Source organism: Pseudarthrobacter phenanthrenivorans, assembly GCF_000813845.1.
Lineage (GTDB): Bacteria > Actinomycetota > Actinomycetes > Actinomycetales > Micrococcaceae > Arthrobacter > Arthrobacter phenanthrenivorans_B.
Genome location: NZ_JWTB01000024.1, coordinates 1 through 225,466, shown reverse-complemented (window position 1 = coordinate 225,466; position 225,466 = coordinate 1). Strand labels below are relative to the sequence as shown.

Annotated in this window: 202 protein-coding genes, 5 tRNA genes, 1 other RNA gene and 2 riboswitches; of the genes, 135 read left to right on the top strand and 73 right to left on the bottom strand. The window is 67.5% G+C overall.

Annotation, left to right across the window (positions count from 1 at the left end):
- Positions 1 to 304 precede the first annotated feature (304 nt).
- From ftsE to RM50_RS13565, 9 genes are all read left to right on the top strand, one after another.
- Entirely contained in the window at positions 305 to 1,093 is a 789-nt protein-coding gene (ftsE, locus tag RM50_RS13600) for a cell division ATP-binding protein FtsE (protein WP_043453537.1), read from the top strand.
- Complete coding sequence (gene ftsX / locus RM50_RS13595) at positions 1,090 to 2,004, top strand: permease-like cell division protein FtsX (protein ID WP_043453535.1); 915 nt, start codon at positions 1,090 to 1,092, stop codon at positions 2,002 to 2,004. The genes ftsE and ftsX overlap by 4 nt, the downstream gene beginning before the upstream one ends.
- A gap of 27 nt (positions 2,005 to 2,031) precedes the next feature.
- Entirely contained in the window at positions 2,032 to 3,462 is a 1,431-nt protein-coding gene (locus tag RM50_RS13590; RefSeq protein WP_043453533.1) for a M23 family metallopeptidase, read from the top strand.
- Between the two features lie 83 nt (positions 3,463 to 3,545).
- Positions 3,546 to 4,019, top strand: a complete 474-nt coding sequence (gene smpB / locus RM50_RS13585; RefSeq protein WP_043453530.1) for an SsrA-binding protein SmpB — start codon at positions 3,546 to 3,548, stop codon at positions 4,017 to 4,019.
- Between the two features lie 73 nt (positions 4,020 to 4,092).
- Positions 4,093 to 4,461: a transfer-messenger RNA gene (gene ssrA, locus RM50_RS20425) on the top strand.
- Positions 4,462 to 4,643: 182 nt separating this feature from the next.
- The gene (locus RM50_RS13580) at positions 4,644 to 4,922 is read left to right on the top strand and encodes a hypothetical protein (protein ID WP_043453529.1); all 279 of its coding nucleotides are present in this window, start codon (positions 4,644 to 4,646) and stop codon (positions 4,920 to 4,922) included.
- A 59-nt stretch (positions 4,923 to 4,981) separates the two neighbouring features.
- On the top strand, positions 4,982 to 5,449 hold the full coding sequence (locus tag RM50_RS13575) for a pyridoxamine 5'-phosphate oxidase family protein (protein WP_052260223.1): 468 nt from the start codon (positions 4,982 to 4,984) through the stop codon (positions 5,447 to 5,449).
- A 55-nt stretch (positions 5,450 to 5,504) separates the two neighbouring features.
- The gene (locus RM50_RS13570; protein WP_043453525.1) at positions 5,505 to 8,690 is read left to right on the top strand and encodes an HAD-IA family hydrolase; all 3,186 of its coding nucleotides are present in this window, start codon (positions 5,505 to 5,507) and stop codon (positions 8,688 to 8,690) included.
- Positions 8,687 to 9,712: an ATP-dependent 6-phosphofructokinase gene (locus RM50_RS13565; RefSeq protein WP_043453523.1), complete on the top strand. Its 1,026-nt coding sequence runs from the start codon at positions 8,687 to 8,689 to the stop codon at positions 9,710 to 9,712. Before RM50_RS13570 ends, RM50_RS13565 begins: the two co-directional genes overlap by 4 nt.
- Before the next feature lie 29 nt (positions 9,713 to 9,741).
- Here the strand turns inward: RM50_RS13565 and RM50_RS13560 are convergent, their stop codons facing one another.
- Together RM50_RS13560 and RM50_RS13555 are read right to left on the bottom strand one after the other, a co-directional pair.
- Positions 9,742 to 10,737 carry a zinc-dependent alcohol dehydrogenase family protein gene (locus RM50_RS13560; RefSeq protein WP_430929411.1) on the bottom strand — a complete coding sequence of 332 codons (996 nt, stop codon included), beginning with the start codon at positions 10,735 to 10,737 and terminating at the stop codon, positions 9,742 to 9,744.
- A gap of 39 nt (positions 10,738 to 10,776) precedes the next feature.
- Positions 10,777 to 11,247 (bottom strand): pyridoxamine 5'-phosphate oxidase family protein, encoded by a 471-nt coding sequence (locus RM50_RS13555; RefSeq protein ID WP_043453517.1) that lies wholly within the window; start codon positions 11,245 to 11,247, stop codon positions 10,777 to 10,779.
- Between the two features lie 150 nt (positions 11,248 to 11,397).
- Here RM50_RS13555 and RM50_RS13550 point away from each other — a divergent pair, with 150 nt between their 5' ends.
- Together RM50_RS13550 and RM50_RS13545 are read left to right on the top strand one after the other, a co-directional pair.
- Positions 11,398 to 12,261, top strand: a complete 864-nt coding sequence (locus tag RM50_RS13550; protein WP_082007082.1) for a hypothetical protein — start codon at positions 11,398 to 11,400, stop codon at positions 12,259 to 12,261.
- A gap of 9 nt (positions 12,262 to 12,270) precedes the next feature.
- Positions 12,271 to 13,326 (top strand): zinc-dependent alcohol dehydrogenase family protein, encoded by a 1,056-nt coding sequence (locus RM50_RS13545; protein WP_043453514.1) that lies wholly within the window; start codon positions 12,271 to 12,273, stop codon positions 13,324 to 13,326.
- 30 nt (positions 13,327 to 13,356) lie between these two features.
- Here the strand turns inward: RM50_RS13545 and RM50_RS13540 are convergent, their stop codons facing one another.
- Positions 13,357 to 13,821, bottom strand: coding sequence for a pyridoxamine 5'-phosphate oxidase family protein (locus tag RM50_RS13540; RefSeq protein ID WP_043453511.1), 465 nt, complete (start codon positions 13,819 to 13,821; stop codon positions 13,357 to 13,359).
- 162 nt (positions 13,822 to 13,983) lie between these two features.
- On the opposite strand from RM50_RS13540, the gene RM50_RS13535 reads away from it, so the two are divergent.
- Positions 13,984 to 14,967, top strand: coding sequence for a S1C family serine protease (locus RM50_RS13535; protein WP_043453508.1), 984 nt, complete (start codon positions 13,984 to 13,986; stop codon positions 14,965 to 14,967).
- A gap of 76 nt (positions 14,968 to 15,043) precedes the next feature.
- Here the strand turns inward: RM50_RS13535 and RM50_RS13530 are convergent, their stop codons facing one another.
- The 10 genes from RM50_RS13530 to RM50_RS13485 form a co-directional block, all read right to left on the bottom strand.
- Positions 15,044 to 15,412, bottom strand: coding sequence for a hypothetical protein (locus tag RM50_RS13530; RefSeq protein ID WP_043453505.1), 369 nt, complete (start codon positions 15,410 to 15,412; stop codon positions 15,044 to 15,046).
- A 68-nt stretch (positions 15,413 to 15,480) separates the two neighbouring features.
- Entirely contained in the window at positions 15,481 to 15,879 is a 399-nt protein-coding gene (locus tag RM50_RS13525) for a fluoride efflux transporter FluC (protein ID WP_043453502.1), read from the bottom strand.
- Positions 15,876 to 16,280, bottom strand: coding sequence for a fluoride efflux transporter FluC (locus tag RM50_RS13520; RefSeq protein WP_043453584.1), 405 nt, complete (start codon positions 16,278 to 16,280; stop codon positions 15,876 to 15,878). Before RM50_RS13520 ends, RM50_RS13525 begins: the two co-directional genes overlap by 4 nt.
- A gap of 7 nt (positions 16,281 to 16,287) precedes the next feature.
- Complete coding sequence (locus RM50_RS13515; protein ID WP_043453499.1) at positions 16,288 to 17,001, bottom strand: metal-dependent transcriptional regulator; 714 nt, start codon at positions 16,999 to 17,001, stop codon at positions 16,288 to 16,290.
- A 46-nt stretch (positions 17,002 to 17,047) separates the two neighbouring features.
- A complete protein-coding gene (locus tag RM50_RS13510; protein WP_043453496.1) occupies positions 17,048 to 17,806 on the bottom strand; it encodes a class I SAM-dependent methyltransferase in 759 nt (252 codons plus the stop codon).
- Positions 17,807 to 17,915: 109 nt separating this feature from the next.
- Positions 17,916 to 19,334: an aminotransferase class V-fold PLP-dependent enzyme gene (locus RM50_RS13505; protein WP_043453493.1), complete on the bottom strand. Its 1,419-nt coding sequence runs from the start codon at positions 19,332 to 19,334 to the stop codon at positions 17,916 to 17,918.
- A gap of 36 nt (positions 19,335 to 19,370) precedes the next feature.
- A riboswitch (SAM riboswitch) is annotated at positions 19,371 to 19,484 on the bottom strand.
- Positions 19,485 to 19,636: 152 nt separating this feature from the next.
- Complete coding sequence (gene hisN / locus RM50_RS13500) at positions 19,637 to 20,449, bottom strand: histidinol-phosphatase (RefSeq protein WP_043453490.1); 813 nt, start codon at positions 20,447 to 20,449, stop codon at positions 19,637 to 19,639.
- Between the two features lie 44 nt (positions 20,450 to 20,493).
- Positions 20,494 to 21,609, bottom strand: coding sequence for a ribosome small subunit-dependent GTPase A (gene rsgA / locus RM50_RS13495; RefSeq protein WP_043453489.1), 1,116 nt, complete (start codon positions 21,607 to 21,609; stop codon positions 20,494 to 20,496).
- Positions 21,593 to 22,972, bottom strand: coding sequence for a 3-phosphoshikimate 1-carboxyvinyltransferase (gene aroA, locus RM50_RS13490; protein ID WP_043453486.1), 1,380 nt, complete (start codon positions 22,970 to 22,972; stop codon positions 21,593 to 21,595). Before aroA ends, rsgA begins: the two co-directional genes overlap by 17 nt.
- A 6-nt stretch (positions 22,973 to 22,978) precedes the next feature.
- Entirely contained in the window at positions 22,979 to 23,527 is a 549-nt protein-coding gene (locus RM50_RS13485) for a DoxX family protein (RefSeq protein WP_043453483.1), read from the bottom strand.
- Between the two features lie 276 nt (positions 23,528 to 23,803).
- On the opposite strand from RM50_RS13485, the gene RM50_RS13480 reads away from it, so the two are divergent.
- Together RM50_RS13480 and rsrA are read left to right on the top strand one after the other, a co-directional pair.
- Positions 23,804 to 24,577: a sigma-70 family RNA polymerase sigma factor gene (locus tag RM50_RS13480; protein ID WP_240471957.1), complete on the top strand. Its 774-nt coding sequence runs from the start codon at positions 23,804 to 23,806 to the stop codon at positions 24,575 to 24,577.
- Positions 24,574 to 24,834, top strand: coding sequence for a mycothiol system anti-sigma-R factor (rsrA, locus tag RM50_RS13475; RefSeq protein ID WP_043453481.1), 261 nt, complete (start codon positions 24,574 to 24,576; stop codon positions 24,832 to 24,834). Before RM50_RS13480 ends, rsrA begins: the two co-directional genes overlap by 4 nt.
- 100 nt (positions 24,835 to 24,934) lie before the next feature.
- Here the strand turns inward: rsrA and RM50_RS21275 are convergent, their stop codons facing one another.
- The 5 genes from RM50_RS21275 to RM50_RS13455 form a co-directional block, all read right to left on the bottom strand.
- Positions 24,935 to 25,009, bottom strand: a complete 75-nt coding sequence (locus tag RM50_RS21275; RefSeq protein WP_369299106.1) for a 50S ribosomal protein bL37 — start codon at positions 25,007 to 25,009, stop codon at positions 24,935 to 24,937.
- Positions 25,010 to 25,127: 118 nt separating this feature from the next.
- The gene (locus RM50_RS13470) at positions 25,128 to 25,589 is read right to left on the bottom strand and encodes a PadR family transcriptional regulator (RefSeq protein WP_043453479.1); all 462 of its coding nucleotides are present in this window, start codon (positions 25,587 to 25,589) and stop codon (positions 25,128 to 25,130) included.
- The gene (locus RM50_RS13465) at positions 25,589 to 26,416 is read right to left on the bottom strand and encodes a DUF4097 family beta strand repeat-containing protein (RefSeq protein ID WP_043453476.1); all 828 of its coding nucleotides are present in this window, start codon (positions 26,414 to 26,416) and stop codon (positions 25,589 to 25,591) included. Before RM50_RS13465 ends, RM50_RS13470 begins: the two co-directional genes overlap by 1 nt.
- A gap of 79 nt (positions 26,417 to 26,495) precedes the next feature.
- On the bottom strand, positions 26,496 to 27,095 hold the full coding sequence (locus RM50_RS13460) for a GDSL-type esterase/lipase family protein (protein WP_043453475.1): 600 nt from the start codon (positions 27,093 to 27,095) through the stop codon (positions 26,496 to 26,498).
- A 150-nt stretch (positions 27,096 to 27,245) separates the two neighbouring features.
- The gene (locus RM50_RS13455) at positions 27,246 to 31,064 is read right to left on the bottom strand and encodes a multifunctional oxoglutarate decarboxylase/oxoglutarate dehydrogenase thiamine pyrophosphate-binding subunit/dihydrolipoyllysine-residue succinyltransferase subunit (protein WP_043453473.1); all 3,819 of its coding nucleotides are present in this window, start codon (positions 31,062 to 31,064) and stop codon (positions 27,246 to 27,248) included.
- A 558-nt stretch (positions 31,065 to 31,622) separates the two neighbouring features.
- On the opposite strand from RM50_RS13455, the gene RM50_RS13450 reads away from it, so the two are divergent.
- The 5 genes from RM50_RS13450 (at position 31,623) to RM50_RS13430 (ending at position 36,843) form a co-directional block, all read left to right on the top strand.
- On the top strand, positions 31,623 to 32,957 hold the full coding sequence (locus tag RM50_RS13450; RefSeq protein WP_043453470.1) for a hemolysin family protein: 1,335 nt from the start codon (positions 31,623 to 31,625) through the stop codon (positions 32,955 to 32,957).
- Positions 32,954 to 34,024: a hemolysin family protein gene (locus RM50_RS13445; RefSeq protein ID WP_043453467.1), complete on the top strand. Its 1,071-nt coding sequence runs from the start codon at positions 32,954 to 32,956 to the stop codon at positions 34,022 to 34,024. The genes RM50_RS13450 and RM50_RS13445 overlap by 4 nt, the downstream gene beginning before the upstream one ends.
- Positions 34,025 to 34,166: 142 nt before the next feature.
- A complete protein-coding gene (locus RM50_RS13440; protein WP_043453465.1) occupies positions 34,167 to 35,147 on the top strand; it encodes a metal ABC transporter solute-binding protein, Zn/Mn family in 981 nt (326 codons plus the stop codon).
- Positions 35,144 to 35,959 carry a metal ABC transporter ATP-binding protein gene (locus RM50_RS13435; protein WP_043453462.1) on the top strand — a complete coding sequence of 272 codons (816 nt, stop codon included), beginning with the start codon at positions 35,144 to 35,146 and terminating at the stop codon, positions 35,957 to 35,959. The genes RM50_RS13440 and RM50_RS13435 overlap by 4 nt, the downstream gene beginning before the upstream one ends.
- The gene (locus tag RM50_RS13430) at positions 35,959 to 36,843 is read left to right on the top strand and encodes a metal ABC transporter permease (RefSeq protein ID WP_043453460.1); all 885 of its coding nucleotides are present in this window, start codon (positions 35,959 to 35,961) and stop codon (positions 36,841 to 36,843) included. Before RM50_RS13435 ends, RM50_RS13430 begins: the two co-directional genes overlap by 1 nt.
- Here RM50_RS13430 and RM50_RS13425 read toward each other — a convergent pair.
- The gene (locus RM50_RS13425) at positions 36,821 to 37,282 is read right to left on the bottom strand and encodes a Fur family transcriptional regulator (RefSeq protein WP_043453458.1); all 462 of its coding nucleotides are present in this window, start codon (positions 37,280 to 37,282) and stop codon (positions 36,821 to 36,823) included. The two genes, RM50_RS13430 and RM50_RS13425, sit on opposite strands and share 23 nt — an antisense overlap.
- Positions 37,283 to 37,372: 90 nt before the next feature.
- Here RM50_RS13425 and RM50_RS13420 point away from each other — a divergent pair, with 90 nt between their 5' ends.
- The gene (locus RM50_RS13420; RefSeq protein WP_043453456.1) at positions 37,373 to 38,029 is read left to right on the top strand and encodes an MBL fold metallo-hydrolase; all 657 of its coding nucleotides are present in this window, start codon (positions 37,373 to 37,375) and stop codon (positions 38,027 to 38,029) included.
- A 15-nt stretch (positions 38,030 to 38,044) separates the two neighbouring features.
- Here RM50_RS13420 and RM50_RS13415 read toward each other — a convergent pair whose 3' ends face one another.
- A complete protein-coding gene (locus RM50_RS13415; protein WP_052260221.1) occupies positions 38,045 to 39,151 on the bottom strand; it encodes a PLP-dependent cysteine synthase family protein in 1,107 nt (368 codons plus the stop codon).
- 72 nt (positions 39,152 to 39,223) lie between these two features.
- Here RM50_RS13415 and RM50_RS13410 point away from each other — a divergent pair, with 72 nt between their 5' ends.
- The 3 genes from RM50_RS13410 to RM50_RS13400 are packed head-to-tail and all read left to right on the top strand — an operon-like array spanning position 39,224 to position 41,705.
- Positions 39,224 to 40,117, top strand: coding sequence for a sulfurtransferase (locus tag RM50_RS13410; protein WP_043453454.1), 894 nt, complete (start codon positions 39,224 to 39,226; stop codon positions 40,115 to 40,117).
- Positions 40,114 to 41,280, top strand: a complete 1,167-nt coding sequence (locus RM50_RS13405) for an NAD(P)-dependent alcohol dehydrogenase (protein ID WP_043453451.1) — start codon at positions 40,114 to 40,116, stop codon at positions 41,278 to 41,280. Before RM50_RS13410 ends, RM50_RS13405 begins: the two co-directional genes overlap by 4 nt.
- The gene (locus RM50_RS13400; protein ID WP_043453448.1) at positions 41,277 to 41,705 is read left to right on the top strand and encodes an HIT family protein; all 429 of its coding nucleotides are present in this window, start codon (positions 41,277 to 41,279) and stop codon (positions 41,703 to 41,705) included. Before RM50_RS13405 ends, RM50_RS13400 begins: the two co-directional genes overlap by 4 nt.
- 42 nt (positions 41,706 to 41,747) lie before the next feature.
- Here the strand turns inward: RM50_RS13400 and RM50_RS13395 are convergent, their stop codons facing one another.
- The 4 genes from RM50_RS13395 to RM50_RS13380 form a co-directional block, all read right to left on the bottom strand.
- A complete protein-coding gene (locus RM50_RS13395; RefSeq protein WP_043453446.1) occupies positions 41,748 to 42,731 on the bottom strand; it encodes a beta-ketoacyl-ACP synthase 3 in 984 nt (327 codons plus the stop codon).
- A 26-nt stretch (positions 42,732 to 42,757) separates the two neighbouring features.
- A complete protein-coding gene (hrpA, locus tag RM50_RS13390; RefSeq protein WP_043453444.1) occupies positions 42,758 to 46,747 on the bottom strand; it encodes an ATP-dependent RNA helicase HrpA in 3,990 nt (1,329 codons plus the stop codon).
- Positions 46,748 to 46,788: 41 nt separating this feature from the next.
- Entirely contained in the window at positions 46,789 to 47,100 is a 312-nt protein-coding gene (locus tag RM50_RS13385; RefSeq protein WP_043453441.1) for a protealysin inhibitor emfourin, read from the bottom strand.
- A gap of 61 nt (positions 47,101 to 47,161) precedes the next feature.
- Entirely contained in the window at positions 47,162 to 48,214 is a 1,053-nt protein-coding gene (locus RM50_RS13380; RefSeq protein WP_043453439.1) for a M4 family metallopeptidase, read from the bottom strand.
- Positions 48,215 to 48,339: 125 nt separating this feature from the next.
- Between RM50_RS13380 and RM50_RS13375 the strand changes: the two genes are divergently transcribed.
- Complete coding sequence (locus RM50_RS13375; protein ID WP_043453436.1) at positions 48,340 to 49,296, top strand: cation diffusion facilitator family transporter; 957 nt, start codon at positions 48,340 to 48,342, stop codon at positions 49,294 to 49,296.
- Between the two features lie 53 nt (positions 49,297 to 49,349).
- Here RM50_RS13375 and RM50_RS13370 read toward each other — a convergent pair.
- Positions 49,350 to 49,422 (bottom strand) — tRNA-Arg (locus tag RM50_RS13370).
- 217 nt (positions 49,423 to 49,639) lie between these two features.
- Between RM50_RS13370 and argS the strand changes: the two genes are divergently transcribed.
- The 10 genes from argS to RM50_RS13320 all read left to right on the top strand — a co-directional run bounded on the left by argS (position 49,640) and on the right by RM50_RS13320 (position 62,468).
- On the top strand, positions 49,640 to 51,304 hold the full coding sequence (argS, locus tag RM50_RS13365; RefSeq protein WP_043453433.1) for an arginine--tRNA ligase: 1,665 nt from the start codon (positions 49,640 to 49,642) through the stop codon (positions 51,302 to 51,304).
- A 5-nt stretch (positions 51,305 to 51,309) separates the two neighbouring features.
- Positions 51,310 to 52,782, top strand: coding sequence for a diaminopimelate decarboxylase (gene lysA / locus RM50_RS13360; RefSeq protein ID WP_043453431.1), 1,473 nt, complete (start codon positions 51,310 to 51,312; stop codon positions 52,780 to 52,782).
- Positions 52,783 to 54,099, top strand: a complete 1,317-nt coding sequence (locus tag RM50_RS13355; RefSeq protein ID WP_043453430.1) for a homoserine dehydrogenase — start codon at positions 52,783 to 52,785, stop codon at positions 54,097 to 54,099.
- Positions 54,100 to 55,206, top strand: coding sequence for a threonine synthase (gene thrC, locus RM50_RS13350; RefSeq protein ID WP_043453428.1), 1,107 nt, complete (start codon positions 54,100 to 54,102; stop codon positions 55,204 to 55,206).
- A gap of 2 nt (positions 55,207 to 55,208) precedes the next feature.
- A complete protein-coding gene (gene thrB, locus RM50_RS13345) occupies positions 55,209 to 56,183 on the top strand; it encodes a homoserine kinase (protein WP_043453426.1) in 975 nt (324 codons plus the stop codon).
- Between the two features lie 293 nt (positions 56,184 to 56,476).
- Positions 56,477 to 58,618 (top strand): transcription termination factor Rho, encoded by a 2,142-nt coding sequence (rho, locus tag RM50_RS13340; RefSeq protein ID WP_043453424.1) that lies wholly within the window; start codon positions 56,477 to 56,479, stop codon positions 58,616 to 58,618.
- Between the two features lie 284 nt (positions 58,619 to 58,902).
- On the top strand, positions 58,903 to 59,976 hold the full coding sequence (prfA, locus tag RM50_RS13335; RefSeq protein ID WP_043453422.1) for a peptide chain release factor 1: 1,074 nt from the start codon (positions 58,903 to 58,905) through the stop codon (positions 59,974 to 59,976).
- Positions 59,977 to 59,989: 13 nt separating this feature from the next.
- A complete protein-coding gene (gene prmC / locus RM50_RS13330; RefSeq protein WP_043453420.1) occupies positions 59,990 to 60,889 on the top strand; it encodes a peptide chain release factor N(5)-glutamine methyltransferase in 900 nt (299 codons plus the stop codon).
- Positions 60,886 to 61,710, top strand: a complete 825-nt coding sequence (locus RM50_RS13325; protein ID WP_043453416.1) for an L-threonylcarbamoyladenylate synthase — start codon at positions 60,886 to 60,888, stop codon at positions 61,708 to 61,710. The genes prmC and RM50_RS13325 overlap by 4 nt, the downstream gene beginning before the upstream one ends.
- Positions 61,710 to 62,468: a WecB/TagA/CpsF family glycosyltransferase gene (locus RM50_RS13320; RefSeq protein WP_043453413.1), complete on the top strand. Its 759-nt coding sequence runs from the start codon at positions 61,710 to 61,712 to the stop codon at positions 62,466 to 62,468. Before RM50_RS13325 ends, RM50_RS13320 begins: the two co-directional genes overlap by 1 nt.
- 55 nt (positions 62,469 to 62,523) lie before the next feature.
- On the opposite strand, the gene RM50_RS13315 is transcribed toward RM50_RS13320, so the two are convergent.
- Positions 62,524 to 63,420 carry a glycosyltransferase gene (locus RM50_RS13315; RefSeq protein ID WP_043453411.1) on the bottom strand — a complete coding sequence of 299 codons (897 nt, stop codon included), beginning with the start codon at positions 63,418 to 63,420 and terminating at the stop codon, positions 62,524 to 62,526.
- A 275-nt stretch (positions 63,421 to 63,695) separates the two neighbouring features.
- Between RM50_RS13315 and RM50_RS13310 the strand changes: the two genes are divergently transcribed.
- The 14 genes from RM50_RS13310 to RM50_RS13245 all read left to right on the top strand — a co-directional run bounded on the left by RM50_RS13310 (position 63,696) and on the right by RM50_RS13245 (position 77,228).
- Complete coding sequence (locus RM50_RS13310) at positions 63,696 to 64,808, top strand: MraY family glycosyltransferase (protein WP_043453409.1); 1,113 nt, start codon at positions 63,696 to 63,698, stop codon at positions 64,806 to 64,808.
- Between the two features lie 112 nt (positions 64,809 to 64,920).
- Complete coding sequence (locus RM50_RS13305; protein ID WP_043453407.1) at positions 64,921 to 65,403, top strand: hypothetical protein; 483 nt, start codon at positions 64,921 to 64,923, stop codon at positions 65,401 to 65,403.
- On the top strand, positions 65,396 to 65,734 hold the full coding sequence (locus tag RM50_RS13300; RefSeq protein WP_043453405.1) for an AtpZ/AtpI family protein: 339 nt from the start codon (positions 65,396 to 65,398) through the stop codon (positions 65,732 to 65,734). The genes RM50_RS13305 and RM50_RS13300 overlap by 8 nt, the downstream gene beginning before the upstream one ends.
- 81 nt (positions 65,735 to 65,815) lie before the next feature.
- A complete protein-coding gene (gene atpB / locus RM50_RS13295) occupies positions 65,816 to 66,616 on the top strand; it encodes a F0F1 ATP synthase subunit A (protein ID WP_043453403.1) in 801 nt (266 codons plus the stop codon).
- A 110-nt stretch (positions 66,617 to 66,726) separates the two neighbouring features.
- Positions 66,727 to 66,945, top strand: coding sequence for an ATP synthase F0 subunit C (gene atpE, locus RM50_RS13290; protein WP_003804776.1), 219 nt, complete (start codon positions 66,727 to 66,729; stop codon positions 66,943 to 66,945).
- Between the two features lie 54 nt (positions 66,946 to 66,999).
- Entirely contained in the window at positions 67,000 to 67,551 is a 552-nt protein-coding gene (locus tag RM50_RS13285; protein WP_043453401.1) for a F0F1 ATP synthase subunit B, read from the top strand.
- Positions 67,551 to 68,378 carry a F0F1 ATP synthase subunit delta gene (locus RM50_RS13280; RefSeq protein ID WP_043453399.1) on the top strand — a complete coding sequence of 276 codons (828 nt, stop codon included), beginning with the start codon at positions 67,551 to 67,553 and terminating at the stop codon, positions 68,376 to 68,378. Before RM50_RS13285 ends, RM50_RS13280 begins: the two co-directional genes overlap by 1 nt.
- 78 nt (positions 68,379 to 68,456) lie before the next feature.
- The gene (atpA, locus tag RM50_RS13275) at positions 68,457 to 70,094 is read left to right on the top strand and encodes a F0F1 ATP synthase subunit alpha (RefSeq protein ID WP_043453397.1); all 1,638 of its coding nucleotides are present in this window, start codon (positions 68,457 to 68,459) and stop codon (positions 70,092 to 70,094) included.
- 72 nt (positions 70,095 to 70,166) lie between these two features.
- Positions 70,167 to 71,057 (top strand): F0F1 ATP synthase subunit gamma, encoded by an 891-nt coding sequence (locus RM50_RS13270; protein ID WP_043453396.1) that lies wholly within the window; start codon positions 70,167 to 70,169, stop codon positions 71,055 to 71,057.
- A gap of 81 nt (positions 71,058 to 71,138) precedes the next feature.
- Positions 71,139 to 72,593, top strand: coding sequence for a F0F1 ATP synthase subunit beta (gene atpD, locus RM50_RS13265; RefSeq protein ID WP_043453394.1), 1,455 nt, complete (start codon positions 71,139 to 71,141; stop codon positions 72,591 to 72,593).
- 1 nt (position 72,594) lies between these two features.
- Positions 72,595 to 72,879, top strand: a complete 285-nt coding sequence (locus RM50_RS13260; protein ID WP_018760117.1) for a F0F1 ATP synthase subunit epsilon — start codon at positions 72,595 to 72,597, stop codon at positions 72,877 to 72,879.
- Between the two features lie 10 nt (positions 72,880 to 72,889).
- Positions 72,890 to 73,321: a DUF2550 domain-containing protein gene (locus tag RM50_RS13255; protein ID WP_043453392.1), complete on the top strand. Its 432-nt coding sequence runs from the start codon at positions 72,890 to 72,892 to the stop codon at positions 73,319 to 73,321.
- A gap of 5 nt (positions 73,322 to 73,326) precedes the next feature.
- Positions 73,327 to 74,655 (top strand): alpha/beta hydrolase, encoded by a 1,329-nt coding sequence (locus RM50_RS13250; RefSeq protein WP_043453390.1) that lies wholly within the window; start codon positions 73,327 to 73,329, stop codon positions 74,653 to 74,655.
- Positions 74,649 to 77,228 carry a phosphatidylglycerol lysyltransferase domain-containing protein gene (locus tag RM50_RS13245; RefSeq protein ID WP_082007080.1) on the top strand — a complete coding sequence of 860 codons (2,580 nt, stop codon included), beginning with the start codon at positions 74,649 to 74,651 and terminating at the stop codon, positions 77,226 to 77,228. The genes RM50_RS13250 and RM50_RS13245 overlap by 7 nt, the downstream gene beginning before the upstream one ends.
- 131 nt (positions 77,229 to 77,359) lie before the next feature.
- On the opposite strand, the gene RM50_RS13240 is transcribed toward RM50_RS13245, so the two are convergent.
- Both RM50_RS13240 and nucS read right to left on the bottom strand, forming a co-directional pair.
- Positions 77,360 to 77,563, bottom strand: coding sequence for a cold-shock protein (locus RM50_RS13240; protein ID WP_003804766.1), 204 nt, complete (start codon positions 77,561 to 77,563; stop codon positions 77,360 to 77,362).
- A 304-nt stretch (positions 77,564 to 77,867) separates the two neighbouring features.
- The gene (nucS, locus tag RM50_RS13235; RefSeq protein ID WP_043453389.1) at positions 77,868 to 78,563 is read right to left on the bottom strand and encodes an endonuclease NucS; all 696 of its coding nucleotides are present in this window, start codon (positions 78,561 to 78,563) and stop codon (positions 77,868 to 77,870) included.
- 110 nt (positions 78,564 to 78,673) lie between these two features.
- Here nucS and RM50_RS13230 point away from each other — a divergent pair, with 110 nt between their 5' ends.
- Together RM50_RS13230 and RM50_RS13225 are read left to right on the top strand one after the other, a co-directional pair.
- Complete coding sequence (locus tag RM50_RS13230; protein WP_043453387.1) at positions 78,674 to 79,027, top strand: hypothetical protein; 354 nt, start codon at positions 78,674 to 78,676, stop codon at positions 79,025 to 79,027.
- Positions 79,028 to 79,102: 75 nt separating this feature from the next.
- Positions 79,103 to 79,894: an alpha/beta hydrolase gene (locus RM50_RS13225; RefSeq protein ID WP_043453385.1), complete on the top strand. Its 792-nt coding sequence runs from the start codon at positions 79,103 to 79,105 to the stop codon at positions 79,892 to 79,894.
- Between the two features lie 48 nt (positions 79,895 to 79,942).
- Here the strand turns inward: RM50_RS13225 and RM50_RS13220 are convergent, their stop codons facing one another.
- Positions 79,943 to 81,256: an AI-2E family transporter gene (locus RM50_RS13220; protein ID WP_043453383.1), complete on the bottom strand. Its 1,314-nt coding sequence runs from the start codon at positions 81,254 to 81,256 to the stop codon at positions 79,943 to 79,945.
- A 234-nt stretch (positions 81,257 to 81,490) separates the two neighbouring features.
- On the opposite strand from RM50_RS13220, the gene RM50_RS13215 reads away from it, so the two are divergent.
- Genes RM50_RS13215 through RM50_RS13200 form a run of 4 tightly spaced genes read left to right on the top strand, consistent with a single transcriptional unit; the run spans position 81,491 to position 85,625 of the window.
- Positions 81,491 to 83,185, top strand: coding sequence for a hypothetical protein (locus tag RM50_RS13215; protein WP_052260219.1), 1,695 nt, complete (start codon positions 81,491 to 81,493; stop codon positions 83,183 to 83,185).
- 51 nt (positions 83,186 to 83,236) lie between these two features.
- Positions 83,237 to 84,235 (top strand): tetratricopeptide repeat protein, encoded by a 999-nt coding sequence (locus tag RM50_RS13210; protein ID WP_043453573.1) that lies wholly within the window; start codon positions 83,237 to 83,239, stop codon positions 84,233 to 84,235.
- Positions 84,235 to 85,332 carry an NADH:flavin oxidoreductase/NADH oxidase gene (locus tag RM50_RS13205; protein ID WP_043453381.1) on the top strand — a complete coding sequence of 366 codons (1,098 nt, stop codon included), beginning with the start codon at positions 84,235 to 84,237 and terminating at the stop codon, positions 85,330 to 85,332. Before RM50_RS13210 ends, RM50_RS13205 begins: the two co-directional genes overlap by 1 nt.
- Positions 85,333 to 85,346: 14 nt before the next feature.
- The gene (locus RM50_RS13200) at positions 85,347 to 85,625 is read left to right on the top strand and encodes a DUF3253 domain-containing protein (RefSeq protein ID WP_043453379.1); all 279 of its coding nucleotides are present in this window, start codon (positions 85,347 to 85,349) and stop codon (positions 85,623 to 85,625) included.
- 33 nt (positions 85,626 to 85,658) lie between these two features.
- On the opposite strand, the gene RM50_RS13195 is transcribed toward RM50_RS13200, so the two are convergent.
- Positions 85,659 to 87,536 carry a Na+/H+ antiporter gene (locus RM50_RS13195; protein WP_043453376.1) on the bottom strand — a complete coding sequence of 626 codons (1,878 nt, stop codon included), beginning with the start codon at positions 87,534 to 87,536 and terminating at the stop codon, positions 85,659 to 85,661.
- Between the two features lie 51 nt (positions 87,537 to 87,587).
- On the opposite strand from RM50_RS13195, the gene RM50_RS13190 reads away from it, so the two are divergent.
- The 5 genes from RM50_RS13190 to RM50_RS13170 all read left to right on the top strand — a co-directional run bounded on the left by RM50_RS13190 (position 87,588) and on the right by RM50_RS13170 (position 92,969).
- Positions 87,588 to 88,382 (top strand): ABC transporter ATP-binding protein, encoded by a 795-nt coding sequence (locus RM50_RS13190; RefSeq protein WP_043453373.1) that lies wholly within the window; start codon positions 87,588 to 87,590, stop codon positions 88,380 to 88,382.
- Positions 88,364 to 89,935, top strand: coding sequence for a hypothetical protein (locus RM50_RS13185; protein WP_043453371.1), 1,572 nt, complete (start codon positions 88,364 to 88,366; stop codon positions 89,933 to 89,935). Before RM50_RS13190 ends, RM50_RS13185 begins: the two co-directional genes overlap by 19 nt.
- 21 nt (positions 89,936 to 89,956) lie before the next feature.
- Positions 89,957 to 90,736: a glucosamine-6-phosphate deaminase gene (gene nagB, locus RM50_RS13180; protein ID WP_043453367.1), complete on the top strand. Its 780-nt coding sequence runs from the start codon at positions 89,957 to 89,959 to the stop codon at positions 90,734 to 90,736.
- A gap of 119 nt (positions 90,737 to 90,855) precedes the next feature.
- Positions 90,856 to 91,188: a DUF3039 domain-containing protein gene (locus RM50_RS13175; RefSeq protein ID WP_430929410.1), complete on the top strand. Its 333-nt coding sequence runs from the start codon at positions 90,856 to 90,858 to the stop codon at positions 91,186 to 91,188.
- A complete protein-coding gene (locus RM50_RS13170) occupies positions 91,188 to 92,969 on the top strand; it encodes a DEAD/DEAH box helicase (RefSeq protein WP_043453362.1) in 1,782 nt (593 codons plus the stop codon). The genes RM50_RS13175 and RM50_RS13170 overlap by 1 nt, the downstream gene beginning before the upstream one ends.
- A gap of 3 nt (positions 92,970 to 92,972) precedes the next feature.
- On the opposite strand, the gene RM50_RS13165 is transcribed toward RM50_RS13170, so the two are convergent.
- Together RM50_RS13165 and RM50_RS13160 are read right to left on the bottom strand one after the other, a co-directional pair.
- Positions 92,973 to 93,605: an isochorismatase family protein gene (locus RM50_RS13165; RefSeq protein ID WP_043453360.1), complete on the bottom strand. Its 633-nt coding sequence runs from the start codon at positions 93,603 to 93,605 to the stop codon at positions 92,973 to 92,975.
- Positions 93,605 to 94,933: a nicotinate phosphoribosyltransferase gene (locus RM50_RS13160; protein ID WP_043453570.1), complete on the bottom strand. Its 1,329-nt coding sequence runs from the start codon at positions 94,931 to 94,933 to the stop codon at positions 93,605 to 93,607. Before RM50_RS13160 ends, RM50_RS13165 begins: the two co-directional genes overlap by 1 nt.
- A gap of 154 nt (positions 94,934 to 95,087) precedes the next feature.
- On the opposite strand from RM50_RS13160, the gene clpS reads away from it, so the two are divergent.
- The 6 genes from clpS to rdgB all read left to right on the top strand — a co-directional run bounded on the left by clpS (position 95,088) and on the right by rdgB (position 99,410).
- Positions 95,088 to 95,471 (top strand): ATP-dependent Clp protease adapter ClpS, encoded by a 384-nt coding sequence (clpS, locus tag RM50_RS13155; protein ID WP_043453357.1) that lies wholly within the window; start codon positions 95,088 to 95,090, stop codon positions 95,469 to 95,471.
- Positions 95,464 to 96,030 carry a DUF2017 domain-containing protein gene (locus tag RM50_RS13150; RefSeq protein WP_043453355.1) on the top strand — a complete coding sequence of 189 codons (567 nt, stop codon included), beginning with the start codon at positions 95,464 to 95,466 and terminating at the stop codon, positions 96,028 to 96,030. Before clpS ends, RM50_RS13150 begins: the two co-directional genes overlap by 8 nt.
- A gap of 105 nt (positions 96,031 to 96,135) precedes the next feature.
- Positions 96,136 to 97,164: a glutamate racemase gene (gene murI, locus RM50_RS13145; RefSeq protein ID WP_052260217.1), complete on the top strand. Its 1,029-nt coding sequence runs from the start codon at positions 96,136 to 96,138 to the stop codon at positions 97,162 to 97,164.
- Positions 97,161 to 97,958 (top strand): MBL fold metallo-hydrolase, encoded by a 798-nt coding sequence (locus RM50_RS13140; RefSeq protein WP_043453349.1) that lies wholly within the window; start codon positions 97,161 to 97,163, stop codon positions 97,956 to 97,958. Before murI ends, RM50_RS13140 begins: the two co-directional genes overlap by 4 nt.
- A gap of 49 nt (positions 97,959 to 98,007) precedes the next feature.
- Positions 98,008 to 98,766, top strand: coding sequence for a ribonuclease PH (gene rph, locus RM50_RS13135; protein WP_043453347.1), 759 nt, complete (start codon positions 98,008 to 98,010; stop codon positions 98,764 to 98,766).
- The gene (gene rdgB / locus RM50_RS13130) at positions 98,763 to 99,410 is read left to right on the top strand and encodes an RdgB/HAM1 family non-canonical purine NTP pyrophosphatase (RefSeq protein ID WP_043453345.1); all 648 of its coding nucleotides are present in this window, start codon (positions 98,763 to 98,765) and stop codon (positions 99,408 to 99,410) included. The genes rph and rdgB overlap by 4 nt, the downstream gene beginning before the upstream one ends.
- A gap of 70 nt (positions 99,411 to 99,480) precedes the next feature.
- Here the strand turns inward: rdgB and RM50_RS13125 are convergent, their stop codons facing one another.
- Positions 99,481 to 100,275 (bottom strand): DedA family protein, encoded by a 795-nt coding sequence (locus tag RM50_RS13125; protein WP_043453342.1) that lies wholly within the window; start codon positions 100,273 to 100,275, stop codon positions 99,481 to 99,483.
- A 68-nt stretch (positions 100,276 to 100,343) separates the two neighbouring features.
- Between RM50_RS13125 and RM50_RS13120 the strand changes: the two genes are divergently transcribed.
- Positions 100,344 to 101,408 carry an exonuclease domain-containing protein gene (locus RM50_RS13120; protein ID WP_043453340.1) on the top strand — a complete coding sequence of 355 codons (1,065 nt, stop codon included), beginning with the start codon at positions 100,344 to 100,346 and terminating at the stop codon, positions 101,406 to 101,408.
- A 78-nt stretch (positions 101,409 to 101,486) separates the two neighbouring features.
- On the opposite strand, the gene RM50_RS13115 is transcribed toward RM50_RS13120, so the two are convergent.
- Positions 101,487 to 102,596: an ADP-ribosylglycohydrolase family protein gene (locus tag RM50_RS13115; RefSeq protein WP_043453337.1), complete on the bottom strand. Its 1,110-nt coding sequence runs from the start codon at positions 102,594 to 102,596 to the stop codon at positions 101,487 to 101,489.
- Between the two features lie 249 nt (positions 102,597 to 102,845).
- Between RM50_RS13115 and RM50_RS13110 the strand changes: the two genes are divergently transcribed.
- The 4 genes from RM50_RS13110 (at position 102,846) to RM50_RS13095 (ending at position 109,587) form a co-directional block, all read left to right on the top strand.
- Positions 102,846 to 103,835: an MIP/aquaporin family protein gene (locus tag RM50_RS13110; protein WP_043453335.1), complete on the top strand. Its 990-nt coding sequence runs from the start codon at positions 102,846 to 102,848 to the stop codon at positions 103,833 to 103,835.
- A 57-nt stretch (positions 103,836 to 103,892) separates the two neighbouring features.
- Positions 103,893 to 105,071, top strand: coding sequence for an exonuclease SbcCD subunit D (locus RM50_RS13105; protein WP_043453332.1), 1,179 nt, complete (start codon positions 103,893 to 103,895; stop codon positions 105,069 to 105,071).
- Positions 105,068 to 108,169, top strand: coding sequence for an AAA family ATPase (locus tag RM50_RS13100; RefSeq protein ID WP_043453329.1), 3,102 nt, complete (start codon positions 105,068 to 105,070; stop codon positions 108,167 to 108,169). Before RM50_RS13105 ends, RM50_RS13100 begins: the two co-directional genes overlap by 4 nt.
- 83 nt (positions 108,170 to 108,252) lie before the next feature.
- Positions 108,253 to 109,587 carry an MFS transporter gene (locus RM50_RS13095; protein ID WP_043453328.1) on the top strand — a complete coding sequence of 445 codons (1,335 nt, stop codon included), beginning with the start codon at positions 108,253 to 108,255 and terminating at the stop codon, positions 109,585 to 109,587.
- Between the two features lie 40 nt (positions 109,588 to 109,627).
- On the opposite strand, the gene RM50_RS13090 is transcribed toward RM50_RS13095, so the two are convergent.
- A complete protein-coding gene (locus tag RM50_RS13090) occupies positions 109,628 to 110,362 on the bottom strand; it encodes an IclR family transcriptional regulator (protein WP_043453325.1) in 735 nt (244 codons plus the stop codon).
- Positions 110,363 to 110,609: 247 nt separating this feature from the next.
- On the opposite strand from RM50_RS13090, the gene RM50_RS13085 reads away from it, so the two are divergent.
- Complete coding sequence (locus RM50_RS13085) at positions 110,610 to 111,944, top strand: MFS transporter (protein WP_043453323.1); 1,335 nt, start codon at positions 110,610 to 110,612, stop codon at positions 111,942 to 111,944.
- Between the two features lie 103 nt (positions 111,945 to 112,047).
- Here RM50_RS13085 and RM50_RS13080 read toward each other — a convergent pair whose 3' ends face one another.
- The 3 genes from RM50_RS13080 to RM50_RS13070 all read right to left on the bottom strand — a co-directional run bounded on the left by RM50_RS13080 (position 112,048) and on the right by RM50_RS13070 (position 115,093).
- Positions 112,048 to 112,695: a phosphoribosyltransferase gene (locus RM50_RS13080; protein WP_043453321.1), complete on the bottom strand. Its 648-nt coding sequence runs from the start codon at positions 112,693 to 112,695 to the stop codon at positions 112,048 to 112,050.
- A gap of 76 nt (positions 112,696 to 112,771) precedes the next feature.
- Positions 112,772 to 113,599 carry an alpha/beta fold hydrolase gene (locus RM50_RS13075; protein WP_043453320.1) on the bottom strand — a complete coding sequence of 276 codons (828 nt, stop codon included), beginning with the start codon at positions 113,597 to 113,599 and terminating at the stop codon, positions 112,772 to 112,774.
- 81 nt (positions 113,600 to 113,680) lie between these two features.
- Positions 113,681 to 115,093: an amino acid permease gene (locus RM50_RS13070; protein WP_043453318.1), complete on the bottom strand. Its 1,413-nt coding sequence runs from the start codon at positions 115,091 to 115,093 to the stop codon at positions 113,681 to 113,683.
- A 309-nt stretch (positions 115,094 to 115,402) separates the two neighbouring features.
- Here RM50_RS13070 and RM50_RS13065 point away from each other — a divergent pair, with 309 nt between their 5' ends.
- The 5 genes from RM50_RS13065 to RM50_RS13045 are packed head-to-tail and all read left to right on the top strand — an operon-like array spanning position 115,403 to position 121,288.
- A complete protein-coding gene (locus RM50_RS13065) occupies positions 115,403 to 116,113 on the top strand; it encodes an NrtR DNA-binding winged helix domain-containing protein (RefSeq protein WP_205622266.1) in 711 nt (236 codons plus the stop codon).
- Positions 116,110 to 117,414 carry a quinolinate synthase NadA gene (gene nadA, locus RM50_RS13060; protein ID WP_043453312.1) on the top strand — a complete coding sequence of 435 codons (1,305 nt, stop codon included), beginning with the start codon at positions 116,110 to 116,112 and terminating at the stop codon, positions 117,412 to 117,414. The genes RM50_RS13065 and nadA overlap by 4 nt, the downstream gene beginning before the upstream one ends.
- Entirely contained in the window at positions 117,414 to 119,204 is a 1,791-nt protein-coding gene (locus RM50_RS13055) for an L-aspartate oxidase (RefSeq protein WP_043453309.1), read from the top strand. The genes nadA and RM50_RS13055 overlap by 1 nt, the downstream gene beginning before the upstream one ends.
- Complete coding sequence (nadC, locus tag RM50_RS13050; RefSeq protein ID WP_052260216.1) at positions 119,197 to 120,114, top strand: carboxylating nicotinate-nucleotide diphosphorylase; 918 nt, start codon at positions 119,197 to 119,199, stop codon at positions 120,112 to 120,114. Before RM50_RS13055 ends, nadC begins: the two co-directional genes overlap by 8 nt.
- A 7-nt stretch (positions 120,115 to 120,121) precedes the next feature.
- Positions 120,122 to 121,288, top strand: coding sequence for a cysteine desulfurase family protein (locus RM50_RS13045; protein WP_043453308.1), 1,167 nt, complete (start codon positions 120,122 to 120,124; stop codon positions 121,286 to 121,288).
- Positions 121,289 to 121,305: 17 nt separating this feature from the next.
- Here the strand turns inward: RM50_RS13045 and RM50_RS13040 are convergent, their stop codons facing one another.
- Both RM50_RS13040 and RM50_RS13035 read right to left on the bottom strand, forming a co-directional pair.
- Complete coding sequence (locus tag RM50_RS13040; RefSeq protein ID WP_043453306.1) at positions 121,306 to 121,809, bottom strand: GtrA family protein; 504 nt, start codon at positions 121,807 to 121,809, stop codon at positions 121,306 to 121,308.
- Positions 121,810 to 121,895: 86 nt separating this feature from the next.
- Complete coding sequence (locus tag RM50_RS13035) at positions 121,896 to 122,558, bottom strand: DUF1684 domain-containing protein (RefSeq protein ID WP_043453304.1); 663 nt, start codon at positions 122,556 to 122,558, stop codon at positions 121,896 to 121,898.
- 166 nt (positions 122,559 to 122,724) lie between these two features.
- On the opposite strand from RM50_RS13035, the gene RM50_RS13030 reads away from it, so the two are divergent.
- Both RM50_RS13030 and RM50_RS13025 read left to right on the top strand, forming a co-directional pair.
- Complete coding sequence (locus RM50_RS13030) at positions 122,725 to 123,558, top strand: hypothetical protein (protein ID WP_240471956.1); 834 nt, start codon at positions 122,725 to 122,727, stop codon at positions 123,556 to 123,558.
- A 70-nt stretch (positions 123,559 to 123,628) separates the two neighbouring features.
- Positions 123,629 to 124,435, top strand: coding sequence for a transglutaminase-like domain-containing protein (locus RM50_RS13025; RefSeq protein ID WP_043453300.1), 807 nt, complete (start codon positions 123,629 to 123,631; stop codon positions 124,433 to 124,435).
- A gap of 121 nt (positions 124,436 to 124,556) precedes the next feature.
- On the opposite strand, the gene RM50_RS13020 is transcribed toward RM50_RS13025, so the two are convergent.
- From RM50_RS13020 to bcp, 8 genes are all read right to left on the bottom strand, one after another.
- Positions 124,557 to 125,024: a MarR family winged helix-turn-helix transcriptional regulator gene (locus tag RM50_RS13020; protein WP_043453297.1), complete on the bottom strand. Its 468-nt coding sequence runs from the start codon at positions 125,022 to 125,024 to the stop codon at positions 124,557 to 124,559.
- Positions 125,024 to 126,133 carry an LLM class flavin-dependent oxidoreductase gene (locus tag RM50_RS13015; protein WP_043453294.1) on the bottom strand — a complete coding sequence of 370 codons (1,110 nt, stop codon included), beginning with the start codon at positions 126,131 to 126,133 and terminating at the stop codon, positions 125,024 to 125,026. The genes RM50_RS13020 and RM50_RS13015 overlap by 1 nt, the downstream gene beginning before the upstream one ends.
- A gap of 187 nt (positions 126,134 to 126,320) precedes the next feature.
- Positions 126,321 to 129,554, bottom strand: coding sequence for an efflux RND transporter permease subunit (locus RM50_RS13010; RefSeq protein WP_043453292.1), 3,234 nt, complete (start codon positions 129,552 to 129,554; stop codon positions 126,321 to 126,323).
- A gap of 67 nt (positions 129,555 to 129,621) precedes the next feature.
- On the bottom strand, positions 129,622 to 131,124 hold the full coding sequence (locus RM50_RS13005) for a malate:quinone oxidoreductase (protein ID WP_043453290.1): 1,503 nt from the start codon (positions 131,122 to 131,124) through the stop codon (positions 129,622 to 129,624).
- 79 nt (positions 131,125 to 131,203) lie between these two features.
- On the bottom strand, positions 131,204 to 132,871 hold the full coding sequence (locus tag RM50_RS13000) for an ABC transporter substrate-binding protein (protein ID WP_240471955.1): 1,668 nt from the start codon (positions 132,869 to 132,871) through the stop codon (positions 131,204 to 131,206).
- 176 nt (positions 132,872 to 133,047) lie between these two features.
- Positions 133,048 to 133,752, bottom strand: a complete 705-nt coding sequence (locus RM50_RS12995; protein ID WP_043453287.1) for a fasciclin domain-containing protein — start codon at positions 133,750 to 133,752, stop codon at positions 133,048 to 133,050.
- Positions 133,753 to 133,982: 230 nt separating this feature from the next.
- A tRNA-Leu gene (locus RM50_RS12990) sits at positions 133,983 to 134,064 on the bottom strand.
- 90 nt (positions 134,065 to 134,154) lie between these two features.
- On the bottom strand, positions 134,155 to 134,628 hold the full coding sequence (bcp, locus tag RM50_RS12985; protein WP_043453285.1) for a thioredoxin-dependent thiol peroxidase: 474 nt from the start codon (positions 134,626 to 134,628) through the stop codon (positions 134,155 to 134,157).
- Positions 134,629 to 134,724: 96 nt separating this feature from the next.
- On the opposite strand from bcp, the gene RM50_RS12980 reads away from it, so the two are divergent.
- The gene (locus RM50_RS12980) at positions 134,725 to 135,183 is read left to right on the top strand and encodes a MarR family winged helix-turn-helix transcriptional regulator (RefSeq protein ID WP_043453283.1); all 459 of its coding nucleotides are present in this window, start codon (positions 134,725 to 134,727) and stop codon (positions 135,181 to 135,183) included.
- A 210-nt stretch (positions 135,184 to 135,393) separates the two neighbouring features.
- Here the strand turns inward: RM50_RS12980 and RM50_RS12975 are convergent.
- The 3 genes from RM50_RS12975 to RM50_RS20705 all read right to left on the bottom strand — a co-directional run bounded on the left by RM50_RS12975 (position 135,394) and on the right by RM50_RS20705 (position 137,935).
- Positions 135,394 to 135,469 (bottom strand) — tRNA-Lys (locus tag RM50_RS12975).
- A 113-nt stretch (positions 135,470 to 135,582) separates the two neighbouring features.
- Positions 135,583 to 136,653: a PQQ-dependent sugar dehydrogenase gene (locus RM50_RS12970; protein ID WP_052260213.1), complete on the bottom strand. Its 1,071-nt coding sequence runs from the start codon at positions 136,651 to 136,653 to the stop codon at positions 135,583 to 135,585.
- A gap of 130 nt (positions 136,654 to 136,783) precedes the next feature.
- Positions 136,784 to 137,935, bottom strand: a complete 1,152-nt coding sequence (locus RM50_RS20705) for a hypothetical protein (protein WP_043453281.1) — start codon at positions 137,933 to 137,935, stop codon at positions 136,784 to 136,786.
- 284 nt (positions 137,936 to 138,219) lie between these two features.
- On the opposite strand from RM50_RS20705, the gene ilvD reads away from it, so the two are divergent.
- The 8 genes from ilvD to metG all read left to right on the top strand — a co-directional run bounded on the left by ilvD (position 138,220) and on the right by metG (position 150,939).
- Positions 138,220 to 139,941 (top strand): dihydroxy-acid dehydratase, encoded by a 1,722-nt coding sequence (gene ilvD, locus RM50_RS12960; RefSeq protein ID WP_043453279.1) that lies wholly within the window; start codon positions 138,220 to 138,222, stop codon positions 139,939 to 139,941.
- A gap of 390 nt (positions 139,942 to 140,331) precedes the next feature.
- Positions 140,332 to 142,239, top strand: coding sequence for an acetolactate synthase large subunit (locus RM50_RS12955; RefSeq protein WP_043453277.1), 1,908 nt, complete (start codon positions 140,332 to 140,334; stop codon positions 142,237 to 142,239).
- A 2-nt stretch (positions 142,240 to 142,241) separates the two neighbouring features.
- Positions 142,242 to 142,754, top strand: coding sequence for an acetolactate synthase small subunit (gene ilvN, locus RM50_RS12950; protein WP_043453275.1), 513 nt, complete (start codon positions 142,242 to 142,244; stop codon positions 142,752 to 142,754).
- A gap of 82 nt (positions 142,755 to 142,836) precedes the next feature.
- Positions 142,837 to 143,862, top strand: coding sequence for a ketol-acid reductoisomerase (ilvC, locus tag RM50_RS12945; protein ID WP_043453274.1), 1,026 nt, complete (start codon positions 142,837 to 142,839; stop codon positions 143,860 to 143,862).
- Positions 143,863 to 143,987: 125 nt separating this feature from the next.
- Positions 143,988 to 145,577, top strand: a complete 1,590-nt coding sequence (gene serA / locus RM50_RS12940) for a phosphoglycerate dehydrogenase (protein ID WP_043453271.1) — start codon at positions 143,988 to 143,990, stop codon at positions 145,575 to 145,577.
- Between the two features lie 217 nt (positions 145,578 to 145,794).
- Positions 145,795 to 148,593, top strand: a complete 2,799-nt coding sequence (locus tag RM50_RS12935) for an ABC transporter permease (protein WP_043453269.1) — start codon at positions 145,795 to 145,797, stop codon at positions 148,591 to 148,593.
- Positions 148,590 to 149,345: an ABC transporter ATP-binding protein gene (locus RM50_RS12930; protein ID WP_043453267.1), complete on the top strand. Its 756-nt coding sequence runs from the start codon at positions 148,590 to 148,592 to the stop codon at positions 149,343 to 149,345. The genes RM50_RS12935 and RM50_RS12930 overlap by 4 nt, the downstream gene beginning before the upstream one ends.
- Positions 149,346 to 149,379: 34 nt before the next feature.
- On the top strand, positions 149,380 to 150,939 hold the full coding sequence (gene metG / locus RM50_RS12925; protein ID WP_043453265.1) for a methionine--tRNA ligase: 1,560 nt from the start codon (positions 149,380 to 149,382) through the stop codon (positions 150,937 to 150,939).
- A gap of 108 nt (positions 150,940 to 151,047) precedes the next feature.
- Here metG and RM50_RS12920 read toward each other — a convergent pair whose 3' ends face one another.
- From RM50_RS12920 to RM50_RS12905, 4 genes are all read right to left on the bottom strand, one after another.
- Positions 151,048 to 153,579: an ABC transporter permease gene (locus RM50_RS12920; protein WP_043453263.1), complete on the bottom strand. Its 2,532-nt coding sequence runs from the start codon at positions 153,577 to 153,579 to the stop codon at positions 151,048 to 151,050.
- A 2-nt stretch (positions 153,580 to 153,581) separates the two neighbouring features.
- The gene (locus RM50_RS12915; RefSeq protein ID WP_043453261.1) at positions 153,582 to 154,358 is read right to left on the bottom strand and encodes an ABC transporter ATP-binding protein; all 777 of its coding nucleotides are present in this window, start codon (positions 154,356 to 154,358) and stop codon (positions 153,582 to 153,584) included.
- A 100-nt stretch (positions 154,359 to 154,458) separates the two neighbouring features.
- On the bottom strand, positions 154,459 to 155,187 hold the full coding sequence (locus RM50_RS12910; protein ID WP_205622264.1) for a response regulator: 729 nt from the start codon (positions 155,185 to 155,187) through the stop codon (positions 154,459 to 154,461).
- A 2-nt stretch (positions 155,188 to 155,189) separates the two neighbouring features.
- Positions 155,190 to 156,383, bottom strand: coding sequence for a sensor histidine kinase (locus tag RM50_RS12905; protein WP_043453257.1), 1,194 nt, complete (start codon positions 156,381 to 156,383; stop codon positions 155,190 to 155,192).
- Between the two features lie 151 nt (positions 156,384 to 156,534).
- Between RM50_RS12905 and RM50_RS12900 the strand changes: the two genes are divergently transcribed.
- The 6 genes from RM50_RS12900 (at position 156,535) to RM50_RS12875 (ending at position 162,806) form a co-directional block, all read left to right on the top strand.
- Positions 156,535 to 157,587 (top strand): 3-isopropylmalate dehydrogenase, encoded by a 1,053-nt coding sequence (locus RM50_RS12900; RefSeq protein WP_043453254.1) that lies wholly within the window; start codon positions 156,535 to 156,537, stop codon positions 157,585 to 157,587.
- 103 nt (positions 157,588 to 157,690) lie between these two features.
- Positions 157,691 to 158,803 (top strand): branched-chain amino acid aminotransferase, encoded by a 1,113-nt coding sequence (locus RM50_RS12895; protein ID WP_043453251.1) that lies wholly within the window; start codon positions 157,691 to 157,693, stop codon positions 158,801 to 158,803.
- A gap of 79 nt (positions 158,804 to 158,882) precedes the next feature.
- On the top strand, positions 158,883 to 159,704 hold the full coding sequence (locus tag RM50_RS12890; RefSeq protein WP_043453248.1) for an MBL fold metallo-hydrolase: 822 nt from the start codon (positions 158,883 to 158,885) through the stop codon (positions 159,702 to 159,704).
- A 5-nt stretch (positions 159,705 to 159,709) separates the two neighbouring features.
- Positions 159,710 to 160,486: a fumarylacetoacetate hydrolase family protein gene (locus RM50_RS12885; RefSeq protein ID WP_043453245.1), complete on the top strand. Its 777-nt coding sequence runs from the start codon at positions 159,710 to 159,712 to the stop codon at positions 160,484 to 160,486.
- 56 nt (positions 160,487 to 160,542) lie between these two features.
- Complete coding sequence (gene gltX, locus RM50_RS12880) at positions 160,543 to 162,057, top strand: glutamate--tRNA ligase (protein ID WP_043453241.1); 1,515 nt, start codon at positions 160,543 to 160,545, stop codon at positions 162,055 to 162,057.
- Positions 162,057 to 162,806 carry an HAD family hydrolase gene (locus RM50_RS12875; protein ID WP_052260211.1) on the top strand — a complete coding sequence of 250 codons (750 nt, stop codon included), beginning with the start codon at positions 162,057 to 162,059 and terminating at the stop codon, positions 162,804 to 162,806. The genes gltX and RM50_RS12875 overlap by 1 nt, the downstream gene beginning before the upstream one ends.
- A gap of 10 nt (positions 162,807 to 162,816) precedes the next feature.
- Here RM50_RS12875 and RM50_RS12870 read toward each other — a convergent pair whose 3' ends face one another.
- The gene (locus tag RM50_RS12870) at positions 162,817 to 164,346 is read right to left on the bottom strand and encodes a hypothetical protein (RefSeq protein ID WP_156133884.1); all 1,530 of its coding nucleotides are present in this window, start codon (positions 164,344 to 164,346) and stop codon (positions 162,817 to 162,819) included.
- A 332-nt stretch (positions 164,347 to 164,678) separates the two neighbouring features.
- On the opposite strand from RM50_RS12870, the gene RM50_RS12865 reads away from it, so the two are divergent.
- The 4 genes from RM50_RS12865 to RM50_RS12850 all read left to right on the top strand — a co-directional run bounded on the left by RM50_RS12865 (position 164,679) and on the right by RM50_RS12850 (position 168,627).
- Positions 164,679 to 164,750 (top strand) — tRNA-Gln (locus tag RM50_RS12865).
- 129 nt (positions 164,751 to 164,879) lie between these two features.
- A tRNA-Glu gene (locus RM50_RS12860) sits at positions 164,880 to 164,955 on the top strand.
- A 292-nt stretch (positions 164,956 to 165,247) separates the two neighbouring features.
- Positions 165,248 to 167,014 carry a dynamin family protein gene (locus RM50_RS12855; protein WP_052260209.1) on the top strand — a complete coding sequence of 589 codons (1,767 nt, stop codon included), beginning with the start codon at positions 165,248 to 165,250 and terminating at the stop codon, positions 167,012 to 167,014.
- Positions 167,011 to 168,627: a GTPase gene (locus tag RM50_RS12850; protein ID WP_043453237.1), complete on the top strand. Its 1,617-nt coding sequence runs from the start codon at positions 167,011 to 167,013 to the stop codon at positions 168,625 to 168,627. Before RM50_RS12855 ends, RM50_RS12850 begins: the two co-directional genes overlap by 4 nt.
- Here RM50_RS12850 and RM50_RS12845 read toward each other — a convergent pair.
- Positions 168,624 to 169,169 carry a DUF1697 domain-containing protein gene (locus RM50_RS12845; protein WP_043453235.1) on the bottom strand — a complete coding sequence of 182 codons (546 nt, stop codon included), beginning with the start codon at positions 169,167 to 169,169 and terminating at the stop codon, positions 168,624 to 168,626. The genes RM50_RS12850 and RM50_RS12845 overlap by 4 nt on opposite strands.
- 60 nt (positions 169,170 to 169,229) lie before the next feature.
- Entirely contained in the window at positions 169,230 to 169,949 is a 720-nt protein-coding gene (locus RM50_RS12840) for an IclR family transcriptional regulator (protein WP_043453233.1), read from the bottom strand.
- 113 nt (positions 169,950 to 170,062) lie between these two features.
- On the opposite strand from RM50_RS12840, the gene leuC reads away from it, so the two are divergent.
- The 6 genes from leuC to RM50_RS12810 all read left to right on the top strand — a co-directional run bounded on the left by leuC (position 170,063) and on the right by RM50_RS12810 (position 176,576).
- Positions 170,063 to 171,517 (top strand): 3-isopropylmalate dehydratase large subunit, encoded by a 1,455-nt coding sequence (gene leuC, locus RM50_RS12835; protein WP_043453553.1) that lies wholly within the window; start codon positions 170,063 to 170,065, stop codon positions 171,515 to 171,517.
- Between the two features lie 9 nt (positions 171,518 to 171,526).
- Positions 171,527 to 172,129, top strand: a complete 603-nt coding sequence (gene leuD, locus RM50_RS12830; protein ID WP_043453230.1) for a 3-isopropylmalate dehydratase small subunit — start codon at positions 171,527 to 171,529, stop codon at positions 172,127 to 172,129.
- A gap of 144 nt (positions 172,130 to 172,273) precedes the next feature.
- Entirely contained in the window at positions 172,274 to 173,599 is a 1,326-nt protein-coding gene (gene murA / locus RM50_RS12825; protein WP_043453227.1) for a UDP-N-acetylglucosamine 1-carboxyvinyltransferase, read from the top strand.
- A 9-nt stretch (positions 173,600 to 173,608) separates the two neighbouring features.
- A complete protein-coding gene (locus RM50_RS12820) occupies positions 173,609 to 174,379 on the top strand; it encodes a lysophospholipid acyltransferase family protein (protein WP_043453226.1) in 771 nt (256 codons plus the stop codon).
- Positions 174,376 to 175,425 carry an NAD(P)H-dependent glycerol-3-phosphate dehydrogenase gene (locus RM50_RS12815; RefSeq protein WP_043453223.1) on the top strand — a complete coding sequence of 350 codons (1,050 nt, stop codon included), beginning with the start codon at positions 174,376 to 174,378 and terminating at the stop codon, positions 175,423 to 175,425. The genes RM50_RS12820 and RM50_RS12815 overlap by 4 nt, the downstream gene beginning before the upstream one ends.
- A gap of 2 nt (positions 175,426 to 175,427) precedes the next feature.
- The gene (locus RM50_RS12810; protein ID WP_043453221.1) at positions 175,428 to 176,576 is read left to right on the top strand and encodes a D-alanine--D-alanine ligase family protein; all 1,149 of its coding nucleotides are present in this window, start codon (positions 175,428 to 175,430) and stop codon (positions 176,574 to 176,576) included.
- A 159-nt stretch (positions 176,577 to 176,735) separates the two neighbouring features.
- Here the strand turns inward: RM50_RS12810 and RM50_RS12805 are convergent, their stop codons facing one another.
- A complete protein-coding gene (locus RM50_RS12805; protein ID WP_156133883.1) occupies positions 176,736 to 177,239 on the bottom strand; it encodes a DUF3515 domain-containing protein in 504 nt (167 codons plus the stop codon).
- Positions 177,240 to 177,308: 69 nt separating this feature from the next.
- Between RM50_RS12805 and thiL the strand changes: the two genes are divergently transcribed.
- Genes thiL through rsmD form a run of 4 tightly spaced genes read left to right on the top strand, consistent with a single transcriptional unit; the run spans position 177,309 to position 182,299 of the window.
- Positions 177,309 to 178,355, top strand: a complete 1,047-nt coding sequence (gene thiL / locus RM50_RS12800) for a thiamine-phosphate kinase (protein WP_043453218.1) — start codon at positions 177,309 to 177,311, stop codon at positions 178,353 to 178,355.
- A gap of 22 nt (positions 178,356 to 178,377) precedes the next feature.
- Complete coding sequence (locus tag RM50_RS12795) at positions 178,378 to 179,364, top strand: DAK2 domain-containing protein (protein WP_043453215.1); 987 nt, start codon at positions 178,378 to 178,380, stop codon at positions 179,362 to 179,364.
- Positions 179,354 to 181,624: an ATP-dependent DNA helicase RecG gene (locus RM50_RS12790; protein WP_043453214.1), complete on the top strand. Its 2,271-nt coding sequence runs from the start codon at positions 179,354 to 179,356 to the stop codon at positions 181,622 to 181,624. The genes RM50_RS12795 and RM50_RS12790 overlap by 11 nt, the downstream gene beginning before the upstream one ends.
- Positions 181,625 to 181,666: 42 nt before the next feature.
- On the top strand, positions 181,667 to 182,299 hold the full coding sequence (gene rsmD / locus RM50_RS12785; protein WP_043453550.1) for a 16S rRNA (guanine(966)-N(2))-methyltransferase RsmD: 633 nt from the start codon (positions 181,667 to 181,669) through the stop codon (positions 182,297 to 182,299).
- On the opposite strand, the gene RM50_RS12780 is transcribed toward rsmD, so the two are convergent.
- On the bottom strand, positions 182,291 to 183,079 hold the full coding sequence (locus tag RM50_RS12780; protein ID WP_167562167.1) for a spermidine synthase: 789 nt from the start codon (positions 183,077 to 183,079) through the stop codon (positions 182,291 to 182,293). The genes rsmD and RM50_RS12780 overlap by 9 nt on opposite strands.
- A complete protein-coding gene (locus RM50_RS12775; protein ID WP_205622263.1) occupies positions 183,079 to 184,308 on the bottom strand; it encodes an aminotransferase class I/II-fold pyridoxal phosphate-dependent enzyme in 1,230 nt (409 codons plus the stop codon). Before RM50_RS12775 ends, RM50_RS12780 begins: the two co-directional genes overlap by 1 nt.
- Before the next feature lie 43 nt (positions 184,309 to 184,351).
- On the opposite strand from RM50_RS12775, the gene coaD reads away from it, so the two are divergent.
- From coaD to mutM, 5 genes are all read left to right on the top strand, one after another.
- Positions 184,352 to 184,852 carry a pantetheine-phosphate adenylyltransferase gene (gene coaD, locus RM50_RS12770; RefSeq protein ID WP_043453210.1) on the top strand — a complete coding sequence of 167 codons (501 nt, stop codon included), beginning with the start codon at positions 184,352 to 184,354 and terminating at the stop codon, positions 184,850 to 184,852.
- A 122-nt stretch (positions 184,853 to 184,974) separates the two neighbouring features.
- Complete coding sequence (locus tag RM50_RS20405) at positions 184,975 to 185,499, top strand: YceD family protein (RefSeq protein ID WP_082007076.1); 525 nt, start codon at positions 184,975 to 184,977, stop codon at positions 185,497 to 185,499.
- A gap of 36 nt (positions 185,500 to 185,535) precedes the next feature.
- Positions 185,536 to 185,739 carry a 50S ribosomal protein L32 gene (gene rpmF / locus RM50_RS12755; RefSeq protein WP_009356569.1) on the top strand — a complete coding sequence of 68 codons (204 nt, stop codon included), beginning with the start codon at positions 185,536 to 185,538 and terminating at the stop codon, positions 185,737 to 185,739.
- Positions 185,740 to 185,759: 20 nt separating this feature from the next.
- A complete protein-coding gene (rnc, locus tag RM50_RS12750) occupies positions 185,760 to 186,488 on the top strand; it encodes a ribonuclease III (RefSeq protein ID WP_043453205.1) in 729 nt (242 codons plus the stop codon).
- A gap of 5 nt (positions 186,489 to 186,493) precedes the next feature.
- On the top strand, positions 186,494 to 187,450 hold the full coding sequence (gene mutM, locus RM50_RS12745) for a bifunctional DNA-formamidopyrimidine glycosylase/DNA-(apurinic or apyrimidinic site) lyase (protein WP_043453203.1): 957 nt from the start codon (positions 186,494 to 186,496) through the stop codon (positions 187,448 to 187,450).
- A 53-nt stretch (positions 187,451 to 187,503) separates the two neighbouring features.
- Here mutM and RM50_RS12740 read toward each other — a convergent pair whose 3' ends face one another.
- Genes RM50_RS12740 through RM50_RS12730 form a run of 3 tightly spaced genes read right to left on the bottom strand, consistent with a single transcriptional unit; the run spans position 187,504 to position 192,211 of the window.
- On the bottom strand, positions 187,504 to 188,475 hold the full coding sequence (locus tag RM50_RS12740) for an NAD-dependent epimerase/dehydratase family protein (protein ID WP_043453542.1): 972 nt from the start codon (positions 188,473 to 188,475) through the stop codon (positions 187,504 to 187,506).
- Complete coding sequence (locus RM50_RS12735; RefSeq protein ID WP_043453202.1) at positions 188,472 to 191,195, bottom strand: alpha/beta fold hydrolase; 2,724 nt, start codon at positions 191,193 to 191,195, stop codon at positions 188,472 to 188,474. The genes RM50_RS12740 and RM50_RS12735 overlap by 4 nt, the downstream gene beginning before the upstream one ends.
- Positions 191,189 to 192,211 carry a 3-oxoacyl-ACP synthase III gene (locus tag RM50_RS12730; RefSeq protein ID WP_205622262.1) on the bottom strand — a complete coding sequence of 341 codons (1,023 nt, stop codon included), beginning with the start codon at positions 192,209 to 192,211 and terminating at the stop codon, positions 191,189 to 191,191. The genes RM50_RS12735 and RM50_RS12730 overlap by 7 nt, the downstream gene beginning before the upstream one ends.
- A gap of 228 nt (positions 192,212 to 192,439) precedes the next feature.
- Here RM50_RS12730 and smc point away from each other — a divergent pair, with 228 nt between their 5' ends.
- Both smc and ftsY read left to right on the top strand, forming a co-directional pair.
- A complete protein-coding gene (gene smc, locus RM50_RS12725) occupies positions 192,440 to 196,081 on the top strand; it encodes a chromosome segregation protein SMC (RefSeq protein ID WP_043453197.1) in 3,642 nt (1,213 codons plus the stop codon).
- A gap of 83 nt (positions 196,082 to 196,164) precedes the next feature.
- Positions 196,165 to 197,370, top strand: coding sequence for a signal recognition particle-docking protein FtsY (ftsY, locus tag RM50_RS12720; protein WP_043453194.1), 1,206 nt, complete (start codon positions 196,165 to 196,167; stop codon positions 197,368 to 197,370).
- On the opposite strand, the gene RM50_RS12715 is transcribed toward ftsY, so the two are convergent.
- Complete coding sequence (locus tag RM50_RS12715) at positions 197,363 to 198,622, bottom strand: MFS transporter (RefSeq protein ID WP_043453193.1); 1,260 nt, start codon at positions 198,620 to 198,622, stop codon at positions 197,363 to 197,365. The genes ftsY and RM50_RS12715 overlap by 8 nt on opposite strands.
- A gap of 226 nt (positions 198,623 to 198,848) precedes the next feature.
- Here RM50_RS12715 and RM50_RS12710 point away from each other — a divergent pair, with 226 nt between their 5' ends.
- Both RM50_RS12710 and RM50_RS12705 read left to right on the top strand, forming a co-directional pair.
- On the top strand, positions 198,849 to 200,204 hold the full coding sequence (locus tag RM50_RS12710; protein ID WP_043453190.1) for an ammonium transporter: 1,356 nt from the start codon (positions 198,849 to 198,851) through the stop codon (positions 200,202 to 200,204).
- Positions 200,201 to 200,539 (top strand): P-II family nitrogen regulator, encoded by a 339-nt coding sequence (locus RM50_RS12705; protein WP_043453189.1) that lies wholly within the window; start codon positions 200,201 to 200,203, stop codon positions 200,537 to 200,539. The genes RM50_RS12710 and RM50_RS12705 overlap by 4 nt, the downstream gene beginning before the upstream one ends.
- 125 nt (positions 200,540 to 200,664) lie before the next feature.
- On the opposite strand, the gene RM50_RS12700 is transcribed toward RM50_RS12705, so the two are convergent.
- Positions 200,665 to 202,083: a glucose-6-phosphate dehydrogenase gene (locus tag RM50_RS12700; protein WP_043453187.1), complete on the bottom strand. Its 1,419-nt coding sequence runs from the start codon at positions 202,081 to 202,083 to the stop codon at positions 200,665 to 200,667.
- Positions 202,084 to 202,167: 84 nt separating this feature from the next.
- Between RM50_RS12700 and ffh the strand changes: the two genes are divergently transcribed.
- Positions 202,168 to 203,751 carry a signal recognition particle protein gene (gene ffh / locus RM50_RS12695; RefSeq protein WP_043453184.1) on the top strand — a complete coding sequence of 528 codons (1,584 nt, stop codon included), beginning with the start codon at positions 202,168 to 202,170 and terminating at the stop codon, positions 203,749 to 203,751.
- A 98-nt stretch (positions 203,752 to 203,849) separates the two neighbouring features.
- A complete protein-coding gene (locus tag RM50_RS12690) occupies positions 203,850 to 204,584 on the top strand; it encodes an alpha/beta hydrolase (protein ID WP_043453182.1) in 735 nt (244 codons plus the stop codon).
- On the opposite strand, the gene thiC is transcribed toward RM50_RS12690, so the two are convergent.
- A complete protein-coding gene (gene thiC, locus RM50_RS12685; RefSeq protein ID WP_043453180.1) occupies positions 204,581 to 206,407 on the bottom strand; it encodes a phosphomethylpyrimidine synthase ThiC in 1,827 nt (608 codons plus the stop codon). The genes RM50_RS12690 and thiC overlap by 4 nt on opposite strands.
- Positions 206,403 to 206,510, bottom strand: a riboswitch (TPP riboswitch). (Overlaps the previous gene by 5 nt.)
- Positions 206,511 to 206,588: 78 nt before the next feature.
- On the opposite strand from thiC, the gene RM50_RS12680 reads away from it, so the two are divergent.
- The 17 genes from RM50_RS12680 to RM50_RS12600 all read left to right on the top strand — a co-directional run bounded on the left by RM50_RS12680 (position 206,589) and on the right by RM50_RS12600 (position 219,906).
- A complete protein-coding gene (locus tag RM50_RS12680) occupies positions 206,589 to 207,671 on the top strand; it encodes an amidohydrolase family protein (protein WP_043453179.1) in 1,083 nt (360 codons plus the stop codon).
- Positions 207,672 to 207,769: 98 nt separating this feature from the next.
- A complete protein-coding gene (locus RM50_RS12675) occupies positions 207,770 to 208,645 on the top strand; it encodes a VOC family protein (RefSeq protein WP_043453177.1) in 876 nt (291 codons plus the stop codon).
- A gap of 137 nt (positions 208,646 to 208,782) precedes the next feature.
- The gene (locus RM50_RS12670) at positions 208,783 to 209,238 is read left to right on the top strand and encodes a hypothetical protein (RefSeq protein WP_043453176.1); all 456 of its coding nucleotides are present in this window, start codon (positions 208,783 to 208,785) and stop codon (positions 209,236 to 209,238) included.
- 236 nt (positions 209,239 to 209,474) lie between these two features.
- Positions 209,475 to 209,897: a 30S ribosomal protein S16 gene (gene rpsP, locus RM50_RS12665; RefSeq protein ID WP_043453174.1), complete on the top strand. Its 423-nt coding sequence runs from the start codon at positions 209,475 to 209,477 to the stop codon at positions 209,895 to 209,897.
- A 1-nt stretch (position 209,898) separates the two neighbouring features.
- A complete protein-coding gene (locus RM50_RS12660; protein WP_013601399.1) occupies positions 209,899 to 210,141 on the top strand; it encodes an RNA-binding protein in 243 nt (80 codons plus the stop codon).
- 114 nt (positions 210,142 to 210,255) lie between these two features.
- A complete protein-coding gene (gene rimM / locus RM50_RS12655) occupies positions 210,256 to 210,801 on the top strand; it encodes a ribosome maturation factor RimM (protein WP_156133882.1) in 546 nt (181 codons plus the stop codon).
- Entirely contained in the window at positions 210,802 to 211,614 is an 813-nt protein-coding gene (trmD, locus tag RM50_RS12650; protein ID WP_043453172.1) for a tRNA (guanosine(37)-N1)-methyltransferase TrmD, read from the top strand. It begins immediately after the preceding gene.
- A gap of 235 nt (positions 211,615 to 211,849) precedes the next feature.
- Positions 211,850 to 212,209: a 50S ribosomal protein L19 gene (rplS, locus tag RM50_RS12645; protein ID WP_018768283.1), complete on the top strand. Its 360-nt coding sequence runs from the start codon at positions 211,850 to 211,852 to the stop codon at positions 212,207 to 212,209.
- Between the two features lie 83 nt (positions 212,210 to 212,292).
- A complete protein-coding gene (gene lepB / locus RM50_RS12640; RefSeq protein ID WP_043453170.1) occupies positions 212,293 to 212,970 on the top strand; it encodes a signal peptidase I in 678 nt (225 codons plus the stop codon).
- Positions 212,971 to 213,795: a signal peptidase I gene (gene lepB / locus RM50_RS12635; RefSeq protein WP_043453169.1), complete on the top strand. Its 825-nt coding sequence runs from the start codon at positions 212,971 to 212,973 to the stop codon at positions 213,793 to 213,795. It abuts the gene before it with no gap.
- 2 nt (positions 213,796 to 213,797) lie between these two features.
- On the top strand, positions 213,798 to 214,583 hold the full coding sequence (locus RM50_RS12630; RefSeq protein WP_043453167.1) for a ribonuclease HII: 786 nt from the start codon (positions 213,798 to 213,800) through the stop codon (positions 214,581 to 214,583).
- Positions 214,584 to 214,631: 48 nt separating this feature from the next.
- Positions 214,632 to 214,958, top strand: coding sequence for a DUF2469 domain-containing protein (locus RM50_RS12625; protein WP_043453166.1), 327 nt, complete (start codon positions 214,632 to 214,634; stop codon positions 214,956 to 214,958).
- Positions 214,959 to 215,059: 101 nt separating this feature from the next.
- Positions 215,060 to 215,416, top strand: coding sequence for a YraN family protein (locus RM50_RS12620; RefSeq protein WP_043453164.1), 357 nt, complete (start codon positions 215,060 to 215,062; stop codon positions 215,414 to 215,416).
- Positions 215,416 to 216,960 carry a YifB family Mg chelatase-like AAA ATPase gene (locus RM50_RS12615; protein ID WP_043453163.1) on the top strand — a complete coding sequence of 515 codons (1,545 nt, stop codon included), beginning with the start codon at positions 215,416 to 215,418 and terminating at the stop codon, positions 216,958 to 216,960. The genes RM50_RS12620 and RM50_RS12615 overlap by 1 nt, the downstream gene beginning before the upstream one ends.
- Positions 216,961 to 217,013: 53 nt before the next feature.
- On the top strand, positions 217,014 to 218,189 hold the full coding sequence (dprA, locus tag RM50_RS12610; protein ID WP_082007083.1) for a DNA-processing protein DprA: 1,176 nt from the start codon (positions 217,014 to 217,016) through the stop codon (positions 218,187 to 218,189).
- A 46-nt stretch (positions 218,190 to 218,235) separates the two neighbouring features.
- Positions 218,236 to 219,162, top strand: a complete 927-nt coding sequence (locus RM50_RS12605; protein WP_043453161.1) for a tyrosine recombinase XerC — start codon at positions 218,236 to 218,238, stop codon at positions 219,160 to 219,162.
- Between the two features lie 240 nt (positions 219,163 to 219,402).
- A complete protein-coding gene (locus RM50_RS12600; RefSeq protein WP_043453159.1) occupies positions 219,403 to 219,906 on the top strand; it encodes a DUF3145 domain-containing protein in 504 nt (167 codons plus the stop codon).
- A gap of 139 nt (positions 219,907 to 220,045) precedes the next feature.
- Here RM50_RS12600 and RM50_RS12595 read toward each other — a convergent pair whose 3' ends face one another.
- From RM50_RS12595 to RM50_RS12570, 6 genes are all read right to left on the bottom strand, one after another.
- On the bottom strand, positions 220,046 to 221,281 hold the full coding sequence (locus RM50_RS12595) for a beta-ketoacyl-[acyl-carrier-protein] synthase family protein (protein ID WP_043453158.1): 1,236 nt from the start codon (positions 221,279 to 221,281) through the stop codon (positions 220,046 to 220,048).
- A 174-nt stretch (positions 221,282 to 221,455) separates the two neighbouring features.
- The gene (locus tag RM50_RS12590; protein WP_009359314.1) at positions 221,456 to 221,701 is read right to left on the bottom strand and encodes an acyl carrier protein; all 246 of its coding nucleotides are present in this window, start codon (positions 221,699 to 221,701) and stop codon (positions 221,456 to 221,458) included.
- A gap of 77 nt (positions 221,702 to 221,778) precedes the next feature.
- Positions 221,779 to 222,840 (bottom strand): beta-ketoacyl-ACP synthase III, encoded by a 1,062-nt coding sequence (locus RM50_RS12585; RefSeq protein ID WP_043453156.1) that lies wholly within the window; start codon positions 222,838 to 222,840, stop codon positions 221,779 to 221,781.
- The gene (locus RM50_RS12580) at positions 222,837 to 223,766 is read right to left on the bottom strand and encodes an ACP S-malonyltransferase (RefSeq protein WP_205622261.1); all 930 of its coding nucleotides are present in this window, start codon (positions 223,764 to 223,766) and stop codon (positions 222,837 to 222,839) included. The genes RM50_RS12585 and RM50_RS12580 overlap by 4 nt, the downstream gene beginning before the upstream one ends.
- 88 nt (positions 223,767 to 223,854) lie before the next feature.
- Positions 223,855 to 225,099, bottom strand: coding sequence for a PucR family transcriptional regulator (locus RM50_RS12575; RefSeq protein ID WP_043453153.1), 1,245 nt, complete (start codon positions 225,097 to 225,099; stop codon positions 223,855 to 223,857).
- A 171-nt stretch (positions 225,100 to 225,270) separates the two neighbouring features.
- The coding region (locus tag RM50_RS12570; protein ID WP_043453152.1) for a hypothetical protein at positions 225,271 to 225,466 on the bottom strand (196 nt) is incomplete at its 5' end.

Here is a 225,466-nt window from a genome sequence, read left to right as displayed (position 1 = left end):
AGGACGCGCACAAAGGGCCTTCCTGGAGGAAATGGTGGATGCACCCCGCCGCAACGTGGCTGCTCCAGGGCACAGCCACCCATTATAAGGAAACAGCCACCCATTATAAGGAAACAGGGGATGCCGGTCCGGCAGACGACAGCCTGATCCGGCGACACGCCCCCGAAAGCCTGCCCAAGCGCCGGGCATCCTGCGTATAGTCGAGGGGCCGGGGCCCTACCTTCCCCAAACGAAAACCCGTGCACCGGCTGCAGAACTGGGCTGCATCTGAAGGATCAGCCGTGCCTGCAGGGTACTTAGGGCCATGATCCGATTCGAAAATGTCACCAAGGTATACGACCAGAAAGCCCGTCCGGCACTGGACTCGGTCAACCTTGAGATTGACCGCGGCGAATTCGCCTTCCTTGTCGGCGCGTCAGGTTCCGGGAAGTCCACCTTCCTCCGGCTGGTACTGAAGGAGGACCGTGCCACGTCCGGCGCGGTCTATGTCGCCGGCCAGAACGTTGCCAAAATTTCCAGCTGGCGGGTCCCGCGCCTCCGCCGGGGCATCGGCGTCGTCTTCCAGGACTTCCGGCTCCTGCCCCAAAAGAACGTTTTCGCGAACGTCGCATTCGCCATGCAGGTGATCGGCAAGAGCCGCAGCGTCATCCGCGACACCGTCCCCGAGGTCCTCAAGACGGTAGGCCTCGAAGGCAAGGAACACCGCATGCCGCACGAGCTTTCCGGCGGCGAGCAGCAGCGCGTTGCCATCGCACGCGCCGTGGTCAACCGGCCCGGAATCCTCCTCGCGGACGAACCCACCGGAAACCTTGACCCCACCACCTCCATGGGCATCATGGGCGTGCTGGACAAGATCAACCAGAACGGCACCACCGTGGTCATGGCCACGCACGATGACGACATCGTCAACGAGATGCGCAAGCGGGTGGTGGAGCTGAAGAACGGCGTGGTGATCCGCGACGAAGCGAGGGCACTGTACACCTCGATGATTCCCGTCGTCGGACAGTCCAGGCGCCTTAAGGACGCCAGCGGCAGGGAAACGCCCGACGACGGCGTACCCGGCAACGGTGCCGAAGGCGAGGCCCAGCGGTGAGGCTCGCATTCATTCTTTCCGAGATCGGCAGCGGCCTGCGCCGCAACCTTTCCATGGTGGTGTCGGTCATCCTGGTGACCTTCGTGTCCCTGACGTTCGTGGGCGCGGCCGGCATGCTGCAGATGCAGATCAACCAGATGAAGGGCTACTGGTACGACAAGGTCCAGGTGGCCATCTTCCTCTGCAGTGAAGGTTCGACGGCGCCGGGGTGCGCGTCGGGGCCCGTCACCCCGGAGCAGCAGCAGGGCCTGAACGCCCTGCTTGAATCCCCGGCGGTGGCGCAATACATCAACGACTTCCAGTTCGAGTCAAAGGACGAGGCCTACAAGCACTTCAAGGACCAGTTCTCCAACTCGCCGATTGTCGATTCGGTGACTCCGGACCAGCTGCCGGCGTCCTTCCGGATCAACATGAAGGACCCTGAAAAGTACCAGATCATCAGCGAGACGTTCTCCTCCCAGCCGGGAGTGGAAACGGTCATCGACCAGCGCCAGCTGCTCGAACGCCTCTTCTCGGTGATGAACGGGGCCTCCCTGGTGGCCGTAGGCATCGCAGGCGTGATGATCGTCTGCGCCATCCTGCTGATCGCCACCACCATCCGGCTCTCGGCCTTCAGCAGGCGCAGGGAAACGGGCATCATGCGGCTCGTCGGTGCGTCCAAAACGGTGATCCAGCTGCCGTTCATCCTGGAAGGCGTCATCGCTGCAGTCATCGGGGCCGCCCTGGCTTCGGGCACGCTCTGGGCAGTGGCGCAGTTCTTCCTGGGCGACTACATGTCCCGGCAGTACCCGGATACTGCCTTCATCTCCTCCGGCCAGACCCTGATCCTGGCCCCGGCGCTGCTGATCCTCGGCGGATCCTTGGCAGGAATTTCGTCTCTCTTGACCTTACGTAGATATTTGCGCGTTTAGGCTGTGCACACCGACCAAGGAATGCCCATGAACCTAACTGATCAAGCCTTGTCCCGCCCCCGGCACCGCCGCGGGCGGACCGCTGCACGCCGTTTGGGGATCGTCAGCGGTGTGCTCACCGTCATCCTTTCCGCCGGCCTGTCCTTCGCCACACCCGTCGCCTTCGCGGACGACCTCGAAGACCGCAAAGCAGCGCTCGAGGCCGAAGCAGCCCGCGTCCAGGCGTCCCTGGAGTTTGTCGATTCCCGGATCGCAAAGGCCGCGAGCGACCTGGTAATTTACCAGGGCCAGCTGCCGGGTGCCCAGCAGGCACTGCTCGAGGCGCAGGGACGGGTGGCCGGCGCCGTCAAGGAAGTCGAAGCACTGTCCGCACGCGTGGACATGGCCCAGCAGAACAAGGCCAAAATCACCCAGCAACTGGAAACCGACAAGCAGAAGATCGCCGACACCAAGAAACTGATCGGGCAGATCGCCACCCAGGCCTACAAGTCCGGCGGCGTCCCCTCCAACCTGTCGCTCTTCTTCGGTTCCAACAGCGGCAGCAGCCTGACCGAAACCATGGACCTGGCCGACCAGGCGATGCGCAGCCAGAACGCGGCCATGGACAAGCTGAGCCAGCAGAACGCCACGAACGTCAACTCCGAAGCCCGCCTCCAGGCTGTGGAAGCAGAGATCAAGGATCTCAAAGCCAAAGCGGACGCGGCCCTGGAACGGGAAAAGGCTGCCCGTGACGAAGCCGCAGCCAAGAAGGCCCAGGTGGACCAGCTGATCGCGGACACCACCCGGCTCGATGCCGAACTCCAGGCGGCCAAACCAGGGATCCAGGCCCAGCTCGCCGGAGTCCAGGCCAACCAGAACCAGGTGGCGAACGAGATCGCCGAACGTGACCGCAGGGCCCGCGAGGCCTGGGAAGCGGAACAGCGCCGGAAGGCCGAAGCGGCCGCCGCTGCTGCCGCCGCCGCTGCCGCGGCAGCGAACCGCCCCGCCCCTCCTGTCCAGCCGTACGTGCCGCCCGCCGCAGGGTCGCCGTCGGCCTTTGGCCTCCGCCACCCCTTCGACGGCAGCATCCCCATCACCTCCGGCTTCGGCTACCGCACCACCCCGCCGGGTACCATCGACTTCTACGGCACGGGCGGCTACATGCACACCGGCATCGACTTCGGCGCCGCCTGCGGCACCCCCGTCTATGCGGCGGCAGCCGGCGAGGTCTTCAGTTCCGGCTGGAATTCCGCCGACGGCGGCGGCTGGCGCGTCAAGATTGATCACGGCGTGGTGCAGGGCAATACGCTGACCACCATCTACTACCACAACTCCAGCATCGTGGTCTCGAACGGCCAACATGTCTCGCAGGGACAGCTGATCGCCTACTCGGGCAGCACCGGCAACTCCACCGGCTGCCATGCCCACTTCGAAACCTGGCTCAACGGTGCCGCCGTCGATCCCATGGGGCTGCTGTAGGGGACAACCGCTGCTGCCGTAGACTGGTATAGCTCCGCGGCGCCGGCCCGGCAGCATCCGACCTGAACCTGAGGAGTTTTCCCGTGCCTAAAGAAAGTGGCCGTAAGGTGGTGGCCACCAACCGCAAGGCCCGGCACGACTATCACGTGCTGGACACTTACGAGGCCGGCATCGCGCTGATGGGAACCGAAGTGAAATCCCTGCGCGAGGGGCACGCCTCCATGGTGGACGGATTCTGCACGTTCTATAACGACGAGCTGTGGATGGAAGCCATCCACATCCCGGAGTACAACCAGGGCAGCTGGACCAACCACGCTGCACGCCGCCGGCGCAAGCTGTTGCTGCACCGTGAGGAGCTCATCAAGATCTCCCGCAAGGTACAGGAAGCCGGCTACACCATCGTGCCGCTCCAGCTGTACTTCGTGGACGGCCGTGCCAAGGTGGAAATCGCGGTTGCCCGCGGTAAGCGCGAGTACGACAAGCGCCAGACGCTTCGGGAGCAGCAGGACAACCGCGAAGCCCAGCGCGAGATGCGCGAACGCAACAGGCGCCGGTAGGAATTATTAAGCCGGGGCATGCGTTACTATGGATAGTCCGGCGGGCTTGCCAGCCGGTTTGGTAACAAAATACGGGGATGATCGGTTTCGACGGTGTTAGTCGCGACAGGTGAAGCGGGCCGAGGATGCAGAATTATCTCGTAAACGCTTTCTGCAAACCAATAAGTGCCGAATCTAAGCGCACTGACTTCGCTCTTGCTGCCTAAGCAGTAAGACAGTCCGTCAGCCCGGGGTTGCTATCGCCCCGGATCCTGGCGTCATTTAGATAGCCACTGCTGTTTGCTCCCGTCACCGGAGTAAACGGGACTTTTAGGTGACTGGGCCCGGATCAGCCAGCTGTTTGCAGCATGGCTGGGGCCGAGAAAATCCGACGCAAACTGCGCCCGGAGAAGCCCTGACAACACGACATCGGACGGGGGTTCAATTCCCCCCATCTCCACAGTGAGCACCCCGGTCTTCGGACCGGGGTGCTTTTGTTTGCCCGCAAGCCCGGGCTGCGTGAATGCCGGGACCACCGGCGGTGAGTCAAAAGGCCACCGGATCATCATCGCAAGGACACCCAGAATCAACCTTGGACCACCAAGCTTGGTGTTGGGGGAGCTGTCCGAACCGAAAAGGAACACGATGACCACCAAACACCACCCCGCGCTGGACCCCCTTCAGCCCCTTGCCCCCGGAGACGCCATCGAGGTCTTCTACCGGAGCCGCCTGGTGCACCGCGGACCCGTAACGGAAACAGCCCCGGAGCGTGGACTTGTCTGGATCCTGGACACCCTGAGCGGCTACCGATGCCTTGTCGATACCGCTGAAGCCGACATCGTCAGGCTGCCGGTCCGCTACCGCGACGTCCGCACCCCGGACTCCTGGCGCCGGCGGACCAGGCCCAAGCAAGCCCCGTTCTAGAGAGCCGCCGGGCCTAAATGCTCTAGTGACCCCCACGGCAAACCACTACTTTCATCGATATGCACAACGATCCGCCGCAAACGCCTACCGAAGTCCTGGATGCCGCAGCATGCTGGGACCTCCTGCGGGGGGTTTCCGTGGGGCACCTGGCGGTGCTCGTCGACGGGTACCCCGAGGTCTTCCCGGTGAACTTCAAGGTGGACCACGAATCGGTCATCTTCCGGACCGGGGAAGGGACCAAGCTGCGGGCCGCCGGGGGACCACTCGCCGTCGCGCTTGAAGCCGACGGCCATGGCGACGCCAAAGCGTGGAGTGTCCTGGTCAAAGGCAAGGCCGTGGTCCTGGAGCCATCGGAGGAACTCCTGCGCGGTGCAGGGCTTACCCTTTTCCCCTGGCAGGCCGGCGAAAAGGACCACTTTGTCCGCATCGTCCCGACCTCCGTGTCCGGGAGGCGCTTCACGATCACCTCCCCGCTGACCTGGTGGAGCCATGTGGCCCGCACGGCCCCTGCGGACACCGGGCAGTAGGCCGGCAGGCCCAACGGCCCTGTGCGGAACGGGCCGGGACTGGTAGCACTGACCTATGACCGGGTCGCCGACAGCCGCCGCAGCAAAGCCACCGTTCGACGCCGTGATTTTCGACCTGGACGGCGTGGTCACCAATACCGCCATGGTCCACCAGGCCGCGTGGAAAGACGCGTTCGACCGGATCCTGCACGACCCAAGAATTCCCGGCGGTACCAACCAGGAACCCTTGTCCAGGTCCGACTACCTCACCTACATCGACGGGCTGCCGCGGGAGGAAGGCGTCGTGCGGTTCCTTGCCTCGCGCGGAGTCCACATGGACAAGGGAAAAGAGGCCGACGAGGCCGGCGCCTGGACGGGATTCGGCCTCGGGGCATGGAAAAACGAACTCTTCCTGCAGCGCCTGCGCGAAGACGGCGTCCAAAGCTATCCGGGCACCCTGGAGCTGCTGCAGAGGCTTGCTGACGCCGGAGTCCCCACCGCCGTCGTTACCTCAAGCCGGAACGCGCCGGCCGTCCTGGACGCCGCGGGCATCCACGGCCTGTTCCGGGTTGTGATGGACGGAACGACGGCGGCCGGGCTTGGCCTGCGGGGAAAGCCGGCGCCGGACGTGTTCCTCGCGGCGGCATCCAAGCTTGGAGTGCCGCCGTCACACGCCGTGGTGATCGAGGATTCCGCGGCGGGTGTCGAGGCCGGGAACCGCGGAGGCTTCGGCCTCGTCGTCGGAATTGCCCGGACGGGCAACCGCCGCCAGTTGGAAGCCGCCGGCGCAGGCACCGTGCTCAATGACGTGGGCGAACTGGATTTGGGGCTGATCATCGGCAATGCCTGGCACCTGGCGTACGAGGGTTTCGACGCCGGACACGAGGGCCACCGGGAGGCCCTCACCACCCTGGGCAACGGCTACATGGGCGTCAGGGGAGCGGCGCCCGAAGGCGGCCCCTTCAGCTATGCGGGCATGTACCTTGCCGGCATCTACAACCGGGTCCGCGCCGAGTCAGCCGGAGAGATGCTGCTGGAAGAACACATGGTCAATGCCCCGGACTGCCTTCCACTCGATATCCGCCTGGCCGGCCGGACCTGGTGGTCGGACGGGGGAATGACGGTTATCCGCGAGCGCCGGGTGCTGGACCTCCGCCGGGCGGTACTGGAGCGCCGGCTGCTGCTGGAAGGCGCGGACCGGCGGCGCCTTGAAGTGGTGCAGACACGCTTTGCATCCATGGCGGAACCCCACCTGCTGGTCCTCGAAACGGTCATCACGGCCTTGGGCTGGAACGGGCAGGTTGAGGTCCGGAGCGGGATCAATGCCGGAGTCCGCAACGCGAACCTCCCTGAACGCGCGCAGGGAGCCGATATCCACCTGGTCGACCGGACCGCCCCTCACCGCGCCGGACCGGAGGCCCCCACCGACCCGACATCCGTCGTCGAGGTGGAAACCAGCCAAAGCCTCATCCGCATCGCCGCGGCGCACCGGACCTACGTGTCCGGAGAGCCAGCAGGAGGTGAGCCGGGCAGGAAAGGCTCCTTCCACTTCCATGACCTCCTGCTATCCCTGGATGCGGGAACCCCGGTACGGATCACCAAGACCGTGGCTGTGGTGACATCCAAGGACCGTGCCATCTCCTCGCCCGAAACGGGAGCCCGTGCGGTGCTGGAGCGTACCGGCGGGGACTTCGATTCAGTGCTGGCTGCACACGAGGAGGCCTGGCGGCGTGAGCTCCGCCCCTTCATGGTGGAGATCGAGGCGCCCGTGCAGGTGCGCCTGGTCCTCAACCTGCACATTTTCCACTTGCTGCAGACGCTGACGCACCACACGGCCGAGCTGGATGCCGGCGTCACTGCGCGCGGCCTGCACGGCGAAGGCTACCGCGGACACGTCTTCTGGGATGAGCTGTTCGTCCTGCCGGTCCTGACCTCACGGACCCCCGACGTTGCCCGGTCCCTGATTGACTACAGGTGGCGGCGGCTTCCTGCGGCCCGGCACGCTGCAGCCGTGGAGGGCCTGGCCGGCGCCAAGTTCCCGTGGCAAAGCGGCAGCGACGGGACCGAGGAAACGCCCAAATGGCTGTACAACGAACGGTCCGGCCGTTGGGTCAAGGACTTTTCGCACCTGCAGGTCCACTCCGGCCTTGCCGTCGCCTTCAACGCCTGGCAGTACTTCCAGGCCACCGGAAACAAGATCTGGCTGCTTCAACGCGGAGCCGAACTGGTCATTGAAGTTGCCCGGTTCTTCCGTTCCCTCGCCGACTATGACCAGCGGGGCGGCCGGTACCACCTGCGCGGCGTGGTGGGCCCGGATGAGTACCATACGGGCTACCCCAGCCGGGACATCCCCGGGCTCGACGATAACGCCTACACCAATGTCATGGCGGCCTGGGTTTGCTCGCAGGCCGCGGGCATCATGTCCTTCCTGCACGGAAGCGAACGTGCCGGCCTCATGGAACGCCTCGGGGTCACCGACGAGGAAACCGCCGGGTGGGCGCATATGGGGACGGCGATGTACGTCCCCTTCCACAGCGACGGCGTCATCAGCCAGTTTGAGGGCTACGGTGATCTGAAGGAGCTGGACTGGGAACATTACCGCGACAGGTACGGCGACATTGAACGGCTGGATCTCATCCTCGAAGCAGAAGGCGACGCCACCAACTGCTACAGGCTGGCAAAGCAGGCCGACGTCCTGATGCTCCCGTACCTGCTGGGGCATCAGGGCCTGGTCACCATCCTTCAACGGCTCCACTACGGTTTCACCCAGAAGCACCTCAACCGGACCATCGAGTACTACCTGGCCCGGACAGCCCACGGGTCAACCCTGAGCCGGGTGGCGCACGCATCCGTCCTCGCCGGACTGGACGCGGACCGGGCATGGGACAGTTTCCGGGAAGCGCTCGACGCCGATCTGGACGATACGCAGCATGGCACCACGCGTGCGGGGATACACTTGGGCGCCATGGGAGGAACCATCGACGTGGTGCAACGCAGCTTCGCCGGCCTGCGGTTCAGTGGCGACACCATTCTGTTCGCGCCGAACCTGCCAACGGGGCTCAGCGCCGTGGCCTTCGAGGTCCTGTACCGCGGACACCGCCTGCGGGTCCATCTCAAGGACGGCCACATGAGCATCGCATCCGCCCCGGGTGACGCCGGGCCCATCAAGGTGCACGTCAGCGGCAGCGACGTACTCCTTCCCCCCGGCCGGACCAGGACCTTTCCCCTGCCTGTGCGGGCTCCCGGGACGGTGGCGTCGTGAAACGCCTGGGGATCCTGACCAGCGGCGGTGACTGCCCCGGGGTCAACGCGGTCATCCGGGGAGCTGTGCTGGGCGGCGACGTTGCACACGGCTACGAATTTTTGGGTTTCCGGGACGGATGGCGGGGCGTCCTGGAACAGGACATGGTTCCCCTTCCCCGGACGGGTGTCCGGGGAATCTCACGCCTGGGCGGCACCATCCTGGGCACCTCCAGGACCAACCCACTGACAGGGAAGGGAATTGAGGGCGTCCGTGCCTGCTTCGAGCGCAACGGACTGGACGGCCTTATCGCCATCGGGGGAGAAGGGACACTGGCGGCCGCGCGGGAACTGTGCGGACAGGGCCTGAACGTGGTGGGAGTGCCCAAGACGATTGACAACGACCTCGGGGCCACTGATTACACGTTCGGCTTTGACTCAGCCGTACAGACCGCCACTGAAGCCATCGACCGGCTGCGCACGACGGGTGAATCGCACCACCGGTGCATGATTGCGGAGGTCATGGGCCGCAATGCCGGCTGGATAGCGCTGCATTCGGGAATGGCCGCCGGTGCGCATGCCATCCTGATCCCCGAGCATCCCGTGTCGATTGACCACATTTGCTCCTGGGTGCTGTCAGCGCGGGACCGCGGCAGGGCGCCCCTTGTCGTGGTGGCCGAGGCCTTCGCGCCGGAGGGTCAGGCCACACCCTACGCCCCCCGTGGCTTGGACACGTTCGGGCGCCCGCGCCTGGGTGGCATCGGCCTGCTGCTCGAAGGTGAGCTGCAGCTCCGGACCGGCATCGAAACCCGGGCCACCGTCCTGGGCCACATCCAGCGCGGGGGTGAGCCGACGGCGTTCGACCGCGTCCTGGCGACCAGGCTTGGCATGGCAGCCGTCCAGTCGGCGGCAACCGGCAAGTGGGGCACCATGGTGGCGCTGCGCGGCACGGATATCGTAAACGTCAGGCTTGAGGAAGCGCTGGGGGAGCTGAAAGTGGTACCGGAGGCACGGTACCAGGAGGCAGCGGTCCTGTTCGGGTGAAGCAGGGCAACCACGCCGGATACCGGCGATCACTGGCCGGGGCGGACCCGAAGGACTGCCGACCCTGTGATCCTGTCGGCCGCCAGGTCCTCCAGGGCCCTGTCCGCAGATTCGAAGGGATAGGCCGTTGTGGTGAGTGCCAGGGACAGCCGTGCCGCGAGCGCAAGGAACTCGTTTCCGTCAACCCGCGTGTTGGCGGTGACGCTCCGTACCTGGCGTTCGAAAAAGAGCTCCCTTCCGTAGTCCAGGGCCGGGATGCGGCTGAGGTGGATTCCGGCGATGGCCAGGGTTCCGCCGCGGTCAAGGGCCCGCAGCGCCACCGGGACCAGATCGCCCGCTGGTGCAAAAAGGATGGCGGAATCGAGCGGCACCGGCGGGTGGTCGTCAGCGTCCCCCGCGTACACCGCCCCCAGCTCCAGCGCGAGCTTCCGCGCCTCCGCTGAACGGGTCATGACGAACACGGAAGCACCCTGCTTGATTGCCAGCTGGGCGGTGATGTGGGCGGAACTGCCAAAGCCGTAGATTCCAAGCCGCCCACCTGCCGGCAGCTCCGCGCGCTTCAGCGCCCGGTACCCGATGATTCCCGAACACAGGAGCGGCGCAGCCTGTTCGTCAGAGAAAGCATCAGGCAACGGGTAGGCGAAGTCCTCCGCCACCGTCAGCTGTTCGGCGTAGCCGCCATCCCTGTCCCAGCCGGTAAATACCGGTGACACGCACAGGTTTTCGTCACCGCGGCGGCAGTACCGGCAGGTGCCGCAGACGCCGCCCAGCCATGCCACGCCAACCCGGTCGCCGATCCTGAACCTGGAGCAACGGGCACCTGTTGCAACCACCAGGCCCACCGCTTCGTGCCCGGGAACGGCTTGCGGACGGTGGGGTGCGAGGTCTCCTTCGGCCAGGTGCAGGTCGGTGCGGCAGATGCCGCAGACCGTGATATCCACCAGGAGTTCGTTGGCTGCGGGCACGGGTGTGGCACGGACGCCCTGAACCAGCGGATGCCTGGAGACCGGCCCCGGATCGTTCACCCACCAGGCGCGCACGGTGCGTCAGCGGCGCTTGTTGGCTTATTCGAATCCGGCCCGGGTCGCGTCGTCCAGCGGCGTCTGCCACAGCATCGGCGCGCCCATGGTGAAGCGCCTGCCCGTAACCGACTCGGGCGTGATGCGGATGAAGTGTTCCTGGGACACCCCCTGCCAGGGAAACAGCGCCCGCCGGATGTCATCCAGGGCCGGGCCGGTGGGGACGGTCTCGGCGGCCTTGCCCTTTACCACCACACTCCACGCAAGGCCGAACTGCTGGCTGACCGCGTCGGCTTCCAAGGCCACGGTGGCGTCGGCCTGGATGGCCTGCTGCTTGGTGCCCCCGCCGGTGCGGAAAACCAGGGTCTGCCCGTCCACCTTGTAGTTAACGGGAAAGACATCGGGATGGCCATCGGCGATGACGGCCAGCCGGCCCACTCCGGTCTGGGAGAGCAGCGCCCAGCATTCTTCTTCGTCGAGGATCTCCGGCACGGGGATGTTCGTGTTCTCAGTCATACGGCACAGCGTAGGCAACTCTTCCATTCCCGGAAAGGGCATAAAGGCCCGGCCTGAAAGGGAGGACCTATGGCCCTTGGGGCCTGCCAAACCCCGATGGGACGCTGTGGGAGACGCCCGGGAACCCAGACCATCCCGCGAAAGGCAGCCATGCTGACGCATCTCTTCCTCCACCGCCTGCTGTGGGCCACAGCCGGGCTGCTGGCAGTTGCCGCGGCAGGGACCGGCCTGTGGCGGCCAGCCATCTACAACGGCGTTGTTGCCGCTGACCTCATCCCCGGCGCCTACTCACAAGATCTTCTCTCAGCAGCAGCCGGTCTCGGCCTGCTGTACCTGTCCCTCGCTGCAGGCCGGAAGGGGACAAAGCACCAGATTGTGGCCCTGGGTCTGCTGGGCTACCTGTTCTACGGCTACGGAATCTATGTGATCGAGCGGACCTACAACGGCCTGTACCTGCTCTACATGGCGGTCTTTGCCGTTTCCTTCTGGGCCATGGCCGTGGCCGGAGCAACCATGGACCGTGCCACCCCGCCGGCAGCCCTGCCACGGGCCCTGAGGATCACGTCGGCCTCCGGCGCACTCCTCCAGCCTCTGATCTTCTACCCCCTCTGGATCGGCATGCTCCTGCCCCTGATGCAAACCGGTCAGCGCATCGATTCGCTCTACTCGATCTTCATCCTGGACCTTTGCTTCATCATGCCCGCGTTCCTGATCCTGTCCGTCCTGACCTACCGGAACCGCCGCACCGGGCTGCTGCTCCTGCCGGCACTGTATGTCCTTGGCTTCACGCTCATCTTCTCGCTGGCCGTGGGGGAGCTGGTCAAGCCGCTGTTCGGCTCAGCGCCCGGCCTGCCGGCGCTCCTGCCGGCCCTTGCGCTCTCGGGCCTGTTCCTTGTCCTCGCACTCCTGCACCTGGCCAAACTCCGGATCCCCGCAGCGGCGCCGTCCATTCCTCCCGGTCCACCCGTCCCGCAACCAGGCCGCCAGACCACACCCGGCCTGTCCTCACAGTAAGGAATACCAATGAAAGCCCTTGTCTACGGCGGGCCCGGAAACAAGTCGTGGACCGATGTTCCCGACCCCCGGATCCAGCAGCCCGGCGATGCCATCGTCAAAGTCGACACCACCACGATCTGCGGTACCGATCTGCATATCCTCAAAGGCGACGTGCCCGCCGTCGCAAAGGGCCGGATCCTGGGCCACGAAGGGGTGGGCACCATCGTGGAGACCGGCCCGTCGGTCACCGGCCTGAAAGTGAACGACCGCGTCATCATCTCCTGCATCAAATCCTGCGGCCACTGTGCCAACTGCAGGACGGGCCTTTACTCGCACTGCCTGGGGGACGAGGGCCAGGAGGGCACCGGCTGGATCTTCGGGCACCTGATCGACGGTACCCAGGCTGAGTATGTCCGGGTGCCCTACGCAGACAACTCGCTGCACCTGTTGCCGTCCGGGGTCAGCGATGAACAGGCCGTCATGCTCTCCGACATTCTTCCCACCGGGTTTGAGATCGGGGTGCAGTACGGACGGGTGAAGCCGGGCGACAGCGTGGCGGTGGTGGGGGCCGGGCCGGTGGGCCTTGCGGCGATCACCACCGCAGGCCTGTACGGTGCGGCCACCGTGGTGGCGATCGACCTGGACGCCAACCGCCTGCAGAAAGCCCGGGAGTTCGGGGCCACGGATACGGTGCTGTCCGGGAGCAGTGACTGGAAGGACCAGGTAATGGCGCTGACCGGCGGTCAGGGCGTCGACGTTGCCATCGAGGCCGTGGGCGTCCCCGAGACCTTCGCGATGTGCACCGGGATCGTGCGGCCGGGCGGGTCGGTGGCGAATGTTGGCGTCCACGGAAAACCCGTGGAACTCCACCTCGAAAACCTCTGGATCCAGAACATCAACATCAGCATGGGGCTGGTGAACACCAACACCACGCCCATGCTGCTCAGGCTTGTGGCCCAGGGAAAGATCAGGGCGGAAAAATTCGCCACCCACCATTTTGGCTTCGACCAGTTCCTCGAGGCCTACGACACCTTTTCCCGCGCTGCCGAGACCAAAGCGTTGAAGGTGATCATCACGTCCTGACGCCCACCGGCCGGGAACGCTGGAAGGCGGCTACAGCCAGTCCGCGGAGAAATCCACCGGCGGCCACCACCGGTGGCGGGGGCTCACCGCGAAGCGCCGGCCCGAAAGGTCGGTGGGAGTGATGGCTACCAGATGGTCCTTGAGCCCCGGCTCCCAGGGTTCCCTGTCCGCGTCGGCTTCCGGAAGGGTCATGCTGCCTTCATCGAAAGGACCAGGCCTTCCCTTGGCCACTACGCTCCATACCTGGGTGGCGTAGGGGTTGAGGCCGTCCACCTCGAGCGCCGCCACGGCGCCGGTGAGCAGGGCGCGGAGCTTGGTGCCCGGCGCCGTCCTGAACAGCAGGGTTTCCCCGGCGACCGAGAAATTGACGGGGAAGATCTCCGGGACGCCATCATTGATGACGGCCAGCCGCCCGATGTAGGACGACCGGAGATACTGCCAGCATTCATCAGGACGCAGGATCTCGGTGTGGGACCCCTCGGGTGAACCAGTCATGGTACCGATCCTAGGTCCTGGACAGCGGCCGCGCACCGCACCCCTGCGTTCACCCATGGCGTAGCTGCGCCGGGACTGGATGGGCCGCCGCCGGCGTTGATTCCCGTAAAGCCCCTGAAAGAGGGGACACAGCCGCACGCGGCACCGCATTGGAGGTGCGCCATGGACCAGGCGCGGGAACCCATACCGGACCGGGACGAGGACCTGCTGGACTCGTACTCGCAGACAGTGATGAGGGTGGCAGCAGCAGTCACCCCGCACGTGGCAGCCATCGAAATGACGGCCCCGCGCCGCAACGGCCGGGTCAGGGTGGGGGCAGGCTCGGCTGTCCTCTTCACGGAGGACGGCTACCTGTTGACCAACTCCCACGTGGTGGCAGGCACCCAACAGGGCTTTGCCGTCTTTGCCGACGGCAGCAGGATGGAGCTGGAACTGGTGGGCGCCGATCCGTTGTCCGACCTGGCAGTGGTGCACGGTTCCCGTCCCAAGGTCAGGCCGGCCGAATTTGGCGACGCCGAGTCCCTTCGCGTGGGCCAGCTGGTGGTCGCGGTGGGGAATCCGCTGGGGCTGGCAGGTTCGGTCACGGCAGGCGTGGTCAGCGGCCTGGGCCGGGCGATTCCCGTCTGGTCGGGCGGCAACAGGCGGGTCATCGAGGATGTCATCCAGACCGATGCCGCGCTCAACCCCGGAAACTCCGGCGGAGCGCTGGCAGACACCCATTCAAGGATTGTGGGCATCAACACGGCGGTGGCGGGCGCCGGCCTGGGCCTGGCCATCCCGATCAATGCCACCACCCGCAGGATCATCTCGGCCCTGCTGACGGACGGCAGGGTGCGGCGGGCCTATCTGGGCCTGGTGAGCACTCCCATCCAGCTTGGGCCCAGCGCGGTGATCCGCACGGGCCAAAAGCAAGGGCTGCGGGTCGTGGAGGTGCTGCCGGGATCACCTGCCGGCAAGGCGGGGCTGTCCGCGGGGGACATCATCGTCACTGCCGGCGGCCGCCCCGTCAGCAACGCCGAAAGCCTGCAGCGGCTCCTCTTCGCCGACGCCATCGGCCGGCCCCTCGATGTGGCCGTGCTGCGCGATGGCGCCGAACTGCACCTCGCCGCCGTTCCGGAGGAAATGACGCCCACCGGTCCGGCTTAACGCGCGACGACGGCCGCAAGGCCGGGCGGTCACGCCCGGCATGGAGGGCCTGGCGTGCCATCACCCGGGTACGCGCCTAGCGGGGCGCTTCCACGTCCGCGATGCCTGTGAAACGCGTCCCCACGCCGTCGTACTCGCTCCGGACCCAGCCGGGACGGACGGCGGGAACCTCGGACGGTGCGTGATCGTCACAGACCACATAGGTGAAGTCCGGCCACCACTTCTTGGGACGTGCCGCCTCCTCATAGCCGCAGACGGCGCACTCCAGGTGCACCCAGACCGGGCGTTTGCCCGTGCGGTTGGCACGTGACTGCACCAGCCAGGGCGGGGGATTGTCCAGGATGGCGCGCAGATCCTCCTCCGCCATCCATTTGGGCAGGCCGTGGCGCTGTGCCATCTCAAGCGGAACATCAAGGGCTATTGCTGCGTCACGTCGGCTGATCATCACAGTCCACCATACGGGAGTGGACAGCTTCTGCCGTCGCAGCGGGCGGGGATCAATCAGCTGGAGAGTCAGCCAACCAGGGCGATGCCGGCTGCGGCGGCGGCAAAACCGAGGGCGAGGTTGGCCCCCACGTTCAACGCCGCGGAACCGAAGCGCGCCTCGCTGAGCAGCCGGACCGTGGCGGTGGTCCAGGAGCTGAACGTGGTGAGTCCGCCTGCCAGGCCAGTGGCCAGTCCCAGCTGCCACTCAGTTCCCAGCCCCAGCCGGCCGGTCACCCCATGGGCCAGGCCGATGATGAAGCATCCCACGACATTGACCACCAGGGTGGCCCAGGGCCAGTGCAGCCGCCCGCGGCTGCCGGTGCGGACGCTGCGGATGCTGCTGTGATGGGCGAACCAGCTGTCGATCCCAAACCGCAGGAGCGCACCCGCCACGCCAAAGACTCCCACCAGGGCAGCAGCGGTCATGGCTGGCCGTCCCGGTTCCGGGAGATGAGCCTGCCGAGCCGCCACCCCGCGCCGGCGGCGGCAAGACCCAGGACGAGGGACAGACCCAGGTAGGCCGTCCACACCGGGTGGGCGCCGGCGCGCACCAGCTGGTCGGAGGCGAGGATGACGGCGGAAAAGGTGGTGAACGAGCCCAGCAGGCCCGGACCGATCCCGGCGCGCAGCCAGAATGCGGTGTGCGGGCGGGCCATCCACATGGTGGTCAACGCGGCCAGGGCAAAGCTGCCGCTGACGTTGATGCCGAGCGTTGCCCAGGGAACCGACCCGGGTAGGTCCGGAAAGGCCAGGCCCAGCCCGTACCTCAGTTCGGTGCCAATCAGCCCGCCGGCAGCCACAGCGAGCCAGGCGCGGCCTTCGGGCATCGCCACGTCAGCTGCCGTCCAGGAGGCAGCCGGGATGGGGGGTGTCGGTGGAGACCCACAGCGCGGCGGCTATCTCATCCGCCAGGTCGTACTCCCGCGGGCCGTCCGGACCGCTGATCCGCACCACCAGCGCGCCGCCGAACGGCTTCCTGCCCAGCACCTGTACCTCGGCATCCAGGTCGATTTCCTGGGCGGCGAGGTACCGCAGGAGTTCGGGGTTGTCGTCGCTGATCCGGGTGATCCTGCCCGTGTGCCCCTGGTCCAGCCCGGCGAGGAGGTGCGCGTGGGGCATCAGCACTTGGCCGTCTGCCGTGGGAATGGGGTCGCCGTGCGGGTCCCGGCGGGGGTTCCCGAGTTTGGCCGCGACGCGTTCGATGAACGTGTCCGACACGGCGTGCTCCAGCTGTTCGGCTTCATCGTGGACTTCATCCCAGCTGTAACCGAGACGCTGGACCAGGTAGGTCTCGATCAGCCGGTGGCGCCGGACCATGGCCAGGGCCAGCCGCAGGCCGGCCTCGGTCAGGGTGACGGCGCTGTAGGGCTTGTGGTCCACCAGGCCCTGGTCCTTGAGCTTGCGGACCATCTCGGACACCGAGGAATTGGCCACCCCCAGCCGCTGTGCAAGCTGGGAGGAAGTGATGGGCTTGTCCTGCCATTCGGTGAAGGAATAGATGACCTTGACGTAGTCCTCGATCGAGGAGGAGGGCGCGCTGGTCTTCACGCGTTCAAGCCTACCGGCTCGACGCACCGGGCATGGGAGGCCGCCGTCATGCCTTGACAGCCCGCCAGGCGAGGGTGAGGTACGGAAGATCGAGTTGCTGGCCGTCGCGGTAGGCGAGGTGGTCATGCAGATACCAATCGAGGTTGGCCAGGACCTTGGCACGCGTCGCCTCACCGGCCCGCAGGTAGTAGCTGCGCGATTTGGTGAGCTCCATCAGGTCGGCGGTGGTCACCCTGTCCTGCCAGTGGGTGACATGTCCCTCGAGCCCGCGGAATTCCGGGCCCACCACGGGCTTGTGGCCTGGCCGGTACACATCACCGGCATGCATGATCCGGGAGAGCCGGTGCACCCAGGGGACGGAGGTGTCCAGCTGGTTCCAGACCAGGCCCAGGGTCCCGTGCGGCCGAAGCACGCGGGCCAGTTCCGTGCTTGCTGCCAGGGGGTCGCACCAGTGCCACGCCTGAGCAACGGTGACGACGTCGAAGGAGGCGTCCGGCAGGCCGGTCGCCTCGGCAGTCCCCGGCGCGGCGGTGGCGGCCGGATAGTGTTCCTCGAGTTGGGCAAGCATGTCCGCCGAGGGGTCGACGGCGGCGACGTCCAGTCCCATGTCCAGCAGCAGGGCAGTGAACTTTCCGGTTCCGGCGCCGACGTCCAGGGCATCATGCGCCCCGGCGGGTACCAGCCACCGGGCCGACTCCTGCGGATAGCCGGGCCGGACGCGCTGGTAGTGCCTGCCGCCGTCCTGGAAACTTTGTCCAAGCTCCCGGCGCCGCCCGTGATCGAGCCTGGGGCCACCCCGAACCACGTGCGGCCTCCTTCAGTCAACGCCCTGCGGTACCTTAAGAATTTACCGTATCTGCAGTGCCGGAAGGGTTGGTGGCAGCGGCCGGCGGCGGTTCGGGGCCGCCGCAGGCTTAGTCGTCGATGCAGGGCGCCGCGCCTGCGGTGCCGGGGGTGTTGGGTGCCCAGTGGGGGTAGGTGCGGGTGTCGTTGGCGGGTACCCACCGGCCAGCGTCCACAACGTAGTCCCATCCCAGGCCGTTGGTCCGCAGTGCCTGGATGCCTGCGAGGAGGCGCGCGGCGTCCTCCAGCCGGGAACCGACACCAAAGCTTGCCCGCAGGGAACCGGACGGCAGCCCCAGGCGCTTGAGCAGGGGGTGGGCGCAGAAACGTCCGTCGCGCAGGCCCACGCCGTGCTCCGCGGAGAGGTAGGCGGCCACCAGTCCCGCGTCGTAGCCCTCGACGGAGAAGTTGACCACGCCGATAGTGTCCGTTTCCGGGTTGGTGTCCTTGAAGATCTGGTGGACGGTCACGCCGTCGATGCGCTGCAGGCCCTCAACAAGGAATGAGCGGATGGCGGATTCGTGGGCGTGCCAGCGGTCCTGGTCCAGACCCGCGATCACCTGCGTGGCGCGGGCCAGGGTGGCGGCACCGAGGACGTTCGGCGAGCCCCCCTCGTGGCGGGCCGGCCCTATGGCCCAGCTGACGCCGTCGAGCCGTGCTTCCTTGACGGCACCGCCACCGGCAAGGTGCGGGACGCCGGCGTCCAGCCAGTCGGGCCGTCCCACCAGGACGCCTGCACCGAAGGGCGCGTACAGCTTGTGCCCGGAAAACGCGAGGTAGTCGACGTCGTCGGCAGTGATGTCCACCCGGCGGTGCGGTGCGAGCTGTGCCGCGTCCACCACGATCCGGGCGCCATGCTGGTGGGCCAGCGCGGCCAGGGCCCGGATGGGCAGGATCTCGCCCGTGACGTTGGATGCGCCCGTGACGGCCAGCAGGCTCACCCCACCCTGCTCCAGTTCGGCGCGCACGGCGTCCAGGGTGCCGGCGATGGTGTCCGCGGCCACGATGCTGCGGTGCGGGACGCCCTGCCATGGCAGGAGATTGGCATGGTGCTCGATGTCCAGGTAGAGGACATCGCCGGCCGGGCGGCCATCGTGCAGGGGCAGGCAACCGGCCAGCAGGTTCAGCGAGTCGGTGGTGTTGCGGGTGAAGATGACCGAGTCATCCGGCCGGCCGCCCACAAAGTCGCGGACGATGCTGCGGGCGTTCTCGTACACCGAGGTGCTGATTTGGGAGGCGTACCCGGCCCCGCGGTGGACGCTCGCGTAGTAGGGCAGGATCTCGTTCAGGTAGGCGGACACCACCGACAGGGCCGGTGCTGACGCGCCGTAGTCGAGGTTCGCGTAGCGGACGTGGCCGCCGGCAATCAGGGGCGCCTGGATCTCGGCGCCGGTCACGGCAGCGAGGGGCCTGCCGGCGGCGGCGTGGCGTGCATCGGGGACGGCAGCGTCGGCAATGGCGTGCTGGGGGGAGACGGTGGCAGTTGTCACAGAGACCTCACTTGACTACAGGACTCCGGCGTTAGGAATCCGCGCTTGCCGTATCCGCTCCGGACCGGCCTGGTCGTCACCCGGGGCACCCCACCGCGAATGGAGGGTTGCCGGCCAGCAAACCGGGGTTTTGCGCTGGCACTCGTGACCTGCATAAAAGCGTAGGACATCGGGCGGCCAGGACTGAAGCCGCGGCAATTGTTAAGGGTTTTGTTACGCCCCATCGAATAAACGACGCCGGACGCCCCTTTGGGGAGGCGCCCGGCGTCGTAAAATTCGCGGAAGAAGGGGATCTGCGGCCGTTACAGCAGGTCGTCGAGGTACGGATTGAGCCGGTGCAGCACCTCTGAGTGCAGGATCGAATTGGTGGCCAGCGCGTTCCCGCCGAACGGCCCGTCCTCGCCTTCCAGGGAGGTGAAGCGGCCGCCGGCCTCCACCACAATGGGCACCAGGGCCGCCATGTCATAGAGGTTCAGCTCCGGTTCGCAGGCGATGTCCACCGAGCCCTCGGCCACCATGCAGTAGGACCAGAAGTCACCGTAGGCCCTGGTCCGCCAGACGTCCTCGGTGAGGCCGAGGAATTCATCCAGGTTTCCGCGTTCCTTCCATCCCGTGAGGCTGGAGTAGGAGAGGGACGCGTCTGAGAGGCTGGACACGTTGGAGACCCGAAGCCTGGTGGCGGCAGCCAGCGACCGGCCCATGTAGGCGCCCATGCCCTTCGCCGCCCACCAGCGCTTGCCCAGGGCAGGGGCGCTGACCACGCCCACCACGGGCTCGCCCTCGTCCACCAGGGCGATCAGCGTGGCCCACACCGGAACGCCGCGGACAAAGTTTTTGGTCCCGTCAATGGGATCGATGATCCAGCGCCGCGAGCCGTGGCCGGTGCTGCCGAATTCCTCACCCAGGACGGCATCGCGGGGCCGGGAGCGGGAGAGCTGGCCGCGGATGGCTTCCTCGGCGGCCTTGTCGGCGTCGGTGACCGGCGTCAGGTCCGGCTTGGTCTCAACGTGGAGGTCCAGGGCCTTGAAGCGGCTCATGGTCTGGTCGTCCACGGAGTCGGCCAGGACATGGGCCAGGCGCAGGTCATCGTTGTAGCTCGAAGCGGGTTGGATCATGGTTCCAAACTACCGTCTGCGGGCGCTTCCGCCGGGAGAACGCGTCAGTTGACGCTGCCAAGCTCCTTGGTTTCCTGCGCTTCCATCCGTGGGTCGGTACCGAGCAGCCGCCGCAGGGACGCCAGCCTGGCCGGTCCCGTGGGGCCGGCGTGTCCGCCGCCCACCCAGTCATCGAGGCCGCAGTTCACGGCGGTTGCCGTGTGCTTGCAGCCGCGCTCGCAGTTGTCGATGCCGGGGGAGAGGTCCGGGAAGGACCGCAGGATCCGGTCAGGGTCCACGTGGGCCAGGCCGAAGGAGCGGATGCCGGGGGTGTCGATGATCCAGCTGCCCGGCGGTGCGTCCGCCAGGCGCAGGGCCAGGGCGGACGACGACGTGTGGCGGCCCCGCCCGGTCACGGCGTTGACTCCGCCGGTGGCCCGCTCGGCGCCGGTCAGGGCGTTGACCATGGTGGACTTGCCCACGCCCGAGTGTCCGAGCATCACGGTGACCTTGCCGTCCAGGTGGGCCCGCAGGGCAGCCACCGCCGCCCTGTCCAGCCGGGCCGAAAGGCCGTCGTCCGAGCGGGCGTCGATTCCCGAGGCCCGGGCGTCCGCCGTCCGGCTGATGATCACCGGGAAGTCCAGGTGGGTGTAGTTGGACAGCAGGTCCGCGGGGTCCTTGACGTCGGCCTTGGTGACCAGCAGGATCGGCTCGATCCCGGCGTCGTAGGCGGCCACCAGGGCACGGTCGATGAAGCCAGTGCGGGGTTCCGGATTGGCGGCTGCCACAACAATCACCAGTTGGTCGGCGTTGGCCACGACCGCGCGCTCGACGGGGTCGGTATCGTCCGCGCTGCGGCGCAGGAGCGTGTGCCGGTCCTGGATCTTCACCAGGCGGGCCAGCGTGTCCGGGGCACCGGACACGTCACCCACCAGCGAAACAAAATCACCGGCAACCACCGGTGAGCGGCGAAGCTCGCGGGCGCGGGCCGCGACGACGACCCGCTCGTTCTCCGAGTCCTCGTCCACCACCGCCGTGTAGCGGCCGCGGTCCACCGTGATGATCCGTCCGGTGACGGCGTCGTCATGGCTGGGCCGGTCCTTGGTGCGGGGCCGGGAGCCTTTCTTGTTCGGGCGGACCCGAACGTCTGATTCGTCCCAGGAATCAGTTCTCCGCGCCACTGCCGCGCCCTTCCGGTCCGGCTTCGGACGCCTGCTGCGCCAGCATGCCTGCCCACAGTTCCGGGAAATCGGGCATGGTCTTGGCGGTGGTGGCGATGTCCTCCACCTGGACGCCTTCCACGGCCAGTCCCAGGATTGCCCCCGCGGTGGCCATGCGGTGGTCGGCATAGCTGTGGACGACGCCGGCGTGCAGCCGTGCGGGGCGGATCAGCAGACCGTCGTCGGTCTCCTCGGCGTCACCGCCGAGCCGGTTGATTTCCGCCACGAGGGCGGCAAGCCGGTCCGTTTCGTGGCCGCGGAGGTGTGCGATCCCGGTAAGCCGGGATGGGCCGGTGGCCAGGGCACAGAGCGCCGCCACCGTGGGGGCCAGTTCGCTGGTGTCCGCGAAGTCGCCGCCCTTGATCTCCGGGCCGCCGGTGACGGTGAGGAGGCCGTCTTCCAGGGTGACGGTGGCACCCATGCTTGCCAGGATATTGCGCCACAGGTCGCCCACCTGCTGGGTTTCCGTGGGCCAGTTCGGGATCCGGACCGTGCCCCGCGTGGCCAAGGCCGCTGCCAGGAACGGCCCGGCATTGGAGAGGTCCTGTTCAATCCGCTGGTCGAAGGCCCGGATCGGGCCCGGCGCCACCACCCAGTGGTTGGGGACGGAGTCGTCCACGGACACGCCTGCGCCCCGCAGTACGGCCACGGTCATGTTGATGTGGTCAAGGCTGGGGACGGGCTTCCCCACGTGTTCCAGGTGCAGGCCTTCGTCGAACCTGGCGCCCACCAGCAGGAGGGCGGAAACGAACTGGGAGGAGGCGCTGGCGTCGATCACCAGGTGGCCGCCGCGGACGGCGCCGGTGCCCTGCACCAAGAACGGGAGCGACGACGGCGCGCTGCCGTCCTCCGCCGAAACGTCCACACCCAGCGCCTTCAGGGCCTCGATGATGGTGCCCATGGGCCGCTTCCGTGCGTGCGGGTCGCCGTCGAACACGCTGGTTCCGCTGCGCAGCGCAGCCAGCGGCGGGACAAACCGCATGACGGTGCCCGCGAGCCCGCAGTCAATCCTGGTGGCCGATGGTGCCGCCGCCGCGGGCAGCGGCACCACTTCCAGGTCCGGGCCGAAGGCGCCGTCCCCGGGCACCTCCGTGATGGTGGCACCCAGCTGCCGGAGTGCATCGACCATCAGTGCCGAGTCCCTCGAATGCAGGGGCGCGCGCAGGCGTGACGGGCCGTCCGCAAGGGCTGCCAGGACCAGGTACCTGTTGGTCAGGGACTTCGATCCGGGCACCGTGACGGTGGCATCGACGGGCCGGGAGGCAAAAGGTGCGGCCCAGTGCTGGACAGGGGCCCCGTCACGGGTGGCGGCTGGTGCGGTCATTCGTGCTTATGCTCCCGTGGCGTGCTTGGCGGCGCGGCGCACGGCCTTGTCCGCCTTGTTCAGCTTCTTGGTGGTGGTCCTGCGGGCGTCGGCAGCCAGGTGCGAGGCGTTGCGGCGCGCATCCGCGGCCAGGTGTTCTGCGCGCCAGGCGAGGCCGGGCTTGCCGGCGGTGTCCACGGATGCGAGCAAGGCGCCGCCGCTCAGCGAGAGGTTCTTGAGCAGCTGGTTCCGCCGGTTGTCCCGGCCTTCCTTGCTGCTGATGTCCGCGCTGCGCCACTCCACAAAGGTGTTCAGGAAGGAGATCACCGTGAGCAGCCCTGCGGAGAGCCGGGAAAACTTGCCAAGGCCGAACAGGACGCCGGCACCCACCTGCGTTCCACCGATCACCCGGGCAAGCGTCTTTTCGTTCGCCTGGAAGGGCAGCGAGGCCGCGGCCTTGCGCAGCAGCGGGGAAAGCTGCTGGGCGGTGTCATCGGAGTTCTTGAGCTTGTCCAGTCCGGCAAGGACGAAACTGGAGGCAAGCATGGGCCGGGCGAGCGTGCGGACAAAGGACATGGATTTCCTCCTGGATGGACGAACCGCGGCAAGCGGCGGAGTCGGTCCTAGTCTTGCACTTTTGGGGAATATTTGCCCGTGGGAGGCGGTTATGCTCGCTGGGTCCACGTCAAGGGCCCGGACAATCATTCACCCGAAACAGAGCGGAGTTGGCCCTTGGGGAAGGTGTTGGACGGAACCAGGCAGGCGGGGCCGGTGACAGTGGACAAGCTGGCCGCCGAACCGCCGGAATACGGCATGCCCCGGCGCGGAAGCCTGACAGTAGACTTGAAGGCAATGAGCACCCTGGATCCGGCCGTTGCGGCCATGTATGAGGCTTCCCCCGGCGAATTGAACGGCGGTACGGGTATCGCGCCGCTGCCGGCCGGACAGGCAAGCCCTGATTCGCCAGCCGGTGAAGCGGAGACCGACGACGGTACTGTCGACATTTCCACCGAAACCGTTGAGCAGCGCCGGCTGCGTTTTGAGCGGGACGCCATGCAGTACGTGGACCAGCTGTATTCAGCTGCCATGCGCATGGCCCGGAACCCCTCGGACGCGGAGGACCTGGTGCAGGAGGCCTACACCAAGGCTTTTTCGGCCTTCCACCAGTACAAGCCGGGGACGAACCTCAAAGCCTGGCTATACCGGATCCTGACCAACACCTACATCAACCTCTACCGCAAGAGGCAGCGCGAACCGCTGCAGTCCAACTCGGACAGCATTGAGGACTGGCAGCTGGCCCGGGCGGAGTCGCACACGTCAAGCGGGCTGCGTTCGGCAGAGGCCGAGGCGCTCGACCATCTTCCGGATTCGGACGTTAAGCGTGCCCTGCAGGACATCCCGGAGGAGTTCCGCCTGGCGGTCTACTTCGCCGACGTGGAGGGGTTCGCCTACAAGGAAATCTCAGACATCATGAACACGCCGATCGGCACCGTGATGTCCCGGCTCCACCGCGGCCGGCGAATGTTGCGGGACATGCTCGCGGAGTACGCCGCGGAGCGGGGATTCAAAACGGCCGCGGATGCGTCGGATGCGGCAGGAAGCAAAGCACAGGAGAACAGGAAATGAGCGACTGCCAGGGATTGGGCGACTGCGATGACACCCGGATGCAACGCATCTACGAGTACCTTGACGGGGCACTGACCCGTGAGGACATCACCGAAATCAAGAACCACCTTGATCAGTGCCCGGAGTGCACGGAGCAGTACGACCTCGAGTGCGTGATCCGCAACATGGTCAAGCGGTCCTGCAAGGAATCTGCCCCGGACAATTTGAAGAACGCCATCCTGGACCGGATCCACGGCATCCGTCCCGTGGAGGCGTAGGGCCAGGCCCTGTCCAGGCCAGGACTGCAGACAGCAAAGGACCCCGGAAGCCGGTTGGCTTGCGGGGTCCTTTCCTTGAACCGCAGTTCCTGGCATGTGCCTAGGTGTTGGGGCGCTTCCCGTGGTTCGCGCCGCCACGCTTACGGTCACGACGCTTGCGTGCACGCTTGCTCATAGCTGGCCTCCTTACTGTTGGTACTCAAAAGAGCTGCCCTCAAGTCTCCCACATGATGTCGCGGCCCGCGAACCGGGAACAGGTGGATGACCTGCGGCAGGATTGCCGGGCGTGCAGGTCAGGGCGCCAGCGCACGGTCGATGGCCGTCCTGGCCTGGTCCAGGACGGTCCTGACGGTTTCCAGCGATACCGCGTTGAGCGGTCCCTGCTGTGCATGGCGCCGCAGGTCCGCGCGCAGCCGGTCGTGGAACTGCTGGAGCAGCAGCTCGGCGTCCAGTTGGTGCACGGAGGCGGCGATGCCGTCTTCCACTGCTGCCAGGTCCTTCCGGTGCCTCTTCAGTTCGGCAAGCCCGGCGGAGGTGAGGCGGTAGGTGATGCGGCGCCCGGCGGATTCGATGGCCACCAAGCCTTCGCCCTCAAGCTTTCCCAGCCGTGGGTAGACCGTTCCGGCGCTGGGCGAATAGGCGCCGTGGAATCTGTCCCTGAGCTCCTTGATGAGCTCGTAACCGTGTTTGGGGCCGCCTTCCAGCAGGGCAAGGAGGTAGAGGCGCAACGCGCCGTGGGCAAAGACCGCAGGCATCAGCCCGCCGCGTCTCCGGCGGTGCCGGCAGGGGCGTGGACAATGGACGTCCTGCCGGACACGGAGTTTGTCCTGACCAGCATGAGCTGCGTGTCAGGGCCGGAAATGGTTTCCACCTTGCCGTTGGCCAGGAGGAACTGTTGGCCGTCCAGGATCACCGCGCCGCCGGCGGACTTCGCGACGATGTCGGCTCCGACGTCGTGGGGCATCGTGACCGTGACGTCGCCCGAGACGGAGTTGGAGCCGAAGTCGTTGGTGAAACCGAGCAGCTCGAAGCTGAGGTGGCCGCTGACGGTGTTGGCGCGGACATTGGTGAAGTGGCCGGAGGCGGTCACCTCACCGGACACCGTCTTTGCGGTCAGGACGCCACGGTGGCCGCGTACCGATACCCTGCCGCTGACGGTGTTGACCTGCAGTTCCCCGGACGTGCCGGCCGCCTCGATCGACCCTGACACCGTATTAAGCCGGATGTGCGCGGCCAGGCCGGACACCAGGCCCTCGCCGCTCACCGTGCCCGCTTCGACCTCCACGCCGGCCGGGACGGAGATCCTGATGACCGCCGTATTGTCGCTGGTGTGGTTGACCGTTTCCATCAGGTTTTTGAACCAGCCCTGGGGTCCGTGCAGCTGGTGCCTGATCTCCAGCCTGCCCCCGGTGAGGGAAACGGCCACGGGGTCGCCCTTGACCTCGGAAACCTCAAGCTGCACCGAGGGCCCACCGTGCGGCACAATTTCGAATTTCCCCCGGACAGCGCCCAGCTTGACGGACGTGACGCCGTCGACCTCGATGGTTTGCGGGTCCGTAACAGTCCACTGTCCGGCGGGCATCGTTTCCTCCAAACCGATATATCGCGTTCCGGACCAACCTAGTGGCGCCCGGCGAAGGGGTCAAGATATATCGCGACGGTTATTGTGGCGCTTCCAGCCCCAGCCACTGGAACCAGCCGCGGTGCAGGACCAGCCATGCCATGAGCCCGTATCCCGCCTGGCCAGGAGTGCCGCCATTGGCCGCGAGGTCCTGGCGCCACTGTTCGTGGTTCAACAGCGGCGAGAACGTGTCCACGTAGAGGTGTTTGCGGCGTGTCGTCACATCAGCGAAAGCGGTATTCAGTTCGTCCAGCCGCCGGTTTTGCGCCGGGTCCAGGGTGGGCGGCGGTCCCACGACGAAGACTTCGATCCGGTTCTGGGACGCCGAATCCAGGATGTTGGCCAGGTTGAGCCGGCTCCGGGCGGTGGAAAGGCCGAACTCAATGTCCCGGCCCGACAAGCCAATGACCAGCCGGTTCTCGGCCTGGCCGCTGAAGCGCCGGCCGGCCTCGTCCAGCCAGCGTGCGGCGAGCCCCTCGGTGCCTTCCTGCGGGCAGGGGAGGGAGTAGCTTTCCAGCAGCATGCCGTCCTGGGGAGTGCGGGCAAGGACGCGGCCCAGCCAGCCAAGTGCCCGGGGATCGCCCAGTCCGGCCAGCAGTTCGTCTCCTACAGCTGCTATCCGCAGCTTCCTGTCTTCCACGCGTTCCTCTTTACTCCGCTAGGGGTTTACTTCTGCCGCTGCCCGTTGCCGCCGCAGCTGCGGAGGTTCGGGACGGCGCTGTCCATCCATTAAACAGAACTGCCCGGCCGGAGTCTGGGATTTCGACGTCCGGCCGGGCAGCCTTACTGGTTACTTGCGCGCAAATGCCTGCTTCAGCAGGACATCCTGTTCCGCTGCGTGCCGCTTCATGGAACCGGCGGCAGTGGAGGCGGAGGCCGGCCGCGATACCAGGCGGACGCGGCGGTCAAGGACCTCCGGCAGATGCAGGCCGATGAACGGCCACGGGCCCTGGTTGGCGGGCTCGTCCTGGGCCCAGACCACTTCGGCGTTCGGGTACTTGGCAAGCTCCGCCGCGATCTCCGCGTGCGGCAGCGGGTAAAGCTGCTCCACGCGGATGATGGCGGTGGTCTTGTCGCCGGTCTTCTGCCGGGTGGACAGGAGATCGTAGTACAGGCGGCCGGAGACCAGGAGAACGCGCTCGACGGCGGTGGCCGGGAGCTGCTCATGCTCACCAATGACAGGGCGGAAGGTGCCGTTGGTGAAGTCTTCGACGGATGACGCGGCAGCCTTCAGGCGCAGCAGCTGCTTGGGCGTGAAGATGATCAGCGGCTTGCGCGGACGGTTGTACGCCTGGCGGCGCAGCAGGTGGAAGTGCGAGGCGGCCGTGGTCGGGTTGGCCACGATCATGTTGTCTTCCGCGCACAGCTGCAGGAAGCGCTCGATCCGGGCGGACGAGTGGTCCGGTCCCTGGCCTTCGTAGCCGTGCGGGAGCATCAGCACCAGGGAGGAGCGCTGGCCCCACTTCTGCTCGGCGGAGGAGATGAATTCGTCGATGATGGTCTGGGCACCGTTGACGAAGTCACCGAACTGGGCCTCCCACAGAACCAGCGCGTCCGGGCGCTCGACCGAGTAGCCGTATTCGAAGCCCATGGCGGCGTACTCGGACAGCAGGGAGTCGTAGATCCACAGCTTGGCCTGGTCATCGGAAAGGTTGCCCAGCGGCAGCCATTCCTTGCCGTTGGCACGGTCGTGGAACACCGCGTGGCGCTGCACAAAGGTGCCGCGGCGCGAGTCCTGGCCGGCAAGGCGTACCGGCACGCCTTCCATGATCAGGGAGCCGAAGGCTGCGATCTCGCCGAAGCCCCAGTCGATGCCGCCCTCGCGTGACATCTGCTCGCGCTTCTCGAGCAGCTGCTTCAGCTTGGGGTGGACCGTGAACCCCTCGGGTACCTCGACGTGCGCCTTGCCAATGCGGGCCAGGGTTTCGGCGCTGATGGCGGTGGAGACCGGTGCACTGGCGTTGGAGTCTGACTGCTGGGCCATGGGCCGCTCGATGTCGGACACGGCAGCGGAATCGGCGGTCACGATCGGGATGGGGGAGGTCTGGGCAGCGTGTGTCTCGGCGAAGACCCGCTCCAGCCGTTCCTGGTAGTCGCGGAGCAGCTGCTCGGCTTCTTCCTCGGTGATGTCCCCGCGGCCGATGAGCGACTCGGTGTACAGCTTGCGGACGGAGCGCTTGGCCTCGATCAGGTTGTACATCAGCGGCTGGGTCATTGAGGGGTCGTCGCCCTCGTTGTGGCCCCGGCGGCGGTAGCACACCATGTCGATGACAACGTCCTTGTGGAAGCGCTGGCGGAACTCGTAGGCAAGCTGGCCGATGCGGACAACCGCCTCGGGGTCGTCGCCGTTCACGTGGAACACCGGTGCCTGGATCATCTTGGCGACGTCCGTGGAGTAGGTGGACGAGCGCGACGATGAGGGGGCCGTGGTGAAGCCCACCTGGTTGTTGACCACGATGTGGATGGTTCCGCCGGTCCGGTAGCCGCGGAGCTGGGACAGGTTGAGGGTTTCCGCAACCACGCCCTGGCCGGCGAAGGCGGCGTCGCCGTGCACCATGATGGGCAGGACGGGGAACGTTTCGCCCTGGTCCAGGCGGTCCTGCTTGGCGCGGACGATGCCCTCGAGGACGGAGTCCACGGCTTCCAGGTGCGACGGGTTGGCCGCGAGGTAGACCTTGGTTTCCTTGCCGTTGTCCGAGGTGAAGGTGCCCTCGGTTCCGAGGTGGTACTTGACGTCACCGGATCCCTGGACAGAGCGGGGATCCTGGGTGCCCTCAAATTCGCGGAACACCTGGGCGTAGGTCTTGCCGGCGATGTTGGTGAGCACGTTGAGCCGGCCGCGGTGGGCCATGCCGATGGCAACTTCGTCGAGGCCGTCGTCGGCGGCGTCGGACATGATGGCGTCCAGCAGCGGGATCAGCGACTCGCCGCCTTCCAGGGAGAAACGCTTCTGGCCCACGAACTTGGTCTGCAGGAACGTCTCGAAGGCCTCGGCGGCGTTCAGCTTGGAGACGATCCGCAGCTGCTCTTCGCGGCTGGGCTTGGAGTACGGGTGCTCCAGCTGGTCCTGGAACCACTTGCGCTCGGCGGGCTCCTGAATGTGCATGTACTCGATGCCGGTGGTGCGGCAGTAGGCGTCGCGCAGGACGCCGAGGATGTCGCGGAACTTCAACATCGGCTTGCCGCCGAACCCGCCGGTGGGCCATTCGCGGTCCAGGTCCCACAGGGTCAGGCCGTAGGTGAGCACGTCGAGGTCAGGGTGCTTGCGCTGGACGTACTCCAGCGGATCGGTGTCCGCCATGAGGTGCCCGCGCACGCGGAAGGAGTGGATCAGCTGCTGGATCCGGGCCACCTTGTTGATCTCGTCGGCCGGGTCAACCTGCAGGTCGGGGCTCCAGCGGACGGGCTCGTAGGGGATGCGGAGCGCTTCGAAGATCTCGTCGTAGAAGTTCTGTGCACCGAGCAGGAGCTGGTGGACGAGCTTGAGGAACTCGCCGCTGCCGGCACCCTGGATGACCCGGTGGTCGTACGTCGAGGTCAGGGTGAGGACCTTGCTGATGGCGTTCTGGGCGATGATCTTCTCGCTCGCGCCCTGGAACTCCGCCGGGTAGTCGAGGGCGCCGACGCCGATGATGGCCGCCTGGCCCTTGGACAGGCGCGGAACCGAGTGCACGGTGCCGATGCCGCCGGGGTTGGTCAGGGACACGGTGGTGCCCTGGTGGTCCTCGGCCGTCAGCTTGCCGTTGCGGGCGCGCTTGATGAGGTCCTCGTACGTGTGCCAGAACTCGGCGAAGTTGAGGGTTTCGGCCTTCTTGATGTTCGGAACCATCAGCAGGCGGGTGCCGTCGGGCTTGGGCATGTCGATGGCGATGCCGAAGTTGACGTGCGCCGGCTGGACCGCGACCGGCTTGCCGTCCACTTCGTCGTAGTACACGTTCATGGACGGGAACTGGGAGAGCGCGCGGATGACCGCGTAGCCGATGAGGTGGGTGAAGGAGACCTTGCCGCCGCGTGCGCGGGCCAGGTTGGAGTTGATCACCACGCGGTTGTCGATGAGCAGCTTGGCCGGAATGGCGCGGACGCTGGTGGCGGTGGGCACCTCGAGGCTGGTGACCATGTTGGTGGCGATGGCCTTGGCCGGGCCGCGGAGGACGGAGACGACGTCTTCTTCCGGCGCCGTGGGAGCCTTGACGTTCTTGGGCAGCTGGGCAGGGATGGGCTGCGAGCCGGTGCCGGCTTCGGTCTTCTTGCCGCCGTCGCGCGCTTCCGTGGCGGGGGCCTTCTTGACGGGTGCGGGCGCCGCGGCGGGGGCGGCAGGGGCAGCGGCGGCGGGCGCGGCAGGGGTAGTGGCAGGCGCAGCTGCCGGCGACGGTGCCGGAGCGGCCGGGGCCGTTTTCACAACAGGCAGTTCCCGGGTGGGAGGGTTTGGAGCGTGGGCGGAATTTCCGTTGGAAGAAGAACCGTTGCCTGAGTCGAAGGATTCGAACAGGGGCCACCACTTGGCGTCCACAGCGTTCCTGTCCTGCTGGTACTGCTCGTACAGTTCGTCAACGAGCCACTCGTTTCCGCCAAATTCCTCGGGTAGACGGTGGCTTGGCTGCTCTGGCACTTGAAATACGCCTCTTCCATGAGTTTGATTTCTCTTTGGCCCCCCGGTGCTTCAGCACTACGTTCGAACCACTCTCCGCGTCCTCTGAACCCGGACCTTTGCAAGTCTAGTGAGCATCTCCTGTTAACTGCCAATAAGGGTGACCCAAATCATGAAGTGACGAACACGGGCCCAAAAATGGCATCCTTCCGCGGTCCGCAGGGGTCCGGCGGGGCGGACCCTCCGGGCGCTCCGGCCTGCGGCAATGCGGCGTGCGGGACCGGCTGCCCCGCGGCCGGTCAGGGGCCGCTCCTGTAGACTGAAATTCTTATGGACAGTAAATCTAGGTGCCGGCCTGGGCGCTGTCAGCGGAACTCCAAGAGAAGTACCGCGCAGTCCGCCCCCAGAGCCGGCAAACCCCGACAACGCGCCCATCACCATCCAACGGCGGAGCACGCCGCGCACCGCACGGAACGGTCAGCGGTTTCAGCCGACCATCCTCCGCCGGGACGAAACAGCTGTTCGACTTCCCGGGGCACCGCTCCCCGCTCATATGCAGTACCCCGGGCGGGATGCTGAATGGAGTGGCTCCTCCTCGCAGCAGGCCTGCTGCTGATCGCCGGCACCGGATTTTTTGTTGCCGTCGAGTTCTCCCTGATCGCGCTGGACCAGCCCACGGTCCAGCGGGCAATTGACGACGGCGACACCGGCGCCGTTGCGCTGCTCACCTGCCTCAAATCCCTGTCAACCCAACTGTCCAGCTGCCAGCTGGGAATTACCCTGACCACCCTGCTCACCGGCTACGTCATGGAACCCTCGGTGGGCCGCCTGCTCGAAGGCCCCCTAACCGCCGTCGGACTTCCCGGCGTGGCGGTGCAGTCCGTGGCGCTCGTCCTGGCGATGGTGCTGGCAACCCTGCTTTCGATGCTCCTCGGTGAGCTGGTCCCCAAGAACATGGCGATCGCGCTGGCGTTCCCGGTTGGCCGTGCCCTGGCGAGGCCGCAGCTGGTCTTCACTGCTGTTTTCAGGCCGGCCATCCTGGTCCTCAACGGATTCTCCAACAAGGTCCTGCACGTCTTCGGCCTCGAAGCCAAGGAAGAGATCTCCGGGGCGCGTACGCCTGCCGAACTCGCCTCCCTGGTCCGCAGGTCCGCAGCGATGGGAACCCTCGACGCCGGCACAGCCAACTTCATCGCCCGCACGTTGAACTTCTCCACGCGGACCGCGGCCGACGTCATGACCCCGCGGATCCGGCTCGAGACGATTGACGCCGACCAGCCGGTCTCGGACGTCGTGGACGCCGCGCGCCGCACCGGTTACTCGCGGTTCCCGGTGATCGGCGACTCGGCAGATGACATCCGCGGCCTGGTGCACGTCAAGAAGGCGGTCGCGGTTCCATGGGAGCGACGGCAGAACCTCGAAGCAGGCGCGATCATGACCGAAGTCCTGCGCGTGCCCGAGACCATCCATCTGGATGCCCTGCTCGCCGAACTCCGGGAGGGTAACCTCCAGCTGGCAGTAGTGCTGGATGAATACGGCGGAACAGCCGGCATCGCCACCCTCGAGGACCTCGTGGAGGAAATCGTGGGCGAAGTGGCTGACGAACACGACAAGGTCCGCCCCGGCCTGCTGCAAAGCGCCTCCGGCGACTGGTACTTCCCGGGCCTCCTCCGGCCCGACGAGCTCTCGGAACAAATCCCGGGCCTCAGCGTTCCCGACGAAGCTGCCTACGAAACTGTGGGCGGTTACGTCATGAGCCAGCTCGGCAGGATCGCGGCCGTCGGCGACACCGTCCCCGTGAACGGCGGAACGCTGAGCGTGACCAGGATGGACGGACGCAGGATCGACCGCATCTGCTTCCGGCCGGCAAAGGAAACGCCGACGCAGGACGTCCCTGACAGGAGGACGCCATGAGTGACTGGGCCGGAATACTGTGGCTCGGCGTCCTCCTGCTGGGCAACGCCTTCTTCGTGGCCGCCGAGTTCGCCATCATGTCAGCGCGCCGGAGCCAGATCGAACCGCTCGCCGACTCCGGGTCGAAACGCGCGCAGACCACCCTGCGCGCCATGGAAAACGTCTCGTTGATGCTCGCCTGTGCGCAGCTGGGGATCACCGTCTGTTCCCTGCTGATCCTGCTGGTGGCCGAACCTGCGATCCACCATCTGCTCGCGGTTCCGATCGAGACGGTCGGCCTGCCTGCGGAGGCGGCCGACGTCGCCGCGTTCGCGGTGGCGCTGATGCTCGTAACCTTCCTGCATGTCACCTTCGGCGAAATGGTGCCCAAGAACATCTCGGTGTCCGTCGCGGACAAGGCCGCGCTGTTCCTGGCCCCGCCCCTGCTGTTCGTTTCGCGGCTGGTCCACCCCGTGATCTCCGTCCTGAACTGGTCGGCGAACCACATCCTCAAAGCGATGCGGATCGAGCCCAAGGACGAGGTGACATCCTCCTTCACCCTGGAGGAAGTGCAGTCAATCGTGCAGGAGTCCACCCGGCACGGCCTGGTGGACGACGACGCCGGGCTGATCACCGGTGCCCTGGAATTCTCGGAGCATACGGCGGAGGACATCATGGTGCCGCTGGACAAGCTCGTCATGCTGCCGGCGTCCACCACGCCGGTGGAGTTTGAAAAAGCCGTCAGCCGGACCGGGTTCTCCCGGTTCCCCATGCTTGATGACGATGACATGCTCTACGGCTACCTGCATGTCAAGGACGTGCTCTCTATTCCGGAGTCCGCCTACGGGCTGCCGATTGCCGAGAGCCGCATCCGCTCCCTGGCCAACCTGGCCCTGGGGGACGAGATCGAAAAGGCGATGTCCGTCATGCAGCGCACGGGATCCCACTTGGCGCGCGTGATCGGCCCGGACGGGAATACCCGCGGCGTCCTCTTCCTTGAAGACGTTATTGAACAGCTGGTCGGTGAAATCCGGGATGCCACCCAGGCAACCGGAATCCGCCGCCTGGGGCAGCCGAACGGCAGCTGACTCCGGCGGGCACCCGTTCCGCGGGAACGGGTGCCCGCTCGAGCAGCCTCCGGGCGCGCAGAAGCACCTAAATAGGAATCATTCGCATTTAGGTATAGGCTTGCCATGTTGTCTTCCCCATCTGCGTGAACCGAGGTTATCCGTGCGCCGAACCGCTGCCCGCCCCTTCCTTGCCGCCCTTGCCGGCCTTGGCCTGCTGCTCACCGGGTGCAGCACCCAGCAGTCGCAGGCCCCTGCGCAGGGGCAGGGGATCAACGTCGTGGCGTCGACGAACGTCTACGGTGACATTGCCCGGACCATCGGCGGGGACAAGGTCAACGTCACCTCCATCATCAACAACGCCGGCCAGGACCCGCACTCCTATGAGGCGACGGCCCAGGACAGGCTGGCCGTTTCCAAGGCGCGGCTGTTGATTGAGAACGGCGGCGGCTACGACGACTTCATCCACACGCTCGTGGAGGGCAGCAAGCCCGACGGCGCCTCGGTGCTGACCGCCGTCGAAATCTCCGGCCTTGCCCACCCGGAGGAAACACACGCCGCCGGCGAACCCACGGAGCAGGCTTCGGCGGACGCAGACACCCACGACCACGGCGCGCTCAACGAGCACGTCTGGTACAGCCTGCCTGCCATGGAGCGCGTGGCGGACGGCATTGCTGACAAGCTTGCCGCCCTGGACCCTGCCTCGGCCTCCACCTTCACCGCCAACGCCGCTGCCTTCAAGTCCTCCCTCTCGGATCTCCACGCCCGGCTGGATGCCTTGAAAGGCCCGGCGGCCGGCGGCAAGGTTGCGGTGACGGAGCCGGTTCCGCTGTACCTGCTTGAGGATGCCGGCCTGGTCAACGCCACCCCCCGGGAATACACCGCCGCCATCGAAGAAGGCAGCGACGTACCGCCCGCCGCGCTGAAGGAAGCCACGGACCTGGCCGGTTCCCGGGCCGTCCGCCTGCTGGCGTACAACGAGCAGACGGAAGGTCCGCAGACGGAAGCCCTGAAGAAGGCAGCGCAAACCGCCGGGGTCCCCGTGCTCGACTTCACCGAAACCCTGCCCGAAGGCAAGACCTACCTGCAGTGGATGACGGACAATGTGAACAACATCGGCAAGGTTCTGGAGACAAACAGGTGAAATCCGTCGTCAGCCTCAAAGGGGCGCGCCTTAAGTTCGGCCAGCGCACGCTGTGGGAGGACCTGGACCTGGACATCAAGCCCGGCGAGTTCTTCGCCGTGCTGGGTCCCAACGGCAGCGGCAAGACCAGCTTCCTGAAAGTCCTGCTCGGCCTGCAAAAGCTGCAGGCCGGCGAGGCAACGCTGGGGGGCCGCCCCGTGGAACGCGGCAGCAGCCTGATTGGCTACATCCCGCAACAAAAGTCCTTTCCGCCGGACACGCCCATGCGGGCGCGCGACCTGGTGGCCCTGGGCGTGGACGGCCACCGCTGGGGCGTCCGGCTGTCCACGGGCAAGACCAACAGGCGCGTGGACCAGCTGCTGGAGCTGGTAGGAGCCTCCGACTACGCCAAGGTGCCGGTGGGCCAGCTCTCCGGCGGGGAACAGCAACGGCTTCGCGTGGCGCAGGCCCTGGCAACCGACCCCCAGGTCCTGCTCTGCGATGAACCCCTGCTGTCACTCGACCTGCACCACCAGCAGGCGGTCAGCGCCCTGATCGACAAGCAGCGCCGCGAACACGACACCGCCGTCGTCTTCGTCACGCACGAAATCAACCCGGTCATCGACTACGTGGACCGGGTCCTGTACCTGGCCGGCGGCCGCTTCCGGGTGGGGACGCCGGAGGAGGTCATGACCACGGAAGTGCTCTCGGACCTCTACGGCAGCAACGTCGAGGTGATCCACGCCAACGGCAGGATCGTCGTCGTCGGCCTGCCCGACGCCACCACGCACCACCACTCCCACGCCGAGGCGCTGGCAGGGGAGGCCGCGTAGTGGACGCAGACAGCATCCTGGGTGCCATCTTCAACTTCGACAACTACGGCGAGCTGCTGGTCCTGGTCCAGAACTCCATTTGGGCCGGCGCCATCCTGGGGCTCCTCGGGGGACTGGTTGGCACCTTTGTCATGAAGCGCGACCTGGCCTTCGCCGTCCACGGCATTTCGGAGCTCTCCTTCGCGGGTGCCGCCTTTGCCCTGCTGGTCGGCGCGGATGTGGTGTTCGGCTCGCTCATCGGCTCCGTGGCGGCGGCCCTGCTGCTCGGCCTGATGGGCGTCCGCGCCAGGGACAAGAACTCCATCATCGGGGTGATCATGCCGTTCGGCCTGGGGCTCGGCATCCTGTTCCTGTCGCTGTACCAGGGCCGGGCGGCCAACAAGTTCGGATTACTGACCGGTCAAATCGTCTCCGTGGACACCGTCCAGCTGCAGGCGCTGGCCGGGACCGCCGTCGTGGTGGTGCTGGTCCTGCTGGCCATCTGGCGGCCGCTCAACTTCGCCAGCGTTGACCCCGAGCTTGCCGAGGCACGCGGCGTTCCCGTCCGCACCCTCGCGGTGGTCTTCATGATTGTCCTGGGCGTCAGCGTGGCGCTGTCCATCCAGGTGGTCGGCGCCCTGCTGGTGCTGGCACTGCTGATCACCCCCGCCGCGGCGGCGCTGCGGGTCACGTCCTCACCGGTGGCGGCAGTGGTATTGAGCATCGTCTTCGCGGTCGCCGCGACCGTGGGTGGAATCCTCCTGGCCCTGGGCGGACGGATCCCGATCAGCCCCTACGTCACCACGTTGTCGTTCCTGATCTACGTGGTGTGCCGCATCATCGGATCCGTGCGGGCCTCGAGGGGAATCAATGGCCGCGTGCTTACAGCTTCCCGGCAGCCTTAAGGGCAGTGCAGTCCGGGCACAGGCCAAAAATTTCCACCGTGTGGTCCACCTCGGTGAACCCGTGCTCCGCGGCCGTGCGCACGGCCCACGTTTCGACGGCCGGGGCCTCCACCTCCACCGCCTTCCCGCAGTTCCTGCACAGCAGGTGATGGTGGTGCGCCGTTACGGCGCAACGGCGGTACACCGCCTCGCCGTCACCGTTGCGCAGCACGTCCACCAGGCCTTCATCGGCGAGTGACTGCAGGATCCGGTACGCCGTAGCCAGCGAAACGGAGACACCCTGGTTCTGCAGGATCCGGTACAGCTCCTGCGTGCTGACAAAGTCGTCAAGATCGTCCAGGGCCGCACTGACGGCCTTGCGCTGCTTGGTAACGCGCTGTTCCTTGCCGCCACCTGCCGGGGACGGGACGGCGGAATCAGCCTTGACGCCGATCGGCATGGACGAACTCGCTTCCGTGGGGGGCAAACATCAAGATTACCAGCCGGAGCGTCGTGGACAGCGTTCCCGGGCGGACCCTAGGCTGGCGCTATGAAGCTGACCAAATACACCCATGCCTGTGTCCGGCTCGAGAAGGAAGGCGGGGTCCTGGTCCTTGATCCCGGCACGTTCTCCGAATCAGCGGAGGCACTGGCCGGGGCGCAGGCTGTCCTGGTGACCCACGAACACCCCGACCACCTCGATACCAAGGCCGTGGTGGACGCCCTCGACAACAACCACGACCTGGAACTCCATGCTCCGGCGGGCGTGGCCGCCCAGTTGCGGGCGGAAGCTCCGGATGCTGCCGGCCGGATCCACACCGTGGAACCCGGCCAGGCCTTCCAGGCCGCGGGCTTCGACATCCGCAGCTTCGGCGGGCAGCACGCGCTGATCCATCCCCAGATCCCGGTGGTGGCCAACATCGGATTCCTGGTGGACGGGAACGTGTACCACCCCGGGGATTCGTTCATCATTCCTGATGGCATCGAGGTCCAGACGCTCCTGGTGCCGCTGCACGCGCCGTGGAGCAAGTCCGCCGAGGTGGTCGACTTCGTGATCGGCGTCCGGGCGCCCCGCGCTTTCCAGATCCACGACGGCCTGCTCAATGACAACGGCCTGGGCATCGTAGAAGGGCACGTCAAACGGATCGGTGCCACCTACGGCACCGAGTACCGGCACCTGGCTCCCCGGGAATCGGTGGAGGTCTAGGCCGAACCTCCGGGCCTAGCCTGCCGCCCCGGTCCATTCGCCGGTGTCCAGGAAGCGGGAGATCACTGCCTGGTATGGCGCCGGATCCAGCCCCTGGGAAGCCAGCCACTCCTGGTTCCAGTAGTTCCCCGCGTACCGTTCGCCGCCGTCGCACATCAGCGAAACGACGCTGCCCCGGCTGCCGTCCGACACCATCGCGGCAATCGTCTGCCAGACACCCCACAGGTTGGTGCCGGTGGAAGGGCCGGCATGCAGGCCCGCGAAAGCGTCCAGATGCCGCATGGCAGCTACGGACGCCGCATCCGGCACCTGGACCATCCGGTCGATCACCGTGGGAATGAAGCTCGGCTCCATCCGTGCCCGCCCAATGCCCTCGATCCGGGACGGGCCGCCCGTGGGCCGGCCCCCGGATTCGCCCAGCCAGCCCGGGTAGAACGCTGAATTCTCCGGGTCCACCACCAGCAACCTGGTGGGATGGCTGTGGTAGCGCAGGTAGCGGCCGATGGTGGCGCTGGTCCCGCCGGTGCCGGCGCCCACCACGATCCAGTCCGGCACGGGGTGCTGTTCCAGGCTGAGCTGGCCGAAGATGGATTCGGCGATGTTGTTGTTGCCGCGCCAGTCGGTGGCCCGTTCGGCGTAGGTGAACTGGTCCATATAGTGCCCGTTGCAGGTGGCAGCGACGTCTTCGGCCACGGCGTAGACGTCCGAGGCGTTTTCCACCAGCAGGCAGGAGCCGCCGAACTTCTCGATCAAGGCGATCTTCTCCGGACTGGTGGTGCGTGCCATCACGGCGACAAAGGGCAGCCCCAGCAGCTGGGCGAAGTACGCCTCCGACACGGCCGTGCTGCCGCTGGAGGCTTCGACAATGGTGGTGTCCCGGCCGATCCACCCGTTAACCAGTCCGAACAGGAACAGGGACCTGGCCAGCCGGTGCTTCAGGCTGCCGGAGCGGTGCGTCGACTCGTCTTTCAGGTACAGCTGGATGCCCCAGTGCTCCGGCAGGGGCACCGAGTAGAGGTGGGTGTCAGCAGAACGGTTGTTTTCCGCCTTGATGGTGCGGATGGCCTGGTCGGCCCACTCGCGGTCCGCCCTGTTGTTGCCGGCGCTGCCCTTGATCGTCACCAATCCAGCCTACCCGCGGCCCGGGCCCGTCTAGAGTAGGAGCCGTTGGCTGAAGGACCTGGAAGGGGAGCGATGAGGCCGCTGATGGACGTTACTGACCTTGAGGCCAGGCTCGCGGCCGGGCACCGGACCGTGCTGCTGGATGTGCGCTGGGTGCTGGGGGACCCGCACGGCCACGAACACTACCTTGCGGGACACCTGCCCGGCGCGGTGTTCGTGGACCTGGCCACGGAGCTCTCGGATCCAATGGTCCCGGACCGGGGCCGCCACCCGCTGCCGTCCGCGGCACAGTTCCAGGAATCGGCCCGCCGGTGGGGCATCAGGAACGGCGACGTCGTGGTGGCCTACGATGACAACGCCAACATGGCGGCGGCGAGGCTGTGGTGGATGCTGCGCGACGCCGGCCTCAGCGGGGCATGCCTGCTCGACGGCGGCCTGGCCGCCTGGCGTGCCGCCGGCCTGCCGCTGGAACGGGGTGGCGTCAACCCAGCCCCCGGTGACGTGCAACTGGGCAGTGGGCGGATGGCCGTGGTCGACGCCGCTGCCGCTGCAGAATGGCCGCATGCCGGCCTCCTGCTCGACGCGAGGGCGGGGGAGAGGTACCGCGGCGACGTCGAGCCGGTGGACCCCCGCGCCGGCCACATCCCCGGAGCCGTCAGTGCCCCTACCACCGGAAACGTGGACAGCGGCGGACGCTTCCTGCCGCCCGCGGAGCTGCGCCGGAAGTTTAAATCCCTGGGTGCACGACCCGGGCAGCCCGTTGCCGTGTACTGCGGGTCGGGTGTCACCGCGGCTCACGAGGTGGCGGCACTGGAGCTCGCCGGCTTCCAGGCCGCGCTCTATCCCGGCTCCTTCTCGGAATGGTCCAACCGTCCCGGCCTTCCAGTGGCTACAGGTCCGGAACCGGGGGAGGCCGCAGCGCCGGCTGGAAACTCCGCGGGACGCGGGGGTAGCGTCGCACTATGACACCAGGACGCCCCGTACCGCCGCCGCTAGCCAAACCCATTGCTCCTGCCGCTGATCCCACACCCGCCCGGCCCGCGCCGGACGGAGGCGTGCTTGCCGCCGCCTGGGGTGCTGCGTCCGGCGACAGCGGGCTGGTACCGCTCACCCTGGCCCGCCGCGCCCCCAAACCCGACGATGTTGAAATCGCCATCGACTTCTGCGGGCTCTGCCACTCCGACGTCCACGCCACCCGCGGTGAGTGGGGCGGCCAGGCCTACCCGCTGGTTCCCGGCCACGAAATCGTGGGAACCGTCAGCAGGACAGGAGCCAACGTCACCGAGTTCGCCGTGGGCGACCGCGTGGGCGTCGGCTGCATGGTGGACTCCTGCCGCGAGTGTGAAAGCTGCCTGGACGGCCTTGAGCAGTACTGCGAACAAGGCATGACCGGCACCTACGGCGCGAGGGACCGGCGGAACGGGGACACCATTACCCAGGGCGGTTATTCGTCGTCCATCGTGGTGGACCGACGCTATGTCCTCCGCGTACCGGAGTCGCTGGATCCGGCCGCCGCTGCGCCCCTGCTGTGTGCCGGCGTCACCACCTATTCGCCGCTCCGGCACTTCGACGCCGGGGAGGGCGATGTGGTGGGCGTGGTGGGCCTGGGCGGGCTGGGCCACATGGCCGTCAAGCTGGCCAAGGCCATGGGCGCGAAGGTGGTGGTGTTCACCACATCCGAATCCAAGGTTGCGGCCGCCCTGGACCTGGGGGCCGACGAGGTGGTCCTGTCCCGCGATGAGGCGGCCATGGCTGCTGCGAACCGCACCATCGACCTCATCATCGACACCGTGGCGGCCCCGCACGACCTGAACCCCTTCTTCCGCACCCTGCGCGTGGACGGCGCACTGTTCCAGCTGGGGCTGCCGTCCGAAGCCATGCCGCCGGTCAACCCGGGTGCCCTCATCCGCCGCAGGATCGCCTATGCCGGATCGCTGATCGGCGGCATCGCCGAAACACAGGAGATGCTGGATTTCTGCGCCGAGCACGGCGTGGCGGCTGATATCGAGATCGTGGCCGCAGGGTCACTGAATGAAGCCTACGACCGAATGGTCGCTGGAGACGTAAAGTACCGGTTCGTGCTGGACGCCAGCACGCTGCAGGCAGCAGCCGAGGAGGCAGACGCATGAGCACCCTGTTCACGAAAATCCTGAAGGGCGAGATTCCCGGCCGCTTCGTGTGGCGAGAGGACGACGTTTCGGCGTTCCTGACCACCGGGCCCCTGGCTGACGGGCACACCCTCGTTGTTCCCACCGAGGAAGTGGACCGCTGGACGGATGCCCGGCCGGAAACCCTCGCCAAGGTCATGGAAGTGGCACGCCGGATCGGCGCCGTCCAGGTGGACATCTTCGGTGCCCGGCGGGCCGGCCTGATCGTGGCGGGCTACGAAGTCAACCACCTGCACGTCCACGTGTGGCCGTCCCGCAGCATGGCCGACTTCGACTTTGGCTCTGCCGACCAAAACCCGGACCCTGCAGTCCTGGACGGCAACGCGGAAAAACTGCGCGAGGGCCTGCGCGCTGCCGGGTACGCGGAGTTCGTTCCCGCGTCCTAGCCGACGCAGACGCCCGCCGCAGCAGCGGCGGGCGTTGACGCGTCAGTCCCGGCGGGGCGTCATCGCCACCATGCCGGCGTAGGTGAAACCGCCGCCGAAACCGAACAGCAGGGCGGGAACGTCGGACGGGATGGTGCCGGCATGCCACCACTTGCTAAGGCCGAGCGGAACGCTCGCGGCGGACGTGTTCCCCGATTCGGTGACATCGGTGATGACGATCCTGTCCGTCATGCCCAAGGCATCGGCGAGCGGCTCAATGATGCGGAGGTTGGCCTGGTGCGCGGCCAGGACCTGGATGTCGTCCAGCGTCAGGCCGGCGCGGGCCACCACCTCGCGGGCACGTTCAGGAGCCTTGGTCAGGGCCCACCGCAGGACTTCGCGCCCGTTTTGGGAGAACCTGCCCGAGGGCGGGGAAATTTTGACGGCGTCGGCCATGCCTGCCTCCGAGCCCCAGACCACCGGGCCAATGCGGGGCGTGGCGGAGGGGCGGACGACGGCGGCGCCGGCACCGTCGGCGGTCAGGACTGCGGTGGCGCGGTCCGTCCAGTCCGTCACTGCGGAAAGGGTTTCAGCCCCCACGACGATCGCGTGGGTGGCGCTTCCGGTGCGGATCGCCTGGTCCGCCACCCCCAGTGCGTACTCGAAGCCGGAGCAGGCGGTGTTGACGTCCATGATTGCCGGACCGCGGCTGTCGCGGCCCAGGCCAAGTGCCTCCGCGACGCGGCCGGCGGTGTTGGGGGAGCGCTCTGCTGCCGTGGTGGTGGCCACCACTACGAGGTCGATGTCGGCAGCGGCAACCCCGGCATCGGCCAATGCCATGCGCGCGGCCGGGACGGCAAGGTCCACCACCGTCCCGCCGTCGGCAATGATGCGCCGCGTGACGATGCCCGTGCGTTGGCGGATCCACTCGTCGCTGGTATCCATCATCCCTTCGAGTTCGTGGTTGTCCATCACGCGCTCGGGCTGGGCATGGCCCAGGCCCGCAATCTCTGTCCCTGCCGGGCCGTCGGCAAGCGTGAGCTTCATTCGATTCCTCTCGTTGGGGACCGCTGCTAGGCGGGGGCGAGTGCCTTGTTGAGTACGGTGCGGATGCGTTTCTCAGACACGGAGTAGGCGGTTCCGAGTTCGACGGCGAACAGGCTGACCCGGAGTTCCTCAAGCATCCAGCGCACCTGGGTTAACTCCCGGCCGGCACGGCGCCCCGGCTGCAACGCCGAGACGGCATCGTCGTAGTCGTCCTCAAGCCGCTGGACAATGGCCATGTTCAGGGCATCCCGCTGGACGTTCCCGGGCAAGCGTTCAAGCCGTTTCTCGATGGCCGCCAGATACCTGGGCAGCTGGCTGAGCTGGGCGTAGCCCGTGCGTGCCACAAACCCCGGATACACCAGTTGTCCGAGCTGGCTCTTGATGTCGTTCAGGGCACTGATCAGGGCCAGGCTGGTGGTCCCCTTGAGCTGCTTCTCGATCCGCCGGGTACTGGCGAGGATGCGCTCAACGGTGGCCGTGACGGAGAAGACGGTATCGATCAGCTCAGCACGGACCACCTCATAAAGGGCATCGAAGGCCCGGCGGTCCCACGGAAGGTCCGCGGGCGTGAGCTTGTCGATGGCGGCCAGGGCACAGTCGGCAATGAGTGCGGACACCGACCCGTGGGGGTTTTGGCTGAAGGTGAGTTTCTCCGTGTTGCTCAGGTGCTCCAGGACGTAGCGGTCCGGTGCCGGCACGCGCAGGGCCAGCAGCCGGATAACCCCGCCGCGCATGGCGTCCTGTTGCTCCTCCGGGCTTTGGAATACGCGCAGTGCCACGGAGGTGCCTTGGTCCACCAGCGCGGGATAGCCGGTGACCGTGTGGCCTTTGACCATGCTGCTGACCTGGCGCTCGATGGTGCCGAAGCTCCATTCCGTCAGGCCCTCCTGCTCCACGAACCCGGCCGCCGCCCGGCTGCCCGGGACCGTGGCGGCCTGTTGCCCCTGCTGCCGCCCGCCGTCGGGCGCTTTGCCGTTCCCGCCCGGCGCCCTGCCGGCCTTGCCCGGCGCGGCCGTGGCGGGGGTGGCGCCGAGGGACTCGGCGATGGCACGCCGGGTGGCAGGGGCAAGACGCTCCTGGAGCTCTGCAAGGTCCTTGCCTTCGCCCAGCACCTTGCCCTTGCTGTCCACTACCTTGAAGCTCATGCGCAGGTGCGGGGGGACAGCGTCCCAGTTCCAGGACCCGGGCGGGATGACCGCGCCCCGGATCCGCCGCAGCGCCAGTTCCAGCGACGGCTCCAGCTCATCCTTTTCCGGGTCGAAGTCCGCCTCGAGGACGGCTACCGCCTGGCGGGCAACATCGGGCGCCGGGACGAAATTCTTCCGGATCTGCTTGGGCAGCGACTTGATCAGGGCGGTCACCAGCTCAGCGCGCTGCCCCGGAATCAACCAGCGGAACGGGGCGTCGTCGAGCTGGTTGAGGAACAGCACCGGCACCTCGGCCGTGACGCCGTCAGAGGGGTCCGGCGTGGATCCGGGCGCCACCGGATGGAATTCATACCCCAGCGGTAGTTCAAAACCCTTGTGCAGCCACGTCTTCGGGTACGCGGAGTCGTCCAGTTCGTCGGCGTCGTCACTGAGGAGCAGCGATTTGTCGTAGTCCAGCAGGTCCGGGTTCTCCCGGCGCGCCTCCTTCCACCATTTGTCGAAGTGCCGCTCGGACACCACCTCGGGGCCGATCCTGGCGTCATAGAACTCGAACAGCGTCTCGTCGTCCACCAGCAGGTCGCGGCGGCGCATCCGGGCCTCGAGTTCCTCCACCTCATGCAGGAGGGCGCGGTTGCGGTGGAAGAACTTGTGGTGGGTGCGCCAGTCGCCTTCCACCAGGGCATGCCGGATGAACAGTTCCCGGGCAACCACGGGATCCACCCGGCCGTAATTGATCCGCCGCTGGGCGATGATCGGAACACCGTAGAGAGTGACCTTTTCATAGGCCATGACGGCGCCCTGCTTGGTGGACCAGTGGGGTTCGCTGTAGCTGCGCTTCACCAGGTCCGGGGCCACCTGTTCAGCCCATACCGGATCGAATTTGGCGGCCACCCGTGCCCACAGCCGGCTGGTCTCCACCAGCTCGGCTGCCATGACAAACGTGGGGGACTTCTTGAACAGTGCCGATCCGGGGAAGATCGCGAAGCGGCTGCCCCGGGCGCCGGCGTATTCGCGCTTGCGCTCGTCCAGGATGCCGATGTGGCTCAGCAGCCCGGCGAGGAGGCTGATGTGGATCCCGTCGTGGTTGCCCACGGGGTCCGCCGGGCGCTTGTTGTCCAGGGTGATGCCCAGCGGCCGGGCGAGCTGGCGCAGCTGGGTGAAGAGGTCCTGCCATTCCCGGACACGCAGGTAGTTGATGAATTCGGCGCGGCACAGCCGGCGGAAGGCCGACGACGACAGCTCCTGCTGCTTCTCCTGCAGGTAGTTCCAAAGGTTCAGGAAGCCGGTGAAGTCCGAGTTCTCGTCCCGGAAGCGGTTGTGCTTTTCCGCGGCCAGCTGCTGCTTGTCGGTGGGCCTTTCCCGGGGGTCCTGGATGGTGAGCGCGGCGGCCAGGATCATGACCTCCCGGACACAGCCGCGTTTTCCGGCCTCCACGATCATCCGGCCCAGGCGCGGATCAACAGGCAGCTGGGCGAGTTTTTGTCCGACGGCGGTGAGGCCGCCGCCCTGGGACTGGCCCCGGCCGTTGCCGGCGGCGGCGCCGGCCTTGCCCTGCTGGGGGCGTGCGGGAGCCAGTGCGCCGAGCTCGCGGAGGAGGGTGACGCCGTCGTTGATGGCCCGTGTTTCCGGGGGCTCCACGAAGGGGAACTCCTCGACATCCTTCGGACCCCTTGCCACGCCCATGGCCGTCATCTGCAGGATGACGGCCGCGAGGTTGGTCCGGAGGATTTCGGGATCGGTAAACCGGGGCCGGGACTCGAAGTCCTCTTCCGAGTACAGGCGGATCGCGATGCCGTCGGACACCCGGCCGCAGCGGCCCGAGCGCTGGTTGGCCGAAGCCTGCGAGACCCGCTCGATGGGCAGGCGCTGGACCTTGGTGCGGTGCGAATAGCGGGAAATGCGCGCCGTTCCGGTATCGATCACATACTTGATGCCCGGCACGGTCAGCGATGTTTCCGCCACGTTGGTGGCCAGCACGATGCGGCGTTTGCTGCCCGGATGGAACACCTTGTGCTGCTCCTGCAGGCTCAGCCGGGCAAACAGGGGGAGGATCTCTGTGTTGGCCAGCCTGCGGTTGGACTGGACACGGGCCTGCAGTGCCTCCGCGGCATCGCGGATTTCGCGTTCGCCCGAGAAGAAGACCAGGATGTCGCCGGGAGCCTCCGCGGCGAGTTCGTCCACGGCATCGCAGACGGCGTCGAGCGGATCCCGGTCCTCCTCGAGTTCATCGTCCGAGGCGTCGTCATCGTCGGCCTTCGGCTGCGACAGCGGGCGGTAGCGGATTTCCACGGGGTAGGTCCGGCCCGACACTTCGATAATCGGCGCCGGGTTGTCCGGGGTGCCGAAGTGGTTGGCGAACCGCTCGGGATCGATGGTGGCCGAGGTGATGATGACTTTCAGGTCCGGCCGCTGCGGCAGGACCCGTTTCAGGTAGCCCAGGATGAAGTCGATGTTGAGGCTGCGTTCGTGGGCCTCGTCAATGATGATGGTGCTGTATTTGCGCAGCAGCTTGTCCCGCTGGATTTCGGCGAGCAGGATCCCGTCCGTCATCAGCTTGACCTTGGTTGCCTTGCTGACCTCGCCCGTGAAGCGGACCTGGAAGCCAACCTCCTGGCCGATCTCCACGCCGAGTTCTTCCGCGATGCGCTCGGCCACGGTGCGGGCCGCAAGCCGCCGGGGCTGGGTGTGTCCAATCAGGCCTTTGTCGCCGAGGCCCAGCTCCAGGCACATCTTGGGGATCTGGGTGGTCTTCCCGGAGCCGGTTTCCCCGGCGATGATGGTCACCTGGTTGGCGGCGATCGCGGCCATCAGGTCCTCGCGGCGCTCGGAAACAGGCAGCTCGGCGGGATAGGAAATATGAAAAGTCATGGCTGCAGACAGTCTACTGCCGTCGGGTACGGCCACAGGGCTCAGGCGGAACCCGGGCCGGACTCCTCAGCGGCAGCGCGGGCAGTATCCACCAGGATCCGCCACGGCCCCGTGAGGGCGTGCTCGGGCAGTGCGGCCCGGCGCTGCCCGGCAGTGATCGAGTACATGAACCGGTCCGGCTGCGGCGCCTCGAAGGCGGCGGCTGCTGCCCGCGGGGTGCTGGGAACCGCATCCCACGGGCAGGCCTCGACGATGGGCTGCCACTGGTTGAGGTCACTGTCCGACCGGGCGTCCACCGTCCATACCCGGGTGACTGCCGCCATACCGCCGGTGCGCTCAACCTTGATTTTCATGGCTCTTACTCCGGGCTTCCTTTGGCCCGGGCGGCCGGTATTCAGGCGGCCGGGGCAGCGGTTAAACCTTGACCTTCACAGTTTCCCACGCACGGACCACGGCGTCATGCTCCGTGGAGCCTGCGCCGAAAAGGTCCGTGGCAGCCCGCGCAGTGGCCCGGGCGAAGACGGCGAACGTTGCACCGGGCGGCAGTGAGCCGTTGGTGAGCGTTTCGTACCAGATGCGGCCGGGCGTGTCCCAGGCATATCCGCCCACAGCCTCCGCGACAAGGTAGAAGGCACGGTTGGGGATGCCGGAGTTGATGTGGACCCCGCCGTTGTCCGCGCTGGTCCGGACGTACGTGTCCATGGAGTCCGGCTGCGGGTCCTTGCCCAGCACGTCGTCGTCGTACGCCGTTCCAGGTTCCTTCATGGACCGAAGGGCCACGCCCTGGACAGTGGGCGTGAAGAGTCCCTCACCGATCAGCCAGGTTGCCTCCGCCGAGGTTTGGTTCTTCACGTACTGCTCAACAAGCGCGCCGAAGACGTCGGACATCGATTCGTTCAGGGCCCCTGCCTGGTTCCGGTAGGCAAGCCCCGCCGAGTACTGGGTCACGCCGTGCGCCAGTTCGTGGCCGATGACGCTGACGCTCCTGGTGAACCGTTCGAAGACTTCACCGTCGCCGTCACCGAACACCATCTGGCTTCCATTCCAGAAGGCGTTGTCGTAAAGCTTTCCAAAGTGCACGGTGGCGTCCAGCCTCAACCCGCTGCCGTCAACGGAGTCGCGGCCGAAGGCGTCGGCGTAAAGACGGTGCGTGTGCCCCAGTGCGTCGTAGGCTTCGTCGGCAGCTGCGTCCCCGGTGGCGGGTCCGCCTTCGCCGCGGACCTGCCGGCCCGGAAGCGACTCCCCGCCGGCAGCATCGTAGATGGTCCGGTTGGCCGGGCCCGGCTTGACCTGCCGTACGCCGGGCGGGAGCGCCGGTGTTGCCTGTGCCCGTGCAGACTGGAATGACTCCACGTGGCCCAGCGCTTTCCTGGCGGCGCTGGCCGCGGACGAGTATCCGGGCGCATCCTGCTGCGCGAGCCGCCGCAGCAGGTAGGGCGGAACGATCGAACAGAACTGACTGTGCATGGTGTACTCCCTCAGCTAGGTGTTTTCAGGCTACGAGGAGCCACCGACAATCGGCGGGACGCCGACACCCGGATTTTGCCGCCACCGGCGCCGCTGCAGCGGGCTGACGTGGGTACGGTAGGCGCATGCCGGAAACCGAAAAACGCACCAAGCCCAGCTCCACCCTGCTGACGGTCATCGTTGCCTTCGCGGCCAACACCCTCGTGGCGGCGGCCAAAACGGTGGCCGCCGTCCTGTCGGGCTCGGCTTCCATGGCCGCCGAAGCCGCGCATTCGTGGGCCGACACCGGAAACCAGGTGTTCCTGTTCTTCGCCGAACGCCGGTCTGCCCGCCCGCGCGACAAGAGCCACCCGATGGGCTACGGCCGGGAAGCCTACGTATGGTCCATGTTCGCCGCGTTCGGACTCTTCACCGCCGGCGCCGTGGTGTCGATCATGCACGGCGTCCAGCAGATTATTGAACCGGAGCCCGCGGCCGACTTCGCGATTGCCTACATCGTCCTGGCCGTGGCGTTCGTCTTCGAGGGGATCTCCTTCGTCCAGGCATTCCGGCAGACCCGCAAGGCCGCCCATGAACTGGACCGGCACACCCTTGAGCAGGTCCTCATCAGCTCCGATCCCACCCTTCGCGCTGTCTTCGCCGAGGACGCCGCCGCCTTGATTGGGCTGGTCGTGGCCTTCCTGGGCGTGTTCCTGCACCAGGTCACCGGATCGCCGCTGCCCGACGCCATCGGATCCATCGCGGTGGGCGTGCTGCTGGCCGTCGTCGCCGTCGTCCTGATTGACCGCAACCGGCGCTTCCTGGTGGGCCAGGGCGTCACGCCGGACATCGAACGGTCCATGGCCCGGCGCGTGCTGGAGCACCCGGAGATCGCCCGGCTGACGTACCTGCACCTGGAATTTGTTGGGCCGCGGAAACTGTACCTCGTTGCCGCAGTGGACCTGCAGGGGGACCACCCGGAGCACGAAGTGGCGGTGGTCCTGCGCCGGATCGAGCGGGAACTGGAGGACCACGAAACCGTGGAGGAAGCAGTGCTGACGCTCGCCACCCTGGACGAGGCGGCGTTACGCTTCCAGGACTGACCGGCGGAAACGAAAAACCCCGCCGCTTCACTGAAGCGGCGGGGTTTTCTCTGTGCCCTCGGTAGGATTCGAACCTACGGCCTTCTGCTCCGGAGGCAGACGCTCTATCCCCTGAGCTACGAGGGCAATCCGGATATCCTGCCGTTCCCGGCGGGACGTCCTAGAGCTTAGCAGGAAGGTGGCCCGCAAGGGAAAACCGGCGCCACGGCCCTGCCGCGAAGCCCAGCCAGGCAGCTTCAGCAGCCCCGGAAGGAGCCCGCCCCGTCCCGGGCCCGTTCCACCGGGGCGGCGGGGACGACGCTTCGAATTCTTTGCTGTCACCGGCCCCCGGTAGGCTAGAGGGGTGACTCCCGAAGAACTTTCCCTCGCCATATCCGCCTGCCTCAAGGACGCCGTCGCTGCCGGCGATATTGCCCTTGCGGAATCAGCCATTCCGGCTGACGTGCGCGTGGAGAGGCCCAAGAACCGGGACCACGGCGACTGGGCCACGAACATCGCCCTGCAGCTGGCCAAGCAGGCCGGCACCAATCCGCGCGAATTTGCCGGCATCCTCAGCACCCGGCTGAAGTCCATCAACGGGGTGTCCGCCGTTGATATAGCGGGCCCGGGCTTCCTGAACATTACGGTGGACGCCGCAGCCGCCGGCGCCCTGGCCAAGGCCATTGTCGAGGCCGGCAGGGACTACGGCACCAACACGGCGCTCGCGGGCCACACCGTGAACATGGAATTCGTGTCCGCGAACCCCACCGGGCCGCTCCACATCGGACACACGCGCTGGGCCGCGCTGGGGGATTCGATCGCCCGCGTGCTGCGCGCCTCCGGGGCGGACGTCACGGCCGAGTACTACATCAACGACGCCGGCTCGCAGATGAACACCTTCGCCACCTCCGTCTACAACCGGCTCCACGGCCTTCCCGTGCCGGACGGCGGCTACCCGGGGCAGTACATCGCCGACCTTGGCCATGAGGTACTTACCGCGCACCCGGACATCCGCGAACTCACGGAGGTGGCGGCCCTGCCCGTCATCCGTGCCGCCGCCTACGAAGCGCAGATGAAGGACATCAAAGCCACCCTGGCGGACTTCGGCGTTGAGTTCGACGTCTTCTTCTCCGAGCAGGAACTGCACGACGCCGGGGCCATCGAAAGTGCCGTGGCGCGCCTCCGCGAGCAGGGACACGTGTTCGACGACGGCGGTGCGGTCTGGCTGCGGACTACGGACTTTGGCGATGACAAGGACCGGGTGATGATCCGCGCCAACGGCGAGCCCACCTACTTCGCCGCGGACGCTGCCTACTACCTTTCCAAGAAGGACCGCGGCTTCACGGAGAAGATCTACCTCCTGGGCGCCGACCACCACGGCTACATCAACCGGCTCAAGGCCATCGCTGCCGCCGCCGGCGACGATCCCGAGGTGAACATCGAGGTCCTGATTGGCCAGCTGGTGTCCGTCAACGGAGCCAAGCTGTCCAAGCGTGCAGGCAACATCATCGAGCTCAAGGACCTGATCGACTGGCTGGGCAAGGACGCCGTCCGTTACTCCCTGGCCCGGTTCCCCGCCGATTCGCCGCTGACCCTGGACCCGGAGCTGTTGAAGAAGAACAGCAACGAGAACCCGGTGTTCTACGTGCAGTACGCCCATGCCCGCTCCCGCGGCGCCGCCCGGAATGCGGTGGCAGCCGGCGTGCAACGCACCGTGGACGGCGCGGACAGCTTTGATGCTTCCCTGCTGGACCACGCCACGGAGAACGAATTGCTGTCCTACCTGGGCAGCTACCCGTCCATCGTGGCCAAGGCCGCCGAACTGCGCGAACCGCACCGCGTGGCACGCCACCTGGAGGCAATCGCCGGGGCCTACCACCGCTGGTACGACGCCTGCCGCATCGCCCCGATGGGTGACGAGGCCGTGACCGACCTCAACCGCACCCGCCTGTGGCTCAACGACGCCACCAGCCAAGTGCTGGCCAACGGGCTGGACCTGCTGGGCGTATCGGCGCCGGAACGGATGTAGGACCGATGACGAACACAGCAGCACAGGGTTCCCCGCTGGCCCCGGAGTGGCTCGCCGTCCCGGATGACCTGAACAAACTCCACGAACCGATGTGGGCCAAGGACGTCGCCCGCAACGCGGAGGGCGAACTCAGCATCGACGGCATCCCCGTCAGCGAGTTGCAGCGGCAGTACGGCACTCCGCTCTTCGTCATGAGCGAGAACGACTTCCGCGCCCGCGCCAGGGCCTTCAGCGACGCATTCAACGACGCCTTCGCCGATGTCTGCGGGGGAGTGGACGTCTACTACGCCGGCAAGTCATTCCTGTGCACCTCCGTGGTCCGCTGGGTGGAGGAAGAGGGACTGCGCCTGGACACGGCCTCCGGCGGCGAACTCGCCGTTGCCTACCGGGCCGGAATCCCCGGCGCGGACGTCGCGCTGCACGGCAACAACAAGTCCGACGGCGAGATCCACCGGGCGCTGGACATGGGCCTGGGGCGGATCGTGGTGGACAGCCTGGCCGAACTCCAGCGCGTGGGCAGCATCGCCGAGGCCCGCGGCGAACAGGCGAAGGTCATGCTGCGGCTCACCCCCGGCGTCCATGCCCACACGCACGAGTTCATCGCCACCGCCCACGAGGACCAGAAGTTCGGCCTCTCCATGGCGGCAGACACCACCGATGAGGCAGGCATCTCCGCCGCCGAGGAAGCGGTGGCAGCAGCGTCCGCCCATCCCGGCATCGAACTGCTGGGCCTGCACTGCCACATCGGCTCCCAGATCTTCGAGCCGGACGGCTTCGCGCTGGCCGCGGAGAAGCTGCTGCGCTTCCTGGCCGCCATGCAGGAAAAGTACTCCATCACCTTGCCGGAACTGGACCTCGGCGGCGGCTACGGCATTGCCTACACCCCCGTGGACACCCCGCGCCCCGCAGCGGAGATCGCGACGGCGATGGCCGCCGTCGTACGTTCCACCTGCGCCGAACTGGGCATCGACGCGCCGCGCATCTCCATCGAGCCCGGCCGCGCCATCGTGGGCAGCACCACCTTCACCCTCTATGAGGTGGGCACGCTGAAGACCGTCCGCGTGGACGCACCGGCCGCTTCCGGCGACGGTGACGCGGACAACAACGTTACGTATCCGCGCCGGTATGTTTCAGTCGACGGCGGCATGAGCGACAACGCCCGTCCGGTGCTGTACGACGCGGATTATTCGGCCGTGCTCGCGTCCCGGGCTTCCAATGCCGCCCCGCAGCTGTCCCGCGTAGTGGGCAAACATTGCGAGAGCGGCGACATAGTTGTTAGAGATGTATATCTGCCCGAGGACGTGGCAGCCGGTGATCTGCTTGCTGTACCGGGAACCGGCGCCTACTGCTGGGCCCTCTCGAGCAACTACAACTATCTGGCCCGGCCGGGCGTTGTCGCGGTGCGCGACGGATCTGCCCGGCTGATTGTCCGCGGGGAAACCGAAGAAGACCTGCTGAACCGCGACATGGGAGCCTGAATGACGGAAATGCGAACGCTGAAAGTGGCCCTGCTGGGCTGTGGCAACGTCGGAGCCCAGGTTGCGCGGATCCTCATTGAGGACGCCGATGCCCTTGCCGCCCGCACCGGCGCCCGGCTGCAGCTCAGCGGCATTGCCGTGCGCAACGTCAACGCCCCCCGCGACGTCGACCTGCCCCAGGAGCTCTTCACTACCGACGCCGAAACGCTGGTCAAGGACGCCGACCTGGTCATCGAGCTCATGGGCGGCATCGAACCGGCCCGCACGCTGATCCTCGCCGCGCTCCGCAATGGAGCCTGCGTGGTCACCGGCAACAAGGCGCTCCTGGCGCAGGACGGACCCACCCTCTACGAAGAGGCGGACAAAGCCGGCGTGCAGCTCTCCTATGAGGCCGCCGTCGCGGGAGCCATCCCCATCCTGCGCCCCATCCGGGACAGCCTCTCCGGCGACCGCATCACACGGGTGCTGGGCATCGTCAACGGCACCACCAACTTCATCCTGGACCAGATGGACACCACCGGTGCCCAGTTCCGCGACGCCCTCGCCGAAGCCCAGCGCCTTGGCTACGCCGAAGCGGACCCCACCGCCGACGTCGAAGGCCACGACGCCGCCGCCAAGGCGGCCATCCTTGCCTCGCTGTCCTTCCACACGCGCTTTTCCATGGACGACGTCCATTGCGAGGGCATCACGTCCGTCAGCGCCTCGGACATCGCCGCCGCCAAGGATGCAGGCTTCGTGATCAAACTGCTGGCCATCGCCGAGAAGCTCACCGATGCCGACGGCACTGAAGGCGTCTCCGTCCGCGTCCACCCCACGCTCCTGCCGCGCGAACATCCGCTGGCCGCCGTCCGCGGTGCGTTCAATGCCGTGTTCATCGAGGCCGAAAACGCCGGTGAGCTGATGTTCTACGGCCAGGGCGCCGGCGGTACCCCCACCGCCTCCGCGGTCCTGGGCGACCTCGTCTCGGCCGCCCGCCGGCTGGTCCTGGGCGGCCCCGGACGCACCGAAACCACCACCGGCCACGTTCCCGCGCTGCCCATCGACGCCGCCACCACCAGCTACTACATCGGCCTGGACGTCGCCGACCAGCCCGGCGTCCTGGCACGGATTGCCCAGCTCTTCGCCGAGCATGGCGTGTCCATCGAAATCATGCGGCAGACCATCCACCGGGATGCGGAATCCACCGTGGAATCCGCCGAACTGCGGATCGTCACCCACCGCGCGTCAGAGGCTGCCCTCGCAGCCACCGTCGAGGCCGTGAAGGGCCTTGACGTCATCAATTCAGTTACATCCGTTTTGCGGGTAGAAGGAGTCTAAGTGGCTCACCAATGGCGCGGTGTCATCCGCGAATACGCTGACCGTCTGCCCGTGACGGAGTCCACCAGGGTCATCACCCTGGGCGAGGGCGGCACCCCGCTGGTGCACGCGCAGAAGCTCTCCGAACTCACCGGCTCCGAGGTCTACCTCAAGGTCGAGGGCATGAACCCCACCGGATCCTTCAAGGACCGCGGGATGACCATGGCCATGACCGCAGCCGTCGCCTCTGGCGCCAAGGCCGTGGTGTGCGCCTCCACCGGCAACACCTCCGCGTCGGCCGCCGCCTACGCCACCGCCGCCGGCCTGAAGTGCGCCGTCCTGGTCCCCGAAGGCAAGATCTCCATGGGCAAGCTCAGCCAGGCCATCGCCCACGGGGCCACGCTGCTGCAGGTGGACGGCAACTTCGACAACTGCCTGGACATCGCCCGCAAGCTGGGGGAGTCCTACCCGGTGTTCCTGGTGAACTCCGTCAACCCGGCGCGCATCCAGGGCCAGAAGACCGGCGCGTTCGAAGTGGTCGATGCCCTGGGCGACGCCCCGGACATCCACGTCCTGCCGGTTGGCAACGCCGGCAACATCACCGCCTACTGGAAGGGCTACAAGGAGTACTCCGCTCCGTTTGAGTCCGACACCGCAGGAACGCTGCCCGCCGTGTCCACCAAAACACCCGCCATGTGGGGCTTCCAGGCCGCCGGTGCTGCACCGTTCGTCGCCGGCCACCCGATCACGGAGCCCGACACCATTGCCACGGCGATCCGGATCGGCAACCCTGCCTCCTGGGACGGTGCCGTTGGTGCCCGTGACGAGTCCGGCGGCCTCATCGATGCCGTCACCGACGAGGAAATCCTGAACGCCCACCGCTGGCTGTCGTCCAGGGAAGGCGTCTTCGTCGAGCCCGGTTCCGCCGCCGGCGTGGCGGGCCTGCTCAAGAAGCACGCCGCGGGTGAGGTGCCCACCGGAAAGACCATCGTCATCACCGTCACCGGGCATGGACTCAAGGACCCCCAGTGGGCGCTGCGCACCGAGGACGGCAGCGACGTCCAGCCGGTCAAGGTCCCCAACGATGTGGTCACCGTCGCCGCTGAACTGGGACTGGAAGAAAAATAGCCTTGGACACCACCTCGCAGGCCGCCGTCGGACTGCACCTGATTGAGCCGGGGCAGCGGGTCACCGTCCGCGTCCCCGCCACCAGCGCCAACCTGGGCCCCGGCTACGACAGCCTGGGCCTGGCGCTGGCGCTGCATGACACGCTGACCGTGGAAAGCCTGGACACCGATGAACTCGTGTTCGAGCTCAGCGGTGAAGGGGCAGACTCGCTTCCCCGGGATGCGAGCCACCTGGTGGTCCGCGCCATGGACGCCGCCTTCGAGCGGCTCGGCTTCCGCCACGGCGGCCTGAAGGTCACCGCCCGGAACGTGAATCCCCATGGCCGCGGGCTGGGCTCCTCAGCGTCGGCGGTGGTGGCTGCGGTATCGGCCGCCAACGCCATGGTCCCCGCGGAGGACCAGCGCGGCAAGGACTGGATCCTCCAGCTCACCAGCGAACTGGAAGGCCATCCCGACAACGTGGCACCGGCGATTTTCGGCGGACTGGCGCTGTCATGGCAGGACAGTGAGCAGTACAGCAGCACCAGGGCCGACGTGGCCGGTTCCGTCATCCCCATCGTGGCGGTACCCGACTTCGAACTCGCTACCGAAGCCGCACGCGCCCTGCTCCCCGCCTCGGTGGGGCACCACGCAGCGGCGATGAATTCAGGCCGTGCCGCCCTGCTGATCCACGCATTGACGCAAAAACCGGAGTTCCTGCTGCCCGGCACCGAGGACTACCTGCACCAGAGCTACCGTGCGGAGGCCATGCGGCCCAGTGCAGCGCTGATCGGCGCGCTGCGCAAGGCTGGCTACCCGGCTGTCGTTTCCGGCGCCGGGCCCACCGTCCTGGTGCTGGCGGACGGGGAGGCGCAGGCCGCGGATGCCGTGGCCTTCATCGAGGCCTTCACCGCGGAGAACACGCCGGACATCGGTTGGCGCGTACTGAAGCTCGCAGTGGACGTTGAAGGTGCTAAGGTGGACTTGCACCGGCGGTAATTCCGCCTATCTGATCTGCTCCTGCATTCAGTTGCTATTTGATCTACGACTGTGAATGTATTCCGGTGCCGCCTGCTTGGTCTGTCGCAGGAATCTGCAGCATCCAACTGCCCCTGAACCGTCAGTCCGGCGTTGCGCCACGGGCGCAGCGCAAGGTGAATCAGTATCCGGCCCTGCTGGCCGAAATCCAACCGGCAAGGCCGAAATCCCGGCTGCAGATCTGAACTGCAGCCCAGATCAAATCATCGCGTCCAGCTCCCAGTCTGGACGCCGTCGAGGGGGAAGGATCCTTCGTGACCGAAACCACTGAGCTGTCGCCAGCTGTGGAACACACAACTTCTGCTGCCGAATCAACGGCCGCACCCGCCAAGAGCAGCGGCCTCGCCGGCCTGAAGCTCGCCCAGCTGCAGGCCCTCGCCAGCCAGCTCGGTATTTCGGGCGGATCCCGCATGCGCAAGGGGGACCTGGTCTCGGCTATCTCCGCCCACCGTGCGGGCACCCTGACTGCCAAGGCTCCCGCGAAGTCCGCGGAAAAGACGCCGGAAAGCGCCCCGGCCGCAGCCGCACCCGCTGCTGCTCCCGAGGCTCCTGCCGCCGAAGCTCCCGCCGCCGAGGGCACCCGTGCCCGCGGCCGTGGCCGCAGCCGCCGCGCCGTCAGTGATGGTGTGGTTGCTCCCGCAGCCGAAGCTCCCGCAGCAGAAACCGCCGGCGCGCCCGCCGCCGCAGCCGCCGAGGCGCCGTCGGCCGCCCCTGCGGAAACCACCGAGGCAACGGAAGTCGCCCCCGAGCGCCGCCAGCCCCGCACCCGCAACCGCCGCCGCAGCGAAGCCGCTGCCGCTTCCATCCAGGAAGCCCCGGTGGAAACCCCGGCAGAGCAGCCGGCCGCGGACCAGCGTGGCGGCGACCAGCGCGGCGGCGACCAGCGCGCCGAGGCGCCCGCCGCGGAAGCGTCCGACGCCGGCCAGCGCACCGAACGCCGTGAAGGCGGGCGCACCCGGGGCCGCGACGGCGGCTCCCGCGACTCCGACGGTGGCCGCGACAACGCCGGCAGCCGCGAGGCGGGCCAGCGTGAAGCCAACCGCGACAACCGCGACAACGACGATACCGACGGCGGAAGCCGCCGGAACCGCCGTAACCGGCGCGACCGCAACGACCGTTCCGGCGGCCAGGACCGGGACAACTCCCGCAACGACCGCTTCCGGGACCGCAACGACCGCCGCCGCGGCCGCAACCAGGGCCCGGACGTGGACGACGTCGAAATCACCGAGGACGACGTCCTGCTGCCGGTCGCCGGCATCCTGGACGTCCTGGAGAACTACGCGTTCATCCGCACCTCCGGCTACCTGCCCGGCCCCAACGACGTCTACGTTTCGCTCGCACAGGTCAAGAAGTACAACCTGCGCAAGGGAGACGCCGTCGTCGGTGCGATCCGTGCACCCCGCGAGGGCGAGGACCGCAACCAGCAGTCCAACCGCCAGAAGTTCAACGCCCTGGTCCGCGTGACCTCGGTCAACGGCAAGACCCCTGAAGAGCTCAAGGACCGGGTCGAGTTCGCCAAGCTGGTCCCGCTCTACCCGTCCGAGCGCCTGCGCCTGGAGACCGACCCCAAGAAGATCGGTCCCCGCGTCATCGACCTCGTGGCGCCGATCGGCAAGGGCCAGCGCGGCCTGATCGTCTCCCCGCCCAAGGCAGGCAAGACGCTCATCCTGCAGTCCATCGCCAACGCGATCACCACCAACAACCCTGAGGTCCACCTCATGATGGTGCTGGTTGACGAACGGCCCGAAGAAGTCACGGACATGCAGCGCACCGTCAAGGGTGAGGTCATTGCCTCCACCTTCGACCGGCCCGCCGACGACCACACCACGGTGGCCGAACTCTCCATCGAGCGCGCCAAGCGCCTGGTGGAAATGGGCATGGACGTGGTGGTCCTGCTGGACTCCATGACCCGCCTGGGCCGTGCCTACAACCTGGCAGCACCGGCCTCCGGCCGCATCCTGTCCGGTGGCGTCGACTCCGCAGCCCTCTACCCGCCCAAGCGCTTCTTCGGTGCCGCCCGCAACATCGAAAACGGCGGCTCCCTCACCATCCTGGCCACCGCGCTCGTCGAGACCGGCTCCAAGATGGACGAGGTCATCTTCGAAGAGTTCAAGGGCACCGGCAACATGGAACTGCGCCTGTCCCGCCAGCTGGCGGACAAGCGCATCTTCCCCGCCGTGGACGTCAACGCGTCCGGCACCCGCCGCGAGGAGAACCTGCTCTCGCCCGAGGAAGTCAAGATCATGTGGAAGCTGCGCCGCGTCCTCTCCGGACTCGAGACCCAGCAGAGCCTTGAACTGCTCACCAACAAGATCCGGGAAACCCAGAGCAACGTCGAGTTCCTCATGCAGGTCCAGAAGACGACGCTTGGCGCGAAGTCGGATAACGACAAGTAGCTGAGTTAGGGGCGGGGTGCGGTTGCCTCGCGTGGTTCGCCGCGCGGGTTTTCCGCCCCCGCCTTCGTCGTTCGGTTTTGCCGCCCCCGCCCCTTCGCTGGGCGGCTTCACGATCTTCGATCGTTCGCCGCCCAGCTCCGGCAGGCCCGATGCCACTCCCGGGGCGGCAAAACCGAACGCCTCCTCAGCAGGGTCACCGGCCGTGCGGCTTCGTCGTTAAGTCACCAGCCGCTGTCCCGTTTTCGTTTGTTACTAGACTTGTACAAGTCGAAAGAGGTTTATAGATGTTTGAGTCCGTACAGGGCCTGCTTGATGAGCATGATGCCATCCAGGCGCAGCTGGGGGATCCTGCTGTTTATGCTGACCAGCGGCTTGCCCGGAAGCTGGGGCGGCGGTCGGCTCAGCTCAATGGGATTGTCGAGGCCTACCACAAGTGGGAAGGCCTCCGGGATGACCTTGCCGCTGCCAGGGAAATGGCTGCCGAGGATCCCGAGTTCGCCGCAGAGGTCCCTGAACTCGAGGCTTCGCTGGAGGTTGCTGCCGCCAAGCTGCGGCGCCTGCTGATTCCGCGCGATCCCGACGACGCCCGCAACGTGATCCTCGAGGTCAAGGGCGGCGAAGGCGGCGACGAAGCAGCCCTGTTCGCCGGCGACCTGCTGCGCATGTACACCCGGTACGCGGAGTCCCGCGGCTGGAAGACTGAAATCATTTCCGCCACCGAATCCGACCTCGGCGGTTACAAGGACGTCCAGGTGGCCGTCAAGGGCAACTCCAACGACCCCGCCGAGGGCGTTTACGCGCGGCTCAAGTTCGAAGGCGGCGTGCACCGCGTGCAGCGGGTTCCCGTGACCGAATCCCAGGGCCGCATCCACACCTCTGCCGCCGGCGTGCTGGTCCTCCCCGAGGTGGATGAGCCCGAAGAACTCGAAATCAGCCCCAACGACCTCAAGATCGATGTCTACCGGTCCTCGGGCCCCGGCGGCCAGTCCGTGAACACCACCGACTCCGCCGTGCGTATCACGCACCTTCCCACCGGCATCGTGGTGGCCATGCAGAACGAAAAGTCGCAGCTGCAGAACCGCGAGGCCGGCATGCGCGTCCTGCGGGCCCGCATCCTGGCGCACCAGCAGGAGCAGATCGACGCCGAGAACTCGGCCCAGCGCAAGTCCCAGATCCGCACCATGGACCGCTCGGAGCGCATCCGCACCTACAACTACCCGGAAAACCGCATCGCCGACCACCGCACCGGCTACAAGGCCTACAACCTTGACCAGGTCATGAACGGCGACCTGGAACCGGTAATCCAGTCGGCCATCGAAATGGACGAGCAGGCGCGGCTGGACGCCATCGGCGACTGACCGGACGCGTCCGATGACCGAGCCCACCCCTGAGGCGCACGCCCAGTCCCTGGCCGCAGCGGTCCGGGAGGCCGCTGCGCTCCTGGCTGAGGCGGGCGTCCCCAGCCCCCGGGCCGATGCCGAACTCCTCGCCGACCACCTCCTGAACGTCGGCCTGGGGCGGCTCCGCTCGCTGATGCTGGGCGACACTCCGGCGCCTGAGGGTTACGCCGGGCTTGTCGCCGAGCGTGCGCGCCGCATACCACTGCAGCACATCACCGGGGTGGCGCATTTCCGGTACCTCGAACTGGCCGTGGGGCCCGGGGTGTTCATCCCGCGCCCGGAGACCGAATCCGTGGTCCAGCTCGCCATCGACCACGTCCGGGGCATGTCCGCCCCGCGGATGGTGGACCTGGGCACCGGATCAGGGGCCATCGCAGGATCCCTGGCCTCCGAAGTTCCCGGCGCGGAGGTCCACGCCGTTGAATTCAGCCCGTTCGCGCACGCCTGGGCGGCGAAAAACCTTGCCCCCCTCGGCGTCGACCTCGTCCTGGGGGACCTGCGCCACGCCTTCCCGGAACTCAACGGGACAGTCGACGTCGTGGTGTCCAACCCGCCGTACATCCCGTCCGAGGCCATCCCCAACGAACCCGAAGTGGCGCTGCACGACCCGCCGGAGGCGTTGTACGGCGGGGGAGCGGACGGCATGGAACTTCCGACGGCGGCAGCCGCCACTGCCGCCCGGCTGCTGCGGCCCGGCGGCTACTTCGTCATGGAACACGCGGAAGTCCAGGCAGGCTGGATCGCCGCCATGCTGGCCAGGACGGGACGTTGGACCGCCATCACAACGCACCTGGACCTCAACGGCAAAGAGCGCGCCACCAGCGCCGTACTCGCTGACCAGGTCCCGAGGAATGAAAGAATGAGCCAGTGACCACAACTTATGACTGCACCATTGACGACGAACGGGCGCGGGGCCTGGAGCACGCGCAGCGCGCCATCAGCGAAAAGAAGTGCGTCGTGCTCCCCACGGATACGGTGTACGGCATCGGCGCGGACGCGTTTTCGCCCCAAGCCGTGACCATGCTCCTGGTATCGAAGGGGCGCAGCCGCACCATGCCCCCGCCGGTCCTGATTCCCCGGATCAATGCCCTGGACGGCCTGGCCACCGATGTTTCAGCAGATGCCCGCAAACTGGCGGAAGCTTTCTGGCCCGGCGGCCTCACCCTCATCCTGCACGCCCAGCCGTCCCTGGACTGGGACCTGGGCGAGACCAAGGGCACCGTGGCGCTGCGGATGCCCGCCGACGACGTCGCCCTGGAACTGCTCACCCTCACGGGCCCGCTTGCTGTTTCCTCCGCCAACCGCACCGGCCAGGCGCCGGCCCAGACCGCCGCCGCTGCACGGGACCAGCTGGCGGAATCCGTGGAGGTCTACCTGGAAGGCGGCCCGCGCCCCCTGGCGGGTGAAGCCGGGGTCCCCTCAACCATCGTGGATGCCACCGGCCCGCGGCTGCGCGTCGTGCGCAACGGTGCCGTAAGCCTGGACGAGCTGCGGGCACACGTCCCGGACGTCCTGGGCCTGGGCGAAATCCCGATGGCCGGCGAGGAACCGGTTACCGGGCCAGCCGCTGCCGGGAATGGTGCCGCGGAGGATGCAACGGACGACGCCGGACGGGCAGCTTCGTCAGGCTCGTCCGCCGTGACGGGTATCGAGGCAGAACCGGCCGGGCCTGCCGGGAACCAGCAGCCTTGATGGCGCTGGAGCGCCAGCAGATTCCCGTCCTGGACGTCCATGCCACCCCGCTGCGGGTTCCCGAACTGGTGGCGGAACTGAGCAGCTTCGTGGCGGATGGCGCTACCCGTACCGTCCTGGGCCACAACCTGCACAGCGTGACGCTGGCGTTGTCCGACGACGGATTCCGGCGCCTCTATGAGGACAGCGACGTCGTGCTCCTGGACGGGGCACCCGTGCTGTGGCTGTGGGGGAGGACCGGCAACGCCGAAGGCCCCGTCATGGATTACCGGCTGGGTTCAACGGACTGGCTGCCGGCGCTGGACCAGGTGCGCGGCCTTGACCGGATTGCCGTGATCGGTGCCGGTGCGGAAGCGAACGCCGGGGCAGTCAGCAGGCTGAAGGACATCGTTCCGGGCGCCCGCGTCTCAGGCTTTCCCGGTGAAGGATGGGGTCCTGAGCTGGAGGAGGCAGCCGTTGCCTGGCTGCACCGTGAACAGCCGCAGCTTGTCCTGCTTGGCCTGGGCATGCCGCTCCAGGAGGAAGTGCTGCAGCGGCGGCTGGCTGAGATGCCGCCTGCCGTGTACTGCGCCGTGGGCGGCGCCATCGAGCAGTTGGCGGGCGTCCAGAAGCTGGCCCCCCGGTGGCTGGGCAGGATGGGCCTGGAGTGGGCCTGGCGCCTGGTCCTGCATCCGCGCCGCGTCGCATACCGGGTCCTGGGCGAGCCCTGGGTCCTGCTTTGGCTCCTGGCCGCACGGCGGCTGAAGACAAAATCCTGAACGGCGGCCGCCGGGCGGTTCAGGTGCCCCGCCCGGCTGCTGCCCGGAGACGCCGCTAGAACTTCTGGTCCTCCAGTGGCCCGAAGCCCCTGCCCCGCAGTCCGGCACCAAAGGAACGGGCCCAGGCCAGGAAACCCGGGAGGTCGCGCCGTTGCGCGAAGTAGCCCAGGTAGCCGCCGGCGTCGGCCACGAACGACCGCACCCGGAAATACCGGCGGATCAGGTAGCCGCGGTTCCGGTAATAGTAGTGGCGCTTAAAGGCCGAATCCGGAACGATGACGTGCCAGCGCGCCCCGTAGACATGCTGGGTTTCGGAGAAGGCGTGCGGATGCGTGATGGCCGTGGTGGTCACCGTCCCAAACCGGATCCCGGCCTTCCGGAGCCTGATGGTGAAGTCAACCTCATCGCCCCGGATGAACAGGCGCATGTCCGGCAGCCCCACCTTGAAGAACACGTCCGAACGGATCAGCGCGCCGTTGAAGAAATGGCCGTCGTCGGGCAGGAAGCCCCGCTTCTCCACTTCCGCCCGGTCATGGGTGACTTTGCCGTCAAGGCGGAAGAAGAAGGACAGCCTGTCCGGATCGCCCGGCGCGGTCACCAGCGGAACGACCGCTTCCAGGTCGCGTGCCTCTGCCTCGCGCAGCAGCGTGGCGAGGCATTCGGGATCCACCGGCTCGGCGTCGTCGTCCATCATCCAGATCCACTTCGCGCCGCTGGCCACCGCCTTCAGGGCTGCCAGGGCGAAACCGCCGGCGCCGCCGAGGTTTGCCTCCGAACGGACGTAGTCAACGTTCGGATGCTTTTCGGCCACGGCCCGGGCCGGCGTCGTGCCGCTGTCCACGAGGCAGACAGTGTCAACCTGCAGGGTTTGGGCGTTGATCGCCTCAAGCAGGACGGAGAGTTCCTTGGGCCGGTCGAAGGTCACCGCGGCAACCGCAATGCGGGGGGTCATGGGGGTCCTTTCAGCATGGCCGCCAGGGGGTCCCCCGCGTGGAGTGCGCCCGTGTGGCGCGGAGCCATGGTGCCCGTGGCACTAGTATCTTTGACTAGAGTCCACTGTAATACAGCCCTGTAAGGCACCGAACACTGCCTGCTGCGCGCTCGGCGACGGAGAAGTTTCATTTATCGACGAACAGATTCCCGGCCAATGAGCCCACCGACCAAGGACCGGCTGCCGGGGCAGCTGAACCGCTTCCAGCGCACCACTCCCGAAATGGCCCCCGCCCCATGATCATGTACCTGCTCATGGGGCTGACGGCTGCCATCGTGTCGTACGCCGCCACCTGGGGTGCCCGCGTCGTGGGAACCCGGCTGGAGCTGCATCTGCCCATCCGCAGCCGGGACATGCACTCCACCCCGGTTTCAAGGCTCGGCGGCGTGGCCATTTTCCTCGGTGTCCTGGTGGCCCTGGTCGTTGCCAGCCAGTCGTTCTTCGTCAAGGACATCTACCGCAACAACTTCTCGCCGTGGGGCGTCCTCGCCGGCGCCGCCGTCATCGTCCTGGTGGGCGTGGCGGACGACCTCCTGGACATCCGCTGGTGGGTCAAGCTGATCGGCCAGAGCGCCGCCGGGCTGACCGTGGCCCTGTGGGGCGTCCAGATGACGATCGTCCCCTGGGTGCCGGAACCCATCTATCTCCAGGACGGAATGCTCCGGGTCGTGCTGACGGCAGGGCTGATCGTCACCACCATGAACGCCTTCAACTTCATCGACGGTCTGGACGGCCTCGCTGCAGGGGTGGCCATCATCGGCGGCACGGCCTTCTTCTTCACGGCCTACTGGGTGCACCGGAATGCCGTCCTGCTCGACTATTCCGACCTCGCAACCCTCATCACGGCCGTCCTGGTGGGCGGCTGCCTTGGCTTCCTGCCGCACAATTTCTTCCCGTCAAAAATCTTCATGGGGGATTCCGGCGCCATGCTCATCGGGCTCCTCATGGCCTCGGCCGGCGTGGTGTCCACAGGACAGATCAGCTCGGGCCTCTACGACCGCGTCAACGGCATCTCCACCGTAATCCCCATCCTGCTTCCATTTGCGGTGCTCTTCCTTCCGCTGCTGGACCTGGGACTGGCGGTGGTCCGCAGGACCGCCCGCGGCCGTTCGCCCTGGTCGGCGGACAGGGGCCACCTGCACCACAAACTCCTGGACATCGGCTACTCCCACCGGACAGCCGTCATCCTGATGTACCTCTGGACCGCGGTGCTCTCCTTCGGCGGGCTGGCATTCGCCATCTTCCCGTGGCAGATCGTCCTCGCCGTCGACCTCTTCGCCACGTTGGTCATGGGCCTGGTGACCGCATGGCCGTACCTGTCCCGCAACGGCGCTGAAAGCCGGGCGTAGGGGCAGGTTCTGAATTATTTCTATCTCGTGTAGAATTTAGGGGCAGCCCAAGCTGCCACTCCACCCACTGCCTCCTGGCGATCCGCCATGCGGTGCCGACGATTGGGATCGAATGACCTCCAACGCCGAGTCCGGACCTGCCTCCGGCAACCGACCCGTTGGCACGTCCGGTCCCACTCCGTCACTCTGGCTCCACCTGCTCAAGCGCAGCAGTATCGCCGCTGCTGCAGGTCTCCTGCTCTGCGCAATTCCCGCGGCGCTCCTCAACGGGGCAAGCGGGGCGGTGTCTGCCGTGCTTGGCGGATTCCTGGTCATGCTGTTCTTCGGAATCAGCCTCCTCGTGGGGCACTTCGTGGGGCGCCGCAATCCTTCCGGGGCCATTGGGGCGTTCGTCGCCACCTACTTCGTCAAAGTCGTCGGCTTCGCCGTGATCCTGTTCGCCATTGGCGCCCCGGAGTGGCTTCACGGCAGATGGTTCCTCATCGGCGCCGTTGTTGCCGTGGTCCTGTGGCAGGCAGCGGAGATCCACGGATTCAGCAAAGCCCGCCTCCAGATCTACAACGATCCAGAAGAGAAGGGGGCATCCGATGCGTGACCCGAAGAAGACCAGGGGAACCGCATCCGGCGCACCGGGATCCAAGGGCTCCGCCTCCGCTGATTCCGCCGCATCAACCGATGGCGGCTACAACGCTGGAATGGCTGTATTCAGCTACATCATTGGCGGAATCATCGTCTGGAGTTTGATAGGGTGGGGACTGGATTATCTGTGGGGAACGCGCTGGATTGTGCTCGCAGGCGCTCTGCTTGGAGCCGTCGGAGGTTTCTACCTTTCCCACATGCACGGCCTCACCAGTTCCCGCAAACATGCTGATGAGCGCCATGCTCCCAGCGCACCGTCGACTGACGGAGAAGATAATGCCAAATAATTTCACAGGGGGAACAGCAGGCTGTCAGGCTGCCGGACCCCGCCCAACGCCCAATGATGGACACTGCAGAGAGGAAACGCGTTGATCGCGCTTGCGCTCCCGGCCCAAGATTCAGGAGAGTTCACTCCTCCTGGTATTAACGAAATGCATTTGCCGGCAATCCTGCCGTGGGGTGCCGCAGAAGGATTCTCCAAGCAGATGCTGCTGGTCCTCCTCTCTGTCGTCTTTATCGCCGTCTTCTTCGTGCTCGCCGCACGCAAGCAGCAGCTGGTACCCGGCAAGCTCCAGTTCGCCGGCGAAGCCGCCTACGGCTTCGTCCGGAATGGAATTGCCAAGGACATCATCGGCGGCAGGGACTTCATCAAGTACGTCCCCCTGCTCTTCAGCCTGTTCTTCTTCATCCTGGTCAACAACATCTACGGCGCCATCCCGGTGTTCCAGCTCCCCACGTTCTCGCACGTGGGTGGAGCGTACGTGCTCGCCGGCCTCGTGTACATCACCTGGATTGCCATCGGCATCAAGAAGAACGGCCTGCGCTACTTCAAGCTGGCCACCGTCCCGTCGGGCGTCCCGTGGTACATCCTGCCGATCGTTATCCCCATCGAGATCATCTCCAACTTCGTGGTCCGGCCCGTGACGCACAGCCTCCGTCTGTTCGCCACCATGCTCGCCGGCCACCTGATCGTGATGATCGCCGGTTCCGGCATCGAGTACCTGATCATGCAGGAGAACTTCCTGCTCAAGGGAACCTCGGTCCTGGTCCTTGCCGGTGCCATCGCCATGTACATGCTTGAAGCCCTGATCATGGTCCTGCAGGCCTACGTCTTCACGCTGCTGACCGCGATCTACATCGAAGGCGCCCTGCACGCCGACAGCCACTAGGCACGCTGCCGGCAGCGCAATGCTCCGGCCGCCCACCACAGACTTCCCCTCGCGGGGATGAAGCAACCCAAACAACCTGCCACATAAGTGGCATCTTGAAAGGAAAAAAAATGGAAGGCTCCATCAACGGCTCCCTCAACCTCATCGGCTATGGCCTCTCGGCTATCGGCGGTGGTATCGGTGTGGGTCTCGTGTTCGCTGCCTACATCAACGGCGTTGCACGCCAGCCGGAAGCCCAGCGCGTGCTGCAGCCGATCGCATTCCTTGGCCTGGCGCTGACCGAAGCACTCGCCATCCTGGGCCTGGTCTTCGCTTTCGTTCTCAAGTAAATCTTCAGAACTTCAGCGAACATTCAGAACCGAGTAGATAAGGACGGGTGAAATATGCATCAGCTGATCATCTCAGCCGCCGCTGAAGGCGACGTCAACCCCCTTGTTCCCAATGGCTGGGAAATGCTGGTTGTCTTCGTGGGCTTTGCCATCCTCTTCTTCATCGTGGTCAAGTACGTTGTCCCGATGTTCGAGAAGACCTTTGCCGAGCGTGCCGAGGCCATTGAAGGCGGCATCGCCAAGGCTGAAAAGGCCCAGGCTGAGGCGTCTGCTGCACTCGAAGAGTACAAGCAGCAGCTGACCGACGCCCGCACCGAAGCCAACCGCATCCGTGAGGAAGCCCGCGCCGAAGGTGCCCAGATCCTCGCGGATCTCAAGGAGAAGGCGGCAGCAGAGTCTGCCCGCATCACCGCACAGGCACACGCGCAGATCGAATCCGAACGCCAGGCGGCCGTCGTGTCGCTGCGTTCCGAGGTAGGCACCCTGGCCACCACCCTTGCCGGCCGCATCGTGGGCGAAGCCCTCGACGACGACGCACGCGCAGCACGGGTTGTGGACCGCTTCCTGGCAGATCTGGAGTCCCAGAACGCAGGTGCAGCTAAGTAATGGCAGGCGTATCGAGCGAATCGCTGGCAACAGCCCTGGCCGCGCTGGAAGCGAAACTTCCCACGGCGTCGCTGCAGCTGGCAAAGGAACTCTTCGGAATTCTGGGAATGGTGGACAGCTCGGCTGGCTTGCGCCGTGCCCTGACTGACCCCTCCCGCAGCGGCGACGAAAAGTCGGCGCTGGTCAGGCAGCTGGTTGGCGGAAAAGTCTCCGCTGATGCTGCTGAGATCGCGGGCGGACTGGCCAGCTCACGCTGGGCATCGGCGCGTGACATCGGCGATGCACTCGAGACTCTTGCCGCAACGGTGGTCATTTCCGTTGCTGAAAACAAGTCGGCCGTTTCTGCCTCCGGAATCACTGGCCTGGAAGAGCTGGAGAACGACCTGTTCTCCTTCAACCAGGCCGTTGCCTCCAGCCACGAGGTACAACGTGCTCTGTCCGAACCGCAGGCAAGCGGCGCAGCCAAGGCTGTCCTTGCCGCAAAGCTGGTTCCGGGCGCCAGTGAGGAAGCCAAAGTCCTCATCACGCAGGCCGTCACCCAGCCCCGCGGGATCAAGCCCACGCGGCTTGTGGAACGGTTCGCCGAGTTGGCGGCCAAGCGGCAGCAGCGCTGGATTGCAACGGTCAGTGTGACCCGCCCCTTGTCGCAGACGCAGCTGGCACGCCTCCAGGCGGGCCTGAATGCCCTGTACGGACGGGAACTGAAGGTCAACGTCAACGTTGACCCGTCGCTCATTGGCGGAATCCGCGTCCAGGTGGGTGACGAGGTGCTGGACGCCTCGGTCATCACCCGGCTGGGCGAGCTGCAACGCCAGCTGGCCGGCTAGCCGGACAAGCACAACCAAACTGATAGAAACCCCGGTCACCGTTTGCGGTGATCACAAACAGGAGAGCAGGGACTGCAGATGGCCGAATTGACCATCAACGCCGACGACGTCCGTAATGCGCTGAACGAGTTCGCGGCGTCCTACGAACCCGGGAACGCAGAGCGCGTAGAGGTCGGCCGCGTAACCACCGCTAGTGACGGCATCGCCCGTGTTGAGGGCCTCCCCTCGGTCATGGCGAACGAGCTGCTGCGCTTCGAGGACGGCACCCTGGGCCTGGCCCAGAACCTGGACGTCCGCGAAATCGGCGTCATCGTCCTCGGCGACTTCACCGGCATCGAAGAAGGCCAGGAAGTCCACCGGACCGGACAGGTTCTGTCCGTTCCCGTTGGCGACGCCTTCCTTGGCCGCGTTGTCGACCCGCTGGGCGTGCCCATCGACGACCTCGGCGAGATCAAGGCCGAGACCACCCGCGCACTGGAGCTCCAGGCTCCCGGCGTGACCCAGCGCAAGTCGGTCCACGAGCCGATGCAGACCGGCCTGAAGGCCATCGACGCGATGATCCCGATCGGCCGCGGCCAGCGCCAGCTGATCATTGGCGACCGTCAGACCGGCAAGTCCGCCATCGCCATCGACACCATCATCAACCAGAAGGCCAACTGGGCTTCGGGCGATGTGACCAAGCAGGTGCGCTGCATCTATGTGGCCATCGGCCAGAAGGCGTCCACCATCGCCGCCATCCGCCAGACCCTCGAGGACAACGGCGCGCTGGAGTACACCACCATCGTGGCATCTCCGGCCTCCGACCCCGCAGGCTTCAAGTACCTGGCACCGTACGCCGGTTCGGCCATCGGCCAGCACTGGATGTACGGCGGCAAGCACGTCCTGATCGTGTTCGATGACCTGTCCAAGCAGGCCGAAGCCTACCGCGCCGTGTCGCTGCTGCTGCGCCGCCCGCCGGGACGCGAAGCCTACCCGGGCGACGTTTTCTACCTGCACTCCCGGCTCCTGGAGCGTTGTGCCAAGCTCTCCGACGAGCTCGGCGCCGGCTCCATGACGGGCCTGCCGCTGATCGAGACCAAGGCGAACGACGTGTCCGCCTACATCCCGACCAACGTCATCTCCATCACCGACGGCCAGATCTTCCTGCAGTCGGACCTCTTCAACGCCAACCAGCGTCCCGCTGTTGACGTGGGTGTTTCCGTGTCCCGCGTTGGCGGTGCCGCCCAGGTGAAGTCCATGAAGAAGGTCTCCGGCACGTTGAAGCTGGACCTTGCCCAGTACCGCGACATGCAGGCATTCGCCATGTTCGCATCCGACCTGGATGCGGCATCCCGCCAGCAGCTGACCCGCGGCGCCCGCCTGATGGAACTGCTGAAGCAGGGCCAGTACTCGCCGTTCCCGGTCGAGGACCAGGTCGTCTCCATCTGGGCCGGCACCAACGGCTACCTGGACGACGTTCCGGTGGAGGACATCAGCCGCTTCGAGTCCGAGTTCCTGGAGCACCTGCGCCACAAGTCCTCGATCCTGACCACGCTGGCGCAGACCAACGTGCTGGACGATGACACCGTTGCAGCCCTGAAGTCTTCGATCGTCGACTTCAAAAAGGGTTTCTTCGGCGAGGGTGACAACCACCTGGTAGGCGCCGGCCACGAGGAGCATGACGCTATCTCCGAGGGCGAAGTCGACCAGGAAAAGATCGTCAAGCAGAAGCGCTAGTTCCGCCCTGCCGGGTGTGCCGGACCGGATGGTCCGGCACACCCGGCGACGGAATGTTAGGAAAGGATAAGTATGGGAGCCCAGATCCGGGTCTACCGCCAGAAGATCAGCTCGACCACGTCGATGCGCAAGATCTTCAAGGCGATGGAACTGATCGCTACCTCGCGTATCGGGAAGGCCCGTGCGCGCGTAGCAGCTTCACTGCCTTACGCGAACGCGATCACGCGCGCCGTTTCTGCTGTCGCCAGCCAGAGCGAAATCGACCACCCGCTGACCACTGAGCCGGAGCAGATCCGCCGTGCCGCCGTCCTGGTAATCACCTCGGACCGCGGCCTGGCAGGTTCCTACTCGGCCAGCGTCCTCAAGCAGGCGGAAGGTCTCAACGAGCTGCTCCACGCCGAAGGCAAGGAAGTCAAGACCTACCTCGTCGGCCGCAAGGCCCAGGCCTACTTCGACTTCCGGAACCGGCAGTACGCGCGGGTCTGGACCGGAGGAACCGACGCACCAGAGTTCGCAACCGCCCGGGAAATCGGCGAAGCGCTCCTGGCAGAATTTGCGACCGACTTCGAAGAGGGCGGCGTGGACGAAATCCACGTTGTCTACACCCGCTTCAAGTCCATGGTCACGCAGGAGCCGACGGTCATCCGCCTGCTCCCGCTCGAAGTAGTGGAAGAGCAGGCCGCCTCCGAGTCGGATCTCCTGCCGCTGTACGAATTCGAACCGGAAACGGAGCGTGTCCTTGACGCGCTGCTGCCGCGCTACATCGAATCGCGTATCTTCGCAGCCATGCTGCAGGCAGCAGCCTCCGAGCTCGCCGCCCGCCAGCGGGCGATGAAGTCCGCAGGCGACAACGCGACAGACCTGATCAAGAAGTACACGCGACTGCGCAACACGGCCCGCCAGGCCGAGATCACGCAGGAACTTTCCGAGATTGTGGCCGGCGCCGACGCCCTTGCGTCCTAGCCTCCACAGCCCGGTTCCGCGTAACGAGCATCACCAAAGCTAAACTTAACCCCACGCCATCTACTGAATGAAGTGAGAGAGATGACTGCCACTGCTACCGAACACGTAGCCGCAACGTCCGGTGCAACCGGCCGTATTGCGCGCGTAATCGGCCCGGTTGTCGATGTCGAATTCCCGGCTGACGCAATCCCGTCGATCTACAACGCCCTCACCACCGAGATCACACTCAACGGTGAGACCAAGACCATTACGTTCGAGACCTCCCAGCACCTGGGCGACAACCTCGTGCGCGCCATCTCCCTGCAGGCAACCGACGGCCTTGTCCGCGGCACCTCTGTGGTGGACTCCGGCGCCCCGATCTCCGTTCCCGTTGGTGACGGCGTCAAGGGCCACATCTTCAACGTGCTGGGCCAGCCCCTGGACGTTGCCGAGTCGGAGCTGGACATCAGCGAACGCTGGCCGATCCACCGCAAGGCACCGAGCTTCGCTTCGCTCGAAGGCTCCACCGAGATGCTCGAAACCGGCATCAAGGTCATCGACCTCCTCACCCCCTACATCAAGGGTGGAAAGATCGGCCTCTTCGGCGGCGCCGGCGTGGGCAAGACCGTTCTGATCCAGGAAATGATCACCCGTGTTGCCCGCAACTTCGGTGGTACCTCCGTCTTCGCCGGTGTGGGCGAGCGTACCCGTGAAGGCAACGACCTCTGGGTTGAAATGGAAGAGGCAGGCGTCCTCAAGGACACCGCCCTTGTGTTCGGCCAGATGGACGAGCCGCCGGGAACGCGTCTTCGCGTGGCCCTGTCCGCACTGACCATGGCGGAGTACTTCCGCGATGTGCAGAACCAGGACGTGCTGCTCTTCATCGACAACATCTTCCGCTTCACGCAGGCCGGTTCCGAGGTTTCCACGCTGCTGGGCCGCATGCCGTCCGCAGTGGGCTACCAGCCGAACCTGGCGGATGAGATGGGCCTCCTGCAGGAGCGCATCACCTCCACCAAGGGCCACTCCATCACCTCGATGCAGGCCATCTACGTTCCCGCAGATGACTACACCGACCCGGCTCCGGCCACGACCTTCGCACACCTCGACGCGACCACGGAACTTTCCCGTGAAATCGCCTCCCGTGGTCTGTACCCGGCCGTTGACCCGCTGACGTCCACCTCCCGCATCCTGGACCCCCAGTACATCGGCAAGGACCACTACAACACGGCAGTGCGCGTGAAGCAGATCCTGCAGAAGAACAAGGAACTCCAGGACATCATCGCCATCCTCGGTGTCGATGAACTCTCCGAAGAGGACAAGATCGTCGTGTCACGTGCACGCCGCATCCAGCAGTTCCTCTCGCAGAACACCTACACCGCAAAGCAGTTCACCGGCGTCGAGGGCTCCACGGTTTCCATCAAGGACACCGTTGAAGGTTTCGCAGCCATCTGCGACGGCGAGCTCGACCACATCGCGGAGCAGGCGTTCTTCAACGTCGGTGGCCTCGATGACGTTGAGCGCCAGTGGGCCAAGATCCAGGAACAGACCAAGTAATATGGCTGAGCTTGAGGTTGAGATTGTCGCAGCGGACCACTTCGTGTGGTCCGGAGCGGCCAAGATGGTCAAGGCCCGCACCAGCGATGGTGAAATCGGAATCCTGCCCGGCCACTCGCCCCTGCTGGCGATCCTGGCCGAGGGTGAGCTGGCCATCCAGCCGGTGTCCGGGGACCGTATTGCGGTGGATGTCGACGGCGGGTTCTTCTCCGTCGACAACAACCGCGTGGTGATCGTTGCTGACAACGCCCAGCTGGGCGGCTCGGCTACCGCTGGGATCCGCTAGCACGACCTTGATGGACGCACCGGGTATTCCGTTCATCGCACTGGCAATCGCCTTCGGATTGCTGATTTTTGCACTGTGCCTTTCGGGGGTGCGCCGCTTCAACCTGCGGCGTGCCCTCGGCACGGTGGACGCCTCCATTTGCGTTGCTGGAAACAGCTGGCAGATGGGGGTTTGTCGTTATCAGGACAACGACCTTGAATGGTTCCGGCTGATCTCGCTCAGTGTCCGGCCCAAGTACACTTTCAAGCGCAGCTCGCTTGAGCTCCTGGGGCGCCGGAAACCCACCGAGGCGGAGGCAGTGAAGGTCCAGCCCGACGTCGTCATCGTCGAACTCCGGTACGAAGGACAGGATCTGCGTCTCGCCATGAAATTCGACGCCTACACGGGTCTTTCGTCCTGGCTCGAGGCAGGTCCTGTCATCGGCGTAGGGACCTGGCGCTAGCCAGCGTGGACTGGATTGCAGATATTCGGCTGACGGACGGGCCCCTGTACGGAACCGTCCTGGTATTGGGAGTGGCCGGTGCAGCGTACCTCCTGGTGCCGCCCTGGCGTGGCTCGCCGGTCCCGCCCTACCGGCTCCGCGCCTGGTCCGTCCGCATCCTGATCGCCGCTGCGGCAGCGTGTGCGCTGGTGGGAACCATCCACTGGCTGCTCATCAACGTCTTCACCGTGTTCCCCGAGGACCTGCCAAATCCCGTGCTGCTGTGGCTGCTGCCGGGTGTCACCGCCGTCCTCCTTGCCATTTTCCGGCTTCCCGCCGCCAGGTGGGGCGGACGCGGAAGCGGCATCCTGGCAGCTTTGTTGGTGGTGCTGGTTTCGGCACTCCAGATCAACGCGTACTTCGGCCTCAACCGATCCATCAGCGATCTGATGGGCACTGCCCTGGCCCGGATCCCGGTGCTCGAGCAGGAGCTGATGCGGCATCCCGGCGAGGGCGACGGCCTGGCACTCCAGGGCTGGAAGCCTGCGGGCGAACTGCCGGCCGGCGGCGCCCTGCGCAAGGCAGCCATTCCCGGGACAAAGTCCGGGATGAACGTCCGGGACGCCTACATCTACCTGCCGCCGGCCTACTTTGCGGCCAACCGGCCGGCGCTTCCGGTCCTGGTCCTGGTGGCCGGCCAGCCGGGTGGACCTGCAGACTGGCTCACCGGCGGCGCGATCCGCGGCCACATGGATTCCTTTGCGGCTGCGCACGGGGGAGTTTCCCCCGTGGTGGTCATCCCGGATCCGAACGGTTCCCAGTCGGCCAACACCATGTGCATGGACAGCAGGATCGCCAATGCGGACACCTACCTTTCCCAGGACGTTCCGCAATGGATCGGCTCCGCACTGGCCGTGGACACCAATCACAGCCACTGGGCGGTGGGCGGCTTCTCCTTCGGTGGAACCTGCGCCGTGCAGATGGGAACCCGGCACCCGGAGGTCTACGCTGATGTTCTGGCGTTCTCCAGCGAAGCCGAACCGGCCATTGCGAAGGAACGGCAGAAGACCATTGACGCAGCTTTTCCCGGGCACCCCGAAGAATTCACCCAGCAGACTCCACTGGAGATCATGAAACACCAACGGTTCGAGTCCAGCGGCATGTACCTGACTGCCGGCCAAAGCGATCCGGAGTTCGTAGCCAACCTCCACACCCTGGCGGCTGCGGCGCAGAAGGCAGGTTTCACGGTGCAGGCGCACGAGGTGGAGCACACGGGGCACTCGTGGGATACCTCCTCCAAGCGTTTCGCGGATGCCCTGCAGTTCCTTGGTTCGCAATGGGGCCTCCAATGGTGAGCACCAGGAACCCCGAGCGCACCGGGGCCATGATGTGGGCCGCCGTCGGACGTCCGGCGGTGCAGCAGGCACTGCAGACCCTCAAAGCCATGCCCTTTACCCTCAGTGTCCTCGCCGTCTTCCTCGTGGCCGCGGCCCTGACCGGGAGCTTCCTTGACGGTCCACCGGAGCAGCTCCTGGACACCGCCTCGGTCAGCGGTCCCGGCCTGCGCGGCGGCCGGTGGTGGTCACTTTTCACCAGCCTCTTCTTCGCCACCAACCCGCTCGCGTACCTCGCCGCGTCGCTGATGATCGTCCTGCTGCTCGGTCTGGCGGAGCGCAGGCTGGGACGCCGCGCCGCCGTCGGGCTTTTCTTTGGCGGCCAGTTCGCCGCCGTTACCGTGTTCCTGCTCGTAACCCAGTTGGCCGGCTACGTTGGCGATGGCTGGCTGGACACCATGGCCGACGACAGCCTCATTGGCCCCTATGCCCCGGTGCTGACCGCAGGCCTTGCCGCCAGTGCCCGCATTCCACTGCTGTGGCAGCGGCGGCTCCGTACCACCGTGCTGTCAGTCTCGATCCTCCTGGTGCTGTACGTCGGCCACGCGGAAACGGTCATTGGCCTCATCGGGGCGCTGCTTGGCCTCCTGGCAGGATGGTGGATCCAGGGAGACCAGGGACGCCTCCACCGGCACAGGTCCACGGGCCGCGAGACCAGGAACCTGCTGGCGCTCACCGTTGCGGTCTTTGCGGTAGGACCCATCCTGACCGGGATCACCCGGGCGCCGACCGGCCCGCTGGCACTGCTGCGCGACGTGGTGCTCAGTCCCATGCCCACCCTGAACCAGCTGGTGTTCAACTGCGGAGCCACCGTGGATGCGTCCTGCCTGGAAACGGGACGCGCGGGTTTCGCCGGACCCTTTGGCCTGGCCCTGGCAGTGGTGCCTGTCATTCTGCTGCTGATCTGTGCCGACGGCATGCGCCGCGGCCGTCGGCTGGCCCTGAACATCGCCCTCGCCATCCAGCTGGCCGTGACGGCCCTTGCGGCGGTCTACCTGACCCTGTTCGCTCTGGTTCCTTCACGGCTGCAGGGCACCCACGCCTCACCGATGTCGTCCGCCTTCGCGCATGTGCTGCCGCTCGTGATCGTTCCCCTGCTGCTGGCGGTGGTCCTCTGGCTGAACCGACGCCAGTTCCGCGTGCAGACCCGCCCCGGCGCCCGCCGGACGCTCGCCACGGTGGTATGCGGCACGTGGCTTGTCCTGGCCAGTTCCTACACCGTGGCCTGGTTCTGGTCCGGCGGGTTGTCCCGCGACGGCGGCCTGCTGGGCCTGTTCGCCGAGCTTGCCCGGCAGTACGTTCCAGTTCCCATTCCGCAGCATCTCCGCCGGGTCTTCCCGGAGTCCGACAGTGCCGAGGCACTGCTCTTTGCCTATTCGGGCCCGGTGTTCTGGCTTGTCGCCCTCGGCGCGGTCCTCTGGGTACTGTTGGGCCGCCGCCACGGACTCCACTTCGGCAGGCAGGACCGCGACCGCGCCCGGGAGCTGCTGCACCAGGGCGGCGGCCCGCTGTCCTGGATGGCGTTGTGGGAGCCCAACTCGTACTGGTTCAGCCCGGACGGGGCAGGGGGCATGGCCTTCCAGCAGCACGGGACGGTGGCGCTGACCCTTGGCGGCGCTTTCGGTGACCGCGGGGCAGAGCAGCGGGTCACCGAGGGGTTCCTCGATTACTGCCGCAGCCAGGCCTTGATCCCCGCGCTGTATTCCTGTGACGACGCCATCTGGCCCATGCTGAAGGACCGGGGCTTTTCCCGGGTCGCCGTTGCCCAGGAGACGCGGCTGGCCCTGAACGAACTTGAGTTCAAGGGCAAGGAGTGGCAGAACGTCAGGACCGCCCTGAACCGGGCGGCCAAACTGGGGGTGCACGCCGTCTGGGGCTCCTACCACTCTCTGCCGGCGGCCCTGCGGTCACGGCTGAACGAGGTGTCTGAGGAGTGGGCGGCCGGCAAGTCCGTTCCGGAAATGGGTTTCACGCTTGGGGGAGTGGACGAGCTCGACGACGAGGAAGTCCTGTGCTGCCTTGCCGTGGACGGCCACGGCACCGTGCATGGCGTGACCAGCTGGCTTCCGGTGTACGACGGCGGGCGGCTGGTCAGCCGGACGCTGGACGTCATGCGCCGGGGCAGTGAGGGGTTCCCGGGGGTCATGGAGTTCCTGATTGCGTCAGCTGTCCTGGAGTTGCGTGGCTCCGTCGACGTGATCTCCCTTTCCGGTTCGCCGCTGGCCACCCGCCCGGAGCAGGCCGCCGGCGACGGCACCGAACGCGAAGGCGGGGACAACGCGGAGGCCGCTGACGATGGTGCGCAGAACCTCGTGCGGATCCTTGACCTGGTGGGCCATGCACTGGAGCCCGTCTACGGCTTCCGCTCCCTGGCAGCCTTCAAGTCCCGGTTCAAGCCCGAATACCGTGCGCTGTACCTGTACTACCAGGACCCCCTGCACCTCCCGGCAATCGGCAGGGCCCTGACCCGGGCGTACCTCCCCGGCCTCTCGCTGGCACAGGGCGCCCGGCTGGTCCGCAAGCTGGTCAGCTGAATAAACAGCGGAAAATGCCATGCGTTGAAACTGGTATTTCGGCGGCAATAATTAGGGTAAAACATTGGCCCCCGGCAATTGCCGGGGGCCATTGTTTTGCCTGCAGCCGCATTCAGCGGCCGGGCCGGAAACTAGACGACGGTTACGCCGGTGGCCTGGGGGCCCTTGGCGCCCTGGCCGATTTCGAACTGAACGCGCTGGTTCTCGTCGAGTGTCTTGAAGCCGCCGGTCTGGATCTCGGAGTAGTGAACGAAGACATCGCCATCGGAGTCGTCCGGGGTGATGAAGCCGAAGCCCTTTTCAGCGTTGAACCACTTGACGGTTCCCTGTGCCATTTATTTCTCCTCATTATGGAACTTTTTAAGACCGGCACACCTCGTGCCGACCTTGGTCACTCCGCGAGAAGAATCCTGGATTGCCGTGCCCCGTGAGGGGCCGGCGCTGCAGGAGCTTCGCGCTCGCAACATGTCTTGCGAGCATGAAAAACACCTACACAAAGACTGAGATAAGAATTTCATGCCCGTTCCCGCAGGTCAACGGCTTGCGCTGGAAAAAGGATAAAAATTGGGTTAAAACCGCGTGACGGATAACCCTTCGCGGCCGGGCATCAATTAGGTGCCTTAAGCAACGGCAGTGAAATTAGAAGAGCCTGGATTCGCTGTCGTCGACTCCGCGCATGGCGTCGTAGTCCAGGGTCACGCAGTCAATGCCCCGGTCGTTGGCCAGCACCTTTGCCTGCGGCTTGATCTGCTGTGCCGCGAAGATTCCCCGGACCGGGGCCAGAAGGGGGTCGCGGTTAAGAAGTTCCAGGTAGCGGGTCAGCTGTTCCACGCCGTCGATGTCTCCGCGGCGCTTGAGTTCGATGGCCACCGTGGCGCCGTCCGCGTCCCGGGCCAGGATGTCCACAGGCCCGATCGCGGTGAAGTATTCGCGCCGGATCAGGGAGTACCCCTGGCCCAGCGTTTCGATCTGTTCGGCCAGCAGCCGCTGCAGGTCCGCTTCCACGCCGTCCTTGATCAGTCCCGGATCCACGCCAAGCTCGTGGGAGGAATCACTGATTTTTTCGTGGATGTTGATGATGAGCCGGTCGTCGGTCTTGGCTGACTGCACGGTCCACTGCTCCACGACACCAAGTTCGAGGTCCACGTCGTCGGGGGACGAAACCCGGAGTGTGGCCGGCGGGCTCATCCAGTTCAGCGGCTTGTAGGAACCGCCATCGGAATGCACCAGCACGGAGCCGTCCGCCTTGACCAGCAGGAGCCGCTTGGCGAGGGGCAGATGGGCTTTGAGCCGGCCAACGTAATCAACGGAGCAATGGGCTATGACAAGTCGCACGCCGTACAGACTACCGCGTGGGCCCGCGCCGGCCGTCCCCGGTGCCGGGACGCAGGGCCGGGACCCAGGGCCGGGCGGGGTGCCCGTCGCCGCTGGGGCAGAATGGATACATGCCGCGTTCCAACCGTCCCCGCCGTCCCGTGTCAGGCAAGGGTCCTGTCTCCGGCAAGGGTGCGGGGCGGAAGCGGAACGGCGATGTTCCGGAGCTGGACCTGGAGCGCGCACGGGCAGGTATTGCCCGGCGGGAAAGCGCTCCCGACGGCGAATGGATGGTCCGCACCATGACGGCCAGGAACGCGGAGAAGACGTACATCTGCCCGGAGTGCTCCACGGCCGTGCTCCCCGGGGTTGCCCACCTGGTGGTCTGGAAGGACGACCACCTCTTTGGCGCAGCGGCAGGCCTTGCCGAACGCCGCCACTGGCACACCAACTGCTGGCTGACGCGCAGCTACCGGTACCGCTGACTCCCCGCTTCGCCGGACGGAGCCGCAAACCCTCGCCGGCGGAAGAAACCTCCTGCTGTCGCTAAGCTGGCAGGCATGACTTTTGATCCGGCGTCGTACGATTTCAGCCAAACCCGGGGCCCCGCTCCCATCCGCGCTTCCACGGTGCTGCCTGCCCGGCGCGAGAACATCGAGCTGCAAACCGAGGACGGCCACACGCTGGTGGGGGAGTTGGCGCTGCCTGAGTCTGGTCCGGTCAGGGCCACCCTGATCACGCTCCACCCGCTGCCCACGCACGGCGGTTTCATGGACTCGCATGTCTACCGCAAGGCCTCCTACCGCCTGCCGGCGCTGGCGGGCGTTGCGGTGCTGCGCTTCAACACCCGCGGCACGGCGTCCCCGCGGGGCACCAGCAGCGGAACCTTCGAGGAAGGGGTCGGCGAACGGTATGACGTGGAGGCGGCGGTCCGCTTCGCCGTCGACCGCGGCCTTCCCAACCGCTGGCTGGTCGGCTGGTCCTTTGGAACCGAGCTGGCGCTGATGTACGGCGCCGTTGAACCGGTGGCCTCGCAGATCGAGGGAGCGGTTCTGCTCTCGCCCCCGCTGCACCGCGCTACGGACAAGCACCTGCAGCTCTGGGCGGAATCGGGCAAGCCCCTCACCGTCCTGGTTCCCGAGCACGATGACTTCCTTCAGCCGGCCGAAGCAGCCGAACGCTTCAGCCTGGTCCCGCAGGCCCGCGTGGTGGGCGTTGCCGGCGCGAAACACCTGTGGGTGGGGGAGAAGTACGCGGCGCGGGTGCTCAACGACATCGTGGCGCAGGTCAGCCCCGGCCAGCCGGAGCTGCCGCAGGAATGGGACGGACCGGCAGCAACGGCGGGCGCGTAGGGCCGGCTGCCCAACGGGACCGGCCGCCGGACGGGCGGCCGGAGGTGCTTAGTGCTGGTCCTGGCGGACGATGTAGATTTCGCGGACGAGCAGCAGGACGGCCGCCGCGGTGGGGATGGCGATCAGGGCACCGAGCACGCCCAGCAGGCTGCCGCCGGCAATAACCGAGATCACTGCTACCGCGCCGGGCACGGCAACCGCCTTCTGCATGATGCGGGGCGAGATGAAGTACGCCTCGAACTGCAGGTACGCGAAGTAGCAGACAGCGTAGACGGCGGCTGACTGCCAGCCCTGGGTGAGGGACACCAGGATGACAACGATGCCGGCGATCATGCCGCCCACCAGCGGGATGAACGCCAGCAGGACCACCACGAACGCCAGGAGCAGGGCGAACGGGATGCCAACGATGGACATCACGACGAACGCGAAGGTGGCATTGAGCAGCGCCACGCAGGCCTGGCCGATCACGTAGTTGCCCACGGATCGGGTAATTTCCTCCGAAAGGGCGGCCACCCGCTTTCGCCGGGAGCGCGGAGCAAGCCGGTAGCCCCACTTCTTCATGGCTGGCAGCGCGGCGAGGAAGTACAGGCTCAGCACCAGCACGATCAGTGTGCCGAAGAGTCCGTTCGCCACTGTGGATCCGAAGCCCACCACGCCGCCGAAAATGCCGCCCATGGCCGCAGGGTCATTGACGAACTTGTCGAGTTCCTCGGTGATGCGGTCGCGGATGCCGAACTGGTCATCAAGGCTGCGGAAGAAGTCCGAGGCCATGAAGTTGCGCACCCAGTCCGGGGCCTGCCGCACGATCTCCGAGACCTGTTCGACGATCGTGGGGATGAGGGTGGCAAAGAAGCCGACGACGGCGCCCATCAGGACAGCCACCGACACAAGGATGCCGGCGGGCCGGGGAATCTTCCGGTTCTCCAGCCAGCCCACCACCGGCTCGAGGCCCAGGGCGATGAACAGCGCGGCAACGATCCACAACAGCAGCTGCGTGGTGTGCGAGCCGATCCAATAGACCAGCAGGGCCAGCCCGACACCCACGGTCCCCATGAACCCCATGTAGAGCGGATGCTGCGGGGACATGCGCGGCCCTGGGTGGCCGAACTGCGGCTCCTCGTCGCCGGCGAGGTCGGAACCGGAGGCCTGTCCGGTGTACTCCGGAGGCATTTCGAACCGCAGCCTGGGCTGCGCACCGGGCAGGGGCTGGCGCAGCCGGCGGACCACCTCGGCGAGGGCCGCAGCGGCTGTGCCCCTGCGCCGGGCCGCCATTCCCAGCGGCGGCGCGGGAGCGGGAACAGGGCCCTTGGGATCCCGGGAATTTCCGGCGTGGGCCGAGGACGGGTCCGTCTTGTCTGTCACGTGTTTTTGCGGCCTGTTCCGTGCGTGGCGCCGCTTGCGCGGGCCGGTGTGATGATCATCGCAAACACTATCAGCAGGCTTGTCAGCAGACGCCGAAGGCGCCCGTCAGGGCTGCGCGCACCCGGGTCGGCGGCAGCCCCAAAGGGCCCTGTGGTAACAAAAAGGTTACTATTGGAGGCAAACCCCCGCTGATGATAGGTGTTTCCCTTGCGTTTAAAGACTGCAGCCGCACTTGTGCTGCTCGGCCTCCTGACACTTTTGGCCGGTATCGGCCAGAGAACCATCTGGGCTCCCTCCGAGACGTTCACCGCGTCCGTGCCGGCCGATGCCGCCGCCGCCCCGTTGACCGTCATTGACCAGAAGCTGCGCACCCTGCACGGCGGCACGGTCAAGATCGACATCCAGGGTGACGGAAACTTCATGCTGGCGACCGGCCGTCCGGACGATGTCAGCGCATGGGTGGGCCAGACAGCCCACAACACCATCACCGGCGTCTCCGCGGACGAAAAGTCCCTTACCGTTGAGCACACCGACGGTGAGGGCACCGCGCCCAACCCGGCCGGGTCCGATCTTTGGGTGTCCAACGAGAATGCCAGCGGCGAACTGGAATACACCTGGACCCCGCCTGCCGACGGCGACTGGAGCCTCCTGCTCGCCTCCGACGGCACCAAGCCGGCGCCTGCCTCGGTGTCCATGACGTTCCCTAATGACACCTCCACACCGTGGGCCGTACCGCTGATGGTCCTCGGCGGCCTGCTGATCGTCGGCGGCATCGTCCTGGCACTGCTCTCAGCCCGCAGGAAGGACGGCGAGGGCGATGGCGGCAGCAGCTACGCCCGCCGCGCCCGGGCCCGGAACGCGGGCGCCCAAAGCCAGGCGCCGTCGTCGTCCTCGTCCTCGTCCTCGTCCTCGTCCAAGGCCACCATGGTCGCAGCGGGTGTTGCTGCTGTTGTCCTGGCCGGTACCGGTACCGCGGCCCAGGCGGCCACCCCCAGCCCGTCTCCCTCCGGCACCGCCTCCTCCCAGCCGGCCAGGGACTCAGCGGCCGCACCCGTCCTGCTCGACGCCCAGTTCCGCCGCATCCTGGAGCAGGTCTCCAGCGCCACCGACGCCGCGGATGCCGCCAAGGACGCCGCAAAGCTGTCCGACCGCGTGGCGGGACCCGAACTGGAAATCCGCACCCAGAACTACAAGATCCGTTCCCAGGTGGGCTCCTACGAGCCGCGCATGCCGGTCCGTTCCACCAAGCTGCTGACCACCGTGGTGACCAGCGGCCGGGACTGGCCCCGCTCCGTGCTGGCAGTCACCCAGGGTGAGGGCAATGTGGTTCCGCAGATCCTGACGCTTGTCCAGCAGTCTCCGCGCGAGAACTACAAGCTGATGGAGACCACGCCCCTCCAGCCCGGCACCACGTTCCCGAACATCAGCCGGGGCGGCACCGAAACCCTCGCTCCCGCGGACAAGACCGGGCTCCTGTACAGCGGTGAAGAGGCGATGTCCGGACTGGCCGACAGGCTCACGTCCGCGGATTCGCCTTTCAAGGACAAGCTCGTCGAGGGCGAGTCCTCCCCCTACATTGCCGACACCCTCTCCTACCAGGCCGAGGTGGTCAAGGCCGGCGAGAACGGCAACTTCTCCTTCACCCACAAGGTGGTTCCCGAAAGCACCGTAGTCTTCCGGACTTCGGACGGCGGCGCCCTGGTCCTGGGCCGGATCAACTTCGGCTTCGAGGGCACGCCCAAGGCCGCCGGTGACAAGCTCAGCATTGGCGACGACGCCGCGGCCCTGGCCGGCGGCAAGGAAACCACCACGGGAATGGTGCTGAGCTTCGCCGAATCCATGGCGGTGTACGTCCCGCCGGCAGGATCCACGGACCCCATGAAGCTGGTCGCCGCCACCCGCGGGCTGGTCGGCGCAAGCTTCAAGTAGGGCCTGACGGCATTACCCCCGGCAGCGGCCGGAGTGGTTAGAGTGGGAAACATGAGTTCGCCAGCTTCCCGCCCAGTCCCTCCTGCCGCTGCCAGCCTGCTTAACCTGCGCGGCGCCGTCGACCTTTCCTCGCTGAAGCGCCCCGCCACTCCGTCCGGGCCGGCTGCCACCGGTCCTGCCGCCCCCGCCGCGGCCTCCCAGGGGCAGCAGCCGGACACGCCTTCCGGCACCCCCGAGCTCAAGGTCGATGTCACTGAGGCCAACTTCCAGCAGTTGGTGGAACTCTCCGTGCAGGTGCCGGTGGTGTTTGCTCTCTGGGCCCCCTATTCACCGGAGTCCACGAAAATGGTGGAGACCCTGGACCGCGTGGTGGCAAGCTACGGCGGCCGGCTGGTCCTCGGCGCAGCCGATATCGACGCCTTCCCGCAGCTTGCCCAGGCCTTCCAGGTGCAGGCGGTGCCCACCGCCGTCGCTGTCCTCAAAGGCCAGCCCATCCCGCTCTTCCAGGGCGCGGCGGACGAACAGCAGGTGCGCAGCCTCTTCGATGAACTCCTGAAGGTGGCCGCAGCCAATGGCGTGACCGGCAGCCTGGACGCCGGTGCGGACGGCGAACCGGAGCCCGCACCGCTGCCGCCGCTGCACCAGGCCGCATTCGAGGCCATCGAGGCCGGCGACTATGCCGCCGCCGCCGACGCCTACCGCCAGGCCCTGAAGGAAATGCCCTCTGACCACGAGGCGAAGGCCGGGCTGGCGCAGGTGGAGCTGATGGGCCGGCTGCAGGCGGTCTCCGCCCAGGACAGCGAAGCGCTGCGGGCGCAGGCAGCCAACGAGCCGGACAACCTGGACGCGCAGCTCGGGGTTGCTGACCTGGACGTAGCCGGCGGCCACGTGGAGGACGCGCTGAACCGGCTGGTCGCCTTCATTGGCAGGAATTTCGGTCCGGACCGTGAGACCGCACGGGTCCGGCTGCTGGAGCTGTTCGATGTTGTGGGTACCGGCGACGAGCGCGTGGCCAAGGCACGCCAGGCCCTCGCGCGGGTGCTCTTCTAGTGCCGGCCCTGTTCCAGCCCCTGACGCTGCGGTCCATGGAACTGCAGCACCGTGGCTGGGTCTCACCCATGTGCCAGTACAGCTGCGATCCTGACGAAGCCCCCGGAGTCCCCAACGACTGGCACCTGGTGCATCTGGGCGGTTTTGCCGTCGGCGGTGCCGCGATGATCCTCACGGAGGCTGCGGCAGTGAATGCCCAGGGCCGGATCAGTCCCCGCGACGCGGGACTGTACAACGACGAGCAGGCGGCGGCGTGGCAGCGGATCATCTCCTTTGTGCACCGGAATGCGGCCGCGGGCGCCAAGATCGGCGTGCAGCTGGCCCATGCTGGCCGGAAGGCCTCCACTTACTGGCCGTTTTCCGGCCAGCACGGCAGCGTTCCCGCGTCCGACGGCGGCTGGGACACCGTGGGTCCGTCCACCACGGCCTTCGAAGGATATGCGGCACCGGCAGCGATGACGGCCGGGCAGATCGAAGGTGTCATTTCCGATTTCGCCGCTGCCGCCGGGCGTGCCGTGGAGGCCGGCTTTGACACCGTGGAGATCCACGGGGCGCACGGTTACCTCCTGCACCAGTTCCAAAGTCCGCTGATCAACCAGCGCGACGACGAGTGGGGCGGGGACGAATCCGGCCGGAACCGGCTGATGCTGGCCGTGGTGGATGCGGTCCGGGCCGCAATTCCGGATTCCATGCCACTGCTGCTGCGGATCTCGGCCACCGACTGGGCACCGGGCGGCGTGGACCAGGCAGCCTCGGTGCGCCTTGCCCGCGAGGCCGCTGCCCGCGGTGTGGACCTGGTGGATGTTTCCAGCGGCGGGGCGGTGGCCCACCAGCAGATCAAGCCGGGCCTGGGCTACCAGACCGGCTTTTCGGCCGCCATCCGCGAGGAGGCGGGAGTGGCGACCGGGACGGTGGGCCTGGTGACCACGCCCGGGCAGGCGGAGCATGCGGTTGCCACCGGCCAGGCCGACGGTGTCTTCATTGCCCGGGCTGCCCTGCGGGATCCGCACTGGTGGCTGCGCGCCGCGTTCGAACTGGGCTATGACCTGCCCTGGCCGCCCCAGTACGAGCGGGCCATCCCGCGCCGGACCTTCTGACCGGGGAGCGCGGCATGGCACCCCCATCCGGCAGCGGGCAGCAGGGCGGGCTTGGCCGGCAGCTGGAAGCGAAGATCCTGGAGCTCCTGGCCTCGCGGGCACCGACGTCCACCATCTGCCCCTCGGATGCCGCCAGGGCTGTGGGCGGAGACACCTGGCGCGACCTCATGGAGCCGGCGCGCGAAGCCGCCCGGCGGCTGGTCGCCGAGGGGCAGGTCCAGGTTACCCAGGGCGGCTCCGTGGTGGATCCCGCCACCGCAAAGGGCCCGATCCGGATCCGCAGGGCCCGCTAGCACCGGCGCGGGCGCCGGGGGTTCGGGCGTTGTTCAGCCCAGCAGGTCGTCCACGTAGCACCAGCGCCATTCCTCGCCCGGTTCGATGCTCCGCATCACCGGGTGGCCCGTCTCCTTGAAGTGCCGGCTGGCGTGCCTGCCGGCCGAGGAATCGCAGCAGCCAACGTTTCCGCACGCGAGGCACATGCGCAGGTGGACAGGGGTTGTTCCCTCCCGCTCGCAGCCGTCGCAGGACGGACCATCCGGGACGGGCGACGGCATGGCGGCCGTCAGGTGGTCACAGACGCCGCCCGGCTGGGACAACCCCTCACCCCCGCCGCCCTCCTCCGCAGACTCGAGTTCGTGGAGCGATGCATCGAGCATGGACTCCTCGACATCCAGCCGCTCCAGGACCTCGCTGAGCACTTCATGGGCGAAGTCACCGCCGCGCCTGAGCTCCAGGACCTTGTCCCGTTCAGCCTCCAGCATCGCCATCCGCAGCTGGGCGTAGCGCTGGCTGGGGGTGGCCGCTTCGGCGGAGGACCTGCCCAGGCGCTCCCATGCCGCCAGCCCCCGCTCCTGGGTCCGCCGCCGGAGCATGTCCATGACCTCGGGCGGGTCGCTTTCGCGCCGCAATTGCTCCAGCCGCTCCATCCCGGCCGCGGTGGCCAGCTGCATCAGCGAGGCCTGGTTCAGGGCATCCTCCCGCCTGTCCGGTCCGGGGAGACCCAGCGCCCGGACCAGCGCGGGCAGCGTGAAGCCCTGCAGCACCAGTGTTCCGGCCACCACCACCATGGCGGCCAGGACCAGTACGTCACGGTGCTCCAGGTCGCCGGGCAAGGTCAGGACCGCGGCCAGGGTGACCACCCCGCGCATGCCTGCCCAGGACACGATGGCGGGGAACTGCCAGGGCGGTGCCGGGTCCGCCCGCTGAACGGAAGGAATCAGGCGGGGCAGGTACGTCGCCGGAAAGACCCACACGGGGCGCAGCAGCAGCACCGCCAGCAGGATAACGGCGCAGCCGAGCCATACCCGGCCCGCACCCAGCGAATCGTCCTGGACGCTGTCGATGATGGTCCGAACCTGCAGGCCAATGAGGAGGAACACCGCGTTCTCCAGCAGGAACTGCACGGTGTCCCAGTTGCTCCGGGCGCTTTGCCGGGCGGCGCCGTTGGGCATCGACGGCGCCTTGGTGCCCATCACCAGGCCGGTCACGACGACGGCGAGCACACCGGACGCGTGGATGGCCTCGGCGGGGAGGAACGCGACGAAAGGCGCCATCAGCGACGTTGAGGTGTTGATGGCGACGTTGCTGATCCGTTTCCTGATTTCGGTCAGGACGTACGCCACGGCGAGGCCCACCGCCAGGCCGCCGCCCGCTGCCACGACGAAGCCGCCCGCCACATCCAGCGCTGACACCGAACCGGCGATGGCCGCCACGGCGGCCCGAAGGCACACCAGCGCGGTGGCGTCATTGACCAGCGACTCGCCTTCCAGGATGTTCACGATCCGCCGCGGCATGCCCACCTTCCGTGCGATGGCCGTGGCCGCCACCGCATCCGGGGGTGCCACCACCGCGCCCAGGGCGAAGGCGGCGGCCAGCGGGATTTCCGGGAACAGCCACCACACCACCAGCCCCACTGCCAGCGTGCCGAAAATGACGTAGCCCACGGACAGCAACGCTATGGAGCGGCGGTTGGTCTTGAAGTCGAACAGCGAAGTGCGGAAAGCCGCCGCGTACAGCAGCGGCGGCAGCAGGCCCACGAGCACCAGTTCCGGGTTCAGCTCCACCTGCGGAATAAACGGCAGGAAGGAACCGGCCACCCCGGCCAGGACCAGGAGCAGTGGGACCGGGATATTCAGTTTGCGCCCCGCGGCGCTGCCGGCGCACACCACAGCAACGATCACCAGCAGGCCCAACGCGATGTCCATGAGGTTAGTCTCGCACTCCGCAGCGGATGCTCTGCGGACTAGGCTGGCATCATGACTGCTCCGCTTCCTGACCAGGCACCGAATCCCGCGCCTGTACCCGCACTTTCCATGCGTGGCCTGGCGAAACGGTTCGGGGGAAAAATCGCGGTGGACGGCCTCAGCCTGGAGGTGCCGGCGGGTTCGTTCTTCGGAATCGTGGGACCCAACGGCGCGGGCAAGACCACCACGCTGTCCATGGCCACGGGCCTCCTGCGGCCGGACTTCGGCACGGCAGTGGTGCATGGCGTGGATGTCTGGCAGCACCCGTTGGAAGCCAAGCGGCTCATGGGGATCCTGCCGGACGGCGTCCGCCTCTTTGACCGATTGACCGGGGAGCAGCTGATCACCTATGCCGGGCTGCTGCGCGGCATGGACAAGGCAGTGGTGGCCGCGCGGGTGGGCGAGCTGCTGGCCGCCATGGACCTCACGCAGGACGCGGGGACGCTGGTGGTGGACTACTCCGCCGGTATGACCAAGAAGATCGCCCTGGCGTCCGCCCTGATCCACGCGCCACGGCTGCTGGTCCTGGACGAGCCGTTCGAAGCCGTGGACCCGGTATCGGCCGCGAACATCCGCTCCATCCTGGACCGTTACGTGGATTCGGGCGGAACCGTCATCGTCTCCAGCCACGTGATGGACCTGGTGCAGCGGATGTGCGACCACGTTGCCGTGGTGGCCCGCGGCCGGCTGCTGGCGGCCGGCACAGTGGACGAGGTGCGCGCCGGGGCCTCCCTGGAGGACCGGTTCGTGCAGCTGGTCGGAGGCCACAGCCATACGGAAGGGCTGGAATGGTTGCGCACCTTCTAAGGCTGAAGCTCACGCTGCTGCGCAACGGCCTGCGGCGCAGCCCCTGGCAGCTGGTGGGCATGGCCATCGCCGGGCTGTACGCCCTGGGGGTGGTGGCCACCTTGGTCCTTGCCCTTGTCCTGCTGCGCAGCGCGGGCAGTGAGGCCGCGCACACGGCAATTGTCCTGGGCGGTTCCGCCGCCCTGCTGGGCTGGGGCGTGGTGCCGGTGGTGGCGTCGGCCACGGACATGACCCTCGATCCCGCACGCTTCACGACCTTCGCGATCCCCATGAAGCAAATGCTCACCGGTCTTGCCCTGGCCGGGCTGATCGGAATCCCCGGCCTGGCCACCGTCCTGGTGGGCCTGTCAACGGTGGTGACCTGGTCCCGCGGTCTGCTCCCCGCGCTCGCCGCCCTGCTGGGTGCCTGCCTGGGCATCATGACCTGCGTCGTCCTGGCCAAGGTGGTCACCACGGCGACGGCGAGCCTGGCCGCATCCCGGCGCTTCAAGGACGTCAGCGCCATCGCCTTCATGGTGCCCCTGGTCCTGCTGGGCCCCATCGTGGCATCGGTTGGCCGCGGCATCACGGCCTCGGCCGGGTTCCTGCCCGGGTTCGCCCGGACACTGTCCTGGACTCCGCTCGGCGCGCCCTGGGCACTCGGCGGCGACGTCGCCTCGGGCCGGCCCTTGGAGGCCGTGGCGAAGCTGCTGCTCTCCATGGCGGTCCTCGCCGTCCTGGCCTGGTGCTGGAAGCTGCTGCTCGAGCGGGCGCTGGTCACGCCGCCCTACGCCGGCGCCGGGAAGCGCCGCGGCGGCAGGCTTGGCTTGTTCGGCGTCCTGCCGGCCAGTCCCACAGGTGCAGTGATGGCAAGGTCCCTGACGTACTGGGTGCGTGACCCGCGGTACTCGGGTTCGCTGGTGGTGATCCCGCTGCTGCCGGTGGTGCTGGCGTTCCAGGGAACGCAGACCGGCAGCTACGGCAGCCTGGCCTTCCTCGCCCCGATTGCGGCCTTCATCCTGGCCTGGTCCATCTCGGCCGACGTCTCCTATGACAACACCGCGTTTGCGCTGCACCTGGCCACCGGGGTCCGCGGAGCGGCGGACCGGCTGGGACGGGCCCTGGCGTGCATGACCTTCGCCCTTCCCGTGGTCCTGGTGTTCTCCGTCGGGTATGCCGCCTTCACCCGTGACTGGGCTGCGCTGCCGGGCCACCTGGGGTTCAGCCTGGGGATCCTCTTCAGCGGGCTGGGCCTGTCCTCGGTGGTGTCGGCCCGGTACACGGTCACAGTGCCGCTGCCGGGCGACAGCCCGTTCAAGAAACCGCCGGGCAACGTGGGGCAGACCCTGGCCGTGCAGTTCGTGGGAATGCTGGTCCTGCTGGTCCTGGTGCTGCCCGAGGCAGCGCTGCTGGTGGCACAGGCCGTCACGGGCAGTGCCCTCTTCGGCTGGCTCAACCTCGCCGCGGGAACGGTCCTTGGCCTGGGCCTGTTCCTCGCAGGGGTGAGGCTGGGCGGCAAGTGGCTCGATGCGCGGGGCCCCGAACTCCTGGCGCAGGTAACCGTCAACCGCTGACCGCTCCAGGGAAGGGACAATATGGAAATCGTGATCCTCGGCGGCAACCGGCAGATCGGGCGGCTGGCTGCCGACGCCATCGAGCAGCTGGTCCGGCGCAAGCCCGGCGCCGTCCTGGGCCTTGCCACCGGGTCTTCTCCGCTGCCCGTCTACGACGAGTTGGCGGCCCGCCATGAACAGGGCCTGGACTTCAGCCGGGCCTCCGCGTTCGCGCTGGACGAGTACGTTGGCCTGCCGGCCGGCCATCCGCAGTCCTACCGCGAGGTGGTGCGCCGGGAGTTCACCGACCGGCTGAACATCCCGCCGGAAAACGTGCATGGCCCCGACGGCGCCGCCGCGGACATCCCCGCGGCCTGTGAAGCCTACGAGCAGGCCATCGCCGCGGCAGGCGGGGTGGACCTGCAGCTGCTCGGCGTCGGAACCGACGGGCATATCGGGTTCAATGAACCGGGCTCGTCCTTCGCGTCCCGGACCAGGATCAAGAGCCTGGTCGAACAGACACGCCGGGACAACGCGAGGTTCTTCACCCGCCTCGCGGAGGTGCCGCACCACGTCATCACCCAGGGCCTGGGCACCATCATGGCGGCGCGGCATGTCATCCTGCTGGCCACCGGGGCGCAAAAGGCGCAGGCGGTCCGCGACTTCGTGGAAGGGCCCGTGGCGGCCATCTGTCCCGCTTCCGTGCTGCAGTTCCATCCGCACGCCACGGTCCTGCTGGACGAAGCCGCGGCGTCGGCCCTCAAACTGGCGGACTTCTACCGCCACACCTATGAGAACAAGCCCGCCTGGCAGGGCCTGTAACACCGTTCCGCAGGTGCCGGCAGGGTGCCCGGAAAAGTACGACGGCGGCCGGTGCCGGACCCCGGCACGGGCGTGCCGCCGTCGAACGCGCCGCCGGTGGAAAGGCTAAGATGGATGCCATGACTAGCATGACGGACCCTCTCGAGAACGACCCGATGCGCGAGCTTTCCGGGGCTGGAACGTCCACGGCCACCATTGAGCGCGAGGAACTGCGCCAGGAAGTGGAACCCGGGGACCGGGAGCGCTTCTCGCACTATGTGCGGAAGGAAAAGATCATGGAGTCCGCACTGACCGGGGAACCGGTCATTGCGCTGTGCGGCAAAGTCTGGACCCCGGGGCGGGACCCGCAGAAGTTCCCGGTCTGCCCCACCTGCAAGGAGGTCTACGAAGGCCTCCGGCCGGGCAATGACGGCGGCAATGGTCCCGGAGGGGACTCGGGCAGCAACAAGTAGTGACGGAGACGCTCTTTGGCGGCCCCACCCTGCCTCCGGCCTACCCGGAACGCGCAGCCTGGGGAACCGCCCCGAAACTCCGTGCCTGGCAGCAGGAAGCCCTTGACCTCTACCTGCAGAACAGCCCCCGCGACTTCCTCGCGGTGGCAACCCCGGGTGCCGGCAAGACCACCTTCGCGCTGCGGATCGCCTCCACACTGATCGATTCGGGCGCCGTGAACCGCGTGACCATCGTCGCGCCGACGGACCACCTGAAACGCCAGTGGGCCGACGCCGCCGCCAGGGTTGGCATTGCCATCGATCCCAATTTCAAGAACTCCGACGGCCAGCACGGCCGGGGGTTCATCGGGGTCGCCGTGACCTACGCTCAGGTGGCCAGCAAGCCCCTGCTCCACCGCGCCAAGACCGAGGCCGCGCGCACCCTGGTGATCCTCGATGAGATCCACCACGGCGGCGAAGCCCTGTCCTGGGGTGACGGACTGCGCGAGGCGTTCGATCCGGCTGTACGGCGGCTCTCCCTCACCGGAACGCCGTTCCGTTCCGACACCTCGCCCATCCCGTTCGTGGAATACGCGGAGGACCGGGACGGCATCCGGCGGTCCAAGGCCGACTACACCTACGGCTACGGCAACGCCCTGCGGGACCACGTGGTCCGTCCCGTGATGTTCATGGCGTACTCCGGCCAGATGCGCTGGCGCACCAGCGCGGGCGAGGAGATGGCGGCGTCCCTGGGCGAGGCCGCGGTCACCAAGGACATCACCAGCCATGCCTGGCGCACCGCCCTGAATCCGGCGGGGGAGTGGATCCCCGCGGTCCTGGCGGGCGCGGACAAGCGGCTCAGCGAGGTCCGCCGCACCGTCCCCGACGCCGGCGGCCTGGTCATCGCCACCGACCATGAGGATGCCCGCGCCTACGCCGGCCAGCTCAAACGGATCACCGGAGAGTCGCCCACCGTCATCCTGTCCGATGACGCCAAGGCGTCGAGCAAGATCGAGGAATTCTCGGCGGGCGACAAGCGCTGGATGGTGGCCGTCCGCATGGTGTCCGAAGGCGTGGACGTCCCCCGCCTGTCCGTCGGCGTCTATGCCACCTCAACCTCTACGCCGCTCTTCTTCGCCCAGGCCGTGGGACGCTTCGTGCGTGCCCGCAAGCGGGGCGAGACCGCGTCCGTCTTCCTGCCCTCCGTGCCGCAGCTGATGGCCTTGGCCAACTCCATGGAAATGGAGCGGGACCATGCCCTGGACCGGCCGGAGAAGGAAGACGGCGACGGCCTGTTCAACCCGGAAGACTCGCTGATGGAGGAGGCCAACCGCGAGGAGAAGGCCTCCGACAGCCTCACCAAGGGCAAATTCGAGGCACTGGATTCGCAGGCTTCCTTCGACCGGGTCCTGTTTGACGGCGGCGAGTTCGGCACCGGCGGCGAAGTGGGGTCCGACGACGAAATGGACTTCCTGGGCATCCCCGGCCTGCTGGACGCGGAACAGGTGGGAACGCTGCTGCGCCAGCGCCAGCACGAGCAGCTGAACCGGAAGAACCGGAAGAAGCCCGCGGCGGCGGAAAGCCAGGTCCCGGCTGTGCCCGATCACCGGATGCTGATGGACCTCCGCAACGAACTGGCCAAGAACGTCGCGGCGTGGGCTGCGCGGACTGGCACGCCCCACGGCGTGGTCCATACCAAGCTGCGCACCGTCTGCGGCGGGCCGCCCGTGGCACAGGCCAACGAGGAGCAGCTGCAAGCACGGCTGCGCAAGCTCCAGGACTGGTTCATCGGCCGCAAATAGCGGTCAGGCGATGTCAGCTCCGCCAAGCTCCATCTCGGCTACGGCGTCTTCGAGGTCCTCCGCAATGCCTGCGGTCAGCGACCGCACCACGGTGACGCCGTAGCCGGCCTGGACGGCGTCGAGCGCGGTGGCCTTCACGCAGTAGTCCGTGGCAAGCCCCACCACCACCACGTCCTCCACGTCGTGGCTCTGCAGCCAGTCGTCGAGGCCGATGGCATCCCCGTCAGGGTCCGTCATGTCCATGCTGCCCGGCATCCCGCCGGCCTGGCGTTCCCCGGTGGGGACGGCGTCTTCCGGGGCCAGCAGGCCTTCGAACCCCGAGTAGGCGGCGGCGTACTGGCCCTTCCGGAAATAGGCGTCGATGTACTCGGTGTCCAGGTCCGGGTGGAGTTCGGCCCCGCGCGTGCCCGCGACGCAGTGCGGCGGCCAGCTGTCCTTGTAATCGGGCGAGTCGGAGAAGTGGCTGCCGGGCTCGATGTGCCAGTCCTGGGTGGCCACCACGTAGTCGAATTCGCTGTTGTGCGCGTCCAGGTATTCGCTGATGGCACCGGCCACCGCCGCGCCGCCGGTGACGGCGAGCGAGCCGCCTTCACAGAAGTCGTTCTGGACGTCCACAATAATCAAGGCGCGGGACATCAGTTCTCCTCGTAGATGGTGGGGATCGCGGCCTCGCCGCGCTGCAGGCGGTTCACCACCGGGGGCAGTTCCCGCATGGAGTCCGCGTGGCGCTGCCGCGCACGGAGCACGCCCTCATGCCCGGTCCAGCCCGGCAGCAGTTCGCCGTTCTTCATGAACTGCTGCAGCAGCGGCCGGTCGTTGCCGTCGTCCTCCGGCCGGTGCCCCACGCCCACCACCTCTGCGGTGGCGGTGCCCCGTTCGTCCAGTTTCCGCAGCGCGTATTTCCGGCCGCCCACGCTGGCCTTGTTCTTGGCGGCCTTGGCGACGGACACGAAATTCCCGTTGTCGCCGGTCCGGCTGACCAGCTTGTACACCATGCTGGCGGTGGGGGCGCCGGAACCGGTCACCAGGGACGTCCCCACGCCGTAGGAGTCAACAGGGGCTGACTGGAGCGCCGCGATGGCGTACTCGTCCAGGTCGGAGGTGACCACGATCTTGGTGTGTTCGTTGCCCAGGTCGTCCAGCAGCCGGCGGACCCACTGCGCCTGGGCCACCAGGTCGCCCGAGTCCAGGCGGACGGCGCCAAGCCGCGGCCCTGCCAGGTCCACGGCCGTGCGGACGGCCTTTTCGACGTCGTACGTGTCCACCAGCAGGGACGTGCCGTCGCCGAGCGAGGCAATCTGTGCCTCGAAGGCCTCACGCTCGGAGTCGTGCAGCAGCGTGAACGAGTGGGCGGCAGTGCCCACGGTCTTCACGCCGTAGCGGATGCCCGCTTCAAGGTTGGAGGTGCTGTCGAAACCGGCGATGATGGCCGCCCGCGCGGAGGCGGTGGCGGCCTCCTCGTGCGTGCGGCGCGAGCCCATTTCGATGCAGGGCCGGCCGCCCGCTGCGCTGACCATGCGGGAGGCCGCGGAAGCGATGGCGGTGTCGTGGTTGAGCACGGACAGCAGGTAGGTTTCCAGCATGCAGGCCTCGGCGAACGAGGCCTCCACGATCAGGATGGGGGAGTTGGGGAAGTACGCTTCGCCCTCGGCGTAGCCCCAGATGTCGCCGGTGAACCTGTAGGTGGCCAGGTAGTCGAGGGTCTCCCGGTTGACCACCCGGGTGCGCTCCAGGAACGCCAGTTCAGCCTCGCCGAAACGGAAATTCGCGATGCCTTCCAGGAGGCGTCCCGTGCCGGCCACGATGCCGTAGCGCCGGCCGTCGGGCAGCCGCCGCGCAAACGCCTCGAACACCGACCTGCGGTGCGCCGCCCCGGAATGGAGGGACGCCTGCAGCATGGTCAGCTCGTAGTGGTCGGTGTAAAAGGACGTGCGGGGATGGTCCCAGCCGGCTGAGGTGCTCACGAAAGTCACTCTAATCCCCACCGGCTCCCAAGTCTCGCTCCGCTTCGCCGTGGGGCCCTAGCCGGTGTGGGCCCACCTACCGCTCCCATAGCTCGCTCCGCTTCGCCTTGGGGCCCTCGCCGGTGTGGGCCCAACCCCCACATAGAATGGACAGATGACCATAAGCGTTGCGCCCGGCCCTGCTACGCAGGAGGGCACCCGGACCGGCACAGCAGAGTCCACCGACTCGCTGACCGCGCCGGACATCCCCTGGAACCTGGTGATCTGGAATGATCCCGTCAATCTCATGAGCTACGTCAGCTATGTCTTCCAGAGCTACTTCGGCTATTCGGAGAGCAAGGCGAACAAGCTGATGATGGAGGTCCACAGGAAGGGCCGGTCCATCGTGGCCTCGGGCAGCAAGGAACAGGTGGAACGCCACGCCGTTGCCATGCACGGATTCGGCCTCTGGGCCACCGTGGAGAAGGCCAGCGGCGGTTCCGGCGGCAAGGCAGGCAAGTCCGGTGGCCCGGGCCAGGGTAAGGGGAAGCGTGGCTAAGGCATTCAAATACGGACTCAAGGGCATCACCGGCTACCTTGAACCCACCGAACGGGACCTGCTGCGCAGCCTGATCGACGACGTCATCTCCATGCTGCAACCCGAGGACCGCACCGGGCAGGACCCGCTGGCGGCGCTGATCGGCCTCGACATGGATGTGGCGGAACCGACGGACCGCGCCGTTAAGCGGCTGCTCCCCAACGTGGTGAAGGACGACGGCGCCGCGTCCCTTGAGTTCCGCCAGCTCACCGAGCGGTCGCTGCGGGAAACGAAGATCGGCGCACTGCGGGCAGCCGCGCTGGACTTGGACAAGGACGAGATCGTGCTGACGCCCGAAGGGGCCAAGCACTGGTCCATGGCGTTGAACGATGTGCGCCTGGTCCTGGCCGAGCGGCTGGACATCCGGGACGAGGCCGACGCCGAGCATGTCCACCGCATGCAGGACTGGTCCCAGGCCGAGGACGTGGAAAGCTACCTCGCGCTGGTCTACAACTTCACCACCTGGCTGCAGGAGTCCCTGGTGCAGGCCATGCTGCAGTCGATGGAATCCCGCCGGTGAGGCCCGGCGGCCAGGGGGAGGCCGTCCAGTGTGACGCAGCAGACACGAGTTGCTGGACACAAGATCATGGCTGACGCTTCCGGGAACACCTATCCTCGAATAATCATGACTACAGTCCCGAGCACGGAACCACCGGCAGAAACACAGCCCGCGCCCGACGGCAGCGGACTTCCGGCCGCGGCTCCCGAAAACCGTCCCATCGGCGTCTTCGACTCCGGTGTCGGCGGGCTTACCGTGGCCCGCTCCATCATCGACCAGCTTCCCAACGAGTCCATCCTCTACGTCGGGGACACCGCCCACGGCCCCTACGGGCCCCTCCCCATCGCCGAGGTGCGCGCCAACGCCCTTGGCGTCATGGACGAACTTGTGGACTCCGGTGTCAAGCTGCTCACCATCGCCTGCAACTCGGCGTCGGCCGCTGTTTTGCGGGACGCCCGGGAGCGGTACACCGCCAAGTACGGCATCCCGGTCATCGAGGTCATCCAACCCGCGGTGCGGCGCGCCGTCGCCGCCACCCGGTCGGGAAAAGTGGGCGTCATCGGCACGTCCGCCACCGTAGGGTCGCGTGCCTATGAGGACACGTTCGCCGCGGCTCCGGACCTGGACATCACCTCGGTGGCGTGTCCGGAGTTCGTCAGCTACGTGGAGGCCGGGGTCACCACGGGCCCGGCCCTGCTGGCGGTCGCGGAGGAATACCTGGCGCCGCTGAAGTCCGCCGGGGTGGACACCGTGGTCCTGGGCTGCACCCACTATCCGCTGCTGACGGGCGTCATCTCCTATGTCATGGGCGCCGACGTCACGCTGGTGTCCAGCGCCGAGGAGACGGCCAAGGACGTCTACCGCGCCCTGGCCACCCACAACCTGCAGCGCACCTCGACGCTCCCGCCCGAGCACCATTTCGTGGCCACCGGCGACGCCCGGCAGTTCGAGGTGCTGGCCCGGCGGTTCCTGGGCCCCGAGGTGCTCTCCGTCCGCCACGTGGACCACGTCGCCGCCCAGTACCCCACGGGCAGCCTGGCCCGCATCACCCCTGAAATGATCGCTGCCGCGCAAAGCGCGCAGGACCGGCCGCGGATTTCCAACTTCGTGGGCGGCGGGCTCGCCGGCGCCCGTCCCGCAGGACCGGCCCTGTGAAGCTGACCATCGTCGGATGCACGGGCTCCTTCCCGGGGCCCGGCTCCCCGGCGTCCTGCTACCTCCTGACCGCCACCGACGGTGACAGGACCTGGAAGGTGGTGATGGACCTCGGCAGCGGGGCACTGGGGGCCATCCAGCGCTACACGGACCTGGAGGACATCGACGCGATCTTCCTCACGCACCTTCATCCCGACCACTGCATGGACCTGTGCGGGCTGCACGTCGCCATCCGCTGGAAGCCCGGGGGTTGGGGCCGTGGGCGGATTCCGGTGTGGGGGCCGGCCGCCACCGCCGACCGGATGGCCACCGCCTACGGGCTGCCCCTGGACCCGGGCATGCACGAAGAATTCGACTTCACCAACTGGACCGAGCGGGAATCCGTGACAGTGGGCCCGTTCACGGTCACCCCGTTCGCCGTCAACCACCCCATCGAGGAGGCTTACGCCCTCCGGGTCGAGGTGGTCGAGCCCGGCAAGGACGGCACCCCGGTGTCCCGGGTCCTGACCTACTCCGGCGATACCGATTCCTGTGCCGGGCTGGAGGAAGCGGCCAAGGATGCCGACCTGTTCCTGTGCGAGGCTGCCTTCGAGGAAGGCAGGGACGATGGCATCAACGACGTCCACCTGACGGGCAAGAGGGCCGGGGAGGCTGCCGCCGCGGCCGGGGCCCGCCGGCTCCTGCTGACCCATATCCCCGTGTGGACCTCCCAGACCACGGTCATGGCAGAAGCGCGGCCCGTGTTCCCGGGCGACGTCGCGGTTGCCGTGGCCGGGGTGCACTACACCATCTAGGCGGACCGCGCCCGGCGTCTGCCGCACCGGCACTCGATAAGCTAAAGGCATGACATCTGAAGCAACTGCAGTGCCCATCGTGCGTGCCGACGGCCGCGCCCCCGACCAGCTCCGGCCCATCAGCATCACCCGCGGATGGTCCAACCAGGCTGAAGGCTCGGCGCTGATCGAGTTCGGCAACACCAGGGTGCTGTGCACGGCCTCCCTGACCGCCGGCGTCCCACGCTGGCTCAAGGGCGAAGGCCGCGGCTGGGTGACCGCCGAATATGCCATGCTGCCGAGGGCCACGAACACCCGGTCCGACCGCGAGTCCGTGAAGGGCAAGATCGGCGGCCGCACGCATGAAATTTCCAGGCTGATCGGGCGCTCGCTGCGATCCATCATCGACACCAAGGCCTTGGGCGAAAACACCATCGTGCTGGACTGCGACGTGCTCCAGGCGGACGGCGGCACCCGCACGGCGGCCATCACCGGCGCCTACGTGGCGCTGGCGGACTCCATCCGGTTTGCCCGCGACAACAAACTCATTGCCAGGAACGCCCAGCCCCTCCTGGACACCATCGCGGCCGTGTCCGTGGGCATCATCGATGGCGTCCCCATGCTGGACCTGCCGTACGTGGAGGACGTCCGGGCGGAAACGGACATGAATGTGGTGGTCACCGGTTCCGGCAAGTTCGTCGAGGTCCAGGGCACGGCGGAGGGCGCCCCGTTCGACCGGGACGAGCTGAACCAGCTCCTTGACCTGGCCCTGCTGGGCACCTCGGAGCTGGCCGCCATCCAGCGCGAAACCCTGGCGGACACCCTGTGAGCAGCCCCGCTCCACGGCTGGTGCTGGCCACCCACAACAAGGGCAAACTCCGCGAGCTGCGCGAACTGCTGCGCGGGCAGGTGCCGGGGCTCGACGTCGATACGCAGGTGGTGGACGCGGCGGCGGCGGGTGCGCCGGACGTCGTCGAAACAGGCGTGACCTTCGCGGAGAATTCGCTGCTGAAGGCACGCGCGGTTGCCGCTGCCACCGGCCTGGTGGCCATCGCCGACGACTCGGGACTCGCCGTGGACGTCATGGGCGGAGCCCCCGGGATCTTCTCTGCCCGCTGGTCAGGACGGCACGGGGACGATGCCGCCAACCTTGAACTGCTGCTGAACCAGCTGTCCGACGTTCCGGACGAACACCGCGGTGCCGCGTTCGTGTGCGCCGCCGCCCTGGCCATGCCGGACGGTGCGGACGGCCCGGGCCGCGAAGTGGTGGAGTACGGCCAGCTGGAGGGAATCCTGCTGCGCGAGCCGCGCGGCGCCGGAGGGTTTGGCTACGACCCGGTCCTGCAGCCCGCCGGCGAGGACCGCAGCTGCGCCGAGCTCTCGGCTGAGGAAAAGAACGCCATCAGCCACCGCGGCAAGGCCTTCCGGGCACTGCTGCCCTCGATTGTGGCGGCGCTGGAGGCAGCCGGCTAGGAGGACCAGCGAAAAAGGTGCGCACCCGCAGGGTGCGCACCTTTTTTGGTGGATCCAGGGACAGCCGCAGCTATTCGGGCCGGCTGCCCGGGATGTTGCGGTGGGTCTTGCGTTCCGCTTGCGGCTCGTGCTCCTCGATGTACTCATCGACGGCGTCCGTGCCGTAGGCCTGCGCCTGGCGCTTGGCGGCCAGGCCGCGCAGGATCTCGATACCGATGGGGATCACCGAGACCAGCACGATGGCGATGAAGATAATGTCCAGGTTGTCGCGGACCCACGGAACCTTGTCGCCCAGCAGGTAGCCGAGCAGGGTCACGCCGCCGCCCCACAGCAGGGCGCCGATGACGTTGTAAAGGAAGAACTTCCTCCTGCTCATCTGCGCCACGCCGACGATCACCGGGACGAACGTGCGGATGATGGGCACGAAGCGGGCCAGGATCAGGGCCTTGCCGCCGTGCTTCTCAAAGAAGGCATGCGCATTCTCCACGTTTTCCCGCTTGAAAAGCCGGGAATTGGGCTTGTTGAAGATGGCAGGGCCGGCCTTGGAGCCGATGAGGTAGCCGGTCTGGTTGCCGATGATGGCCGAGACCGCGACCAGCAGGGCCAGGAGCCAGATATTGAACTTGATGGTGTCCGTGGCCACCAGCAGGCCCGCTGTGAACAGCATGGAGTCGCCGGGAAGGAAGAAACCCACCAGCAGGCCCGTTTCGGCGAAGACGATCCCGCACACCAGCAGGACCACCCAGGGGGCGAGGGCGGGATCGGCCAGGAAGACCTGGGGGTTCAGCCAGTCAGGCAGGAACGAGGCCATTTTCGGCTGCACCGGTCCCGCACCGCCCAGCATGGACACAGCGAGGTCACTCATCACAGGAAAGTTCACTCCTCAAGGGTACTTGACAGGCCTGCGGGACCTCCGGCGGTAAGGTAGGGGCCGTGGGTTTGGACTTTACGGCGATCGACTTCGAAACGGCCAACGGCTTCCGCGGCTCTCCGTGCTCGGTGGGGCTGACGAAGGTGAGGGGCGGGAAAGTGGTCGGGGAGGCCTCCTGGCTGATGCGCCCGCCAGCCGGCTACGACCATTTTGACTACCACAACGTCCGCATCCACGGCATCACCGCAGCCGATGTTGCCAACGCCCCCCGCTTCGGCGAGCTGTTCCCGGAAATCGGAGCCTTCATCGGTGACGACGTGCTGGCGGCCCACAATGCCGCGTTCGACCTGGGCGTGATCCGCTCGGCACTTGAGGTGTCTGGCCTGCCCGGTCCGGCCTATGACTACGTCTGCACCGTGATGCTGTCACGCCGCTGCTACTCGCTTGTCTCCAATTCGCTGCCGTTCGCCGCCGAGGAAGCCGGCGTACCGTTGGTCAACCACCACGACGCCGCCGAGGACGCCCGTGCCTGCGCCGGGATCCTGGTCGACATCGCCGGGCGCAACGGCGCCAACAGCCTCGCCGAACTCTACCTGTCGCTCGGCCTGGCCATGCCGCGCCAGCAGGCGTTCGATCCCGCCACCGGCGACCTCTCGAAGCCCAGCCTGGCGGCCCTCGCCGGGGCATCCGGCAACGGCGCCGCCCTGGTCCAACGGTTCCAGTCCGGCTGGCCGGAGGAAGGGGCGAACCCGGAGCCCGACCTGGATGCCGAGCCGGGCCACCCGCTCTACGCGCAGACGGTGGTGTTCACCGGACAGCTCTCCATCGACCGTCCGGAAGCGAAGCGGCGCTCGGCCCGCTGCGGGGCACGGACGGAAAGCCGCGTCACCGGCCGCACCACCGTGCTGGTGGTGGGGGACGGGTTCGTCGCCTCCGACCTCCGGTCCGGACGGCTCACCGGCAAGGCCCGGCGTGTGCTGGAACTGCATGAGCGGGGACAGGCCATCGAAGTGCTCTCCGAGGGTGAGTTCCTGCAGATGGTGGGCGGCAGGGACATGCCGCACGGGCCGCAGGCCGCCGCAACGGAGACGCGGGACGGCGCCTGCACGGCTGCCGTCAGTGCCTGACCGTCAGTGCCTTACTGACGTGCAGGGCCGTTCGGATATGACCGCGCCGGGGGGACGTTGCCGGAGGCTGCAGCACCATCAGCCTTCCCCGGTAGTGACCTTCACCAACTGATCCGCCATGCCCCGGACCACCTCCGGCCCCTCCAGGGCCGCAAGCCACTCCGCCGGCAGTCCGGCCTCCCCGTACAGGGCTCCCAGGATGTTTCCGGCCAGCGAACCGGTGGTGCCGCTGGCGGCGCCGAGGTTCACGGCCAACGCCACGGCGTCCCGGAAGTGCCGGTCCGGCTCCGTTTCTCCACCGGCAGCCGGTGCCGTGGACAGGACGGCGTAAAGCGCGACGGCGAGGGCTTCCTCAGCCAGCCTTCCCTCACCCAGGGCCTGGACGGGTTCTTCGGGGCCTGGCTCCTGCTTGCCTGGGTCCCGCTTGTCAGCGAGCCGCAGAGCCGCTTCAAGCCTCTGGGGGAGTTCGGGGGCCACATCCGGAAGGGCGGCTGCATGGGCGGTGACAGCGGCAGCCGCGTCCGCCAGGGCCGCGCCGGACACCAGGCGGTGGATCAGGAGGCTGAAGATCCCGGCACTCTGCCTGGCGGACGGATGGCCGTGGGTCAGGGAGGCGGCATCGGAACTCAACTTGTAGACGGCGTCGGACGCAATATGCGGAACGAGTCCGAACGGCGCGGAGCGCATCACCGTGCCAACGCCTTTCGCGCCCGGGTTCACCGGGCGGACGGACGTGCCCATTTCGCCGCCGGCGAGGCCGGAAATGCACTCCTGCTCCGGATGCCGCCGCTGCCGGAGCACCTCCTGGCCGTCGATCCAGCGGGGCTGGGGCATGGGCGCGGACGGCCCGGCGTCTTCGCCCTGGGAAGCCAGCCACCGAAGGTAGGCGAGCCAGAGGCAGGCGTTCACATCGGCGCCCACACCGGAGTTTGCCCATTCCAGGGCCTCCACCAGGCCGTCCACGGTGTAGAGGGTCAGCTGGGTGTCGTCGGAGAAGCGGGCCGGCCCGGATGGGTCGCCGAAAACACCCAGGCCTCCCGGCTCTCCCGGGCCGGAGCGTCCGCGGGCGCCGGGGGCCGCGCCGGCTTCCACGGAATAGCCCAGCGCATCCCCCAGGGCGCCACCCAGGAGGCAGCCGTGGATACGGGACGCGAGGGTGGGTGCGGGAATGCCGTGCTCGGAGCTCATGGAGTAAATTTACCGTCCGCCGCAGCCCGCTCCGGACTCAACGCCAAAGCCGACGCCGAACCCAGGGCCGCGACCAACCCTGTGCCCTGTTCCCGGCCATGCCGGCGCCGGAAGCCACGCCCGCGGCCTGGCCTGCCGTCCAGCAAACGTACAGCCTCCGCTGGCATACTGCTCGGGTTGCCCGGTGCCGGTACCACCGGCCGGCGGCAGTCCCGCAAGCACCAGATTCCCAGACGCAAAGGTCCCATTATGAGCACCCCTGTCTCCGCCCGCGACGCACTGGAGCCCGGCACCACGGCCGCCGGGCACGGCGCTCTGCTGCCCCGCCTGGTGGCCGAGGCCTTTGGCAGCCTCTTCCTGGCGGTGGCCGGACTCGGCGTGCCGCTCTTCAGCATTCCGCAATCCAGCCCCGTGCCGGCGGCGCTGGCTGCCGGACTTGCCATTACCGCCGCGATGCTCGCCTTTGGGCACGTCTCCGGCGGACACTTCAACCCGGCCATAACCCTGGGGCACCTGCTGGCCGGCAGGATCCGGGCCGGCGCGGCGGCAGCGTACACGGCGGCCCAGGTGGTGGGGGCCCTGGTGGGCGCGCTTGCCCTGTTTGGAGTCCTCCGCACGCTGCCCGGTATTGCGGACAGCCGCACGGCTTTCGACACGGTGGCCGCCGGCTTCGGCGAGCACTCCATCATCCAGGCGCCGCTGGCCGCGGTCGTGCTGCTGGAACTGTTGGGGGCTGCGATCATCGTGGCGGTCTTCCTTGGCGCTGCGGGCCGTGGCGACGGCAACCGGACCGTGCCGGCCATCGCCGTCGGCCTGTCCTTCGCGGCGCTCCTGCAGCTGGGCCAGTCAGTGGGAAACCTGCCCTTCAACCCCGCACGTGCGGTTGCTTCCGCCGTGTTCAGCTCCGGCTGGGCAGTGGAGCAACTATGGGTCTTCCTGGTGGCGCCGCTGGCCGGTGGCGCCATTGCTGGTCTCGCGTTCCGGATCACCGCGGGCGCGGGGTCGGCAGCCACTGCCGGTGACGGTTTCGACGCCGGCAGTGCGAAACCGGGAGCGGCAGACGGTGACGTTGTGGACCGCGAAGAAGGGGACAGCGAAGGGGCAGAGGCATCTTCCGCCGGCAGCAGCCGCCCGGACGTTGCCATGCCCGCGGCGTCCACCTCCGGCACGCCGGCCCGCGGGGACGGAAGCCGCAGCGTCAGCGAGGCCCAGGAATTCTTCGACGGCAAACGGTCCTGACCGCTGCGCCACGCGGCGCTTTCCGGGACTGTCAGTGGTTGCCGATAGCTTAGGGATATGCGGTTACTTCACACTTCCGACTGGCACCTTGGCCGTTCCTTCCACGGGGTAGGCATGCTGGATGCCCAGCGGGCCTTCATCGACCAGTTGGTGGCGGCCGTCGAGCGGGACAATGTTGACGTCGTCCTGATCGCCGGTGACGTCTACGACCGGGCGCTGCCTGGCGTGGATGTGGTGCACCTGCTCGATGACGCCCTCGTCAGGCTGACCGGCACGGGTGCCCAAGTGGTGCTGACCAGTGGAAACCATGACTCCGCCATCCGGCTGGGTTTCGCGGCGCGGCTGCTGGAGCGGGGCGGCGTGCACCTCCGCACCAAGGTGGAGGAGCTGCACCACCCGCTGCTTCTGCCGCTGGGACCGGATCAGGGCGGGAAGGAAGCAGTCCTGGCGGTCTACGGCATCCCGTGGCTTGAACCGCGGCTTGTCGCAGACCAGCTGGGCACGGACACGGCAAGCCACTTCGAGGTGACCCGCGCCGCTGCCGCCCGAATCAGGGCGGACATCGCGCAGCGCGCGGAATCCGCCACGGTACAGTCCGTGGTCCTCGCCCACACTTTCGCCAGCGGAGGCATCAGTTCGGACAGCGAGCGGGACCTCAGCATCGGCGGCGTCGGCGCGGTTCCGCTGGATCTGTTCGACGGCTTCAGCTACACGGCGCTGGGCCATCTGCACGGCCGCCAGACACTCTCCCCTTCAGTCAGGTATTCGGGATCGCCCGTGGCTTACTCCTTCTCGGAAGCGACCCACCAGAAGGGTGGCTGGCTGGTGGACATTGGAGCGGACGGCGTCACCTCCGTTACCGAGGTTCATTGGGAGGCGCCACGTTCCCTGGCCGTGCTGCGCGGAACGCTGGCGGACCTCCTGCAGGATCCATCCCACGAATGGGCCCAAACCGCCTACTGCCAGGTCACGCTGACCGACGCCCAGCGGCCTGCCCGTGCCATGGAGCGGCTCCGTGCCAGGTTCCCGGACACCCTGGTCCTCGCCTTCGATCCGCAGGGTGCGGCCGCTACAGCGCAGGCAAGCTACAGCACCAGGCTGGCAAGCGCCCCGGATGACCTCGCCGTGTGCTGCGGCTTCCTGGAGCACGCCCGGGGACGGGCCGCGGACCAGGCCGAAAAGGCTGCGCTCGCAGCCGCCCTGGACAACGTCAGGCTGCTGGAGGCATCACGGTGAGGATCCACCATCTCCGGATAACAGCGTTTGGGCCCTTCGCCGGAACCGAGGACATCGACTTCGACCGGCTGAGCGCCCACGGCCTGTTCCTGCTGAACGGTCCCACCGGCGCCGGCAAGACCAGCGTTTTGGACGCCATCTGCTTTGCCCTCTACGGCTCCGTGCCCGGTGCCCGTCAGGACGGCAAACGGCTGCGCAGCGACCATGCCGAACCCGGGCAGGAGCCAGCGGTCACGTGTGAATTCTCCGCCCAGGGCCGCCGGTTCGAGGTCACCCGCTCCCCGGCCTGGGAGAAGCCCAGTGCCCGGGGGAAGAACGGCTTCACGGTCCAGCAGGCCAAGACGCTGCTCCGCGAACGGACAGGCGGAGCCTGGGTGGAGAAGTCTGCCCGCAACGATGAGGCGGGCGCGGAGATCATGGCCCTCCTGGGCATGGACCGCGAACAGTTCACCCGGGTGGTGATGCTTCCGCAGGGGGACTTTGCTGCCTTCCTTCGCTCCAAGGCGGCCGACCGGCTGGACCTGCTGCAGAAACTCTTCGGGACCCAGCGGTTCGAGGCGCTGGAACAGGAACTCGCGCGGCAGGCTGCGGCCGCCCGCGAGGACGTCGCTGCCCTGTCCGCGCAACTCGGCGTCCTCGCCTCGCGTGCTGAAGCCGAAGCCGCTCCGCTTGAACTTCCCGACGACGGGGCCCCGCCGGCGGCCGACATTCCCGGACGCCTTGAATGGCTCCAGGACGCGGTTTCCCGCCGGCTGGCGGAGCTCACGGACAGTGCCGCGGCTGCGGACGCGGAAAGCCAGGACCGCCGCAGGGAGGCGGACCGGGAGGCGGCGCGGCATGAGCGCCACCGCAAACTCCAGGCAGCCGCCGCACGCCAAAGGGCCGTTGAAGAACGCGCCCCGGAGCTGCAGGAGCTCTCATCCCGGCTCGCCCGGCACCGGCAAGCGGAGGTCCTGCAGGGGCAGCTGCGGGCTGTGGACGCCGCCGGCGCCAAAGTTCACAGCGCCGAAGCCGCCGCCGAATCTGCCCTGACGTTACTCCGCCTGGCCGCAGGGGACGGCGGAGAACTGGCCCAGCTCGGACTGGAGGAGCCCCCCGCAGCCGCTGCCGCCGCAGCGCGGGCGTTCCCCGGGGAAGCAGACTCGTCCGCCGGAATTATGCCCGGAGCTGCCGGGGAACTGGGACGCCTGCGCTCGCTGCTGGCCGTCGTCGAGGCCCGCATCCCGGACGAAGACAAGCTCCAGGACCTGCGGAAGAGGCATCGCGGCCTCGCTGCCAGGCAGGACGGGCTTCAGCGGACGGTGGAGGAACTGGCCGACCGTCCGGCGCAGCTGCAGGCGGAACGCGAAGAGCTGACCCACGGCATGGACCGGCTGGAGGCCCGTTCCGTGGAGGCGGCCCTGCGCCGCAAGGAAGCCTCAGCGGCAGCGGAACTGTTGGATGTGGTCAGGCGGCACGGGACGGCGCTCACGGCCAGGGACCGGGTCAAGGCCCGCCATGGCGACTCGCGGGACGGGCTGTTGGAAGCAAAACGCCGTTGGCTCGACCTGCGGGAGGACCGGCTCGCCAATGCGGCATCGGAGCTGGCTGCCAAGCTGGTTGCCGGGGAACCCTGCCCCGTCTGCGGCAGTGGGGAGCATCCCGGCCCGGCCGACGCAGGCGGGAATGGCCCTGGTCTGGCCCAGGAGGAGGAACAAGCCCACAGCGCGTACGAGGCTGCCGAGGCAGCGCATGCCCAGGTTGCCCTGGAGCTCTCACAGGCGGAGCAGGAGGTGGCGGTCCTCGCCGGACAGGGTGGGACAACACCCCTGGACGACGCCCGGGCCGGTGCGGACGCTGCGCTTGAGGCAGCGGAGGACGCCGAGCGGGCGGCTGCGGAGCTGCTGGACAGGCGCCGGCGGCTGGAGGCCGTTGACGCCGGCATCGTGCAGGCGCGGGCAGCGCTCTCCGAGGCCGAGGCGGAACTCTCCCAAACCACGGCGTCCCTGGCCGAGGTCGCCGGGCAGGCAGCGTCACTGGACAGCGCCCTCTCCGGCCTGCGCGGCAACCACAGCAGCCTGAACCGCCGGCTGAAGGCTCTTGAAGATGCCGCAGCGGTACTGGCCAAGGCCGTGGACGCCCAGGCAAAACTGGACACCGCACGGGTGCAGGCTGCGGAGGCCCGTGAGCACCTGGACCAGGCACTGCCTGCTGCCGGCTTCGCCACCGCCGGCGAGGTCCGCGCCCAGCTCCTGGACGCCGCCGGGGCCGCCGCCGCGGAAGCCGCGATCAGGGCGGCCCAGGACGAAGCCGCCCGCGTGGCCGGATTGTTCGAGTCCGAGGACATTGTGCTGGCACAGGCCGAGGCCGCCGACGGCTTCCCCGCGGACGAGGAACGGCTGGCAGCGCTGGCCGCCGCGGCCTCCGCAGCCCAGGCCGGCGCCCGTGAGGCGGACCTGGCCGCGGGCATGGCCAGCCGCTGCCTGGCGTCGCTGACCTCCCTCGCCGCCGAATACGGGGCCCTGGTCCGTTCCTCCCGGGAGCCGGCGGAGCGCGCCCAGGTGCTGACCGGCCTGGCTGACGCCGCGGCCGGCCGGGGTGAAAACACCTACCGGATGAGCCTGAACAGCTACGTCCTGGCTGCCCGGCTGGAGCAGGTGGCCCTTGCCGCATCCGAACGGTTGGTGGCCATGAGCGACGGACGGTACTTGCTCCAGCACACTGACGCCAAGGCAGCCCGCGGCGCCAAGTCAGGCCTGGGGCTTGAAGTCGTGGACCAGTGGACAGGCTTCCGCCGCGACACCTCCACCCTGTCGGGCGGCGAGTCTTTCATGGCATCGCTCTCGCTCGCCCTGGGACTGGCGGACGTTGTGCAGCAGGAGGCGGGCGGAGTGGAGATCGAGACGCTCTTCGTCGACGAGGGATTTGGCAGCCTGGACGAACAGTCCCTGGAACAGGTCATGGATGCCCTTGAAGGCCTTCGCGACGGTGGCCGGGTCGTGGGGCTGGTCAGCCACGTCGCCGAGATGAAACAGCGGATCGGTACGCAACTGCAGGTCCTCAAGAACCGTAACGGCTCCACGCTGCGGATCTCGGAGAGCCTGGACACCCTCCTCTGAGCCGGACCGATATAATCCAAAGTGTTACCGGGTTGCGCGCATCGGGAGGAGGGACGATGCGCACCAATTGAGCGAGCCCGGAATTGACACCACACAACACTCCTTCACCCATCTCCAGCGCCCCGGCGCCGGCCGCCACCAACGCTGACGGGCCACGCCCGCAAGCCGTGCAGGGGCCAGCACGGGGACGTTTTTCCCGGCTCCCACTCCTGGCCGGCCGCAGCTTCATTCCGCTGGGACTGTTCGCCCGGCTTCCCCTGGCGATGCTGACCGTCGGCACCCTGACCCTCGTCACCTCGGTCAGCGGCTCCTTTGCCGCCGGCGGCTCAGCGGCAGGTGCTGTGGGCATTGGTTCTGCGCTGGGCGCTCCCTTACTGGGTGCTTTGGCGGACCGGCGGGGACAACGGCCCGTCCTGCTTTTGGCCGCGGTGCTCAACACGGCAGCGGTGATGGCCCTGGTCTTTGCCGCCATGGCCACGGCAGCCGGGGATTTCCCGCCCGCCGTCCTCACGGCTGCCTTCGCGGCCGGCGCCTCCTGCCCCCAGGTGGGGCCCCTCGCCCGGGTCCGCTGGATGTCCCTGACGGCCAGCGGCGCAGGCGCGGGGGAGACCCGGGGAGATGGCGGCCGGGACCTTGATGCTGCGCTTTCCTATGAGAGCACCGCCGATGAGGTAACTTTCGTCCTCGGACCGGCCCTGGTGGGAATCCTCGCCAGCCTCGTGGCACCGTGGCTGCCGCTGGCCCTGGCAGCTGCGATGACCATCACCCTCGTCCCGGCCTTCGCCGTGCATCCCACCCACCGGGCCGTGCCTGTCACCCGTGCCCGCAACGTGAAGCGCCGGCGCTCCGCCCGCACCGCCAGGCTGCCCTGGGCGGTCGCGCTGCCTGTCCTGGCAATGGTCTGCATGGGCACATTCTTCGGTTCAACCCAGGCTGCGTTGAGCGCCTTTTCCGCACAGCTGGCCGGGTCGGAGATTGCCGGACTGCTGTATGCGGTCATGGGCCTTAGTTCGGCGGCCGCGGCGCTGTCCGTGGCCTACTGGCCCCGCCGCCTTGGCCCCGCGCTGCGGTGGGTGCTCTGCGCGGCCCTGATGGCCGGGCTGGCGTTCCTGCTGCTGGTCCCGTCGTCGCTGCCCATGATGGCCCTCGTTCTGCTGGTCCTCGGACTCCCGGTGGGGCCCGTCATGGTGACCGTCTTCGCCGTCGGCGGCACCCTTGCTCCCGCCGGCCGGCTGAGTACGGTGATGACGGCCCTGGCCAGCGGCATCGTCGCCGGAACCGCCCTCGGATCCTCCATCGGGGGCCAGCTGGCCCAGCTTCACGGGCCTGCGGCGGCATTCCTCGTCCCGGTCGGTGCAGCCGCGGGGCTGGCGCTGCTCGGCGCGGGAGCCGCCGTCGTGCTCTCCCGGAAGGCCTGAAAGAGCGGTTCCCACCGGGTGGGCCGGCCCTTCCCAGCTGTCAGGCGAGCTGGCTTTCGATCCTCGCCGCACTTTCCGCGATGGCGCTGCCTACCGTTTCCGGCGTGTGGGCCGAGCGGATATACACCACGGCCAGGGCCGCCGGCCGCCCGCCGGGCACCCGGATCGGGGCTGCCAGCGAAGACACCCCGGCGATGACCTCGTCATGGCTGGCTGCGTAGCCCTTCCGGCGTGCTTCCGATGCTTCCGGCCGGTACTGAATCCCTGTTCCCAGCCGGTCCCACTCCGTTTCAGAGAGGGCAGACTGGATGGCAATGCCCGGCGCCCCGGCGTTGATTGGGTGGCGGGTGCCCGGGTGCTGGGCCACGGTGGCCCCGGAGTGCCGGGGCTCCACGGTGACCAGCGTGATGCAGTCGTGGTGGTCCCACACTGCCACGAAGGCCGTCATGTCCAGGGAGTTCGCCAGCTGGGTGAGTTCCGGCAGGGCAGCGCTTTGCAGGTTCCGCGAGACGCCGCGGGCCAGGACGGCGAGGCCGGGGCCCGGCTGGACCCGCCCGGCATCGTCCCGCACCAGGAGGGAGTGGTCTTCCAGGGTGCGCAGGATCCGGTAAGCCACGGAGCGGTGGACCCCCATGGCGTCGGCCAGTTCGGCGATGGTCAGCGGGCCGGGGGCGGCCGCCAGGATCTCGAGGGCGCGGATACCACGGGACAGGGTCTGCGACGGCGAAGCCTGGGCCGGGGCACCGGTGGTCCGGGCTGCAGCTGGAGGAGTCATGGTGTCCATCCTAGGTTGCCGCCCTCCGGGCGTGACGCTTGTCTCATTGCACGGCGGGGCGGTATTGTCCTCTATACGAACTAGCAGTTCCAATATAGAACTTCTTCTCCGCGGCTGTGGCCGCAAATATCCCCATCCCGTGTTACGCATCACAAATACGTAGTACCCTATCGACTAACTGACCGTTCTGTCGGTAATTCTGAAGTCGTCCGGGCGGCCATGCTGCCCAATAAACAATGGAGTTTCAATGACCACACCTTCCAAGGTGGACACCCCCGCCGGCCCCAGTACCCGGCAGGAGGAACGCAAGGTCCTCGCAGGCACCCTCGTCGGTACCACGATCGAGTGGTATGACTTCTTCATCTTTGCCCAGTTGACGGCGACGCTGCTGTCGCCGCTCTTCCTGGCACCGCTGAACGAATCCAACCCGGGCCTTGCCCAGATCCTCTCCTTCGCCCTGATCGGCATCAGCTTCCTGTTCCGTCCGCTGGGGGCCGTGATCGCCGGACACCTGGGCGACCGCCTGGGCCGCAAGGCAATGCTGGTGTTCACCCTGGTGATGATGGGCGCCGCAACGGCCCTCATCGGCGTTCTTCCCACCTACGCACAGATCGGGGCATGGGCTCCTGTGCTGCTGATCCTGCTGCGCGTCATCCAGGGTTTCTCAGCCGGTGGTGAATGGGGCGGTGCCGCCCTGATGGCCGTGGAGCATGCCCCCATCAGCCGGCGCGGCCTGTTCGGCGCGTACCCGCAGATCGGCGTGCCAGTGGGCATGATCCTGGCCACCGGCCTGCTGTTTTTCCTCAACACCGGCATGTCCAAGGAAGACTTTGCCGCCTGGGGATGGCGCGTGCCGTTCCTGCTGTCCATCGTCCTGATCGTGGTCGGCTACCTGATCCGCCGCGCCGTGGCGGAGAGCCCGGTCTTCCAGGAAATGGCCCAGCGGAAGAAGGAAAGCAAGGCCCCCCTGGGTGAGCTGATCCGGAACCACAAGCTGCCCGTCCTGTACTCCACGCTCATCTTCATCGGCAACAATGCCGCCGGCTACCTGCTGATCGCCTTCTTCATCTCCTATGCCACCAAGACGCTGAAGATGCCCACCCCGCAGATCCTGCTGGCCACCACGCTGGCCTCCTTCGGCTGGCTGATCTTCACCCTCGTGGGCGGCTGGCTCTCCGACCGCATTGGCCGCGTCAAGACCTTCCTGATCGGCTACGCCATCGTCTTCGCCTGGATGATCCCGATGTTCGCGCTGATCGACACCAAGGACATCATGCTCTACGGCGTGGCCCTGTTTGTCCTGACGATCGGCCTGGGCCTGTCCTATGGTCCGATGTCCGCCATGTATGCCGAGATGTTCCCCGCCAACGTCCGGTACTCCGGCATTTCCATTGGGTACGCCTTCGGCGCCATCCTGGGCGGTGCCTTCGCGGCAACCATTGCCGAAACCCTGCTGCAGTCCACCAAGTGGGCCGGTTCGATCGGCATCTACATCATGGTCCTCTGTGTCATCTCCGCCGTCGGCGTTGTCCTGGCCAAGGAGACCAAGGGCCGCCCGCTCGGCGTCAGCAGCCACCACTGACCTGACGGCGCAGGCCCACCCACCGCCCATTGGATAGGTGGGCCCTCCCATGAAGCAGCAGGCCCGGACCGCCTGGTCCGGGCCTGCTGCTGTGCCTGGCCGTTCAGGCGGACAGAAATCGCACCGCGTCGTCGTCGGTCAACTGGCCGAACTGGCGGTACCAGCTGCCCACCGCGCGGAACTTGCCGGGCAGGTGCAGGCAGACCACGGCATCGCACACCCGCTCCAGCGACGCCTCGGCGTCCACCGATCCCACGGGCGCGGCGGCCACTACGGCAGCGGCACCCTCTTCCCTCATCGCTTCGACGGCGGCACGCATCGTGGCGCCTGTGGCCAGGCCGTCGTCGACCAGGATGACCGTCTTGCCGGAGACGTCCAGGTCGGCACCCGGATAAAGCTGTACCCGGCGGAGGAGTTCGGCGCGTTCGCGCTCCTCCACGCCGTCCAGCTGTTCCTGGCCAACGCCGTGCTCACGGACACGTTCCAGCAGGGGCCGGTTAAGCAGCCGGACCATCCGGCCGCGTGCCCAGGCGAGGGCGCCGTACGCCGTCTCCTCGTGCCCGGGGATTCCCAGTTTCCGCACCAGGACGGTGCCAAGGGGCAGGCCCAGGGCCTGCGCCGCGGCGGCTGCCACGGGGATGCCGCCGCGGGCAAGGCCAAGCACAACTGTGTCCTGACGTCCCTCGAACCGGGCCAGGGCGGCCGCCAGCCGTGCGCCGGCCTCCGTGCGGTCCTCGAAACGCGTACCCATCTGTCCCTCCCGGCACTGCAGCCTGCCCTCAACATACTCCTGCGCACGCTGCCATGCTCCGGCAGCGCCGGGCCGCTTAGACCGCCAGGAACGAAATAGCGGCCTGCTTGAATGCCCGGCTGGTGATGGCGTTGGTGTGGTTACGGCCCGGGAGGAGCAGCTGCTCGGCCATGGAACCGGCGCCGCGGGCCAGCTCGGCAAGCCGGGGCAGGGTACCCGCCCGTTCGTCCTTGTCACCCGCCACCAGCAGCATTGGAACGTGGGGGACCGCCTCGGCGGGATCGTAGGGCTCGGCCTTGATGGCTTCCACCAGGGACAGCAGGGCGAAGATGTTGTTCCCCGGCAGCAGCAGCGCCATTTTCAGGAGCTGGGCCGTGGATTCGTCCTTGATGGGCGTGCCGTCTGCCAGGTAGTCTTGGGCGGCGATGAGGTCGAACCCGGCCAGCGGATCTGAGTCGTTGGGCCCGCCGAGCACCACCCGGTGCACCAGCTCGGGCTGGGTCGCCGCGAACTCCCAGGCGAGCCGGGATCCCAGGGAGTAGCCCACCACGTCCAGGCCGCTGGAAGGGTCGCCGTCCTGCAGGGGGCGGGCACCGGCGTCGAACGCCGCCTGGAGCAGGTCCGCCCGGATCCGGCTGGGGGAGTAGGAGTCGCGGTCTTCAGGAGCTCCGCTGCGTCCGTGCCCCGGAAGGTCCACGGTGATGACCCGGCGGCCGGCGTCCAGCAGGGCCGACACCCAACCGGTGTCCTCCCAGTTGAGCTTGGAGGACGAGGAAAAGCCGTGCAGCAACAGCACCGGCCGGAGGCCTGCATCGGTGGCAGGGTCATGGACCGCCACATACAGCTGCGGGTCGGTCCCTTCGACGGTGTGCGCCTGCTGCTGTCCGGTGTGCCTGCCGCTCATGGTGTCAGTTTCCCCAATCAGGTACGGCGCCTGGGCTGGCCCGGCGCGTCGGTGCGTCTTGCTGGAAAGGTACGATCCACTCTACCTGTTGGCGGCTTGCTTCCTGCCGGTCAGCCGGGCCCCGGCGGCGCACGCTGCAGCGATCCCGGCGATCAGTGCGAACGTGCTGAAAAGCTGGACCCGGCTGGCGTCCGCACTCAGGCCGACGGCGAAAATCAGGCCCAGCAGGACCAGCCCCAGGATGGTCAGGCCGGGGAATCCCCTCATCCGAAGGGGCAGTGCGGTTCCATCCCGGGTGGCACGCCGCCGTAGGATCAGCTGGGACACCAGGGCGCTGCCCCATACCACCAGGCAGGTGGACCCCACCAGCTGGAACAGCGCCGGCAGGATCCGTTCCGGGAACAGCAGTTCAAGGACCGTGGCGATGAAGCCGAACGCCACCGACACTGCCACGGCGGGGAGGGGCACGTCTGATCGGTTGAGCCGGGTCAGGAACCGTGGCGCCTCGCCACGCTGGGCAAGGGAATAGGCCATGCGGGAGGCTCCGTAGAGATTGGCGTTCAGTGCCGAGAGGAGCGCGACGACGGCCACCAGGGTGATGGCGGTGGAGGCACCGGGGATCCGTGCGGCGTCCAGCACCCCGGCAAAGGGTGAGGAAAGGCCTTGGGACGTGGCGGGGAGGACGGCGGCAATGACGAAGACCGAGCCGATGTAGAAGACCAGGATGCGCCACACCACGGTGCGGATGGCCTTGCCTACGCTGCGTTCCGGATCTTCCGTTTCAGCAGCTGCCACCGAGACAATTTCGGTCCCGCCGAACGCGAAAATCACCACGAACAACGCAGCCGCAACACCCCCCAGGCCCTGGGGTGCAAAGTCGCCCGTGAGGTTCTGCATACCCGGCGAGGCCACTCCGGGCAGCAGGCCCAGGAGCAGCGCTGCCCCCACGGCAAGGAACAGGACAATTACAGCAACCTTGAGGATGGCGAACCAGAACTCGAACTCCCCAAAGTTGCGGACTCCGGCCAGGTTGACGCCGGTGAACACCACCATGAAGAGCAGCGCCAGCGCCCACACCGGAACCACCGGCCAGACGGAGAACAGCAAGCCGGCGGCACCCAGAGCCTCCGCCGCGATCACCACCACCAGCTGCAGCCACCACAGCCACCCGATCGTGGCACCCGCCGTCCGTCCCAGCGCCCGCTGGGCGTAGACGGAGAAGGCCCCGCTGCTCGGATTCGCCGCCGCCATCTCACCGAGCGCCCACATCACCAGGATGATCAGTGTTCCAGCCACCAGGTAGGAGATGAGGACTGCCGGGCCGGCTGCCTGGATGCCGGCGCCCGATCCCAGGAACAGCCCGGCGCCGATGGCACTGCCGAGCCCCATCATGGTGAGCTGGCGCGGCTTCATGCTGTGCCTGGTGGCGGTGGCGGTGGCGTTGGCGGGGGTCTGAGGCGGGGCGGATGTGGTCCGGTCAGACTTCATCGTCATGGGGATGGGCACCTTCTGGGGCTTGGTTCGATGGTTCCGGTCCGGGAGGGTCCGGAGGTCCTTGTGGGACCTCTTGAATTTACCGTCTCCGGTCCGGCGCCAAAAACGGGGGAAGGAGCCGGCCCCGGCCCGAAGGCGGACTCATAGGCAGGCGGATGGCAGGTCCCCTCCGGCGGCTGCCAAAATCCCCGGCGGAAATATTTCCTTTTCCGGTCCTGCGCCCCGTAGAATTAGTTTTGGTCAAGTTGACCATAACTAGCGTACGGTGGCCCATCCGGCAGCCGGGGATGGCGAAAGGCGGTGGACCGCTTGTACTACAGCTCGGCAAATGTTTCCGAGCGGCAGGCCGCGCCGCCGTCGCTGGCCATCTCCACGGTGATCTTTGCGCTCAGGCCCAGCGAAACCTCCGGCCGCCCCACCCTGTGGCTTCCCCTGGTCCGCCGGATCCGTGAGCCTTTCAAGGGCATGTGGGCTCTGCCCGGAGGCCCGCTCAGCCACGATGAATCGCTCCAGGACGCCGCCGCCAGGAACCTCCGGGAAACCACAGGCCTGGCGCCCCGCTACCTTGAGCAGCTGTACGCCTTTGGCGGCCTGCACCGCTCACCCACCCAGCGGGTGGTTTCCATCGTGTACTGGGCCCTGGTCCAGCCAACGGAGGCTGCGCTCGCGGACGAGTCAGAGAATGTCAGGTGGTTCCGCGCGGACCGGCTCGGCGACCTGGCGTTCGACCACAACGCCATCGTGGACTACGCCCTCTGGCGGCTGCGCAACAAGCTTGCCTACGGGTCCGTGGCCTACCACCTGCTGGGCGAGTACTTCACGCTGGCCCAGGTCCGCGAAGTCTACGAAGCAGTCCTTGACCGGCAGTTGGATCCGGCGAACTTCCGCCGGCAACTCAAATCCACCCCGGAAATCGAAGAAACCGGGGAGTACCTCCAGGGCGGCAAGCACCGTCCGCCACGCCTCTACCGCTTTACCGGCCGGCCAGGCCTTGACCCAGACAACAGGAGCACACCATGAGCAGCGTCAACACGGCAATCCAGCTGATCACGCGCGAGCAGGCCGAAAAGGGCGCAGCGGCCGAACGCAGTACCTGCAGCCCGGCGCTGGCCAAGGGCCCGTGGGACTATGATCTGGCCGAGGCACTCGCCGGCGTGCCCGCGTACGGCCCCGGCGCTTCCAGCGCGGACCCCGCCCCGGCCTCCACGCCGCGCCAGGGCCAGCTGCCGGACGAGTACAAGCTGGCCAGCGACGCCGAACTTGACGAGCGGATCAGGGCCGCCAAGGCAGCGCTGGGGGAGCGGGCCGTCATCCTGGGGCACTTCTACCAGCGCGACGAAGTGATCCAGTACGCGGACTTCGTCGGTGATTCCTTCCAGCTCGCCAACGCCGCATTGACCCGGCCGGACGCCGAGGCCATCGTCTTCTGCGGCGTCCACTTCATGGCCGAGACCGCGGACATCCTCTCCACCCCGGAGCAGGCGGTCATCCTGCCCAACCTCGCCGCCGGCTGCTCCATGGCGGACATGGCGGACGAGGACTCGGTGGAGGAATGCTGGGAGCAACTGGCAGAGGTCTTCGGCACGGAGCGCGACGCCGACGGCCGGGTCCCGGTCATCCCCGTCACCTACATGAACTCCTCCGCCGCCCTGAAAGCGTTCTGCGGTGAACACGGCGGCATCGTCTGCACATCCTCCAACGCCAGGACCGTGCTCGAGTGGGCGTTCCAGCGCGCACAGCGGGTGCTCTTCTTCCCGGACCAGCACTTGGGCCGCAACACCGCGAAGGCCTTGGGCGTCCCCCTGGAGCAGATGCCCATGTGGAACCCGCGCAAGGACCTGGGCGGCAATGACGAACCGGCGCTGCTGGATTCCCGGGTCATCCTCTGGCACGGGTTCTGCTCCGTCCACAAGCGCTTCAACGTGGCCCAGATTGAGAAGGCCCGCGCGGACTTCCCCGGTGTCCAGATCATCGTGCACCCCGAATGCCCCATGGAGGTGGTGGACGCAGCCGACTCCGCCGGTTCCACGGACTTCATCAAGAAGGCCATCGCCGCCGCCACCGAGCCCACCACGTTCGCCATCGGCACCGAGATCAACATGGTGAACCGGCTTGCCGCCGAGTACCCGCAGCACACCATCTTCTGCCTGGACCCGGTCATCTGCCCCTGCTCCACCATGTACCGCATCCACCCCGGCTACCTGGCCTGGGTGCTGGAGGAACTGGTGGCCGGCCGCGTGGTCAACCGCATCACCGTGGACGACGACGTGCAGGCCAACGCCAGGACGGCGCTCGAGCGCATGCTCGCTGCGAGGCCCTGATGACGCGCCGGCTCGCCGTCGTCGGAAGCGGCATCGCCGGGCTCTACGCCGCGCTGCTGGTTGCCGATGCCGGCGCGGACGTGGTGCTGCTGACCAAGGGCACGCTGGACAACAGCAACACCTGGTACGCGCAGGGCGGCATTTCGGCGGTGTTGGATGAGCCAGCGCCGGGGGACACCGTTGCCGCGCACATCGCCGACACGCTCCGGGCCGGTGCCGGCCACTGCAACGAGGATGCCGTCCGGCTGATGTGCACGCAGGCGCGCCAGGACATTACGGGCCTCCAGCGCTACGGGGTGGCCTTCGATGCGGGGGATGAGGGCACCGGACGTGAAAGCAAAGGGAACGACGGCGGCCCGGCGCTTGGGCTGGAAGCGGCCCACAGTGCCCCCCGCATCCTGCACGCAGGAGGCGACGCCACGGGTGCGCGCGTCGCCGGCGCGCTCATCGAGGCCGTGCTGTCCCGGCGGGACGAAGGCAAGCTCACGCTCCTCACCGGCGCCCACGCCAACGCACTCGTCATCCGGCACGGCCGCGTGGCGGGAGTCGACTACCTGCACGCCGGCGAAACCGCCCGCCTTGAGGCGGACGCCGTCCTGCTCGCCACCGGCGGAGCCGGGCAGCTCTTCGCCCAGACCACCAACCCCGCCGTTGCCACCGCCGACGGCCTGGCGCTCGCCGTCCGCGCCGGGGCAGCCACGGCAGACCTGGAGTTCTTCCAGTTCCACCCCACCTGCCTGGCCAGCGCAGCCACCGCCCACCCGGACAGGCTGGACGGGCCGCTGCTGATTTCCGAAGCCGTCCGCGGCGAAGGCGCCGTCCTGCTCGACTCCAGCGGCCGGCGCTTCATGCAGGCGTACCACCCCGACGCCGAACTGGCCCCGCGCGACGTCGTTTCCCGCAGCATCGCCCTCCACCTCGCCAAACTCGGAGACCCCACCGGGCACGTCTACCTGGACGCCCGCGCCATCGAGGAGTCCAGGGGCGCCGGCTTCCTCCAGCAGCGCTTCCCCACCCTCACCCGCAGGACCCTCGAAGCCGGCATCGACTGGACCCGCGAACTGGTCCCCGTCGCCCCCGCCGCCCACTACTGGATGGGCGGAGTCGCCACCGACCTCTCCGGCCGCACCAGCGTCCCCGGCCTCTACGCCGCCGGCGAAGTTGCCTGCACCGGCGTCCAAGGGGCAAACCGGCTGGCCAGCAACTCCCTCCTGGAGGGACTCGTCTTTGGCCGCCGCGCGGTTGAATCTTTCCTCTCCGGTGACTACGACGGCGGTGCTTGGGTGGCGCCTGACGGCCCTCCTCCGCGTGCTGCCTCGGCCGCGCGCGGCCTCCCCTTGACGCACGCTTCCGGAGCACCCTCAGGCGCCGAGGTTCGTCCCGGTGTGGGTGCCGCTTATGAAAGGCAACCAGCGGAGCGCTCAGGTGCGCCGGCAGTGAGTTGGCCGTCCAGCTTCGGTGGGGGAGACGAGGCCGGGGAGCCCTTTTCCCGGGCGGCCCTTCGGCGGTTGATGACTGCCCATGCCGGGGTGCTGCGCTCCGGGGAACTGTTGGCTTCGGCCGCCGGCACCCTTGCCGCCTGGGCCGCCGTCGTCCGTCCTGATGCTGACCCGAACTCCGCTGATCCCCTGGCGTACGAGGACCGGAACCTTTTGCTGGCCGCGCAGCTGCTCGTCTCTGCCGCCCTGGACCGGACCGGATCCCTGGGCGCCCACTACCGCAGCGACATCCCCGAAGAATCCGACCGTCCGTCCCCGCTCCGTCCGAAAGCGAGCCTGCTCCATGACTGAACCCGCCGTGATCGACCAGGCGGCCGCCCTGCGCACCGCCCTGGACCTCACCCTTCCGTCCGCGCCCGTACGGGAGATCCTGGAACGGGCCTTCGCCGAGGACGCACCCTCCGGGGACATCACCTCCCAGCTGCTCATTCCGGCCGGCGCCACCGCCACCGCCGTCCTCAACGCCCGGGTCCCCGGCGTCTTCAGCGGGGCCACCGTGTTCCGGGACGCGATGCAGCTGGTCGACCCCGCTACCCGCGTGGAGCTGCTCGTGGCGGACGGGGAATCGTTCGACGCCGGCACGCACCTCGCCCGGGTCAGCGGCAGTGCGCGTTCGGTGCTGCTCGCGGAACGGGTGGCACTCAACCTGGTCCAGCGGATGTCCGCGATCGCCACCAGGACCGCCGAGTTCGTGCGCCTGGCGGGGAGTACGCGCGCCCGGATCACCGACACGCGCAAGACAACCCCGGGCCTGCGCATCCTGGAACGGTTCGCGGTGCGGTGCGGCGGCGGTTCGAACCACCGGTACAGCCTGTCCGATGCCGTCCTGGCCAAGGACAACCACCTCGCCGTGATGACCGGCGGGGACCCGGCGAAGCTCACCGCCCTCCTGCTGGCCGCCAAGGCACAGCTGGGCCACACCACGCACTTCGAAGTGGAAGTGGACCGGATGGACCAGATCGAACCCGTCCTGGCCGCCGGCGTGGACACCATCATGCTGGACAACTTCACCGTGGAGGAGCTGAAGGCCGGGGTGGCCCTCATTAACGGCCGTGCCACCGTGGAGGCCAGCGGCAACGTCAACCCCGGCACCGTCGCTGCCATCGCCGGCACAGGCGTGGATGTCATCTCCGTGGGTGCCCTCACGCACTCGGTCGCAGCCCTGGACCTGGGCCTCGACGTGGAACTGGCCGCCGGGTGACGCTGCCGTGATCTTCCTCGACGCCGCCGCCACCACCCCCGTCCGCCGCGAAGTGCTGGACGCCATGTGGCCCTACCTCACGGGGTCTTTCGGAAACCCCTCCAGCCACCACACCCTCGGCGAAGCTGCCGCAGCCGCGCTGGCGGAGGCACGGGCGGCCGTGGCCGGCGTGCTCGGTTGCCGGCAGGGCGAAGTGGTGTTTACGGCAGGGGGAACGGAAGCGGACAACCTGGCCGTCAAGGGAATCGCCCTGGCCCGGCAGGCCGCCGACCCGCGGCTGGACCGCGTGGTGATCAGCGCGGTCGAACACCCAGCGGTGCAGGAATCCGCGCGCTACCTCGAACGCTTCCACGGCTTCACCGTGGACGTTGTCCCGGTGGATGGCACGGGCCGCGTCACGCCCGCGGCGTTGGCGGGGGTGCTCCGGCCGGAGACCGCGCTGGTGAGCATCATGTATGCCAACAACGAGGTGGGCACCGTCCAGCCCATCGCCGCGCTCGCTGAACTGGCCCACGCCCACGGAATTCCATTCCACACCGACGCCGTCCAGGCCGCCGGCTGGCTGCCCCTCGATTCCCGGGCGCTCGGCGTGGACGCGATGAGCATCTCCGGGCACAAGCTGGGGGCACCCAAAGGCTGTGGCCTGCTGTTCGTCCGGAGCCGCACCAGGCTGGAGCCGGTCATCCACGGCGGCGGACAGGAACGGGGCCGGCGGTCCGGAACGGAGAACGTGGCTGGTGCGGTTGGCCTGGCCACCGCCCTCAGGCTGGCCGGAGACCGCCAAAAAGAGCAGCGCGAACGGGTTGCCGCACTGCGTGACCGCTTCATCCACGAGGTCGTGGCCGGCGTTCCGGACGCCGTCCTGACCGGCCATCCCAGTGAACGGCTGCCGTCCGTGGCATCGTTCTGCTTCCCCGGCACCAGCGGCGAGTCCGTGCTCCTGGAGCTCGAACGGCGCGGCGTGGTCTGTTCCAGCGGCTCCGCCTGCGCCGCCGGCTCCGATGCGCCCTCGCCGGTGCTCACCGCCCTCGGGATACCCGCCGAGGTGGCGCAGACCGCGGTCCGCTTCAGTTTCGATTCCTCCGTGAGCCAGGAGGATTTGGACCATGCGGCCGCCGCCGTCAGGGCCGCCGTCGCCGGCGTCAGGAACCTGGGCGCGGGCCACGGCCGCTAGGCGGGTGGACGCCCCGATCAGCGGTGGCGGGCCCGGCGGAAGATCCAGTGCCGCAGCATGCTGAAGCGCACCGCGGTGGCCAGGAAGCCGGACAGCGTTGTGGCCAGGAGTTCGTCGCCCACCGTGGCGTCCGGATTGAACCAGTGCAGCACGCCCAGGCTGCTGCCGGTGATCACCAGGGCCACCGCGATCACCACCAGGCCGTTGAGGTGGTCACGCGTTCGGCGCTGCTGGCCCGCAATCTTGAATGTCAGCCGCCGGTTCAGGGCCGTGTTCAGCAGGGAGGTCAGGACCAGTGCCACCGCGTTCGCCAGCTGGGCGCCAAGCCACGGCCGCAGCAGCGCGTAGAGCCCCAGCGAGACCGCCGTGCAGATGACGCCGACGCCGGAGAAGCGCAGCAACTGCCGGATGACCGGAAAACGCAGGATCCCGCGGTAATGCCTGGTGGCGGGCAAGCGCCGGGCGGGGGACTCCTGGACCGGCGACTCCTGGATCGTGGGCGCTGCCGGCCCTTCCCTCACGCGGCGGCACCGGCGGCACGCTTAGTGCCGCGGGCAGGGGACAGTGACGGAAGGCGCAGGGGGCGTCTGGAAACAACCACCATGAATCAGCACAGCTCGCCCACGGGAATCTCCACCGCCAACCGGTTGGACGGCCCCGGGAGCGGGCACGCCCACGCGTCGTTGTAGGCACAGGAGGGGTTGTAGGCGAAGTTGAAGTCCAGGACGTACCGGGCGCCGGGGCCACTGCCGTTGACGCCATGGAAGGCGCCCTTGATGGTGTCCAGGAGGTAGCGGCCGGCGCCGTAGGTGCCACCCGGCTGCCCGGCCGTGGCGTCGCGGAACGGCACGAAGATGCCCCCGCCGTAGCCGTGGAGCTTCCACACGGCCAGCTGGCCCATTTCCGGCAGGTCGAAAGTTCCCAGCCGGACAAAGTGCACCACGCCGTCGGTGCCGGTCTCGACGCTCATCTCCCGGCCGGCGCCTTCCTTGGTCAGCGGCACGTGGAACCGGTAGATGGGATCGTAGTCGGCAGTCTTCAGCCCGGAGAACCGGGCCTTGTCCGCGGCAGTCAGCGCCGAGGCCGGATGCGTGCCGAACATGAGGTCGCGCTGGTGTCGCCAGTACGAGTGCGCCTCGGCCGGGCTGTCGGCGGAGATCCGGCGGACATTGTCGTAGAGGGCGAACGTGCGCAGCCGCCAGTCGACGATATCCAGGGCGGAGATGTCCGCGGGTTTGTCTTCTGCTGCGCCGAGCTGATCTTCCGCCATAGCCCCAGCCTAGTCGCAGGGCAGGGCAGCGAACGTTCGACGGCGACACGGCGGCGGGTGCGCGGGCGGAGGATGGCAGGGGACTGGCGGAGGGCGGTGGCGGCAGCGCAGGAAACACCGCCGTGCCGGCCGCCGGCGCGGGTGCGCCGCCGCTAGGCTGGCTCCCATGACAGGCACGCCGCGATCGTCCGTTCTTTCCACCATGTCACTGGTGGCTGCCGCAGTGCTGCTGGCGGGCTGCTCCGGGCCGCAACAGGCAGGCCCGGGGTGGACGGCCCAGCCGGCAACGTCGGGACCGGCGGCGTCCGGAACAGCGGCTGCCGGATCAGGGGCCTCGGGGACGGCATCGGCCGCTCCGGACGGGGTTGGCAGTTCCCAGGCTTCCGCCTCCGCGACGCCGGGGGAACCCCTGGCGGCGGCCACTGCCGCTTCCTGGAAGACCTTCTCGGACCCGGCAAAGACGGTCAGTTTCGACCTGCCGTCGGACTGGATCGCCCAATCGGTGGCGCCGGAGGAAGGGGTCCTTCCCGGCGGACTGAAGGTCGAGGTGAAGAAGCCCGACGGGACCTTCGTCGCCGCGCTCCGGACCGGGCTGCCGCCGTCGTCCCCTGACTGCCCGGACGACGCCCGGCATCCGTATACGGTGATCAGCAGCGTCCCGTTCGACCTGGCCGCCCAGGGCGGTGCCGGAACCATCCCGCCGCGGATGGTCTACCGGGTCATCCAGGGGTACCGCTACTTCGGGTCCTACGGCATCACCAACCTCGTCGGCGGCACGGACGGCCGGGCGTGCGAACTGCGCAACGTGGTCCGTGGTCCGGACGGCAAGGGGGACTACTCCTTCGGCGACCTGGTGGCCCTCAAGGCATTCGCGCCCGATGAAAAGGTGGCCCCCGCACAGGCCTTCGATACGCTCGCGCAGGCAGCCCAGTACGTCAACGACAGTTCCGACTTTGCCAACGTGCAGCGGATGCTAATGTCGCTGAAGGTCAAAAACTAGTCCCGCCGCCCGCACCCACCAGGTACCGGGGCGCGGACTTCCCGTCCGCCCCCAACACCCCCGGAGAGACATGGAACGCTCTGTTTCCGCACGCCTGGCTTTCAAAACCAGCGCCAACACCAAGGTGGCCATGGCCATCACCGTCGCGAGGAACAGCGGGTATTCGTCCTTCGCAGAATCCCTGTCCGTCCTGGCCGGCGGGGAAGAGGTCCGGCTCACGGAGATCTCCGACCATCATGGCGGACGCTTCCACTACATGGAGTTCGCCGAGCCCACGGACGTGACCGTGGACTATTCAGCCACCGTGTCCGGCCGCGGCATTCCGGAAGACGCCAGCCTGGCCGACCGGATCCGCTACGTAAGGCCCAGCCGCTACGCCGAATCGGACCGGCTGCTTCCCACGTCCTACGCCGAATTCGAGGGGGTCCAGGGGGCCGGCCTGGTGCACGCCGTCCGGGATTGGGTCAACGGGGAGCTCCGCTACATCAGCGGCTCGTCCCGCGGCACGGACGGTGCCGTGGAGACGCTCCTGAGCAGGCGCGGCGTCTGCCGGGACTTCGCCCACCTGGCCATCGCACTGCTCCGCTCCAAGGACATCCCCGCCCGCCTGGCGGCCGTCTACGCGCCCGGACTGAGCCCCATGGACTTCCACGCCGTGGCCGAGGCCTACGTGGAGGGCGCCTGGCACGTGATCGACCCCACCGGCCTCGCCCCGCGGGAATCGATGCTGCGGATCACCGCCGGCAGGGACTCCTCGGACACGGCCTTCCTCTCCACTGTGGGCGGCAGCCTGGCGTTGAACCAGCTGCGGGTCACCGCCGTGGTCAACGGGGACCTGCCCGCAGAGGATCCCTCCCGGCTGGTGCAGCTGGGCTGACCTGGTGCAGCTGGGCTGGCGGGGGAATACCCACCGGCCCTTCCCGGCCCGTCCCGCCTGCCCGTGAGGCGGCCCGGCCCCTTTCGCCCGGCCCGTTTCGCCTGCCCGGCCCATGCCGGGCCTAGCGGGGCAGCTGGCCCAGCGAATTCCGCAGCTTGTCCGTCAGGCGCATCAGTTCTTTTTGCTCGGCGGCGGTCAGTGCCGGGCCCACCAGCGCGGAAATGTCCCGGACATGCTCGCGGCCGATGTCCTTCTGCAGCTCCCGTCCTTCGTCCGTCAGCTTGAGCAGCACGCCGCGGCCGTCCTCGGGCGCCGGCATCCTGGCCACCAGTCCCCGCTTTTCCAGCCGTTCCACCAGCCGGCTCAGGCTGGACTGGCTCAACAGGACGTTGTCGTTAAGCTCGTTGAGCCGGAGCCAGCCGGACGGACACCGGCTGAGCGTGAACAGCACGTCGTACTCATTCAGCGCCAGCTTCCGGAACGCCGGCCCGGACTGCAGCCTCCGCATCACGGCGACCTGCGCCCTGAACAGCGATTCCCACGTTTCGGCAGCCAGCCGCACCGGCGATTCCGATCCCCCCGCAGCCACTACGCCTCCGACGTGGCTTTTTCGGCGTCCTGCGACGCCAGCAGGGCGGCGACGCGGCCCGCGTGGGTGGGCGGCTCGGGGACGTGCGCAGGCTTGAGGGCCGCGTATTCCTTGCGCAGCACCGGGAGCACTTCCTCGCCGAACAGGTCCAGCTGCTCCAGGACGGTCTTCAGCGGCAGTCCCGCGTGGTCGATGAGGAACAGCTGGCGCTGGTAGTCCCCAAAGTACTCGCGGAAGGTCAGCGTCTTTTCGATGACTTCCTGCGGGCTGCCCACCGTCAGCGGCGTCTGGGAGGTGAAGTCCTCCAGCGACGGGCCGTGGCCGTACACCGGGGCGTTGTCGAAGTACGGGCGGAATTCCTTGACCGCATCCTGGGAGTTCTTCCGCATGAAGAACTGGCCGCCGAGTCCAACGATCGCCTGGTCCGCCGTGCCGTGGCCGTAGTGCTCGTACCGTTCGCGGTAGAGGCCGATCAGCTGCTGGTAGTGCTCCTTGGGCCAGAAGATGTTGTTGGCGAAGAAGCCGTCACCGAAGTACGCGGCCACTTCCGCGATCTGCGGGGTGCGGATGGAGCCGTGCCACACGAAGGGCGCCACGCCGTCCAGCGGACGGGGCGTGGAGGTGAAGTTCTGCAGCGGGGTGCGGAACTTGCCGGACCAATTAACGGTGTCCTCATCCCACAGCTTGCGCAGGAGGCTGTAGTTTTCGATGGCTAGTTCCACCCCGTCCTGGATGTTCTTGCCGAACCACGGGTACACCGGGGCGGTGTTGCCGCGGCCCAGGACCAGGTCCACGCGGCCGTCGGCAAGGTGCTGGAGCATGGCGAAATCCTCGGCGATCTTCACGGGGTCGTTCGTGGTGATCAGCGTGGTGGCCGTGGAGAGGATGATCCGCTCGGTCTGCGCGGCGATGTAGGCAAGCGTGGTGGTGGGGGAGGAGGAGAAGAACGGCCGGTTGTGGTGCTCGCCCAGGGCGTAGACATCCATGCCGATTTCCTCGACCTTTTTCGCGATGGCCACCGAGGCCTTGATGCGTTCGTGCTCGGTGGGAGTGCGGCCCGTGGTGGGGTCCGTGGTGATATCGCTGACGCTGAAAACACCGATCTGCATGATGTGCCCTTCCGTAGCTGGACTTGCTGGCTTGGTTTAAGTCTAAACCAATTTAGATGCATTTGCATTTATTGCCTCCTGCAACGCCCTGCGGCGGGGATTATTCCCGTGCGGATTTCTTCCGGGCTTTAATGCACCGATGCCCGCACCGCGGGGTGCGGTACGGGCATCGGTCGGGTCACTCGGACTATTCAGCGCCGCCGGGCGCAGCGCGCCGGCCGCTGACCTTGGGCACCTGGCCGGTGGTCCAGTCGCGGAACTCGCCGTCCACGTCCGGGCCGGGGCCGAATTCGGGACGGGCCTTCAGGTCCCGGAGCAGTGCCTTCTTCTCGCGCCGTCCCTCGACAAGCCGGTACAGGACCGGGACCAGCACCAGGGTCAGCGCGGTGGATGACACCAGCCCGCCGATCACCACCACGGCCAGGGGCTGCGAAATGAAGCCGCCCCCGCCCGTGAGCCCCAGGGCCATCGGCGTCAGCGCGAAGACGGTGGCCAGGGCGGTCATCAGGATGGGACGCAGGCGCTGCCGTGCGCCGTTGGTGATTGCATCCGCCACGTTCATGCCGGGGTGCCCGTCGCGCGGCTGCCGGTACTGGTTGATCAGGTCAATCAGCACAATGGCATTGGTCACCACGATGCCCACCAGCATGAGCATGCCGATCAGCGACGGCAGCCCGAGCGGTACGCCGGTGACCACCAGCAGGGCCACGGCACCGGTCGCTGCGAACGGCACGGAGACCAGCAGGATCAGCGGCTGGATGAGGGACTTGAAGGTGGCCACCATGATCACGTACACGATCGCGATGGCCGCCAGCAGGGCAAGGCCAAGCTGGCGGAAGGATTCCGCCTGCTGGGTGGTGGCGCCGCCGATCTGGGCGGTGACCCCCGGCGGCAGCTGGACGTCCGCCAGGCGCTTTTGGACTTCGGTGTTCACGGCGCCCAGGTTGGAGCCCGACGGCGTGATGGACACTTTGGCGGTGCGCTCACCGTTGCTGGCGGTGACGGACACGGGGGCGTTCACAAGGTCCACCGAGGCTATGCTTCCCAGCGTCACGGGGCGGCCGCCAGCGGGCAGCGGGATGTTCCGGACGGCGTCGATGCTGGTGAACCGGGTGCCCTTGCCGATCCGCACGGGGAAATCATTGGTGTCGATCCGCACCGTGCCGGCGGGGATGGGGCTGATGGTTGACGCCAGGACCCCCGCCACCTGTTCCTCGTTCAGTCCCGCGGCCACGGCCTTGGCCCTGTCCACCTTGACCTGCACCACGGGCTGGCTGGCGGCAAGGTTGCTCGCCACTTCGCTGGTGCCCGGCACGCCGGTCATGGCCGCCACCATCGTGTCGCTGGCGGACTGCAGGTCCTCGCTGGTGGCTGCCTTCAGGGTGATGTCGACCGTGGAGGAGGTGCCGAAGCCGCCCTGCTGGGTGCCCACGGACACCTTGCCCGAGTCGGGCACGTTCGCCAGTTCCGACCTCACCGTGTCCTGGAGCTTCTCCTGGTTCGCCTTCTCGTCAGTGACCACGGTGAAGGTGGAGTTCGAGGAACCGGTGGAAGTGAGCGCCGCGAAGCCGGCCTGGGCGTTGCCGGAGGTGACCTGGACGTCCTTGATGCCATCGATTCCGCGGAGGACTTCCTCGAGGCGGATGGCGGCGGCGCTTGTGTCCGCAAGGCTGGTCCCGGGCGGGAGCACCTGCCGGACCGTGAGGCTGTTCTGTCCGGAATTGCCGAGCAGGTTCGTGGCGAGCAGGGGGGTCATGGCACCGGTGGCACCGAGGACCAGGACTGCTGCCAGCATGGTGATGACCGGATACTTCTGGGTGGACCGAAGGATGGGCAGGTAGCCGCGCTGCAGGCGGCTGCGCTGTTCGGCGTCGTGCGCCTTCGCCGTTGCCTCCGCGGCGGTCCGGCGGGCCTCAGCGGACCCCGCGGCCATTCCTGTCGGTGTTCCCTTGGGGTTCCTCAGGAACCAGTAGGCGAGTACCGGGACGATGGTCAGGGACACCAGCAGGGACGCCAGCAGTGCCATGGTCACGGTCAGGGCGAAGGGCCGGAACAGTTCCCCGGCGAGTTCGCCGACGAAGGCAATGGGCAGGAACACCGCCACCGTGGTCAAGGTCGAGGCGGTAATGGCGCCGGCCACTTCCCGGATGGCGGTGAGGATGGCGGCGGACTTTTCCTCGCCGTAGCTGAGGTGCCGCTTGATGTTCTCGATCACCACGATGGAGTCGTCCACCACGCGGCCGATGGCGATGGTCAGCGCGCCGAGCGTCAGGATGTTCAGCGAGTAGCCGGTGGCGGAGAGGCCAATGAAGGTGATCAGCAGGGACAGCGGAATGGACACTGCGGTGACCAGCGTGGACCGGGCGGACATCAGGAAGAGCAGGATGACGGCGACGGCGAAACCGAGGCCCAGCAGGCCTTCGGTGGTGAGGTCCTTGATGGACTTCTCGATGAAGGGTGCCTGGTCGAAGACCGGGGTGAACTTGGCATTGGAGCCCAGTTCAGTTTCCAGGTCCTTGAGCGAATCCCGCACCGCGTGCGAGATTCCCACCGTGTCGCCTTCGGGTTTCTTTGTCACCGACACCGCCAGCGTCTCAGCCCCGTTGGTACGGGTGATGGAGGTGCGTTCATCGTCCTTCAGGGACACGTCGGCCACAGAGCCAATGGTGGCGGCGTTTTTAGCGCCGGCCAGGGGCAGCGCCTTGATGGCGTCAAGGGAGTCCACGGGGCTGCCGATCTGCAGCGAAAGGGTCTTGCCCTGGTCCTCGAGCGTGCCCGCGGGGACCAGTGCCCCGTTGCTGGAGAGGGCGTCGCGGATGGCGGTGAGGCTGGTGCCGTTGGCCGCGACGGCGTCGGGACGCGGCAGGATCTCGATGTGCTGGGACGCGCCGCCGGTGACATCGGCGCTGCGGACGCCGTCGATCTTCTGCAGCCGGGGCACGCTCAGCCGCTGCAGGTCGGCGTTCAGTTCGCTGAGCGGCTTGTCCGACGAAACGGCGAGGAAGACGATGGGGAAGTCACTGATGCTTCCGGCGATGGCCTGCGGCTGCACATCGGCGGGCAGCGTCCGCTTGGCGTTGGAAATGGCCCGGTCGATCTGGTTCCGGGCCCGGTCCAGGTTGGAGCCGTAGGTGAACACCATGGTGATCTGGGAAACGCCCGTGCGCGACGTGGAGGAGGTGGATTCCAGCCCCTCCACGCCGTTCAGCGCCTTTTCCAGCGGACCGCTGACCTGCTTGTCCACCACTTCCGGTGACGCCCCCGGCATTGAGCTGAGCACCGTGATCTGCGGGAACTCAATCGAAGGGATGAGCTCCTGCTTCAGCGACGACATGGTGATCACGCCGAAGACCGAGGCGAAGACCGTGATCAGTGCGATCAGGGCCCGGTTCGCCAGGGAAAGATGGGCCAGCCGGAACATGGGTGGTCTCCTGGGGTCTAAGTGACTGGTACATGCCCTGGGGGTGCCAGCCGCTGGCCCCGCAGGGTCAGCGGCTGGCGGAAACGCTCTCCAGCTGGAGGGACTTGGCCGTGGCCCGTTCCAGCTCCGTGGCGAGCTCCGGATTCTCATCCAGCTTCACCCCGTAGCCGGGCATCATGTCCTTGAGCTTTGCCTGCCAGCCCTTGAAGTTCTTGGGGAACGTCTTCTGGAGGAGCTCGATCATGATGGGGACAGCGGTCGAGGCTCCGGGCGAGGCGCCCAGGAGCGCACCGATGGAGCCGTCGCGGCCGGCGATCACTTCGGTGCCGAACTGAAGGATGCCGCCCTTTTGCGGGTCTTTCTTGATGATCTGTACACGCTGGCCGGCCGTAATGAGTTCCCAGTCCCCGCCCTTTGCCTCGGGGTAGTACTCGCGAAGCGCCTCAACCTTCTGGTCGTGCTTCTTGACCACTTCCTTGACCAGGTAGGCCGTGAGGTCCATGTTGTCCTTGGCCACGGCCAGCATGGGAATGATGTTGCCCGGCCGGATGGACAGCGGCAGGTCCAGGTAGGAGCCGTTCTTGAGGAAGTTGGTGGAGAAGCCTGCGTAGGGGCCGAACAGGAGTGACCGTTTTCCGTCAACGTAGCGGGTGTCAAGGTGCGGGACGGACATGGGGGGAGCGCCCACGGACGCCTGGCCGTAGACCTTGGCGCTGTGCTGGGCGGCGATGGCCTCGTCCGTGCAGCGGAAGAACTGGCCGGAGACGGGGAACCCGCCGTAGCCCTTGCTTTCCGGAATGCCGGAGGCCTGCAGCAGGTGCAGGGCTCCGCCGCCGGCGCCGACGAAGACGAATTTGGCGTGGATCTTGCCGTGCTCGCCGGACTTGGGGTACTTCAGCGACAGGTCCCAGCCGCCGTCGGACGCCCGGGAAATGCCGGTGACGTCATGGCCGTAGTTGATCTCGACGCCGTTGTTCCCCATGTAGCTGATCAGCTCGCGGGTCAGGGCGCCGAAGTCGACGTCCGTGCCCTCGGCGGCGCGGGTGGCGGCGATGCGCTGCTTGGGGTCGCGGCCCTTGACGATCAAGGGGGCCCACTTGGCGATCTGCGCGTGGTCCTCGGAGTATTCCATGCTCCGGAACAGGGTGTGCGGCTTCAGTGCCTCGTAGCGGGTCTTCAGGAACCGTGTGTGGTCCTCGCCGATGACGAAGCTCATGTGCGGGACGGTGTTGATGAAGCCCTTGGGCGAACCGATCAGGTTGTTGTCCACCAGGTGGGACCAGAACTGGCGGGAGAGCTGGAACTGTTCGTTGATGAGCAGTGCCTTGGCGGGGTTGACCGAGCCGTCTTTGGCTGCGGGCGAGTAGTTGAGTTCGCAGAGGGCGGCGTGACCCGTTCCTGCGTTGTTCCACGGATCGGAACTTTCGAGTCCCGGCTGGTCCAGCCGTTCGAACAGCGAGATGGTCCAGTCCGGCTCCAGCTGCTTGAGGAATGCCCCCAGCGTGGCGCTCATGATGCCGCCGCCTATCAGGACAACGTCGGCGTGTGGGGTCTTGGAAATGAAGGTCACGATCAGTCTCCGATTGCAGCGGCTCTGGCTGTCACAGAATATCCCCGTGCAGCCCGCATACTGAAATTGGCCGGGCCCGTCAAGGCTTTAGCTGGACCTTCGTGAAAACTTCGTTTAAGACCGGCGACGCGGGGTAGTTCAGCACCCGGTCCGACAGCGCCAGCGCGGAGATGGGGAAGGCGATGGGAACGGCCGGCACGGTCGCGGCGATCTGGGAGTTGATGCTGTGATAAAGCTCATCCCGTTCCTTCCCGTCAGGCAGTCCACGCGCCCGGTTGATCTTCGAAAAGACCTGCGGATCCTGGTACCCGAACTCGCCGTTCTTCTGCCCGAACAAGGGGCCAACGAAGTTGTCCGCATCGGAGTAGGAACCGTTCCAGCCAAGGATGTGGAACGCGTGGTCGCCGGCGGACTGGACTTTCCGGAGGTAGCCGTCGGACCAGTCGACGGGCACGGGCCGGATGTTGAACCCGACGGCGGTGAGCTGGCGGCTGAGCTCGGCGTACACCTTCTCCGGTGTGGGCAGGTAAGGGCGGGTGACGTTCAAGGGGTAGTAGAACTTCAGTTCCTCGCCCGCGTAGCCGCCGTCCTTGAGGTAGTCCTTGGCCTTCAGCGGGTCGTGGCCAAGCTCCGGCGCGTCGTTGTTGAAGCCGCTGATCTTGGGTGGCACAAACTGCGTGGCCTTCGCCGTGTTGTCGATGAAGAATTTCCGGATCAGGGTGTCCTTGTCGATGGCAAGCTCCACCGCCTGCCGGATCTTCTGGTTCTGGAGGACGGGGATGTCCTGGTTCATGCCCAGGTACATCACCGAGAACGGGTCGCGCTGGACGATCTGCTTGCCGCGCTTGACCAGTTGGTCGAAATTTCCCACCGTTACGGCGTCGTAGCCGTCGAGGGTGCCGTCCAGCAGGGCCTGGAGCCGGGCCTGGGGGTGGTTGTAGGCCATGAAGTTGATGGTGGCGATCTGGCCGCGGTCACCCCAATACCTCTTATTGGTGGCCAGGGTGACACTGTCGCTGCCCCACGCCCCCATGGTGAAGGGGCCGGTGCCGACGGGGTTGGTGGCGAACGCGGACATCACCTGGCCGCCCCGGTTCTGGTCCAGGACATCCGCCTTGCCTGCGGTGAGGGCTGCAGGCGATGCCATGGCAAAGGCCGGCAGGGTCAGGGCCTGGAGGAACGCGGTGAAGCGCTGCGTGAGGTCGATCTGGACGGTGTCCGCCGCGACCGCCGTGCAGCTCTTGAAGATCGACAGCTCCGGCTCATCCGAATGCGCCTTGAAGACATCCTTGAAGGAGCTGCCCGGGGCCTGTTGGCGAAGCTCGGCAGGGAAGGCGAACCACCGGTTGAAGTTGACGCAGACGGCGTCGGCGTTGAACGGCGTGCCGTCCTGGAACGTCACCCCGGTGCGGAGCTTGAAGGTGTAGGTCCGTCCGTCGTTGGACTCGTTCCATTCGGTGGCCAGCAGCGGTGTGGGTTTGCCGGTGGTCTGGTCCACGCCCACCAGGCCTTCGAGGATCTGCCGGGTGATGCGCTGGGATTCCACGTCGTTGGACAGGGCCGGGTCCAGTCCCAGGGGCTGGGCGGCGGTGCCGAAATTGAACGTTGCGCCGGGTTCCGCCGGCGGCGAGCTGGGTGTCCCGGACGTGGGGGAGGGGGACGGCATGCCCGTGCATGAGGTCACGCCCAGAGCCATGAGGACGGCGCCGGCTTTGATGACCGTCCGCCGCGATGTACTGCTGGGCACTCGTTTATCACCTCTGGATGCTGCCGGTTCCGCCGCTTGCGGGCCGGGACCCAGTCTAGAGGACTGGGCCTGGAGCCGGTCCCAGGCAGGGCGTGACGCGCCAAGGCCGGGTCCGCTGGTTGCCAGCGGACCCGGCCTTATGGGGGGCCTGGAGGGTGCCTACCCGCGCATCGGTCCTACTTGGGCATCAGGACCGAGTCGACCAGGTAGACGGTCGCGTTCTTGGTCTTCACGCCGCCGCAGATGACGTTGGCGTTGTCCACCTTGAGGTTGTCGCCGCTGCCGGTGACGGTGACGGAGCCGCCCTCAACCGTTGCGTGGGTGCCGGCGATCTTGTCCGGGGTGATCTGGCCGGGCACTACGTGGTAGGTGAGGATCTTGCTCAGCAGGGCGTCGTCCGTCTTAAGCGTCTCGATGGTGGCGGCATCGATCTTCTTGAAGGCGTCGTCCACCGGTGCGAAGACGGTGAATTCGCCGCCGTTGAGCGTGTCCACCAGGTCGACCTTGGGGTTCAGCTTGCCCGAAACCGCGGCGGTGAGCGTGGTCAGGATGGGGTTGTTGGAGGCGGCGACGGCTACCGGATCGAGGGCCATGCCTTCAACCGATCCTGCGCCCGTGGGTACCTGCTGGGCGTAGGCGGCGCAGCCGGGGCCAACCAGGTTTGCTGCCGGATCCATGCTGGCTGCCGAGGAGCTTGCCGACGGCGAGGCCATGGCGGAGCTGGACGGGGAGGCCATGCTGGAGCTGGGGGAGGACGCCATCGGCGCCGACGACGCCGAGGAGCCGGAGGTGCTGCCGGATCCGCCACATGCCGTGAGGCTGAGCAGAGCGGCCGCTGCAACGCCTGCGACGGTGAAAGTGGTGCGCTTGAAGGTCTGCATTTCAGTTCTCCTAGGATTGTTCGTCCTGCCGCCCGGACGGTGTGTCCACGGCGTGCAGTCTGCCTTTCGGTAAGCACCTGCCCTTGGCTGGTGTCTCAATGGCTATTCGCCGGGTGGGCGGCGGTGGATGGGTGGATCCTGGGAGTTTTTCTATTCGGGGCAGAAATTGGTGGCAGGACGCCGGGTGGTTAACGCAGGAATCCCCCGGCCAAAGCCGGGGGATTCCGCTGTGCGCAAGGGGGGACTTGAACCCCCACGCCCGAAGGCACAGGAACCTAAATCCTGCGTGTCTGCCAATTTCACCACTCGCGCCCGGCATCCGGAGGCGTAGAACGTACGACGGCGGATGCCAGTGTCCATTGTAGCGTTGCCCCGGGACGGGCCCGGGCAGCCACGGCTGGGTCAGGCGTCCAGGTTGAGGTCCCTGCGAAGCTTGGCCACATGGCCCGTGGCCCGGACGTTGTATTGGGCCAGGGCGACGTTTCCGTCCGGGTCCACCACCACAGTGGAGCGGATCAGGCCCTCATATGTCTTGCCGTAGTTCTTCTTTTCGCCCCAAGCGCCGTAGGCCTCCGCCACTGCGTGGTCCGCGTCGGAAAGCAGGGGGAACGTCAGTTCCTCTTTGGCGGCGAATTTCGCGAGCTTCTCGACGGGGTCGGGGGAGATGCCCAGGACCTCGTAGCCGGCCGCCTGCAGGGAGGCGAGGCTGTCCCGGAAATCGCAGGCTTCCTTGGTGCAGCCGGGCGTGGCAGCCGCGGGGTAAAAGTAGACAATGGTGGAGCGGCCGGGGCGCGGGTCCAGGCTGACGGCTTTGCCGGTTGAGTCGGGCAAGGTGAAAGCGGGTGCCTTGTCACCGGTAACGAGTCTTTCGGCCATTGTTTTTCTCCTTGTTGCGGGCGGGACACAACAGCCTAGTAAGCAGGTGGACCGAGTGCTAATCGGCATTTGGCTATACTTGCTGCTATGCCTGATATGGATCACTGGCCCACAGGGCGCCTCCTGTCCACTGCTGCGCGCCTCGTAGAACACTCCTGGAATGAAAAACTCGGTGCCATCGGACTCACCCACGCCGGTGTTATCGCCATCGAGGTCCTTGCCGCGCAGGGACCCATGACCCAGGCCCAGCTGGCGCAATATGTCCGCGTCCAGGCCCAGACCATGGGCAAGACGCTGAGCCGGCTGGAGGCCCACGGCCACATCGCGCGTGTCCGCAGCACTTCCGACCGCCGAAGCCACGTGGTGTCGCTGACGGAACAGGGCAAGGAGGCAGTTGCCCAGGCAGTGGAGATGGAGCGTTCGGTGCTCGCATCGGCGTCGATCGATCCCGAACTGCTGCGCCAGGAACTCAAGGCCGTGGTCCGTGAGCTGGCGAGCCAGTTCTCCACTACTCCCGCCAACGCGGGCGCCCTGGTGGACAACGCAGCAAAGTAGCTGCCACTGAGTTTCAAGGAAAGCGCGGCCCCGGTTGATAAAACCGGGGCCGCGCTTCTTTGTGCCCCCGGCCCGCGGCGGCAGCCGCGGCACCGGACCCAGCACAAGGAAAACGAGGGAACAACAAAACAGCCGTGCATAACAAAACAGCCGTACACAACAAAACAGCCCCTGGTTTGTGTTTCCACAAACCAGGGGCTGTTTTCCCAGTGGTGCACCCCCCGGGACTTGAACCCGGAACCCATTGATTAAGAGTCAATTGCTCTGCCAATTGAGCTAGAGGTGCATCTTTTCGCTTCCATCCCCGGGCTTTTTCTTTCCCGTTGATCTCCGCAACGACATGAAACTCTACACGAACTTTTGGTGCAAGTGAAATCGGCGCCTCCTCCGGTGCCCGGCTCACGGCAGGGGCCGCAAAATCAGCGCAAAATCAGGGTTTTCGCCGTTGGTGAGCAGCCATAACCGGCCGTCGGGAGCGAGGATTACGTCGCGGATCCGCCCATACTGCCCTGTGAAATAGGCCACAGGGCTGCCGGCTTCCGTGCCGTTCAGCGGCACTGCCCACAGCCTTTCGCCGCGGAGGGCACCCAGGTAGGCCGTGTGCTCCCTAATCTCAAGGCCGCTGGGGGACGAGTCCCGGGTGGAGGGCCACACAAGTCTGGCGTCCTGGAACCCGGCACGGTGCGGCGCGCCGGTGACCTCCGGCCAGCCGTAGTTGGCCCCCGGCAGGATCAGGTTCAGTTCATCATCCACGTCCGGCCCGAATTCGCTGGCCCAGAGCCGGCCCGATTCGTCCCAGGCCAGGCCCTGGACATTGCGGTGTCCGAGGCTGTAGACGGCGTTGCCGAACGGGTTGCCCGGGGCCGGGGCGCCGCCGGGGGTGAGCCGGAGGATCTTGCCGCCCAAGGCGTTCGGGTCCTGTGGCTGCTCACGCCGCTGGGCGTCTCCGGTGCCCACGTACAGGAAACCATCAGGGCCAAAGCGGATCCGGCCGCCGTTGTGGGTTCCGGCTTTTGGTATCCCGGAGAACACCGTCTCAGGCCGGCCCAGCGCCGGCTGGCCGTCGCCGGTGCCGCCGAGGGTCAGCCGGACCACCCGGTTGTCGTCCTGCGCCGTCAGGTAGGCGTAAAGGTAGTGGTCCGCGCCAAAGTCTGGCGAGAGTGCCAGGCCCAACAAACCGCCCTCGCCGCCAGGCACTACCCCGGGGATCCTGCCGAGGGCCGTGGCCTTCCCGTTCCGGACAGCCTTGATCAGGGCGGTGTCCCGCTCCGAAATGACGGCGGTGCCGTCCGGAAGGAAGACCGCGGACCACGGCGTATCCAGCTGGAGGTCCAACCGCTCCTGTATTTCGATGGCGGGGCGGCCGACGGCGGTTCCCGGCGCAGTGCCCGGGGTGCCGCTGTCCGTGGCCGGCGCGGGAGGCATGGGAGGTCCGGTGCAGGCGGCCAGGGCAAGGCAGAGGCAGGACATGGAACAGGACAAGAGAAGAAGGTGCGGCTGCACCAGAAGCCGGGCCAACAGGCGCTGGGCGATCCGGAACGCGCCGGTCAGCCGGCGGGGAAAGCAGGAAAGGCCCGCCGCAATGCGGCGGGCCTTTCTCCTAGTAGAGCCGTTTGCGCCGGGGAGCCCGGAAGCCGGCAGCCTCTGCATGGGCAGCTGACTCGAACCAGACTTCCGCCCTGGTCTGCTCATAGTCGGGATGTCCTTCTTCGTAATAGACCATTTCGGAAGCATTGCCCTTCACGGTGTAGTCCGCAGGACCGCTGCCGTCCGGGCCGGGAGCGGCGGAGCCGGCGCCATACGGCTCGTCGGCAGCGAGGTGCCCGGCAGGCGATGTGGCGGTGAGGCCATCTCCCTGCCCGGATGGCTCGCTATGGTCCGCCCCGTTCTCCACCAGCGCGGAGGACTGTGTCCGGTCCAGCGTTTCAGCTTCCGCGGCACCGCCCTGGATGCCGTGGGATACCTGTGGCGCCCGTTCCTGTGGCGCCGGTTCCTGTGGGGTGGTGGATACCGCCGGTTCCTGTGGGGTGGTGGATACCGGCGTCTCCGCCTGGTGCCCGGAGGCCGGTCCGCCGGCCTGCTCCGCGGCTGCCCCGCCGTCGTCGTCGGCGCTTTCAACTGCCGCGGACTCGGCGCCGGGGAGCGTGGGGGCATGGGGTGCGGTGTATTCGTCATGGTGGACGGGATGAGCCGCCGGCTGCGTTTCCTGTTCCGTTGAGGCTGTCGCCCGGGGCTCCGCTTCATCACGGGCAGCCGAGCCGGGCGCTGCCGGGGCAGCGTCTGCGTTACCCGTCGCAGAGGATCCGGAGCGGGGGCCGCTGCCGGCCTCGGACCACTGGGTCTCCCACTCAGCCTGGTCCTCGGCCCGGGCCTGCTCCGCCTGGTCCTGGCCGGGGCCTTCGCCTGTGTCCGGGTCGGAGGCCAGGTGTTCCACCCGGCCGGTGCTGCTGCCGGAAGACGCTGCCGCCGGCCGGGATGAAGCCGACGAGTCGAGGGGTTCCTCCGCCGTGGCCGGCGCGGCAGGCTCGGCAGGCCGGCCAAAGCCCGCTGCCGTGGGAATGCCCGTGGTGCCCGCGGCAGCGGCGGATGCCGCGGCACTGCCGCCTTCCAGGGCTCCGTCTCTGCGGGGCCTGTCGCTGCGGGTGCGGTCTGCCGGCGCGTCCGGGGTACCGGCTGACTTATTGCGGTTGAGCAGCCACCAAATGACGGCGGCAATGGCTACTACGAGAATGATCCAGAAAACAATGTCCATGGCAAGCCCTTCGATCCAGATGGCCGGGTGTCCTGTCCCCGACGCTACGTGGGGTCACCACCGCTGTCCAGAGACGCCGTGCAGAGACGCTGTGCAGAGACGCTGTGCAGAGACGGCGCAGGTGGCGGGGTGAGGGCCCTTCATGGAGGGGGCGCCGGAGAGGCGGTGCGGGCGGAAGCGTTCCGGATGGTGGACTGCCGGTTCCCCGGCCGGTTCCGCCGCATCGGGCCCGCTCCGGGATTTCACGGTCGTTTTCGCGGGCGCCGGAGCCCTAGACTTTCCCCATGAGCGACGCCCAGACCGAAACTGCGACCAAGCCCGACATCAAACCCCGCAGCCGGGTGGTGACCGACGGCATCCACGCGGCCCCCGCCCGCGGCATGTTCAGGGCTGTGGGCATGGGGGACGACGACTTCGCCAAGCCCCAGGTGGGTGTGGCCAGCTCGTGGAACGAAATCACCCCCTGCAACCTCTCGCTGAACCGGCTCGCCCAGGGCGCCAAGGAAGGCGTCCACGCCGGCGGCGGCTTCCCCATGCAGTTCGGCACCATCTCCGTCTCCGACGGCATCTCCATGGGGCACGAGGGCATGCACTTCTCGCTGGTGTCCCGCGAGGTCATCGCCGACTCCGTGGAAACCGTCATGCAGGCCGAGCGGATCGACGGCTCCGTTTTGCTGGCCGGTTGCGACAAGTCCCTCCCCGGCATGCTCATGGCTGCTGCCCGCCTGGACCTCGCCTCGGTCTTCCTCTACGCCGGCTCCATCATGCCGGGCTGGGTCAAGCTCGAGGACGGCTCCGAGAAGGAAGTCACGCTGATCGATGCCTTCGAAGCGGTGGGCGCCTGCGCGGCCGGCAAGATGAGCATGGAGGACCTTACCCGCATCGAAAAAGCCATCTGCCCCGGCGAAGGGGCCTGCGGCGGCATGTACACGGCCAACACCATGGCCTGCGTCGGCGAGGCCCTGGGCATGTCACTCCCCGGATCCGCCGCCCCTCCCTCGGCAGACCGCCGTCGTGACGAATTCGCCCGCAAGTCCGGCGAGGCGGTGGTCAACCTCCTGCGCCAGGGAATCACCGCCCGCGACATCATGACCCGGGAGGCCTTCGAGAACGCCATCGCCGTCACCATGGCATTCGGCGGTTCCACCAATGCCGTCCTGCACCTGCTGGCCATCGCCCGCGAGGCAGAGGTCGAACTGACACTGGACGACTTCAACCGCATCGGCGACAGGATCCCGCACCTGGGCGACCTCAAGCCGTTCGGGCGCTACGTCATGACCGACGTCGACCGGATCGGCGGCGTGCCCGTCATCATGAAGGCGCTGCTGGACGCCGGGCTGCTGCACGGCGACTGCCTCACCGTCACGGGCAAGACCGTCGCGGAGAACCTCGCGGCCATCAACCCGCCCGACGTGGACGGCAAGATCCTGCGCGCGCTGGACAACCCCATCCACAAGACCGGCGGCATCACCATCCTGCACGGCTCGATGGCTCCGGAAGGCGCCGTCGTGAAAAGTGCCGGCTTCGACGCCGACGTCTTCGAGGGCACCGCCCGCGTCTTCGAGCGCGAGCAGGGCGCCCTGGACGCCCTGGACAAGGGGGAGATCAAGGCCGGCGACGTCGTCGTCATCCGCTACGAAGGTCCCAAGGGCGGACCGGGCATGCGCGAAATGCTCGCCATCACCGGCGCCATCAAGGGCGCGGGACTCGGCAAGGATGTCCTGCTCCTCACCGACGGCCGCTTCTCCGGCGGCACCACCGGCCTGTGCATCGGCCACGTGGCACCGGAAGCGGTCGACGGCGGCCCCATCGCCTTCGTGAAGGACGGCGACCGGATCCGCGTGGACATTGCCGCGCGCACCTTTGACCTGCTGGTTGACGACGCCGAACTCGAAGCCCGCAAGGTGGGCTGGGAGCCGCTGCCGGCCCGCTACACCAAGGGCGTGCTGGCCAAGTACGCCAAGCTGGTCCACAGCGCCAGCCAAGGCGCCTACACCGGCGTGTGATCCCTTCCCAACCGATGCGGCGGGGCCGCCGCATCGGCTGGGGCGCTCTGGATCCCACGTATTGAGCCAACCCGCCTTTTGCGGTCGGCTAGAGTAAGGCTGGAGGGGTGGATCCCGTCCAGGGATCACAACGTGGACTCCTCTGTCCACATGGTGAGATTGGGTGGTCGCTCGTTGACACCCGTCTTGCCAAGAGGGAAAACTGAACGCATGACTTTCGTTACCGCCGGCACCGTCGTCGTCCTTACCAAGCGCGTGGCACATTAGCCTCCACTGGTAACGAACCGTCACGCGCGAACCCCTCACAGAGCCACCAGGCTGAGGGGTTTTTTTATTTCCTCCGCTTTAACCAGTTCAACAACCAACAGAAGATCCACAAGGAAGAGTCCGATGAGCAAAGGATCGCCCATCAGCCCCTCGCTGATGGCCACCAAGTCCGCTGGAGCCGCCAAGGCTCCGGAACGCGCCGACCGGACGGCTGACCATGCCGCCGTCGTCGCCGACCTTGCTGCCGTCTCTCCTGTCCTTGGGCCGAACAACGTCGTACCCCCGACGGTGATGACCGGCTCGCAAGCAATCGTCCGCTCGCTCGAAGAACTCGGCGTCGACGACATTTTCGGTTTGCCCGGTGGCGCGATCCTGCCCACCTACGACCCCTTGATGGCCTCCACCATGAACCACGTGCTGGTCCGTCACGAACAGGGAGCCGGCCACGCCGCGCAAGGCTACGCCATGGTCACGGGGCGGGTGGGCGTCTGTATCGCCACCTCCGGCCCCGGCGCCACCAACCTCGTCACCGCCATCATGGATGCCCACATGGACTCCGTGCCCCTGGTGGCCATCACCGGCCAGGTCTCCAGCGGGGTCATCGGCACCGATGCCTTCCAGGAAGCGGACATCGTGGGCATCACCATGCCCATCACCAAGCACTCCTTCCTGGTGACCGACCCCAACGACATTCCGCATGTCATGGCTGAAGCCTTCCACCTGGCCTCCACCGGCCGCCCCGGCCCGGTGCTGGTGGACGTCGCGAAAGACGCCCAGGTGGGCCAGATGACGTTTTCCTGGCCGCCGAAGATCGACCTGCCCGGCTACCGTCCCGTCACCCGGGGCCACAACAAGCAGGTGCGGGAGGCGGCCAAGCTGATTGCGGCCTCCACCAGGCCCGTCCTTTACGTTGGCGGCGGTGTGGTCAAGGCGCATGCTTCCGCCGAACTGCGTGCCCTCGCCGAAGCGACCGGCGCACCTGTCGTGACCACCCTGATGGCCAAGGGCGCCTTCCCGGACTCGCACCCACAGCACGTCGGCATGCCCGGCATGCACGGCAGCGTTTCCGCCGTGACCGCCCTGCAGCAGTCAGACCTCCTGATCACGCTCGGTGCCCGCTTCGATGACCGCGTCACCGGCGTCCTGAAGACCTTCGCGCCCAACGCCAAGGTGATCCACGCCGACATCGATCCCGCGGAAATCTCCAAGAACCGCACCGCGGACGTGCCCATCGTCGGTTCCGTAAAGGAAATCATCCCGGAACTGACCGAGGCAGTGCGCAGCCAGTTCGAGGCGTCCGGCACCCCGGACCTGACCACCTGGTGGGCCTTCCTGAACAACCTCAAGGAAACCTACCCGCTGGGCTGGACCGAACCCGACGACGGCCTGATCGCCCCGCAGAAGGTCATCAAGCGCATCGGTGAACTGACCGGACCCGAAGGCGTCTACGTGGCCGGCGTGGGCCAGCACCAGATGTGGGCTGCCCAGTTCATCAAGTACGAGCGCCCGCACGCCTGGCTGAACTCCGGCGGCGCCGGCACCATGGGCTACGCCGTCCCGGCGGCCATGGGCGCCAAGGTGGGGGAGCCGGACCGCGTGGTCTGGGCCATCGACGGCGACGGCTGCTTCCAGATGACCAACCAGGAACTGGCCACCTGCGCCATCAACAACATTCCCATCAAGGTGGCTGTCATCAACAACTCCTCGCTGGGCATGGTGCGGCAGTGGCAGACCCTCTTCTACGAGGGCCGCTACTCGAACACCGACCTCAACACCGGCCACGACACCGTCCGCATCCCGGACTTCGTCAAGCTGGGCGAGGCCTACGGCTGCGCCTCGTTCCGTGTTGAACGCGAAGAGGACATCGACGCCACCATCCAGAAGGCCCTCGAAATCAACGACCGCCCCGTGGTCATCGACTTCGTGGTGAGCCCCAACTCCATGGTGTGGCCAATGGTGCCCGCCGGCGTGAGCAACGACCAGATCCAGGTTGCCCGCAACATGACCCCGGAATGGGAAGAGGAAGACTGAGCATGAGCCGCCACACACTTTCTGTCCTGGTTGAGGACAAGCCCGGCGTCCTGACCCGCGTGGCCAGCCTCTTCGCCCGCCGCGCCTTCAACATCAACTCCCTGGCCGTTGGCCCCACCGAAGTGCCGGGCGTTTCCCGCATGACCGTGGTGGTCGACGCCGACGGCGACCTCATCGAACAGGTCACCAAGCAGCTCAACAAGCTGGTCAACGTTATCAAGATCGTTGAGCTCACCCCAGAATCTTCCGTACAGCGCGACCACATCCTGGTCAAGGTACGTGCGGATGCCGCAACACGCCTGCAGGTAACCCAGGCCGCAGACCTGTTCCGCGCCTCAGTGGTGGACGTGTCCACCGACTCCGTCGTCATTGAGGCCACCGGCCATCCCGAAAAGCTCACGGCACTGCTCTCAGTGCTGGAGCCCTTCGGCATCCGCGAAATTGTGCAGTCCGGCACCCTGGCCGTTGGACGGGGATCCCGCTCCATGAGTGACCGGGCGCTCCGTTCCGCCTAGGCGTCCAGCCACGGCGGGACCGCGCCCGTAACCGCAGCACCGCAAGACCACTATCTACAACCACTCAAGAGGAGTTACGCAAGTGACTGAAATGTTCTACGACGACGACGCCGACCTGTCGATCATCCAGGGCCGCAAAGTTGCCATTGTTGGCTACGGATCCCAGGGCCACGCCCACGCGCTCAACCTGCGCGATTCCGGCGTCGAGGTCGTCATCGCCCTGAAGGATGGCTCCAAGTCCACCGCCAAGGCACAGGACGCCGGCTTCACAGTCAAGAACGTCGCCGACGCCGCCGAATGGGCCGACGTCATCATGATCCTCGCGCCGGACCAGCACCAGCGCGCCATTTACAACGACTCCATCAAGGACAAGCTGACCGCCGGCAAGGCCCTGGCCTTCGCCCACGGCTTCAACATCCGCTTCGGCTACATCCAGGCTCCGGAAGGCGTCGACGTCATCCTGGTCGCCCCCAAGGCTCCGGGCCACACCGTCCGCCGCGAATTCGAAGCAGGCCGCGGCATCCCCGACATCATCGCCGTCGAACAGGACGCATCAGGCAAGGCCTGGGACCTGGCAAAGTCCTACGCCAAGGCCATCGGCGGCACCCGCGCCGGCGTCATCAAGACCACCTTCACCGAAGAGACCGAAACGGACCTCTTCGGCGAGCAGGCGGTCCTCTGCGGCGGCGTTTCCCAGCTGATCCAGTACGGCTTCGAAACCCTCACCGAGGCCGGCTACCAGCCGCAGATCGCCTACTTCGAGGTCCTGCACGAGCTCAAGCTCATCGTTGACCTCATGTGGGAAGGCGGCATCGCCAAGCAGCGCTGGAGCGTTTCCGACACCGCTGAATACGGCGACTACGTCTCCGGCCCGCGCGTCATCACGCCCGAGGTGAAGGAAAACATGAAGGCCGTCCTGGCCGACATTCAGTCCGGTGCCTTCGCCAAGCGCTTCATCGAGGACCAGGACAACGGCGGCGTGGAGTTCAAGGAGCTCCGCGCCAAGGCTGAGCAGCACCCCATCGAGGAAGTCGGCCGTGAACTGCGCGCCCTCTTCTCCTGGCAGCAGCAGGACGCTGACTACGTGGAAGGCTCCGCAGCCCGCTAAGGCGGCCGGGACAACCCCCTAGATGGCAACGGTGAGGCCGGGTTCACACTTAACAATGTGAGCCCGGCCTTTCCGTCGGCCTAGACTTGTTTCCATCCCCAGGACTGCAACGCAGAGGATCAGCCGTGTCAAAACCCGTAGTACTGCTCGCCGAAGAACTTTCCCCCGCCACCGTCGAGGCCCTCGGCCCGGACTTTGAGATCCGCCAGACCGACGGCGCCGACCGTTCCCAGCTGCTCTCGGCAATCAGTGACGTGGACGCCATCCTGGTCCGCTCCGCCACCCAGGTTGATGCCGAGGCCATCGCTGCGGCCAAGAACCTGAAGGTCATCGCCCGCGCCGGCGTTGGGCTAGACAACGTGGACATCAAGGCCGCCACCCAGGCCGGCGTAATGGTGGTCAACGCCCCCACGTCCAACATCGTCTCCGCGGCAGAACTCACCGTAGGCCACATCCTCAGCCTCGCCCGCCACATCCCGCAGGCCAGCGCCGCCCTGAAGGACGGCGAGTGGAAGCGCTCCAAGTACACGGGCATCGAACTGTTCGAAAAGAAGATCGGCATCATCGGCCTGGGCCGCATCGGTGCCCTGGTGGCAGCCCGGCTCAAGGGCTTCGACACCAAGATCCTCGCCTACGACCCCTACATCACCTCCGCCCGCGCCGCGCAGCTCGGCGTGCAGCTGGTCACCCTGGACGAACTCCTGGCCCAGTCCGACTTCATCACCATCCACATGCCCAAGACGCCGGAAACCGTCGGCATGCTGGGCGCGGACGCCTTCAGGAAGATGAAGAACACCGCCTACGTCGTCAACGTCGCCCGCGGCGGCCTCGTCGACGAGGAAGCCCTCTTCACCGCACTGCAGGACGGCGAGATCGCCGGCGCCGGCGTCGACGTCTTCGCCAAGGAGCCCAGCACCGACCTGCCGTTCTTCAAGCTCGACAACGTCGTGGTCACCCCGCACCTGGGCGCCTCAACGGATGAAGCCCAGGAAAAGGCCGGCGTCTCCGTGGCCAAATCCGTCCGGCTGGCCCTCGCCGGCGAACTGGTGCCGGACGCCGTCAACGTCGCCGGCGGCGTCATCGCCCCCGACGTCCGCCCGGGCATCCCGCTGATCGAGAAGCTGGGCCGCATCTTCACGGCGCTGACCCACGCATCCCTGACTCAGTTCGACGTCGAAGTGGCAGGCGAAATCTCCTCCCTCGATGTCAAGGTGCTGGAACTGGCCGCGCTGAAGGGGATTTTCGCCGACGTCGTCACCGAGCAGGTGTCCTACGTCAACGCCCCCGTCATCGCCGAACAGCGCGGCATCAACGTCCGCCTGATCACCACCCCGGAGACCGAGTCCTACCGCAACGTCCTGACCCTGCGCGGCGCCCTCAGCGACGGCAGCCAGATCTCCGTGGCCGGCACCCTGACCGGCCCCAAGCAGATCGAGAAGCTGGTGGGCATCAACGGCTTCGAGGTGGAAATCCCCATCAGCGAGCACCTGGTGGTGGTGGCCTACACCGACCGGCCCGGCGTCATCGGAACCATTGGCCACATCCTCGGCATGAACAACATCAACATCGCCGGCATGCAGGTGGCCCGCTCCAACGAGGGCGGCCAGGTCCTTGCCCTGCTGACGATCGACAGCTCCGTTCCCCAGCAGGTGCTGGACGCCATCAAGGCCGGTATTGGCGCCGAGATGGTCCGGGAAGTGGACCTGGAAGACTAACGCGACACACCGGCCGAAACGCCGTAACCGCATCTCCGCTGGGGTGCCTCCACGCGGAGCCACGTATGATTGGCCGGTCTGCTTACAATGGCTTGGTCCTGATTCAGGACCGTAGCCGGCAGGCCGGCCAATACCTTTTGCACATCCGTCCGCCATGCTCCACGTCTGCCCGGGCGGATGGAAGTGTGCGCACGCAATCCAGGTTTCAGGGAGTTCCATGAACGCCGTCCAGAGGTTCATCAGAAGCAGGGTGCTGCTGTTGACCGCGGCCATCTTGATCGCAGCCATGTGCTTGTCGGTCCTCGTCCAAAGCCAGTCACAGGCTGCGCTCAACCGGACGGTTGATGAAAATTCGAGGGGGCTCTACGACATCCTGGTCCAGGCCAAGGCCCCCGCCGGCGCCCTCCTTCAGCCGGAGATCGCCAACGGTGCCGGCGGCATAGGCTTCGACCAGCTCGATTCCATCCGGAAGCTGTCCGGCACCTCGGTGGCCGCCCCCATCAGCCTCGTGTCCCGGGTGACCCAGAACCTGGAAACACCCCGGCTCGACGCCATGGACTACCTCGGCTACAACGCCGGACTCGCGGGCACCGCCACGGCGGACCAGGCGGCCGGCGCCACCGCGCCGGACAAGTGGCCCGCCGCTGAATCGGTGCTGACCGATGCTGCCAAGAAGTACCGCCTGACCGCCAGCGCGGTCAGCTCCGACGGCAACTCCGAACAGACGCTCTTCAAGACCACCGCCGAAGGAACCCTCGGCAAGGCCCGCCTCGTGGAGGAGAAGGCCCAGGGCGGCAGCAGCATCCGCATCGCCGCCCCGGCAGGGGAGACCGGCATCAAGTTCCCCGCCCCCGCCGGAGGATCCGAACACAACCTCTTCAACCTCTCCGTGGCCCTGCCGCTGGCACCCGAGGTCACCGAATCCGTCGTGGCCGTGGACCCGGCCGCCGAACGCGCCCTGCTGGGCTCCGCCGGCGACTTCCTGGCCCCGCTGGAGAAGGCGCCGCCCGCAGACGCCCGGGACGCAGGCGCCGTGGGCCGCTACCTGGAAGGGCTGTTCACCAACGGCATCAGCATGGACCAGCTCAAGGAGGGACCGGACTTCCTGGGCGTCAAGCTCAAGTACTGGGCCCCCCTGATGACCCAGTACCAGCAGGCCAAGCGCACGGGCCAGCTGACCAGCGGCTCCCAGGCTGTTCCGCTGATCGTGCGTTCGGGCACGTCCCTGGACCTGAAGTACAACGTCAAGATCGAGGAAATCGACGACGCCGGCAAGGTGGTCAAGGACGTCGGCACCGTGTCGAAGTCCCTGGGCAAGGATTACCTGCCGTTCGTCTCCAAGGACCCGTTCGTGCTGTCCTGGCCGGGCTCCACCGACCACTCGTCCCTGCTGGGCAACAACGGCAACTTCAACCCCGGCCTGTACACGCCGGCCAAGTGGAGCACCGACTTCGCCGGTGCCCCCAAGTACACGGACGGTGACACCGCGGCCAACGGCGCCGTGGACAAGGCCGCCGTGCCGGGCGAATGGGTCACCGTCAACCGCCTGCCGGACAAGGCAGCCAACGGCGCGCCCGTTGACCAGACCCAGCGCGACCCGGTGGACGAACGGTCCTACCGGGACAACCTCTCCACCGGCCAGCAGCAGGCAGCAACACCGCTTCCCATGGTGTACGGCACCTTCGACCCGGCAGCCGTGGAAGCAGCATCAGGCGACGTTAACAAGCTCCCGCTGGGCGGGTACGACCCCACGCCGTTCTCCCTGGTCAAGGATGCCGCCGGCAAGGACGTGCCGCAGGCAGAGCTGAAGCCTTCGCTGAGCGCCACGGGGCTGGCCAGCCAGTCCGCCGGCGCCATCACCGACTACTACGGCCTGGCAGCTGCCCGCGGCTACAAGCAGAACGCCGCCGTCATCGATGCCGTCCGCGTCCGCGCCAAGGCGCCGGGCAGCTGGAAGGACGCCCAGCCGGAGGTTGAGAAGCTTGCCGCCGAGATCCGCGACATGGGCCTGGACGCCACCGTGGTGGCCGGGTCGGCCCGCGAGGACACCAGTATCTTCGTCCCCGGCTACTCGAAGGACGGAGCCGGCAAGGAGTCCGCGCTCGGAACCGTGAAGCAGTCCTGGGTCCGGCAGAACGCCGCCGAAGCTGTCACGGGGGCGCTTTCCGGAACCAACATCACCCTGCTCTTCCTGACGCTGTGCGGAGCGGCCCTGCTGACCGGCGCGTCCACCGTGAGCTACATCCGGAAGCGCCGCAGCGAAGCGGGCACCCTGCGGGCCATGGGATGGACGCAGCGGCGGATCCGCAGCTGGGTGCTGGAGGAATTCGGCGTGGGGGCAGTGCTCCTTGCCGCAGCCGGCATCCTGTTGAGCCTGTTGAGCTGGAGCCTGGCCACCGCGCTGGTGTGCGCGGCCGTCCTGGTCCTGTACTGCGGCGCCGCACTGTTTGCGGCCCAGCAGCTGCGCCACCGCGACGAGATCGACCAGGAGCCGCAGCATGACGAGCGGCTCATCCCGGTTGACTCCCCGCTGACCTTCGCCAACCGGCAGCTGTCCACGAACAAGTTCAACACCCTTGCCCTGGCCGTCGCCGTCGGCGTCTTCGGCGCGGCCGTGGGCGGCCTCATCGCCCTGCTGATCGACATCCCGCGGGCAGCTGGAGCCAGCGCCCTCAGCGGCCTGGCCGCTGCCAGCGTCACCCTGCCCAGCATCCTGTTGGCGCTTGCGGGCGTGGCCGTGGGACTTGTGCTGACCCTCGTGACGGGCCGCTTCGAGCTCAACGCCAAGCGCCAGTACCTGGGAATCCTCCAGGCCATGGGCTGGAACCCGGACATGCTCCGCCAGGTCCGGTTGTTCGAAAACGCGCTGGTGGGAACAGTGGCCCTGCCCCTGGGCGTGCTGGGCGCCCTGGGCATCGGCCTGCTGCTGGCGCCCTACGCAGCCATCTGGGCTGCGGTGGCCGGCCTGCTGGCTGTAATTTGCTGGATACCGATTGCAACGAAAGTAGTCCAATGACAAACCCGACGAACGTCCAGCGCAGCCGCAGGAGCGGCTCCAACGAGGTCCCCCTGCAGACCCGTGCGAACACCATCGTCAAGTCCGCGGACCACGCCACCCCGCTGGAGATGCGCGACATCACCATCCGCTACGGCGGCGGCAAGGGCGGGGCCGAGGCCGTCAGCGTCGTCGAAGGCTTCGACCTGACGCTGCACGCGGGCGAGATGCACTGCGTCGCCGGCCGCAGCGGCTCCGGCAAGACCAGCATCCTCACCGTCGGCGCGGGACTTACCCTGCCGACGTCGGGCCGGGTCTTCTGGGAAGGCGATTCCCTCGAAAGCATGGGCGACGACGAAATCGCCGACCGCCGTCGTGCCCTCATCGGCTACGTCGATCAGGGCGGTGCCCTGATCGACGGCATGAGCGCCCTGGAAAACGTGCTCCTGCCCGCCGTCCCCGACGGCGAAGTGGACCAGAGGCGCGACATGGCCAAGGACCTGCTGGACCTGGTGGGACTGGGCCGGCGCATGCGGCACCGCCCGGCCCAGCTGTCCGGCGGTGAACGGCAGCGGGTGGCCATTGCCCGCGCCCTGATCCTTGGCACCAGGGTCCTGGTGGTGGATGAGCCCACCGCATCCCTGGACCGCGCCTCCGCCAACCGCATCATCAGCATCCTGAAGGACACCACCAATGACGGCATTGCCGTGCTGGTGGCCTCGCACGACCACGAACTGGTCCGGCTCAGCGATACCCTGACAGAACTGATCTAGCCCACCCCTCCGTACCGAAGGTAACCGTCCGACCGTGACAGCTTCAGAGAAAACGCCGTTCTACATCACCACGGCCATCACCTATCCCAACGGGGTGCCGCACATCGGCCACGCCTACGAGTACATAGCCACCGATGCCATGGCGCGGTTCAAGCGCCTGGACGGCTATGACGTGATGTTCCTGACCGGCACGGACGAGCACGGCATGAAGATTGCCCAGACCGCCGAAAAGGAAGGCATCACGCCCAAGGAGCTGGTGAACCGGAACGCTGAGGTTTACAAGGCGGCGCATGCCGCCCTGGGCATCAGCTACGACCGCTTCATCCGCACCACGGACGAGGACCACTACGCGGCGTCCCAGGCCATCTGGAAGAAGATGGAAGCCAACGGCGACATCTACCTGGACAAGTACGAGGGCTGGTACTCCGTCCGGGACGAGGCGTTCTACGCCGAGGATGAAACGGTGGTGAAGGACGACGGCGTGCGCTACTCGAAAGAGACGGACACCGAGGTCACCTGGACGGCGGAGGAGAGCTACTTCTTCCGGCTGTCCGCCTACCAGGACAAACTCCTGGCCCTGTACGGGTCCCACCCCGAGTTCGGCGCCCCGCAGTACCGGTTCAACGAGGTCATCAGCTTCGTCAAGCGCGGTCTGGAGGACCTGTCCATCAGCCGGACCACCTTCGACTGGGGAGTGCCGGTCCCCGGGAACGACAAGCATGTCATGTACGTCTGGGTGGACGCGCTGACCAACTACCTCACCGGCGTTGGCTACCCGGATACGGAGTCGGAGAAGTTCCGGAAGTACTGGCCGGCCGACGTCCACATCATCGGCAAGGACATCTCCCGCTTCCACGCCATCTACTGGCCGGCCTTCCTGATGAGCGCCGGGCTGGAGTTGCCCAAGCGGGTCATGATCCACGGATTCCTGCACAACAACGGGGTCAAGATGTCCAAGTCCCTGGGCAACGTGGTGGCCCCGGCGGACTTCGTGGCCAGGTACGGCCTGGACCAGGTGCGGTACTTCTTCCTGCGCGAGGTGCCGTTCGGCGCCGACGGCAGTTACAACCATGAGGCCATCGTGGGCCGGATGAACGCCGACCTGGCCAACAACTTCGGCAACCTCGCCCAGCGGTCCCTGTCCATGGTGGCCAAGAACTGCGGTGCAGCCGTGCCCGCTCCGGGGGAGTTCACGGCTGCGGACGCTGCCATCCTCGCCCAGGCCAACGGACTGCTGGAAGCGGCACGGGCCGCCTTCGACAAGCAGGAATTCAGCCGCGCCCTGGAGGCCATCTGGGCCGTGCTGCACCACACCAATGCCTACTTCGCCGAGCAGGCTCCCTGGGTGCTGCGGAAGACCGACGTCGAACGCATGAACACCGTCCTGTACGTGACGCTCGAGGTGCTGCGGATCGTGGCCATCCTGGCCCAGCCCGTCATGCCGGACGCCGCCGCGAAACTACTTGACGCCCTGGGCCAGGCGGACGGCGATGCCCGGCTGTTCGCGGCGATCGCCGCCCCGATCGTCCCGGGCACCCCGCTGCCGGCGCCCGCCCCCGTCTTCCCCAAATTCGAGGAACCGGCCGAAGCCTGAGTTTCCGGCGCACCGAAAGGGGCAGGTGCCGCGGATTCCGCGGCACCTGCCCCTTTCCCATTCCAAGCCCAAGTGCCAGCCCCCTGGCGCTTGGGCCGGCCGCGGCCGCTATGCTGTGGCGAGCCCCTGGACGGGTGACAGCCGTGCCGCCCGCCGGGCAGGAATGACCGACGCCAGCAGGCCGGCGACGACGGCAACGGCCAGCACGCCCAGCAGTTGCAGCCAGGGGACGGAAGGCGTGACCTCGGCCAGGCTGCCGAGGGCAGACCTGGCGCCCAGCCACCCGTAGAGGCTTCCCAGGACAGAGCCGAGCAGCGCTGCGACGCCGGCCACCAGGGCCGCCTCAAGGGCAAGCATTCCCCGCAACTGGGCTTTGGTAAGGCCAAGCGCCCTGAGCAAGGAGTTCTCCCTGGTCCGTTCGAGCACGGACAGCGACAGGGTGTTGGCCACCCCGATCAGTGCGATCAGCACCGCAACCCCCAGCAGGCCGGTCACCACGAGTAGCAACACGTCGATGACTTCATTAAAGGTGACCCGTTCGATGGCCGCACCGCTGACAGATCCGGCGGATACGCCTGCGGCCCCGGCAACAGCGGACTGGATGTCCTTGATCCGATCCGCGGACAGTGGCCCGTCGCCCGGAGCGTCCGCGAGGCGCAGCCAGATGGAACTTGCCGCCGGTCCGGTGACCCCACTGCCGGGGCTGTCTGTTGAGGCACCGCCGCCCGGCAGGCCGAATCGGCTGGCGGTGTCGGTGGACACGAGGGCTGGAATGTTGCGCGTCCGCAGCACCACTGCTTCCAAGGTGGCCCGTCCGGCAGCGCCGGTGACCTCAACGGATCCGCCCGGGGAGCCCTCCGGCAGGTAGATCCTGCCCGGCTCAAGCGTGATCGTAGTGTCGCGGAGCAGCCGGCCGGCCTCCGCCGCGTCAAGGGCGTAGACGGGGCTCTCCACGTCCCCGGCGTGCATAATGCCTGCTTCCGGCAGCAGGGCTGCAGCTGCAACACTGTCGATCCTCGCCACCGCGTCACGCTGAGCGGCGGTCAAGGCATTCCCGGTGACAGCCATGTCCACGGGGTAGGTCCCGGCGAGGGCATCGTCAAACGCCTGGCGGGCCGTGGCCGCCCCGGTCATCATCAGGGACACCAGCGTGACGCCGATCAGCAGGGCGGCAGCAGTGACGGAGGTCCTTGCAGGGTTGCGGACCGCGTTGAGCGCTGCCAGCTTCCCGGGGACGCCTGCAGGGGCGGCCAGCCGTCCCGCCAGCCCCACCAGCCGCGGCACGAACAGGGTGGCGCAGAGCAGGACTCCGACGAAGGACATCACCCCGCCGGCAAAAGCGACCACCAGCATCACGGCCGCGGCGCCGAAGGCCAGCAGCGGCATGCCGAGGGCGAGGCCGCCAAGGCCCAGTACCAGCCGCACGCGGCCGCGCCGGTTCCGGATTCCGGCATCGTCAGCCGGACGCAGTGCAGCAAGCGGCGCCACCGCCGTGGCGGACTTCGCGGGCACCAGGGCGGCCCCCAGGGTCAGCAGAGTACCCACTGCCAGCCCCGCGATGATGGACGACGGCGGGACGGCCATGGTGGCAAAGGCCATGTCCGGCTGCGTCCCGGCCCAGCCGATCAGGGCAGCCATCAGGCCAACCGCGGCAAGCACGCCCGCCGCGGAGGAGACCACGCCCACCACCAGGGCTTCGGCAAGGACTGACGTGCGTACCTGGCTGCGGCCGGCGCCCAGGCACCTGAGCAGTGCCAGTTCCCTGGTGCGCTGCGCCACCAGAACCGCGAAGGTGTTGGACACCACCAGGCCGGAGACCAGCAGGGCAACCCCGGCGAAAGCCAGCAAAATAATTGTCAGTTCATCCTGGCCGCCGGTCATCATTGCCACCTGGGCGGTAACCTGCTCATCTGCGGTCTTGACCTGGGAGTCGGCGCCGGTGCCGGCAAGGGCTGCAAGCACGTTCCTGCACGCTTCGGCGGGGTCCGCGCCCGGAGCCAGGGCGAGCTGGATGCTCCCGTACCCGGCAGCACCGCCGGTCACGGCGCCCCGGCCAGGTGTGGCCGCCGCCAGGGCGCTGACGGCCGGTGTCCCGGCGAGGACCTGTGGGAGGGCCGAGGCGAAGGGGTCGCTGCTGCCACGCAGGATCCCTGTGACGGTCATCGCCACGGATACCGCGCCGTCCGGGGCCCTGAGGAGCAGCGAGTCGCCGACCCGCAGCCCGTAGCGGGCGGCCGTGGCCCCGTCCACGGCGACGCCGTCAGCACGTTCGGGAAGGGCGCCGTCGGTCACGGCGGCGGCTTCCAGGGCCACAGGCGCAAGGTTCCGGGCCTGCGCAAACACCTCCTGGCCCCCGGCGGTGAACTCCGCATAGGCCTGCAGCCGGCCGTAAGCCTCCGTCACGCCAGGCACCGCACGCACCGCTGACAAAGCGGCATCGTTGAAGGTCCCCGTGTCCGGGGTGGCGATGAGGCCTGCCTTGCTGTAGGCCTCCCCGAGGCTGGCGCCCAGCGACGCGCGGGTGCTCGCCCCCACCATCAGGGTTGTGGACAGGAAAGCCACTGACAGCATCACCGCCAGGCCGACTGCAATGAACCGACGGCTGTGGGACTGGAATTGCGAGAGGGCAACGCGCAGCACGATCAACCCCCCAGCTTGCCGAGGGCAGCGAGGACGGACCCGGCGGTGGGCTCGGCGATCTCGCCCACCAGGCCGCCGTCGCTCATCAGGACCACCCGGTCGGCGTAGCTGGCCGCCACCGGATCGTGGGTGACCATGATGATCGTCTGGCCCATTTCCCGGCTGCTGCGGCGCAGCAGTGCCAGGACCTCGCCGCCTGCGGTCGAATCAAGGTTGCCGGTAGGTTCGTCCCCGAACACGACGTCGGGCCGGGTCAGCAGGGCCCGGGCTACGGCCACCCGCTGTTGTTGGCCGCCGGAGAGCTCGTGCGGCCGGTGCCGGAGCCTGTCCTTGAGGCCAAGCGTGCCAACCACAGTGTCGAACCAGGCGGCATCGGTGGCCTTGTTTGCCAGTGCCAGCGGCAGGGTGATGTTTTGTTCAGCGGTCAGGGTGGGCACGAGGTTGAAGGCCTGGAAGACAAATCCGATCCGGTCGCGGCGGAGCGTGGTGAGCTGCTTGTCGTTCAGGGCCGTGATGTCCGTCCCACCCACCAGGATCTGTCCCGAGTCGGCGGTGTCCAGGCCGGCGAGGCAGTGCATCAGGGTCGACTTGCCTGAGCCGGAGGGTCCCATGATCGCGGTAAAGCGGCTTGCCTCGAAGTTGACGCTGACCTCGCGCAGGGCGCTGACGCGGGTAGCGCCGCGGCCGTAGGTCTTGGTGAGGGACAGCGCCTGGACGGCGGGAGCGGAGTTGATGTTATGGCTGGTCAAAGCGGCATGGGGGTCCGCGGATGTTGTCATGTTTCCACGCTATGGCCGGAGCCGCGCCGGGGAATCGGCCCTCAGTCTGGTCGTGCGCGGTCCGGCCTCATACCCAGGTCTGACACCATCGCGCCCAGTATCAGCCTCCCGGGGTGACCAGCCCGGTTTCGTAGGCGATCACCACCGCCTGGACCCGGTCACGCGCACCAAGTTTGGCCAGGATATGCCCTACGTGGGTTTTGACGGTCGCTTCGGAGACGAACAGGGCGGCCGCGATCTCAGGATTGGAACGCCCCTGTGCCATGAGGATGAACACTTCACGCTCGCGGGCCGTGAGCCGTTCCACGGCCTCGTAGTCTTCGGGGCGTTCGTTGCCCTTCGCGCGCAGCAGAGGTGCCACGTGGTCCAGCAGCCGGCGGGTGGTGGAGGGTGCGATGACGGCGTCCCCTCGGTGCACCGTCCGGATGGCGTCCAACAGTTCCTCCGGCGGTGCATCCTTCAGGAGGAAGCCGCTGGCTCCGGCCTCGATGGCGGCCAGCGCGTACTCATCCAAATCGAAGGTTGTCAGCACCACGACGCGAAGTTCAGCCCAGGCGGACCCGGCGGGAGCGGCCGCGGCGCGCTCCATGAGCTGGCGGGTGGCCTCAATGCCATTCATTCCGGGCATGCGCACATCCATCAGGACAACGTCCGCGGCTGCCGCGCCGAGGGCATGGAGTGCTTCGAGGCCGTTGCCCGCCTCGACCACAACGTCGAGGTCCGGCTGGGAATTGATCAGCATGCCCAATCCCGAGCGCACCAGTTGCTGGTCATCGACCAGCGCCACCCGGATCGGCGACGCTGCGCCAAGTTCTACTGCCACTGCCATGCTCAAGCCTCTGTGTAGGGGAGGAAGGCCGAAACCTGGAAGCCCCCGCCAGCGGCCGGGCGGGCCACCAAGGATCCATCGTAAAGGTTGATGCGCTCCCGCATGCCGCGCAGCCCGTTGCCGGAGGTTTCCCCGCCGCTGGCCGCGCGATCGGCAGATGCGCCCCGGCCGTCGTCGTGCACGTCGATCTGGAGCCCCCGCTGCTGCCACCGGACCGACGCCCGTGCCTGGGCTTGCGGGCCTGCATGCTTGAGGACGTTTGTCAGGGATTCCTGGAGGACCCGGTATGCCGTGAGTTCAGCTCCCGGAGGCAGCGTGCGCCGGGGGTATCCCAGCTGTTCGACGTCCACCGGCAGTCCGGCCGCGCGGAACCCCTGGAACAGGTCATCGAGGTCAGCAAGCCCGGGCAAGGGGCGGGTACTGGATTCATCGCCGTGCCGCAGTACACCCAGCAGCCGGCGCATTTCCGCCAGCGATGCCCGTGCCGTGGCGGCGACCGTGCCCAGCGTTTCCGTGGCCACGGCCGGGTTGGCCGCTGCGGCGTACCGTGCACCGTCGGACTGGGTAATGATCACGGACAGGGAATGCGCCACGATGTCGTGCATCTCACGGGCAATGTGCGCGCGTTCATCGGCGGCGGCCAGGGAGCGTTCCTGCTGCTGTTCGATTTCAAGCCGGCGGGCACGGTCCGCGAGGGTCTGCAGCTGCTGGCGGCGGACACGTGTCAAGTCCCCGAGGGTCCAGCTGAACAGCACCAGCATCCAGATGAGGACGGTGTACACGGCACTGATGGTGAGGCCCAGCACGCCCGTCTCGGCGGTGCTGCTGACGTTTCGGGTGGTTAGCAGCACGCCGCCCAGCAGGCCCAGGCCCAGGACCGGGCGGCTGGCCCAGGCAGGACCGTAGGCGGCAACGGCGTAGATGATCAGCGGAACAGCCATCAATCCCGCCAGGGGCTCCAGCCCGGTTGCCCACAGTGCCAGTGACGCCAGCACGGTGGCGGCGGCCGCGGGCACCGGCCGGGTGCGTCGCCATGCCAGCGGCACCACCAGGGCGCTGGACAGCACGAAGTGCCAGGGGCGGTCCGCCAGGAGGTACACCGGGCCGCAGAAGAGCAGGAGCGCCAGCATGAAAACCAGGTCCACCCGGAACGTGTTGACCCGGAGCCAGTGATAAGCCTTGTGCCGTAATTCCACCCCGGAACTCTATGCCGTTACGGTGGCGCGTGCCTCATGCCTGGGGCTGATCTCTGGGCACCTCGGCCGGACTCCACCGTGGCCGAGTGTCGAGTGTCCGAAATATGGGATGGCTTGCTCACCATATGGATATCTTGGCTACCCTGAAAACATGAGCGCATCCTCCATCGATCTTGCAGTTATTCCCGGCGACGGCATCGGCCCCGAGGTCATTGCCGAAGCCCTCAAAGTTCTGGAAAAGGCTGTGGCCGCGGAGGGTGTGGAGCTCAAGCCCACGCACTACGAACTAGGTGCCGAGCACTGGCTGCGCACCGGCGAAACCCTTCCGGACCATGTGCTGGCGGACCTGAAGACCCGCGACGCCATCCTTTTCGGCGCAGTCGGGGCCGCTCCCGGTGACACCCGGATCCCGTCCGGCATCATCGAGCGTGAACTGCTCCTCAAGCTCCGCTTCAGCCTGGACCACTACGTTAACCTGCGCCCCTCCCGGCTGTACGGAACCGTCGGCAGCCCGCTCGCCAACCCCGGCACCATCGACTTCATCGTGGTCCGCGAAGGTACCGAAGGCCCCTACGTCGGGAACGGCGGCACCCTGCGCTCCGGCACCCCGCATGAGGTTGCCACCGAGGTTTCGCTGAACACCGCGCACGGCGTGGAGCGCGTTGTCCGCGACGCGTTCCGCCGCGCCAGCGCCCGGGAGCGCAAGCACGTCACCCTGGTGCACAAGCACAACGTCCTGGTCTTCGCCGGCCACCTGTGGAAGCGCACCGTCGAAGCCGTGGCACAGGAGTTCCCCGAGGTCACCCACGACTACCTGCACGTGGACGCCGCCACCATCTTCATGGTGACGGACCCGTCCCGCTTCGATGTCATCGTCACAGACAACCTGTTCGGCGATATCATCACCGACCTCGCCGCGGCCATCACCGGCGGCATCGGCCTGGCGGCCTCCGGCAACATCAACATGGACCGCACCGCGCCGTCCATGTTCGAACCGGTCCACGGCTCCGCGCCGGATATTGCCGGCCAGGGCAAGGCCGACCCCACCGCGGCCATCCTCTCCGCGGCCCTCCTGCTGGACCACCTGGGCTACACCGAAGCCGCCCGGAGGATCGAAGCCGCCGTGGTTGCCGACGTCGAAAAGCGCGACGGCACCGCACGCGGCACCAGCGCCATCGGCGACGCCATCGCCGCCGGCCTCTAGCCCGCGCCGGGGCCTCCGGCATCGGGCGTAAGCTTGTCTCGAATCACCAAATGCCGCCCCGCCGTTCAGCGCTGAACCAAGGGCGGCCGATCGTGGAGGAACCATGACCCAGACCGCCCATGGCGTCGAATTCACCCGGCAGCCTTCGGCCAACCCGAAGTCCGCCGAAGAGCGTGCAGCCATCCTGGCAAACCCGGGATTCGGCAACTACTTCACCGACCACACCGCCGTCGTCGACTACAGCGTTGACGCGGACGGCAACGGCGGCTGGCACGATGCCCGGATCGAACCGTACGGTCCGATCGTCCTGGACCCCTCCGCCGCCGTCTTCCACTACGGCCAGGAGATTTTCGAAGGGCTGAAGGCCTACCGGCACGCCGACGGCTCCGTCTGGACCTTCCGGCCGGAGGCCAACGCGGCGCGGCTGAACAAGTCCGCCCGCCGCCTGGCGCTGCCGGAACTGCCGGCCGAGTACTTCCTCGGCGCCATCCGTGAACTGGTGGCCGTCGACAAGGAATGGGTGCCCTCCGGCGACGGCGAGGCCCTCTACCTGCGGCCCTTCATGATCGCCACCGAGGCCTTCCTGGGCGTGCGCGCCGCCCGCGAGGTGTCCTTCCGCGTCATCGCCTCACCCGCCGGCAACTACTTCGGCGGCGAGCTGAAGCCCGTCTCCATCTGGATCTCGCGGCAGTACGCCCGCGCCGGCCGCGGCGGCACCGGCGACGCCAAGTGCGGCGGCAACTATGCGGCCTCGCTCATCGCGCAGCAGGAGGCGGAGGCCAACGGCTGCAAGCAGGTCCTCTTCCTTGACCACTTCAATGATGACGCCGTGGAAGAACTGGGCGGCATGAACGTGTTCTTCGTGATGAAGGACGCTTCCCTCGTTACGCCTGCCCTCACCGGCACCATCCTGGAAGGCGTCACCCGGATGTCGGTGATCCAGGTGGCCAAGGACATGGGCCGCGAGGTCGCGGAGCGGAAGATCACCCTGGACGAGTGGCGCGACGGCGTTGCCTCCGGCGACATCACCGAGGTCTTCGCCTGTGGCACCGCAGCCGTGATCACCCCAATTGGCGTCCTCAAGGACGCCACCGAGTTCATCGGCTCCGAGGACGCGAAAGCGGGGGAGACCACCATGGCCATCCGGGAAAAGCTCCTGGGCATCCAGACCGGCGCAGAGCCGGACACCCACGGCTGGCTGACCCGCCTGGCCTAGTCCTCCTCGCAGGACGTACGACGGCGCCTGCCGGGCTTTGGTCCCGGCAGGCGCCGTTTCCGTCTGCAAGGATGGGTCAGTGACCTCTGTTTTCGGCCCCGGCCTGCAGCGCAGCTCCCCGCTCTCGCAGTTCATCCTTGCCCCGAACCCAGGCCCCATGAGCCTGGACGGCACCAACTCCTACGTCCTGGCCGCCCCCGGCCAAGCCACCGTGGTGGTCGTCGACCCCGGCCCGGCGGACGAAACGCACCTGCGGGCACTTGCCGGTGCCGGCGCCGTCGAACTCATCCTGGTGACCCACCGCCATGCCGACCACACCGCCGGCTCCGCCCGCCTGCACGCAGTGACCGGGGCGCCGGTCCGGGCCGCGGACCCCACCCGCTGCCACGGCGGGGGAGAGCCCCTGGCCCACGGGGATGTCCTCCGGGCAGCCGGGGTGGAGATCACAGTCCTGGCCACGCCCGGCCACACCTCGGACTCCGTCTGCTTCCACCTGCCCGCGGACGGACCGGCCGGTTCGGTGCTGACCGGCGACACCGTCCTGGGCCGCGGAACCACCGTCCTGGACTATCCCGACGGCACGCTGGGCGACTACCTTGCCTCGCTGGACCGGCTCGAGGCGCTCGGGCCGGCCACCGTCCTCCCGGCGCACGGCCCGGCCCTGCCGTCCCTTGAAGCCATCGCGCGCAGTTATCGGGCACACCGGGAGGAACGGCTGGCCCAGATCCGCGCGGTGCTGCACCGGCTGGGCCGCGACGCGTCCGTCGGCGACGTCACTGACGCCGTCTATGCCGACGTCGGGCCTTCCGTCCGGCGTGCTGCCGAACTCTCCGTGGCCGCGCAGCTTTCCTACCTGCGCGGCGGCGACGGGCAGGGCGCTGCCGCTGGGACGGTAGGGTAGGAGCCATGCGTATTGCCAGGTTTGTAGTCGATTCCGATCCCCTGTACGGCGTTGTGGAAGGTGAACCGGGCAGTGAGGAAATCACTGTCATCCACGGCGACCCCTTCTTCAACGGAGTGGAGCGCACCTCCGTGCGGCACAAGCTGGAGGACGTCCGGCTGCTGGCCCCGATCATCCCCCGTAGCAAGGTGATTGGCGTCGGCCGGAACTTCGTGGAGCACGCCCGCGAACTGGGCAACGAGCTGCCCGCCCAGCCGCTGCTGTTCCTCAAGCCGAACACCGCCGTCGTGGGTCCGAACGACCCCGTCGTGCTGCCCGAATTCTCCGAGGAAGTCTCCTTCGAAGCCGAACTCTGCGTGGTGATCGGCCGCATCTGCAAGGACGTTCCGGAAGACCGCGTGGACGACGTCATCTTCGGGTACACCTGCGGCAACGACCTCACCGCACGCGACGTGCAGAAAACGGACCTGCAGTGGACGCGCGCCAAGGGCTTCGACACGTCCGCCCCGCTGGGGCCCTGGATCGAGACCGACCTGGACACGGAGGACCTGCAGATCCAGGGCAGGCTCAATGGCGAGGTGCGCCAGGACGGCAGCACCAGCCAGATGATCCGCGGCGTCCGCGAACTGGTGTCCATCGTCTCGCAGGCGTTTACCCTGCTCCCTGGCGACGTGATCATGACCGGTACCCCTGCCGGAGTGGGGCTGGTCAAGGAGGGCGACCGCTTCGAGGTCGAAATCGAAGGGATCGGGCGGCTCTCCAACCCCATCGTCCGCCGCTAGGCAGGGCCGCCGGCGGGAAGGAGGCACCCGGGCAGGCGGGTAAAGTTGAAGCCACTATGAGTATCGCTTCTTCGTCACCTGCCGCCTCCATCCCGCCCGTCACCGCAGAAACCCCCGTCCGGGTGCGTTTCTGCCCCTCTCCCACGGGCACCCCGCACGTGGGGCTGATCCGGACCGCGCTGTTCAACTGGGCCTACGCCCGCCATACCAAGGGCACGCTGGTCTTCCGGATCGAGGACACGGACGCGGCACGGGACAGCGAGGAGAGCTACCACCAGCTGTTGGACGCGCTGAAGTGGCTGGGCATCGACTGGGACGAGGGCGTTGAGGTGGGTGGCCCGCACGAGCCGTACCGGCAGTCCCAGCGCGGCGACATCTACCAGGACGTCATCAAGCGGCTGCACGACGGTGGCTTCATCTACGAATCCTTCTCCACCCCGGAGGAGATCGAGGCGCGCCACCGTGCCGCCGGCCGGGACCCCAAGCTTGGCTACGACGGCTTTGACCGGCACCTGACCGAAGAGCAGCTGGCGCAGTACCGGGCAGAGGGCCGGCAGGCAGTCCTCCGCCTGCGCATGCCGGACGAGGACATCACCTTCACCGACCTGGTCCGCGGCGACATCACGTTCAAGGCCGGATCCGTGCCCGACTTCGCCGTGGTGCGCGCCAACGGCGCCCCGCTCTACACGCTGGTCAACCCGGTGGATGATGCACTCATGGGCATCACCCATGTCCTGCGCGGCGAGGACCTGCTCAGCTCGACGCCCCGGCAGATCGCCCTCTACCGGGCGCTCTACGCCATCGGCGTTGCCGAGTACATGCCGGAGTTCGGCCACCTGCCCTACGTGATGGGCCAGGGCAACAAGAAGCTCTCCAAGCGTGACCCCGAGTCCAGCCTCTTCCTGCACCGCGAGCGGGGCTTCATCCCCGAAGGCCTGCTGAACTACCTCTCCCTGCTGGGCTGGTCCCTGAGCGCGGACGAGGACATCTTCACCGTCGAGCAGCTCGTGGAGCACTTCGACATCCACGACGTCCTGGGCAACCCGGCCCGCTTCGACCTGAAGAAGGCCGAAGCCATCAACGGCACCCACGTCCGGATGCTCGAGCCCACGGTGTTCCGCGACCGCGTGGCGCACTACCTGCGCGAAGCGGACCTGGTGGGGGAAATCCTGACGGACCGCGAGGAAGAGATCCTCACCGAGGCCGCGCCCCTGATCCAGGAGCGCATCACGCTGCTGGGTGAAGCCCCGGACATGCTCGCCTTCCTGTTCAAGGCCGACGACGCCATCGATATTGCCGATGACGCCCGCAAGGGCCTGCCGGCCAACCTTCCCGAGGTGCTCGATGCCGCCATCGCCGCACTGGAACCGCTGGCGGAATGGACGGCGGAGAACATCCAGTCCGCCCTGAAGCAGGCCCTCGTGGAAGACATGGGGATCAAGCCGCGCCTTGCCTTCGGCCCCGTGCGGACCGCAGTCTCCGGCCGCCGCGTGTCGCCGCCGCTGTTCGAGTCCATGGTGATCCTGGGCAAGGAGTCTTCCCTGCGCCGGCTCCGCGCCTTCCGCGGCTGATGACGGCTCCCAGCGAGGCACCGGCCGGAACCCCGGATATCCGCTTCGGCGTTGTCCGCGGTGTCCTGTTCGATATTGACGACACCCTGGTGGACCTCGAGTACTCCATGACCACCGCCCTGCGGGAGGTCAGCGAACATCTCCTGCCCGGCCTGGACCAGGCCGGGTGGGAGCGGTTCGGGCGTATTTTCACCCACGAAACAACGCATTACTACGACCGGTACTTGGCCGGGGAGATCACGTTCAACGAGCAGCGGCTGCTTCGGGGCAGGGCAGCCTTGGGCCACTTCGGCGTTGACCTTTCCGACGGCGAGGAATCACACCAGTGGCTGACCGCCTATATGGAAAAGCAGCCTGCCTACGTCAAGCCGTTTCCGGATGTGGCGCCCCTGCTGGATGCACTGGACCGCGCCGGGATCCCCTACGGTGCCGTGAGCAACAACGTCCACGACTACCAGCGGGCCAAGCTGGACGGTGCCGGCCTGGAGCGCGTCAAGCACCTGGTGGGGACGGACACCCTCGGCGTCGCCAAACCCGACCCGGCGATCTACCTCGAAGGCGTCCGCCTGCTCGGCACCAGCCCTGCCGAAACACTTTACGTGGGTGACAACCGCCTCCTGGATGCGGAAGGGTCGACGGCGGCAGGGCTGGCAGGCGTGTGGCTCAACAGGGCGGGTGAAGTTGTTGAGGGCTTCGACGGCACCGCCGTCAGCACCCTGGCCGATCTTCTCCCGCTGTTCCTTCGATAACAGCCCCGGGCTACGCGCGGGGCCGCAGGGCCCGCCGCCGCAGGACCAGGTACGCCACGGCCGCAACGGCCACCAGGCACCCGACCAGCAACAGCGCCACGGCCGGGTTGTCCAGCCATGATGACGGCGACACGGCCGCCACCTTGGTGTGCAGTTCCTTGGTGCCGGCGGCGATCCGTGCATTGCCGTCGGCGAGCTTTCCGGCCCCGTCAGCGAGTTTGCCCGACCCGTCATCCAGCTTGCTGTTGCCGTCGGCGAGCTGCCCGGTTCCATCGGCCAGCCGCGCTGAACCTGACTGCAGTTGGCCGGTTCCACCACTGAGGGCCACGGTGCCGTCCGCGAGCGCCTGGGTTCCCGCCAGCAGGCCGGGGTCCGCCGGATCGCCGCCGCCATTGATTCCCGCGCTGAGCCTGATAGTCCCGTCCTGGAGGTTGTTGGCGGCATAAATCAGCCCGGGGCGGTCCGGATCGCCCGGCACGCCGTCCATACCCACCCGGATCTTCGCCGTTCCCTCGGCCAGCATGGAGGTACCCAGCACCACGCCTGGGTTCTGCGGGTCTGTCGCATTAAGCTTTTCCGCCAGGGTTGCGAAGCCTGCCTTCAGCCGCCCCGCACCAGTGTCCAGCTGGCTGGCTCCCGTGCTCACCCTGGCCGTTCCTGACTTCAGCTGACCAGCGCCGTCATTGAGCTTTGCTGCCCCCGCATCAAGCTGGGCCGCCCCTGCGAAGGCCCGCCGCCCGCCGTCGGCAAGCTTGGCAATCTGGTCCTTGACCACCGCAAGCGGCACCAGGCCCCCTGGGCCGTTGGCGGCGGCCTCGAGCTGGTCCAGGCCCTGGCTGAGCGCGGCGAGTCCATCGCCCTTGGTGGGGTCGTTGCCGGCTCCGGGATAACCCTTCAGCTGGGCTGTGCCGTTTTTCAGTGTTGCAGTCCCGGCGGCCAGGCCCGCTGCGCCGGCGTCCAGCTGGGCCGCACCCGCCGCGAGCTGCCCACTGCCCGCCGCCAGCTGCCCCGCACCGTCGGCAAGGTTGTCCGGCGCGTTGCCGGCCTGCGTGGGCGTCAGGGCTGCGGAGAGGGCGACGGCGCCTGCCTGCAGTTTCCGAGCCCCGTCATCCACTCGGTAGACGCCGGGCACCAGCTTGTTCAGGACGTCGTTCTGAAGCTTCGTGGTGCCGGCGTGCAGCTTGTCCACCCCTGGGGCAAGCTGGTCCCTGACGCCGGAGAAAATCCTGCCGGCGCCCGCCTGGAGGGCTGATGCCCCGGCGTTGAGTGCAGAGCTGCCTTCCTTGATTTTGGCGGCGCCGTCCTCCACCTGGGCTGCACCTTTGTTTGCTGCCCCCGCGCCGGTGGCAAGCTGGCCTGAACCATCCTTGAGCTGGGCAGCTCCGGAGGCCGCCTGCTCGGCGCCGTCCATCAGCTGGGCGGCTCCGTGTGAGATCTGGCCTGTGAGGTAGGTGTAGAAGGCTATGAACAGGGCCAGCAGCACGGAGAGCGCGATGATGGCGATCGGTCTGGACCGGGTTCCGGGCTTGGTTACTGCCATGGTTTCAGTGCGGGTTGTCAACGCTGACACTTCCTAACTTTCCGCCGGACGACGCTGCCCGGGGGTATGGACCGTGGGTGGTAAGGCGTTCCCGTTTCCTCGTGGGGGCCCGCTCAACAGGGCCGGGGGAGTTGTTACCGATGGGTAACTTACTCGAGGGTAACCATAGCCGCGGGCCGGTCGCAAGGGTTGCGGCGGATCGGCCGCCGAAGGAATCTTCTGCCCGGGCGCGTCCCGATTTGTGCCAGCCGAAAGTCTCGGGTAAAGTAATTTCTCGTGCTGAGGCGCACGGAGCAGGGAAAATGCCCTGAAAACCGGCCCGAAAGTGCCATTGGGATATGGTGTAATTGGCAACACTACGGTTTCTGGTACCGTCATTCTAGGTTCGAGTCCTGGTATCCCAGCTCTGGTTTGAAGGCTGATTTTCAGCCCCAAAGCAGCAGGTTTCCAGCCGGTCCGCCGATTTGAAACCATAGCGAGGTGTGTGAAATACTCACTGAGCTTGAACAGCGGAAAGGCTGTCAAAAGTACCTGGCCCCATCGTATAGCGGCCTAGTACGCCGCCCTCTCACGGCGGTAACGCGGGTTCGAATCCCGCTGGGGTCACCAACAGAATGGTCCCGGGCAACAGCCCGGGACCATTTTTTTATCCCCAAAAACAGAGCCTGTTGGCCCAGACGCCCCATCACGTCCCGCCGTATTTTTGGGAACGCCCCATCAGTTCCTGCCGGCTTTGTGGGAACGCCCCATCACGTCCCGCCGTGTTTTTGGGAACGCCCCATCACGTCCCGCCGTGTTTTTGGGAACGCCCCATCACGTCCGTCTGGAGACGCGCGGGAAATCCCCGCCGGTCGACACGCCGGCTCCGGTCCCCTCAACGCCCCAATGGCATGATGTTGCTGTGACCTCCCACAACGAGCACGGCCCTATCCTGCCGGAGCAGCACACCGCGGCGGCGTTGGCGCTGCTGGAGGAGATCCGCGGCGGCCTGGACAATGTGTCGCTGCCGCTTGCCCTGCCCGGCGTGGACCGGGTGCGCAGGGAAACCACGGCAGCACTGGCCCAGCTGGATGACTACATCCTTCCCCGGTACCGCAGCCTGGACGCCCCGCTGCTCGCCGTCGTCGGCGGTTCCACCGGCGCCGGCAAGTCCACCCTGGTGAACGCCCTCGTGGGGCATTCCGTTACCAGGGCCGGCGCCATCCGGCCCACCACCCGCCAGCCCATCCTGCTGCACAACCCCGCGGAGGCCACGTGGTTCGAGGGCCCGCGCGTCCTGCCTGGCCTGGCCCGGATCCGCGGAACCCTCGCCGGCAGTCCCGTCCCGGCCAACCCGCCCGGTGAACCGGCCGGTGCCGCCGCGTCGCTGGTGCTGCTCGCCGACCCCGCCGTCCCTGCAGGGATCGCCCTGCTCGATGCCCCCGACGTCGATTCCATCGCAGACCAGAACCGCCTGCTGGCCGGTCAACTGTTGGCTGCAGCCGACTTGTGGATCTTCGTCACCACCGCCAACCGGTATGCAGACGCCGTCCCGTGGAAGCTCCTGCTCGACGCCGCTGCCCGGGACATCACCGTTGCCGTGGTGCTGGACCGCGTGCCGCCGGGAGCCGGGCAGGAGGTGGGCCAGGACCTCCGCGGACTCCTCGACCGCGAAGGGCTGGGCGGAAGCCGGCTGTTCACCATCGCCGAAACCGTCCTGGAGCCGGGTGGAATGCTGCCTGCCGGCGCGGCCAATGAACTGCGGGAGTGGCTGGCGGCACTGGCTGCCGACGCCGCCGGGCGGGCCTCGGTGGCGCGCCGGACGCTGAACGGCACCGTCCGGGCCTTGGCCGGGCGCGTGGCCGGAATCGCCGGGGCGGTCCGTGAACAGGACAATGCGGCTGCCCGCCTCGAAGCCGACGCCGCCGCGGCCTACGCGGATGCCGCCAACCGAATCCTGGAAGCCACCCGCGACGGTGCCCTGCTGCGGGGGGAAGTGCTGGCCCGCTGGCAGGACTTTGTGGGCACGGGGGAGTTCTTCCGCGCCCTTGAACAGAACGTGGGCCGTTTCAGGGACCGGCTCGGAGCCTTCTTCCGCGGCGAGCCTGCCCCGGCAGTGCGCGTTGAGGCTGCCATCGAAACCGGATTGCAGGCGGTAATCGTGGACGAAGCAGCAAACGCCGCGGAAGATACCGACCGGCGCTGGCGTTCCGACCCTGCCGGCCGCCAGTTGCTGGGTGCGGAGGACCTCTCCGGAACGGGACCGGGTTTCGCGGACCGCGCGGCAGCCGAAATCCGCGCCTGGCAGGAAGCGCTCATGGAATTGATCCGCACCGAGGGCCAGGGAAAACGGACCCAGGCGCGGTGGCTGTCCTTCGGCATCAACGGGCTGGGGGCTGCACTCATGATTGTGGTGTTTTCGATGACCGCCGGACTGACCGGCCTCGAAATCGGCGTGGCGGGGGGAACTGCCGTGGTGGGCCAGCGCCTGCTGGAGGCTGTCTTCGGGGAGGATGCCGTTCGCCGCATGGCAGACAAGGCACGTGAGGACCTTGCCAGGCGCTGCCGGCAACTCCTGGCGGATGAACAGCAAAAGTTCCTGCAGCGACTGCCTGCCGAGGACCCGGCCCGGGCCCAGCGGCTGGCCGCCCAGGCCAGGGACCTCGCCCGGCTGGCGGAGAGCGCGTGAGCCGCCACTCCGGAGCCCGGGAGTCCACCCGGCTGGACGGCCGGCTCCAGGCGCTCGAGGACGCCCGGGAGCTGGGAGAGGGAATCCTTCCGGATGACGCACTGCGGCAGGTCTTTGACGTCCTGGAGCGCGCCAGTTCCCGCCGGTCGTTGTCTGCCGACCACATCGTGGTGGGTTTCTTCGGGGCAACGGGCAGCGGCAAGTCCTCCCTGTTCAATGCCGTCAGCGGGGCGGAGATTGCGACGGCGGCAGCCCGCCGGCCCACTACATCGGAACCGCTGGCAGGTGTCTGGGGAGCAGCGGGCAGCGAGGCCCTCCTGGACTGGCTGGAGGTGGGAAACCGGCACCACGCGGCTCCTGTGGACGGCTTCGCCGACGAGCAGACAGGACTGATCCTGCTGGACCTGCCCGATTTCGACTCAACCCATACGTCCAACCGGGAGATCGTGCAGCGCCTGGTGGGCATGGTGGACGTCATGGTCTGGGTGCTTGACCCGCAAAAATATGCGGATGCTGCCGTCCACCACGGCTTCCTGGCACCGCACGCTTCCCACGGTGCCGTGACCCTCGTGGTCCTGAACCAGATAGACCGGCTGGCCGCCGAGGATGTCCAGCCGGTGCTTGATTCCCTGCACGCGATCCTCGCCGGCGAGGGGCTGGGACAGGTGGGCGTACTTGCCACATCCGCACTCACCGGGGCGGGGATTGAGGACGTCCGGGCAGCCATCCGGAAGGTGGCCGTGCAGCGCCAGGCCCAGTCCCGGCGGCTGGAGGCCGACGTCACGGCTGCGGCGGAGGTCCTGCGGCGTGCTTCCGGTGAAGGCGATGCTGCCGGTGTCCGCCCCGGGGCAAGGACGCGCCTGGCGGAGGAACTTGCCGTGGCGGCCAACGTCCCTGCCGTGGTGCGGGCCGTGGGGCAGTCCTACCGCCTTGAGTCCGTCCGGCGCACCGGCTGGCCCGTGACCCGCTGGCTCGCCAGGTTCCGGGCAGACCCGCTGCGGCGGCTCAATTTGCGCAGCACCTCTCCAGCCGCCGTGAACAGGACCTCATTGCCGCCCGCCGGCGCCCCCGAACGGGCGCGCGCCGATGCGGCAGTCCGGGAATTCGCGGATTCGGCCAGTGAGGGTGCGCCGGGCCCCTGGCGGGCGGCCATCAGGAACGCCGCGCGCACCGGCCGGGACCGGTTGCCCGATGCCCTGGACCAGGCGATTGCCGGGATCGACCTTGGCGCCAACCGCAGGGCCTGGTGGTGGGGCGCCTTCAACGTTGTCCAGTGGCTGGCGCTGCTGACCCTCGTGGGCGGCCTGGGCTGGCTGGGCGTCCTGGCCGGCCTGGGCTACCTCCAGCTGCCGGTCCCCGCGGTGCCGCGCGTTGAGGGGTGGCCGGTGCCCACCCTGATGATTGCCCTCGGCCTGGCGCTGGGAATCCTCCTGGCCGTCACGGGCCGGCTTATTGCGGCAGGAGCTGCCCGGGCGCGGGCGGCAAGGGCACGACGGCGGCTCAACAGTGCCGTTGCGGCAGCGGCCCAGGAACTGGTGGTGACGCCGGTGGCGGAGGAAATTGCCCGGCTGGCAGCCTTCAACAAAGCCCTGAAGAAGGCGGGCGCCGCCTAGGAGTCCGCCAGGGCGGCCGCGGCATCCCGGACCTTGATCAGGGTGCGGAGGTTGCGCGTGGTGGTGGCGGCCTTGAATTTCGACTTTGCGCTGATCTTGCTGAACGGGCTCTCCAGGGTTCCGCCGGCCGGGGCCAGCCAGGCAAGCGCCTCGGGTCCCAGCCGCTGCTGGTCGTGGCCCCCAAGGGCAGCCCCTGCCGCTTCCAGTTCATCCAGCACGGCCGTGTCTGAGGACAGGGTGATGTAGGTATGGGTGGACCTGTCGTCCTCCGGATAAGGGCAGGCGTCGACGAGCCCGGCAACCCGCCCGGCGTCCATGACGACCACCCATGCCTCGTAGCCGAAAGCTGCGCGGAGGCACTGTTCGCACCCGCGCTTCACGGCTGCCGCATCAAGGCTGCTGGAGAGCACCACGTTCCCGCTCGCCAGCAGGGTCTTTGCGTCCGCGAAACCGCAGTTCTTCAGGGCGTCCCTGAGATCCGCCATTTTGATATTGATTCCGCCGACGTTGATGCCGCGGAGGAACACTGCGTAGCTGCCCATGGGCACAGCCTAGCGGCGCAGGAAGCCGGGGGAGCGGAATGAAGCCTCGTTGTTCCTGCGCTAGTCGTTGTTCTTGCGCAGGGCCTCGGTCAGGATGCGGCCGGCATTGCAGACGACTTCGGCGTGCAGGCGACCGGGCTGGCGGGTCAGCCGCTCGATGGGCCCGGAAATGGAGACGGCGGCAATCACCCGGCCGGACGGACCCCGCACGGGTGCCGACACGGAGGCGACTCCCGGCTCGCGTTCGCCAAGGCTCTGGCCCCAGCCCCGCCGTCGTACTCCCGCCAGGACGGTGGGCGTGAAGCGTGCCTGCTGCAGTCCTTCAAGCAGCCGGTCGTGGTCCTCCCATGCCAGCAGGACCTGGGCGGCGGATCCGGCCTTCATGGACAGCTGGGTGCCGACGGGGATGGTGTCGCGCAGGCCGATGGGACGCTCGGCGGACGCGACGCAGACGCGCCAGTCGCCCTGGCGGCGGAAGATCTGGGCGCTTTCGCCGGTGGCATCGCGAAGCTGCATCAGCACCGGCCCGGCGGAGGCGATCAGGCGGTCCTCGCCGGCGGCGGAGGCGAGCTCGACGAGCCTGCTGCCCAGCACGAAGCGGCCCTGGATGTCGCGGCTGACCAGGCGGTGGTGGACCAGCGCGAGGGCGAGGCGGTGGACCGTGGGCCGGGCCAGGCCGGTGGCGGCGACGAGCTGCGCCAGCGTGGTGGGGCCGGCCTCCAGGGCATCGAGCACCTGGGCTGCTTTATCAATGACACCGACTCCACTAGAATTGTCCATGTAATGATATTGCCGTCTCAATATCTGAGATGCAAATCTTTCGGCTGGCGCACCGCGGAGCCGTCCTGATTCAGTTGGACTCATCAGCCAAACAGCAGTGAAGGGAGATGGCCATGGCAAAGACATTGGCCGAGAAGGTCTGGGACGCACATGTGGTGCGCAAAGGTGACGGCGACGGTGCCAACGCCCAGCCGGACCTTCTCTACATCGACCTCCACCTGGTCCACGAAGTCACGTCCCCGCAGGCGTTCGAAGGCCTGCGCCTGGCCGGCCGCAAGCTGCGCCGTCCGGACCTGACCATTGCCACCGAGGACCACAACACCCCCACGCTGGACATCGACAAGCCCATTGCCGACCTCACCAGCCGCACCCAGATCCAGACCCTGCGCAACAACTGCGCGGAGTTCGGCGTCCGGCTGCACAGCCTGGGCGACGCCGAGCAGGGCATCGTCCACGTGGTGGGTCCGCAGCTGGGCCTCACCCAGCCCGGCATGACCGTGGTCTGCGGCGACTCGCATACCTCTACGCACGGCGCTTTCGGTGCCCTCGCCATGGGCATCGGCACCTCCGAGGTGGAGCATGTCATGGCCACCCAGACGCTGTCGCTGAAGCCGTTCAAGACCATGGCCATCAACGTCGAAGGCACGCTCCGCCCCGGCGTCACCGCCAAGGACATTATCCTCGCCGTCATCGCCAAGATTGGCACCGGCGGCGGCCAGGGCTACGTCCTGGAATACCGTGGCTCCGCCATCCGCGCCCTCTCCATGGAAGCGCGGATGACCATCTGCAACATGTCCATCGAAGCCGGCGCGCGCGCCGGCATGGTGGCTCCCGACGAAACCACCTACGCCTACATGCAGGGCCGCCCGCACGCGCCCCAGGGCGCAGACTGGGATGCCGCCGTCGAATACTGGAACACCCTGGCAAGCGACGACGACGCGGTCTTCGACGCCCAGGTGGACCTGGACGCCGACACCCTGGAGCCGTTCGTCACCTGGGGCACCAACCCCGGCCAGGGCGTGTCCCTGTCCGAGTCCGTGCCGTCGCCGGAGGACTTCGCTGACGAGAACGCCAAGGCCGCCGCGGAACGTGCGCTGCAGTACATGGGGCTGGAAGCCGGCACGCCGATGAAGGACATCCGCGTGGACACCGTCTTCCTGGGCTCGTGCACCAACTCCCGCATCGAGGACCTGCGCGCCGCCGCTGACATCATCCGCGGCCGCGAGAAGGACCCCCAGGTCCGGATGCTCGTGGTGCCCGGCTCGGCCCGTGTCAGGCTCGAAGCCGAGGCTGAGGGCCTGGACCGCGTGTTCAAGGACTTCGGTGCCGAATGGCGCTTCGCCGGCTGCTCCATGTGCCTGGGCATGAACCCGGACCAGCTGGAACCGGGGGAGCGGTGCGCCTCCACGTCCAACCGCAACTTCGAAGGCCGCCAGGGCAAGGGCGGCCGCACCCACCTGGTCTCCCCGGTGGTGGCAGCCGCGACGGCAGTGCGCGGCACGCTCAGCTCGCCGTCGGACCTTGAACCGGCTCCCGAACCCGCCGCCATCCGCATCGACGCAGCCTAGGACTACACCATGGAAAAGTTCACCAAGCACACCGGCATCGGCGTCCCGCTGCGCCAGAGCAACGTTGACACCGACCAGATCATCCCCGCGGTGTACCTCAAGCGCATCACCCGGACCGGCTTCGAGGACGCCCTGTTCTCGGCCTGGCGCAAAGACCCGTCCTTCATCCTGAACCAGGAGCCCTACAGCACCGGATCGGTGCTCGTGGCAGGTCCTGATTTCGGCACCGGTTCCTCCCGCGAGCACGCCGTCTGGGCCCTCAAGGACTATGGATTCAAGGCCGTCCTGTCCTCCCGTTTTGCGGATATCTTCCGTGGCAACTCGGGCAAGCAGGGACTGCTGGCCGCGCAGGTGGCCCAGGACGACATCGAGCTCATCTGGAAGGAACTCGAGAACGCACCGGGTACCCAGGTCACGGTAGACCTCGAGTCTAAGACGGTGGTCTGCGGCAACATCGTGGCGCCGTTCGACATTGACGACTACACCCGGTGGCGGCTCCTGGAAGGCCTGGATGACATCGGGCTGACCCTCCAGCACGAGGCCGACATCACGGCCTACGAGGCCACGCGGCCGCCGTTCAAGCCCAAGACGCTGCCGGCAAAGCTTTCCTGAGCCTGGGCGCACCGGCGGCGGGGGGCGGCTTCGCCACGCCCCGCCGCCGGTGCGCCCTTATTTCGGTTCGGTAACGCGACCTCCTATGCTTGGTTGGAGCCTTTGCAAGGTTTTGGGGGCTAGTGATCGTGAGGAAACCGGTATATGAGTAGTGTTCTGACAATCCGCGGCGGTGTCCCGCTTACAGGCCGCGTCACCGTCCGTGGGGCAAAGAATCTGGTCCCCAAGGCAATGGTGGCGGCGTTGCTGGGCAACGAACCCTCGGTGTTGCGGAACGTGCCGGAAATCAAGGACGTCGAGGTTGTCACCTCCCTGCTGCAGCTGCACGGCGTGACAGTCGAGAAGGACCCGGTCAACGGCGATCTCACCCTCGATCCCAAGGCCGCCAAGACGGCGCCGAGCACCGCCATCGACGCCCATGCCGGCGACTCCCGCATTCCCATCCTGCTGTGCGGGCCGCTGATCCACGCGATCGGCGAGGCCTTCATCCCGGACCTGGGCGGCTGCAAGATTGGCGACCGTCCCATCGACTACCACCTGGATGTGCTGCGCCAGTTCGGCGCCGTAGTGGAGAAGCGCCCCGGCGGCATCCACATCTCGGCTCCCAAGGGCCTGCACGGCGCCAAGATCTCGCTGCCGTACCCGTCCGTGGGGGCCACCGAGCAGGTCCTGCTCAGCGCCACCCGTGCCGAAGGCATCACCGAGCTGTCAGGTGCCGCCACCGAGCCGGAAATCATCGACCTCATCGCCGTGCTGCAGAAGATGGGCGCCATCATCAGCGTCCAGACGGACCGCACCATCCGCATCGAAGGCGTCCGTGACCTGGGCGGCTACAACCACCGCGCACTGTCCGACCGGAACGAATCGGCGTCCTGGGCTTCGGCGGCGCTGGTCACCCGCGGCGACATCTTCGTCGAGGGTGCCTCGCAGCGGGACATGATGACCTTCCTGAACACCTACCGCAAGGTGGGCGGCGGCATGGACATCGGCGAGGACGGGATCCGGTTCTACCACAAGGGCGGAAAGCTCAACCCGCTGGTCCTCGAAACGGACGTCCACCCCGGGTTCATGACCGACTGGCAGCAGCCGCTCGTGGTGGCGCTGACCCAGGCCGAAGGCGTTTCCATCGTCCACGAAACGGTCTACGAAAACCGGTTCGGCTTCACCGACGCCCTGATCCGGATGGGCGCCAGCATCCAGGTGCACCGGGAGTGCCTGGGCAGCGTGCCGTGCCGGTTCGGCCAGCGCAACTTCCTGCATTCCGCCGTGATCAGCGGCCCCACCCAGCTGAAGGGAACCGATATCGACGTCCCCGACCTGCGCGGCGGCTTCAGCCACCTGATCGCGGCCCTCGCCGCCACCGGGACCTCGCGCGTCACCGGCATTGACATCATCAACCGCGGCTACGAGCGGTTCACTGAAAAGCTCGCGGGCCTCGGCGCCGACTTCGACATCACCACCACGAAGTAGCGCGGGACCGTGAAGGAATCGGCCAAGAGCAGGGCCACATTTGTGTTCATCGCCGGCATCGCCCGGCCGCTGCTGAACCTCATGATGTCCAAGACCTGGGAAGGCACCGAAAAGCTTCCCGCCGGCGGCTTCATCGCCGCCCCCAACCACTGCACCGAGATCGACCCCCTCGTGGTGGGGCACATGCTGTACAACCAGAAGCGCGCCCCGCACTTCCTGGCGAAGGCTGCGCTGTTCAAGGTCCCCGGCCTGGGTGCGCTCCTGCGCGCCACCAAGCAGGTGCCCGTGGAACGCTCGACGGCGGGCGCCAACCGGTCGCTGCAGGTGGCCCAGGAGATCGTGGCTGAGGGCGGCGCGATCATCATCTACCCGGAGGGCACGCTGACCCGCGACCCGGACCTGTGGCCGATGAAGGGCCACACCGGGGCTGCCCGGCTGGCCCTCGAAGGCGACATCCCCGTGGTTCCCATCGCGCACTGGGGTGCGCACGAGGTGTTCCCGCGGTACGGCAAGTCATTCCATCTGTTTCCCCGGAAACGGTCCCGCGTCGTGGTGGGCGATCCGGTGGACCTGAGCGCCTTCCGCGGGCGCCCGCTGGACAAGGCGACGCTGACCGAGGCCACCGAAGTGATCATGGATGCCATCACCAGCCTCCTTGCCGGCCTGCGCGGCGCGCAGCCCCCCGCGGAGCGCTGGGACCCGGCGAAGCAGCAGCAGGCCAAGCACGGCCGCTTCGTGGACCGCGGACAGAAGCCAGGCACCGGAACGGAAGCCCAGTGACCGCTGACGCAAAGCCGGGAGCGGCCCGCACCGTGGCCGTCCTCGGCGCGGGGTCGTGGGGGACCACGTTCGCCAAGATCCTAGCCGACGCCGCGATTGCCACCGGCGCCGAACGCAGCATCAGGCTGTGGGGCCGGCGGGCCGAAGTGGTGGACGAAATCAACGCCAGCCACCGCAACAGCGATTACCTGAAGGACATCGTCCTGCCGGGGAGCATCACGGCGTCCACAGACGTGCGCAGCGTCCTTGCCGGAGCCGACCTGGTGGTGCTTGCCGTTCCGGCCCAGTCCCTGCGCCCGCAGCTGCGGGAATGGAAGGACATGATCGCCCCCGGAGCAGTCGTCGTCTCCCTGATGAAGGGCCTTGAGCTCGGGACCGACGCCCGGATGAGCGAGGTGATCAGCGAGGAACTCAACCTCCCGCCGGACCGCATCGCCGTGGTGTCCGGTCCCAACCTCGCCATGGAAATTGCCCGCGAGGAGCCCACCGCATCGGTGGTTGCCTGCACGGATCCGGCCACCGCCGGGTGGCTGGCCCGGAGCTGCACCGCACCCTACTTCCGGCCGTACACCACAGCTGACGTTGTCGGCGTCGAAATCGGCGGCATCGTAAAGAACGTCATCGCCCTGGCAGTGGGCATTTGCGAAGGCAAGGAGATGGGGGACAACACCAAGGCCTCCGTCATCACCAGGGGCCTGGCCGAAACGTCGCGCCTGGCGCTGGCACTGGGCGGCGAGGCCAAGACCATGGCCGGACTCGCCGGGCTCGGCGACCTCGTGGCCACCTGCTCGTCCGCGCTGTCGCGCAACCATACGGCCGGCAGGCTCCTCGGCCAGGGCCTGACGCTGGAGGAGGTGGGCCGGAAGATGACCCAGACTGCCGAAGGCATCAAGTCAGGCCAGGCCGTCCACGAACTTGCCGGCAAGCTCGGCGTCGAAATGCCCATCACTGCCGCTGTTGTCGCGGTGCTGGCAGGCAAACTGTCCGTTGACCAACTGGGGCCCGTCCTGCTGTCCCGGGAATTGAAACCTGAAGGCGATTACTGACCATGTCCCACGACGAAGCCACCACCCGGGAAACGGCCACCACCAGGAAACCGCGCGTAGCCGTACTTTTTGGCGGCCGCTCCAGTGAGCATGCCGTCAGCTGCGTCACCGCAGCCGGCGTGCTGGGCGCCATCAACAAGGAGAAATACGAGGTGATCCCCATCGGGATCGCCAAGACCGGACAGTGGGTCCTCGCGCCCGCCGAAACCGCCCAGTGGTCCCTCGCGGCATCCTCGCTTCCCGAAGTCGTGCCGTCATCAGAGACCGTCACCCTGGCGGAGATCGGCGGCGAGCACCAGCTGATCGTGGCATCGCCCAACCAGGTGCCGCAGGAACTGGGCGCCGTCGACGTTGTCTTTCCGCTCCTGCACGGCCCCTTCGGCGAGGACGGCACCATCCAGGGCCTGCTCGAGCTCTCGGATACCCGCTATGTCGGCGCGGGGGTCCTGGCCTCCGCCATCGGCATGGACAAGCACTACATGAAGGTGGTCTTCGAAGCCGCGGGGCTGCATGTTGGACCCTACGTGGCCGTGACCGACCGGCAGTGGCAAAAGGACCCGGAAGCTGTCCGGAAGCAGGTGGACCGGCTGGGGTTCCCCGTCTTCGTCAAGCCGGCGCGTGCCGGCTCGTCGATGGGCATCTCCAAGGTGGATTCCCTGGAGGAGCTGGACGCCGCCATCGAGGAAGCCCGCCGCCACGACCTCAAGCTCGTCATCGAGGCCGGGATCGTCGGACGCGAAATCGAGTGCGCCGTCCTGGAGGGGAGGGGCACCGATGCGCCCCGGACGTCCATGCCCGGTGAGATCTCGGTAGCCGGCGGAACGCATGAGTTCTACGACTTCAACGCCAAGTACGTTGAGGACGATGCCGCATCCCTGAGCTGCCCGGCGGACATTCCCGCGGAAGCCATCGCGAGGGTCCGGGAACTGGCCGCCGCCGCCTTCGACGCCGTGGGCGCGGAGGGCCTGAGCCGGGTGGACTTCTTCTACACGCCCGAGGGCGAGCTGATCATCAACGAGATCAACACCATGCCCGGCTTCACGCCCAAGAGCATGTACCCGCAGATGTGGGCAGCCTCAGGGCTGGGCTACGCCGAACTGATCGACGAACTCATCTACCTCGCGCTGCACCGCAAGACCGGGCTCCGCTAATCCCCACCGGCGCCCTAACCTCGCTTCGCTTCGGCCAGGGAACCCCGCCGGCGTGGGCCCACCCACCGGCGCCCTAACCTCGCTTCGCTTCGGCCAGGGAACCCCGCCGGCGTGGGCCCACCCACCGGTGATTGAGCCGGTGGTTGAGCCTGTCGAAACCTACTGGCTTTGCGGCAGGTTCTGCAGGTCTTCCTGGCCCACGCAGTTCCGCACGGAAGGGACCTTGGCGGCTGCTGCTGCCAGATCCGCCAGTACGGTTGCGGAACTGATCTTGTCCGGGTCCATCAGGATTTCCGTGGCCGGTTCCCGGCCGTAGGTGGTCAGCGTCCAGACCGGGTCGCCTTCCTTGATCACCCAGTCGACGCCGTTGACGGTGACACACCGGTCAGTCGTCGGCCCGGGCACATTGACGCCGCAGCGCAGGATGACAAGCGACGGATCGCCCCAGGCCGCGGTTGCCTGGCTGTTGGTCTTGCGCAGTTTCGAATCGCCGATCGCGTCGGGAAGGGCCACCATCATGGGCGCGCAGGCCGGATTGGCGGCGTCCTTGGCGGCGGTGACGTCCACCGCTGCGGAGCAGGCAGTCAAGGAGAGGGCGGCGAGTCCCCCCACCATCGCCATCCTGGCGGCACGGGCGGACAGGGGCAGGTGGGGATGGTGCATGGTTCCAGCCTATCGCCGCCGCGGTCCCCGCACGGACACGATGTCGGTCCGGCGCGGTAGCGTAGTGGCGTGCCAGAAGACCTCCGTAACCGCGTTGACCGCCAGCCCACCATTGCCGGCCTGTCCGAAGCAGACCTGCTGGCCCGGATCTTCCCGCGCCTCCGCATGGCGGAGTCCCACACCTCCAGCACCCTGCTCGGGCCCGGGGATGACGCAGCCATCGTGGCAGCCCCGGATGGCCGGACCCTCATCAGCATCGACACCCAGGTCCAGGACCAGGATTTCCGTCTCCAGTGGCCCAACGGCTACCGCACCACGGGCTTCGACGTCGGGTGGAAGGCTGCCGCGCAGAACCTGAGCGACATCAACGCCATGGGGGCGCGGGCCACGTCGATGGTGGTCAGCCTGACCCTTCCCGTCGACACCCCGGTGAAGTGGGTGGAGGATCTCGCGGATGGATTGACGGCGGCGATCCGCGGTCTGGGGGCAACGCAGTGCTCGGTCGCGGGCGGGGACCTTGGCCGGGGAAGCGAAATTTCGGTGACGGTCGCGGTGCTGGGAACGCTCGACGGCGGCAGTCCGGTCCTGCGCTCCGGAGCCCGGGCGGGGGATACCTTGGCGCTGGCCGGAACAGCCGGCCACGCAGCGGCCGGCCTCGCCCTGCTGGAGTCTGACGTTCCGGTGGACAGCCTCGGCCCCGCGGAGCGTGTCTTCTTGGACCTGCAGTCCCGCCCGCGGCCCCCATTGGATGCCGGCCCCGAAGCGCGTGCGGCAGGCGCCACGGCCATGCTCGACATATCGGACGGGCTCCTGCGCGACGGCCGCCGGCTGGCACAGGCCAGCAACGTCATGGTGGCGCTCGACCCCGGCCGGCTGGAACAGCTGGCTGCCCGCCTGGCTCCGGCAGCGGACCTGCTGGGCGCGGATGCCGGGCAGTGGGTGCTGGGCGGAGGCGAGGACCACGGCCTGCTTGCCACATTCCCTGCCGGCGTTCAGCTGCCACCCGGATTCACTGCGATAGGCTCGATACATGCATTCGGTACCGACGACGGCCCGGGTGTCCTGATGGCGGGCCGGCCCGCGGACACCGGGGGATGGGATCACTTTGCACACTAAGGTTGCCGCCAACGCGCTGGCGATGAAGAGGTGGCTGGGCAAGGCGGAAACTGCCCTGGGGAACCACAGTGACCGGCTCAACGCCATCAACATCTTTCCCGTGGCCGACGGCGATACCGGCACCAACCTCTACCTCACGGTCCGCGCCGCCGCCCGTTCACTGGTGTTCGGCGACGACCAGCCCGCTCCCGTTGACGTCGGCGAAGTCCTCGCCATCGCCGGACAGGCGGCCATGGAGGAAGCGCGGGGAAACTCGGGAACGCTGTTTTCGGTGTTCCTGTGCGCTGCCGCCGAACCGTTGGCCGGGCACACCCGGCTGACGTCCACGCTCCTCTCGGCGGCGCTGAACCGCGCCCAGATCCGGGCCTGGTCAGCCCTGAGCGATCCCGTTCCCGGAACCATGCTTTCGGTCATGGAGGCGGCCGCCCGTGCCGCGGCAGCGGTCGACGCCGGGCAGGACGGCGATGACAGCAACCACGCGCTGGGGCTGGCCCTGGATGCAGCAGTGGAGGGGGCCCTGGCCGCCGTGATCCACACGGAAGAACAGCTGGACGCGCTGCAGTCCGCCCATGTGGTCGATGCTGGGGGCGTGGGTATGCTCCTGATCCTCGACTGCCTCCGCTCCGCGGTCCTCGGCGAGGAACTTCAGAACGAACTCCTGGATGGCCTGCACGGCTACGACGTCTCCGACCCCCACATCCACACCACGCTGCCGGACGATGACGGCGTGGAAGTCATGTGCACCATCAGCCTCTCGCCGCTGAACGCGGCTACCCTCCGGCAGCGCCTGGACGAGATCGGTGAGTCCGTCATCATGAGCCAGGTAGGCAGCGGCCCGGACCCCGAAGGCAACTACCGGTGGCGCGTCCATGTCCACGTCCCGGAGCCCGGCCAGGCCGTGGACACCATCCGGTCCATCGGCGAGCCGGCCCAGATCAGCATCAGTGAACTGGCCCTGCCGCGCGACCCGGATGCCGATGCAGTGAACTCCGGCGGGCATGAACGCTGAGCTGGACCTGGCCCTGGAACGGCGGATCGGAAAACGTTCCGCCGCGGTCATCGAGAAACACCTCGGCATCACCACCGTTGAGGGACTGCTGACCTACTTTCCCCGCCGTTACCTTCTGCGGGGCGAACTGACTGCCATCAGCGAACTGCCACTTAACGAGGAAGTCACCCTCATCGCCCGCGTGCTGTCCAGCAGCACCCGGAGCATGCAGGCGCGCCGCGGCACCATCACCGACGTCATCGTGTCCGACGACGACGGGCAGCAGGGGCTCCGGCTGGTGGGCGGCCGGGACTTCCACGGCAAAGTGCCCGGCACCCTCAAAATCAGCTTCTTCAATGGATTCAAGGCCAAGAACGAGCTGCTGCAGGGGCGCCGCGCCCTGTTCTCGGGCAAGGTCACCAGCTTCAAGGGCCAGCTGGGCCTCACCAACCCGGACTTCCAGGTCCTGGACGAGGACCCCTTCGTCCACGGCAGCGGCGACCCGGAGAAGCTGGCCGCGATGCCGATTCCGGTGTATCCGGCGACGGCGAAGCTGCCCTCCTGGAGAATCCAGAAGGTGATCGGCACCCTGCTCGAGACCCTGGACCTCGGCTCGTTGCCGGACCCGGTTCCGCCGGCCGTGGCCGCCAGGGAAGGCTTCCTGCCCGTGGCGGACGCCTACCGGCTCATCCATGCGCCTGAAACGCCGTCGGACTGGAAGCGCGCGCGGGACCGGTTCCGTTACCAGGAAGCATTGGTGCTCCAGTCCGCCCTCGCCAGGCGGCGGGCCCAGCTTGCCGCGGAGGAGGCCACTGCCCGGCGCCCGGTCGGTGACGGGATCCTGGCCGCGTTCGACCGGAACCTGCCCTTCACGCTCACGGCCGGCCAGGCCGCCGTCGGCAGGACCCTGGCCGGGGAACTCGCGCAGGATACCCCCATGAACCGCCTGCTGCAGGGTGAAGTGGGTTCCGGCAAGACGGTCGTGGCGCTGCGGGCAATGCTGCAGGTGGTGGACGCCGGCGGACAGGCCGCCCTCCTTGCCCCCACCGAAGTCCTCGCAGCCCAGCACTACGATTCCATCCGCCGCACGCTGGGACCGCTGTCCAGCGACGGACTCCTGGGCGGCCTGGCCGGCGGCAACGGCCCTTCCGTCCAGGTCACCCTGCTGACCGGGTCCATGCCAACTGCTGCACGTAAACAGGCCATGCTCGACGCCGCCTCCGGGACTGCCGGAATCATCATCGGCACCCACGCGCTGCTCAGCGACAACGTGTCCTTCTACGACCTCGGCCTGATCGTGGTGGACGAACAGCACCGCTTCGGCGTGGAACAGCGCGATGCCCTCAGGGCCAAGGCCAGGAAGCCTCCCCACCTGCTGGTCATGACCGCCACGCCCATTCCCCGCACGGTGGCCATGACCGTGTTTGGCGACCTTGAAACCTCCACCCTCGATGAACTGCCCAAGGGCAGGGCGCCCATCACCACCCATCTCGTCGGGCTGGCCGAAAACCCTGCGTGGGCGGCGCGGATCTGGGCGCGCGCACGGGAAGAGATCGACGCCGGCCACCAGGTGTACGTCGTCTGTCCCAAGATTGGGACGGACGACGACGGCGACTTCAGTCCGGGGGAAGCGGCACCTCCGGGCGCGGACGCCGAAGAGGGGCGGGAGCTCGCGTCGGTCACCGCCGTCGTCGAACACCTGCTGGCCGAACCATCACTGGCCGGTGTTCCGCTGGCCCCGCTCCACGGGCGCCAGGATCCGGACCTGAAAACGGAGACCATGGCGGGGTTCACCGCCAACGAGGTCAAGCTCCTGGTGTCCACCACGGTGATCGAAGTGGGGGTGGACGTGCACAATGCCACCCTGATGGTCATCCTCGACGCCGACAGGTTCGGTATCTCCCAGCTGCACCAGCTGCGCGGCCGGGTGGGGCGCGGGGGACTGCCCGGAACCTGCCTGCTGGTGACCGCCCTCGACCCCGGGCATCCAAGCCGCCGCAGGCTGGACGCCGTCGCCGCCACCACCGACGGCTTCGTCCTTTCCCAGGAGGACCTCAAGCTGCGGCGCGAGGGCGACATCCTGGGCGCCTCCCAATCGGGCGGACGCTCCACCCTGAAACTGCTGCGGGTCCTGGACCACGAGGACGTGATTGCCCGGGCCCGGGACGACGCACAGGCCATCGTCGGCGGCGATCCCTTGCTGTCCGGCCACCTGGAACTCGCCGATGCGATTGAGAAGTACCTCAACCCCGAGAAGGAGGCGTTCCTTGAACGCGGTTAGCAACAACAGCGCGGCGGACGCGCCCGGATTGCGGTGGGTGCGGTGACCCGGATCATCGCCGGCGCGGGCGGCGGAACCACGCTGGCCGCTGTCCCGGGGTCCCTGACCAGGCCCACCACCGACCGCGTCAAGGAAGCGCTCTTTTCCCGCCTTGACGCCTTCGACGTCGTCGCGGACTCCCGGGTGCTGGACCTTTATGCAGGCTCAGGTGCCCTTGGGGTGGAAAGCGGCAGCCGGGGCGCGCGGACCGTGGACCTGGTGGAATCCGACGCCAAAGCCAGTGCCGTGTGCCAGCGCAACGCCGACCTCATCAATGGCGTCCTGGGCCGCAAGACCGTCACCGTGCACCGTTCCAGGGTCGAGCCCTTCCTTGACCGTGCCGCCCCGGACGCAGCCTGGGACCTGGTCTTCCTCGACCCGCCCTACCCGCTGGAGGACGGGCCGCTGTCCGCGGTGCTGCAGAAGCTGGCCGCCCACCTGGCCCCGGGCGCAGTGGTGGTGGTGGAACGCTCGTCCCGCTCCCCGGAACCGGGATGGCCGGAAGGGATGGCACGGTTTGCGGAGAAAAAGTACGGCGAAACCCGGTTGTGGTTCGCCGAACCGGCCGTGCCCGATGCGATTGCTCCCGATGACCTTGCCGATGCTCCGGGGCCGGACGCCGGGGGCCTAGCCTGAGAAGGGGTCCAGGTCCACTCCGGCGAGGACCCGGGCAGGATGGGGGCCACGGGCGGTAAGGTCAGCTGTCCAGGATTCCGGCCACGGGCCCTGCGTCCCCACGAGGATGATGTTGCCCGGGTACCTGCCCTCGAACATGCCGGCCTCCGCGAAGGCTGCCACGTCCGCCATGGCCCCGCGCATGGCCGCCACCTGGCTGCGGACCAGTGTGAGCGCCGCTTCGTCGCCCACATTGACGATCAGCAGGCCGTGGGGAGCCAGGCGCTCACGTGCCTCACGGTAGAACCCGCGTTCGGCAATGTGGGCGGGCGCGTCCGGGCCGGAGAAGATGTCCAGGATGACGACGTCGAACGGAGCGTCAGCGTGAAGCTCTCCGAGGGCTGCGCGCGCGTCACCGATGATCGTGGTCAGGTCGGTGCCCTTCGGCATGGGAAGGTGCCGGAGGACGAAGTCGAGCAGCTCGCGTTCCAATTCCACCGCGTATTGGACAGAGCCGGGTCGGGTGGCCTGGACGTACCGGGCGAGCGTCAGTGCACCGGCGCCGAGGTGGAGCGCCCTGATCGGCTCCCCGGGCGGGGACACGAAGTCCACGAGGTGCCCGATCCTTCGCAGGTACTCGTAGAAGATGTCTTCCGGCCGGTCAAGGTTGACGTGTGACTGTTCAGCGCCACCGATGCTGAGGACGTAGCCGCCATCGGTAAAGGCGTCGGGTTCGATCGTGGCGTGCTGGCCGGTGGTCCGCAGGAACCGGCTGGCCGGCAACCCGCTGGCGGCGGGCATCAGAGCCGGCCGCGCAGGGTGGCCAGCCGGGAGGCGGCTTCCTCCAGGACTTCCGTCTTCTTGCAGAAGGCAAACCGGAGGAGGCTTCGTGTCCGTTCGGCGCCCTCCGGATGGCAGAAGACAGGAACGGGGATGGCGGCGACCCCCACCAGCGCCGGCAGGCGCCTCGCCAGGTCCAGGGCGTCGGTGATGCCCAGCGGTGCGGTATCCACGTTGACGAAGTAGGTTCCCTGCGGCGTGAACACGTCAAAACCCGCGGCACGGAGCCCGGCGCTGAGGATGTCGCGCTTCTGCTGCAGAGTTGCGGCGATGCCCGTATAGAACGCGTCCGGCAGTGCCAGCCCCTTGGCGATCGCTGCCTGGAAGGGGGTGCCCGAGCTGTAGGTGAGGAACTGCTTCACCGTCCGGACGGCCGCCACCAGCTCTTCCGGTCCGCTCAGCCAGCCGACCTTCCATCCGGTCAGGGAGAAGGTCTTGCCGGCGGACGAGATGGTGAGGGTGCGGGCGGCGGCGCCGGGAAGGGTGGCCACGGGAGTGTGGGCCACGCCGAACGTAAGGTGCTCGTACACCTCGTCGGTGATGATGATGCTGCCGTGCCGGGCAGCGAGGTCGACCACGCGCTGCAGGATGGCCGGCGGGAACACGGCGCCGGTGGGATTGTGCGGGTTGTTCAGCAGGACCACTTTGGTCCGTTCAGTAAAGGCCGCTTCCAGGGCCGCCGGGTCCGGCATGAAGTCGGGGGCGGCGAGCGGCACGGTGGTATGGGACGCGCCGGAGAGCCCGATGACTGCGCCGTAGGAGTCGTAGAACGGTTCGAATGTCAGGACCTCGTCGCCCGGGCCGGTGAACGCCAGGAGTGAAGCCGCGATGGCCTCGGTGGCCCCCGTGGTGATGATGACACCGGCCGCGGGGTCCGGAGTGAGCCCGTAGAAGCGCTCCTGGTGTGCCGACACGGCTTCCCGGAGTTCGGGCAGGCCCTTGCCGGGCGCATACTGGTTGGCACCGGCCGCGATGGCGGCCCGTGCGGCCTCACGGATTTCTGCCGGGCCGTCCTCATCCGGGAAGCCCTGTCCGAGGTTGATGGCGCCGGTCTGGACAGCCAGCGTGGTCATCTCTTCGAAGATGGTGACCCCCAGCCCGCCGTCGGGTGCCAGGAGGTTGGCTCCGAGCGCCGTTCGCTGCCAGGGAGCAGGTGCCAGGGGCGTGGAAAGTTCCCGTGGTGGATGCATCCAGTCATGGTATCCCGGCCTTTCGATGCGGTAGGTTCGGAGCATGAGACGCGCTGTGTGCCCCGGTTCCTTCGACCCCATCCACAACGGCCATCTCGAAGTCATTGCGCGGGCCGCCGGTCTTTTTGACGAGGTCATCGTCGCCATCTCCACCAACTACGCCAAGAAGTACATGTTCAGCCTCGAGGAGCGGCTGGAGATGGCGCGTGAAACCTTGGCATCGCTCAAGGGAATCGTGGTGGAACCGGTGGGAGAAGGGCTCCTGGCCGAGTACTGCCGCCAGCGCGGCGTGTCCGCCATCGTCAAGGGGCTCCGCTCGTCGTCCGACTTTGACTATGAACTGCCCATGGCCACCATGAACCGGCAGCTGAGCGGCGTTGAAACCGTCTTCCTTCCGGCGGAGGCAAGCTACCTGCACCTGTCCTCCACCCTCATCAAGGAGGTCGCGGTGCTTGGCGGCAGCGTGTCGGACTACGTCCCCCGGTCGGTGCACCGGCGCATGGCCACCGGCGAGCCTTCGCAGGATCAGCAGCCAAGACGGTAGGCTGGATCGGTACTTCGGCGCTGCCTCGTGCCGGTTTGAGTCCCTGTGGCTCTTCGGGCTAAGATGGTACGTCGGTCATATGTTCAACAGGAGTTCTCATTAACAGAGATGCTGGTTCGCCCCTGGCGTTCGACGTCAAGGACCTCGGGCGCAGCCCGGGAAGCATGCGGACACTGAAGGAACATGTACCCGCACCGGGTGATCTTGGTGTGGCGCTCATTGGTGTTCAGGAAGGCTCGGATGTCGAGCTGGATCTGAGGCTGGAGGCCGTACACGAAGGAATTCTGGTATCAGGTACCGTGGTCGCCGAAGTAACCGGCGAATGCGGCCGATGCCTGGATCCCCTTGCGTATGACCTCGAGGTCAATGTGCAAGAACTTTTCTTCTACGAGGGCGCTGAGCTCTCGGACGGAGAAGAAGATGAAGAGCAACGTCGAGTCGAGCACGATGTAATCGATCTTGAACCGGTGTTGCGGGACGCGGTTGTCACCAATCTGCCGTTCCAGCCGGTGTGCCGGGAAGACTGCCAGGGCCTTTGCTCCGAATGCGGAGTACGCCTGGAAGACGAGCCGGGGCACCACCACGAGGTCCTGGATCCTCGCTGGGCTGCCCTAGCTGATATGGCTAAGCCTGACCGGCAAAATTGATTTGTACGTGTTTGTCTAGAGAGAAATGAGTTAGCCGTGGCTGTTCCCAAGCGGAAAATGTCTCGCTCGAATACCCGCGCCCGCCGCTCGCAGTGGAAGGCGACCGCCCCCCACCTGGTGAAGACCGTTGAGAACGGCCAGGTCACCTACAGCCTGCCGCACCAGGCAAAGGTCGTTACCGACTCTGCTGGCACCGCGCTGTTCCTTGAGTACAAGGGCCGCAAGGTCGCTGACGTCTAATCGGCCCCACAGGCTGACTGATGTCTTCAACTGAAGAGCTTCTGAAGCGTCTCGGTGTCTCTATTGACGCCGGGACGCTTCGTCTTGCGCTTACCCACCGCTCGTACGCGTACGAGAACGGCGGCATTCCCACCAACGAGCGCCTTGAATTCCTGGGCGACTCCATCCTGGGCTTCTCCGTCACCGATGCCTTGTACCGGGACAACCCGGATCTGCCTGAAGGTGAACTGGCCAAGCGGCGCTCCGCCGTCGTCAGTACGCGTGCCCTGGCGGGCATCGGCCGGAGCCTGGGCATTGGCGAGTACATCTATCTGGGCCAGGGCGAAAAGCTGACCCACGGGAAGAACAAGGCCTCGATCCTCGCCGACACCATGGAAGCCCTCATCGGGGCAACCTATGTCTCCAACGACATTGAAACCGCCCGCCAGCTGGTCATGCGGCTGATCGGACCGCTGCTGAAGGACGCCGCAGTCCTGGGCGCCGGCACCGACTGGAAGACCAGCATCCAGGAACTCGCGGCCAGCAGGCAGCTGGGCAGCATTCACTACGCGGTGGACGGCTCCGGACCTGACCATGCCCGCACCTTCACGGCCGTCCTCAACATCGGCGGCACGGCGTACGGCAGGGGCTCCGGCCACTCGAAGAAGGAAGCGGAACAGGAAGCGGCTGCGGACGCCTGGCGGGTCCTGACCGGGACTTCGGCCCAGGACGCCGCCAGCCCCTCCACGGGCTCCGTTGCCGCCAAGTAGCGCCCGTGCCTGAACTGCCCGAGGTCGAAGTGGTGCGCCGGGGCCTGGTCAACTGGGTCCGCGGGCGGACCATCACGTCCGTCGAGGTCCTTGATCCACGCTCGATCCGGCGCCACGCCCTTGGCACCGAAGACTTCATCGGCAACCTCCAGGGCGCCACCGTGGCCGACGTCGTGCGCCGGGGCAAATTCCTGTGGCTGCCGCTGCTGGACAACACGCAAGCCGGCCGCACCTCCGGCACCCCGCACGTGGCACTCATGGCCCATCTGGGCATGAGCGGCCAGCTGTTGATGCAGGACCCCGGGGTTCCCGACGAAAAGCACCTCAAAGTCCGGTTCCGGCTCAGTCCCCGGAAAGGCATGCCGGAGCAGCTGCGGTTCGTGGACCAGCGGATCTTTGGCGGCCTGTTCGTCACTGCCATGGTTCCCACGGACGATGGCGGTCCCGGCGGACTCGCCGAATCGCCGCTGCCCCTGATCGCGGAGGAAGCGGCACACATCGCGCGGGACCCCCTTGACCCGGCCTTCTCCTTCGACCTCTTCTACCAGCGCCTGCGCAAGCGGCGGACCGGTCTGAAGCGCGCGCTGCTGGACCAGGGCCTTGTCTCGGGGATCGGTAACATCTACGCGGACGAAGCCCTCTGGCGCGCCCGGCTGCACTACGCCCGCGCCACCGACACCCTGCGCCGCGGTGAGGCCCAGCGGGTCCTCGACAGCACGCGCGATGTCATGCTTGACGCCCTTGCAGCGGGTGGAACCAGCTTCGATTCCCTGTACGTCAACGTCAACGGTGCCTCCGGCTACTTCGACCGGTCCCTGAATGCCTACGGCCGCCAGGGTGAGCCCTGCCGGCGCTGTGCTGAAGCCGGCATCCACTCGGTCATCCGCAGGGAACAGTTCATGAACCGCTCGTCCCACACCTGCCCGGTGTGCCAGCCGCGGCCCCGCAACGGCCGCTGGTAGCGCCCTCCAGCCGGTAGGTCAGGGAGTGGGCCCGGCCAGCCCCGCCGGTTGGGTTACCGGGAACGGTAGTGGGCGGCCAGCCGGGCCAGTCCTTCGTCGATCGACACGGCGGGCGTCCAGTCCAGGAGCTGCCGGGTGCGGCGCTGGTCGAACCAGTGGGCCGTGGAGAGCTGCTCGGCCAGGAACCTGGTCATGGGCGGTTCGTCCTGCTTGCCCAGCCTCAGCCATGCCTTTTCCACCACGGTTCCCGCGAGCCGGGCAACCTTTCCCGGCACGGACCACGAGGGCGCGGGAACGCCGCCGGCCGCGCAGATTCCTGCGATCAGTTCGCCCACCGGCCTCGGTTCGCCGTTGGTGACAACCAGCGCCTGGCCGTGGATATGCTCCATCCGGTCCAACGCGGCAACGATTGCCGAGGCCGCGTTGTCCACGTACGTGGTGTCGATCAGGGCAGCGCCGGCGTCCAGCAGCGGAAGCCGTTTCCTGGCGGCGCGGGCCAGCACCCGCTCCACCAGCTGGGTATCCCCGGGGCCCCACACCACATGCGGCCGGACCGCCGCCACGCGGAAGTCCGGGGCATCCGCGGCCAGGGCCAGCAGTTCCGCCTCGGCCTTGGTCCGGGAATAGTCACCGTGGGCATGCACAGGGTCAGCTGGCTCAGCATCCCGTCCGGCGATGGCGGCGCCGGAGTTGGCCACCGAGGGGGAGGACACGAACACAACGTCCCGGACCCCGGCCCCGCGCGCGGCTTTAAGCAGGCCCCGCGTCCCCTGGACGTTCACCTCGTCGAATTCCGCGGCCCGGCCCGTGAAGGAGACTTTGGCAGCCAGATGGATGACCGCCTCCGCGTCGCGGACGGCTTCGGCGACCGCGGCAGTGTCGGAGAGGGAGCCGCAGCGGTCCACAGCGCCGACTACTCCCGAGGGACGCCGCTGGAGCGTGGTGACGGCGTGGCCCCTGACCACCAGGAGTCCTGCGACTGCCCGGCCCAGCAGTCCGCTGGCGCCGGTGACCAGGAACCTCACGGAGTGCCCGCCCGGCCGCCGGCCAGCGTGGCAGAGGCCCACCGGGCCAGCCGTGCCCTGTCGATCTTCGCGTTGTGGCGGATATCGGTGGGCTGGGCGGGCACCACCAGGACAGCCGCCACGGCGACGCCCGCGGCACGGGCGGCGTCGCGCACCTGTCCTGCCAGCTCGGGGCCGGCAGGGCCGGCTTTGCGTGCCGGGGGAAGGGTCTCGACGACGGCGGCGACCGCCTGCGTGCCGGCCGGTCCCACCCCCACGATCCCGGCCATGCGCACCACGTCGAGGCGTTCGATCGCCTGCTCGGCGCCTACGGGGGTGACTACGGCACCTGGAGCGGTGATGACATGCCCAAGGCGGCCCTCCACCCACAGCCTCCCTTCGGCGTCGAAATGTCCCACGTCGCCGGTGCGGTGCCACCCTGCCAGGCCGGCGCTGAGCTGTTCCGTCAGCCACAACCGGTCGTAGGCCTCTTTGACGTGCGGCGCGCTGACTAAAATTTCGCCGGTGACCCCGGCCCCGGTGACCGGCACCGTACCGGGCGCCGTGCCGTCCGGAGCCAGCGGAATGACCGCCGCGCGGGCGCCGTGGACGGGCTTGCCCACGCACACACCGTTGCCTGCTCCTGGCACGGTTCCGGCGGCGGCGTCCGCCGCAGCGGCCTGGATTTGCCCATAGCTGATGTCCGTGATGGGGAGGGCCTCGGTCATCCCGTAGGGGGTGTGCAGCGAAGCCGACGGCATCAGCAGCTGCACCTCTGCAAGGAGCCGCTCCGGAACCGGGGCCCCGGCGGAGAGGAGCAGCCCGATGCGCTCGAGTGCTGCTGCGCCGCCGGTGGTGAGGCCGGCCCGGGTATCCACGACGTTCCGCAGCGCAGCCGGGGAGGCGAAGACCGCTGTTGCATCGATGGCTGCCGCCGCGTCCGCCAGGGCACGCGCGGTAAGGGTGCGTGGCGCAGTGACGTCCATGGCCGGTGTCACGGAGACCGTACCGAGTGCCGGGCCCAGCAGGGCGAAAGGCGCAAAGCCGGCCACCAGGCGGTGCCCGGGGTGGAGGCCGAAGGTTGCCGCCACGGTGTCCCGCATTGCGGCGAGTTGCCGGTGGCTGTACAGCACACCCTTGGCAGGCCCGGTGGACCCGGACGTGAAGAGGACCGCGGCGGGGGAGTCCGGATCCTTGCATTCTGTGGCACCTGCACCGGCCGCATCGCCCTTCCCGGCAGCTGCACCGGCCCGGGACAGGGCTTCGAGGGAGGTCTCCACGCCCAGGAGTCTGCGGCGGGCGGCCGGCAGGTCCCGGACGCTGATCCGCCTTGCTGCCCATCCCAGGGCCCGGGCAGCAACAAGGGCCTTGTCGATGCCGATCAGGAAGTCGGGGGTGGCGCCCTTGACCGCACGGCTCAGGCCGCGGGTGCCCAGGCCGGCGTCAGCCACCACCACCACCGCTCCCAGCCGCAGGCAGGCGTACAGGGCAACAGTGAGGTCCACCCCCGGCGGAACCATCAGGCTGACGCGGGTTCCCGGCCCTGCTCCCGCCGTCCGCAGACCTGCTGCGAGGCGGTCAACGTCCTCTTCCAGCTGCGTCCAGGTCAGGGAGCGGGCTATGGTCCCGTCGTCAGCCATTTCGACGACGGCCTGCTCACCTCTTGAGGCTCCGGCTGCCCGTTCACGAAGGTGCGCCCAAAGGGGCCGGAAGCCGGGAGCCGGGGATGCGGCCTGTCCGGCCTCCGGAGCCGTGGCCAGGGGCGGGGCGCCGGGGGCCTGGGCCGCACCCCCGGAATCTTCAACACTTCCTGTAACCTCCGCGGCCAGCCAGTCGAAAACAGCCGTGGCGATGTCCCGGTCCTCGGCCACCAGGTGTCCGGCGCCTTCGTAGCGGTGCACGGCGGCGTGCGGGAGCCGGGTGAGGAGGTCTTTCAGGTACCGCTCGGAGAAGATGGGGTCCCGCGGGCCCCAGAGCATCAGGGCAGGGACCGTAAGCCCGTGCAGCCCGTCCGCCACGGCGTTGAGTGCGGCAAAACTGGGGTGCGTGGCGTCCACCGGGATATCTGCCACGAAGTTGCCCACCCCGGTCCGGCGCGAAGCGTCGCGGTACGGCGCCATGTAGGCGCTCCTGACATCCGCCGGCAGCGGCGGATGGGCCAGCGAGTGCGTCACCCGGAGGAAGGCGTCCGACGTCGTGGTGCCCCACCGGTGCACCGCAGGATGCAGGGCAAGGCGGAGCGCCGGCGGGATGGCGGCACCGGCTGGCTGGTGGACGGCGGTGTTGGTCAGCACCACGCCCGCCAGCTGCTCCTGGTGCGCCAAAGCCCAGCCGAGGCTGATCACGCCGCCCCAGTCGTGGCCCACGGTGACCACGGGCCCGTCCAGGCCGAGCGCAGCGGTGAGGTCGCCCAGGTCGTTGATCCTGTCCGCGAGGCGCCGGAAGGTGCCGGTGCGCTCCGAAAAGCCCATGTCCAGCTGGTCCACCGCCACCACCCGCCAGGGATGGGCGGGATCGCATCCGGCGGCCAGCAGGGTCCGCCACAGGTAGGACCAGGTGGGGTTGCCGTGCACGCACAGCAGCGTCCCGGCGGGTGCCAGGCCCTGCCGGGCGAGGTTCGCCCCGTTGTCCAGCAGGTGCCAGCGGCGCACCGAGCCGGGGGCATCGGCAGGCGATGTGGAGGGTACATCGATCTCACGTGACCATTCGGCGGCAACGCCGGGCCAGTCGGCGATCACCAAACGATTTCCAGCATGGCAGTGTTCAGGCCGGAACCGACGCCCATGCACAGGACGCGGTCCCCGGCCCCGAGGGACTGTGATTCGGCGGCGAGCGTCATGGGCAGCGACGCGGGTCCCACGTTGCCCCAGTGCGGGAAGGTGATGGGCACCTTCGCCGGGTCCAGGTCGATCGCATCGATGATGGCCTGCGTGTACGCATTGCTGACCTGGTGCGTGACGTAGCGGTCCATGGCCGTCCAGTTCCACTCGGGCTGGGCTTCATGCCAGGCATCCACCACCAGCTGCAGGCCGCCGTCGAGCAGTCCCTTCGTGTCGGTGTGCATGCCGTCGATGCCGCCCACGCACAGCTCATGGTGCTCGGTGCCGGCGCGCATCACGCCGCCCACCACCCGGTGTGCCCCCGGGTGCTCGTCGGCGGGTCCCAGGACGGCCGCGGCAGCACCGGACCCCAGTGTCAGGGTGGCAAATTCGCGGTTAAAGTCGTCGCGGGTGGTTTCCGGCCGCTGCAGCCGGGCCAGGGTGGCCTCCTGGGTCAGCTGGGCGTCTTCGCCATTGACGATGACGGCGTACCTGATCTGCCCGGAATCGATCATGTTGGCTGCCAGCGTCAGGGCGTTTACGAATCCCAGGCAGGCGTTGGCGAGGTCGAAGTTCATCGCCGACGACGGCAGGCCGAGGCCGTGGTGGATCTTGACCGCAACGGACGGTTCGAGGTTGCGCCGCGTCACCGAGGTGTTGATCAGCAGTCCCACGTCCGACGCTTCGATGCCGGCCTCGGCCAGGGCCTTGGCGCCTGCTTCCACCGCGGCGTCGTCGAATGACGTTCCGGCAGCCCACCAGCGGCGGTGCGTGATGCCCGCGACGCGTTCCAGCAGCCGCGGCGGAAACTTCAGCCGCTGCAGGGTTGACGCCAGCCGGCGGTCAAAATCGGTGGAGCTCACAATCCTGGGAGCTTCGACGCTGCTCACCGAGAGCAGCGCGGTGTTGCTGTGGCGGAAGGTTGCATTACCTGCCAATTCAAGCCCCTCTTCGTTTCCGTCCCGCATTCATGCGGTGACTGTACCCACTTAAACGCAGGCCCAAGAGCTTAACTATGCCTTTGCCACGCCGTAACCCGCATATCCAGGCGTCGCGCCGGAACCTGCCCCGGGCGCTGCTGCGGGGAAATGTCGGTCCTGCGCAGTAGATTGTAGTGAGCCGGATCCAGCAATGTGCCCAACCCGCTCCAGGAGACCAGAAAAGCCTTGCACCTCAAAAGCCTCACCGTCCGGGGGTTCAAGTCGTTTGCGTCTGCCACCACGTTCGACTTCGAACCCGGCGTCACCGCCGTCGTCGGTCCCAACGGATCCGGGAAGTCCAACGTCGTGGACGCCCTGGCCTGGGTCATGGGGGAGCAGGGGGCCAAGACCCTGCGCGGCGGCAAGATGGAGGATGTCATTTTTGCCGGGACGTCCGGGCGGCCCCCTTTGGGACGCGCCCACGTTTCGCTGACCATCGACAACACCGACGGCGCCCTTCCCATCGAGTACAGCGAAGTCACCATTTCCCGGACACTGTTCAGGAGCGGCGGCTCCGAATATGCCATCAACGGCGCCGGCTGCAGGCTCCTCGACATCCAGGAACTCCTTTCCGACTCCGGGCTCGGCCGGGAAATGCACGTCATTGTGGGCCAGGGCCAGCTGGATCGGGTCCTGCACGCCACGCCGGAGGACCGCCGCGGCTTCATCGAGGAAGCCGCGGGGATCCTTAAGCACCGCCGGCGCAAGGAGCGGACGGTCAGGAAGCTGGAGGCGATGCAGGCCAACCTCCAGCGCCTCACCGACCTCACGGCGGAGATCCGCCGCCAGCTCACGCCCCTGGGCAAGCAGGCGGAGGTGGCCCGGCGCGCCCAGCGCGTCCAGTTCGACGTCCGGGATGCCCGCGCCCGCCTCCTGGCCGACGACCTTGTCCAGCTGCGTGGCGCACTGGAGCAGGACGTGGCGGACGAAGCAGCGCTCAAGGCCCGGCGCGCCGCCGTCGAGCAGGAACTCGAAGCGGGCCGCCGGCAGCAGGCCGCCCTGGAACAGCTGGCAGCGGAGGCCACCCCCCGGCTCAACGCGGCCCGGGACACCTGGTACCGGCTCTCCACGGCCCGCGAGCGGCTGCGTTCCCTGGGCTCCCTGGCCAGCGAACGCAGCCGGTTGCTCGGCTCCGAGGATGCGGCGCCGCCCCCGGGCAGGGATCCCGAGCAGCTTGAACGCCAGGCGGCCAGGGTGCGGCAGGAACTGGCCGGGCTTGAGCAGGACATCCAGGCCAGGCGCGGCACCCTGGAAGCGGCCAGCGCCGCCAAGGCGGCAGCGGAACAGGCTGCCTCGGAGGAGGACAGGCGGCTCACGGCCCGGCTCCGTGCCGCGGCAGACCGGCGCGAAGGCATGGCACGGCTGGCCGGACAGGTCGGTGCGGCCAGATCCCGCGTGGAGTCTGCCCAGGCCGAACTGGGACGGCTGCGCGAATCCCTCGCCGCGGGCGCGGACCGCCGCGCCCGTGCCCAGGCAGAGTTCACGGCCCTGGAAAACCAGGTCGCCGGGGTGGAGGAAGGGGAAGAATCCCTCGACGCCGACTACGAGGCCGCCAGCGAAGTCCTGGATGCGGTGCTTGCGGATATTGCCCGGCTCAAGGCAGCCGTCAATGAAGGGGTCCGGAAACGGGACGCCCTTGCAGCCCGCCTCGAAGCGCTGAAGCTCGGCCTGGACCGCAAGGATGGCGCCCGGCATGTGCTGGAGTCCGGACTGCCGGGGGTCCAGGGAAGCCTTGCAGCCGCGATCACCGTGCAGGGAGGGTATGAGGCCGCCATTGCCGCGGCGCTGGGGGAGGCGTCCGAGGCAGTCCTCGTGGAAGATCCGGACGCGGCAGTAACAGTGCTGCGTCGGCTCAAGGATGACGACGCCGGGCGGGCGGCGCTGCTGCTCGCCGCACCGGCAGCGGGCCACGGGAGCGGCACTGGCCAGGCACAGCCGGCCGGCCGTGCGCCGTCGCCGGAAGACGCCCGGTTGCCGGACGTAGCCCTGCTGCCGAACGGGGCCCAATGGGCGGCCGACCTGGTGGACGGGCCTGAGGCGCACCTTCCGCTGGTCAGGCATCTGCTCTCCGGGACCGCCGTCGTCACGGGCATCGACGCCGCCGCAGAGCTTGTGGCCTCGCTGCCTGCGCTTCGGGCCGTCACCCGGGAAGGGGACGTTTTCACCGCACTGTCTGCCGCCGGCGGCTCGGCCAAGGCACCCTCGCTGCTGGAGGTGCAGGCGGCAGTGGACGACGCCGAACGCGGGCTTTCAGGGGTCACAGCGGACCTGGAGCGGAACAGGTTCGCCCTGGCCGCCGCCGAGGCCCGGCGTACGGACGCGCAGGAGGCAGCGGACGCCGCCCTGGACAGGCTGCATGAATCAGATGCCCGCCTCGCCGCCGTGGCGGAACGCCTTGGCCACCTCAACTCCGTCCTGCGCAGCGCCGTCGGTGAGAGTGAACGGCTGGAGGCGTCCCTGTCCCGGGCGGAACACAACGTAGCGTCGGAGGAGGAAGCGCTCGCCGCGGTCACCGCCCGGCTGGCGGCCGCACAGGAAGCCCCCGAGGAAGAGGAGCCCTCCACCGAACAGCGTGATGCCCTGGCCAAGGCGGCTTCCGCCGCCCGCGCGGCCGAGGTGGAGGCGCGCCTGTCGCTGCGCAGCGCCGAAGAGCAGCAGGTGGCAACCAGGAACAGGGTGGCGTCCCTGGAACGCGCCGCCGCCACCGAGCGCCGGGCCCGGGAGGAAGCGGCGGAGCGGGCCCGCCGGCGTGCCATCCAGGCCCGCCGCGCGGCGGCCGTTTCCGCCGGTGTGGACGTGGCCCTGGGCTACGTGGACGTTTCCGTTGACCTTGCCCGGCACGAGCGGGACCTGGCCGAGGAAAACCGCGAACGGCGTGACCGCGGCCTGCGGCAGATCCGGGAAGCCAACGACGCCCTGGCCCGGGAACTGGCAGACCTTACGGACAACGTGCACCGGGATGAACTGGCGCGGGCGCAGCAGCGGGCCAGGATAGAGGCGGTGGAAACCCGCGCCGTGGACGAACTCGGCATCAGCCCCGAAGCACTGGTCGACGAATTCGGGCCGCACGTACCGGTTCCCGTTCCCGTGGAGGAGTCCGGCGACAAATGGGCAGCCCTGCGCGCCCCCGTCGACGCCGACGGCCAGGACATCAGGGACGGAAAGCCCTACGTCCGGCAGGAACAGGAAAAGCGGCTGCGGAAGGCAGAACGGGACCTCGCCAGCCTGGGCAAAGTCAACCCGCTGGCTTTGGAGGAGTTTGCCGCGCTCGAGGAACGCCACCAGTTCCTCAGCACGCAGCTGGAGGACCTGAAAGCCAGCCGCCGGGACCTGCTGGACATCATCAAAGAGGTGGATGACCGGGTCCAGCGGGTCTTCGCCGAAGCATTCGAGGACACCCAGGCCCAGTTCATCCGGGTTTTTGAGCGGCTCTTTCCAGGTGGCGAGGGCCGCCTGGTCCTGACCGACCCTTCGGACATGCTGACCACCGGGATCGAAGTGGAAGCCCGTCCCGCAGGCAAAAAGATCAAGCGGCTGTCCCTGCTCTCCGGCGGCGAGCGGTCCCTGACCGCGGTGGCGCTGCTGGTGGCGATCTTCAAGGCCCGGCCGTCGCCGTTCTACGTGATGGACGAGGTGGAGGCGGCCCTGGACGACACCAACCTGGGCCGGCTGATCACCATCTTTGAGGAGCTCAGGGAGTCCAGCCAGCTCATCGTGATCACCCACCAGAAGCGCACCATGGAAGTTGCGGACGCGCTCTACGGGGTCACCATGCGCGGCGACGGCGTCTCCACCGTGATCAGCCAGCGCCTGGGCGTGGAGGCGTAGCCATCGCCCCTGCCCGCATCGGGGCAGGTCAGCTGCCTTGCGGCGGCCGGAAGCGGCGCAGCCGTTTGTGAGAAGCTAGGGGAGTGAATGACATCCTTCCCATTGTCCTGTCCATTCTTGCTGCCCTGGTGGTCATCGGCGGGCTGATTCCGGTCCTGCTCAAGACGCGGAGGAACATCACCCGGTACCCCGGAACCCGGGACGCCAACGACCCCGAGATCCGTTCCGGCGGGAGCACTGCCGTGGCGGACAGGGATGAAACCCTGGAGCGGAAGGCCCCCGGCTACGCCGACCTTGAGGGACTCGACACCACCACGGTCCCGGACGATGCTGCCGGACTGGAAACCATTCCGGTCGAGACGCCCCTGCCGGTGGCAGGCCGCCTCACCCGCCTCCGCGAACGGCTGGTCCGCTCCAACAACATCATGGGCAAGGGCCTGCTGGCCCTGCTGTCCAGCGACCGGATCGACGAGAGCGTCTGGGACGAGGTGGAGGAAACGCTCCTGCTCGCGGACCTGGGCACCGAGCCCACCATGCAGCTGGTGGACGCGCTTCGCGAGCGGGTCAAGGTACTGGGCACCCGGACGCCGGAACACGTCAAGGCGATGCTGCGCGAAGAACTCATCAAGCTCGTTGACCCCACCATGGACCGCAGCCTCAACGTCACCCGCCACGCCGACAAGCCCGCCGTGATGATGGTGGTGGGCGTGAACGGTGTGGGCAAGACCACCACCGTGGGCAAGCTGGCCCGTGTGCTGGTGGCCGAGGACAAGGACGTCCTGCTGGGCGCCGCAGACACCTTCCGCGCGGCTGCGGCCGAACAGCTGGCCACCTGGGGCCAGCGGGTGGGCGTTCTCACCGTGAAGTCGGATATCGACGGCGCCGACCCCGCCTCCGTCGCCTACGAGGCCGTGAAGGCCGGCATCGAGCAGGAAGTCGACGTGGTCATGATTGACACCGCAGGCCGGCTGCAGAACAAAGTGGGCCTGATGGATGAACTGGGCAAGGTCAAACGCGTGGTGGAGAAGCTGGCCGAGGTGGACGAGGTCCTGCTGGTGCTGGATGCCACCACCGGGCAGAACGGCCTGAACCAGGCGCGGGTCTTCTCCGAGGTGGTCAACATCACCGGCATCGTCCTGACCAAGCTGGACGGAACCGCCAAGGGCGGCATCGTGGTCGCCATCCAGAAAACCCTGGGCGTGCCGGTCAAGCTCATCGGCCTGGGTGAAGGCGCCGACGACCTTGCACCGTTCGACACCGAAGGCTTTGTCGACGCCCTGCTTAACTGACCGTGGGGCGCTGGCTGGCGGCCGTCCGCAGGGTTTCGCGGGTGGGAAGCCATCCGACGGCGGCCAGCAGCATGATCCCGCCGGTCACGCCGAAAGCCCAGCCGAACCCCAGCCCGTCGGCCAGCATCCCCGCCACGAGCGGCCCAACGATCGCTCCGACGTCGGACGTCATCTGGTACACCGCCAGCACCTTGCCGCCGGACCGGCCATTGCCGATGACGTCGGCGACGGCAGCCTGCTGGGCGGGGCCGAAAAGCCCGGAGCCCACCCCGGCAAGCGTTGACGCCGCCAGGAACCACGGCAGATCCGAGGTCACGCCGATCGCCGCCGTTGCCAGGGCCGCCACCAGCAGGCCCGAGATCATCATGGGCTTGCGGCCCAGCGAATCCGCCAGCCGCCCCGACATCGTGAGGGCGGCCGCGTTGCCGGCGGCGAACACCGCCAGGGCCAGGCCCGCCGCCTGCGGGCCGGCCCCGAAGGCGGCCGCGGCGAACAGGGGAACCGTGGCCATCCGTACACCGAAGGTGGCCCACCCGTTGGCAAAGCTCGAGGCGAGGGCCGACCGGTAGGTTCCGGCGTGCAGTGCTTCCCGGAAGGGCATGTCCGGCGCGCGGGCGGCTGCTTCCTCTCCGCCCCGGCGCTGGTGGCTGAGCTGCGTCTGCACCACGAACGCGGCAACGAGCAGGGCCGCTGCGTAGGCAAGGAACGGAACGCGAAGCCCCAGGCCGGCCAGCAGCCCGCCCACGATGGGCCCGCACACATTGCCGATCAGGAACGCCGATGCGTACGCTCCCGAGACGCGGCCCCTGCTCCTTGGCGGAGCCAGCCGCACCACCAGGGCCATCGATGCCACCGTGAACATCACCGAGCCCGCTCCGCCGAGGCCGCGGAACAGCAGCAACTGCCAGTAGTCCTGGGCGAACGCGCAGGCCGCCGTGGACGCGGCGACGATCAGGAGCCCGGCGACGTAGACGGGCCGTTCGCCGCGCTTGCCGATCAGGGCGCCGCCGGCGGGCGCGAACGCCAGGCGCATGAACGCGAAGATCGCCACAATGACGGCGGCCTCGGTGTTGCCCACCCCAAAGGTTGTTGCGAACTGCGGCAATACGGGTGCAACAAGCCCGAATCCCAGCGCGATGAGGAACGCCGCGGCCAGCATCACCTTGATGTCGCGCGGAAGCTTCTCCCGCTGCGGCCTGAGCCGGGCGAAAAACCTGGAAGTGGCGCCGCTTGCGCGGGGTGGTGCCGTCATGGTGCAGGTGTCCTTGCTGGAAGGGTAGCCGGGTGGCTGCGCGGGTGCGGAAACATAACCGTAACAAGGCGGATATGCACCATTTACTTCCTAGAGGTTGTTGTAACAGGCCGGCAATCTAAATCCTCCGCGGGCGAAACACGCCACCCACAAACTCTTTACAGGACGCAAAAAGGCGTTGGCAGGCGGAGTACTCCGCAAGATTCGATGAGAGAGGACGTGCACCATGGAACTTACCGCAGGTCACGTTTGGGTGATGGTGGCGGCAGCCCTGGTGCTGTTCATGACACCCGGTCTGGCATTTTTCTACGGCGGCATGACCCGCGCCAAAGCAGCCCTGAACATGATGATGATGAGCTTCATCTCCATCGGCATGGTGGGTGTGGTCTGGGTTCTCTGGGGTGCCTCCATGAGCTCCGGTGAAGGGTTCCTGGAAATCGTGGGCAACCCGTTCGCCACTTTCGGCCTCGAGGGCATTACCACCCCCGACGGCCTGATCAAGGTGGGCTACGCAGCCACCTTCGCCATCATCACCGTGGCGCTGATCAGCGGCGCCATCGCCGACCGCGCCAAGTTCGGCGCCTGGTCGGTCTTCGTCCCCATCTGGGTGACGCTGGTGTACTGCCCTCTGGCCTACATGGTGTGGGGCGGCGGCCTCTTCGGCCCTGAAGGCGCAATCGGCAAGGCCCTCGGCCCGGCCATCGACTTCGCCGGCGGCACCGTGGTCCACATCAACGCAGGTGTGGCGGCGCTGATCCTGGTCCTGATCATCGGCAACCGCAAGGGCTTCGGCAAGGACCCGAACCACCGCCCGCACAACATCCCGTTCGTCATGCTCGGCGCAGCCATCCTGTGGTTCGGCTGGTTCGGCTTCAACGGCGGCGCGGCCACCACTGCTGAGCAGGGCGGCCTGATCTGGATCAACACCCTCGCAGCGCCGGCGGCAGCCATGCTCGGCTGGCTGGTCACTGAACGCATCCGCGACGGACACCCCACTTCCCTGGGTGCCGCCTCCGGTGTGGTGGCAGGCCTGGTGGCCATCACCCCCGCCTGCGCCAACGTCAGCCCGGTGGGCGCGCTGGGCCTGGGCGTCGTGGCCGGGGTGGCCTCCGCCCTGGCAGTCGGCCTGAAGTTCCGCTGGGGCTTCGATGACTCGCTGGACGTCGTCGGCGTCCACCTCGTCTCCGGCATCATCGGCACCGTGGCCCTGGGCTTCATCGCCCTGCCCACTGACGGTGTCGGCGGCGGCCTCTTCTACGGCGGCGGACTGACGCAGCTCTGGGCACAGCTTGCAGCGGCAGGCATCGCCATCGCCTACTCCGCAGTCCTGACGACCATCATCGCGCTGGCCATCCACAAGACCATGGGCTTCCGCGTCTCGCAGGAACAGGAAACGGTGGGTGTGGACCTGAGCCTGCACGCCGAGACTGCCTACGAGTTCGGCGTGAGCGGACACGGCGGAAGCTTCCAGCCGCTGCACGACATGATCACCGGCAAGGGCCAGTCCCACGAGGCCGGCCAGCTGGCCGCGGGGGCACAGAAGGCACAGCCAGCAACAGGTAAGGAAAGCGTGGGGGCATGAAACTGATCACTGCAATCGTCAGGCCGGAAAAGCTCGAAGCGATCCGTGAAGGACTGGAAGCCTACGGCGTACAGGGCCTGACCGTCAGCGCGGCCAGCGGCTACGGCCGCCAGCGCGGCTACACCGAGGTCTACCGCGGAGCGGAATACAACGTGGACCTCCTGCCCAAGATCCGGGTGGAGGTGCTGGCCACGGATGAGCAGGCAGACGACATCCTGGACGTGATCATCGCCAGCTCCAACACCGGCAGGGCCGGTGACGGCAAGGTCTGGACCATCGACGTCCATGAGGCAGTCCGGGTGCGGACCGGGGAGCGGGGAGTGGCCGCCATCTAGGCGGGCACCGGCTCAAAGGCCGCCTTCGCGGTTGAAGGGCAACTGCAGAAAAGACAGGTGGGGCGGGAACCGGGTGGTTCCCGCCCCACCTGTCTTTGTGTCCATCCGAAGCGCAGGTATCCGCCTCAGTCCCCGGCGGCGGGGGTGGGCTGGCGGTTGGTGGGCCAGGACGCCGGACCCGCCGAACCGGCTCCATACTCCTCCAGCGGCACCTCACCCTTTTCCCATGCCTTCAGGACCGGCTCAACGATCCGCCAACAGTCCTCCGCCGTGTCACTCCGGACGGACAGCAGCGGGTCGCCGGCCAGGACGCCTTCCAGCACTTCGCCGTAGGGCAGGAGGTCCGAGGCGCTCAGTTCCGCTTCCAGGGTGACCCGGCCCAGGCTGAAGATGTTTCCGGGGCCGTTGACGTCGACGTCGAACTCCAGGGTGTCCGGACCGAAACCGATCCGCAGCTGGTTGGGGGAGTCCACGCCGGTGAATCCTTCGGGCAGGTGGGGCACCGGCAGGAAGGTCACCACTGCTTCCTTGCGCTTATCGCCCAAGGCTTTGCCCGAGCGCAGGATGAAGGGCACGCCCCGCCAGCGCCAGTTGTCGATTCCTACCTGGATTTCCGCCAGTGTCTCCGTTTCCCGTCCGGGATCCACGCCTTCCTCCCTGGCATAGTCGGGGACGTCCTTGCCGGCCACGGAGCCTGCCGTGTAACGGGCCCGCCGGGTTGATTCCGTGAAGGGTGCGCTGACGCTGCTGGCCCGCAGGACGGTGGACACGGCGTCGCGGAGGTCGCGTTCGCCGATAGTGGCCGGCGGTTCGATGGCCATGATCGCCATGACCTGCAGCAGGTGGCTCTGGATCATGTCGCGGAGGGCGCCGGCGTTGTCGTAGTATCGGGCGCGTCCTTCCAGGGCGAGGTCCTCGTCGAAGAAGATCTCCACTTTCTCCACGTGCTGCCTGTTCCACACCGGCTCGAGGAAGTTGTTGGCGAACCGCAGGCCCAGGATGTTCAGGACCGTGGCCTTGCCCAGGAAGTGGTCCACGCGGTGGATGTGGTCCTCGGGGACCAGCCGCGCCAGCGTACGGTTCAGCGACCGGGCCGATTCCTCACTGGAGCCGAACGGCTTCTCCATGACCAGGCGGGTTCCATCCGGGACTTCCTCCGGCTGCAGAGTTTCACAGGCACGCTGGCTGATCCGGGGCGGAAGCGCAAAGTAGACCGCCACCGGGCCCGGCAGGGCGGCCAGCAATGCCGCGAGGGCACCCGTTGCAGTGACATCCACCTGGTGGTAAACGGAGTCCTTCTGTATCGCCTCGAGGGATTCCCTTCCGTGCGCATCGGCTGTTCCGGCGGCGGCACCAAAGGAGGACTGAACCCGTTCCCGCCATTGTTCCGGCGTCCACGGATCCGAACCGGCCCCCACCAGGCGCAGGCCGTCCGCCCGGCCCGCCGCAACAAGCCGGGCAAGGCCCGGCAGGAGGAGACGGCCGGTGAGGTCGCCGGAGGCGCCAAGGATGAGCAGGGTCTTCACTGTTGTTTGGCTCGTCATTTTGCCAGCATGCCACCTACCGCGCCCGACTTGGTACCCTAGATAGTCGAGTCCCGATCATCTCCTGAAAGAAGTTCACGGCGCGTGTTCAATTCACTCTCTGACCGGTTGACAGCAACCTTCAAGAATCTCCGCGGCAAGGGCCGCCTCACGGAGGCCGATGTTGATGCCACCGTCCGGGAGATCCGCCGTGCCCTCCTGGACGCGGACGTTGCCGTCCCGGTGGTCCGGGAGTTCACCGGGCGGGTCCGCGAACGTGCGCTGGGCGCCGAGGTCTCGGCTGCCCTCAACCCGAGCCAGCAGATCGTCAAGATCGTCAACGAGGAACTCGTGGAGATCCTGGGCGGGGAGACCCGCCGGATCCGGCTGGCAAAGAACGGTCCCACGGTCATCATGCTCGCCGGCCTCCAGGGCGCCGGTAAAACCACCCTTGCCGGCAAGCTGTCGAAGTGGCTGAAGGCCCAGGGCCACAGCCCCATGCTCGTGGCCTGCGACCTCCAGCGCCCCAACGCTGTCACGCAGCTCCAGGTGGTGGGCCAGCGCGCCAACGTGCCGGTCTTCGCCCCGCACCCCGGAGCCACCTCCACGGAGCTGGACCAGCCCGCCGGTGACCCGGTCGCCGTCGCCCGTGCCGGCGTCGAGGAAGCGCGCCAGAAGCTGCACGACGTCGTCATCGTCGACACCGCCGGACGCCTCGGCGTCGACGCCGACATGATGGAGCAGGCCCGCCAGATCCGCCGTGCCATCGTGCCCAACGAAGTCCTGTTCGTGATCGACTCCATGATCGGCCAGGACGCCGTCAACACGGCGCTCGCCTTCGATGAAGGCGTCAACTTCACCGGCATCGTGCTGTCCAAGCTCGACGGCGACGCCCGCGGCGGTGCCGCGCTCTCCGTCGCGTCGGTCACCGGCAAGCCCGTCATGTTTGCCTCCACCGGCGAAGGCCTGGACGACTTCGAGCTGTTCCACCCGGACCGGATGGCCTCGCGCATCCTGGACATGGGCGACATCCTCACCCTCATCGAACAGGCCGAAAAGGCCTGGGACAAAGACGAAGCCGCCCGGATGGCGAAGAAGTTCGCCGACCAGGAAGACTTCACCCTCGAAGACTTCCTGGCCCAGATGCAGCAGATCCGCAACATGGGCTCCATGAAGAAGATGCTCATGATGATGCCGGGCGCACAGAACATCCGGCAGCAGCTGGAGCAGTTCGACGAGCGTGAAATCGACCGCGTGGAAGCCATTGTCCGGTCCATGACGCCGCACGAGCGGCTTGCGCCGAAGATTATCAACGGTTCACGGCGCGCCCGCATCGCCCGCGGTTCCGGCGTCCACGTCTCCGAGGTCAACGGCCTCCTGGAACGCTTCGCCCAGGCCCAGAAGATGATGAAGAAAATGGCCCAGGGCGGCATGCCGGGAATGCCCGGGATGCCGGGGATGCCCGGTGCCGGCGGAGGGGCGCGGAAAAACGCCAAGAACGCCCCCAAGAAGAAGGCCAAGTCGGGCAACCCGGCCAAGGCTGCGCAGGAACGCAAGGAGATGGAGGCCCGCCGCGCCAATGCAGCCAAGGCCCTGCCCACCGGTGCAGCCTTCGGCCAGCAGGGCGGCGACTTCGATCCGTCACAGCTGAACCTTCCCAAGGGCTTCGACAAGTTCCTGGGCAAGTAACAACCCATTTGGGCAGCGCCAGGTGTCGTTTTGAGGGGTCAAAACGACACCTGGCGCTGCTTACTTGGGATGTCGGTACCGTGGAATAGGGTTGGGACATGTTCAAGCAGAGGGTAGTGTTCGTGCACGGCGCCGGAACCTTTGGTGCCGCCGCATGGCCGCGCCAGCACGGCATGACACTGACCTATGACGCCCTCTTCCTCCGCCGGCACGGTTTTGACCCCGTGGCCGAGCCCCTGGAATCGTCCTTCACGGAGGATGCCGCGATCATCCTTCGCTCCCTGGCCGATGACGGCCGTGGCGCCGCCGGCGGCCATGTAGTGGCGCACGCACAAGGCGCCATCGCGGCGATGATGGCCGCCGTGGAACGCCCGGACCTGGTGTTTTCGCTGACCCTGGTGGAGCCGGCCTGCCTCTCACTGACGGCGGAACTTCCCGCCACGGCAGCCCACATCAGCCTCATGCAGCCCCTGTTCGAGGTCCGGCACCAGCTCAGCGACGAAGACTTCCAGCGCGAGTTCGTCCGGCGGGTGTACGCCACCGACCTTCAGCAGCCCGCCACCACGGAAGAAAAGCGCTCTGCGCGCAGGCTGCGGCTCCAGGCCCCCTCGTGGGAGGCGCCGCTCCATATCGTCCCCGGCGTCCCCACCCTGGTGCTGACCGGCGGGTGGGAACCCCTCTATGAGGAAATTGCCGGCTACCTCCGGGAGACCGGCGCCCTGCACCGCGTCGCCGCGGGCGGGCACCGGCCCCATGACTCGCCGGACGGCGACCGGGCCATCCGGCAGTTCATCGGCGGGGTCAGCCGCAGCCGGCCCGCCCAGGCGTCCTAGCTGTCCGCGGGAACGCGAAGCTCCGGCAGGTAGACCTTGCCGCCGGCGGCAAGGAATTCCCGGCTCTTTTCCTGCATCCCGCTGGCTGCTCCGGCCAGCGCTGCCTGCGCCTCCGCGGATCCGAATTCGTCCCGGATGTCCTGGCTGATCCGCATCGAGCAGAACTTCGGGCCGCACATTGAACAGAAGTGCGCCGTCTTGGCAGGCTCGGCCGGGAGGGTCTCGTCATGGAACGACTCCGCGGTGACCGGGTCCAGGGACAAGGCGAACTGGTCCCGCCAGCGGAATTCGAACCGCGCCTTGGACAGGGCGTCGTCCCGTTCATGTGCCCCGGGGTGGCCCTTGGCGAGGTCCGCGGCGTGGGCCGCGATCTTGTAGGTGATCACGCCGGTTTTGACGTCGTCCTTGTTGGGCAGGCCCAGGTGCTCCTTGGGGGTGACATAGCAGAGCATGGCGGTGCCGTACCGGGCAATTTCGGTCGCACCGATGGCGGAGGTGATGTGGTCGTAGCCGGGGGCAACGTCCGTGACCAGCGGCCCAAGGGTGTAGAACGGCGCCCCCTTGCACAGCTCCTGCTGCCGCTCGACGTTCTCCCGGACCAGGTGGAACGGCACGTGGCCTGGCCCCTCCACCATGACCTGCACGTCGTACTCCCAGGCGCGCTGCGTGAGTTCCGCCAGGGTGTCCAGCTCCGCGAACTGCGCGGCGTCGTTGGCGTCGGCCGTGGAGCCGGGGCGCAGGCCGTCGCCGAGGGAGAACGCGACGTCGTATTTGGCGAAGATTTCACACAGCTCATCGAAGTGCGTGTACAGGAAGTTCTCCTGGTGGTGGGCCAGGCACCAGCCGGCCATGATGGACCCGCCGCGGGAGACGATTCCCGTCACGCGGTTGGCCGTCAGCGGAACATACCGGAGCAGCACGCCGGCGTGGATGGTCATGTAGTCCACGCCCTGTTCGCACTGTTCGATCACGGTGTCCCGGAAGATCTCCCAGGTGAGCGCATTGGCCTCGCCGTTGACTTTCTCCAGCGCCTGGTAGATCGGCACCGTTCCAATCGGCACGGGGGAGTTGCGGATGATCCATTCCCGGGTGGTGTGGATGTCGTCACCGGTGGAGAGGTCCATGACGGTGTCGGCGCCCCACTGGGTGGCCCACTGCAGCTTGTCCACCTCTTCGGCGATGGAGCTGGTCACCGCGGAGTTGCCGATGTTCGCGTTGATCTTCACCAGGAAGGCCTTGCCGATGATCATCGGCTCGGACTCGGGATGGTTGATGTTGCTGGGAATGATGGCCCGGCCCGCGGCCAATTCGCTGCGGACGAGTTCAACATCGCAGTTTTCCCGCAGCGCCACGAAGCGCATTTCCTGCGTGATGACCCCCTGCCGGGCATAGTGCATCTGCGTCACCGTCCGGCCGTCGACGGCGCGGCGGGGCACCGGCTGCGCGCCCTTCCACTCCGCGGACGCAGCGCCGCGCCGCACGGCCGAGCGGCCGTCGTCGAGCAGGTTGCGCTCCCTGCCGCTGTAGGCCTCCGTGTCCCCGCGCGCCACGATCCACTCGGCGCGGAAGGGCTGCAGGCCGCGGACCGGGTCGCTGCCGGGGCCCGCGGTCCGGTAGGTCCGGAACGGTTCGTTCGGCTGTCCGTTGGGTGATGGCTCCAGGGCGATCTCCGTCACGGGCACCCGGATTCCGGCGCCGGCATCTTCGATGAAGGCCAGCGAATGCGACGCCAGGGAGTGGGTCACCCCGCGGGCGGTGGTGTCCCCGGGCTCTCCGGTGGACGGCTGGTGGGCAGGGTTCAACTGGGTGTTTTGCGTACTCAAGGGAATACTCACTTCCTTCGCCGGCATTACCCGGACAGGTTCGACGGTCGCAGGCTGCCTCAGCCCGATCTCAGCCCCTGCAGGGGCACCCGTGTGGTCAGCAACGAAGCTACCACAGGCACCTGGAAGAGCCGTGTCACAAATGCGGTGCTAGCCTGACCGGGCACTGAAAGGAGCCGGGATGGCAGGAATCATTCACTTTCGCGGGCCCGTCCTCACCGCGCCGGACCGGGTAAGCCACGGACTCTGGGCCGTGGACGGGAGACTGACGTTCACGCAGCCGGCAGCCCCTCCCGACCGCGTCCTCGACGGCTGGGTCCTGCCCGGGTTCGTGGACGCCCACTGCCACATCGGTCTGGGTCCTGGCGGCCCGGTGGAGCCCGCTGCGGCCCGCGACCAGGCGCTCGCCGACCTCAGCGCCGGAACCCTGCTGGTGCGGGACGCCGGCTCGCCGGCGGACACCCGGTGGATGCAGGGCGGCCGGGACTTCCCGGTGCTGATCCGCGCGGGCCGGCACGTGGCCCGGACCCGCCGCTATCTGCGCGGCTTCGCCGAGGAAGTCGAGCCGGAGGGCCTCGTGGAGGCGGTCCGGAAGCAGGCACGCGACGGTGACGGCTGGGTCAAACTCGTGGGGGACTGGATCGACCGGAACGCCGGTGACCTGGCTCCGTCCTTTCCTGCCGCCGTCGTCCGTGACGCCGTCCGTGCAGCCCACGACGAAGGCGCCCGGGTGACCGCGCATTGTTTCGCCGAGGACACCCTGGACCAGGTGCTGGACGCAGGGATCGACTGTGTGGAGCATGCCACCGGGCTCCTGCCCCGGCACCTGCCACGGTTCGTGGAACAAGGGGTGCCGATCGTGCCCACGCTTATCAACATCGCCACCTTTCCGGACATCGCAGCGCAGGCTGATGCAAAGTTCCCCCGCTACGCGGCCCACATGCGTGCCCTGTGGGAGGGCCGCCGCGAGCGGGTGGCGCAGGCCCACGCCGCGGGCGTGCGGATCTTTGCCGGAACCGATGCGGGCAGTGTGATCCGGCACGGCAGGATTGCCGACGAGATCCTTGCGCTGCATGCCGCAGGCCTCCCGATGGCAGCCGCCCTGGACGCCGCCTGCTGGGCGGCCCGGAGGTGGCTTGGTGCGGAAGGCCTGGCGGAAGGGGCCCGCGCCGACGTGGTGGTGTGCCGGGACGATCCGCGGGCGGTGCCGGACACGATCAGGACACTCGCGCACGTGGTTTTGGGCGGACGAATCATCCGCTGAGAGCGTCGGCAGAGGACTTGGAATAAATTGAAGCTTCAAGTAATTTTAATATGTGACAGGCCGGCAACCGGGCGGCCTTCCAATTCAAGGAGCTTCAGATGACCGCAGCACCCAGCAGCCAGGATCTTCTTCCTGCCGACCTCGCCATGGGCACGGTGATGCTCAAGGTGGGCGACATGAAGGTCATGACCGACTACTACCAGCGGGCGCTGGGCCTCGAGGTGGTCGCCGAACAGGATGGCGGGCTCTACCTTGGCCGGCTGGGCCGCCCCCTGGTCCACCTGGCGCTGGCCCCTGGGCTGAACCTTCCCGGCAGGGGAGAGGCCGGCCTGTTCCACACCGCCTTGCTGTTCGAGGACCAGGCCTCCCTTGCCGCCACGATCGCCACCGCGGCCCAGTATGAGCCGCGGTCCTTCACCGGCAGCGCCGACCACCTGGTCAGTGAGGCCTTCTACTTCACCGACCCCGAAGGCAACGGCATCGAGCTCTACTGGGACCGGCCGCGCAGCAACTGGTCCTGGAACGGGACCGACGTAGTCATGGACAGCCTCGCACTGCCGCCCCAGCGCTACCTTGAGCAGCACCTCACCGAGGCGTCGCTGGAAGGCCAGCGGCAGACGTCCGCCGGGGTGGGCCACGTCCACCTGCAGGTGGGCGACGTCCAGACGGCCCGGGACTTCTATGTCGGAACCCTGGGTTTCGAAAAGACCGCCGGCTGGCACGGCCAGGCCTTGTTCGTCTCCGCCGGCCGGTACCACCACCACATGGCCATGAACGTCTGGAACAGCCGCGGCGCCGGGCCGCGAAAGGACACGCTCGGGCTGGGCGAGGTGCTCATCGAAGTTCCCTCCGGGGACGACGTCGGAGCGCTGGCTGACCGGCTCAAGGTCGCCGGCGTGCCCGCCCACCACACCGGCGCGGAGCTTCGCTTCGAGGATCCGTGGCGGAACAGGCTGCGGGTGGCGGTCCGCTGACCGGCGGCCCTGACCGCCCGCGTGGACCGGCAGCCCGCGTGCGCCGGCAGCTCGGAAACTACTAGGCTGATCCCGTACGGCCGGACCGCAGGCAGCGGACGGCGCGCAGTTCCGCCAACGGAAGAAGGACACCCGCCATGGGCTTCACCGAGATCTTTGTCGCCACCCATGACGCCGCGCTGAAACGCGCCGGCATCCTTGATGAAGGCAGCGCTGCGGCCGCAAATGCCGGTCCCGCCGGCCAGGCCGTCCGCATCCAGGACGTCAGCGACTTTGAAGTGGAGCAGCTCGGCGATCTCGCCGGAAAAGCCGTGCACGCCGGCGGCGCCGACTATGAGCTGACCTTGGTGGACGTGGCCAGCGATTCCCTCCTGGCGGTGCCGCCGGCCATGGTGCGCGCCCTCGCGGACCTGCTGACCTATGAGACCGAAGGCGACGGCAACGTCCTTGACGATGTTGCCGAACAGTGGGCGGGGCAGGAAGACATGCCGTTCGGCGCCGGCAAGGCGCGCACCTACGTGCAGCAGCTGGCGGAACTCGCTGCCGGAATCGACGATTCGGAGCGCACCGGCCTGTACGTCTGGTCCGCCTGACGATTCCCGCCTGGTCCTGCGGAACCGTCCGGAACTCCCGCAGCCTCAAGCGCTGCGGGTCCGGCGGTTCGAAGTTCGAAATAACGCCGCCCATCTGGCACAATGGACAGGTACTCGATCCGCGCGGCCCCTCTCTCCGTGTCCGGATCCTGTCCTTCGAGCCCGCAAGTACGGCCCGCCCCACGGGTGCAGAAAGCCGGGTTCACCCCTTTTCTGAAACAGGAGTGACCACAAAAGTGGCCGTAAAGATTCGCCTTAAGCGCTTCGGCAAGATGCGCGCCCCGTACTACCGCATCGTCGTTGCGGACTCACGCACCAAGCGTGATGGCCGCGCCATCGAGGAAATCGGCAAGTACCACCCCACCGAGGAGCCTTCGTTCATCGAGGTCAACTCCGAGCGTGCCCAGTACTGGCTCTCCGTCGGCGCCCAGCCGTCCGAGCAGGTTGCCGCGATCCTGAAGATCACCGGTGACTGGCAGAAGTTCAAGGGCCTGCCGGGCCAGGAAGGCACCCTCAAGACCAAGGTCGAGAAGGAAGCCTTCGTTGCCCCGGAGAAGGGCTCGGTCATCATCCCGGAAGCCATCACCAAGAAGGCATCCAAGTCTGACGCTGCCGAGGCCCCGGCCGACGCCGAAGCTGAGACCACCGAGGCTGAGTAAGTTGCTGGCAGAAGCGCTGGAGCACCTGGTCCGGGGAATCGTGGATTCCCCTGATGACGTCAAGGTCAGTTCAAAGAGCAACCGCCGCGGGGACACCCTCGAGGTGCGCGTTCACCAGGACGACCTTGGACGGGTGATTGGCCGGCAGGGCCGGACGGCGCGCGCTTTGCGCACCGTCGTGGCGGCGCTGGCCGGCGGCGAACCGGTAAGGGTCGACGTCGTCGACACCGACCGCCGCCGCTGAGCGCTCGGCAACATTCAGTTCCTGCTCCGGCCCCTCCACCACCAGGTGGAGGGGCCGGAGTGCTTTACCAAGAAAAAGCTCCAACAGAACCACAACCCGGAAACAGAGGAACAGATGCAGCTTCAGGTGGCACGGATTGGCAAGCCGCACGGCATTCGCGGGGAAGTCACGGTCCAGGTGCTGACCGACGCTCCGGAGGACCGCTTCGTCCCCGGCACGGAGTTTCTTGTCGAGCCCGCGGCGTCCGGTCCGCTGACGGTAAGCAGTGCGCGCTGGAACAAGGACATCCTGCTCCTCGGTTTTGAGGAAGTGGCGGACCGCAACACGGCCGAAACCCTCCGCGGCGCCAAGCTGTTCATCGAAACGGAAGAACTTGACGGGGACGACGACGAGGGCTGGTACGAACACGAACTCGTCGGCCTGGAGGCACGGGTCGGAACACGGGTGGTGGGCAAGGTGACGGCACTGAACACCATGCCCGTCCAGGACCTGCTTCTGGTGACTACCCCGGAAGGGGCTGAAATCCTCGTCCCGTTCGTTGAGCAAATCGTCCCCGAGGTCAACATTGAGGAAGGCTTCATCGTCCTGACCCCGCCGGACGGCCTGTTCGAACTCAACGCCGACGACGCCGCCCCCTCCGCGACGGAAGGCACTGACTAGATGCGGATCGACGTCGTCAGCATCTTTCCCGAGTACCTTGCTCCGCTGGACCTCTCCCTGATTGGCAAGGCGCGGCAGGACGGGATCCTGGACCTTCACGTCCACGACCTGCGCAGCTTCACCACGGACAAGCACCGCTCCGTCGACGACACCCCGTACGGCGGCGGCGCCGGGATGGTCATGAAGCCCGAACCCTGGGCGCAGGCACTCTCCGCCGTCGCGGAAGGACGTCCGGACCCCGCACGCCGGCCCGTGTTGATCGTCCCATCCCCTGCAGGTGAACGTTTTACCCAGGCCCTCGCGTACGAACTGGCGGAGGAGCCGCACCTGGCTTTTGCCTGCGGCCGGTACGAAGGCATTGACGAGCGGGTCATCGAATGGGCGCAGGAGCACTTCACTGTCCGGCCCGTCAGCCTCGGTGACTACGTGCTCAACGGCGGGGAAGTGGCCGTCCTGGCCATGGTCGAAGCCATCGGCAGGCTGCTTCCCGGCGTGGTGGGCAACCCCGAATCCCTCGTGGAGGAGTCCCACTCCGACGGGCTCCTGGAATACCCCGTCTACACCAAGCCTTCGGTCTGGCGCGACCGGGAGGTGCCCCCGGTCCTGCTCAGCGGCAACCACGGCCGGATTGCGCAGTGGCGGCGCCACGAACAATACCGCCGGACAGCCCAGCGCCGGCCGGACCTGCTTGAGGAATTCGACGCCGGCAGCCTGCCGCGTGCCGACCGCACCGAACTGCACAGCCTGGGCTACGACATCGTGGACGGAAGGCTGGTGCGTCGCCCGGATGCGGCGGCCGGTGGACAGGACTGATCCCGGCGGAATTGGCGTAACCCTGCCGCTGTGGCAAAATTAAGCTTTGTGTCTGCTGGGTCCGCACCTGCCACAGGGGGTAGCGCGGCCAACAGCCGGACAACCGGCCCGTCAATCCTTGAAGAGGCCGGACCACTTTTTCTTCGGCGGTGAGACCCGGCCTGCCTACCAGCAGCTGGACTTGACCGCCGTGACCCAAAGTGAATGACCTGTGGCGTTCACCAGGAGTGCAATCATGCATATTCTCGATTCCGTCGATGCAGCCTCGCTGCGCAACGATGTTCCCGAATTCCGCGCGGGTGACACCCTCAAGGTGCACGTGAACATCATCGAAGGCAAGAACACCCGTGTCCAGGTATTCCAGGGCTTCGTCCTGGGCCGCCAGGGCGACGGCGTGCGCGAAACCTTCACGGTCCGCAAGGTTTCCTTCGGTGTCGGTGTGGAGCGTACCTTCCCGGTGCACTCCCCGATCATCGAAAAGATCGAGGTTGTCACCAAGGGTGACGTCCGCCGCGCCAAGCTGTACTACATGCGTGCGCTGCGTGGCAAGGCCGCCAAGATCAAGGAAAAGCGCGACTTCAGCTCCGCCAAGTAAGTCCTCCCGGACTTACTGCCAGGCAGGAGCCCGGCCGTAGCCGGCAAACGCCGGAGCAATGCACCAGCGCCAGGATACGGACCATGCACCAGACAAAACGCCAGCCCCGCAAAAAGGGCTGGCGTTTTGTTGTGGTGGCCCTGCTCCTGGCGGCCACCATCAGCGGACTGGTCCGGTCCCTCTGGCTGGATGTCTACTTCATCCCGTCCGATTCCATGGAACCGCTCCTGCAGGGCGGGGACCGCATCCTGGTGTCCCGCACCGATTTCCAGGGCGAACCGATCAGGCACGGCGACGTGGTTGTCTTTGACGGCCGCGGCAGCTTTGCGCCCCTCAACAGCGGCAAGGGCCCTGTGGTGGACGCCGCCGCTTCGGCCCTGCAATGGGTCGGGCTCACAGGCAGTGACACCACCTACGTCAAGCGCGTCATAGGCCTCCCCGGTGACGCGGTGGCCTGCTGCGATTCCGCCGGGCACGTCACCGTCAATGGATCCGCCCTGGACGAGCCCTACATCTTCCCCGGGGACGCCCCGAGCACCCAAAAGTTCAGCGTGGTGGTCCCGCAGGGCAGGCTCTGGCTGATGGGGGACCACCGCTCCGTGTCCGCCGATTCGCGCAGCCTGCTGGGTGCCCCCGGCGGCGGCCTGGTCCCGGTGGACCGGGTGATCGGCCGGCCAGTCCGGATCCTTTGGCCCCTTGATAGATTTGCTCCAGTAGCACGGCCGCCCGCAGCGGTGCCCACAACACAGAACGGACGGTAAATGCCCGAGAACCAAGCGCGGAACCCCGACCCGCGCCACGACGGCCCCGCAGAGTCACCGGCCGTTCCAGCCTCCGGGACCCCTGACGCCGGTGAAACAGCCGGCACCGTCCATCGCCGCAACCGGCCGGCGTCGAAAGCCGCCGCAAAGTCCGGCGGCAACCCGCTGCTGGGATGGCTGAAGGAAATCGCCACTGTCGTGGTGATCGCGGTGGTGCTGTCCTTCCTGATCAAGACCTTCCTGTTCCGGGCCTTCTTCATTCCCTCGGAGTCCATGGTGAACACATTGGACGTCGATGACCGGATCTTCGTCAACCTCCTGGTGCCGGAGCCCTTCGCACTCAGCCGGGGTGACGTGGTGGTATTCCGCGACACCAAGGGCTGGCTGCCGCCCGCCCCGGCCAAGGAACAGGGCCCGTTCACCTGGGTCCAGGACGGCCTGACTTTCGTCGGACTCCTGCCGGACAACACGGACCAGCACCTCGTCAAGCGTGTCATCGGGCTCCCCGGCGACCACGTGGTGTGCTGCGACGCCGGCGGTAAACTGACCATCAACGGAACCGCCATCGACGAGACCTACATCAATCCCGCCGAAGTGCCGCAGGTCCGCAATTTTGACGTCACCGTCCCGGAAGGCAAGGTGTGGGTGATGGGCGACAACCGCAACCACTCGGCCGATTCCCGTGCCCACATGGAGACCGACGGCGGCTTCATCGACCTGAAGGACCTGGAAGGCAAGGCCGCCGTCATCGCGTGGCCGCTGAACCGGATCAAGACACTGGACAACTACCCGGACGTCTTCCGCAACGTGCCGGCGGCGCGCTGACCATGTCCTCCGCGGTGCAGGCCCCGCCGGCGGCCACGTCACGTTCCGGTACCAAGCCAGCCGCCCGTGGCGGCAAGGCTCCCACCCTGCGGCATGAGCGCACATTCAAGGCCCAGGGCATCCGGTTGCTGGCCGGAGTGGACGAGGTGGGCCGCGGCGCCCTTGCCGGACCCGTCAGCGTGGGCATTGCCGTGGTGGACCTGGAACGCCAAAAGCCGTTGGCCGGTGTGCGGGACAGCAAACTTCTCAGCCCCGCGGAACGCGAACGGCTGGATCCCCTGGTACGGCGCTGGAGCGTGGCCTCGGCTGTGGGGCACGCAACCGCCGTCGAGATCGATTCTCTCGGCATCATCGCCGCCCTGCGGCTCGCCGGAACCCGTGCCTGGGGCAGTATCCTCGGCGCCGGCGTCGTTCCGGACGCCGTGCTGCTGGATGGAAGCCACAACTGGCTTTCCCCGGCGGAACAGCCCTCCCTGTTCGACCAGCCCGTGGTCGAGGCCTCCTGTAACGCGCCCGTCCACACCAAGGTAAAGGCGGACATGCAGTGCCTCAGCGTGGCGGCTGCGAGCGTCATTGCCAAGGTGGAACGGGACCGCATCATGCGCAGCCTGCACACCGAGTACCCGGATTACGGCTGGGACGTCAACAAGGGGTATGCCACCCGGACGCACCGCGACGTCCTGCGTGCCGCCGGGCCCACGCCCTACCACCGGGTTAGCTGGCGGCTGCTGGGCGGGGAACTGCAGGGTGTCGAGGTGCCCGACGGGGATGAACCGTTCGACGACTGACCCCGCCCCGCGGCGGCAGCCGTGCCGGACATGGTGCAAGATGGAAGCATGAGTGCTGAAGATCTTGAGAACTATGAAACCGACATGGAGCTTCAGCTCTATCGTGAGTACCGCGACGTCGTCGGCCTCTTCAGCTTCGTCGTCGAGACCGAGCGGCGCTTCTACCTCGCCAACCATGTGGACCTCCAGGCCCGCAGCGCTGACGGCGAAGTCTACTTCGACCTGACCCTCCAGGACGCCTGGGTATGGGACGTCTACCGCTCGGCGCGGTTCGTCAAGAGCGTCAGGGTCCTGACCTTCAAGGACGTCAACGTCGAGGAACTGCCCCGCAGCGAGGAACTGGCGCTGCCCAAGGACGTGGACCTGGGCAACTAGGACCTTCTCCACTTACCCTCCACACAGGCCCCTGTCCACATACGGCAGGGGCCTCCTGTCGTCCGCGGCCACCGGCCCTCAGGCTGGTTGCGGAGGTAGACATGAAATCGAAAGACCTGCTGGGCCGGCACGGCGAAGACCTTGCGGCCGGCCATCTTGAGACGCTGGGCATGCTGGTGGTGGAGCGCAACTGGAGGTGCGCTGAGGGCGAGATCGACATCGTTGCCCTCGACGGCGACACGCTGGTCATCGCCGAAGTCAAGACCCGGCGCACCCTGGACTACGGCCATCCCTTCGAAGCCGTGGGCCCGGAAAAGCTGGCGCGGCTGCACCGCCTGGGCGCGGCGTGGTGCCGTGACCGGGAGCTGCGCATGCCGCTGCGCCGCGTGGACGTCATTGCTGTCGTTGACGACGGCGGCGGGGAACCCGTGGTGGAACACCTCAAGGGGGTGGGGTGATGGTGCTCGGCCGGACCTACTCCGTCGCCCTGGTGGGGCTCAACGGATACATGGTGGAGGTCGAGGCGGACATCGGCCAGACGCTGCCGGCCTTCGTCATCCTGGGGCTGCCCGATGCAGCCCTCAACGAAGCCAAGGAGCGCATCCGCTCGGCCGCAAAGAACTCCGGGATCCCCCTCAGCCGCAGGAAGATCACCGCAAACCTCATCCCCGCCTCGCTGCCCAAACGTGGCTCGGGGTTCGACCTGGCCGTCACCATGGCCGTGCTCAGGGCCGCGAACGACATCAAACCTACCGGACGCACCGTCTTCATCGCCGAGCTCGGGCTGGACGGCCGGTTACGGCCGGTCCGCGGCGTCCTGCCCGCGGTCATGGCAGCAGTGCAGGCCGGCTACCCGGATATCGTGGTGGCCCACGCCAACCTTGCCGAGGCCTCCCTCGTGCCCGGGGCCAGGGTCCGGGGCTACCGCACGCTGGCCCGGCTGGCACTCGACTGCGGAGCCGATCCGCAGGAGCTTGCCCTCGACTTCGAACCGGACGACCCGGACGATGCCGGTGACGGCCCTGCGGCGGTGGGACCGTGCCCTGATATGGCGGATGTCTCCGGGCAGGGCGACGCACGCCGGGCGCTTGAGGTGGCCGCCGCCGGAGCCCACCACGTGCTGCTCACCGGGCCTCCAGGTGCCGGTAAGACCATGCTGGCCGAGCGCCTTCCCGGCCTCCTGCCCGACCTCGGCGACCACGAATCCATGGAGGTCACCGCCATCCACTCGCTGTGCGGCCTGCCGTCATCCACGGTCCAGCTGCTGCGGCGCCCACCGTTTGAGAATCCCCACCACTCAGCCACCGCAGCGGCCATCATCGGCGGCGGATCGGGGCTGCCCCGGCCTGGTGCCGCCTCCCGGGCCCATCGGGGAGTGCTGTTCCTCGACGAGGCGCCGGAATACGAACGCCGGGTCCTGGACGCCCTGCGGCAGCCGCTCGAGAGCGGGGAGCTGGTGATCCACCGGTCTGCCGGAACCGCAGCCTACCCGGCCAGGTTCCAGCTGGTGCTCGCCGCCAACCCCTGCCCCTGCGGGAAGGCCTCGGGCAAGGGGCTTGAGTGCACGTGTACGCCCATGATGCGCCGCCGCTACCTCGCCAGGATGTCCGGTCCGCTGCTGGACCGGGTGGACATCCAGCTGCAGGTGGAGCGGGTGTCGCTTGCGGAGTTCGGCCAGGCCAGAACGGAGGAGGACACCGCATCGGTGGCGGCCAGGGTGCGTGATGCCCGGGCCCGCCAGGCCGAACGGCTCGGCTGCTTTGGCCTGGAAACCAATTCGCAGGTGCCGGGCCGCATCCTGCGCGGCGAACTGCGGCTGCCCCCGGCCGCCACCCGAATCCTTGACCAGTCCCTGGAGCGCGGTGTGTTGACCGCGCGGGGCTACGACCGCGTCCTGCGGCTGGCATGGACGCTGGCAGACCTTGGGCACCGGGAAGCGCCCGACACCAACGACATCGGCCAGGCACTCGGCCTGCGGCAGGCCGCCGCTGCCGCGGCATGAAAAGGATGGCAGGCATGAGCGAACTGAAGGATCCTCGGTGGAAGGAACCGGGCATGGACCAGGAACGGTTGGCGCGGGCCGCGCTTTCCCGGCTGATGGAACCGCAGGATGCCGCCGGCCTGGCCCTGGTGCAGACTGTGGGGGCAACTGACGCGCTACGCATCGCCACGGGCGGGATGGCAGCGGGGCCGGGGCTGGAGCACCGGATCACTTCCATGCTGGCCGAGAACGGAACCGGCAGCTGGGCGGGGCTTGCCGCGGCATTGAAGCGTTGGCAGCCGAGGATCCCCGACCTGGCACCTGAACGGGACCTGGCCACCATGGCCCGCATTGGCGGGCGGCTCATCATTCCCTCCGATGAACTGTGGCCGGCCCAGCTGGCCGACCTCGGAATCCAGGAACCCATCTGTCTGTGGTGGCGGGGCCAGGCGCAGCCACTGCCGGGGGCGGACAGGTGTATCGCCCTGGTGGGATCCCGGGACAGCACCAGCTATGGGGCGGCGGTCACGGGCGACCTCGCGTATTCGCTGGGGCAGCGCGGCTTCACGATTGTCTCCGGCGGAGCCTACGGAATCGACGCCCACGCCCACCGTGCCGCCCTCGCCGGCGGCACCTCCGCAGTACCCACGATTGCCGTGATGGCCGGGGGAGTGGACCGCTTCTACCCGTCAGGAAACGATGACCTCCTGCGCGCCGTGGCCAATCAGGGAGCGGTTCTGGCGGAGGTGCCGCCAGGATCGGCGCCCACGCGGTACCGCTTCCTCCAACGGAACCGCCTCATCGCGGCCCTCTCGTCGGTCACCGTTGTCGTGGAGGCCCGGTGGCGCTCGGGGGCCTTGAATACGGCGCACCACGCAGAAACCCTGGGCCGTGCCGTCGGTGCCGTTCCGGGTTCAGTCCACAGTGCCAACTCCGCGGGCTGCCACCGGCTTCTCCGCGACGGGGGAGCAGTCTGCGTGACTGACGCCTCGGAAGTTGCCGAGCTCGCCTCGCCCAGCGGAACGTCCCTGCCCGATCACAGGACGGGAGAGGCGGCGGTGCAGGATGGGCTGACGCTTGAGGACCTGATCCTGCTGGATGCCCTGCCGCTTCGCTCCACCACGTCGGTGGAAAAGCTGTCGGCCGTAGCGGGGCTGGGGCTGGAGTCGGTGCGGGCGGGCCTGGGCAGGCTGGGGCTGCTGGGCCTGGCGGCGTCGGAACGGGGTGGGTGGAAACGCGGCAAGGCATGACCGTGTCGCCCATGGCTGGAGGCGCCTCAACTGGGAAAGTAGAGGAGTGGAAGATGGAGAACTGCCCGCGGAACTCGGCAAGGCGCTGGACGCATTCGCCGGCTACCTGTCGGGGGAACGCGCGGTGTCCGCGCACACCAGGCGCGCCTACCTGGGCGACCTGCGCAGCCTCCTGGCCCATGCAGCATCGGACGGCGTCGCAGGGCTGAAAGACCTTGAGCTCGGCCACTTCCGCCGCTGGCTCGGCAGCCAAAGTACCGCCGGCGCCTCGCGGGCCACGTTGGCACGCCGGTCCGCCACGGCACGGGCATTCACCGCCTGGGCGCTCCGGGAGGACCTCATGGACGTGGACCCTGCCCTGCGCCTGAAGGCGCCCAAGCGGGAGGGATCCCTGCCCGCCGTCCTGCAGGCATCCCAGCTGACGCGCCTGCTGGACGGACTGGACGCCTCGGCTGCTGCGGGCGAGCCACTGGCCGTGCGGAACCGGGCCATCGTGGAGCTCCTCTACGCCACGGGCGTCCGGGTGGGTGAACTCGCCGGGCTCGACATCGACGACCTGGACCCGGACCGCCGCACGCTGCGGGTCATCGGCAAGGGCAACAAGGAACGCACGGTCCCGTTCGGCGTTCCTGCCGCGGTAGCCATTGACGACTGGCTCCGGCGTGGCCGTCCGGCGCTGGCGAAAGACTCCAGCGGGCCAGCCCTTTTCCTGGGCGCACGGGGCAAGCGGGTGGACCAGCGCCAGGTCCGTGCCCTCGTCAACGCCCTGTTCGAGGCACTGGGCGATACGTCCGCCTCCGGCCCGCACGCCCTGCGGCATTCGGCGGCCACGCACCTGCTCGACGGCGGAGCCGACCTTCGGGCCGTGCAGGAGATCCTGGGCCACAGCAGCCTGGCCACCACCCAGATCTACACCCACGTCTCGGTCGACCGGCTGCGCAGGAGTTACCAGCAGGCCCATCCAAGGGCCTGATGGTGTGGCTAATCGCACTGGCGTAATTCCATGGGGTACGGCACAATAAGAGTCACGTCCGGCAACTTTCAAGTGCCGCTTGAAGCTCCCCGGAGCTTTCGGCGGCAGTGCAAGTCCGGACACAGCTACATTTGATACATCTGAATAAAGGCAGGGAACCACCGCCGCAGTGCAGGGCACGGCAGTTCCATCCAGGCAGAGGTCGTTGGGGAAGACGTACCTAGAGCTATGGAGGATGGAATGTCTGTTGCAATGACCCGCGGTGTGCTGTTCGTTCACTCGGCCCCTACAGCGCTGTGCCCCCACGTTGAGTGGGCGGTTGGTGCCGTGGTGGACAAGCGGACGGACCTTGAGTGGACCCCGCAGCCTGCGGCGCCCGGAATGTTCCGGGCGGAGTTGTCCTGGACCGGAGCCCCCGGCACGGGATCAAAACTGGCGTCCTGCCTTCGCGGTTGGGCGCACCTCCGTTATGAGGTAACGGAGGAGCCCAGCCACGGCGTCGACGGCGGCCGCTGGTCGCACACCCCTGAGCTGGGTATCTTCCATGCCGTTACTGACGTTCATGGCAACATCATGGTCTCCGAGGACCGGATCCGGTATGCCTATGAGTCGGGTGCAGGCGACCCCGCTGCCGTGTACCACGAACTTTCCCTCGCGTTGGGCGAAGCCTGGGACGAGGAACTTGAACCGTTCCGCCACGCTGCCGAGGGCGCCCCGGTGCGCTGGCTGCACCAGGTGGGCTGACCGCCGTCGTCCGTTCCACCCCTGGCCGGCCGCCGATGTTCTCCGGCGCCGCAGTCCACTGAACCCCTCCATAGCACAAAGGAGGCCCCGCCAAGCCGGCGGGGCCTCCTTTGGTGTCCGGGCGTCTTCCCTGGTGGGGCTAGATGCTGCGGATGGCCACCACGGCGTTGTGGCCGCCGAAGCCGAAGGAGTTGCTCAGTGCCACGATGTTCCCTGCGGGAAGGTCGCGGGCGGAGGTGACCACGTCGAGCGGGATCTCCGGGTCCTGGTTTTCGAGGTTGATGGTGACCGGTGCCTTGCGCTCGTGGACGGCAAGCACGGTCAGGACCGCCTCAACCGCGCCCGAGGCGCCCAGGAGGTGGCCCATCTGGGACTTGGTGGCGGAGACAGCCACGTTATCCACGTGGGTACCCAGTGCCGCGCGCAGGGCTGTGTACTCCGGCTTGTCGCCCACGGGGGTGGACGTGGCGTGGGCGTTGACGTGCACCACGTCCTCTGCCTGGATGCGGCCATCGAACATGGCAGCCTTGAGCGCGCGGGTGGCGCCAAGCCCTTCGGGGTCCGGGGCGGTGATGTGGTAGGCGTCCGCGGTTACGGACGTTCCGGCCAGTTCGGCGTAGATCCGTGCTCCACGGGCCAGGGCGTGCTCCTCGGCCTCCAGGACCAGGGCGCCGGCGCCTTCGCCCATGACGAAGCCGTCGCGGCCGGTGTCGTACGGGCGGGAGGCGCCCTGGGGATCGTCGTTGCGGCGGGACAGGGCCTGCATGGAGGCAAACGCTGCCAGCGGCATGGGGTGGATGGCGGCTTCCGCACCGCCGCACATGACCACGTCAGCCTTGCCGGAGCGGATGAGCTCCAGGCCAAGGTGCATGGCTTCGGTGCCGGAGGCGCAGGCTGACACGGGGGTGTGGGCACCGGCCCGGGCACCCAGGTCCAGGCTGACGGCGGCAGCAACGCCGTTGGGCATCAGCATGGGAACGGTCATGGGCAGGACGCGGCGCGGACCCTTTTCCTTCAGCGTGTCCCAGGCATCCAGCAGCGTCCAGACCCCGCCAATGCCGGTGGCGAAGGCAACGGCCAGGCGGTCCTGGTCGAACTCGGTGATGCCGGAGTCAGCCCAGGCCTCGCGGGCAGCGATGACGCCGAACTGGGTGGAGGGGTCCATCCGCTTGGCTTCAACGCGGGACAGCACGTCCAGGGCAGGGGTGCTGCACCGGGCGGCGAAGTGGACGGGGAGTTCGTACTTGGCGACCCAGTCGTCCTCCAGGGTGCGGGCACCGGAGACCCCCTTAAGGGCGTTGTTCCACATGGTGGGTACATCGCCGCCGATGGGCGTGGTGGCACCCAGACCGGTAATGACTACTTTGCGTGTCATGGGATCACTCTTTCGTCGGTGGGGAATCCGCCTGCGCCTGTCGCAGGGTCCCGCACATGTTGATGATCGGCCAGTCCCGGTCCGGGTACTGTGCCGGATAAATGCGGCGGGCTGCCAGTCCGGTCAGTCCGGACCGGCAGCCCTGCCAAGCCGTGAGACGGCAGAGACCTGTGACTAGGCCTGTGCTCCGGCGATGAAGCTGACGGCGTCGCCAACGGTCTTGAGGTTCTTGACCTCTTCGTCCGGGATGCGCACGCCGAACTTTTCCTCGGCGTTGACCACGATGGTCATCATGGAGATGGAGTCGATGTCCAGGTCCTCAGTGAAGGACTTGTCCAGCTCGACAGCCTCGGGGGCCAGGCCGGTCTCTTCGTTGACGATTTCAGCCAAGCCGGCCAGGATCTCTTCGTTGCTAGCCATTGGTGGCTCCTTTTCTTGTATTGCCGGCAGGGGCTGCCGGAAACGGTCCGGGCCGCGGTTGCGGCCCTTGGTCGTATCTAGGGAAGGACAATTACCTGTGCGCCGAAGACCAGCCCGGCGCCGAACCCGATCTGCAGGGCCAGCCCGCCGCTCAGTTCCGGGTTCTCCTGCAGGAGACGGTGCGTTGCCAGCGGGATGGATGCAGCGGAGGTGTTGCCGGCGTCGGCAATGTCCCGTGCCACTGTAACCGTCTCGGGCAGCTTCAGCTTCTTAACCATTTCATCGATGATGCGCATGTTGGCCTGGTGCGGGATGAAGGCAACCAGGTCCTCAGCCTCGATGCCGGCGGCGTCGAGTGCCTGCTGGGCCACCTTGGCCATTTCCCACACGGCCCAGCGGAACACCGTCTGGCCGTCCTGCCGCAGCGTGGGATACAGCTCCTGGGCTTCTTCCAGGAGTGCGAGGTCGCCGGTGGAGTCGGACTGGCGTGCCGCCAGGCCCAGGTCGCGGACGTCAAGGAGGGACCGGGTCATGCCGATGGCGTCCCACTTGCTGCCGTCCGAGCCCCACACGGAGGGAGCGATACCGGGGGTGTCGGAAGGACCGATGACCACGGCGCCGGCACCGTCGCCGAGCAGGAAGGAGATGGTTCGTTCCCGGTTGTCGATGACGTCGGAGAGCTTTTCGGCGCCAACCACCAGGACGTACTTTGCGGTGCCGGAGCGGACCAGTGCGTCGGCCTGCGCGATTCCGTAGCAGTAACCGGCGCAGGCGGCGGAGATGTCAAAGGCAGGGGCGGGGGTGGCGCCGATGCGGTCCGCCAGGCTCGCGGCCGCGGAGGGAGTGGCGTACGGGTGGGTGACGGTGGAGACAATGACGGCGCCGAGCTGCGAGCCGTCGATCCCCGCTTTCTCCATGGCTTCCCGGGCGGCGCCTTCAGCCATGTCAATGACGCTGACGTCGGCAGGAGCCCGGTGGCGGGTCACAATGCCGGTCCGCTGGCGGATCCATTCGTCCGAGGAGTCAATCCACTGGCAGACGTCCTCATTGGTGACGATGACGTCGGGCCGGTAGGCCCCGAGGCCAAGGATGCGGGTGTTCTCCTGAATGGGAGCCTGCTTCAGCGTGGGAACGCTCATGCGTCGCCCTCCAGTTCTGCAAAGAGCGCCAGTGCGGCGGACAGGTCATCAGGTGTCTTGACTGCGACGGTTTTGACACCGGGCATGCCGCGCTTGGCGAGGCCGGCCAGCGTGCCGGCCGGAGCAAGCTCGATCAAGCCCGTCACGCCCCGGCTGGCCATGGTCTCCATGCACAGGTCCCAGCGGACCGGGCGGGACACCTGGGCGATGAGGCTTTCGACGGCGGCACCACCGTCGGTGACTTCGCCGCCGTCGTAATTCGACAGCAAAGGCACCTTCGGTGCCAGCGGGTTCAGCTCCGGTTCAAGCGCCTTCAGCGCGTCCACCGCGGGAGCCATGTGGCTGGTGTGGAACGCGCCTGCCACCTTCAGCGGGATGACGCGTGCCTTGGCCGGCGGGTTGTCCGCCAGGGCCTTCAGCTGCTCGAAGGTCCCGGCCGCCACGGTCTGTCCTGCACCGTTGACATTGGCAGGGGCCGCACCGGAAGCCTCGATGGCCGCCAGCACTTCGGCAGGGTCGCCGCCAACAACCGCGCTCATGCCCGTGGGGGTGACCGCAGCCGCAGCGGCCATGCTGTTGGCACGTTCGCGGACAAAGGTCATTGCTTCCTGCTCCGTCAGTACGCCGGCGAGGGCGGCTGCCGTGATTTCACCGACGGAATGGCCGGCCAGGATCACGGGGAGGGAATTGAGTTCGACGTCGAAGAGGGAGGCCGCGGTCACCAGGCCGGCGGCAACGATCAGGGGCTGCGCCACGGCAGTGTCCTTGATGGTTTCCTCGTCGGAGGTGGTTCCGTGGGCGATCAGGTCGATGCCTGCGATGTCGCTCAAGGCGGCCAGCTGGCCTGCCACCGAAGGAAGTTCCAGCCAGGGGGCCAGAAAACCCGGGGTCTGTGAGCCCTGTCCAGGGCAGACTATTGCAAGCACGTAACCAGCTTTCCAAATTACTGTGTGATCCAGCGGTGTTTCACCGCACCAAGCTCACGGGGTCAGGTTGTAGGAAGTCTACAATGCCTCAGGGCTGGTTCCGGGACACCTGGCGCTCCGTGGCGGCCTTCGGCGGAGCCGACAGGCGGCCCACCACCAGCGCGGCCTGCAGCACGAAGGCCTCCCTGGGCAGCAGCGGATCCCAGCCCGTGACGTCGCAGACGCGCTTCAGGCGGTAGCGCACCGTATTCGCGTGGACGAAGAGTTCGCGTGCCGTGGCCTCCAGGGAATGGCCCAGCTCCAGGTAGGTTCCCAGGGTTTCCACGAGCCCGTTGGAAGCCGCCAGGAGCGGCCGGTAAATGTTCTTGACCAACGAGCGGCGGGCTGCGTCGTCACCGGAGATGACCCGTTCCGGCAGCAGGTCGTCGGCGGCCACGGGGCGCGGCGCGGAGGGCCAGGCGCGTGCGGCCGTCAATCCTGCAAAGGCCGACTGGGCAGAGCCGCTGGCCTCCACCAGCGAGCTGGCCTCCGGGCCGTAGACCACAGGTCCGGGGGCGAACATGTCACTGAGCTTCACGTAGGCGGTTTCGCGGTCCTGCACGCCGCCCAGGATGAGGATGAGGCGGTCGCCCTGGATCCCCACGAGCGCGTCCTCGGCATACCGGCCGGCGATCCGCCGCAGTTCACTGACGTAGCTGGCACTGGGCTCGGACGGCGAATTCCCCACCATCACGGTGAAGCGCTCCTGGGCCTTCCAGCCAAGCGCTGCGATGCGGGAGCGCAGGGCATCGGTGTTTTCACCGCGCAGGATCGCATCCACGATCAGGGCTTCCAGGCGGGTGTCCCAGGAACCGCGGGACTCCGCGGCCCGCGCGTAGACGTCGGCGGCGGCGAAAGCCACCTCCCTGGAATAGCGCAGGACCGCTTCACGCAGGGAGGGCTGGTCGGCTTCCGGCGCAATGACCGGAACCTGGTCCTCCACCACTTCCACCACGATCCTGATCAGCTGCAACGCCTTCTGCAGGCTGATCGAGCGGGTCAATTCCGTGGGCGCTGTGCCAAAGACGTCCGTAAGGATCCATGACGGGGAACTGGGCCGCTCGTACCACGTGACGAATGCCGCGATGCCGTTCTGCGCCACCATGCCCAGCGCCGACCGCTCATCCGCACTCAGCCGGCTGTACCACGGCAGGGACTGCTCGAGTTTGCGCATGGTGCTGGTGGACAGCTGCCCCACATTGGCGCGAAGCTGCTTGAGGGTCTCGGACTTCTCCGGAGTGACCTTCGGCGGGGCCGGTTTCCGCTTCTGGGACGGGGTGGCTGGTGCTGGCATTCTTTGAGCATACGGCCACCGCCGCGCAAGCTCCATTTGTGCGAAGGCTACAATCCGGCTTGTCGCGGCTCACAGCGTCCCGGCCCCGTTCCGGCAACGAACGACGGCGGCCCCCTCCTTGTGGAGGGGACCGCCGTCGTTCAGTGCTGGCGTCCGCAGCTGCCGGGGTGGCTAAGCCTCGCCGCCCGCGTTGCCGGTGGTGCCGGCGTTGACGTTGAGCAGCTTGTACTTCTCAATCGCCTTCACCGGGGCGTCCACGTCCACTTCGCCGCGGCGCGCCAGCATTTCAAGGGCGCGCACCACGATGGAGTGGGTGTCGTTCTTGAAGTAGCGGCGGGCTGCTGCGCGGGTGTCGGAGAAGCCGAAG

Bases quoted from the DNA above. Each gene is read 5' to 3' on its own strand.
- ftsE (WP_043453537.1), top strand. From the start codon at position 305: ATGATCCGATTCGAAAATGTCACCAAGGTATACGACCAGAAAGCCCGT.
- RM50_RS13590 (WP_043453533.1), top strand. From the start codon at position 2,032: ATGAACCTAACTGATCAAGCCTTGTCCCGCCCCCGGCACCGCCGCGGG.
- RM50_RS13580 (WP_043453529.1), top strand. From the start codon at position 4,644: ATGACCACCAAACACCACCCCGCGCTGGACCCCCTTCAGCCCCTTGCC.
- RM50_RS13575 (WP_052260223.1), top strand. From the start codon at position 4,982: ATGCACAACGATCCGCCGCAAACGCCTACCGAAGTCCTGGATGCCGCA.
- RM50_RS13570 (WP_043453525.1), top strand. From the start codon at position 5,505: ATGACCGGGTCGCCGACAGCCGCCGCAGCAAAGCCACCGTTCGACGCC.
- RM50_RS13555 (WP_043453517.1), bottom strand. From the start codon at position 11,247: ATGACTGAGAACACGAACATCCCCGTGCCGGAGATCCTCGACGAAGAA.
- RM50_RS13550 (WP_082007082.1), top strand. From the start codon at position 11,398: ATGCTGACGCATCTCTTCCTCCACCGCCTGCTGTGGGCCACAGCCGGG.
- RM50_RS13545 (WP_043453514.1), top strand. From the start codon at position 12,271: ATGAAAGCCCTTGTCTACGGCGGGCCCGGAAACAAGTCGTGGACCGAT.
- RM50_RS13540 (WP_043453511.1), bottom strand. From the start codon at position 13,821: ATGACTGGTTCACCCGAGGGGTCCCACACCGAGATCCTGCGTCCTGAT.
- RM50_RS13535 (WP_043453508.1), top strand. From the start codon at position 13,984: ATGGACCAGGCGCGGGAACCCATACCGGACCGGGACGAGGACCTGCTG.
- RM50_RS13530 (WP_043453505.1), bottom strand. From the start codon at position 15,412: ATGATCAGCCGACGTGACGCAGCAATAGCCCTTGATGTTCCGCTTGAG.
- RM50_RS13525 (WP_043453502.1), bottom strand. From the start codon at position 15,879: ATGACCGCTGCTGCCCTGGTGGGAGTCTTTGGCGTGGCGGGTGCGCTC.
- RM50_RS13520 (WP_043453584.1), bottom strand. From the start codon at position 16,280: ATGCCCGAAGGCCGCGCCTGGCTCGCTGTGGCTGCCGGCGGGCTGATT.
- hisN (WP_043453490.1), bottom strand. From the start codon at position 20,449: ATGATCCAACCCGCTTCGAGCTACAACGATGACCTGCGCCTGGCCCAT.
- aroA (WP_043453486.1), bottom strand. From the start codon at position 22,972: ATGACCGCACCAGCCGCCACCCGTGACGGGGCCCCTGTCCAGCACTGG.
- RM50_RS13485 (WP_043453483.1), bottom strand. From the start codon at position 23,527: ATGTCCTTTGTCCGCACGCTCGCCCGGCCCATGCTTGCCTCCAGTTTC.
- RM50_RS13480 (WP_240471957.1), top strand. From the start codon at position 23,804: ATGAGCACCCTGGATCCGGCCGTTGCGGCCATGTATGAGGCTTCCCCC.
- rsrA (WP_043453481.1), top strand. From the start codon at position 24,574: ATGAGCGACTGCCAGGGATTGGGCGACTGCGATGACACCCGGATGCAA.
- RM50_RS13470 (WP_043453479.1), bottom strand. From the start codon at position 25,589: ATGCCTGCGGTCTTTGCCCACGGCGCGTTGCGCCTCTACCTCCTTGCC.
- RM50_RS13465 (WP_043453476.1), bottom strand. From the start codon at position 26,416: ATGCCCGCCGGACAGTGGACTGTTACGGACCCGCAAACCATCGAGGTC.
- RM50_RS13450 (WP_043453470.1), top strand. From the start codon at position 31,623: ATGGAGTGGCTCCTCCTCGCAGCAGGCCTGCTGCTGATCGCCGGCACC.
- RM50_RS13445 (WP_043453467.1), top strand. From the start codon at position 32,954: ATGAGTGACTGGGCCGGAATACTGTGGCTCGGCGTCCTCCTGCTGGGC.
- RM50_RS13425 (WP_043453458.1), bottom strand. From the start codon at position 37,282: ATGCCGATCGGCGTCAAGGCTGATTCCGCCGTCCCGTCCCCGGCAGGT.
- RM50_RS13420 (WP_043453456.1), top strand. From the start codon at position 37,373: ATGAAGCTGACCAAATACACCCATGCCTGTGTCCGGCTCGAGAAGGAA.
- RM50_RS13410 (WP_043453454.1), top strand. From the start codon at position 39,224: ATGAGGCCGCTGATGGACGTTACTGACCTTGAGGCCAGGCTCGCGGCC.
- RM50_RS13405 (WP_043453451.1), top strand. From the start codon at position 40,114: ATGACACCAGGACGCCCCGTACCGCCGCCGCTAGCCAAACCCATTGCT.
- RM50_RS13400 (WP_043453448.1), top strand. From the start codon at position 41,277: ATGAGCACCCTGTTCACGAAAATCCTGAAGGGCGAGATTCCCGGCCGC.
- RM50_RS13395 (WP_043453446.1), bottom strand. From the start codon at position 42,731: ATGAAGCTCACGCTTGCCGACGGCCCGGCAGGGACAGAGATTGCGGGC.
- hrpA (WP_043453444.1), bottom strand. From the start codon at position 46,747: ATGACTTTTCATATTTCCTATCCCGCCGAGCTGCCTGTTTCCGAGCGC.
- RM50_RS13385 (WP_043453441.1), bottom strand. From the start codon at position 47,100: ATGAAAATCAAGGTTGAGCGCACCGGCGGTATGGCGGCAGTCACCCGG.
- RM50_RS13380 (WP_043453439.1), bottom strand. From the start codon at position 48,214: ATGCACAGTCAGTTCTGTTCGATCGTTCCGCCCTACCTGCTGCGGCGG.
- RM50_RS13375 (WP_043453436.1), top strand. From the start codon at position 48,340: ATGCCGGAAACCGAAAAACGCACCAAGCCCAGCTCCACCCTGCTGACG.
- lysA (WP_043453431.1), top strand. From the start codon at position 51,310: ATGACGAACACAGCAGCACAGGGTTCCCCGCTGGCCCCGGAGTGGCTC.
- RM50_RS13355 (WP_043453430.1), top strand. From the start codon at position 52,783: ATGACGGAAATGCGAACGCTGAAAGTGGCCCTGCTGGGCTGTGGCAAC.
- prfA (WP_043453422.1), top strand. From the start codon at position 58,903: ATGTTTGAGTCCGTACAGGGCCTGCTTGATGAGCATGATGCCATCCAG.
- prmC (WP_043453420.1), top strand. From the start codon at position 59,990: ATGACCGAGCCCACCCCTGAGGCGCACGCCCAGTCCCTGGCCGCAGCG.
- RM50_RS13320 (WP_043453413.1), top strand. From the start codon at position 61,710: ATGGCGCTGGAGCGCCAGCAGATTCCCGTCCTGGACGTCCATGCCACC.
- RM50_RS13315 (WP_043453411.1), bottom strand. From the start codon at position 63,420: ATGACCCCCCGCATTGCGGTTGCCGCGGTGACCTTCGACCGGCCCAAG.
- RM50_RS13310 (WP_043453409.1), top strand. From the start codon at position 63,696: ATGATCATGTACCTGCTCATGGGGCTGACGGCTGCCATCGTGTCGTAC.
- RM50_RS13305 (WP_043453407.1), top strand. From the start codon at position 64,921: ATGACCTCCAACGCCGAGTCCGGACCTGCCTCCGGCAACCGACCCGTT.
- RM50_RS13300 (WP_043453405.1), top strand. From the start codon at position 65,396: ATGCGTGACCCGAAGAAGACCAGGGGAACCGCATCCGGCGCACCGGGA.
- atpE (WP_003804776.1), top strand. From the start codon at position 66,727: ATGGAAGGCTCCATCAACGGCTCCCTCAACCTCATCGGCTATGGCCTC.
- RM50_RS13285 (WP_043453401.1), top strand. From the start codon at position 67,000: ATGCATCAGCTGATCATCTCAGCCGCCGCTGAAGGCGACGTCAACCCC.
- RM50_RS13280 (WP_043453399.1), top strand. From the start codon at position 67,551: ATGGCAGGCGTATCGAGCGAATCGCTGGCAACAGCCCTGGCCGCGCTG.
- atpA (WP_043453397.1), top strand. From the start codon at position 68,457: ATGGCCGAATTGACCATCAACGCCGACGACGTCCGTAATGCGCTGAAC.
- RM50_RS13270 (WP_043453396.1), top strand. From the start codon at position 70,167: ATGGGAGCCCAGATCCGGGTCTACCGCCAGAAGATCAGCTCGACCACG.
- atpD (WP_043453394.1), top strand. From the start codon at position 71,139: ATGACTGCCACTGCTACCGAACACGTAGCCGCAACGTCCGGTGCAACC.
- RM50_RS13260 (WP_018760117.1), top strand. From the start codon at position 72,595: ATGGCTGAGCTTGAGGTTGAGATTGTCGCAGCGGACCACTTCGTGTGG.
- RM50_RS13255 (WP_043453392.1), top strand. From the start codon at position 72,890: ATGGACGCACCGGGTATTCCGTTCATCGCACTGGCAATCGCCTTCGGA.
- RM50_RS13245 (WP_082007080.1), top strand. From the start codon at position 74,649: ATGGTGAGCACCAGGAACCCCGAGCGCACCGGGGCCATGATGTGGGCC.
- RM50_RS13240 (WP_003804766.1), bottom strand. From the start codon at position 77,563: ATGGCACAGGGAACCGTCAAGTGGTTCAACGCTGAAAAGGGCTTCGGC.
- RM50_RS13230 (WP_043453387.1), top strand. From the start codon at position 78,674: ATGCCGCGTTCCAACCGTCCCCGCCGTCCCGTGTCAGGCAAGGGTCCT.
- RM50_RS13225 (WP_043453385.1), top strand. From the start codon at position 79,103: ATGACTTTTGATCCGGCGTCGTACGATTTCAGCCAAACCCGGGGCCCC.
- RM50_RS13210 (WP_043453573.1), top strand. From the start codon at position 83,237: ATGAGTTCGCCAGCTTCCCGCCCAGTCCCTCCTGCCGCTGCCAGCCTG.
- RM50_RS13200 (WP_043453379.1), top strand. From the start codon at position 85,347: ATGGCACCCCCATCCGGCAGCGGGCAGCAGGGCGGGCTTGGCCGGCAG.
- RM50_RS13195 (WP_043453376.1), bottom strand. From the start codon at position 87,536: ATGGACATCGCGTTGGGCCTGCTGGTGATCGTTGCTGTGGTGTGCGCC.
- RM50_RS13190 (WP_043453373.1), top strand. From the start codon at position 87,588: ATGACTGCTCCGCTTCCTGACCAGGCACCGAATCCCGCGCCTGTACCC.
- RM50_RS13185 (WP_043453371.1), top strand. From the start codon at position 88,364: ATGGTTGCGCACCTTCTAAGGCTGAAGCTCACGCTGCTGCGCAACGGC.
- nagB (WP_043453367.1), top strand. From the start codon at position 89,957: ATGGAAATCGTGATCCTCGGCGGCAACCGGCAGATCGGGCGGCTGGCT.
- RM50_RS13175 (WP_430929410.1), top strand. From the start codon at position 90,856: ATGACTAGCATGACGGACCCTCTCGAGAACGACCCGATGCGCGAGCTT.
- RM50_RS13165 (WP_043453360.1), bottom strand. From the start codon at position 93,605: ATGTCCCGCGCCTTGATTATTGTGGACGTCCAGAACGACTTCTGTGAA.
- clpS (WP_043453357.1), top strand. From the start codon at position 95,088: ATGACCATAAGCGTTGCGCCCGGCCCTGCTACGCAGGAGGGCACCCGG.
- murI (WP_052260217.1), top strand. From the start codon at position 96,136: ATGACTACAGTCCCGAGCACGGAACCACCGGCAGAAACACAGCCCGCG.
- rph (WP_043453347.1), top strand. From the start codon at position 98,008: ATGACATCTGAAGCAACTGCAGTGCCCATCGTGCGTGCCGACGGCCGC.
- RM50_RS13125 (WP_043453342.1), bottom strand. From the start codon at position 100,275: ATGAGTGACCTCGCTGTGTCCATGCTGGGCGGTGCGGGACCGGTGCAG.
- RM50_RS13115 (WP_043453337.1), bottom strand. From the start codon at position 102,596: ATGAGCTCCGAGCACGGCATTCCCGCACCCACCCTCGCGTCCCGTATC.
- RM50_RS13110 (WP_043453335.1), top strand. From the start codon at position 102,846: ATGAGCACCCCTGTCTCCGCCCGCGACGCACTGGAGCCCGGCACCACG.
- RM50_RS13105 (WP_043453332.1), top strand. From the start codon at position 103,893: ATGCGGTTACTTCACACTTCCGACTGGCACCTTGGCCGTTCCTTCCAC.
- RM50_RS13090 (WP_043453325.1), bottom strand. From the start codon at position 110,362: ATGACTCCTCCAGCTGCAGCCCGGACCACCGGTGCCCCGGCCCAGGCT.
- RM50_RS13085 (WP_043453323.1), top strand. From the start codon at position 110,610: ATGACCACACCTTCCAAGGTGGACACCCCCGCCGGCCCCAGTACCCGG.
- RM50_RS13080 (WP_043453321.1), bottom strand. From the start codon at position 112,695: ATGGGTACGCGTTTCGAGGACCGCACGGAGGCCGGCGCACGGCTGGCG.
- RM50_RS13075 (WP_043453320.1), bottom strand. From the start codon at position 113,599: ATGAGCGGCAGGCACACCGGACAGCAGCAGGCGCACACCGTCGAAGGG.
- RM50_RS13070 (WP_043453318.1), bottom strand. From the start codon at position 115,093: ATGACGATGAAGTCTGACCGGACCACATCCGCCCCGCCTCAGACCCCC.
- nadA (WP_043453312.1), top strand. From the start codon at position 116,110: ATGAGCAGCGTCAACACGGCAATCCAGCTGATCACGCGCGAGCAGGCC.
- RM50_RS13055 (WP_043453309.1), top strand. From the start codon at position 117,414: ATGACGCGCCGGCTCGCCGTCGTCGGAAGCGGCATCGCCGGGCTCTAC.
- nadC (WP_052260216.1), top strand. From the start codon at position 119,197: ATGACTGAACCCGCCGTGATCGACCAGGCGGCCGCCCTGCGCACCGCC.
- RM50_RS13035 (WP_043453304.1), bottom strand. From the start codon at position 122,558: ATGGCGGAAGATCAGCTCGGCGCAGCAGAAGACAAACCCGCGGACATC.
- RM50_RS13030 (WP_240471956.1), top strand. From the start codon at position 122,725: ATGACAGGCACGCCGCGATCGTCCGTTCTTTCCACCATGTCACTGGTG.
- RM50_RS13025 (WP_043453300.1), top strand. From the start codon at position 123,629: ATGGAACGCTCTGTTTCCGCACGCCTGGCTTTCAAAACCAGCGCCAAC.
- RM50_RS13015 (WP_043453294.1), bottom strand. From the start codon at position 126,133: ATGCAGATCGGTGTTTTCAGCGTCAGCGATATCACCACGGACCCCACC.
- RM50_RS13010 (WP_043453292.1), bottom strand. From the start codon at position 129,554: ATGTTCCGGCTGGCCCATCTTTCCCTGGCGAACCGGGCCCTGATCGCA.
- RM50_RS12995 (WP_043453287.1), bottom strand. From the start codon at position 133,752: ATGCAGACCTTCAAGCGCACCACTTTCACCGTCGCAGGCGTTGCAGCG.
- bcp (WP_043453285.1), bottom strand. From the start codon at position 134,628: ATGGCCGAAAGACTCGTTACCGGTGACAAGGCACCCGCTTTCACCTTG.
- RM50_RS12980 (WP_043453283.1), top strand. From the start codon at position 134,725: ATGGATCACTGGCCCACAGGGCGCCTCCTGTCCACTGCTGCGCGCCTC.
- RM50_RS12970 (WP_052260213.1), bottom strand. From the start codon at position 136,653: ATGTCCTGCCTCTGCCTTGCCCTGGCCGCCTGCACCGGACCTCCCATG.
- RM50_RS20705 (WP_043453281.1), bottom strand. From the start codon at position 137,935: ATGGACATTGTTTTCTGGATCATTCTCGTAGTAGCCATTGCCGCCGTC.
- ilvD (WP_043453279.1), top strand. From the start codon at position 138,220: ATGAGCGACGCCCAGACCGAAACTGCGACCAAGCCCGACATCAAACCC.
- RM50_RS12955 (WP_043453277.1), top strand. From the start codon at position 140,332: ATGAGCAAAGGATCGCCCATCAGCCCCTCGCTGATGGCCACCAAGTCC.
- ilvN (WP_043453275.1), top strand. From the start codon at position 142,242: ATGAGCCGCCACACACTTTCTGTCCTGGTTGAGGACAAGCCCGGCGTC.
- RM50_RS12935 (WP_043453269.1), top strand. From the start codon at position 145,795: ATGAACGCCGTCCAGAGGTTCATCAGAAGCAGGGTGCTGCTGTTGACC.
- RM50_RS12930 (WP_043453267.1), top strand. From the start codon at position 148,590: ATGACAAACCCGACGAACGTCCAGCGCAGCCGCAGGAGCGGCTCCAAC.
- RM50_RS12915 (WP_043453261.1), bottom strand. From the start codon at position 154,358: ATGACAACATCCGCGGACCCCCATGCCGCTTTGACCAGCCATAACATC.
- RM50_RS12910 (WP_205622264.1), bottom strand. From the start codon at position 155,187: ATGGCAGTGGCAGTAGAACTTGGCGCAGCGTCGCCGATCCGGGTGGCG.
- RM50_RS12900 (WP_043453254.1), top strand. From the start codon at position 156,535: ATGAGCGCATCCTCCATCGATCTTGCAGTTATTCCCGGCGACGGCATC.
- RM50_RS12895 (WP_043453251.1), top strand. From the start codon at position 157,691: ATGACCCAGACCGCCCATGGCGTCGAATTCACCCGGCAGCCTTCGGCC.
- RM50_RS12885 (WP_043453245.1), top strand. From the start codon at position 159,710: ATGCGTATTGCCAGGTTTGTAGTCGATTCCGATCCCCTGTACGGCGTT.
- gltX (WP_043453241.1), top strand. From the start codon at position 160,543: ATGAGTATCGCTTCTTCGTCACCTGCCGCCTCCATCCCGCCCGTCACC.
- RM50_RS12875 (WP_052260211.1), top strand. From the start codon at position 162,057: ATGACGGCTCCCAGCGAGGCACCGGCCGGAACCCCGGATATCCGCTTC.
- RM50_RS12870 (WP_156133884.1), bottom strand. From the start codon at position 164,346: ATGGCAGTAACCAAGCCCGGAACCCGGTCCAGACCGATCGCCATCATC.
- RM50_RS12845 (WP_043453235.1), bottom strand. From the start codon at position 169,169: ATGGGCAGCTACGCAGTGTTCCTCCGCGGCATCAACGTCGGCGGAATC.
- RM50_RS12840 (WP_043453233.1), bottom strand. From the start codon at position 169,949: ATGGACAATTCTAGTGGAGTCGGTGTCATTGATAAAGCAGCCCAGGTG.
- leuC (WP_043453553.1), top strand. From the start codon at position 170,063: ATGGCAAAGACATTGGCCGAGAAGGTCTGGGACGCACATGTGGTGCGC.
- leuD (WP_043453230.1), top strand. From the start codon at position 171,527: ATGGAAAAGTTCACCAAGCACACCGGCATCGGCGTCCCGCTGCGCCAG.
- murA (WP_043453227.1), top strand. From the start codon at position 172,274: ATGAGTAGTGTTCTGACAATCCGCGGCGGTGTCCCGCTTACAGGCCGC.
- RM50_RS12810 (WP_043453221.1), top strand. From the start codon at position 175,428: ATGTCCCACGACGAAGCCACCACCCGGGAAACGGCCACCACCAGGAAA.
- RM50_RS12805 (WP_156133883.1), bottom strand. From the start codon at position 177,239: ATGCACCATCCCCACCTGCCCCTGTCCGCCCGTGCCGCCAGGATGGCG.
- RM50_RS12795 (WP_043453215.1), top strand. From the start codon at position 178,378: ATGAAGAGGTGGCTGGGCAAGGCGGAAACTGCCCTGGGGAACCACAGT.
- RM50_RS12790 (WP_043453214.1), top strand. From the start codon at position 179,354: ATGAACGCTGAGCTGGACCTGGCCCTGGAACGGCGGATCGGAAAACGT.
- RM50_RS12780 (WP_167562167.1), bottom strand. From the start codon at position 183,079: ATGCCCGCCGCCAGCGGGTTGCCGGCCAGCCGGTTCCTGCGGACCACC.
- RM50_RS12775 (WP_205622263.1), bottom strand. From the start codon at position 184,308: ATGCATCCACCACGGGAACTTTCCACGCCCCTGGCACCTGCTCCCTGG.
- coaD (WP_043453210.1), top strand. From the start codon at position 184,352: ATGAGACGCGCTGTGTGCCCCGGTTCCTTCGACCCCATCCACAACGGC.
- rnc (WP_043453205.1), top strand. From the start codon at position 185,760: ATGTCTTCAACTGAAGAGCTTCTGAAGCGTCTCGGTGTCTCTATTGAC.
- RM50_RS12715 (WP_043453193.1), bottom strand. From the start codon at position 198,622: ATGACGGCACCACCCCGCGCAAGCGGCGCCACTTCCAGGTTTTTCGCC.
- RM50_RS12710 (WP_043453190.1), top strand. From the start codon at position 198,849: ATGGAACTTACCGCAGGTCACGTTTGGGTGATGGTGGCGGCAGCCCTG.
- RM50_RS12705 (WP_043453189.1), top strand. From the start codon at position 200,201: ATGAAACTGATCACTGCAATCGTCAGGCCGGAAAAGCTCGAAGCGATC.
- RM50_RS12700 (WP_043453187.1), bottom strand. From the start codon at position 202,083: ATGACGAGCCAAACAACAGTGAAGACCCTGCTCATCCTTGGCGCCTCC.
- RM50_RS12690 (WP_043453182.1), top strand. From the start codon at position 203,850: ATGTTCAAGCAGAGGGTAGTGTTCGTGCACGGCGCCGGAACCTTTGGT.
- RM50_RS12680 (WP_043453179.1), top strand. From the start codon at position 206,589: ATGGCAGGAATCATTCACTTTCGCGGGCCCGTCCTCACCGCGCCGGAC.
- RM50_RS12675 (WP_043453177.1), top strand. From the start codon at position 207,770: ATGACCGCAGCACCCAGCAGCCAGGATCTTCTTCCTGCCGACCTCGCC.
- RM50_RS12670 (WP_043453176.1), top strand. From the start codon at position 208,783: ATGGGCTTCACCGAGATCTTTGTCGCCACCCATGACGCCGCGCTGAAA.
- rimM (WP_156133882.1), top strand. From the start codon at position 210,256: ATGCAGCTTCAGGTGGCACGGATTGGCAAGCCGCACGGCATTCGCGGG.
- trmD (WP_043453172.1), top strand. From the start codon at position 210,802: ATGCGGATCGACGTCGTCAGCATCTTTCCCGAGTACCTTGCTCCGCTG.
- rplS (WP_018768283.1), top strand. From the start codon at position 211,850: ATGCATATTCTCGATTCCGTCGATGCAGCCTCGCTGCGCAACGATGTT.
- lepB (WP_043453170.1), top strand. From the start codon at position 212,293: ATGCACCAGACAAAACGCCAGCCCCGCAAAAAGGGCTGGCGTTTTGTT.
- lepB (WP_043453169.1), top strand. From the start codon at position 212,971: ATGCCCGAGAACCAAGCGCGGAACCCCGACCCGCGCCACGACGGCCCC.
- RM50_RS12630 (WP_043453167.1), top strand. From the start codon at position 213,798: ATGTCCTCCGCGGTGCAGGCCCCGCCGGCGGCCACGTCACGTTCCGGT.
- RM50_RS12625 (WP_043453166.1), top strand. From the start codon at position 214,632: ATGAGTGCTGAAGATCTTGAGAACTATGAAACCGACATGGAGCTTCAG.
- RM50_RS12620 (WP_043453164.1), top strand. From the start codon at position 215,060: ATGAAATCGAAAGACCTGCTGGGCCGGCACGGCGAAGACCTTGCGGCC.
- RM50_RS12615 (WP_043453163.1), top strand. From the start codon at position 215,416: ATGGTGCTCGGCCGGACCTACTCCGTCGCCCTGGTGGGGCTCAACGGA.
- dprA (WP_082007083.1), top strand. From the start codon at position 217,014: ATGGACCAGGAACGGTTGGCGCGGGCCGCGCTTTCCCGGCTGATGGAA.
- RM50_RS12600 (WP_043453159.1), top strand. From the start codon at position 219,403: ATGTCTGTTGCAATGACCCGCGGTGTGCTGTTCGTTCACTCGGCCCCT.
- RM50_RS12595 (WP_043453158.1), bottom strand. From the start codon at position 221,281: ATGACACGCAAAGTAGTCATTACCGGTCTGGGTGCCACCACGCCCATC.
- RM50_RS12590 (WP_009359314.1), bottom strand. From the start codon at position 221,701: ATGGCTAGCAACGAAGAGATCCTGGCCGGCTTGGCTGAAATCGTCAAC.
- RM50_RS12585 (WP_043453156.1), bottom strand. From the start codon at position 222,840: ATGAGCGTTCCCACGCTGAAGCAGGCTCCCATTCAGGAGAACACCCGC.
- RM50_RS12575 (WP_043453153.1), bottom strand. From the start codon at position 225,099: ATGCCAGCACCAGCCACCCCGTCCCAGAAGCGGAAACCGGCCCCGCCG.